Source organism: Paraburkholderia sp. HP33-1 (genome assembly GCF_021390595.1).
Lineage (GTDB): Bacteria > Pseudomonadota > Gammaproteobacteria > Burkholderiales > Burkholderiaceae > Paraburkholderia.
In genome coordinates this window covers 2113838-2344523 of record NZ_JAJEJR010000001.1, presented here as the reverse complement: position 1 = coordinate 2344523, position 230686 = coordinate 2113838, and the positions used below count along the sequence as shown (strand labels likewise).

General features: G+C 64.5%; 201 protein-coding genes, 4 tRNA genes, 2 pseudogenes and 1 riboswitch (2 of these 208 cut by a window edge). Of the genes and pseudogenes, 132 read left to right on the top strand and 75 right to left on the bottom strand.

Features of this window, described 5'->3' with window-relative positions; all coding sequences use genetic code 11:
• From iolE to L0U81_RS10585, 6 genes are all read right to left on the bottom strand, one after another.
• On the bottom strand, nucleotides 1–732 hold the 5' portion of the coding sequence (iolE, locus tag L0U81_RS10610; RefSeq protein ID WP_233802411.1) for a myo-inosose-2 dehydratase. The gene continues 177 nt to the left of window position 1, outside the view; the window shows 732 of its 909 coding nt (coding positions 1–732); it begins with the start codon at nucleotides 730–732; its stop codon lies off the left edge, out of view.
• A gap of 10 nt (nucleotides 733–742) precedes the next feature.
• Complete coding sequence (gene iolD / locus L0U81_RS10605) at nucleotides 743–2740, bottom strand: 3D-(3,5/4)-trihydroxycyclohexane-1,2-dione acylhydrolase (decyclizing) (protein ID WP_233802410.1); 1998 nt, start codon at nucleotides 2738–2740, stop codon at nucleotides 743–745.
• Entirely contained in the window at nucleotides 2737–4758 is a 2022-nt protein-coding gene (locus tag L0U81_RS10600) for a bifunctional 5-dehydro-2-deoxygluconokinase/5-dehydro-2-deoxyphosphogluconate aldolase (RefSeq protein ID WP_233802408.1), read from the bottom strand. The genes iolD and L0U81_RS10600 overlap by 4 nt, the downstream gene beginning before the upstream one ends.
• A 75-nt stretch (nucleotides 4759–4833) precedes the next feature.
• On the bottom strand, nucleotides 4834–5640 hold the full coding sequence (locus tag L0U81_RS10595) for an ATP-binding cassette domain-containing protein (RefSeq protein ID WP_233802406.1): 807 nt from the start codon (nucleotides 5638–5640) through the stop codon (nucleotides 4834–4836).
• A 13-nt stretch (nucleotides 5641–5653) separates the two neighbouring features.
• Complete coding sequence (locus L0U81_RS10590; protein WP_233802404.1) at nucleotides 5654–6844, bottom strand: ABC transporter permease; 1191 nt, start codon at nucleotides 6842–6844, stop codon at nucleotides 5654–5656.
• 92 nt (nucleotides 6845–6936) lie between these two features.
• Nucleotides 6937–7983 carry a sugar ABC transporter substrate-binding protein gene (locus L0U81_RS10585; protein WP_233802401.1) on the bottom strand — a complete coding sequence of 349 codons (1047 nt, stop codon included), beginning with the start codon at nucleotides 7981–7983 and terminating at the stop codon, nucleotides 6937–6939.
• A gap of 279 nt (nucleotides 7984–8262) precedes the next feature.
• On the opposite strand from L0U81_RS10585, the gene L0U81_RS10580 reads away from it, so the two are divergent.
• The 4 genes from L0U81_RS10580 to L0U81_RS10565 all read left to right on the top strand — a co-directional run bounded on the left by L0U81_RS10580 (nucleotide 8263) and on the right by L0U81_RS10565 (nucleotide 11530).
• On the top strand, nucleotides 8263–9147 hold the full coding sequence (locus tag L0U81_RS10580; protein WP_233802399.1) for a MurR/RpiR family transcriptional regulator: 885 nt from the start codon (nucleotides 8263–8265) through the stop codon (nucleotides 9145–9147).
• Nucleotides 9140–10156 (top strand): inositol 2-dehydrogenase, encoded by a 1017-nt coding sequence (iolG, locus tag L0U81_RS10575; RefSeq protein ID WP_233802397.1) that lies wholly within the window; start codon nucleotides 9140–9142, stop codon nucleotides 10154–10156. The genes L0U81_RS10580 and iolG overlap by 8 nt, the downstream gene beginning before the upstream one ends.
• Entirely contained in the window at nucleotides 10156–11202 is a 1047-nt protein-coding gene (locus L0U81_RS10570) for a Gfo/Idh/MocA family oxidoreductase (RefSeq protein ID WP_233802395.1), read from the top strand. The genes iolG and L0U81_RS10570 overlap by 1 nt, the downstream gene beginning before the upstream one ends.
• 100 nt (nucleotides 11203–11302) lie before the next feature.
• Nucleotides 11303–11530 (top strand): sulfurtransferase TusA family protein, encoded by a 228-nt coding sequence (locus tag L0U81_RS10565; protein WP_233804291.1) that lies wholly within the window; start codon nucleotides 11303–11305, stop codon nucleotides 11528–11530.
• Nucleotides 11531–11629: 99 nt separating this feature from the next.
• Here L0U81_RS10565 and galU read toward each other — a convergent pair whose 3' ends face one another.
• Both galU and L0U81_RS10555 read right to left on the bottom strand, forming a co-directional pair.
• The gene (galU, locus tag L0U81_RS10560; RefSeq protein ID WP_008921346.1) at nucleotides 11630–12511 is read right to left on the bottom strand and encodes a UTP--glucose-1-phosphate uridylyltransferase GalU; all 882 of its coding nucleotides are present in this window, start codon (nucleotides 12509–12511) and stop codon (nucleotides 11630–11632) included.
• Nucleotides 12512–12585: 74 nt separating this feature from the next.
• Nucleotides 12586–15465, bottom strand: a complete 2880-nt coding sequence (locus L0U81_RS10555) for a valine--tRNA ligase (RefSeq protein ID WP_233802394.1) — start codon at nucleotides 15463–15465, stop codon at nucleotides 12586–12588.
• A gap of 692 nt (nucleotides 15466–16157) precedes the next feature.
• Here L0U81_RS10555 and L0U81_RS10550 point away from each other — a divergent pair.
• Nucleotides 16158–18521 (top strand): UvrD-helicase domain-containing protein, encoded by a 2364-nt coding sequence (locus tag L0U81_RS10550; RefSeq protein WP_233802392.1) that lies wholly within the window; start codon nucleotides 16158–16160, stop codon nucleotides 18519–18521.
• Nucleotides 18518–19312, top strand: a complete 795-nt coding sequence (locus tag L0U81_RS10545) for a 5'-methylthioadenosine/adenosylhomocysteine nucleosidase (protein ID WP_233802391.1) — start codon at nucleotides 18518–18520, stop codon at nucleotides 19310–19312. Before L0U81_RS10550 ends, L0U81_RS10545 begins: the two co-directional genes overlap by 4 nt.
• A gap of 20 nt (nucleotides 19313–19332) precedes the next feature.
• Here L0U81_RS10545 and L0U81_RS10540 read toward each other — a convergent pair whose 3' ends face one another.
• Nucleotides 19333–21243: a propionate--CoA ligase gene (locus tag L0U81_RS10540; protein WP_233802389.1), complete on the bottom strand. Its 1911-nt coding sequence runs from the start codon at nucleotides 21241–21243 to the stop codon at nucleotides 19333–19335.
• 415 nt (nucleotides 21244–21658) lie between these two features.
• On the opposite strand from L0U81_RS10540, the gene L0U81_RS10535 reads away from it, so the two are divergent.
• Complete coding sequence (locus tag L0U81_RS10535) at nucleotides 21659–21865, top strand: hypothetical protein (protein WP_233802387.1); 207 nt, start codon at nucleotides 21659–21661, stop codon at nucleotides 21863–21865.
• Nucleotides 21866–22007: 142 nt separating this feature from the next.
• Here the strand turns inward: L0U81_RS10535 and L0U81_RS10530 are convergent, their stop codons facing one another.
• A complete protein-coding gene (locus L0U81_RS10530) occupies nucleotides 22008–23273 on the bottom strand; it encodes an MFS transporter (RefSeq protein WP_233802385.1) in 1266 nt (421 codons plus the stop codon).
• Between the two features lie 477 nt (nucleotides 23274–23750).
• On the opposite strand from L0U81_RS10530, the gene L0U81_RS10525 reads away from it, so the two are divergent.
• Nucleotides 23751–25352, top strand: coding sequence for a methyl-accepting chemotaxis protein (locus L0U81_RS10525; protein WP_233804289.1), 1602 nt, complete (start codon nucleotides 23751–23753; stop codon nucleotides 25350–25352).
• A 40-nt stretch (nucleotides 25353–25392) separates the two neighbouring features.
• Here L0U81_RS10525 and L0U81_RS10520 read toward each other — a convergent pair.
• A pseudogene (locus L0U81_RS10520) lies at nucleotides 25393–25518 on the bottom strand (efflux transporter periplasmic adaptor subunit); the annotation flags it as partial.
• A gap of 115 nt (nucleotides 25519–25633) precedes the next feature.
• Between L0U81_RS10520 and L0U81_RS10515 the strand changes: the two are divergent.
• Both L0U81_RS10515 and L0U81_RS10510 read left to right on the top strand, forming a co-directional pair.
• Complete coding sequence (locus tag L0U81_RS10515) at nucleotides 25634–26914, top strand: hypothetical protein (protein WP_233802383.1); 1281 nt, start codon at nucleotides 25634–25636, stop codon at nucleotides 26912–26914.
• A 14-nt stretch (nucleotides 26915–26928) separates the two neighbouring features.
• Nucleotides 26929–27744, top strand: a complete 816-nt coding sequence (locus L0U81_RS10510; protein WP_233802381.1) for an ankyrin repeat domain-containing protein — start codon at nucleotides 26929–26931, stop codon at nucleotides 27742–27744.
• Between the two features lie 265 nt (nucleotides 27745–28009).
• On the opposite strand, the gene L0U81_RS10505 is transcribed toward L0U81_RS10510, so the two are convergent.
• Genes L0U81_RS10505 through L0U81_RS10490 form a run of 4 tightly spaced genes read right to left on the bottom strand, consistent with a single transcriptional unit; the run spans nucleotide 28010 to nucleotide 32933 of the window.
• Complete coding sequence (locus L0U81_RS10505) at nucleotides 28010–28915, bottom strand: efflux RND transporter periplasmic adaptor subunit (protein ID WP_233802379.1); 906 nt, start codon at nucleotides 28913–28915, stop codon at nucleotides 28010–28012.
• A gap of 13 nt (nucleotides 28916–28928) precedes the next feature.
• On the bottom strand, nucleotides 28929–29129 hold the full coding sequence (locus tag L0U81_RS10500; RefSeq protein ID WP_230563957.1) for a DUF1656 domain-containing protein: 201 nt from the start codon (nucleotides 29127–29129) through the stop codon (nucleotides 28929–28931).
• A complete protein-coding gene (locus L0U81_RS10495) occupies nucleotides 29119–31341 on the bottom strand; it encodes an FUSC family protein (protein ID WP_233802377.1) in 2223 nt (740 codons plus the stop codon). The genes L0U81_RS10500 and L0U81_RS10495 overlap by 11 nt, the downstream gene beginning before the upstream one ends.
• 8 nt (nucleotides 31342–31349) lie before the next feature.
• On the bottom strand, nucleotides 31350–32933 hold the full coding sequence (locus L0U81_RS10490) for an efflux transporter outer membrane subunit (protein ID WP_233802375.1): 1584 nt from the start codon (nucleotides 32931–32933) through the stop codon (nucleotides 31350–31352).
• Nucleotides 32934–33088: 155 nt separating this feature from the next.
• Here L0U81_RS10490 and L0U81_RS10485 point away from each other — a divergent pair, with 155 nt between their 5' ends.
• Complete coding sequence (locus L0U81_RS10485; RefSeq protein WP_233802373.1) at nucleotides 33089–34027, top strand: LysR family transcriptional regulator; 939 nt, start codon at nucleotides 33089–33091, stop codon at nucleotides 34025–34027.
• A 197-nt stretch (nucleotides 34028–34224) separates the two neighbouring features.
• Nucleotides 34225–34377 carry a hypothetical protein gene (locus tag L0U81_RS10480; RefSeq protein WP_233802371.1) on the top strand — a complete coding sequence of 51 codons (153 nt, stop codon included), beginning with the start codon at nucleotides 34225–34227 and terminating at the stop codon, nucleotides 34375–34377.
• A 36-nt stretch (nucleotides 34378–34413) separates the two neighbouring features.
• On the opposite strand, the gene L0U81_RS10475 is transcribed toward L0U81_RS10480, so the two are convergent.
• The 4 genes from L0U81_RS10475 to wrbA are packed head-to-tail and all read right to left on the bottom strand — an operon-like array spanning nucleotide 34414 to nucleotide 37849.
• Complete coding sequence (locus L0U81_RS10475) at nucleotides 34414–35220, bottom strand: metallophosphoesterase (protein ID WP_233802369.1); 807 nt, start codon at nucleotides 35218–35220, stop codon at nucleotides 34414–34416.
• A 52-nt stretch (nucleotides 35221–35272) separates the two neighbouring features.
• Nucleotides 35273–36691: an FAD-binding oxidoreductase gene (locus L0U81_RS10470; RefSeq protein ID WP_233802367.1), complete on the bottom strand. Its 1419-nt coding sequence runs from the start codon at nucleotides 36689–36691 to the stop codon at nucleotides 35273–35275.
• Nucleotides 36692–36741: 50 nt separating this feature from the next.
• Nucleotides 36742–37236: a DUF2069 domain-containing protein gene (locus L0U81_RS10465; RefSeq protein ID WP_233802365.1), complete on the bottom strand. Its 495-nt coding sequence runs from the start codon at nucleotides 37234–37236 to the stop codon at nucleotides 36742–36744.
• Between the two features lie 10 nt (nucleotides 37237–37246).
• Complete coding sequence (wrbA, locus tag L0U81_RS10460; protein ID WP_233802363.1) at nucleotides 37247–37849, bottom strand: NAD(P)H:quinone oxidoreductase; 603 nt, start codon at nucleotides 37847–37849, stop codon at nucleotides 37247–37249.
• Between the two features lie 142 nt (nucleotides 37850–37991).
• Between wrbA and L0U81_RS10455 the strand changes: the two genes are divergently transcribed.
• Nucleotides 37992–39305 (top strand): YihY family inner membrane protein, encoded by a 1314-nt coding sequence (locus tag L0U81_RS10455; protein WP_233802361.1) that lies wholly within the window; start codon nucleotides 37992–37994, stop codon nucleotides 39303–39305.
• Nucleotides 39306–39338: 33 nt separating this feature from the next.
• Here L0U81_RS10455 and L0U81_RS10450 read toward each other — a convergent pair whose 3' ends face one another.
• From L0U81_RS10450 to L0U81_RS10440, 3 genes are all read right to left on the bottom strand, one after another.
• Nucleotides 39339–39659, bottom strand: coding sequence for a DUF962 domain-containing protein (locus L0U81_RS10450; protein ID WP_233802359.1), 321 nt, complete (start codon nucleotides 39657–39659; stop codon nucleotides 39339–39341).
• Between the two features lie 73 nt (nucleotides 39660–39732).
• Nucleotides 39733–40566 (bottom strand): alpha/beta fold hydrolase, encoded by an 834-nt coding sequence (locus L0U81_RS10445; RefSeq protein ID WP_233802357.1) that lies wholly within the window; start codon nucleotides 40564–40566, stop codon nucleotides 39733–39735.
• Nucleotides 40563–41900: an O-acetylhomoserine aminocarboxypropyltransferase gene (locus L0U81_RS10440; RefSeq protein WP_233802355.1), complete on the bottom strand. Its 1338-nt coding sequence runs from the start codon at nucleotides 41898–41900 to the stop codon at nucleotides 40563–40565. The genes L0U81_RS10445 and L0U81_RS10440 overlap by 4 nt, the downstream gene beginning before the upstream one ends.
• Before the next feature lie 285 nt (nucleotides 41901–42185).
• On the opposite strand from L0U81_RS10440, the gene L0U81_RS10435 reads away from it, so the two are divergent.
• The 3 genes from L0U81_RS10435 to aroC all read left to right on the top strand — a co-directional run bounded on the left by L0U81_RS10435 (nucleotide 42186) and on the right by aroC (nucleotide 45957).
• Nucleotides 42186–42653 (top strand): CBS domain-containing protein, encoded by a 468-nt coding sequence (locus L0U81_RS10435; protein ID WP_233802353.1) that lies wholly within the window; start codon nucleotides 42186–42188, stop codon nucleotides 42651–42653.
• A gap of 181 nt (nucleotides 42654–42834) precedes the next feature.
• Entirely contained in the window at nucleotides 42835–44772 is a 1938-nt protein-coding gene (locus L0U81_RS10430) for an MFS transporter (RefSeq protein WP_233802351.1), read from the top strand.
• An 84-nt stretch (nucleotides 44773–44856) separates the two neighbouring features.
• Nucleotides 44857–45957: a chorismate synthase gene (gene aroC / locus L0U81_RS10425; protein WP_233802349.1), complete on the top strand. Its 1101-nt coding sequence runs from the start codon at nucleotides 44857–44859 to the stop codon at nucleotides 45955–45957.
• Nucleotides 45958–46027: 70 nt separating this feature from the next.
• Here aroC and L0U81_RS10420 read toward each other — a convergent pair whose 3' ends face one another.
• Nucleotides 46028–47701 carry an electron transfer flavoprotein-ubiquinone oxidoreductase gene (locus L0U81_RS10420; RefSeq protein WP_233802347.1) on the bottom strand — a complete coding sequence of 558 codons (1674 nt, stop codon included), beginning with the start codon at nucleotides 47699–47701 and terminating at the stop codon, nucleotides 46028–46030.
• A 188-nt stretch (nucleotides 47702–47889) separates the two neighbouring features.
• Between L0U81_RS10420 and L0U81_RS10415 the strand changes: the two genes are divergently transcribed.
• Entirely contained in the window at nucleotides 47890–48666 is a 777-nt protein-coding gene (locus L0U81_RS10415) for an SDR family oxidoreductase (protein WP_233802345.1), read from the top strand.
• 56 nt (nucleotides 48667–48722) lie between these two features.
• Complete coding sequence (locus tag L0U81_RS10410; protein ID WP_233802343.1) at nucleotides 48723–49154, top strand: acyl-CoA thioesterase; 432 nt, start codon at nucleotides 48723–48725, stop codon at nucleotides 49152–49154.
• 31 nt (nucleotides 49155–49185) lie between these two features.
• On the opposite strand, the gene L0U81_RS10405 is transcribed toward L0U81_RS10410, so the two are convergent.
• Complete coding sequence (locus L0U81_RS10405; protein ID WP_233802341.1) at nucleotides 49186–49731, bottom strand: LuxR C-terminal-related transcriptional regulator; 546 nt, start codon at nucleotides 49729–49731, stop codon at nucleotides 49186–49188.
• A gap of 219 nt (nucleotides 49732–49950) precedes the next feature.
• Here L0U81_RS10405 and L0U81_RS10400 point away from each other — a divergent pair, with 219 nt between their 5' ends.
• The 15 genes from L0U81_RS10400 to L0U81_RS10330 all read left to right on the top strand — a co-directional run bounded on the left by L0U81_RS10400 (nucleotide 49951) and on the right by L0U81_RS10330 (nucleotide 63806).
• Nucleotides 49951–50655 carry a CoA transferase subunit A gene (locus L0U81_RS10400; RefSeq protein WP_233802339.1) on the top strand — a complete coding sequence of 235 codons (705 nt, stop codon included), beginning with the start codon at nucleotides 49951–49953 and terminating at the stop codon, nucleotides 50653–50655.
• Nucleotides 50656–50657: 2 nt separating this feature from the next.
• Nucleotides 50658–51299 (top strand): CoA transferase subunit B, encoded by a 642-nt coding sequence (locus L0U81_RS10395; protein WP_233802337.1) that lies wholly within the window; start codon nucleotides 50658–50660, stop codon nucleotides 51297–51299.
• 222 nt (nucleotides 51300–51521) lie between these two features.
• Nucleotides 51522–52436, top strand: coding sequence for an alpha/beta fold hydrolase (locus L0U81_RS10390; RefSeq protein WP_233802335.1), 915 nt, complete (start codon nucleotides 51522–51524; stop codon nucleotides 52434–52436).
• A 79-nt stretch (nucleotides 52437–52515) separates the two neighbouring features.
• A complete protein-coding gene (locus L0U81_RS10385; protein WP_233802333.1) occupies nucleotides 52516–52869 on the top strand; it encodes a RidA family protein in 354 nt (117 codons plus the stop codon).
• Nucleotides 52870–52938: 69 nt separating this feature from the next.
• Nucleotides 52939–55182 (top strand): RelA/SpoT family protein, encoded by a 2244-nt coding sequence (locus L0U81_RS10380; protein ID WP_233802331.1) that lies wholly within the window; start codon nucleotides 52939–52941, stop codon nucleotides 55180–55182.
• Nucleotides 55183–55290: 108 nt separating this feature from the next.
• A tRNA-Val gene (locus L0U81_RS10375) sits at nucleotides 55291–55367 on the top strand.
• 254 nt (nucleotides 55368–55621) lie between these two features.
• Entirely contained in the window at nucleotides 55622–57529 is a 1908-nt protein-coding gene (thrS, locus tag L0U81_RS10370) for a threonine--tRNA ligase (RefSeq protein WP_233802329.1), read from the top strand.
• Nucleotides 57530–57579: 50 nt separating this feature from the next.
• Nucleotides 57580–58104, top strand: a complete 525-nt coding sequence (infC, locus tag L0U81_RS10365) for a translation initiation factor IF-3 (RefSeq protein ID WP_075643713.1) — start codon at nucleotides 57580–57582, stop codon at nucleotides 58102–58104.
• 254 nt (nucleotides 58105–58358) lie between these two features.
• Nucleotides 58359–58556, top strand: coding sequence for a 50S ribosomal protein L35 (rpmI, locus tag L0U81_RS10360; RefSeq protein ID WP_027198217.1), 198 nt, complete (start codon nucleotides 58359–58361; stop codon nucleotides 58554–58556).
• Between the two features lie 29 nt (nucleotides 58557–58585).
• Entirely contained in the window at nucleotides 58586–58945 is a 360-nt protein-coding gene (rplT, locus tag L0U81_RS10355) for a 50S ribosomal protein L20 (protein WP_006052502.1), read from the top strand.
• A gap of 158 nt (nucleotides 58946–59103) precedes the next feature.
• Nucleotides 59104–60117, top strand: coding sequence for a phenylalanine--tRNA ligase subunit alpha (gene pheS / locus L0U81_RS10350; protein ID WP_233802327.1), 1014 nt, complete (start codon nucleotides 59104–59106; stop codon nucleotides 60115–60117).
• 160 nt (nucleotides 60118–60277) lie between these two features.
• On the top strand, nucleotides 60278–62713 hold the full coding sequence (gene pheT / locus L0U81_RS10345) for a phenylalanine--tRNA ligase subunit beta (protein ID WP_233802325.1): 2436 nt from the start codon (nucleotides 60278–60280) through the stop codon (nucleotides 62711–62713).
• A gap of 69 nt (nucleotides 62714–62782) precedes the next feature.
• Nucleotides 62783–63193: an integration host factor subunit alpha gene (locus L0U81_RS10340; protein WP_008918798.1), complete on the top strand. Its 411-nt coding sequence runs from the start codon at nucleotides 62783–62785 to the stop codon at nucleotides 63191–63193.
• A 43-nt stretch (nucleotides 63194–63236) separates the two neighbouring features.
• On the top strand, nucleotides 63237–63653 hold the full coding sequence (locus L0U81_RS10335) for a MerR family transcriptional regulator (RefSeq protein ID WP_233802323.1): 417 nt from the start codon (nucleotides 63237–63239) through the stop codon (nucleotides 63651–63653).
• A gap of 76 nt (nucleotides 63654–63729) precedes the next feature.
• Nucleotides 63730–63806, top strand: a tRNA-Pro gene (locus tag L0U81_RS10330).
• 94 nt (nucleotides 63807–63900) lie between these two features.
• Here L0U81_RS10330 and L0U81_RS10325 read toward each other — a convergent pair.
• The 5 genes from L0U81_RS10325 to L0U81_RS10305 form a co-directional block, all read right to left on the bottom strand.
• Nucleotides 63901–64317, bottom strand: coding sequence for a lysozyme inhibitor LprI family protein (locus L0U81_RS10325; protein WP_233802321.1), 417 nt, complete (start codon nucleotides 64315–64317; stop codon nucleotides 63901–63903).
• On the bottom strand, nucleotides 64314–64811 hold the full coding sequence (locus L0U81_RS10320) for a lysozyme (protein ID WP_233802319.1): 498 nt from the start codon (nucleotides 64809–64811) through the stop codon (nucleotides 64314–64316). The genes L0U81_RS10325 and L0U81_RS10320 overlap by 4 nt, the downstream gene beginning before the upstream one ends.
• 208 nt (nucleotides 64812–65019) lie before the next feature.
• A complete protein-coding gene (locus L0U81_RS10315; protein WP_233802317.1) occupies nucleotides 65020–66165 on the bottom strand; it encodes an acyl-CoA dehydrogenase family protein in 1146 nt (381 codons plus the stop codon).
• A gap of 12 nt (nucleotides 66166–66177) precedes the next feature.
• Nucleotides 66178–67386, bottom strand: coding sequence for an acyl-CoA dehydrogenase family protein (locus L0U81_RS10310; protein WP_233802315.1), 1209 nt, complete (start codon nucleotides 67384–67386; stop codon nucleotides 66178–66180).
• Between the two features lie 30 nt (nucleotides 67387–67416).
• Nucleotides 67417–69537 (bottom strand): 3-hydroxyacyl-CoA dehydrogenase NAD-binding domain-containing protein, encoded by a 2121-nt coding sequence (locus L0U81_RS10305; protein WP_233802313.1) that lies wholly within the window; start codon nucleotides 69535–69537, stop codon nucleotides 67417–67419.
• 141 nt (nucleotides 69538–69678) lie between these two features.
• On the opposite strand from L0U81_RS10305, the gene L0U81_RS10300 reads away from it, so the two are divergent.
• Nucleotides 69679–70587, top strand: coding sequence for a LysR family transcriptional regulator (locus L0U81_RS10300; RefSeq protein WP_233802311.1), 909 nt, complete (start codon nucleotides 69679–69681; stop codon nucleotides 70585–70587).
• Nucleotides 70588–70597: 10 nt separating this feature from the next.
• On the opposite strand, the gene L0U81_RS10295 is transcribed toward L0U81_RS10300, so the two are convergent.
• Complete coding sequence (locus L0U81_RS10295) at nucleotides 70598–71464, bottom strand: hypothetical protein (RefSeq protein WP_233802309.1); 867 nt, start codon at nucleotides 71462–71464, stop codon at nucleotides 70598–70600.
• Nucleotides 71465–71785: 321 nt separating this feature from the next.
• Here L0U81_RS10295 and L0U81_RS10290 point away from each other — a divergent pair, with 321 nt between their 5' ends.
• Together L0U81_RS10290 and L0U81_RS10285 are read left to right on the top strand one after the other, a co-directional pair.
• On the top strand, nucleotides 71786–73450 hold the full coding sequence (locus L0U81_RS10290) for an acyl-CoA synthetase (protein WP_233802307.1): 1665 nt from the start codon (nucleotides 71786–71788) through the stop codon (nucleotides 73448–73450).
• Nucleotides 73451–73499: 49 nt separating this feature from the next.
• Entirely contained in the window at nucleotides 73500–73880 is a 381-nt protein-coding gene (locus tag L0U81_RS10285) for a DUF5594 family protein (RefSeq protein ID WP_233802305.1), read from the top strand.
• 106 nt (nucleotides 73881–73986) lie between these two features.
• On the opposite strand, the gene L0U81_RS10280 is transcribed toward L0U81_RS10285, so the two are convergent.
• Entirely contained in the window at nucleotides 73987–76104 is a 2118-nt protein-coding gene (locus tag L0U81_RS10280; protein WP_233802303.1) for a phosphocholine-specific phospholipase C, read from the bottom strand.
• Between the two features lie 20 nt (nucleotides 76105–76124).
• Here L0U81_RS10280 and L0U81_RS10275 point away from each other — a divergent pair, with 20 nt between their 5' ends.
• Nucleotides 76125–76604 carry a hypothetical protein gene (locus L0U81_RS10275; RefSeq protein WP_233802301.1) on the top strand — a complete coding sequence of 160 codons (480 nt, stop codon included), beginning with the start codon at nucleotides 76125–76127 and terminating at the stop codon, nucleotides 76602–76604.
• A 51-nt stretch (nucleotides 76605–76655) separates the two neighbouring features.
• Here the strand turns inward: L0U81_RS10275 and L0U81_RS10270 are convergent, their stop codons facing one another.
• Together L0U81_RS10270 and L0U81_RS10265 are read right to left on the bottom strand one after the other, a co-directional pair.
• Nucleotides 76656–77516 carry an alpha/beta fold hydrolase gene (locus L0U81_RS10270; RefSeq protein WP_233802299.1) on the bottom strand — a complete coding sequence of 287 codons (861 nt, stop codon included), beginning with the start codon at nucleotides 77514–77516 and terminating at the stop codon, nucleotides 76656–76658.
• An 11-nt stretch (nucleotides 77517–77527) separates the two neighbouring features.
• The gene (locus L0U81_RS10265; RefSeq protein ID WP_233802297.1) at nucleotides 77528–79117 is read right to left on the bottom strand and encodes a benzoate-CoA ligase family protein; all 1590 of its coding nucleotides are present in this window, start codon (nucleotides 79115–79117) and stop codon (nucleotides 77528–77530) included.
• Nucleotides 79118–79403: 286 nt separating this feature from the next.
• Here L0U81_RS10265 and L0U81_RS10260 point away from each other — a divergent pair, with 286 nt between their 5' ends.
• From L0U81_RS10260 to L0U81_RS10240, 5 genes are all read left to right on the top strand, one after another.
• A complete protein-coding gene (locus tag L0U81_RS10260) occupies nucleotides 79404–80369 on the top strand; it encodes a helix-turn-helix transcriptional regulator (RefSeq protein WP_233802295.1) in 966 nt (321 codons plus the stop codon).
• A 113-nt stretch (nucleotides 80370–80482) separates the two neighbouring features.
• Entirely contained in the window at nucleotides 80483–82162 is a 1680-nt protein-coding gene (gene boxC, locus L0U81_RS10255) for a 2,3-epoxybenzoyl-CoA dihydrolase (protein ID WP_233802293.1), read from the top strand.
• A gap of 12 nt (nucleotides 82163–82174) precedes the next feature.
• Entirely contained in the window at nucleotides 82175–83602 is a 1428-nt protein-coding gene (gene boxB / locus L0U81_RS10250) for a benzoyl-CoA 2,3-epoxidase subunit BoxB (protein ID WP_233802291.1), read from the top strand.
• Nucleotides 83603–83645: 43 nt separating this feature from the next.
• A complete protein-coding gene (gene boxA / locus L0U81_RS10245) occupies nucleotides 83646–84884 on the top strand; it encodes a benzoyl-CoA 2,3-epoxidase subunit BoxA (RefSeq protein ID WP_233802289.1) in 1239 nt (412 codons plus the stop codon).
• 149 nt (nucleotides 84885–85033) lie between these two features.
• Nucleotides 85034–85813: an amino acid ABC transporter substrate-binding protein gene (locus tag L0U81_RS10240; protein WP_233802287.1), complete on the top strand. Its 780-nt coding sequence runs from the start codon at nucleotides 85034–85036 to the stop codon at nucleotides 85811–85813.
• A 128-nt stretch (nucleotides 85814–85941) separates the two neighbouring features.
• Here L0U81_RS10240 and leuA read toward each other — a convergent pair whose 3' ends face one another.
• Nucleotides 85942–87648 (bottom strand): 2-isopropylmalate synthase, encoded by a 1707-nt coding sequence (leuA, locus tag L0U81_RS10235; protein WP_233802285.1) that lies wholly within the window; start codon nucleotides 87646–87648, stop codon nucleotides 85942–85944.
• A gap of 298 nt (nucleotides 87649–87946) precedes the next feature.
• Here leuA and L0U81_RS10230 point away from each other — a divergent pair, with 298 nt between their 5' ends.
• Nucleotides 87947–88279 carry a hypothetical protein gene (locus L0U81_RS10230; RefSeq protein WP_233802283.1) on the top strand — a complete coding sequence of 111 codons (333 nt, stop codon included), beginning with the start codon at nucleotides 87947–87949 and terminating at the stop codon, nucleotides 88277–88279.
• A gap of 30 nt (nucleotides 88280–88309) precedes the next feature.
• On the opposite strand, the gene L0U81_RS10225 is transcribed toward L0U81_RS10230, so the two are convergent.
• Nucleotides 88310–88927: a cadmium resistance transporter gene (locus L0U81_RS10225; RefSeq protein ID WP_233802281.1), complete on the bottom strand. Its 618-nt coding sequence runs from the start codon at nucleotides 88925–88927 to the stop codon at nucleotides 88310–88312.
• A 206-nt stretch (nucleotides 88928–89133) separates the two neighbouring features.
• On the opposite strand from L0U81_RS10225, the gene L0U81_RS10220 reads away from it, so the two are divergent.
• Nucleotides 89134–89514, top strand: coding sequence for a hypothetical protein (locus tag L0U81_RS10220; RefSeq protein WP_233802279.1), 381 nt, complete (start codon nucleotides 89134–89136; stop codon nucleotides 89512–89514).
• Between the two features lie 399 nt (nucleotides 89515–89913).
• Nucleotides 89914–91146: an outer membrane protein assembly factor BamC gene (gene bamC, locus L0U81_RS10215; RefSeq protein ID WP_233802277.1), complete on the top strand. Its 1233-nt coding sequence runs from the start codon at nucleotides 89914–89916 to the stop codon at nucleotides 91144–91146.
• A gap of 130 nt (nucleotides 91147–91276) precedes the next feature.
• Here the strand turns inward: bamC (L0U81_RS10215) and L0U81_RS10210 are convergent, their stop codons facing one another.
• The 4 genes from L0U81_RS10210 to thiC form a co-directional block, all read right to left on the bottom strand.
• Entirely contained in the window at nucleotides 91277–92203 is a 927-nt protein-coding gene (locus L0U81_RS10210) for a DMT family transporter (protein WP_233802275.1), read from the bottom strand.
• A gap of 291 nt (nucleotides 92204–92494) precedes the next feature.
• Nucleotides 92495–94093 carry an L-lactate permease gene (locus L0U81_RS10205; protein ID WP_233802273.1) on the bottom strand — a complete coding sequence of 533 codons (1599 nt, stop codon included), beginning with the start codon at nucleotides 94091–94093 and terminating at the stop codon, nucleotides 92495–92497.
• A gap of 247 nt (nucleotides 94094–94340) precedes the next feature.
• Nucleotides 94341–94832 carry a hypothetical protein gene (locus L0U81_RS10200; protein ID WP_233802271.1) on the bottom strand — a complete coding sequence of 164 codons (492 nt, stop codon included), beginning with the start codon at nucleotides 94830–94832 and terminating at the stop codon, nucleotides 94341–94343.
• A 202-nt stretch (nucleotides 94833–95034) separates the two neighbouring features.
• Nucleotides 95035–96966, bottom strand: a complete 1932-nt coding sequence (thiC, locus tag L0U81_RS10195) for a phosphomethylpyrimidine synthase ThiC (RefSeq protein ID WP_233802269.1) — start codon at nucleotides 96964–96966, stop codon at nucleotides 95035–95037.
• Between the two features lie 89 nt (nucleotides 96967–97055).
• Nucleotides 97056–97173: riboswitch (TPP riboswitch) on the bottom strand.
• 478 nt (nucleotides 97174–97651) lie between these two features.
• Here thiC and L0U81_RS10190 point away from each other — a divergent pair.
• The 6 genes from L0U81_RS10190 (at nucleotide 97652) to L0U81_RS10165 (ending at nucleotide 102282) form a co-directional block, all read left to right on the top strand.
• Nucleotides 97652–98110 carry a hypothetical protein gene (locus tag L0U81_RS10190; RefSeq protein WP_233802267.1) on the top strand — a complete coding sequence of 153 codons (459 nt, stop codon included), beginning with the start codon at nucleotides 97652–97654 and terminating at the stop codon, nucleotides 98108–98110.
• Between the two features lie 111 nt (nucleotides 98111–98221).
• Nucleotides 98222–99088: a DUF1223 domain-containing protein gene (locus L0U81_RS10185; protein WP_233802265.1), complete on the top strand. Its 867-nt coding sequence runs from the start codon at nucleotides 98222–98224 to the stop codon at nucleotides 99086–99088.
• 20 nt (nucleotides 99089–99108) lie between these two features.
• Nucleotides 99109–99753 (top strand): cytochrome b/b6 domain-containing protein, encoded by a 645-nt coding sequence (locus tag L0U81_RS10180; RefSeq protein ID WP_233802263.1) that lies wholly within the window; start codon nucleotides 99109–99111, stop codon nucleotides 99751–99753.
• Between the two features lie 57 nt (nucleotides 99754–99810).
• The gene (locus tag L0U81_RS10175) at nucleotides 99811–100614 is read left to right on the top strand and encodes a molybdopterin-dependent oxidoreductase (protein WP_233802261.1); all 804 of its coding nucleotides are present in this window, start codon (nucleotides 99811–99813) and stop codon (nucleotides 100612–100614) included.
• 93 nt (nucleotides 100615–100707) lie between these two features.
• A complete protein-coding gene (locus tag L0U81_RS10170; protein ID WP_233802259.1) occupies nucleotides 100708–100941 on the top strand; it encodes a pentapeptide MXKDX repeat protein in 234 nt (77 codons plus the stop codon).
• A 411-nt stretch (nucleotides 100942–101352) separates the two neighbouring features.
• Entirely contained in the window at nucleotides 101353–102282 is a 930-nt protein-coding gene (locus L0U81_RS10165) for an EamA family transporter (RefSeq protein ID WP_233802257.1), read from the top strand.
• 36 nt (nucleotides 102283–102318) lie between these two features.
• Here L0U81_RS10165 and L0U81_RS10160 read toward each other — a convergent pair whose 3' ends face one another.
• Both L0U81_RS10160 and L0U81_RS10155 read right to left on the bottom strand, forming a co-directional pair.
• Entirely contained in the window at nucleotides 102319–104361 is a 2043-nt protein-coding gene (locus L0U81_RS10160) for an NADPH-dependent 2,4-dienoyl-CoA reductase (protein ID WP_233802255.1), read from the bottom strand.
• A gap of 154 nt (nucleotides 104362–104515) precedes the next feature.
• Nucleotides 104516–104653 (bottom strand): entericidin A/B family lipoprotein, encoded by a 138-nt coding sequence (locus L0U81_RS10155; RefSeq protein ID WP_230564137.1) that lies wholly within the window; start codon nucleotides 104651–104653, stop codon nucleotides 104516–104518.
• A 249-nt stretch (nucleotides 104654–104902) separates the two neighbouring features.
• Between L0U81_RS10155 and L0U81_RS10150 the strand changes: the two genes are divergently transcribed.
• Together L0U81_RS10150 and L0U81_RS10145 are read left to right on the top strand one after the other, a co-directional pair.
• Nucleotides 104903–105079 carry a DUF1328 family protein gene (locus L0U81_RS10150; RefSeq protein WP_233802253.1) on the top strand — a complete coding sequence of 59 codons (177 nt, stop codon included), beginning with the start codon at nucleotides 104903–104905 and terminating at the stop codon, nucleotides 105077–105079.
• Nucleotides 105080–105172: 93 nt separating this feature from the next.
• Nucleotides 105173–105334, top strand: coding sequence for a DUF1328 domain-containing protein (locus L0U81_RS10145; protein ID WP_233802251.1), 162 nt, complete (start codon nucleotides 105173–105175; stop codon nucleotides 105332–105334).
• 30 nt (nucleotides 105335–105364) lie between these two features.
• On the opposite strand, the gene L0U81_RS10140 is transcribed toward L0U81_RS10145, so the two are convergent.
• The 7 genes from L0U81_RS10140 to L0U81_RS10110 form a co-directional block, all read right to left on the bottom strand.
• Nucleotides 105365–106570: an MFS transporter gene (locus L0U81_RS10140; RefSeq protein WP_233802249.1), complete on the bottom strand. Its 1206-nt coding sequence runs from the start codon at nucleotides 106568–106570 to the stop codon at nucleotides 105365–105367.
• 193 nt (nucleotides 106571–106763) lie between these two features.
• A complete protein-coding gene (locus L0U81_RS10135; protein WP_233802248.1) occupies nucleotides 106764–107588 on the bottom strand; it encodes a phosphodiesterase in 825 nt (274 codons plus the stop codon).
• A 57-nt stretch (nucleotides 107589–107645) separates the two neighbouring features.
• Nucleotides 107646–108692, bottom strand: a complete 1047-nt coding sequence (locus L0U81_RS10130) for an ABC transporter ATP-binding protein (protein WP_233802247.1) — start codon at nucleotides 108690–108692, stop codon at nucleotides 107646–107648.
• Nucleotides 108689–109603 (bottom strand): ABC transporter permease, encoded by a 915-nt coding sequence (locus tag L0U81_RS10125; RefSeq protein WP_233802246.1) that lies wholly within the window; start codon nucleotides 109601–109603, stop codon nucleotides 108689–108691. The genes L0U81_RS10130 and L0U81_RS10125 overlap by 4 nt, the downstream gene beginning before the upstream one ends.
• Nucleotides 109604–109653: 50 nt before the next feature.
• Nucleotides 109654–110478 (bottom strand): ABC transporter permease, encoded by an 825-nt coding sequence (locus L0U81_RS10120; protein ID WP_233802244.1) that lies wholly within the window; start codon nucleotides 110476–110478, stop codon nucleotides 109654–109656.
• Nucleotides 110475–111557 carry an ABC transporter substrate-binding protein gene (locus L0U81_RS10115; protein ID WP_233802242.1) on the bottom strand — a complete coding sequence of 361 codons (1083 nt, stop codon included), beginning with the start codon at nucleotides 111555–111557 and terminating at the stop codon, nucleotides 110475–110477. Before L0U81_RS10115 ends, L0U81_RS10120 begins: the two co-directional genes overlap by 4 nt.
• A gap of 135 nt (nucleotides 111558–111692) precedes the next feature.
• On the bottom strand, nucleotides 111693–112787 hold the full coding sequence (locus tag L0U81_RS10110) for a LacI family DNA-binding transcriptional regulator (protein WP_233802240.1): 1095 nt from the start codon (nucleotides 112785–112787) through the stop codon (nucleotides 111693–111695).
• Nucleotides 112788–112996: 209 nt separating this feature from the next.
• Here L0U81_RS10110 and L0U81_RS10105 point away from each other — a divergent pair.
• Nucleotides 112997–113081 (top strand) — tRNA-Leu (locus tag L0U81_RS10105).
• Between the two features lie 166 nt (nucleotides 113082–113247).
• On the opposite strand, the pseudogene L0U81_RS33690 reads toward L0U81_RS10105, so the two are convergent.
• Nucleotides 113248–113538 (bottom strand): annotated as a pseudogene (locus tag L0U81_RS33690) (tyrosine-type recombinase/integrase); the annotation flags it as partial.
• A 597-nt stretch (nucleotides 113539–114135) separates the two neighbouring features.
• On the opposite strand from L0U81_RS33690, the gene L0U81_RS10095 reads away from it, so the two are divergent.
• A complete protein-coding gene (locus L0U81_RS10095) occupies nucleotides 114136–114414 on the top strand; it encodes a DUF4148 domain-containing protein (RefSeq protein ID WP_233802238.1) in 279 nt (92 codons plus the stop codon).
• Nucleotides 114415–114703: 289 nt separating this feature from the next.
• Here the strand turns inward: L0U81_RS10095 and L0U81_RS10090 are convergent, their stop codons facing one another.
• Nucleotides 114704–114940 carry a hypothetical protein gene (locus L0U81_RS10090; protein ID WP_233802236.1) on the bottom strand — a complete coding sequence of 79 codons (237 nt, stop codon included), beginning with the start codon at nucleotides 114938–114940 and terminating at the stop codon, nucleotides 114704–114706.
• Nucleotides 114941–115538: 598 nt separating this feature from the next.
• On the opposite strand from L0U81_RS10090, the gene napE reads away from it, so the two are divergent.
• The 15 genes from napE (at nucleotide 115539) to L0U81_RS10015 (ending at nucleotide 126880) form a co-directional block, all read left to right on the top strand.
• Nucleotides 115539–115694 (top strand): periplasmic nitrate reductase, NapE protein, encoded by a 156-nt coding sequence (napE, locus tag L0U81_RS10085; protein WP_233802234.1) that lies wholly within the window; start codon nucleotides 115539–115541, stop codon nucleotides 115692–115694.
• A 37-nt stretch (nucleotides 115695–115731) separates the two neighbouring features.
• Nucleotides 115732–116067, top strand: a complete 336-nt coding sequence (locus L0U81_RS10080) for a chaperone NapD (protein WP_233802232.1) — start codon at nucleotides 115732–115734, stop codon at nucleotides 116065–116067.
• Nucleotides 116039–118522: a periplasmic nitrate reductase subunit alpha gene (napA, locus tag L0U81_RS10075; RefSeq protein WP_233802230.1), complete on the top strand. Its 2484-nt coding sequence runs from the start codon at nucleotides 116039–116041 to the stop codon at nucleotides 118520–118522. The genes L0U81_RS10080 and napA overlap by 29 nt, the downstream gene beginning before the upstream one ends.
• A 12-nt stretch (nucleotides 118523–118534) precedes the next feature.
• Entirely contained in the window at nucleotides 118535–119014 is a 480-nt protein-coding gene (locus L0U81_RS10070) for a nitrate reductase cytochrome c-type subunit (RefSeq protein ID WP_233802229.1), read from the top strand.
• Nucleotides 119015–119023: 9 nt separating this feature from the next.
• Nucleotides 119024–119638 carry a NapC/NirT family cytochrome c gene (locus L0U81_RS10065; protein WP_233802227.1) on the top strand — a complete coding sequence of 205 codons (615 nt, stop codon included), beginning with the start codon at nucleotides 119024–119026 and terminating at the stop codon, nucleotides 119636–119638.
• A gap of 43 nt (nucleotides 119639–119681) precedes the next feature.
• A complete protein-coding gene (gene ccmA, locus L0U81_RS10060) occupies nucleotides 119682–120329 on the top strand; it encodes a cytochrome c biogenesis heme-transporting ATPase CcmA (protein WP_233802225.1) in 648 nt (215 codons plus the stop codon).
• The gene (ccmB, locus tag L0U81_RS10055) at nucleotides 120326–120994 is read left to right on the top strand and encodes a heme exporter protein CcmB (protein ID WP_233802223.1); all 669 of its coding nucleotides are present in this window, start codon (nucleotides 120326–120328) and stop codon (nucleotides 120992–120994) included. Before ccmA ends, ccmB begins: the two co-directional genes overlap by 4 nt.
• 5 nt (nucleotides 120995–120999) lie before the next feature.
• Nucleotides 121000–121743, top strand: coding sequence for a heme ABC transporter permease CcmC (gene ccmC / locus L0U81_RS10050; protein ID WP_233802221.1), 744 nt, complete (start codon nucleotides 121000–121002; stop codon nucleotides 121741–121743).
• Complete coding sequence (locus tag L0U81_RS10045) at nucleotides 121740–121889, top strand: hypothetical protein (protein WP_233802219.1); 150 nt, start codon at nucleotides 121740–121742, stop codon at nucleotides 121887–121889. The genes ccmC and L0U81_RS10045 overlap by 4 nt, the downstream gene beginning before the upstream one ends.
• Complete coding sequence (ccmE, locus tag L0U81_RS10040) at nucleotides 121889–122374, top strand: cytochrome c maturation protein CcmE (protein WP_233802217.1); 486 nt, start codon at nucleotides 121889–121891, stop codon at nucleotides 122372–122374. The genes L0U81_RS10045 and ccmE overlap by 1 nt, the downstream gene beginning before the upstream one ends.
• The gene (locus L0U81_RS10035) at nucleotides 122371–124425 is read left to right on the top strand and encodes a heme lyase CcmF/NrfE family subunit (RefSeq protein ID WP_233802214.1); all 2055 of its coding nucleotides are present in this window, start codon (nucleotides 122371–122373) and stop codon (nucleotides 124423–124425) included. The genes ccmE and L0U81_RS10035 overlap by 4 nt, the downstream gene beginning before the upstream one ends.
• Nucleotides 124422–124958 carry a DsbE family thiol:disulfide interchange protein gene (locus tag L0U81_RS10030; RefSeq protein WP_233802213.1) on the top strand — a complete coding sequence of 179 codons (537 nt, stop codon included), beginning with the start codon at nucleotides 124422–124424 and terminating at the stop codon, nucleotides 124956–124958. Before L0U81_RS10035 ends, L0U81_RS10030 begins: the two co-directional genes overlap by 4 nt.
• Nucleotides 124955–125428 carry a cytochrome c-type biogenesis protein gene (locus tag L0U81_RS10025; protein WP_233802211.1) on the top strand — a complete coding sequence of 158 codons (474 nt, stop codon included), beginning with the start codon at nucleotides 124955–124957 and terminating at the stop codon, nucleotides 125426–125428. Before L0U81_RS10030 ends, L0U81_RS10025 begins: the two co-directional genes overlap by 4 nt.
• On the top strand, nucleotides 125425–126294 hold the full coding sequence (gene ccmI / locus L0U81_RS10020) for a c-type cytochrome biogenesis protein CcmI (RefSeq protein ID WP_233802209.1): 870 nt from the start codon (nucleotides 125425–125427) through the stop codon (nucleotides 126292–126294). The genes L0U81_RS10025 and ccmI overlap by 4 nt, the downstream gene beginning before the upstream one ends.
• 85 nt (nucleotides 126295–126379) lie before the next feature.
• A complete protein-coding gene (locus L0U81_RS10015) occupies nucleotides 126380–126880 on the top strand; it encodes a M48 metallopeptidase family protein (protein ID WP_233802207.1) in 501 nt (166 codons plus the stop codon).
• Nucleotides 126881–126882: 2 nt separating this feature from the next.
• Here the strand turns inward: L0U81_RS10015 and L0U81_RS10010 are convergent, their stop codons facing one another.
• Nucleotides 126883–129192, bottom strand: coding sequence for an FdhF/YdeP family oxidoreductase (locus L0U81_RS10010; RefSeq protein WP_233802205.1), 2310 nt, complete (start codon nucleotides 129190–129192; stop codon nucleotides 126883–126885).
• A gap of 141 nt (nucleotides 129193–129333) precedes the next feature.
• On the opposite strand from L0U81_RS10010, the gene L0U81_RS10005 reads away from it, so the two are divergent.
• Both L0U81_RS10005 and L0U81_RS10000 read left to right on the top strand, forming a co-directional pair.
• Nucleotides 129334–130770, top strand: a complete 1437-nt coding sequence (locus L0U81_RS10005) for an aminotransferase-like domain-containing protein (RefSeq protein WP_233802203.1) — start codon at nucleotides 129334–129336, stop codon at nucleotides 130768–130770.
• 46 nt (nucleotides 130771–130816) lie between these two features.
• Nucleotides 130817–131104, top strand: coding sequence for an ArsR family transcriptional regulator (locus tag L0U81_RS10000; RefSeq protein ID WP_233802201.1), 288 nt, complete (start codon nucleotides 130817–130819; stop codon nucleotides 131102–131104).
• 79 nt (nucleotides 131105–131183) lie between these two features.
• Here L0U81_RS10000 and L0U81_RS09995 read toward each other — a convergent pair whose 3' ends face one another.
• The gene (locus tag L0U81_RS09995; RefSeq protein WP_233804287.1) at nucleotides 131184–131765 is read right to left on the bottom strand and encodes a lysozyme inhibitor LprI family protein; all 582 of its coding nucleotides are present in this window, start codon (nucleotides 131763–131765) and stop codon (nucleotides 131184–131186) included.
• Nucleotides 131766–132030: 265 nt separating this feature from the next.
• Between L0U81_RS09995 and L0U81_RS09990 the strand changes: the two genes are divergently transcribed.
• The 8 genes from L0U81_RS09990 (at nucleotide 132031) to L0U81_RS09955 (ending at nucleotide 139639) form a co-directional block, all read left to right on the top strand.
• Nucleotides 132031–132840, top strand: coding sequence for an SH3 domain-containing protein (locus L0U81_RS09990; protein WP_233802199.1), 810 nt, complete (start codon nucleotides 132031–132033; stop codon nucleotides 132838–132840).
• 191 nt (nucleotides 132841–133031) lie between these two features.
• Nucleotides 133032–135344 carry a putative bifunctional diguanylate cyclase/phosphodiesterase gene (locus L0U81_RS09985; RefSeq protein ID WP_233802197.1) on the top strand — a complete coding sequence of 771 codons (2313 nt, stop codon included), beginning with the start codon at nucleotides 133032–133034 and terminating at the stop codon, nucleotides 135342–135344.
• 136 nt (nucleotides 135345–135480) lie between these two features.
• The gene (locus tag L0U81_RS09980) at nucleotides 135481–135669 is read left to right on the top strand and encodes a hypothetical protein (protein ID WP_008922008.1); all 189 of its coding nucleotides are present in this window, start codon (nucleotides 135481–135483) and stop codon (nucleotides 135667–135669) included.
• Nucleotides 135670–135833: 164 nt separating this feature from the next.
• Entirely contained in the window at nucleotides 135834–137231 is a 1398-nt protein-coding gene (locus L0U81_RS09975; protein WP_233802195.1) for an FAD-containing oxidoreductase, read from the top strand.
• Nucleotides 137232–137259: 28 nt separating this feature from the next.
• Nucleotides 137260–137613 carry a cupin domain-containing protein gene (locus L0U81_RS09970; RefSeq protein WP_233802193.1) on the top strand — a complete coding sequence of 118 codons (354 nt, stop codon included), beginning with the start codon at nucleotides 137260–137262 and terminating at the stop codon, nucleotides 137611–137613.
• A gap of 144 nt (nucleotides 137614–137757) precedes the next feature.
• Nucleotides 137758–138333 (top strand): TMEM175 family protein, encoded by a 576-nt coding sequence (locus tag L0U81_RS09965; protein ID WP_233802191.1) that lies wholly within the window; start codon nucleotides 137758–137760, stop codon nucleotides 138331–138333.
• Between the two features lie 2 nt (nucleotides 138334–138335).
• Complete coding sequence (locus L0U81_RS09960) at nucleotides 138336–139142, top strand: hypothetical protein (RefSeq protein WP_233802189.1); 807 nt, start codon at nucleotides 138336–138338, stop codon at nucleotides 139140–139142.
• Between the two features lie 8 nt (nucleotides 139143–139150).
• A complete protein-coding gene (locus L0U81_RS09955; protein ID WP_233802187.1) occupies nucleotides 139151–139639 on the top strand; it encodes a metallophosphoesterase family protein in 489 nt (162 codons plus the stop codon).
• Between the two features lie 66 nt (nucleotides 139640–139705).
• Here the strand turns inward: L0U81_RS09955 and proP are convergent, their stop codons facing one another.
• From proP to argA, 3 genes are all read right to left on the bottom strand, one after another.
• On the bottom strand, nucleotides 139706–141175 hold the full coding sequence (gene proP / locus L0U81_RS09950; protein WP_233802185.1) for a glycine betaine/L-proline transporter ProP: 1470 nt from the start codon (nucleotides 141173–141175) through the stop codon (nucleotides 139706–139708).
• 573 nt (nucleotides 141176–141748) lie between these two features.
• Nucleotides 141749–142021, bottom strand: coding sequence for an oxidative damage protection protein (locus L0U81_RS09945; RefSeq protein WP_026228676.1), 273 nt, complete (start codon nucleotides 142019–142021; stop codon nucleotides 141749–141751).
• A gap of 77 nt (nucleotides 142022–142098) precedes the next feature.
• Complete coding sequence (gene argA / locus L0U81_RS09940) at nucleotides 142099–143487, bottom strand: amino-acid N-acetyltransferase (protein ID WP_233802183.1); 1389 nt, start codon at nucleotides 143485–143487, stop codon at nucleotides 142099–142101.
• Between the two features lie 23 nt (nucleotides 143488–143510).
• Between argA and hrpA the strand changes: the two genes are divergently transcribed.
• On the top strand, nucleotides 143511–147611 hold the full coding sequence (gene hrpA, locus L0U81_RS09935) for an ATP-dependent RNA helicase HrpA (protein WP_233802181.1): 4101 nt from the start codon (nucleotides 143511–143513) through the stop codon (nucleotides 147609–147611).
• A gap of 49 nt (nucleotides 147612–147660) precedes the next feature.
• Here hrpA and L0U81_RS09930 read toward each other — a convergent pair whose 3' ends face one another.
• On the bottom strand, nucleotides 147661–149877 hold the full coding sequence (locus L0U81_RS09930; RefSeq protein WP_233802179.1) for a YadA family autotransporter adhesin: 2217 nt from the start codon (nucleotides 149875–149877) through the stop codon (nucleotides 147661–147663).
• A gap of 574 nt (nucleotides 149878–150451) precedes the next feature.
• On the opposite strand from L0U81_RS09930, the gene L0U81_RS09925 reads away from it, so the two are divergent.
• The 4 genes from L0U81_RS09925 to L0U81_RS09910 all read left to right on the top strand — a co-directional run bounded on the left by L0U81_RS09925 (nucleotide 150452) and on the right by L0U81_RS09910 (nucleotide 154393).
• Nucleotides 150452–151471 (top strand): YVTN family beta-propeller repeat protein, encoded by a 1020-nt coding sequence (locus L0U81_RS09925; protein WP_233802177.1) that lies wholly within the window; start codon nucleotides 150452–150454, stop codon nucleotides 151469–151471.
• Nucleotides 151472–151530: 59 nt separating this feature from the next.
• Entirely contained in the window at nucleotides 151531–152529 is a 999-nt protein-coding gene (locus L0U81_RS09920; RefSeq protein WP_233802175.1) for a sterol desaturase family protein, read from the top strand.
• A gap of 174 nt (nucleotides 152530–152703) precedes the next feature.
• Complete coding sequence (locus L0U81_RS09915; protein WP_233802173.1) at nucleotides 152704–153537, top strand: EI24 domain-containing protein; 834 nt, start codon at nucleotides 152704–152706, stop codon at nucleotides 153535–153537.
• Between the two features lie 19 nt (nucleotides 153538–153556).
• The gene (locus L0U81_RS09910; RefSeq protein WP_233802171.1) at nucleotides 153557–154393 is read left to right on the top strand and encodes a competence/damage-inducible protein A; all 837 of its coding nucleotides are present in this window, start codon (nucleotides 153557–153559) and stop codon (nucleotides 154391–154393) included.
• Between the two features lie 163 nt (nucleotides 154394–154556).
• Here L0U81_RS09910 and L0U81_RS09905 read toward each other — a convergent pair whose 3' ends face one another.
• Nucleotides 154557–155021, bottom strand: a complete 465-nt coding sequence (locus tag L0U81_RS09905) for a rhodanese-like domain-containing protein (protein WP_233802169.1) — start codon at nucleotides 155019–155021, stop codon at nucleotides 154557–154559.
• A gap of 457 nt (nucleotides 155022–155478) precedes the next feature.
• On the opposite strand from L0U81_RS09905, the gene glnA reads away from it, so the two are divergent.
• The 4 genes from glnA to L0U81_RS09885 all read left to right on the top strand — a co-directional run bounded on the left by glnA (nucleotide 155479) and on the right by L0U81_RS09885 (nucleotide 162066).
• Nucleotides 155479–156894 carry a type I glutamate--ammonia ligase gene (gene glnA, locus L0U81_RS09900; protein ID WP_233802167.1) on the top strand — a complete coding sequence of 472 codons (1416 nt, stop codon included), beginning with the start codon at nucleotides 155479–155481 and terminating at the stop codon, nucleotides 156892–156894.
• A gap of 198 nt (nucleotides 156895–157092) precedes the next feature.
• Nucleotides 157093–158235 (top strand): nitrogen regulation protein NR(II), encoded by a 1143-nt coding sequence (gene glnL / locus L0U81_RS09895; RefSeq protein ID WP_233802165.1) that lies wholly within the window; start codon nucleotides 157093–157095, stop codon nucleotides 158233–158235.
• Between the two features lie 36 nt (nucleotides 158236–158271).
• Entirely contained in the window at nucleotides 158272–159807 is a 1536-nt protein-coding gene (ntrC, locus tag L0U81_RS09890) for a nitrogen regulation protein NR(I) (RefSeq protein WP_233802163.1), read from the top strand.
• A 141-nt stretch (nucleotides 159808–159948) separates the two neighbouring features.
• Nucleotides 159949–162066, top strand: coding sequence for a prolyl oligopeptidase family serine peptidase (locus tag L0U81_RS09885; RefSeq protein ID WP_233802161.1), 2118 nt, complete (start codon nucleotides 159949–159951; stop codon nucleotides 162064–162066).
• 51 nt (nucleotides 162067–162117) lie between these two features.
• Here the strand turns inward: L0U81_RS09885 and xth are convergent, their stop codons facing one another.
• Nucleotides 162118–162894 (bottom strand): exodeoxyribonuclease III, encoded by a 777-nt coding sequence (xth, locus tag L0U81_RS09880; protein ID WP_233802159.1) that lies wholly within the window; start codon nucleotides 162892–162894, stop codon nucleotides 162118–162120.
• 126 nt (nucleotides 162895–163020) lie between these two features.
• Here xth and L0U81_RS09875 point away from each other — a divergent pair.
• A tRNA-Met gene (locus L0U81_RS09875) sits at nucleotides 163021–163097 on the top strand.
• Between the two features lie 50 nt (nucleotides 163098–163147).
• Here L0U81_RS09875 and L0U81_RS09870 read toward each other — a convergent pair.
• Nucleotides 163148–163849, bottom strand: a complete 702-nt coding sequence (locus tag L0U81_RS09870) for an aspartate/glutamate racemase family protein (RefSeq protein WP_233802157.1) — start codon at nucleotides 163847–163849, stop codon at nucleotides 163148–163150.
• Nucleotides 163850–164032: 183 nt separating this feature from the next.
• Between L0U81_RS09870 and L0U81_RS09865 the strand changes: the two genes are divergently transcribed.
• A complete protein-coding gene (locus L0U81_RS09865; RefSeq protein WP_233802156.1) occupies nucleotides 164033–165346 on the top strand; it encodes an amidohydrolase family protein in 1314 nt (437 codons plus the stop codon).
• A 73-nt stretch (nucleotides 165347–165419) separates the two neighbouring features.
• Here the strand turns inward: L0U81_RS09865 and L0U81_RS09860 are convergent, their stop codons facing one another.
• From L0U81_RS09860 to fixL, 4 genes are all read right to left on the bottom strand, one after another.
• Nucleotides 165420–167525 (bottom strand): M3 family metallopeptidase, encoded by a 2106-nt coding sequence (locus L0U81_RS09860; protein WP_233802154.1) that lies wholly within the window; start codon nucleotides 167523–167525, stop codon nucleotides 165420–165422.
• A 319-nt stretch (nucleotides 167526–167844) separates the two neighbouring features.
• Nucleotides 167845–168708, bottom strand: coding sequence for a bifunctional methylenetetrahydrofolate dehydrogenase/methenyltetrahydrofolate cyclohydrolase FolD (gene folD / locus L0U81_RS09855; RefSeq protein WP_233802152.1), 864 nt, complete (start codon nucleotides 168706–168708; stop codon nucleotides 167845–167847).
• A gap of 364 nt (nucleotides 168709–169072) precedes the next feature.
• Nucleotides 169073–169717, bottom strand: a complete 645-nt coding sequence (gene fixJ, locus L0U81_RS09850) for an oxygen response regulator transcription factor FixJ (RefSeq protein WP_230564197.1) — start codon at nucleotides 169715–169717, stop codon at nucleotides 169073–169075.
• On the bottom strand, nucleotides 169714–172230 hold the full coding sequence (gene fixL, locus L0U81_RS09845) for an oxygen sensor histidine kinase FixL (RefSeq protein WP_233804285.1): 2517 nt from the start codon (nucleotides 172228–172230) through the stop codon (nucleotides 169714–169716). The genes fixJ and fixL overlap by 4 nt, the downstream gene beginning before the upstream one ends.
• Nucleotides 172231–172505: 275 nt before the next feature.
• Here fixL and aceE point away from each other — a divergent pair, with 275 nt between their 5' ends.
• The 3 genes from aceE (at nucleotide 172506) to lpdA (ending at nucleotide 178807) form a co-directional block, all read left to right on the top strand.
• The gene (aceE, locus tag L0U81_RS09840) at nucleotides 172506–175202 is read left to right on the top strand and encodes a pyruvate dehydrogenase (acetyl-transferring), homodimeric type (protein ID WP_233802150.1); all 2697 of its coding nucleotides are present in this window, start codon (nucleotides 172506–172508) and stop codon (nucleotides 175200–175202) included.
• Between the two features lie 83 nt (nucleotides 175203–175285).
• On the top strand, nucleotides 175286–176896 hold the full coding sequence (gene aceF / locus L0U81_RS09835; RefSeq protein WP_233802148.1) for a dihydrolipoyllysine-residue acetyltransferase: 1611 nt from the start codon (nucleotides 175286–175288) through the stop codon (nucleotides 176894–176896).
• Between the two features lie 132 nt (nucleotides 176897–177028).
• Nucleotides 177029–178807 (top strand): dihydrolipoyl dehydrogenase, encoded by a 1779-nt coding sequence (gene lpdA / locus L0U81_RS09830; protein ID WP_233802146.1) that lies wholly within the window; start codon nucleotides 177029–177031, stop codon nucleotides 178805–178807.
• Between the two features lie 320 nt (nucleotides 178808–179127).
• On the opposite strand, the gene L0U81_RS09825 is transcribed toward lpdA, so the two are convergent.
• Entirely contained in the window at nucleotides 179128–179703 is a 576-nt protein-coding gene (locus L0U81_RS09825; RefSeq protein WP_230564201.1) for a phasin family protein, read from the bottom strand.
• Between the two features lie 782 nt (nucleotides 179704–180485).
• Here L0U81_RS09825 and pbpG point away from each other — a divergent pair.
• Nucleotides 180486–181676 (top strand): D-alanyl-D-alanine endopeptidase, encoded by a 1191-nt coding sequence (pbpG, locus tag L0U81_RS09820; RefSeq protein WP_233802144.1) that lies wholly within the window; start codon nucleotides 180486–180488, stop codon nucleotides 181674–181676.
• 144 nt (nucleotides 181677–181820) lie between these two features.
• Here the strand turns inward: pbpG and L0U81_RS09815 are convergent, their stop codons facing one another.
• Nucleotides 181821–182651 (bottom strand): IclR family transcriptional regulator, encoded by an 831-nt coding sequence (locus tag L0U81_RS09815; protein WP_233802142.1) that lies wholly within the window; start codon nucleotides 182649–182651, stop codon nucleotides 181821–181823.
• A 180-nt stretch (nucleotides 182652–182831) separates the two neighbouring features.
• On the opposite strand from L0U81_RS09815, the gene L0U81_RS09810 reads away from it, so the two are divergent.
• Nucleotides 182832–183554: a (Fe-S)-binding protein gene (locus tag L0U81_RS09810; RefSeq protein WP_233802140.1), complete on the top strand. Its 723-nt coding sequence runs from the start codon at nucleotides 182832–182834 to the stop codon at nucleotides 183552–183554.
• A 109-nt stretch (nucleotides 183555–183663) separates the two neighbouring features.
• The gene (locus tag L0U81_RS09805; protein ID WP_233802138.1) at nucleotides 183664–185079 is read left to right on the top strand and encodes a lactate utilization protein B; all 1416 of its coding nucleotides are present in this window, start codon (nucleotides 183664–183666) and stop codon (nucleotides 185077–185079) included.
• A gap of 95 nt (nucleotides 185080–185174) precedes the next feature.
• Here the strand turns inward: L0U81_RS09805 and L0U81_RS09800 are convergent, their stop codons facing one another.
• Nucleotides 185175–185669, bottom strand: coding sequence for a hypothetical protein (locus L0U81_RS09800; protein ID WP_233802136.1), 495 nt, complete (start codon nucleotides 185667–185669; stop codon nucleotides 185175–185177).
• A gap of 277 nt (nucleotides 185670–185946) precedes the next feature.
• Between L0U81_RS09800 and L0U81_RS09795 the strand changes: the two genes are divergently transcribed.
• From L0U81_RS09795 to iscX, 10 genes are all read left to right on the top strand, one after another.
• Nucleotides 185947–186186, top strand: a complete 240-nt coding sequence (locus tag L0U81_RS09795; protein ID WP_233802134.1) for a hypothetical protein — start codon at nucleotides 185947–185949, stop codon at nucleotides 186184–186186.
• Nucleotides 186187–186341: 155 nt separating this feature from the next.
• Nucleotides 186342–186839, top strand: a complete 498-nt coding sequence (locus tag L0U81_RS09790; protein ID WP_233802132.1) for a low molecular weight protein-tyrosine-phosphatase — start codon at nucleotides 186342–186344, stop codon at nucleotides 186837–186839.
• 188 nt (nucleotides 186840–187027) lie between these two features.
• On the top strand, nucleotides 187028–187558 hold the full coding sequence (gene iscR, locus L0U81_RS09785; RefSeq protein WP_008922038.1) for a Fe-S cluster assembly transcriptional regulator IscR: 531 nt from the start codon (nucleotides 187028–187030) through the stop codon (nucleotides 187556–187558).
• Nucleotides 187559–187640: 82 nt separating this feature from the next.
• Complete coding sequence (locus L0U81_RS09780; protein WP_233802130.1) at nucleotides 187641–188864, top strand: IscS subfamily cysteine desulfurase; 1224 nt, start codon at nucleotides 187641–187643, stop codon at nucleotides 188862–188864.
• Nucleotides 188865–188936: 72 nt separating this feature from the next.
• Nucleotides 188937–189350: a Fe-S cluster assembly scaffold IscU gene (iscU, locus tag L0U81_RS09775; RefSeq protein ID WP_233802128.1), complete on the top strand. Its 414-nt coding sequence runs from the start codon at nucleotides 188937–188939 to the stop codon at nucleotides 189348–189350.
• Nucleotides 189351–189426: 76 nt separating this feature from the next.
• On the top strand, nucleotides 189427–189750 hold the full coding sequence (gene iscA / locus L0U81_RS09770; RefSeq protein WP_230563619.1) for an iron-sulfur cluster assembly protein IscA: 324 nt from the start codon (nucleotides 189427–189429) through the stop codon (nucleotides 189748–189750).
• Nucleotides 189751–189910: 160 nt separating this feature from the next.
• Nucleotides 189911–190438, top strand: a complete 528-nt coding sequence (gene hscB / locus L0U81_RS09765; RefSeq protein ID WP_233802126.1) for a Fe-S protein assembly co-chaperone HscB — start codon at nucleotides 189911–189913, stop codon at nucleotides 190436–190438.
• A gap of 137 nt (nucleotides 190439–190575) precedes the next feature.
• On the top strand, nucleotides 190576–192444 hold the full coding sequence (gene hscA, locus L0U81_RS09760; protein WP_233802124.1) for a Fe-S protein assembly chaperone HscA: 1869 nt from the start codon (nucleotides 190576–190578) through the stop codon (nucleotides 192442–192444).
• A gap of 175 nt (nucleotides 192445–192619) precedes the next feature.
• Nucleotides 192620–192961, top strand: coding sequence for an ISC system 2Fe-2S type ferredoxin (gene fdx, locus L0U81_RS09755; RefSeq protein WP_090800789.1), 342 nt, complete (start codon nucleotides 192620–192622; stop codon nucleotides 192959–192961).
• Between the two features lie 15 nt (nucleotides 192962–192976).
• Entirely contained in the window at nucleotides 192977–193174 is a 198-nt protein-coding gene (gene iscX / locus L0U81_RS09750; RefSeq protein ID WP_013588918.1) for a Fe-S cluster assembly protein IscX, read from the top strand.
• Between the two features lie 105 nt (nucleotides 193175–193279).
• Here iscX and L0U81_RS09745 read toward each other — a convergent pair whose 3' ends face one another.
• From L0U81_RS09745 to L0U81_RS09725, 5 genes are all read right to left on the bottom strand, one after another.
• Entirely contained in the window at nucleotides 193280–193996 is a 717-nt protein-coding gene (locus L0U81_RS09745) for a glycine zipper 2TM domain-containing protein (RefSeq protein ID WP_233802122.1), read from the bottom strand.
• 346 nt (nucleotides 193997–194342) lie between these two features.
• Nucleotides 194343–195884, bottom strand: a complete 1542-nt coding sequence (gene lysS, locus L0U81_RS09740; protein WP_233802120.1) for a lysine--tRNA ligase — start codon at nucleotides 195882–195884, stop codon at nucleotides 194343–194345.
• Between the two features lie 78 nt (nucleotides 195885–195962).
• A protein-coding gene (prfB, locus tag L0U81_RS09735) for a peptide chain release factor 2 (protein ID WP_233802118.1) occupies nucleotides 195963–197067 on the bottom strand; the annotation gives its coding sequence in 2 pieces (ribosomal slippage) (nucleotides 195963–196985 and nucleotides 196987–197067; 1104 coding nt in all).
• Between the two features lie 110 nt (nucleotides 197068–197177).
• The gene (recJ, locus tag L0U81_RS09730) at nucleotides 197178–198884 is read right to left on the bottom strand and encodes a single-stranded-DNA-specific exonuclease RecJ (RefSeq protein ID WP_233802116.1); all 1707 of its coding nucleotides are present in this window, start codon (nucleotides 198882–198884) and stop codon (nucleotides 197178–197180) included.
• A 16-nt stretch (nucleotides 198885–198900) separates the two neighbouring features.
• The gene (locus L0U81_RS09725; RefSeq protein WP_233802114.1) at nucleotides 198901–200010 is read right to left on the bottom strand and encodes a regulator; all 1110 of its coding nucleotides are present in this window, start codon (nucleotides 200008–200010) and stop codon (nucleotides 198901–198903) included.
• A 263-nt stretch (nucleotides 200011–200273) separates the two neighbouring features.
• Between L0U81_RS09725 and L0U81_RS09720 the strand changes: the two genes are divergently transcribed.
• The 9 genes from L0U81_RS09720 (at nucleotide 200274) to ftsB (ending at nucleotide 211451) form a co-directional block, all read left to right on the top strand.
• On the top strand, nucleotides 200274–201527 hold the full coding sequence (locus L0U81_RS09720) for a lipoprotein-releasing ABC transporter permease subunit (protein WP_233802112.1): 1254 nt from the start codon (nucleotides 200274–200276) through the stop codon (nucleotides 201525–201527).
• Nucleotides 201528–201558: 31 nt separating this feature from the next.
• The gene (gene lolD / locus L0U81_RS09715) at nucleotides 201559–202275 is read left to right on the top strand and encodes a lipoprotein-releasing ABC transporter ATP-binding protein LolD (protein ID WP_442793400.1); all 717 of its coding nucleotides are present in this window, start codon (nucleotides 201559–201561) and stop codon (nucleotides 202273–202275) included.
• 101 nt (nucleotides 202276–202376) lie between these two features.
• Nucleotides 202377–203165 carry a TatD family hydrolase gene (locus L0U81_RS09710; protein WP_233802108.1) on the top strand — a complete coding sequence of 263 codons (789 nt, stop codon included), beginning with the start codon at nucleotides 202377–202379 and terminating at the stop codon, nucleotides 203163–203165.
• 113 nt (nucleotides 203166–203278) lie between these two features.
• Nucleotides 203279–205909: a DNA internalization-related competence protein ComEC/Rec2 gene (locus L0U81_RS09705; RefSeq protein ID WP_233802106.1), complete on the top strand. Its 2631-nt coding sequence runs from the start codon at nucleotides 203279–203281 to the stop codon at nucleotides 205907–205909.
• Nucleotides 205910–206027: 118 nt separating this feature from the next.
• On the top strand, nucleotides 206028–206831 hold the full coding sequence (locus L0U81_RS09700) for an alpha/beta fold hydrolase (RefSeq protein WP_233802105.1): 804 nt from the start codon (nucleotides 206028–206030) through the stop codon (nucleotides 206829–206831).
• A gap of 107 nt (nucleotides 206832–206938) precedes the next feature.
• A complete protein-coding gene (locus tag L0U81_RS09695; RefSeq protein WP_233802103.1) occupies nucleotides 206939–208600 on the top strand; it encodes a CTP synthase in 1662 nt (553 codons plus the stop codon).
• The gene (gene kdsA / locus L0U81_RS09690; protein ID WP_013089801.1) at nucleotides 208597–209451 is read left to right on the top strand and encodes a 3-deoxy-8-phosphooctulonate synthase; all 855 of its coding nucleotides are present in this window, start codon (nucleotides 208597–208599) and stop codon (nucleotides 209449–209451) included. Before L0U81_RS09695 ends, kdsA begins: the two co-directional genes overlap by 4 nt.
• 165 nt (nucleotides 209452–209616) lie before the next feature.
• A complete protein-coding gene (gene eno / locus L0U81_RS09685; protein WP_233802101.1) occupies nucleotides 209617–210900 on the top strand; it encodes a phosphopyruvate hydratase in 1284 nt (427 codons plus the stop codon).
• Between the two features lie 113 nt (nucleotides 210901–211013).
• Nucleotides 211014–211451, top strand: coding sequence for a cell division protein FtsB (ftsB, locus tag L0U81_RS09680; protein ID WP_233802098.1), 438 nt, complete (start codon nucleotides 211014–211016; stop codon nucleotides 211449–211451).
• A gap of 97 nt (nucleotides 211452–211548) precedes the next feature.
• Here the strand turns inward: ftsB and L0U81_RS09675 are convergent, their stop codons facing one another.
• The 3 genes from L0U81_RS09675 to L0U81_RS09665 form a co-directional block, all read right to left on the bottom strand.
• Nucleotides 211549–211914: a hypothetical protein gene (locus L0U81_RS09675; RefSeq protein WP_233802096.1), complete on the bottom strand. Its 366-nt coding sequence runs from the start codon at nucleotides 211912–211914 to the stop codon at nucleotides 211549–211551.
• 196 nt (nucleotides 211915–212110) lie between these two features.
• Nucleotides 212111–213061, bottom strand: coding sequence for an Hsp33 family molecular chaperone HslO (gene hslO, locus L0U81_RS09670; protein WP_233802094.1), 951 nt, complete (start codon nucleotides 213059–213061; stop codon nucleotides 212111–212113).
• Between the two features lie 65 nt (nucleotides 213062–213126).
• On the bottom strand, nucleotides 213127–213651 hold the full coding sequence (locus L0U81_RS09665) for a gamma carbonic anhydrase family protein (protein WP_233802092.1): 525 nt from the start codon (nucleotides 213649–213651) through the stop codon (nucleotides 213127–213129).
• A gap of 257 nt (nucleotides 213652–213908) precedes the next feature.
• Between L0U81_RS09665 and L0U81_RS09660 the strand changes: the two genes are divergently transcribed.
• The 10 genes from L0U81_RS09660 (at nucleotide 213909) to L0U81_RS09615 (ending at nucleotide 222988) form a co-directional block, all read left to right on the top strand.
• The gene (locus tag L0U81_RS09660) at nucleotides 213909–214805 is read left to right on the top strand and encodes a ferritin-like domain-containing protein (protein WP_233802090.1); all 897 of its coding nucleotides are present in this window, start codon (nucleotides 213909–213911) and stop codon (nucleotides 214803–214805) included.
• Between the two features lie 69 nt (nucleotides 214806–214874).
• Nucleotides 214875–215759: an alpha/beta fold hydrolase gene (locus tag L0U81_RS09655; protein WP_233802088.1), complete on the top strand. Its 885-nt coding sequence runs from the start codon at nucleotides 214875–214877 to the stop codon at nucleotides 215757–215759.
• Nucleotides 215760–215847: 88 nt separating this feature from the next.
• On the top strand, nucleotides 215848–216678 hold the full coding sequence (locus tag L0U81_RS09650) for a 3',5'-nucleoside bisphosphate phosphatase (RefSeq protein WP_233804283.1): 831 nt from the start codon (nucleotides 215848–215850) through the stop codon (nucleotides 216676–216678).
• A gap of 113 nt (nucleotides 216679–216791) precedes the next feature.
• On the top strand, nucleotides 216792–217427 hold the full coding sequence (locus tag L0U81_RS09645) for an L-threonylcarbamoyladenylate synthase (protein WP_233802086.1): 636 nt from the start codon (nucleotides 216792–216794) through the stop codon (nucleotides 217425–217427).
• A gap of 47 nt (nucleotides 217428–217474) precedes the next feature.
• Nucleotides 217475–218137, top strand: coding sequence for a site-2 protease family protein (locus tag L0U81_RS09640; protein ID WP_233802085.1), 663 nt, complete (start codon nucleotides 217475–217477; stop codon nucleotides 218135–218137).
• A 6-nt stretch (nucleotides 218138–218143) separates the two neighbouring features.
• On the top strand, nucleotides 218144–219346 hold the full coding sequence (locus tag L0U81_RS09635) for a tryptophan--tRNA ligase (protein WP_233802083.1): 1203 nt from the start codon (nucleotides 218144–218146) through the stop codon (nucleotides 219344–219346).
• Between the two features lie 34 nt (nucleotides 219347–219380).
• Entirely contained in the window at nucleotides 219381–219983 is a 603-nt protein-coding gene (locus L0U81_RS09630) for a class I SAM-dependent methyltransferase (protein WP_233802081.1), read from the top strand.
• Between the two features lie 43 nt (nucleotides 219984–220026).
• Nucleotides 220027–220944: a 4-hydroxy-tetrahydrodipicolinate synthase gene (dapA, locus tag L0U81_RS09625; RefSeq protein ID WP_233802079.1), complete on the top strand. Its 918-nt coding sequence runs from the start codon at nucleotides 220027–220029 to the stop codon at nucleotides 220942–220944.
• Between the two features lie 123 nt (nucleotides 220945–221067).
• The gene (bamC, locus tag L0U81_RS09620) at nucleotides 221068–222207 is read left to right on the top strand and encodes an outer membrane protein assembly factor BamC (RefSeq protein WP_233802077.1); all 1140 of its coding nucleotides are present in this window, start codon (nucleotides 221068–221070) and stop codon (nucleotides 222205–222207) included.
• Between the two features lie 7 nt (nucleotides 222208–222214).
• A complete protein-coding gene (locus L0U81_RS09615; protein ID WP_233802075.1) occupies nucleotides 222215–222988 on the top strand; it encodes an MBL fold metallo-hydrolase in 774 nt (257 codons plus the stop codon).
• 148 nt (nucleotides 222989–223136) lie between these two features.
• Here L0U81_RS09615 and L0U81_RS09610 read toward each other — a convergent pair whose 3' ends face one another.
• Nucleotides 223137–223835, bottom strand: coding sequence for a Bax inhibitor-1/YccA family protein (locus tag L0U81_RS09610; RefSeq protein WP_027198083.1), 699 nt, complete (start codon nucleotides 223833–223835; stop codon nucleotides 223137–223139).
• 269 nt (nucleotides 223836–224104) lie between these two features.
• Between L0U81_RS09610 and ndk the strand changes: the two genes are divergently transcribed.
• From ndk to L0U81_RS09580, 6 genes are all read left to right on the top strand, one after another.
• Nucleotides 224105–224530 carry a nucleoside-diphosphate kinase gene (gene ndk / locus L0U81_RS09605; RefSeq protein ID WP_233802073.1) on the top strand — a complete coding sequence of 142 codons (426 nt, stop codon included), beginning with the start codon at nucleotides 224105–224107 and terminating at the stop codon, nucleotides 224528–224530.
• A gap of 217 nt (nucleotides 224531–224747) precedes the next feature.
• A complete protein-coding gene (rlmN, locus tag L0U81_RS09600; protein WP_233802071.1) occupies nucleotides 224748–225899 on the top strand; it encodes a 23S rRNA (adenine(2503)-C(2))-methyltransferase RlmN in 1152 nt (383 codons plus the stop codon).
• A 213-nt stretch (nucleotides 225900–226112) separates the two neighbouring features.
• Nucleotides 226113–227246, top strand: coding sequence for a helix-turn-helix domain-containing protein (locus L0U81_RS09595; protein ID WP_233802069.1), 1134 nt, complete (start codon nucleotides 226113–226115; stop codon nucleotides 227244–227246).
• An 85-nt stretch (nucleotides 227247–227331) separates the two neighbouring features.
• Nucleotides 227332–228648 carry a flavodoxin-dependent (E)-4-hydroxy-3-methylbut-2-enyl-diphosphate synthase gene (ispG, locus tag L0U81_RS09590; RefSeq protein WP_233802067.1) on the top strand — a complete coding sequence of 439 codons (1317 nt, stop codon included), beginning with the start codon at nucleotides 227332–227334 and terminating at the stop codon, nucleotides 228646–228648.
• 21 nt (nucleotides 228649–228669) lie between these two features.
• On the top strand, nucleotides 228670–230010 hold the full coding sequence (gene hisS / locus L0U81_RS09585) for a histidine--tRNA ligase (RefSeq protein WP_233802065.1): 1341 nt from the start codon (nucleotides 228670–228672) through the stop codon (nucleotides 230008–230010).
• 66 nt (nucleotides 230011–230076) lie between these two features.
• Nucleotides 230077–230686, top strand: partial view of a YfgM family protein gene (locus L0U81_RS09580; RefSeq protein ID WP_233802064.1) — the 5' portion only. Its footprint extends 20 nt past the window's final position; 610 of the gene's 630 nt are visible here — the first part of the coding sequence; the start codon lies at nucleotides 230077–230079; its stop codon lies beyond the right edge, outside the window.

Genomic DNA, 230686 nt, shown 5'->3' with positions numbered 1-230686 from the left:
GTCACCGGGCACCGTGAATGCACCGGCGATCACCGCATCGAGAAAACTCCAGTTGCGATTGCGCGCGAGCTTCATCACGGCGGGGCGCACGTCCTTGCAATGCACGTGGCACACGCGCGCGATGTGTTTATCGAGCACTGCCACAGGATCGCCGCCCGCGAACGTGATATGCCCGGCATCGAACAGCAGGCCGACGGCGTCGCTGGTGCGCGCCATCAACTGATCGACGTCGGCCGGCGTTTCGACGTACGCGCCCATATGATGATGATAGGCGAGCCGAACGCCACGGGTGAGCGTATAGCGGGCAAATTCATCGACGCGTGCCGCGTACGCGTCCCATTGCGCGTCGCTGAAAAAACGCGGCCGTTGATACAACGGGCGCGGCGCGCCCTGGATCGAATCGGCGACTTCGCCATACACCATCACGGTCGCGCCGTTCTGCGCGAGCAGGTCCAGATGCGGGCCGACCGCGTCGATTTCCTCCGGCACGCTGCGTTTGGCCAGTTGTCCCGAGTACCAGCCGGACACGAGCGCGAGGTCGTATTGCGCGAGCAGCGTCTTCAACGCGTTCGGCTCGCGAGGAAACTTGTTGCCGAGTTCGAAGCCCTGATAGCCGATCTGACGACCTTCGGTCAGCGCGACTTCGAGCGGCGTCTCGCCACCGAGCGACGGAAGATCGTCGTTCATCCACGAGAGCGGGTTGATACCGATGCGTACGTCGAAAGCAGTCATGCTGGAGTCCTCATGGTTGCAACTCGTGATCGTTGCCCTGTGACGACACAGGCGCTGCCGGCGGCGCGGGCGGCGCCGCGCGCGCGGCGAGTTGCGCGTCGTACTCCGCACGGGCGTCGCGCACCTCGCGGCGCGCCGACACTTCGGGCACCGCGACTTCCCACCACCAGCCGCCGTCTTCGGTCGTGCGAGCCGGGTCGGTGTCGATGCTGATCACGTACGTGCCACTCGCCGCGCGTGCGCGTTGCAGTGCCGCTTCGAGCTCGGCGAGATTGCCCGCGTGCTCGGCTTGCGCGCCGAGCGCGCGGGCATGCGCGGCGAAATCGATGCGCGGCACGCCTTCTGGTGCGTGCACGCAATCGTCGAGCAGATTGTTGAACGGCGCGCCGCCGCATGCCTGTTGCAGTCGATTGATACAGCCGAAGCCGCGGTTGTCGAGCACGACGACGATCAGCTTCGCGCCGAGCATCACCGAGCTGGCGATCTCGCTGTTCAGCATCAGATAGCTGCCGTCACCGAGGATCACGATCACCTCGCGCTCGGGCCGCGCGAGCTTCACGCCGAGGCCGCCCGCGATCTCGTAGCCCATGCACGAGTAGCCGTATTCGACGTGATACGCGCCGGGCCGTCCCGCGCGCCACAGCTTGTGCAGGTCGGCGGGCAGCGTGCCGGCCGCGCAGACGACGATGTCGTCGCTCGGGGAGTGCGCGCTCGAACGCTGCACCGCGCCGATCACGTCGCCCTCGTAGGGCAGCACCGCGTCACGTTGCGGCGCATGCGTGAGCGCTTGCACGGTGTCGCGCCAACTGGCCGCGAGCTTGTGCGCGCGCGCGCTCCACGTGCGCTCCGCGTGCCAGCCTTGCAGCGGACCGGCAAGCGCGTCGAGCGCGAGCTTCACGTCCGCTTCGACGACGAAGCCGCGATGCTTGAGCGCGTCGAACCCATTCGCGTTGATCGCGATCACGTCGGCTTGCGTGAACAGCGTGTTCGAGCCGGTCGTAAAGTCCTGCAGGCGCGTGCCGAGCGCGAGCACGCAGTCGGCATCATGCGCGAGCGCATTGGCGGCCGGTGAGCCGGTCACGCCGAGCGCGCCCGCATTGAGCGGATCGTTCCACGCAAGCGAGCTTTTGCCGGCCTGCGTTTCCGCGACCGGCATGCCGTGCGCGCTCGCGAAGCGGTGCAGCGCATCGGCCGCGCGGCTGTACAGCACGCCCCCGCCCGCGACGATCAGCGGACGCTTCGCGTGCCGCAAGCGCGCGCACGCGGCGTCGATATCGTCGCTACGAGGTGCAGGCGCATGAGGGCGCACCACACGCGGTGCAAAAAAGTCTGCCGGAAAGTCCCACGCCTGCGCCTGCACGTCTTGCGGCAACGCCAGCGTGACGGGGCCGCACAACGCGGCATCGGTCAGCACGCGGATGGCGCGCGGCAACGCGCTCAGCAATTGCGCCGGATGCACGATGCGATCGAAGTAGCGCGACAGCGGCTTGAACGCGTCGTTCGCGGACACGCCGCCGTCGCTGAAATCCTCGAGCTGTTGCAATACCGGATCGGGTGCGCGCGACACGAAGATATCGCCGGGCAACAGCAGCACCGGCAGGCGGTTCACGTGAGCGAGCGCGGCCGCGGTCAGCAGATTCGTCGCGCCTGGGCCGATCGACGTCGTCACGGCCATCATGCGGCGCCGGAAGTGCGCCTTCGCGTAGGCGATCGCACTGTGCGCCATCGCCTGCTCGTTGTGCGCGCGCAGCGTCGGCAGTGCGTCGCGATGCTGATACAGCGCCTCGCCGATGCCCGCGACATTGCCGTGGCCAAAGATCGCGAACGCGCCGCCGAACAGGGGTTCGACGCCGTGGCCGTCTTCGCTGGCAACGCGTTGCGCGGCCAGGTAGCGCACGAGCGCCTGCGCCATCGTCAGGCGAATCGTGCCGCCGGCGTACACCGGCGCATGGGTTTGCGTCGCGCCGCTGGCGGATGGAATGTCGTCATGCATGATGCGCTCGGTCATGCGGCCTGCTCCTGATGAACGTGATGAGGCGTGCCGTGTGCCGCTGGTTCGCCGCGCGCGCTGCGCCACGCGGCGATCAACGTTTCGAACGTCCGGCGCACGCGCGCGATCAATTCGTCGTCGCCGATTTCACCGGCGAGCCACGCATGGCTCGGCTCGTGGAAGATCGTGCGGCCGACCGTGAAGCCGCGACAGGTCGCCGCTTGCGCGGCCGCGTGAAAGCCTTCGCTCAACTGCTCGACCGCCGCCGACAGGCCGAGCAGCACGACGCCGCGGCAATAGGGATCGCGCTCGGCGATCAGCGCGTCGATGGCCTGCCATTGCGCGGCGTCCATCGGTTCGAGCTTCCACCACTCGGGGTAGATGCCGAGGTTGTAGAGGCGCTTTAGCGCGCGATACACGATGTCCGGCCCCTGCGGCAGCGACGCCTGCTTCGGTGGAATCACTTCGAGCAGCAGTTCGTGGCCGCTGGCCTGGGTCGCGTCGTACAGCGCGCGCAGTTGCGCTTCCTGTTCGAGCCGCTGCTCGATCGGTTCGTCGGGATGAAACTGCACGAGGCATTTGACGACGTGTTCCTGCGGCCACGCCATCAGCGTGGTGCCGATCGAGCGGCCATGATCGAACACGAGCGGCACGGAGCCGGGCAGTTCGACCGGGCGGCCGATCCACCAGCCGCGGCCGGTCGCCGCGTTCAGCGCGTCCTGACCATAGCGGTCGTCGATCAGTACGCCGATGCGTCCATGCAGGTTCAACGCGCGTTCGGTCTGCGCGACGGCTTCGACGAACAGGTTCTTCAGACGCGCTATGCGAGCTTCGTCGGCACCGGTCTGCTGCGCGAGCTCGAAGAACGAGTTGCGATGATCGAACGCGAAGCCGAGCACTTCGTGCCACGCTTTGCGCGCCGGCGACACGCGATGCAGTCTGGCGAGCGTCGCGTCGCGATCCGGGCGGCGCATGCGCTGCGGATCGGCCTGCGCTTCGCGCAGGAAGTAGTCGAGTTCGGCCGGCGTCGGCATGGCCGGGGCGCAGCCGTGCCGCGACACGACCAGCGCGCCGCTCGCGTTCGCGGCGCGCGCGCAGGCGTCGAGCGGCTGATCGCGCAGCCAGCCGGACAGAAAGCCGGAAGCGAACGCATCGCCCGCGCCGAGTACGTTCAGCACCTCGACCTCGACGCCGCCATGAACCGGCGCAGCGTCGAGCGAGGCAGGCACCGCGCCGTCGATGATCTGACAGCCGAGCGGCCCGCGCTTGAGCACGAGCGTGGCCGGCGTCACGGCGCGCACCGCCGCGAGCGCGTCGACGAGGTCGGTCGCGCCGCCGGCAATGCGAAACTCCTCCTCGGTGCCGATCACGAGATCGAACAGCGGCAGAATCCGCTGCAAATGCGCGCTCACGCCCTCGCTCGCCACGAAACGCGTTTCGCCGTCGGCCTTGCCCGTGAGTCCCCACAGCACCGGCCGATAGTCGATGTCGAGCACGGTGCGCACGTCGTTGCGGCGCGCGTAATCGAGCGCGCGGCGGCTCGTGCGATTGACCTGCTCGGTCGAGAAATGCGTGCCGGTGATCAGCAGAGCTTTCGACGACGCGATGAACGCCTCGTCGAAATCGGCTTCGTCGACTGCCATGTCCGCGCAGTTCTCGCGGTAGAAGATCAGCGGGAACGTGTCGCGGTCCTTCAGGCCGAGCAGCACGAGCGCGGTCAGCCGTTCGTGATCGATCCGCACGTGGCTCACGTCGCAGCCTTCCTTCGCGAGCGTTTCGGTCAGAAAGCGCCCCATGTGATCGTTGCCGACGCGTGCGAGCATCGCCGCGTCGAGCCCGAGCCGCGCACAGCCGAACGCGATGTTCGCCGACGATCCGCCGAGATACTTCGCGAAGCTCGACACGTCCTCGAGTCGCGCGCCAACCTGCTGCGCGTACAGATCGACGGCCAGCCGGCCGAGGCACATGATGTCACGGCTGCGGCCCGGTGCGAACCGGCTGCGTGCGGATGCGCTGGAAGTGCTGGATTGATCCATGAATAGTCCTGAGTAACAGTGCGCGGCGGCCGGCCAGGCGAAACGCGTCGAAGCCGGACGTGCCGCGCGAATCGGTCAGATCGTCGCGCCTTCGAGTTCGCCGATCATCTTCTGCATCTCGGCGCCGCCGGCCATCATGTCGAGCACTTCGTCCTTGCTGATCGTCTGTTTCGTGAACGTGCCGAGCGAGCGGCCGCGATTGAGCAGCGTGAACGAATCGCCGATCGGATACGCGTGGTGCACGTTGTGCGTGATGAAGATCACCGAGATGCCCTTGGCGCGCGCTTTATGGATCAGCTTCAGCACGTTGAAGCTCTGCTTGACGCCGAGCGCGGCGGTCGGTTCGTCGAGAATCAGCACGCGCGCGCCGAAGTGGATCGCGCGCGCGATCGCCAGACATTGCCGTTCGCCGCCGGACATCGTGCCGATGGGTTGATGCGGATCGCGCACGTTGATACCCATTTCGGAGAGCTTGTCGCGTGCGGTGCTCGCGCAGGTTTCGAGGTCCATCACGTTCAGGAAGCCGAACAGTTTTTTCTGCGGTTCGCGACCCATGAAGAAATTGCGCGCGACGGACAGCAGCGGCACCAAGGCGAGATCCTGATAGACGGTCGCGATGCCGAGATCGAGCGCGTCTTTCGGCGACGTGAAGTGCACCGGCTTGCCGTCCACCCGGTAGGTGCCCTTGCTCGGCTGATACACGCCCGCCAGCGTCTTGATCAGCGTCGATTTGCCGGCGCCGTTGTCGCCGAGCAGGCAATGCACCTCGCCGCGCTTGAGCCGCAGCGTGATGTCGTTCAGCGCGATGATGTTGCCGAAATAACGGCTGACGCCTTCGAGCGACAGGATGGCGTCGTCCGCGTTCGGTTCGGGGGTGCTCATCGTGAACCTCCGTCTAGCGCGATGCCGCGACGCGGCCGCGCACATAGTGGTTGAACAGCACGGCGAACAGCAGCATCACGCCGAGGAACACGCGGAACCAGTCGGAATCGACGTTGGTGTACGTGATGCCGATCTGCACCACGCCGAAGATCAGGGCGCCGAAGCATGCGCCAATCACCGAGCCATAGCCGCCCGTGAGCAGCGTGCCGCCGATCACCGCGGCGATGATCGCCTCGAATTCCGCCTGCAAACCGCGGTCGGCCGCGGCCGAACCGATGTCGCACACCTGCAGCACCGCGTACAGGGCCGAGCAGAACGCGGTCAGCACGAACAGCGAGATCTTCACGCGGCGCACCGGCACGCCGACGTTCTTGGCCGCGTTGGCGTCGCCGCCGACCGCGAAAATCCAGTTGCCGAAGCGCGTTTTAGCGAGCGTGAACGCGCACACCACGGCCAGCACGAGCCACCACAGCAGCACCTTGGGAATGCCCGGCACGAGCGGCATGCCGTTGTCGAGCATCTTCACGAGGCCGAGGTGGCCGAGCCACACGAAGAAACCCTTGAACGCGACGCCCTGGAAGAACGTGTGGGCGAACCAGTCCTGACGCGCGACGTCGCCGACACCGGAGATGATCGTGCGATCGGCGAACATCACCGATAGCGCAAGCGTGAGGCCGCGCAGAATGAACAGGAACGCGAGCGTGACGATGAACGACGGCAGGCGCGTGCGCATCACCAGATAGCCGTTGAGCGCGCCGAGCAGCATCGAGCCGGCGAACGCGAACAGGATCGCGAGCCAGATCGGCCAGTGGAAGTACATGGTCGGCAGCGCGACCATCATGCCCGCAAAGCCGATCATCGAGCCGATCGACAGATCGAACTCGCCGGCGATCATCAGCAGGCACGCGCCGACCGAAATCAGGCCCAGATACGCGGCGACCTGCGACCAGTTCATCACGCCGTCGAGGTTGAACATCCCCGAGTTGCCGGCCGCCACGCCGAACACGATGAACACCATCACGGTACCGGCCAGCGCCGCGAATTCCGGACGGCCGAGCAGATGGCGGAACCAGGATTCCTGGCGCACGCGTTCGTCGGCGGCGGCGGCCCGCGAGACGGACGCCGAAGCCGGCTTCGCCGGATCCTGCGAATCGGGCGGCGGTTGCTTGCGGTGATGGGGATGAAAAAGGTCGGCGACACCCATTGAAACTCTCCTTGATACGCCCGCGACCGGCGGGCGACGCAGTGCCGCCGCCAGGCGCGGCAGCACTGCTCACGCGATGCGTTGTTGTGGGTTCAGCGGTATTGACCGGCGTACTTCAGCACCTTGTCGACATTGGCCTTCGTGATGAAGCCCGGGCCCGAGCCGATATTGCGCGGCCCATACGACGGCGCGAGCCCATAGGTCGCAAGACGTTCCTTGAACTTCGGATTCGCCTGCAGGATCTCGCGGATCTTCACGGGATCGGTGGTGTGGTTCTTCTTCACGATCGCGAGCACGGCGACCGGGATATAGCCCTGCAGATACGGTTGCTGATCGATCGCGAACTGGATCGTGCCGTCCTGGATGCCCTTGGCGATGTCGCTGTCGAAGTCGAACGTCGCGAACCAGATCTTGCCCGCGAGGCCCATCTGCTGCAGCGCCTTCAAGGTCGGATCGGCCGACAGCGGACCGAGCGTGAGCACCGCCTGGGTATCCGGATGATTGCGCAGGAACGCGCTGACCTTCGACTGCACGCCGGTCGGGTCCTGGCCCGCGTCGAGCGTCGAGGTCTTGAAGTCGACGCCGATCGCCTCGGCGAAACCGCGGCAACGTTCGAACGAAGCCGGGTTCGTCGCGTAGTGGTTCACGCACAGGAACGACTTGATGCCGGCAGCCTTCGCCTTTTCGCCCGCGGCTTTGCCGGCCGCGAATTCGGGCTGGCCGACGTGCATGATTGCGCCGAGCTTCGCGCTTTGCTCCTCGGTGCCCGAATTGATCGTGACGAGCGGAATGTGCTTCTCGGTGACCTTCCCGATCGAACTCTTCAGCACGTCGAAGTCGGCGATCGATACGATCACGCCGTCGTAGTTGCGCGCGGCTGCCTGCTCGACCAGACGCGCCATGTCGGCGATGTCGCCGTTCGGCGGATTGCGGTAGTCGGTCTGAACGTTGAAGTCTTCGTCGGCCTGCTTGATCGCGTTCTTGATCGTGTTCCACCACGAGTCCGAATCCGGCGCGTGGCTGATCAGCACGAAGTGAGCGTCCGCCGCGCGGGCGGCCGAGGCCGCGCCGAATCCTGCCGCCAACGTCAACGCCGCCACCAGAATCCTGAGCGTTGCCTTGCCTCTGCAAAGTCTCATTGTCTCCACCTTTCTCGGTCTGTCGTTCGTTGTTGAGGGAGCGCCTGGCGGGCGGCTTTCCATTCCGATGCTGACCGGTACAACGGGGCCGAAGCGCCATCGCTCACGACCAAGAGTAGGTCATCTTCAGCTGTCTTGCAAAGAAAATTTCATGACAAATAAAAATGGAAAATACATTCCATTTGGCACGGCGGCTGCCTATAATCCGCAACGTCGGATGCGTGATGCCGCGGGCCGCGGGCGCGTCTGCCGCATTGCAGGAACTCCTGAGAGGCAGTCATGGCGGAACAGATCACAGAAGAGGCGTTGCCGAGCGTCGACGAATTGATGCAGCGCATCGCGGCGACCTACGAGTCGCTGCCGCGTCAGTTGAAGAGCGTCGCGACGTATATCGAGCAGCATCGTTCGAGCGTGATGATGGATCGCACGAGCGATATCGCCGCGAGCTGCGGCGTGCATCCGTCGGCGGTCGTGCGCTTTGCGCAGCGCTTCGGCTTTTCCGGCTTCTCCGACCTGCAGGCGGTGTTTCGTCAGGCGTATACGGGGCAGGGCGTGTCCTCGCCGAGCTATCAGCAGCGCATTCGCAAGCTGATCGACGAGAAGCCCGGCACGTTGTCGGGCGGCGCGGTGGCGCGCGAATTCATCGCCGCGTCACGCGGCGGCCTCGAAGAGCTCGAAGCGGGCCTCGACGACAAGCAGTTCGACGCCGCCGTGAAGATGCTGCAGCAGGCCGACAACATCTACGTGATTGGCGTGCGGCGCTCGTTTCCGGTTGCGAGCTACATCGTCTATGCGTTGCAGCATACGCACAAGCGCGTGCACCTCGTGTCCGGTTTCGGCGGCATGTATCGCGAGCAGATCCGCAGCGTGCGGAAGGGCGACGTGGTGATCGCAATCAGCTTCGCGCCGTACGGCAAGGAGACGCAGTACTGTCTGCGCGTCGCGCATCATCTTCAGGCGAAGACGCTCGTTATTACGGATAGCCAACTATCGCCGCTCGCGCGCTACGCGAGCACGCAGCTTTACGTGAAAGAGGGCAGCGCGTTCGCGTTCCGCTCGCTGACCAGCACGATCTGCCTGTGCCAGGCGCTCTTCATCGCGCTCGCGTACAAGCTCGAACTGAACGTTGAAGAATCCAACAACACTGGAGGCTACGATGACTGACGCGGTAAGCACGATCGACGTTGCGCTATTCGGCGCGGGGCGCATCGGCAAGATCCATGCGGCGAATCTCGCGCGGCAACCGGGCGTACGGCTCAAATACGTGGTCGACGTGAATCGCGAGGCGGCGGCCGCGTTGGCCGCGCAGCACGGCGCACAGGTCGCCGATATCGACGGCGCGATCGGCGACGCGTCGATCGGCGCGACCGTGATCTGCTCCAGCACCGACACCCATGCGGACCTGATCGTCAAATCGGCCGCGCAGAACAAGCACGTGTTCTGCGAGAAGCCGGTCGATCTGACGCTCGAGCGCGCGCGGCTGTGCGCGCAGGCGGTGGAGCGCGCGGGCGTCGTGTGCATGATCGGTTTTCAGCGGCGTTTCGATCCGACGTTTTCCGCATTGAAAGCGCGTATCGACGCCGGCGAGATCGGCACGCCGGAAATGCTGGTCGTCACGAGCCGCGATCCGGGCGCGCCGCCGCTCGAGTACATCCGGCACTCGGGCGGCATCTTCAAGGACATGCTGATTCACGACTTCGACATCTTCCGCTGGATTCTCGACGACGAAGCCGACACGCTGCATGCCACCGGCAGTTGCCTCACCGACTCCGCGATCGCCGAAGCGGGTGATATCGATTCGACCGCGGTGACGATCCGCACGAAGCGTGGACGCCTGTGCCAGATCAACACCACGCGGCGCGCCGCGTACGGCTACGACCAGCGCTTCGAAGTGCTCGGCAGCACCGGCATGCTGCAGGCGGGCAACGTGCGGCCGACCGAAGTCACGGCGTACTCGAAGACGCAAGTGTCGACCGACGTGCCCGAGGCGTTCTTTCTCGAACGCTATCGCGCGGCGTACGCGCTCGAAATCGCGCACTTCTTCGACGCGCTCACGCACGGCAAGCCGGTGCGCACGACCGTCGCCGACGGCCTGAAAGCGCTCGAACTCGCGGAAGCCGCGACGCGGTCGTGGCGCGAGGGTCGAGCGATCAAACTCAGCGAGGCAGCGTGATGAAGCCCTCCACTCAGCGTTTGCGGCTCGGCGTGGTCGGTCTGGGACGGCTCGGCAAACGGCATGCGGAAAATCTCGCGTATCGCGTGCCGGGCGCGACACTTGCGGCCGCGTGCAGTCCGCTCGCAGACGAACTCGCATGGGCGCGTGATGCGCTGCCTGAGCCGCGTCTCTATGCCGATTACGCGGACCTGCTCGCCGATCCGCACGTCGACGCGGTGTGGCTCGTCACGCCGTCGTCGCTGCACGCGCAGCAGATCGTCGACGCGTTGCAAGCCGGCAAGCATGTGTTCTGCGAGAAGCCGCTGTCGCTCGATGTCGCCGAATGCGAGCGCGTGCTGGCCGTTGCGGCGCGCTTTCCGCATCTGCAGGCGACGATCGGCTTCATGCGCCGCTTCGATCCGAGCTATCGGGACGCGTTCGAGAAGATCAACGCGGGCCAGATCGGCCGGCCGTTCCTCGTGCGTTCGCAGACTAGCGATCAAAACGATAACAACGGCTTCTTCGTGCGCTTCGCGGCGACCTCGGGCGGCATCTTTCTCGACTGCACGGTGCACGACATCGATGTCGCCCGCTGGTTGCTCGGCAAGCCGCGCGCGACGCGCGTGTTCGCGGCGGGCACGGTCGCGCTGCACGAAGGCCTGCGCGAATTCGGCGATGTCGACAACGGCGTCGCGATCTGCGAGTTCGAGGGCGGCAAGCTCGCGATGTTCTACGCCTCGCGTACGCAGGCGCACGGCAACGATTCACATAGCGAAGTGATCGGCACGGCGGGCGGACTGACGATCGGGCGCAATCCGCGCGCGAATCGCGTCGAGATCTACGACGCGACCGGCATTCGCAACGAATGCACGCCGAACTTTTTCGACCGGTTCGAGGATGCATTTCTGCACGAAGCGCGCGCGTTCGTCGCGTCGGTGCAAAACGGGGCAGGAAAGGGCGACGCGACGCCAGGCGGCGCGACGCTGGCCGATGCGCTCGAAGCCACGCGGATCGGCGTCGCGCTGCGCGAGTCGCTGGAGAGCGGCCAGGCGGTGACGCTGTAGCACTGCGCTGCCCGGCGCGGTCGCTGCGCCTGCTGTAGAATTTGACGCTCTGTCCGGCGTCGTCAGCGACGCCTCGTCCCGAAGGTCATCGTCGATGCAAATTCAGATTCACAAGGAAGTCGATGCGCGCGGGCTCACGTGCCCGCTGCCCATCCTGCGCGCCAAAAAGGCGCTCGCCGACATGGAAAGCGGCCAGATTCTCAAGGTGCTCGCCACCGATCCCGGCTCGCAGCGCGATTTCGCCGCGTTCGCGAAGCAGACCGGCAACGAGATCATCGAAAGCTCGGCGCATGACAAGGTGTTCACGTTCCTGATGCGGCGCCGTTGAGCGGCATCCGGTAAAACTGTCCGTCCGATGTAAAAAAGAAGGCGCTGTCCCCTTTATTCGGGGTACAGCGCCTTCTTCGTTTCAGCCTGGCGGTTGGTGTCAGCCTTCGAGAACCGGCGAGCGCGTGCGCAGATATTCTTCGAAATCGGCGGCCACTTCCGGGTGACGCAGCGCGAACTCGACCGTCGCCTTCAGGTAGCCGAGCTTGCTGCCGCAGTCAAAACGCGTGCCGTGATATTTGTACGCGAGCACCTGTTCGTCGGCGAGCAGCGACTGGATTGCGTCCGTCAGCTGCAGTTCACCGCCCGCGCCCGGCTTGATGGAGCGCAGATGATCGAAGATGCGCGGCTTGAGCACATAACGGCCCACCACGCCGAGGTTCGACGGCGCCACGCTCGGCTCCGGCTTTTCGACGATGCCCGACATCTTGATGATCGAGTCTTCCCATTCCTTGCCATCGACGATGCCGTACGACTTCGTGTCCTGCGGCGGGATCTCTTCGACGCCGATCACCGAGCTGTGATAGTGATCGAACACCTCGATCATTTGCGTCATTACGGGCGGCGTGCCGTACAGCAGGTCGTCCGCGAGAATCACGGCGAACGGGTTGTCGCCGACCAGCTTCTCCGCGCACAGGACCGCGTGACCGAGGCCCAGCGCCTCGGCCTGGCGCACGTAGAAGCAGTCCACGTGGCTCGGCTTGATGCTGCGCACGAGTTCGAGCAGCTTGTCCTTGCCGCGCGCTTCGAGCTCGGCCTCGATCTCATAGGACTTGTCGAAATGGTCTTCGATCGCGCGCTTGCTGCGGCCCGTGACGAAGATCATTTCGGTGATGCCGGCCGCCATGGCCTCTTCGACCGCGTACTGAATCAGCGGCTTGTCGACGATCGGCAGCATCTCCTTCGGGCTAGCCTTCGTGGCGGGAAGGAAGCGGGTGCCAAGACCCGCTACCGGAAAAACCGCCTTCGTAACTTTTAGCATGTGAATACCCTGAGTCCTCTGGTTTAAGTCCTTGCCCGCCCGCTGCTGAGGTGAGCGGGCGAGGCGCGCGTCGATCAGGCCGGCAAGCGGGCCAGTTGGGCCTTCAGCTTGCCGACGGTGGCTTCGAAGTCAGCAAGCCGTTTCTGTTCCTGCTCCACGACCGCAGCCGGCGCCTTTGCAACGAACGCCTGATTCTGTAGCTTACCGTTGCATTTGACGATTTCAGCACTCAATCGAGCGATTTCTTTCGACAGGCGTTCGCGTTCGACCGCCACGTCGATTTCCACCTTCAACACAAGCTTGTCGGTTCCTACGATAGCAATCGGCGCGCCATCCGCCTGCGCGTCGAGCGCGGCCTCGTCGGCGATGATCTGCACTTCGGACAGCCGCGCCAGCGCCTGAGCGTAAGGCGCGAAAGTGCGAAGGCGCTCCGCGTTGCCGGTGGCGAGCAACGGCACCTTGACCGCCGGCGACAGGTTCATTTCGCCGCGCAGATTCCGGCACGCATCGATCACCGCCTTGAGGTCGGCCGCCCACTGCTCCGCGTCTTCGTCGAGTTTCGACGGCTCCGCGATGGGGTACGGCTGCACCATGATGGACGCTTCGCCCTCGGCCTTGCCTTCGGGGTAGCGTCCCGCGAGCGGCGCCACCTTCTGCCACAGCGCCTCGGTGATGTACGGGATCACCGGATGCGCGAGGCGCAACACCGTCTCGAGCACACGCAGCAGCGTGCGGCGGGTTGCGCGCTGCTGGTTCGGCTGACCCGTCTGGATCTGCACTTTGGCGAGTTCGAGGTACCAGTCACAATATTCGTCCCATACGAACTTGTATAGGGCGTTGGCCACATTGTCGAAACGATAGTCTGAAAAACCCTTGGCGACTTCCGCTTCCACGCGTTGCAGTTGCGACACGATCCAGTGGTCGGCCTGCGAGAAATGCAGATGGCCTTCTGGCCCGCATTCGCCACATTGCGCCGGTTGGCCGAAACCGCAGTCGTGGCCTTCGCAGTTCATCAGCACGAAACGCGTGGCGTTCCACAGCTTGTTGCAGAAGTTGCGATAGCCCTCGCAGCGCGCGAGGTCGAAGTTCACGTTGCGGCCGAGCGTGGCCATCGACGCCATCGTGAAGCGCAGCGCGTCGGTGCCGAACGCCGGAATGCCTTCCGGAAACTCCTTGCGGGTCTTCTTTTCGATCGACGCGGCCTGCTTCGGATTCATCAGGCCGGTGGTGCGCTTCGCGACGAGCGCGTCGAGGTCGATGCCATCGACGATATCGATCGGGTCGAGCGTATTGCCCTTGCTCTTCGACATCTTCTGGCCTTCGGCGTCGCGCACGAGACCGTGCACGTAGACCGTGTCGAACGGCACCTTGCCGGTGAAGTGCGTGGTCATCATGACCATGCGCGCGACCCAGAAGAAGATGATGTCGAAGCCGGTGACGAGCACCGACGACGGCATGAAGTGCTTGAGCTCTTCCGTTTCGTTGGGCCAACCGAGCGACGAGAACGGCACGAGCGCGGACGAGAACCACGTGTCGAGCACGTCTTCGTCACGCTTCAACGCACCCGTGTAGCCGGCCGCGACGGCCTTCGCGCGGGCTTCTTCCTCGGTCTTTGCGACGAACACTTCGCCGCTCTCGCCGTACCACGCCGGAATTTGATGACCCCACCACAGCTGACGCGAGATGCACCAGTCCTGGATGTTTTCGAGCCACTGGTAGTACGTGGTGGTCCAGTTCTCCGGCACGAATTTGATCTGGCCGTTGCGGACCACGTCCAGTGCGGTTTCGGCGATCGACTTGCCCGGATTGAACGTGCCTTCGGGTGCCGGCTTGCTCATCGCGACGAACCACTGGTCGGTCAGCATCGGCTCGATCACGACGCCGGTGCGGTCGCCGCGCGGCACCATCAGCTTGTGCGGCTTGACCGATTCGAGCGCGCCAAGCTCTTCGAGATCCTCGACCACCAGCTTGCGGGCTTCGAATCGGTCGAGACCGCGGTATCGTTCGGGCGCGTTGTCGTTGATCTTCGCGTCGAGCGTGAGGATTTCGATTTGCGGCAGCTTGTGACGCAGGCCGACCTGGTAGTCGTTGAAGTCGTGCGCTGGCGTGACCTTGACGACGCCGGTGCCGAACTCGCGGTCGACGTAATCATCCGCGATGATCGGCACTTCGCGGTTCGACAGCGGCAGCGTGACGGTCTTGCCGATCAGATGCGCGTAGCGCTCGTCTTCGGGGTGCACCATCACGGCGGTGTCGCCGAGCATGGTTTCCGGACGGGTGGTGGCGACGGTCAGATGGCCGGAGCCGTCGGTCAACGGATACTGGATGTGCCACAGGTGGCCGTTTTCTTCTTCGCTGACCACTTCGAGGTCGGATACGGCGGTGAGCAGCACCGGATCCCAGTTCACGAGGCGTTTGCCGCGATAGATCAGACCCTGTTCATACAGGCGCACGAACACGTCGCGCACGGCGGCCGACATCTTGTCGTCCATCGTGAAGTATTCGCGCGACCAGTCGATCGACGCGCCGAGACGGCGCACCTGATTCGTGATGGTCGAACCGGATTGCTGCTTCCACTCCCACACGCGTTCGACGAACTTCTCGCGGCCGAGGTCATGGCGCGACACGCCCTGCGCGTCGAGCTGCCGTTCGACGACGATCTGCGTGGCGATGCCCGCGTGGTCGGTACCCGGCACCCACAGCGTGTTCTCGCCGAGCATGCGGTGATAGCGGGTGAGGCCGTCCATGATGGTCTGGTTGAACGCGTGGCCCATGTGCAGGGTGCCCGTGACGTTCGGCGGCGGCAGCTGGATGGAGAAATCCTTGCGGTTCGCGTCGAAGGAGGGCGCGGCGTAGGCGCGCTTTTCCCATTCAGGGCCCCAGTGGGCTTCGATGGTCTGGGGTTCGAAGCTCTTTGCAAGCGTCGAGGTGGGGTCGCTCGGGGTGTCGCTCATGTTTCTGTTTTAAAGGCAGGCTTTGGGATGCGGGGAATTGTTGATTATAGCTGGATGAGGTTTTTTGCCGGCCGGCGGGTTGGTTTGTCGTTGTTCTGGCTTTGTTGGCCTTTCCTTGATTTCTTGTCGGTCTATTGGCGTAGCCCCTGTGCGGGGCGGCACCTACTTTCTTTGCTGCTGCAAAGAAAGTAGGCAAAGAAGACAGCTCAAACCGCAAGCTCATAAGCGGGCTCCTCGGTCTTCATGAGGTAGTGGTGCATCTGACATCCGTGCTCCCGCACATTCAGCGTTAGTGACAAAGCCGTCATACTTCCGGCGGCGCTGCGCGCGCCGAATCCCCGTTCCAAAACCATCGCCGTCGGTTCTCCTCGCAGACCTGTCCGCGACGCACGCAGTGCGGAGTGGGAGCGGATGATGGCTTTGTCACTAGCGTGGAATGTGCGGGGGCACAGATTCCAGATGCACCACTACCCCCTCCAAGCCAGGGGACCCACTTAAGAATTAGCGGTTTGAGCTGTCTTCTTTGCCTACTTTCTTTGCAGCAGCAAAGAAAGTAGGTGCCGCCCCGCACAGGGGCCACGCTAATAGACCGATAACAAATCAAGGAAAGGCCAACAAAACCAGAAAAACGAAAAAAAGCCCAGCCCCCGCCGGGGCATATAATGTCCCCCGAACTGCGCCTCCGCAAAAAAATGCCCGACCTCCTCTCCAATCTAAACCCCGAACAACACGCCGCCGTCACTCTTCCGAATGAGCCCGCGCTGATTCTGGCCGGCGCCGGCAGCGGCAAAACCCGCGTCCTGATCACCCGCATCGCGTGGCTGATCCAGCAAGGCCTCGCGTCCCCAGCGACCATCCTCGCCGTCACCTTCACGAACAAAGCCGCCCGCGAAATGATGGCGCGCCTCTCGGCGCTGTTGCCGATCGATACGCGCGGCATGTGGATCGGCACCTTCCACGGCCTGTGCAACCGTATGCTGCGCGCGCATCACCGCGACGCCGGGCTGCCCGCCACGTTCCAGATTCTCGACACCGCGGACCAGCTCTCGGCGATCAAGCGCCTGATGAAGGGCCTCAACATCGACGACGAGAAGTACCCCGCGAAAAATCTCCAGTACTTCATCAACAACGCGAAAGAGCAGGGCCTGCGCCCCAAAGACGTCGATGCCACCGACAACTTCAACCGCAAGTTCGTCGAACTCTACGAAGCCTACGACCAGCAATGCCAGCGCGAAGGCGTGGTCGACTTCCCCGAGCTGCTGCTGCGCTGCTACGAACTGCTCGCGCACAATCCGCCGCTGCGCGCGCATTATCAGGCGCGCTTCAGGCACATCCTCGTCGACGAGTTTCAGGACACCAACAAGCTGCAATACGCGTGGCTCAAGCTGCTCGCGGGCCAGCACAACGCGATCTTCGCGGTCGGCGACGACGACCAGTCGATCTACGCGTTCCGCGGCGCGAACGTCGGCAACATGCGCGACTTCGAGCACGAGTTCAAAGTGCGCAATCTGATCAAGCTCGAACAGAACTATCGCTCGCACGGCCATATTCTCGATGCCGCCAACCAGCTGATCGCGAACAATTCGCGGCGCCTCGGCAAGAATCTGCGCACTGACGCGGGCCACGGCGAACCGGTACGCGTCTACGAATCGGCGACCGATTCGCAGGAGGCCGGCTGGATCGTCGAAGAGATTCGCGCGCTAATCAACACCGGCCTGTCGCGCAGCGAGATCGCCGTGCTCTATCGCAGCAACGCGCAGTCGCGCACGATCGAGCACACGCTCGTCAACGCGGGTATAGCGTATCGCGTGTATGGCGGCCTGCGCTTTTTCGAGCGTCAGGAAGTCAAGCACGCGCTCGCGTATCTGCGCCTGATCGACAACCCGAACGACGACACCGCGTTCGCGCGCGTCGTCAATTTCCCGACCCGCGGCATCGGCGCGCGCTCGCTCGAACAGCTCGCCGACTCGGCGCGCCTGTACAACTGCTCGATGGCCGCGGCGATTCCGTATGTCGCGGGCAAGGCGGGCTCTAGCCTCGCCGCGTTCGCGAACCTGGTCGGCAAGATGCGCGCCGACACGCAGCAGATGAGCCTGCCCGAGACCGTCGAGTACGTGGTCCGCGCGAGCACTCTCGCCGAGTTCTATCAGAACGAGCGCGAGGGCCAGGAGCGGCTCGAAAACCTGCAGGAACTCGTCAACGCGGCCGCCGCGTTCGTCAGCGAGGAAGGCTACGGGCTCGATACCCCCGCACGCTCGATTCCGCTGCGCCCCGGCGCGAGCGCCGCGCCCGAGCTCGCGGTCGCCACCGACGATCCGAACACCGTGGTGCTCGACGCGCCGGACATCGCCGATCCGGCGCAGAACCCCGACACGATGACACCGCTCGCGGGCTTCCTGTCGCACGCATCGCTCGAAGCCGGTGACAACCAGGCGCAGGCCGGCCAGGATGCGGTGCAGCTGATGACCGTGCACGCGGCGAAGGGGCTCGAATTCACCGCGGTGTTCATCACCGGTCTCGAAGAAGGGCTGTTCCCGCACGAGAACAGCGCGATGGAGACGGACGGCCTCGAAGAAGAGCGGCGCCTGATGTACGTCGCGATCACCCGCGCGAAGGAACGGCTGTACCTGTCGTTCGCGCAGAGCCGGATGCTGCACGGCCAGACCCGCTACAACATCCGCTCCCGCTTTTTCGACGAATTGCCGCAGGAGACGCTGAAGTGGCTCACGCCGAAGGTCGAGGCGGGCTCGCGTTGGGGCGGCCGCTCGGACAACGCGGGCTATGGACGCGACTGGTTCGCGCGCCCGGGCTACGGCGGCGGTGCGGCGACGACGGCGTCGGTGGCCTCCGCGCCGGCGCCCGCTTTCGCGAACGAGCAGCGCGCGGCTGAAACGGGCTTTCGCGTCGGCCAGCAGGTGTTCCACACGAAGTTCGGTGAAGGCACGATCACCGCGCTCGAAGGCAACGGTACCGACGCGAAGGCGCAGGTGCGTTTCAAGCGGCACGGCGAGAAGTGGCTCGCGCTGGCGGTGGCCAAACTGCAGGCGGTCGAATGAACACACCCTTGAACATGAGCCACGGCGCGCAACGGCCGCTCGGCATTCTGGCCGCGTTGCCGCAGGAACTCGGCGACCTGATCGAAGCGATGCGCGCCGAGTCTGGCGTGCGCACGGTCACGCACGGCCAGCGTGAATATCACATCGGCACCGTGCACGGCACGCCGTGTGTCGTCACGCTCGCGCGGGTCGGCAAAGTCGCGGCGGCCGCGACGGCCAGCGCGCTGATCCACGAGTTCGATGTCGACGCTATCGTGTTCACCGGCGTCGCGGGTGGTGTAGGAGGCGACGTGCATGTCGGCGATATCGTCGTCGCGAGCACGCTGATGCAGCACGATATCGACGCGTCACCGCTGTTTCCGCGCTTCGAGGTGCCGTTGCTTGGCATCTCGCGCTTCGCCGTCGATGCCGTGCTCGCCGAGCGTCTCGCCGCCGCGTGCGAGCGTTTCGTCGCCGAGGAAGGCGCGGCCTGCGCGGCGCACTTCGGCACGCGCGAGCCGCGCGTGCATCGCGGCCTGATCGTCAGCGGCGATCAGTTCGTCGCGAGCGCGGCGGCCGTCGCGGCGCTGCGCGACGCGCTGCCCGATGCGCTCGCCGTCGAGATGGAAGGCGCGGCGATCGCACAGGTCTGCTACGAGTACGGCCTGCCGTGCGCGGTCGTGCGCACGATCTCCGATACCGCCGACGATCACGCGCCGGGATCGTTCATGTCGTTCCTCACCGACATCGCGGGCACCTACTCGAACGCGATCCTCGCGCGCTTTCTCGGCGCGCAGAACACCGCGGGCTGAGCGCCCGCGGGTTCGCCCGTTTATTTCTCCGCGCCGTCGCCGAGCGCGTCGCGTACCAGCTGCAACGCGGCCGGATCTTCGATCGTCGGCAGATCGCCCGGATCGCGCCCTTCGGCGAGCGCCGCGATCGCGCGGCGCAATAGCTTGCCGGAGCGCGTCTTCGGCAGCATCGAGACCATCACCACGCGCGCGGGCCGCGCAATCGAGCCGAAATTGCGGTCGACCGTCATCGCCAGTTCGGCCGCGAGCCGCGCGCGCTCGCTCGGGTCGCCTTCGCCTTCGCCTTGCGCGCCGCGCAGCACGACGAAGGCCATTGCCACCTGACCCTTGACCGGATCCGTCACGCCGACCACCGCGACTTCCGCGACGGCCGCGTGACTCGACAGCGCCTCCTCGATCTCACGGGTACCGAGGCGATGGCCCGCGACGTTGATCACGTCGTCGGTGCGGCCGAGGATCGTCACATAGCCGTCATCGTCCTGCACACCCCAATCGAACGTCGAATAGACCTGCTGGTTCGGCACGCTCTTCCAGTAGGTGTCGACAAAGCGCTTGTCGTCGCGCCACACCGTCGACATGCAGCCCGGCGGAAGCGGATAGTCGAGCGTCAGCACACCTTTTTCGCCGACCGCGCAGGGTTCGCCGGTCAGCTCATCGCGCACGGTCAGGCTATAGCCGACCGAGGGCACGCCCGGCGAGCCGAGCTTGGTCGGTAGTGCCTCGATGCCGCGCGGAATCGCGAGCATCGGCCAGCCGGTTTCGGTCTGCCAGTAGTTGTCGATCACCGGCTTGTTCAGCGCGCTCGTGATCCATGCAGCGGTCGGTTCGTCGAGTGGTTCGCCGGCGAGAAACAGCGTGCGCAGGCTCGAAAGATCGGCTGCCTTCATTAGCGCCGGATCCTGCTTCTTCAGCACGCGCAGCGCGGTCGGCGCGGTGAACATCAGGTTGATTTTGTGCTGCTCGACGAGCCGCCACCAGATGCCGCCGTCCGGACGAATCGGCGTGCCTTCGTACATCACGGTGGTCAGCCCCGCGATCAGCGGCGCGTACACGATGTAGCTGTGGCCGACCACCCAGCCGACGTCGGACGCGGTGAACATCGTGTCGCCGGCTTTGCCCTCGAAGATGTATTCCATCGATGCCGCGAGTGCGACCGCATAGCCGCCGACATCGCGCTGCACGCCTTTCGGCTTGCCGGTCGTGCCCGACGTGTACAGCACGTATGACGGCTCGTTCGATTCGAGCCATTCGCAAGGGACGTGAACGTTGAAGAACTGTTCGCGCAGCGGCTCGTAGGCGACGAGATAGGGCGCGTTCAGTCGCGCGGGCGCGAGCTGCCGGTCGATCAGCAGCACGTGCGGCGTCTTGTGCTTGGCGCGCGAGAGCGCTTCGTCGACGAGCGGGGTGTAGTCGACCACCTTGCCGCCACGCGCGCCGGCGTCGGCGGTCACGATCAGCACCGGCTTCGCGTCCTCGATCCGCGCGGCGAGGTTCGGCGCCGCGAAGCCGCCGAACACGACCGAGTGGATCGCGCCGAGTCGCGCGCACGCGAGCATCGCGAACAGTGCTTCGGGGATCATTGGCAGATAGATCAGCACGACGTCGCCGCGCTTCACGCCGAGCGAGCGCATCACCGCGGCCATGCGGTTGATTTCGCCGTACAGATCGGCGTACGTGTAGTGCCGCTCGATGCCGGTTTCGGTCGATACGTAGATGAGCGCGTTCTGCTGCGCGCGCTCGGCCAGATGCCGGTCGACCGCGTTATGACAGAGGTTCGTGCGACCGCCGACGAACCAGCGCGCGAACGGCGGCTTCGAGCGGTCGAGCACGGTGCCGAACGGCGTGTGCCAGTGAATGCGGCGGGCTTCTTCGCGCCAGAAGGCTTCGGGGTTGTCGATCGAGCGGCGGTGGAAATCGCGGTAGCGGGTCATCGGCGGCGATCCTCAGATTGGGCGCCTAGGGCGGCGCGGGTGTTCGCACTAGCATAGACACGCCTGTTGGCGTGGGCAATGTGGGATTTTGATTTTGATTGTGCGCTGGAAATTGCCCCCGGTGCGGGGCGGCGCTTCTTTGTCGTTGTTCTGGCTTTGTTGGCCTTTCCTTGCTTTGTTATTGGTCTATTAGCGTAGCCCCTGTGCGGGGCGGCACCTACTTTCTTTGCTGCTGCAAAGAAAGTAGGCAAAGAAGACAGCTCAAACCGCTAATTCTTAAGTGGGTCCCCTGGCTTGGAGGGGGTAGTGGTACATCTGGAATCTGTGTCTGCGCACATTCCACGCTGGTGACAAAGCCGTCATCCGCTCCCACTCCGCACTACGTGCGTCGCGGACGGGTCTGCCAGGAGAACCGATGGGTTTGCCCGCGCAGCGGGGCCGGCGGCTGCGCCTCGGCGATGCGCCGAAAAAATCGGTGGTTTGTGAACGGGGATTCGGCGCGCGCAGCGCCGCCGGAAGTATGACGGCCTTGTCACTGCCGCCGAATGTGCGGGAGCACGGATGTCAGATGCACCACTACCTCATGCAGACCGAGGTGCCCGCTTATGAGCTTGCGGTTTGAGCTGTCTTCTTTGCCTACTTTCTTTGCAGCAGCAAAGAAAGTAGGTGCCGCCCCGCACAGGGGCTACGCTAATAGACCGATAAGAAAGCAAGGAAAGGCCAACGCCTGACGAGCAAAGACACAGACCAACCCCCACGCCCACTCAAGCTTTAACCCGCTTCCCTTCAACATCGGGCAACAGCACAGTCAGCACCCCGATCAACGGCAGGAACGAGCAAACCTTATAAACAAACGCAATACTGGTAGCGTCAGCCAGCTGCCCAAGCACCGCGGCCCCCACCCCCCCAAGCCCAAAGGCAAACCCAAAGAACAACCCGGCAACCATGCCGACCTTCCCAGGAATCAACTCCTGCGCATAAACCAGAATCGCCGAGAACGCCGAGGCGAGCACCACCCCGATTACAACGGTCAGGACGCCAGTCCAGAAAAGATTCGCATACGGCAACAACAGCGTGAACGGCGCGACACCCAGAATCGACACCCAGATCACATACTTGCGCCCGATCCTGTCGCCGATCGGTCCACCGATCACCGTCCCCGCCGCAACCGCCGCGAGGAACACGAACAGATGGATCTGCGCGGCCTGCACCGACAGATGGAACCTGTCGATCAGATAGAACGTGAAGTAACTGTTGATGCTCGCGAGGTAGAAGTACTTGGAGAACACCAGCAGCACCAGCACGCTCATCGCCATGATGATCCTGTTACGCGGCAGCGTCGCATGCGCCACCTGGCCGCGCGCCTTCCTGACCGACGGATGACGCTTGTACCAGCGCCCGATCTGCGTGAGCACGACGATCGCAACGAGCGCCGCCGCCGAGAACCACGCGATGCTGCGCTGGCCATGCGGAATCACGATCAGCGCGGCGAGCAGCGGCCCCAGCGACGAACCCGCATTGCCGCCGACCTGGAACAGCGACTGCGCCAGACCATGACGTCCGCCCGACGCCATCCGCGCGACCCGCGACGACTCCGGATGGAACACCGACGATCCGCAACCCACCAGCGCCGCGGCGACCAGCAGCACCCCGAAGTTCGGTGCGACCGACATCAGCAGCAGGCCGGTGAGCGTGAAGCCCATGCCGACCGGCAGCGAGTACGGCTTCGGATGCTTGTCGGTATAGCTGCCGATGAGCGGCTGCAGCAGCGATGCGGTGATCTGGTAGGTCAGCGTGATCAGACCGATCTGCCCGAACGACAACGAGAAGTTCTCCTTGAACATCGGGTAGATAGCCAGGATCAACGACTGGATCATGTCGTTGAGCAGGTGCGAAAAACTGATCGCACCGAGCACGGAATACACCGTGCGCTGAACCGTAGCGGCCGCCGGTGCGGCGGCGGCCGGGGACGCGCTCGCCCCCGTGGCGGATGCGCCGGCGAGGGCGCTTTTATTGAGGCTCGTTTCCATACGCTAGAAGAAAAAGATCACGCAAACGGTGAGAGGAAAATTCGGCACTGAGCCAGTGCGGGCAGCGCGCTTCGTAGGGGCGTTTCGCGAAGCTCCGCGGCGTTTCGTCGCGACAACCGGCGTTTTGAACATTGAGCCGAAGTTTAATGTGGCCGGACTGAATTGTAAGGACAAGTTTTGTCGCGAATCGGACATGGGGACGGATGGCTTCGCTTTCGGCGATGAAAGGCGAATCGTCTGTTCCGACCTGTCGAGGCTTTTGGCGGTTTTTTGTCTTCGGTATAAAGCGTTCGCGATTGCGCGAGCTCAGGAAGCGGCGCGTCGAATATGGGACCGGGAACGGCAGGCGGCGCACGACCCGCCGCCGCCTGCTCTGGCGAGATTCAAGATCGCGGAGCGGGCTGCCGTAGACCCGGAAAGACAAGTGGTGTTGCCGGAACCGACCTTTCCGGCGCGTCGACACGTTTGGCGGGGATGATGAAAGCAGTGGCACACAGCACAGCGGCAACGAAACTCAACGGCCTGTCGGTCAAGGCAACACTGCGCATCGCCTTCGCGGTTCTGCTCGCCGGTACGCTGCTGATCGGCGTGTTTTCGCTGCTGCAGATCGGCCGCCTGAACGCGTCCGCGCAATCGATCTTCGACCAGGGCCACGTCGCAAGCCGCGCCGCCGAGGAGGCGCGCGGCCACATGCTGCGCGCGAGCCGCGCGCAAAAAATGCTGCTGACCGCGACCACCGCGAAGGAGCGCGACGAACTGGGCGCCGACATCGAGCGCGGCCTCGCCGGTCTTGACGAGCGACTGCGTACGCTGCAGCAGTACGTCGATACGTCGGACGCGAAGGCGGTCGGCGAGCAGAAGGCGTTCGCCGCGGCCGTGGCGACATGGAGCGCCCATTTGCGCGACTTCGTCACGCTCGTGAAGGCGCAGCCGCTCGATCTGTCGCAGATGAACTGGCAGGTCGGCACCCAGGACGTGTCGCTGTTCGTCGAAACCGGCAAGCTCGAAAAGCTCGTCGACCAACTCGTCGCGCAGCGCGGCACTGCCGCGAAGGCGACCATCGACGCGTCCGGCTTCATCTACCACTCGTCGTTCGTGATGATCGCGGTGATGACGCTCGCGCTGATCGCACTCGCGTTCGGCATCGCCGCGTGGGTCGTGCGGCGGCTCACCATGCAGCTCGGCGGCGAGCCCATGTACGCGAAGGAGATCGCGCGCCGCATCGCCGCGGGCGATCTGTCGAACCGCATCGCGCTCGGCGGCAAGGACCGTTCGAGCATGCTATTCGCGCTGTCCGACATGCAAAGCGGGCTCGCGACGACAGTTGCCGACATCGCGTCGAGCGCCGATGCGATCGCGACCGCGTCTGGGCAGATTTCGATGGGCAACCTGGACCTCTCGCAGCGCACCGAGCAACAGGCGCTCGCCCTCGAGCGCACCGCGAGCAGCATGGAGCAGCTGACCTCGACGGTGCGTCAGAACGCCGACAACGCGAAGCAGGCGAGCACGCTTGCCAACAACGCGTCGGAGATCGCCGAGCAGGGTGGCGCGGTCGTGAGTCGGGTGGTCGCGACGATGAATGACATCAACGACAGCGCGCGCAGCATCGGCGACATCATCGGTGTGATCGAGGGGATTGCGTTCCAGACCAACATCCTCGCGTTGAACGCGGCCGTCGAGGCGGCGCGCGCGGGCGAGGAGGGGCGCGGCTTTTCGGTGGTCGCGGCGGAAGTGCGCAATCTCGCGCAGCGCAGCGCGGCGGCCGCGAAGGAGATCAAGGGCTTGATCCAGACCTCGGTCGAGCGCGTGAGCAACGGCTCGACGCTCGCCGCGGATGCCGGTCAGACGATGGACGAAGTCGTGAAGGCCGTGAAGCGCGTGACCGACATCATGGGCGAGATTTCGGCGGCGTCGTCCGAGCAGAGCGCCGGTCTCGAGGCGATCAATCTCGCGGTCACGCAGATGGACGCGGGCACGCAGCAGAACGCCGCGCTGGTGGAGGAGGCCACCGCCGCGGCCCGCTCGCTCGACGATCAGGCGCGCGGGCTGAAGGCGATGGTGGGGCAGTTCAGGCTTTAGAACGCAGCGCGAGGCGAGCCTCGGCTAGCGTTGTTGTTCGACCCGGACGCCGGCACGGCCGCTTGGTTTCCTCGAAGCAGCCATATACCCAGAACGAGTGACTATCGACGATCGCGAGCTTCGCGGCGCCGGCGCTCGCATAGTCGCCGTGGCACATCGAGAGGTTCATCGAAAGCCGCGGAGATTTTGGGCCGTCGCCCATGTACGAATGTCTGTCGCACGGTAATCATCGGACTGCTGTCAACCCCGGCAGCGACTTCAGATAAACCGTCGACACGCCTATGTCCCTGTCTGTATTTGAGATGTTCTCGGCGGAGCTGTTCTGCCAGAGGCCACCGGGTGCCCGTTATGTCATCTGTAACGAATCGCACTACAAGGCGTGCCTCGGGAAGGCCGCAGACCTCGGGAAAGCCAGGGCAGAAACCCGCGAATTTCTCGGTATTGCCGACCTGAATCGCAGGCAATGGGAGAAGGACGGGAAACTGATCAGGAAGCTCATTGGCCAGAGCTGGTTGTTTTTTCACAACGTGCGAAACCGGAACCCTGACACCGATGGCTGGTGGGTCATCGTCGCGCTTCTCGAAGAGGTTCGCCGGGGCAAACTGCTCGTCATTAAAGGCCCGCGCGATAGCCTGTTTCCGTCACCCTACAGCAGTACGCCGTTGAGGAATCTCGCGAGGTCCGCCCAGTACGATCCGGCCACCTGGCAAGCCCAGTTAGCCGCTGCGCGCGCAGCGAGGGCGACACCGCCGAGCATCGAGATACCACAGGTGCTGACCAAGGCCCAGCGGTGGCAGACGCGCAAGGCGCTGATTGCGGCGGGCAATGCGACCATGTCAGGGCGCGTGCGGGCAGCGGCTGAACGGCTCGCACGCAACAATATCGCGGTGGAGAAGGCCAGACTCTCCGATCATGTCTACGAGCCGTCAAAGCCGGTGCCCGAAGGGTGGACGAACCGCAGCGGGAGTACGGAATTTTTGGATCTGTATGGCTTGAAGCGGAAAGACCTGAACATCAAGGATTCCAATTTTGGAGCGCAGGTATATGAACCGGATGCGGCGGTCTTCGGCAACGATATGAAGCCGACCCTTGCGTTCAAGGGAACCGAAATGACGAGTCTGGCCGACTGGTCGAATAATGTTAGGCAGAGCATGAATATCGAATCGGAATACTACAGACGAGCAGTACGGAGTGGCACTAAGCTACTTAAGATTACAGAACCTATCGAGATAACAGGTCACTCGCTAGGCGGCGGCCTGTGTGCGGCTGCATCCGTCGCCAGCGGCAAGGACTGCTGGAGCTTCAATGCTGCGGGTCTGCACCCGAGGACGGTCGTACACTACGGCGGCCAGGTCACGCCATCGAACATCAATGCGTACCATGTGAACGGCGACATTCTGACCGTGGCACAGACGTGGACGCCCCTGCCCGATGCAGCCGGTACTCCGTACGCCCTGCCCGGCAGTGGCTCGCCCGTGTCGCGGCACTCCATCAGGCAGGCAATAGACGGCATCGAGCAGCAGAAGGCGGAGGACATCTCCGTACTTGAAACACTGTCATAACGGGGCTGAAGGCGATGAAGACACTCAGCCGAATTCTTATCGTGCCGGTGCTGTTACTGGCGCTATCCCCTGTGGTTCATGCAATGAAAAAATTTCCCGCCACTGATTTCTTTAGCGGCCCGCAGCTCGAACTGGCGCAGGCCATCGCGCGAGGTGACATGGAGGAGGTCCGGCGACTGGCACCGAAGACGGACCTGAACACGCCCGGGCGCCAGAACATGACGATGCTGTTTTTTGCGTTTCAGGAGGCGTTGCAGCGCGACCCGCATCGGCTTGCGATTGCGTCGGAGGTGGTGAGGGCCGGGGCCGATCCCTTGCAGGAAGTGCCGAATTTTGGTGATCCGCTCGGGGTCGTGCTCAACAGTTCGCACCCGGAATTCCTGCGTGCGATGCTGGACGGAGGGGTTGATCCTAATTTGATTTCAGAAGATACCCCGATCATTTTTGATGTTGCAAGCGATCGTAAATTGGGCTCGCTCAGGCTGCTGGTGGAGCGTGGCGCGGATGTGAACCGGCGCGATTCATTGCGCAACACATCTCTCTACGAAGCGCTAACTGGCTATGACACCGGGGCAGTCAATTACCTCCTCGATCACGGAGCCAACCCCAACACTTACAACATCAATGGAATTTCATTCCCAAGTCAACTGGAATCGCAAATAGAACATGTAGGCTCTACCTCTGAATTAGGTGTCAAACTGGTCGAAATCCGGGATCGCATCATCAAGATGGGCGTGAAATGGCCTCCGGAGACTCCGGAACAGATAAAAGCACGTTGGGGAGCCAATCCTCCGCGACGGCTCGATGACAGCAAGCTTCCGCTGCGTTGACGCAGAGACCGAAAGGGCGACCTTCCACTGAACGTCCGCGATGAACCAGTTTGCCATCCTGTTTGGCGAGCGCTTCACGCTAGCGAGGAGTACGATTTTTTAAACCGCCCCGCACACGAAAAGGCGGCTCGGCTCCGGGCACGCAGCAGAACGCCGCGCTGGTGGAGGAGGCCACCGCCGCGGCCCGCTCGCTCGACGATCAGGCGCGCGGGCTGAAGGCGATGGTGGGGCAGTTCAGGCTATAGGACGCCGCGCGAGGCGAACGTCAGCTCGCCTTGTTCGACCCAGGCACCAACGCCGTCGCGGAACCTGACCCCGGCCGCACGACCACCGTGCAGGTCGTGCCCGCAGCCAGCATCACGTCGGCGGGCACCGAGTCGATCTTCACGCGCACCGGCACGCGCTGCGCGAGGCGCACCCAGTTGAAGGTCGGATTCACGTCCGCAAGCAGCTCGTGGCTTTGTGGATTGTCGCGGTCGTAGATGCCGCGCGAGATGCTCTCCACATGGCCCTGCAGCGTGCCGCCGCTCATCAGCCGCACTTCGGCCTGATCGCCGACGCGCACGTGCGGCAGCTTGGTTTCCTCGAAGTAGCCGTACACCCAGAACGAGTGGCTGTCGACGATCGCGAGCTTCGCGGCGCCGGCGGTCGCGTAGTCGCCGCTGAACACCGAGAGGTTCGTGACGTAGCCGTCGACCGGCGACACGACGCGCGTGCGCTCGAGATTCAGCTTCGCGGCGTCGAGCGCGGCGAGCGCCTGCTGATAGGCGGCATCGGCGGCGGACGCGGTATGCGTCGCGTTATCGCGGCTTTCCTTCGACACCACTTGCGAATCCATATCGGCACGCCGTTGCGCGTCGTCGCGCTTCATCTGCAATTCGGCCTTGCGCGCGGCAACCGCTGCCTGCGCCTGTTCGACCGCGATCTGGTAGTGCGACGGATCGATCTGCATCAGCAGGTCGCCCTTCTTCACGAACTGGTTGTCCTTGACCGGCAGATCGACGATCGCGCCCGACACGTCCGGCGCGACGTTGACGATCTCGGCGCGCACGCGGCCGTCGCGGGTCCACGGCTCGTCCATGTAATGGACCCACAGCACACGGCCAATCAGGATCGCGACGATGAAAATGACGGCTGTCGCGACGAAGCCCACAAGATTTCGGATGGTCATGTTTCGACTCTGATCAACGATAAACGGCGAGGCCGAGAAGGCCGCACACAGACACGAGCAAGCTGGCCCGGAACAGGGAGGGGTGCCACACCACGCGGTACAGGCCGGTATAGGCGATCACGCGATCGATGAGCCAGGTGAGCGCGGCGCCCGCGATGAACAGCAGCAGAATGGCCGGCACATAGGCATCGAGCACGGCGATATCACGCGGCATGAGGAACTCCTTCTTCTTCTTCTGACGCGCCCGCGCGTGCGCCGATCGCCGAGGCGAGCGGCGACTGCGGATCGAGCAGCGCGGTACGGATGAAATGCAGTTGACTGAGGATGCGCTGCAGCTGGTGGCGTTCTTCGCGCGCTGGCGTGAAGCCGGCCATCATCTGCTGCACTTCGGCGATCGCGTCGGCGGTCGCCGCGAGAGCGCGCGCGAAGTGCTGCTCCTGCGGCCGCTCGAACAGCGCCGCGAGTGCACCGAACAACGCGCGCAGCGCGACGCGCCACGCTGCCGTTTTCTGATAGCGCGGCGCGTCGGGCAGCGTCGCCACTTCGCGGCGCAGGTCGATCACCGCGTTGCCGACTTCGAGCACCGAAAAGAGCCAGCGCAGCGTGTCGCGCTTCGTTTCGGGTTCGTTCGGCGCCAGCGAATTGATCTGGAACATCAGGTCTCGTGCGCCGCTCTCGAAGCGCGAGCGCACGCGCGCCAGACCCGCGCGAGCGGCCAGCACCACCTGGCGGCGCAGATCGACGAGCAGGCGGTTACGCAGCCACGGCGTCGACGGCGGCAGCAGCACCGCGAACGCGATCGACGACACCAGCATCGACAGCACCAGTGCGAGCGCATCGTTCATGAACGCGCTCGGGTCGTAGTGCATCACGTTGTCGGGCCCGGCGAGAAAGCAGAAGAAGATGCAATAGCCGATCCCGTAGCCCGCCAGCTTCGGACGCGTGGTCATGAACACGCCGAGCAGCAGGAACGGCGTGAGCGCGACGCACAGCATCGCGAAGCCGTCGATGTGCGGATACACGCCGAACACCGCGATCAGGCCCATCAGTGTGGCGAGCAGCGTGCCGCCAGCCATCTGGAACGCGGTGCGCTTCGGATCGGGCGACGACGACGCGAGCGCGCACACGGCCGCCGCGTCCAGCGTCGCCGTCGCGCCGCTCGGCCAGGCGGTCGCGATCCAGAACGCGCCGAGCAGCATCATCACGATGGCCGCGCGCAGGCCCGCGACGCCGGCCGCGATCGCGTTGGTCTTCGGCTCGTAGCGCTCGATCGAGCGCTCGCGCGCGTGCGTGTCGACCGCGAGCGACGCGTAGGTCGCCGCATACGCGTGCAGGTCATCGATGAAGCGGTACAGGAGTTCCGCGGCCGTGTCGAAATCGAGCAGCGGCGCGTCGGGGTGCGTTTCGAGTTCGCCGCGCGTCGCGCGCACGCGCCTCGGCAACTCGGTCTTGTACGCGTCGAGCTGCGCGGCCGCGTGCGCGGCGTCGGCTGCGCTCAGCACCGGCTCGCCCGACTTCGCGAGCAGCGGCGCGATCTCCTTGAAGTACGGTTCGAGCGCGGCGATCGCAATCGCCGCGCCGTGCGTGCCGTTCTCGCGCAGACGGTTCATCAGCTGATGCAGTGCGTGAAAGCGCGTCGACGCGGTCATGAACTCGCTGTTCAGACGCGCGAGACGGCCGCCGCGCATTCGCGTATCGGGACCCTCGAACACGGCCACGCTGCGCGCGGCCTCGAAGCCGACGATGTCGGCGACGAAACGCGCATTGGTCGCCTCGATCTGCGCGCGATCGTTGCGTCCGGCAAGCGACGCCGACACGTACTCGACGAAGGCCGAGAAACGCGCGCGCACGGTGCTGCGCATCTGCAGGCCGGCGAATTGCGGAAACACGAGGCCGCTGACCGCGCCCGCGCAGATGATGCCGATCACGATTTCCGCGACCCGCGTGAGCGCGCTCAGGAACGCGCCGTCCGGATGCTGCGCCGCCGGGATGCCGATCAGCGCGGCCGTATAGCCGGCCAGCACGAAGCCGTACGAACGGAAATTTCGATTGCGCGCGGCGCCCGCGGTGCAGATGCCGACCCAGATCGCGGTCGAGATGATGAACAGCTCCGGCTGCTGCGCGAACAGGCCGATCAGCGCGAGCATCACGACGAGACCGACCAGCGTGCCGCAGATCCGGTAAAAGCTCTTCGCGAACACCGCACCGCTTTGCGGCTGCATCACGATGAACACGGTGGTCATCGCGGTGCGCGGCTGCGGCAGATCGAGCTTCATCGCGATGCCGAGCGAGAGGAAGCACGCGGCGAGCACCTTGAACAGATAGATCCACACGAGACCGTCGGTGCGCGCCCAGTGGGCGGCGGCTTCGTAGAGCGCGGCGATCGACGCGGGGCGCGCGGTGGACGGGGAGGACGAGGCGGACATGACGTTCCTCACTCGGCCTTGGGTGCGTTCGGACCGCGCGAGGCGGTGATCGCGGCGAGGGGGCTTGGGTTCGCGTTCGCCTCCGCTTTCGCCGCACCGTTCCTGCCCTTGCCATGCGCCGGCAACGTTTCGCTGTCTTGCGGACCGTTGGCCGGATCATCGAGGCCGCCGCCGAGCGCCGTCATCAGCGACGCATGCGCGCCGAGACGCTCCGCCTGCACCTTCGCGACGCCTTCCTGCGCGCGCAGCAGCTGGTTTTGCGCGACCAGCACGTTCAGATAGTCGGTCAAACCGCGCCGGTAGCCTTCGCGCGACAGCTCGAAGTTCTTGCGCGCGGCGGCGACCGAGCGGTCGGCGTCGTCGGCCTGGGTGGTCAGTGAACGGATGCGGATCACCTGGTCGGAGATGTCCTTCAGCGCACCCACGATCGACTGGTTGTAGCGCTCGACCGCTTCGTCGTAGCCCGCCGACGCCGCCCCGAGTTGCGAGCGCAGCCGGCCGCCGTCGAAGATCGGCAGCGTCAGGGCCGGACCCACGCTCCAGCTATGCGACTCGCTCTTCAGGAACTGGAACAGCGGCCCCATCGCCGCATAGCCGCCGATCGAGGCGAGCAGGTTGATGTCCGGATAGAACCCGGCCTTCGCCACGTCGATGCCGCGCGCCTGCGCGGCGACCGTCCAGCGTGCCGCGACCACGTCCGGGCGGTGGCCGATCAGATCGGCGGGCAGCGCGGCCGGCAGACCGGCGGGCGCGGCGAGCGACAGCGCCGGGCGCCGGATCGCGTCGCCGGCGCCCGGACCCTTGCCCGCGAGCGCGGCCAACTGGTTGCGGCCGAGCGCGATCTTCTCCTCGATTGCGTCGATCTGGCGCTCGTACTCGGGCAGCGGCGTTTCGGCCTGGCTCACTTCGAGCTGCGTGCCGATGCCGCCCTTCAGGCGCCTGTTCGCGAGGTCGACGATCTGCTGCTGTTGCTGCAGCGTGGCCTTCGCGATGTCGAGCAACGCGTAGTTCAGCGACATCTCGATATAGGTGCGTACGACGTTCGCCTGCAGTTCGAGCTGCGCGGCGCGCGCGTCGGCGGCGCTCGCGTGCGCGAGGTCGAGCGCGCGCTCGGCGGCGTTCTTGTCCTTGCCCCAGAAGTCGAGGTGATAGGCGAGGGCGAGCGTGCCGGTGTTGTTCCACGACTGCTCGCCCGCGAGCGGCCCCGGACCGTAGTACAGGTTGTCGGCCCACTGCTGGCGCTGGATCGACAGGCTGCCGTTGACTTGCGGCGCGAGCGCCGCGCGCGCGACGCCGGCCATCGACGCCGCCTCGCGCACGCGCGCCTGCGCAACAGCGAGACTCGGGTTGTTGGCCTGGGCGTCCGCGATCCACTGGTTCAGCTGCGGATCGTCATAGGCGCGCCACCAGTCGGCGACGGGCCACTGGGCATCGGCGTTGGCGGCGCGGATCGCGTTGCCCGCGTCGAGCGACGAAGGATTGATCGTCCGCGTTTGCGGTGCGACGCCTCCGGTACTTGCGCATCCGGCGATTGTTAATAGGATCGTAAGAACCGCGGCTGCGGCGATCCCTTTGGGTACCGGAGACTGCACGATTTCCTCCAAATTTGACTATAGAAGCTTGTGCGCAATTATATTTTTCGATCGATTGGGGAATAACTGGTAAAGATGTAAGGCATTTTTGCGATACATGAGATAATTGCCATTGCTGATCATGTAACAATCGCTGCCGATTTCTAGGGATAGGTATGGACACGCTTCAAAACATGCGCGTTTTCGTCCGCGTCGTCGAAGCAGGCAGCTTCACGGGCGCCGCGCAGCATCTGAATACGACGACGGCCTACGCGTCGCGCGCGGTTTCCGATCTGGAAGCGCATCTGCGCACCCGGCTCCTGAACCGGACCACACGCCGCATCGCGTTGACCGAGGCGGGCGAGCGCTATCTGCAGCGCTGCGAGCAGATACTCGCGTACGTGGATCAGGCGGAGGCCGAGGCGAGCGACGCGCACGCGCGTCCGTCCGGCAAGCTCAAGGTCCACGCGATGACGAGCTTCGGCCAGCACTATGTGGTGCCGGCCGTGGGCCGATATCAGGAGCGCTACCCGGACGTACAGATCGAACTGACGCTCGCGCAGCGCATGCCCGATCTGCTCGACGAAGGCTTCGACGTGTCGCTGACGCTTGCGACCGGCCTGTCGGATTCGGGGCTCGTGTCGCAGCGCATCGGCAGCGCGTTCAGCATTGCGTGCGCGTCGCCGGCATACCTGGAGCGGCACGGCGTGCCGCAAACGCCCGCGGACCTCGCGCAGCACACCTGCCTGCAGATGGTCACGCCGGTGTATCCGCCGGATAAATGGACTTTCGAAGGCCCGCGCGGCGAGGAAACCGTCCCGCTCGGCCCGGCGACCTTCAAGGTGAACGTCGCCGAGGCGATGGCCGTGGCCGTCTCCCAGGGTATGGGCGTGGCGCTGATTCCGATTTATTCGGCGATCAGCGGTTTGCGTAGCGGCGAACTGGTGTGGCTGCTGCCCGAGTACACGTCGCAGCAGATGAATCTGTATGCGCTGTATCCGTCGCGGCAGTATCTGGATGCGAAGATCCGCACGTGGGTCGAATTCCTGCGCGACGAGTTGCCGTCCACGCTGGCGGCGGATCAGGAGGAGTTGCGGCAGTTCGCGCGGACGTGAGCGCGTGCTTGCCATGCGTTGACGTTCGGTCGGCGCGTGGCGTGACAGCCTGTTACACACGCGCCGCGTCGCAACATTTCTTTACTTCTCGCGCGCAGTCGATTTGCTAACGTGTCGTTCATGCGCCGCCGCTCTGGCCGGGCGCGCTGGATTCGCCGCCGTTCGGCACATCGCAACCCCTGAAGGACGACACATCCATGGATACGCACCTGATGATCGGCATGGCCGTCATGTTTGGACTGATCGGGCTCGCCGCGTCGCGCGACCTGCTGCGCCGCTTGCGCGAACAGCAGCCGCAACTCGTGCCGGTCAAGGTCGAGTCAAAGGATTCGGCGCGGCGCGAGCGCTGAGCAGCGGCAGCGGGTTGATCTGAAGCAGCCGGCCCGCTAGATCTCGACAACCTTATCCCACGCAAACAGCGGATTTTCCCACCGGCCCGTGCGCCGGTCGAAATAGCCGCGCGGATTGCATACGACGCGCGTGCCGTTCACCACATAGTCGAACGAAGTATGCGTGTGGCCATGAATCCACAACGCGACAGGCGCGCGCACGAGTTCCGGCAGATGGCTGACGAAGCCCGCCGACACGCGGTCCTCGGCAAAGCGCCCGGCCAGACTCAGCCGATGCGGCGCGTGATGGGTGACAACGATCGTGTGGCCGTCGAACGGCCTGGCAAGCTCACTTTCGAGCCACGCGCGCGCATGCCGGTGCAGCGCGAGCGAATCGGCGGGCGTGAAGTCGCGCGCGGCGTCGTGCGGGTCGTGCGGCCAGGTCATCTGGATCAGCCCGCGGTAATCGAGCATGACCCGGCGCGCGGCGTCGATCGATGCCTCGATTGCTTCGGGCGTCGCGCCGTACAGCGCGAAATCGGTCCACAACGTCGTGCCGAGCACGCGCCAGCGGCCTTGGGGATCGACGAGCGTGGCGTTGTTCAGCACGTGCACGTTGTCGACCTGCGCGGCCGCGTCCAGCATCGCGCTCTCCAGCGCGCCGAACTCTCCGTCGTAGTACTCGTGATTGCCCGGCACGTAGACGACCGGCACCGTGTCGTCGAACGCCTGCGCGGCCCAGCGCGGGCCGGCCGCATGATTGTGGATGTCGCCGGCCAGCACGACCAGATCCGCCTGCGCGTGCGGGATCAGCTCAGGCTCATCGTTTTCCAGATGCAGATCGGACAGCACGCGAATCTTCACGGACGCAACTCCTGAGAAACGCCTTCGCGGCAGGCCGCGCAGGCTTCATACCTTAGCGTAGCACCTTGCCCGGATTCATCAGGTTCAGCGGATCGAGCGCCTGCTTGATCGCGCGCATCATCCGCAGTTCGACGTCCTGCTTGTAGTGCGCGGCTTCGTCGATCTTCAGCTGGCCGAGCCCGTGTTCCGCGCTGATGCTGCCGCGATGCGCGTCCACGCTGTCGTAGACGATCCGGTTGATCGGGCTCTGGTACTCCCGCAGAAACGCCTTCGCATCGACGCCCTCGGGCGCCTGCACGTTGTAGTGCAGATTGCCGTCGCCGAGATGCCCGAACGTGACCATGCGCGCGCCCGGCGCGGCTTGCGCGATCGCGGCGTCGGTCGTCTCGATGAAGTGGCCGATGCGTGAGATCGGTACCGCGACGTCGTGCTTGATGTTCAGCCCTTCCTCGGCCTGCGCGAGCGGAATGTGCTCGCGCAGATTCCAGAACGCGCGCGACTGCGCGAGGTTTTCCGCGACCACGGCGTCTTCCACGAGACCCTGTTCGAGCGCGGTTTCCATCAGCCCCTCGAACAGCGTGCGCGCGTGCTGTTCGTTTTCGCTGTCCGACAGTTCGAGCAGCACGATCTGCGCATGCGGCTCGGCGAACGGGTAGCGCATCTGCTCGAAATGCCGGCCGACGAGGCGCAGGCAAAAATCCGACATCAGTTCGAAGCCGGTCAGCAGCGGCCCGGCGACGCGTTGCGTGAGCGCCAGAAAATCGAGCGCCGCATGCGGCGACGCGAGCGCGGCGAGCGCGGTGACGCGCGCGGCCGGCTGCGGATGCAGCTTCAGCACCGCCGCGGTGATCAGGCCGAGCGTGCCTTCCGCGCCGATGAACAGGTCGCGCAGATCGTAGCCGGTGTTGTCCTTGCGCAGCCCGCGCAGGCCGTCCCACAGTTCGCCTTGCGGCGTCACCACTTCGAGGCCTAGGCATAGCTCGCGCGTATTGCCGTAGCGCAAGACGCCGGTGCCGCCTGCGTTGGTCGACAGATTGCCGCCGATCGTGCAGCTGCCTTCGGCGGCGAGGCTCAACGGAAACAGGCGGCCGGCCGCTTCGGCGTGCTTCTGCACGTCGGCGAGGATCACGCCGGCTTCGACGGTGATCGTGTTGTTGTGCGGATCGATGTCGCGTACGCGATTCAGGCGGCGCAGGCTGATGACCGCCTGCGTGCCGCTCGCGTCGGGCGTCGCGCCGCCCGCGAGACCGGTGTTGCCGCCCTGGGGCACCAGCGCGACGCAGTGCTCGACCGCGAGCTTGACGAGCGCGGCGGCTTCGGCGGACGTGGCTGGGCACAGCACCGCGCAGGCAGCGCCGGTGTAGCGGCGGCGCCAGTCGGTCAGATAAGGCGCGGTGTCGTGCGGATCGGTCAGTACGTGGGCCGCGCCGATAGCGTCACGGCAGGCGGCGAGGAAAGCGGAGTGGGTCATGACGGGTAGTTGACGGTGTTAAGAGCGGGCAGCGTGTTCAGGCGTGGGCGTCAGGCGGGCGGAGGTAGTTCGCTGGAGGTCTGTTTTGCGGCCTGCTTTGCGGCCAGTCTGGCCGCGCGCTTGAACGGGCCGACATACGCGAGCGTACAGGCAAAGAAGATCACGGCAAGCGCCGCCTGCAACCAGCCGAGCCGCGCGCTCAAACCATGATCGCTCCAGCCGCGTACGACGCCTTCGGCAAAATACAGCAGGATCAGCATCGACGCCCATTGCATCGTATAAAGCCGGCGTCGCCAGACGCCCGGCAACGCGGAGAGCAGCGGCAAGGCCTTCAGCACGAGCAGCGAGCCGCCGGGCCGCAACGGCGCGAGCCACCATTCCCATGCGACGGCAAGCACGATCATTGCGACCAGCGTGAAAGCGGCGACGAGCGCGGCGGTGGTTTTGGGGTGCACGGGCGCGACGGTGGCGAAGGCTGATGCGCTCGCGTGCTTCGCCAGGCTTGCGGCGTCGCGTTCGGTCGGTGGCCGATCCGGTTCGTTCACGGCTTTGCGCTCACGGCCTTTCGGACATCGACGCCGCCGTGCGTGCGACGCGTGCACCCAGCGCAATCGCAAGCGTCCGCTCTTCGGCGGAGATGCCGTGGCCGGCCGTGCCCGCGCGCGCGAAATGCGACGCGCCGTATGGCGTGCCGCCGGTTTGCGTGGTGGACAGCGTGCTCTCGGTGTACGGAATGCCGACGATCAGCATGCCGTGATGGAGCAGCGGCAGCATCATCGACAGCAGCGTGGATTCCTGGCCGCCGTGCAGGCTGCCGGTCGAGGTGAACACGCACGCCGGCTTGCCCGACAAGGCGCCGGACAGCCACTGCGGCGTGGTGCCGTCGAGAAAGTATTTGAGCGCGGCCGCCATGTTGCCGAAGCGGGTGGGTGAGCCGAGCGCGAGGCCCGCGCATTCTTCGAGGTCGCGCAGTTCGACGTACGGCGGTCCTCCGGCGGGGATGTCCGGTTCGCTCGCCTCGCAGACCGTGGAAACCGCCGGCACGGTGCGCACGCGCGCCTGCATGCCGGGGACGCTGTCGACGCCGTGCGCGATCGCCAGCGCGAGCTCGCGCGTGGCGCCGTGACGGCTGTAATAAAGCACGAGAATGTCTTTCATAGGCCTCATCAGTGAACGGGTATTATAGGGGTTCGGTCCGTTGCACAGGCCACTCATGGCCGTTCGGCCAGGTGGTTCGGCCACATGTTGCGCGGGGTTTCCGCGGTCCCGGTCTGGTGATTCAGCAAGCAAGGAGGCAGGTTTGTTGGTTAGGGTGCGTTTCGATCTCGACACGCTCAAACGGCTCGCGCAATTCGCCGCGCAACGCATCGGTGAGGACAGGATTCCGCAGGTCGCGGGCAGCTTGACGTTTACGGCAATGCTCGCGCTCGTGCCGCTCGCCACGGTCGCATTTGCGCTGTTCACCGCGTTTCCGATCTTCAGTTCGTTCCAGGCGTCGCTGCAGTTTTTTCTCGCCGAGCACCTGATGCCCGCGCAGCTGAACGATCAGATCTTCAGGTATCTGAACCAGTTCGCGTCGAAGGCCAAGGGGCTGACCACGATCGGCATGATCGTGCTGTTCGTCACCGCGGTGATGACGATGATGACCGTCGAGTCCGCGTTCAACGTGATCTGGCGCGTGCGCAAGGCGCGGCCCGTCGCGCAGCGCATCCTCGTCTACTGGGCCATCATCACGCTCGGTCCGATCCTGATCGGCGTGAGCCTGTCGATCTCGTCGTATCTGTTCACGCAATCGATGTCGTTTAGCGCCGCGCAGCGCATCACGCCGCTGATCGAATGGGCGCTCGCCAGCGCCACGCTGCCGTTTACCGTGCTCGCGTTCACGATTCTTTACGTTTATCTGCCGAACTGCCGTGTCGCATGGCGCGACGCGGTGGTCGGCGGCGTGATCGCCGCAGTCGCGTTCGAGCTCGCCAAGCGCGGCTTCGGCTACTACGTGCGCCGGATTCCGACATATACGGCGGTGTACGGCGCGTTTGCCGCCGTGCCGCTGTTCCTGCTGTGGATGTACCTGTGCTGGTTCATTACGTTGACCGGCGCGATGATCGCGTCGGCGTTGCCGGCGATTCGCATCGGCCAGTTCCATCGCCCGGTGTTCTATGGCAGCAATCTGTTCGATTCGCTCGAACTGCTCGCGCGGCTGTGCGAAGCGCGCGAGGCCGGCAGGCGCGGCTACACGATGCCCGAGCTCGCGCGCCTGCTTCGTCGCGACATGGATACGACGCAGATGCTGCTGCAGCGGCTCGAAGAGATCGAGTGGATCGCGCGGCTGGAGGAGAACCAGGCCGGCCCGCACTTCGTGCTGCTCGCGAACCCGGCGCAGGTGAGCGTGCAGCGGCTGTACGACCTGTTCGTGATCGATCGCGCGGAGCTCACGTATCAGCTCGAACTCGACTCCACGCGCGTGGACGGCGGCATGCTGCTCGCCGCTCTCGACAACGACAAGCTGAAGGTGACGCTCGCCGCGTTGCTCGCGTCGCGCGCGGCGGCAAGGGCGGCGCGACCCGCAGACGGCGAGCCCGCGGCGGCTTCGATGCCGCACCAGGCGGCATGATGAGGCGGCTCGGCTTCGAGCCGCCCGGCAAAACTACAACGAAATCTTCCCCACGCAGATGTCCTTGAACATCACCCAGTCGCCCATCAGGCTGTAAAGCGGATGACGGAAGGTGGCCGGCTTGTTCTTTTCGAAGAAGAAATGGCCGACCCACGCGAAGCCGTAGCCGCAGATCACGGCTGCCGGCAACCACAGCCAGTCGCCGGTGGCGAGCGCCATCGCGAGGCAGCCGATCACGCCGAGCGAGCCGATGAAATGCAGCCGCCGCGACGCGATGTTGCGATGCTCACTCAGATAGTACGGATAAAACTCCGCGAAATTCGCGAAGTGATCGGTGTGTGCTGTATGAGCCATGACGGCCTCCGGAGGCTGAAAAACAGGCTTCATTCATTGTCCGGCGATCCCCAGCCCGACGCAACCTGGCCATTCAGCGCGCTTCACGCGGCGCCTGCGATGCGAAGCTGAACAGCGCATCGAGTGTCGCGTCGGGTTGCTCGGTCATCAGCGCGTGGCCCGCCTCGAGTGTGACCGTGTCGACCGGAACGCCCGCCTGCGCGAGCGCATCGGCCAGCGCTTTAGCCGCACGGGGCGGCGTCATCGCATCGCGCCGGCCGACGATCAGGCGCGTCGCGCAGCACACCTGGGCCGCGCGCGCGAGGCCGTCCGCATAGGTGTTGCAGGCGGTGAAGTCGGTGTGGAACAGATGCGGTTCGCCGCTGGCGGATACATGTTCCATCAGGCGCTGGTTCATGCCGTGCAGCCAGAAGCCGGGGCCGGGGCACGAAGGCTTCGCGGCAAGCGTCGAATGCGACCACTGGTTGACCATGTCGATCGCTTCGGGCTCGCGATTGAGCGCGGCGTCCAGCAAGGCGTCGGAGACGGTCATCGGCAGCGCGGTCGCGAGCAGTGCCAGGTGCGTCGCGCGCTGTGGATAGCGGCCGGCGAAGTCGAGCGCGATCAGCGAGCCCATGCTGTGACCGGCGACGAACGTGCGCGCGACGCCCACGGCGTCGAGCAGCGCGGCGAGCCAGTCGGCCATCGCGGCGATGCTGGCGAGCGCGGGGCCGGCGCTGCGGCGGTGGCCCGGCAGATCGACCGCCAGCACGCCGAAGCCGTGATGCGCGAAGTAGCGGCTTTGCAGCGCCCACACGCTGTGATCGTGCTCGGCGCCGTGGATGAATACGGCGGTCGGCAGACGCGCGTCGAAGGGTTTGCCGCCGGTGTAGGCGTAGGCCGGCTTGCCTTGAACGGTGACGATCATGCGGACTCCGGGCGGGCGGGGGCGTTCGTGGCGGCGGGGGCGGTAGACACGGCTTTTTGCGCGACCTTCAGCGCGCGCTTGAGATCGTCGATGAGGTCGTCCGGATCTTCGAGACCAATCGACAGACGGATCGTGCCTTCCGTGATACCGGCCGCGGCGAGCGCGGCGGCGTCCATGCGAAAGTGCGTCGTCGACGCCGGGTGGATCACCAGTGAGCGCGCGTCGCCGACGTTCGCGAGGTGCGAGAAGAGCGTCAGCGTTTCGATGAAGGCACGCCCGGCCGCGCGGTCGCCGCGCAGGTTGAAGCTGAACACCGCGCCGGCGCCGCGCGGCAGCAGCCGCCTCGCGAGCGCGTGGTCCGGATGGGTCGGCAACTCGGGGTAGGCGACGGACTCGACCGCCGCATGACCGGCGAGAAACTCGACTACGCGTCTCGTATTGGCGACGTGTCGCTCCATGCGCAGCGGCAGCGTCTCGATACCTTGCAGCAGCTGCCACGCGGCCTGCGGATGCAGGCACGCGCCGAAGTCGCGCAAGCCTTCGCGGCGCGCGCGCAGCAGGAACGGCGCGACCGTGCTTTCCTCGGCGAACACCATGCCGTGAAAGCCCTCGTACGGCTCGGTGAATTCGGGAAAGCGGCCGGAAGCCTCGAAGTCGAACGTGCCGCCGTCGACCAGCACGCCGCCGATCGTCGTGCCGTGGCCGCCGAGAAACTTGGTCGCCGAGTGGTAGACGAAGTCGGCGCCGTGCTCGAAGGGGTGCAGCAGGTAGGGCGTCGTGAAGGTCGAGTCGACCAGCAACGGCACGCGGTGCGCATGCGCGATCTGGGCAAGCGCGGCGATGTCGAGCACGTCGAGGCCCGGATTGCCGAGCGTTTCGCCGAAGAGCAGGCGCGTGTTGGGGCGCAGCGCGGCCCGCCACGCGTCGAGGTCGCCGGGCTTCACGAAGGTCGTCTCGATGCCGAAGCGGCGCAGCGTGTAATGCAGCAGATTGTGCGATCCGCCGTACAGCGCGCTCGACGCGACGATGTGCGAGCCCGCGCCCATCAGCGTCGCGATCGCCAGATGCAGTGCGGCCTGGCCGCTCGCCGTGCCGATCGCGCCGGCGCCGTTTTCGAGCGCGGCGACGCGCTCCTCGAACACGGCGACGGTCGGATTCGAGATGCGCGAGTAGACGTGGCCGGCGCGCTCCATGTTGAACAGCGCGGCGGCGTGATCCGAGTCGCGGAACGAGAACGACGTGGTCTGGTAGATCGGCGTCGCGCGCGCGCCGGTGGCGGGGTCGGGGGCAGCGCCGGCGTGCAGCGCAAGCGTATCGAAACGGTTGGCGGACATCGTGAGCGGCGGGCCGCGAGCGGCCTCGCGAAAGATCAGGGTGGGCGGCCATCCTATCATTGGCGCGCGCCGCTTCAAGCGCGGTTTTCCCGCGGGTTGAACCGCGGGTTTGTCCGGCGTGAGCCGTGAGCGGGGCGTGCTAGAAATGCCGAAGTCAGACGAATTCGAGATCGCGAAAGGCCGCTGGGCCTTGGCCGGCGGCCCGCTTTCCTTTTATGGGCCTTTCCGCTAGGATCGGTAAAACACTTAATGCATTGCAAGATTGGCGGTATCAGGAGATAGATCATGCGCGTCAGCGACATTCTTAAAGTCAAGGGCAACACCCTTTTTACGGTCACGCCGGATACCACGCTGCATGACGCCGTCAATACGATGGCCGAGCACGACATCGGTTCGCTGGTCGTGATGGAATACGGCGACCTCGTCGGCATGCTGACGTTTCGCGAAATTATTCTGACGTTGAAGGAGAACGGCGGCAGCGTCGGCACCTCGACGATCCGCAAGGTGATGGACGACCATCCGCTCACCTGCACGCCCGAGACCGACGTCAACGAAGTGCGCCGCATGATGCTCGAGCATCACGTGCGCTATCTGCCCGTCATGGAAAGCCGTACGCTGATGGGCGTCATCTCGTTTTACGACGTCGCGAAGGCGGTGGTCGAGGAGCAGAGCTTCGAGAACCGCATGCTGAAAGCCTATATCCGCGACTGGCCGGAAGAGCAGGAAGGACAGGGCCAGCAGCCGGCGCATTGATGCGCGTGGCTCGAACGTCGCGCTCCGGCCGTTGCTGCGAGCGTGAATCCGCCGACAGGGCGCGCGCGCAAGCGGGCGCCTTTTTTGTGTCCGGCCCGGTGTCTGGACTTGGCGCACCGGTCCGCGTGCCCGCCACCCCGGCGGCTTCGTTGTCGTTTTTCCGCGCCGTTCTCCCGACTTCATGAACGATCGTCCGTTGCCTCGCGCCCGCCGCGCCGCTCGCGCGCATGAAGCGCATGAATCCCAGTTCAGCCTGCTCGGCCAGCGCCGTTTCGCGCCGTTCTTCTGGACGCAGTTTCTCGGCGCGATGAACGACAACGTGTTCAAGATCGGCTTCACGTCGCTCGTCACGTATCAGGCGGCGCGCTTTTCAGGCGTCGATCCGAAAACCGCGGCGTTCCTGATCTCCGCGATTTTCATTCTGCCGTTCGTGCTGTTTTCGGCCACTTCCGGCCAGATCGCCGACAAGTACGACAAGGCGTTGCTCACGCGTCTCGTCAAGACTTTCGAGATTGCGGTGATGCTGGTCGGCGGCGCCGGGTTCTGGCTGCATAGCGCGCCATTGCTGTATCTGTGCACGTTCCTGATGGGCGTGCATTCGACCGTGTTCGGGCCGGTCAAGTACTCGTATCTGCCGCAGCATCTGTCGAAGGCGGAGCTGGTCGGCGGTAACGGCATGGTCGAGATGGGCACCTTCGTCGCGATCCTGGTCGGCACGATCGTCGGCGGCGCGGGCGCGGGGTTCGCCGAGCATGGGGCGGTGGTGCTGGCTTGCGCGTGTATATCGTTCGCGCTGATAGGGCGCGCGGTGTCGGGCTTCGTGCCGGCTACGCCCGCGCCCCAGCCGGAGTTGCGCATCAACTGGAATCCAGTAAGCGAAACGTGGCGCAATCTCAAGCTCGCGCACGAAAACCGCACGGTGTTTCTGAGCCTGCTCGGCATTTCGTGGCTGTGGTTCGTCGGCGCGACCTTCCTTGCATCGTTCTTCAATTTCGCCAAGGACGTGCTGTCCGGCGATCCCGACGTCGTGACCGTGCTGCTCGCCACGTTTTCGATCGGCATCGGCATCGGCTCGCTGCTGTGCGAACGGCTCTCGAAGCGGCGCATCGAAGTCGGCCTCGTGCCGCTTGGATCGATCGGTATGAGCGTGTTCGCGATCGATCTTTTTTTCGCGAGCCACGCGCTGCCGCCGGCGGGGCACCTGCTCAGTGTCGGCGAGTTTCTCGCGCGGCTCGCGCATTGGCGCGTGCTCGCCGATCTGTTCCTGCTCGCGATGTTCGGCGGCTTCTACAGCGTGCCGCTTTATGCGCTGATCCAGAGCCGGAGTCAGCCGAGTCATCGCGCGCGCATCATCGCCGCGAACAATATCCTCAATTCGCTGTTCATGATCGTGTCGGCGCTGATGGCGATGGGCATGACCGCCGCGGGCTTCGGCATTCCGGCGATCTTCCTCGTCACCGCTTTGCTGAACGTGGTCGTTGCGGGCTACATCTATTCACTGGTGCCTGAGTTCCTGCTGCGCTTCATCGCGTGGCTGCTCGTGCACACGTTCTACCGGATCAGGCTCGTGCATGCGGAGCGGATTCCGGAGGAGGGCGCGGCGGTGCTCGTGTGCAACCACGTCAGTTTCGTCGATGCGATCGTCATCATGGCCGAAAGCCCGCGGCCGATCCGCTTCGTAATGGACCATCAGATTTTCCGCTCGCCGTTCGTCGGTTGGCTGTTCCGGCATGCGAAGGCGATTCCGATCTCGCCCTCGCATGAGGATCCGGCGCTGCTCACGCGCGCGTACGATCTGTGCGCGCAGGCGCTCGCCGACGGCGAACTCGTCTGCATCTTTCCCGAAGGCAAGCTGACGCGCACCGGCGAGCTGAATCCATTTCGCCACGGTGTGAGCGAGATCGTCAAGCGCACGCCTGCGCCGGTCATTCCGATGGCGCTGCGTGGTCTGTGGGGCAGCGTGTTCTCGCGCTCGCTCGATGCGCACTGGCCGCGGCCGATCAGCAAAGGCGTGATGAGCCGGCTGAGCCTCGCGGTCGGCGAGCCGATCGACCCGGCGCTGGCCACGCCGGAGAAGCTACAGCAGCTCGTGACCGAGCTGCGCGGTGCGCGGAAATAGCGGCCACCGCCGTCGCCGGGCCCCGCTTCGACGCGAGCGGGCTGGCATAATAGCGTTCTCCCCGCATTTCTTTGGACGACGCTCATGTCCGGCAACACGCTCGGTACGCTTTTCACTGTCACGACCTTCGGCGAATCGCACGGCCCCGCTATCGGCTGCGTGATCGACGGCTGCCCGCCGGGCCTGGCGCTCAACGAAGCCGACATCCAGTTCGAACTCGATCGCCGCAAGCCGGGCACGTCGCGCCACGTGACGCAGCGCCAGGAAGAGGACAAGGTCGAGATCCTGTCGGGCGTGTTCGAAGGTCAAACCACCGGCGCACCGATCGCGCTGCTGATCCGCAACACCGATCAGCGCAGCAAGGACTACGGCAACATTGCCGAGACGTTCCGCCCCGGCCACGCCGACTACACCTACTGGCAGAAGTACGGCATTCGCGATTACCGTGGCGGCGGCCGGTCGTCGGCGCGGCTGACGGCGCCGACGGTCGCGGCGGGGGCGGTCGCGAAGAAGTGGCTGCGCGAGAAGTTCGGCACTGAGATTCGCGGCTATATGGCCGCGCTCGGCGAGATCGACGTGCCGTTCGTCGACTGGGCGCAGGTGCGCGAAAACCCGTTCTTCGTGCCGAACGCGCAGATCGTGCCGCAACTCGAGGCGTATATGGACGCGCTGCGCAAGGACGGCGATTCGATCGGCGCGCGCATCAACGTGGTCGCATCCGGTGTGCCGGTCGGCCTCGGCGAGCCGCTGTTCGATCGCCTCGACGCCGACATCGCGCACGCGATGATGGGCATCAACGCGGTGAAGGGTGTGGAGATCGGCGCGGGCTTCGCGAGCGTCGCGCAACGCGGCTCAGTCCATGGCGACGAGCTGACGCCGGAGGGTTTTGTCGGCAATCACGCGGGCGGCGTGCTCGGTGGTATTTCGACGGGGCAGGACATCACGGTGTCGATCGCGATCAAGCCGACGTCGAGCATTCGCACGCCGCGCCGTTCGATCGACAAGGCGGGGCAGCCGGCGGTCGTCGAAACCTTCGGGCGGCACGACCCGTGCGTCGGTATTCGCGCGACGCCGATCGCCGAGTCGATGCTCGCGCTAGTGCTGATTGATCACGCGCTGCGCCATCGCGCGCAATGCGGAGACGTGGCCGTGAGCACGCCAAAGATCGCGGCGAGCGCGCCGTAACACGTCATCTCAAGTCGCGAATCTCGTGTGGCATCGCGTGCGCAATCGCGCACGCGACCTTCATGGCCAATCACATATTCGGATAGTTCGGACCGCCACCGCCTTCCGGCGTGACCCACACGATATTCTGCGTCGGGTCCTTGATGTCGCAGGTCTTGCAGTGCACGCAGTTCTGCGCATTGATCACGAGCCGCTCGTTACCTTCGTCGTTCTTCACGAACTCGTACACGCCAGCCGGGCAATAACGTGACTCCGGTCCCGCATAGGTCTGCCAGTTCACGTTGACCGGCACGGTCGGATCTTTCAACGTCAGGTGCGCCGGCTGATTTTCCTCGTGATTCGTGTTCGAGATGAACACCGAGGACAGCCGATCGAACGTCAGCTTGCCGTCCGGCTTCGGATACGTGATCGGCTTGCACTGCGAAGCCGGCTTCAGCATCTCATGATCGGAGTGCTGATGATGCAGCGTCCAAGGCACGTTGCCGCCGAGCAGCTTCTGCTCGATACCGACCATCAGCGTGCCGAGGTAAAGCCCCTTGCTCATCCACTGCTTGAAGTTACGCGCGCGATACAGTTCGGTGTACAGCCACGACGTCTTGAAGGTTTCCGGGTAAGCGCTCAGCTCGTCTGCCTGACGACCGGCCTGCACGGCGTCGAACGCGGCGTCGGCCGCGAGCATGCCGGTCTTGATCGCGGCGTGCGAACCTTTGATGCGCGATGCGTTCAGGAAGCCCGCGTCGTCGCCGACCAGCGCGCCGCCCGGGAACACCAGCTTCGGCAGCGACATCAGGCCGCCCGCGGTGATCGCGCGCGCGCCGTACGACACGCGCTTGCCTCCTTCGAGAATCGCTCGGATCGCCGGATGCGTCTTGTAGCGCTGGAATTCCTCGAACGGCGACAGATACGGATTCGAATAGCCGAGGCCGACCACGAAGCCCACCACGACCTGGTTGTTGTCCATGTGGTAGAGGAACGAGCCGCCGTAGGTGTCGTTTTCGAGCGGCCAGCCGGCCGTGTGCATCACCAGCCCCGGCTTGTGCCTGGCGGGATCGATCTCCCACAGCTCCTTGATACCGATGCCGTACACCTGCGGATCGACGCCGTCGCGCAGCTTGAACCGGTCGTTCAGCTGACGGCCGAGGTGACCGCGCGCACCTTCGCAGAACAGCGTGTACTTCGCGTGAAGTTCCATGCCGAGCTGGAAGTTCTCGGTCGGTTCGCCGTCCTTGCCGATGCCGAGGTTGCCGGTCGCGACGCCCTTGACCGAGCCGTCGTCGTTGTACAGCACCTCGGCCGCCGGAAAGCCCGGGAAAATCTCGACGCCGAGCGCCTCGGCCTGCTGGCCCAGCCAGCGCGTCACGTTCGCGAGGCTGATCACATAGTTGCCGTGGTTCTTGAAATTGTCCGGCAGCGCCCAGTTCGGCACGCTCTTCGCGCCCGTTTCCGACAGGAACAGGAAGCGGTCTTCGGTCACGTCGACCGTCAGCGGCGCGCCTTTTTCCTTCCAGTCCGGGATCAGTTCGGTCAGTGCGCGCGGATCCATCACCGCGCCCGACAGAATATGCGCCCCAATCTCAGAGCCTTTTTCGAGTACGCACACGCCAAGCTCGACGCCTTGTTCGGCAGCGCGCTGCTTCAGGCGAATCGCCGCCGACAGGCCAGCCGGGCCGCCGCCGACGATTACGACGTCGTACTCCATCGACTCGCGTGGGCCGTACTGCTCAATGAGACTTGCGGGGGTCATCGATGCTCCTCTTACCGTTAGAATACTTTTTTCGGGTTCGTATTGTGGGCGATCGATTCTTGCACCGCAACCCAAAACCCGCAGATTAGCACGATCGTACTATTTCGTGATACGGTATCGACCCTGAGTGACGGTCCTACCGAACCCCGTCAACCGCAGTTGTCATTACAACCGAACAAGGAAAGACAATGGGCCGTTCGATCAATCTGGAAGGCAAGGTCGCGCTGATTACGGGCGCCTCGAGCGGGTTGGGCAAGCGCTTCGCGCAGGTGCTGTCGCAGGCCGGCGCGAAGGTCGTGCTGGCGAGCCGACGAACCGAACGGCTCAAGGAACTGCGCGCGGAAATCGAGGCGTCCGGCGGCGCCGCGCACGTCGTGTCGCTCGACGTGACCGACTACCAGAGCATCAAGTCGGCGGTCGCGCACGCGGAGACTGAGGCTGGCACGATCGATATCCTCGTCAATAACTCGGGTGTGTCGACCACGCAGAAGCTGTCCGACGTCACGCCCGCGGACTTCGAATACGTGTTCGACACAAACACGCGCGGCGCGTTTTTCGTCGCGCAGGAAGTCGCCAAGCGCATGATCATGCGCGGCAACAACGCGCAGAAGCCGTCGTACCGGATCATCAATATCGCGTCGATGGCGGGCTTGCGCGTGTTGCCGCAAATCGGCCTGTATTCGATGAGCAAGGCCGCGGTCGTGCATATGACGAAGGCGATGGCGCTCGAGTGGGGCAAGCACGGCATCAACGTGAACGCGATCTGCCCGGGGTATATCGACACCGAAATCAACCATCACCACTGGTCGACCGATCAGGGGCAGAAACTCATTGCGATGCTGCCGCGTCATCGCGTCGGCAAGCCGGAGGATCTCGATGGGCTCCTGCTGCTGCTCGCGGCGGACGAATCGCAGTTCATCAACGGCTCGGTGATCGCCGCGGACGACGGCTTCGGGCTCGCGTGAGCGGGCCGTCCAGGGCTTCAAGAATCCAGCCGGCAAAGGAATAACGAAAGTACAGAATGGGCGATTTTCACGCAGTTTTCGAAATGACGATGCCGATCCGTTGGGGCGACATGGACGCGTTCGGTCATGTGAACAACACGGTTTATTTCCGCTACATGGAGCAGGTGCGGATTTCGTGGTTCGAGCACATCGACTTTCCCGGTCATCGCGTGGACGGGCAGGGGCCGGTGATCGTCAATGCGTCGATGGAGTTCCTGAAGCAGCTCCACTATCCGGGCGACGTGATCGGCCGGATGTCGGTGGCGACGCCGGGGCGCAGCAGCTTCGATACGGCTTTCGAGCTTCTGCGTGCGGATGAGCCGGATACGCTCTATGCGCGAGGGGCAGCGCGCTGCGTGTGGATCGACTACGCGGCGGGCAAGTCGGTGCCGGTGCCCGATGTGCTGCGTGCAACCATCGAGCGGGCGCCGCTCATCAAGGCGGCCTGAGCGCGCCGCCGCCCCCTTCAAACCCCCTCTCTCAATCCCCGAGCAGCCGCTGCAACAACTCGGTGGCATTGCCCGTATCGTATTTGCGCATGAGCCGCGCGCGGTACACGTCGACCGTGCGTGGGCTGATATCGAGCACGCGGCCGATCTGCTTGCTGGTCTTGCCGGTCACCAGTTGCGCGGCGATTTCGCGCTCGCGCGGCGTGAGCTCCACCGCGACGCGCCGCGTCGCGCTCAGATCCTCGAAGGTCCAGACACCCGCCGCGTGCGGGTCGGTGCGCTGCTGCGCGCGGCCCGTCACATGACACCAGAACAGTTCGCCGTTCGCGCGCTTCATGATGCGGTCGTCCGCGTAGCTGCCTTGCGCGGTCATGATCGGCGGAATGCGCGCGCCGATCCGCTCGAACTCATCGGCCGATGGATACAGCACCTGGAACGACTGGCCAATCAGCGCCTCGCGCGCGTAGCCGAAGATCGACGCGAGCTGGTCGTTGCAGTCTTCGATGATCCGTTCGCGCGACAGCACGAGTCCGATCGGCGCGAGGTGAAACGCGGTGCGGTAATCCAGGGCGGGCATGGGCGGGCGGCAAGTACTTATGTATTTTTGCGTATTGTGCCGTATGGCGGGCCCAGCGTACTCTTTCGGGCAGATGACAACGCGGCGCATGCCGCGGATGACTAGAATGACGCAGCGGTATCGCGAGGCGACGGCAAGTTCGCCAGATGCGATATCAGCCGCAATGATCCGGCGGCCTGCGTACAGGTTTCGGGTTTCCATAGAGGAAGGGACATACTGATGAACAAGGTCTATCCAGGCGCCGCCGAGGCGCTGAAGGACATCGTCAAGGACGGCCAGACGTTCGCCGTCGGCGGCTTCGGGCTGTGCGGCATTCCCGAGGCGCTGATCGCGGCGCTGCGCGATTCGAAGGTGCAGGGCATCACCTGCATCAGCAACAATGCGGGCGTCGACGGTTTCGGCCTTGGCCTGCTGCTCGAGACGCGCCAGATCAGGAAGATGATCTCGTCGTACGTCGGTGAGAACAAGGAGTTCGAGCGCCAGTACCTGGCCGGCGAACTCGAGCTCGAATTCACGCCGCAAGGCACGCTCGCCGAGAAGCTGCGCGCGGGTGGCTCGGGCATCCCCGCGTTTTTCACGAACACCGGCTACGGCACGCAGATCGCCGAGGGCAAGGAAACTCGCCAGTTCGGCGACCGCCACTACGTGCTCGAACATTCGCTGACCGCCGACGTCGCGCTCGTCAAGGCCTGGAAGGCTGACAAGTCAGGCAACCTGATCTATCGCCGCACCGCGCGCAACTTCAATCCGATGTGCGCGATGGCGGGCCGCGTCACCGTCGCGGAAGTCGAAGAGATCGTCGAAGTGGGCGAGCTCGATCCGGACGCGATCCACACGCCTGGCATCTTCGTGCAGCGCATCGTGCTGAATGCGCATCCGGAAAAACGCATCGAACAACGCATCATCCGCGCGAAAGGAGACTGATCATGGCATGGACTCGTGACGAAATGGCCGCGCGCGCGGCGAAGGAACTGCAGGACGGCTTCTACGTGAACCTCGGCATCGGACTGCCGACGCTGGTCGCCAACCACGTACCGGCGGGCGTCGAAGTGTGGCTGCAGTCGGAGAACGGCCTGCTCGGCATCGGCCCGTCGCCGACCGAAGACGAAGTCGACGCCGACCTGATCAACGCCGGCAAGCAGACGGTGACGACGCTGCCGGGTTCGTCGATTTTCTCGTCGGCGGATTCGTTCGCCATGATTCGCGGCGGCCACATCAATCTCGCGATTCTCGGCGCGATGCAGATCAGCAAGAACGGCGACCTCGCGAACTGGATGATCCCGGGCAAGATGATCAAGGGCATGGGCGGCGCGATGGACCTCGTCGCGGGCGTCAAGCGCGTGGTCGTGCTGATGGAGCACGTGGCGAAGGGCGACCAGCACAAGATCCTTGAAGAATGCACGCTGCCGCTGACGGGCGTGGGTGTGGTCGACGAGATCATCACCGATCTCGGCGTGATCGAGGTGACCCAGAACGGCCTGAAGGTAACTGAGCTCGCGCCGGGCGTGAGCGTCGACGAAATCAAGGCGAAAACCGGCGCGCCGCTCGATGTGAGCGCGGTGAGCTGACGCGGGTTGCCACGAGGCTGCGCCGGTCGATGCGACGGCGCGGCAACGGTGTTTTTCGGACGGGCGAGGCGTGAGTCTCGCCCGTTCTGTTTGTGCGCGCGGCGCTGCTTGCGCACGCCGGCTGGATCGACCTTCCTAAGCCTTCTGGCCGATGCTTGCCGCGCGACGAAGCGGTTTACAATCGTCCGAGCCCCATCCGCAGCGCTTTCGCGAGGACCTCAGATGACCGCAACGACTTCCGCTTCCACCGCCGGGCGGCCCGAGCCGCGTCAACGTTACGTGCAGTGCGCGAGCGCGGCTGGCTTGCATCGCGTCGCCTATACCGAATGGGGCGACCCGGACAATCCGCACGTGTTGCTGTGCGTGCATGGGCTCACGCGATCGGGGCGCGATTTCGACCGCCTTGCCGCCGACTTCGCCGATACCTATCGCGTGGTCTGTCCGGACGTGGTCGGCCGGGGCTTGTCGTCGTGGCTCGCGAACCCCAACTTATACGCGGTGCCGCAGTACGTCGCCGACATGGTCACGCTGATCGCGCGGCTCGACGTGGACACCGTCGACTGGTTCGGCACCTCGATGGGCGGGCTGATCGGCATGGGACTCGCCGGTCTGCCTGACACGCCGATCCGCAAGCTGCTGCTGAACGACGTCGGGCCGCATCTGGAACCGGTCGCGGTCGAGCGCATCGGCGATTACCTCGGCAAGCCCGCGCGCTTCGATACGCTGCAGGAAGGTGTCGACTACGCCGCGCAGCTCGCGCAGAGCTTCGGCCCGCTGACACCGGACGAATGGCGCGATATCAATACGCCGTTGCTGCGCGAAGAGGGCGGCGCTTGGGTGCTGCGCTACGACCCGCGCATTGCGCAGCCGTTCGCCGCGGTCACCGAGGAAGCGGCGAAGCTCGGCGAGGCGGCGCTGTGGCATTCGCTGGCGTCGTTCAAGGGGCCGGTGCTCGTGGTGCGCGGCGAGCAGTCGGATTTGCTGTCGCGTGAAACGGTCGCGAAGATGGTGGCGATCGGAAGCGCGGTATCGAGCGTGGAAATCGCGGGCGTCGGGCATGCGCCGGCGTTTCTGGCGGCGGACCAGATCGCACTCGCGAGGGCGTTCTTCATCGGGCCCGGCGCGAACGCGTCATAATGTTGAGTTCCGCATGACATTTTCAGCGGTAGTGTCATGCGGGATGTAATTGAATCAACCCAACAGCTCAGGATTTTTCATGGCAGTCATTCGTTACCACGTCGGCAAGCGTCTCTCGGAAATGGCCGTGCACAACGGCACCGTGTACCTCGCAGGCCAGATCGCCGAAGACGACGATCAGGACATCACCGGCCAGACGCGTGAAGTGCTCGGCCACATCGACCGTCTGCTGGCTGAAGCGAACAGCGACAAGTCACTGCTGTTGACGGTGCAGATCTACATCTCGGACATGGCGCATTTCGCGGGCATGAACGCGGTGTGGGACGAGTGGGTCGCGCAGGGCAACACGCCGCCGCGGGCGACCGTCGAAGCCAGGCTCGCAAACCCGAAGTGCCTCGTCGAAATCGTCGTGATCGCGGCGCAGCGGAGCTAAGTCGAGGTCGTTACGCAGCACCGTTGTTGAAATTCCGTTGAATCGTCTGGCCCGGCGGGCCGTCGCACCATGAACACCGAAACCGTTACGAACGCGCCTCATCCCCATCCTTCCTTCGACGAAGCGATGGCGTTCGTGCGCGAGCATGCGGGCGAGGTGCGGCTGTCGTCGGGAGAACTGCTCGCGGATCATGCGGCGGGCACCGCGTCTATCATGCGCACGCTGAACGTCGATCCGCCGGCGGTCCTGGCCGCGGCGCTGTTTGCGCTGACGCCGCATCTGAGTGATCCGGAGCGCGTGATCGCCGAGAACTTCGGCGAAGAAGTCGCGCAACTGGTCTGTGACGTGCGTAAGCTGCTGCGCCTCGGCACGGTCAGTCTGCGCGCGGCGCAAAACGCGATCCCCGAAGCCGGGCGCGATGCGCAGGCCGCGCGCCGCGCGCAGGTCGAGGCGCTGCGCAAGATGCTGCTCGCGTTCGCGCAGGACATTCGCGTCGTGCTGATCCGGCTCGCGTCGCGGCTGCAGACACTGCGCTATTACGCGGCGGCGAAGATTACGCCGTCGCCCGATGTCGCGCGCGAAACGCTCGATATCTACGCGCCGCTCGCGAACCGCCTCGGCATCTGGCAACTGAAGTGGGAGCTCGAGGACCTCGCGTTCCGCTTCGAGGAGCCGGACACCTACAAGCGCATCGCGAAGCTGCTCGACGAGAAGCGCGTCGAACGCGAGAGCTATGTCGCGCAGGCGATCGAGCGTCTGCAACAGGAGCTCGCCGCCGCGCATATCCGCGCGGAAGTGAGTGGTCGGCCGAAGCATATCTACAGCATCTGGCGCAAGATGCGTGGCAAGGAGCTCGACTTCGCCGAGCTGTACGACGTGCGCGCGTTTCGCGTGATCGTGCCGGACATCAAGGACTGCTACACCGTGCTCGGCATCGTGCACAACCTGTGGCAACCGGTGCCGAAGGAATTCGACGACTACATCTCACGGCCGAAGCCGAACGGCTACAAGTCGCTTCACACGGTCGTGATCGGCGATGACGGCCGCGCGTTCGAAGTGCAGATCCGCACGCAGGAAATGCATCGCTTCGCCGAATACGGCGTGGCCGCGCACTGGCGCTACAAGGAAGCGGGCGCGCGCGGCTACGGCGGTACGTTCAGCGCGAACGAGAAATATGACGAGAAGATTGCGTGGCTGCGGCAGTTGCTAGCGTGGAAGGACGAGGTGTCCGAGGGCGAGCATGGCGAAGCGCGCGCGACGCAGCCGTGGGAGCAGTTGCGCCAGGCCACGCTCGACGACGATCACATCTACGTGCTGACGCCGCAGGCGCGCGTGATTCCGTTGCCGCACGGCGCGACGCCGATCGACTTCGCGTATCACCTGCACAGCGAGCTTGGGCATCGCTGCCGCGGCGCGCGCGTCGACGGCGCGATGGTGCCGCTGAACACGCCATTGCAGAACGGCCAGACGGTCGAGATCGTGGCGGTGAAGGAGGGCGGTCCGTCGCGCGACTGGCTCAATCCGCAACTGGGCTATCTGCAAAGCGCGCGCGCGCGGCAGAAGGTGCGCGCGTGGTTCAACGCGGTCGAGTCGCAGGAGCACATCGCGAACGGTCGCGCGATGGTCGAAAAAACCCTGCAGCGCGAGGGTAAGACCTCGGTCAATCTCGATCAGCTGGCCACGCGGCTCGGCTTCAAGACGACCGACGACCTGTTCAACGTCGTCGGCAAGGAAGAGTTCAGTCTGAGGCTCGTGGAGCAGGCGCTGCAAGATGCGCCGCCGCCCGAGCCCGTGGTCGATGCGCCGGAGAAATTCGAGAAGCGCAGCAGCGGCGCGAGCGTCGCGCGCGGTGCATCCACTGGCGTGCTGGTGGTCGGCGTCGATGCGTTGCTTACGCAGCTCGCGCGCTGCTGCCGGCCCGCACCGCCCGACGATATCTGCGGCTTCGTTACGCGCGGCAAGGGCATGTCGGTGCACCGCAGCGACTGCGCGACGTTCCGCCGCATGGCCGAGCGGGCGCCGGAGCGGGTGCTGCAGACCGCGTGGTCGGCGGACGTGATGAGTGGCCGCGGCCACTCAGTCTACCCGGTCGACCTCAGCATCGAGGCGACGGACCGGCAGGGTCTACTGCGCGACATCTCCGAAGTGTTCGCGCGGGAAAAGATGAACGTGATCGGCGTGAAGACGCAATCGCGCCGTAATGCCGCGTTCATGCAATTTACCGTCGAGGTGTCGAGTTCCGCGCAGATTCAACGCGCGTGCACGGTGCTGGGCGAGATCACGGGTGTGGTGCGGGCGACGCGCAAGAATTGAGGTGCGGGCGGTTGGGAAAAAGCCCGACAGCGGTGCGACGGAAAATTAAAGCCTTCGCATAAAAGTGCTTGCCAAGTCGCGCCATACCCCATATACTCTCCTTTTTTCAGGCTCGTAGCTCAGCTGGTTAGAGCACCACCTTGACATGGTGGGGGTCGTTGGTTCGAGTCCAATCGAGCCTACCAACGAAAATGAAATTCTGGCTTCGCCGGAATTTCGCAAACTGCAGTAAGCGCTTTGAGCGCAAAAAAGGCGAATACGGTTATGACACCGCGAACGTTGACCGGAAGCAATTCGGAACGACGCTAGTCGAGGACCAATTTCGCCGGTGAAGTTTGCATAAAATGTGAATGCGGCCCCTCGAAAGCGGGGCCGCATTTTTTTGTCTTTTTGACCCTGGTTGTATGTGCCGCCGCCGGTCGGCATCACGGAGAACGCAATGGTTTCGATACGTTTGCCTGACGGTTCTGTTCGACAGTACGAGCATCCGGTGACCGTCGCCGAAGTGGCCGCCTCGATCGGCCCCGGCCTCGCGAAAGCCGCGCTCGGCGGCAAGATCGACGGTGAACTGGTCGATACGTCCGCGCTGATCGATCGCGACGTGGCGCTCGCCATCGTCACGGACAAGGACGCAGACGGTCTCGATATCATTCGCCACTCGACGGCGCACCTGCTCGCGTATGCGGTGAAGGATCTGTACCCGGAAGCGCAGGTCACGATCGGCCCGGTCATCGACAACGGCTTCTATTACGACTTCTCGTACAACCGTCCTTTCACGCCGGAAGATCTGGAAACGATCGAAAAGCGCATGCAGGAGCTCGCGAAGAGGGACGAGCCGGTGTCGCGCCGCGTGGTGTCACGCGACGAAGCGGTCGACTATTTCAAGAGCATCGGCGAGAAGTACAAGGCCGAGATCATCGAATCGATCCCCGCAAGCGACGACATCAAGCTGTACTCGCACGGCGGCTTCACGGACCTGTGCCGCGGCCCGCATGTGCCGTCCACCGGCAAGCTGAAGGTCTTCAAGCTGATGAAAGTCGCGGGCGCATACTGGCGCGGCGACTCGAAGAACGAGCAGCTGCAGCGCATTTACGGAACGGCCTGGACGAAGAAGGAGGACCAGGAAGCGTATCTGCACATGCTCGAAGAAGCCGAGAAGCGCGACCATCGCAAGCTCGGTAAACAGCTCGACCTGTTTCATATGCAAGACGAGTCGCCGGGCATGGTGTTTTGGCATCCGCGCGGCTGGACGCTGTGGCAGCAGGTCGAGCAGTACATGCGCCGTCGCGTGAACGACGCCGGCTACCTTGAAATCAAGACGCCGATGATCATGGACCGTTCGCTGTGGGAAGCGTCGGGCCACTGGCAGAACTATCGTGAAAACATGTTCACGACGGAATCGGAAAAGCGCGACTACGCGATCAAGCCGATGAACTGCCCCGGTCACGTGCAGGTGTTCAACCACGGTCTGCGCTCGTATCGCGATCTGCCGCTGCGTTACGCGGAGTTCGGTTCGTGCCATCGAAACGAATCGTCGGGAGCGCTGCACGGACTGATGCGCGTGCGTGGCTTCGTGCAGGACGACGCGCATATTTTCTGTACTGAAGAGCAGTTCATCAGCGAATCGATCGCCTTCAACACGCTCGCGATGAGTGTCTACCGCGACTTCGGCTTCGACAATGTCGAGATCAAGCTGTCGCTGCGCCCGGATGCGCGCGCCGGCACCGACGAAACGTGGGATCGCGCGGAGCAGGGGTTGCGCGAGGCGCTGACGGCCTGCGGCGTCACGTGGGAAGAGCTGCCCGGCGAGGGCGCGTTCTACGGCCCGAAGGTCGAGTATCACATCAAGGACGCGCTTGGCCGCTCGTGGCAGTGCGGTACGCTGCAGCTCGACATGGTCCTGCCGGAGCGTCTGGGTGCCGAATACGTCGCTGAAGACAACAGCCGCCGCCGCCCGATCATGCTGCACCGGGCGATCGTCGGATCGATGGAGCGTTTCCTCGGGATTCTCATCGAGCACCATGCTGGTGCAATGCCGGCGTGGCTCGCGCCGATGCAGGTCGTCGTGATGAATATTGCGGAAAGCCAGGCCGAATATGCGCAGTCGGTAGCTCAATCGTTGCAAAAACAAGGGGTTAGAGTCGAGGCTGATTTGCGCAACGAGAAGATTAGCTATAAAATACGCGAGCACACGCTGGAAAAGGTGCCGTACCTACTGGTGGTCGGCGACAAGGAGCGTGAAGCGCAAACGGTAGCCGTGCGTGCCCGTGGTGGTGTCGATCTGGGTGTAATGCCTGTTGACGCCTTCATTGAGCGTCTGCGCCAGGACGTGCAGTCGTTCAACTAAACCACCTGGTACCCCGGCTCGTTTTTTTTAATTTTTAGAGGAAACGTAACATCGCTACTGATAAGTCTGCGCACCGCATCAACGGTGAAATTACAGCACCCGAGGTGCGACTGGTCGGCGTCGAGAACGAACCGCTCGGCATCGTGAAACTCGCTGATGCGTTCCGAATGTCGGAACAGCAGGACGTGGATCTGGTCGAAATCGCTCCGCAAGCGGTTCCGCCGGTTTGCCGCTTGATGGATTACGGCAAGTTCAAGTACCAGGAAGCGAAGAAGCAACACGAGGCCAAGCTCAAGCAGAAGGTCATCCAGGTCAAGGAAGTCAAATTCCGCCCGGGTACCGACGACGGTGATTACAACGTCAAGCTGCGCAACCTCGTCCGCTTCCTCGAAGACGGCGACAAGACGAAAATCACGTTGCGTTTCCGTGGCCGCGAAATGGCTCACCAGGAAATTGGCATGCGCATGCTCGAACGCCTGCGCACCGACCTCGACGAAGTTGGTCAGGTCGAGCAGATGCCGAAAATGGAAGGGCGCCAGATGATCATGGTGCTCGCTCCGAAGAAAAAGAAGTAAGCGCGAAGCAATTGGCTGGAGCGGCGCGCCATGTGGAGCGTGCTCCGGTGGCGCAGATTTGTTTGATGCTGTGCCGGGTATCCGGCGTGGTATTGGAAGATTTCGGAACGGCGTGCATGCAAGTGCGCGGTGGTTCCCGAAAAGCGGCCGCAGGCAGTATGGCGGTCTGCATACCAAGTGGAATGGGTTTCGAAGGGCGGGAAATGGCCATCTGGCCGACCGCACACCCATGTCCATCTAATAATGGAGTTGTCATGCCGAAGATGAAGACCAAGAAGAGCGCTGCAAAGCGCTTCGTGGTGCGTCCGGGCGGTACCGTCAAGCGCGGTCAGGCCTTCAAGCGTCACATTCTTACCAAGAAGTCCACCAAGAACAAACGCCATCTGCGCGGCTCCACGGCAGTTCATGATTCCGATCTGAACTCCGTTCGCGCAATGCTGCCGTTCGCTTAACCCTTAACTGACACTCATAGGAGCGAAACATGCCTCGAGTAAAACGTGGGGTTACCGCACGGGCCCGTCACAAGAAGATCATCAAGCTGGCCAAGGGTTACCGCGGCCGTCGCAATAACGTCTATCGCATCGCCAAGCAGGCGGTCATGCGCGCAGGCCAGTACGCCTACCGCGATCGCCGCAACAAGAAGCGTGTGTTCCGCGCACTGTGGATCACGCGTATCAACGCGGCGGTGCGTCAGCACGACATGACGTACAGCGTGTTCATCAACGGCCTGAAAAAGGCGTCGATCGAACTGGACCGCAAGGTGCTGGCCGACATGGCTGTGTTCGACAAGGCTGCTTTTGCTGCGATCGTTCAGCAGGTGAAAGCCGCCGTTGCAGCCTGATTGCGCTTCTGGCAATTAAAACTGCGTGGTTCGTTGCAGCGAACATCCGGTAGTCTCGGTGACGCTGCAACAAAAACGGGGCTCCTCACCGAGCCCCGTTTTTGTTGGTAGAACCAGTTTTGTTTCGATAGAACACTGACGTTGAAATGATGGGATCAATGGATCTGGACCAGATTGTCGCCGACGCGCAAAAAGCCTTCGCAGAAGCCCCCGACGTCACCACCCTGGAGAACGAGAAAGCCCGCTTTCTCGGTAAAGCGGGTGCGCTGACCGAGCTGTTGAAGGGCCTTGGCAAACTCGATCCCGAAACGCGCAAGACCGAAGGCGCACGGATCAACCTCGTCAAGCAACAGGTCGAAGCCGCGCTGACGGCGCGTCGTCAGGCGCTTGCCGACGCGCTCCTGAACCAGCGCCTCGCCGCTGAAGCGATCGACGTCACGCTGCCCGGCCGCGGCACCAGCGCAGGTAGTCTGCACCCTGTGATGCGCACCTGGGAGCGCGTCGAACAGATATTCCGTACGATCGGATTCGACGTGGCCGACGGCCCCGAGATCGAAACCGACTGGTACAACTTCACCTCGCTGAACAGCCCGGAAAACCATCCGGCGCGTTCCATGCAGGACACCTTTTATGTCGACGGCAAGGATGCAGACGGCCGCCCGCTTCTGCTGCGCACGCATACGAGCCCGATGCAGGTGCGCTACGCGCGCACCAACACGCCGCCGATCAAGGTGATCGTGCCGGGCCGCACGTATCGCGTCGATAGCGACGCGACGCATTCGCCGATGTTCAACCAGGTCGAAGGCCTGTGGATCGACGAAAATATCAGCTTCGCGGACCTGAAGGGCGTCTATACCGACTTCCTGAAGAAATTCTTCGAGCGCGACGACATTCTCGTGCGCTTCCGTCCGTCGTATTTCCCGTTCACCGAACCGTCGGCCGAAATCGACATGCAGTTCGAAACGGGCAAGAACGCGGGCAAGTGGCTCGAAATTTCGGGCTCCGGCCAGGTCCACCCCACCGTGATCCGCAACATGGGTCTCGACCCGGAGCGCTACATCGGCTTCGCTTTCGGCAGCGGCCTCGAGCGTCTCACGATGCTGCGCTACGGTGTGCAGGATTTGCGCCTGTTCTTCGAAAACGACCTGCGGTTCCTGCGTCAATTCGCCTGAACCGGCGCGCGCGAGCGCGACAAAGCTTAGAACGCGGTAGCGCACCCGGTGCGTGCCGCGAGCGTCCCCGGCAGAGCCCGCTGAACCGTCGCAAGACCACCGGGCTTTACGAAGCATCTGCCGGACGTGGACCCAACCTGATCAGAACGTACACAGAACCATGCAATTTCCGGAATCCTGGCTCAGAACTTTTGTCGACCCGCAACTGACCACCGACGAGCTGTCGCACGCGTTGACGATGGCGGGTCTCGAAGTCGAAGACCTGCGGCCGGCCGCGCCGCCGACCTCGAAGATCGTCGTCGGCCAGGTGCTGGAAGTCGTCAAGCACCCGGATGCGGACAAGCTCAACGTGTGTCAGGTCAACGCCGGTACCGGCGCGACGCTGAACATAGTGTGCGGCGCGCCGAATGTTGCGCCCGGCATCAAGGTGCCGGTCGCGCTGGTGGGCGCGCAACTGCCGCCGGCCGAAGAGGGTGCGGCGCCGTTCGCGATCAAGCTGTCAAAGCTACGCGGTGTGGAAAGCCAGGGCATGCTGTGCTCGGCGCGCGAGCTGAAGCTCTCCGAAGACCACAGCGGTCTGATGATCCTGCCGGAAGATACGCCCATCGGCCAGGACATCCGCGAGACGCTCAACCTCGACGATACCGTTTTTGAAATCAAGCTCACGCCGAACAAGGCGGACTGTCTGTCGGTGTTCGGTGTCGCGCGCGAAACGTCGGCGATTACGGGCGCACTGCTGCGCCCGCTCGAAATCAAGCCGGCTCCGGTCAAGCTGAATGAAACGCTGCCCGTGAAGATCTCGGCGCCCGACCTGTGCGGCCGTTTCTCGGGCCGCGTGATCCGCGGCGTCAATGCACGCGCGAAGTCGCCGCAATGGATGGTCGAGCGTCTCGAGCGCTCGGGCCAGCGCAGCATCTCAGCGCTCGTCGACATCTCGAACTACGTGATGCTCGAGCTGGGACGCCCGTCTCACGTGTTCGATCTCGACAAGATCCATGGCGGCATGGACGTACGCTGGGGCCGCAAGGGCGAAACGCTGAAGCTGCTGAACGGCAACACGGTCGAGCTCGACGAAACGGTCGGCGTGATCGCGGACGAACAGCACATCGAAAGCCTCGCAGGCATCATGGGCGGTGACAGCACCGCGGTCACGCTTGACACCACCAACATCTACCTCGAAGCCGCGTTCTGGTGGCCCGATAGCATTCGTGGCCGCTCGCGCAAGTACAACTTCTCGACCGATGCAGGCCATCGCTTCGAGCGCGGCGTCGACTACGCGACGACCGTCGATCATATCGAGCGCATCACGCAGTTGATCCTCGACATTTGCGGCGGTGAAGCGGGTCCGGTCGACGATCAGATCGTCAACGTGCCGAAGCGCGCATCCGTGAAGATGCGCGTCTCGCGTGCGAACCGCATCATCGGCGTTGCGATCGGCGCCGATGAAATCGCGCAGATTTTCACGCGCCTTGGTCTGTCGTTCGAGCGCGACGGCGATACGTTCTCGGTGATGCCGCCGTCGTACCGCTTCGATATCGAGATCGAAGAGGACCTGATCGAAGAAGTCGCGCGTATCTACGGCTTCGAAAAGATTCCGGCCCGCCCGCCGGTCGCGACCAGCGAAATGCGCGCGACCAACGAGACGCAACGCTCGATCCACGCGATCCGTCACGCGCTCGCTGCGCGGGACTACGCGGAAACGGTGAACTTCAGCTTCGTCGACGCCGAGTGGGAGCAGGACTTCGCGGGCAACAGCGACCCCGTGCGTCTGATCAATCCGATCGCGAGCCAGCTGTCGATGATGCGTACGACACTGTTCGGCAGCCTGATTAATGTGCTGCGCACGAACCTGAACCGTCGTGCAGCGGATCGTGTGCGCGTGTTCGAAGCGGGCCGCGTGTTCCTGCACGATCCGTCGATCAAGGCCGGCGAGTTGACCGTCGAAGGCTTTGCGCAGCCGAAGATGATCGGCGCGCTTGCCTATGGTCCCGCGCTCGAGGAGCAGTGGGGCGCGCCGGCGCGCGCGGTCGACTTCTTCGACGTGAAGGGCGACCTCGAAGCACTGGTCTCCCCGGCAGTCGCGCAATTCGTGAAGGCCGAGCATCCGGCGCTGCATCCCGGGCGTAGCGCGCGGATCGAATTGAATGGTCGCGCAGTGGGTTGGATTGGCGAATTGCATCCGCGCTGGATGCAAAAATATGATTTGCCGCATGCGCCGATTCTGTTTGAAATCGAAGCGGAAGCATTAATGCAACGCGTATTGCCGATTCCATCGGAAGTTTCAAAATTCCCGCCGGTACGACGTGATATTGCGGTGGTCGTCGATCAGAAAATCGAGGTCCAGGCGCTGCTCGACGAGCTTCAGAAGGCGCAGTCCGAGCCGGCTTGCAAGGCTGTCCAGAAGGTTGCACTTTTCGACGAATTTCGTCCAAAATCAAACACTTCCGGTGGTCTGGCCGCGCACGAGAAAAGCCTTGCGTTCCGGGTGACCTTGCAAGATACTGGCGGAACCCTTCAGGATGAAACGGTCGATCTGGCTATTCAAACTCTGGTGGAACGTCTGGCTCGAGTATATGGCGCACGGTTGCGCGGATAACCCGCATTTAACAATTGCACGGCTGTTTCCGCATCCATTGTTTTACGCTTGGCGCGCCATTTGATAGATATGAATGAAATGAACTCGAGTGATTTCGAAGCCCTTCTTACGGCGCAACGCAGCGCCATGATTCGAGATATTCCGACATCACCCGCCGTCGTTTCCAATGAAACGCCGACGCTCACCAAGGCGGAACTTGCCGAGTTGCTGTTCGACAATGTCGGGCTCAACAAGCGGGAAGCGAAGGACATGGTCGAGGCGTTCTTCGAGGTGATCCGCGATGCGCTGGAGAGCGGCGATAGCGTGAAGCTGTCGGGCTTCGGTAACTTCCAGTTGCGCGACAAGCCGCAGCGTCCGGGCAGAAATCCGAAGACTGGCGAGGCGATTCCGATCGCCGCGCGCCGCGTGGTGACGTTTCATGCAAGTCAAAAGTTGAAGGCGCTCGTCGAGAACGGCGCCGAAGCGAGCTTCGCGCGCTGATTGACTGGCGCGCTTTAGCGCAACCCATCACGGCTAACTGACGATGACAGCGACGATCGAAAAAGTCGTCTTGCCCCCGATACCGGCGAAGCGCTACTTCACGATCGGTGAGGTCAGCGAACTATGCGGCGTGAAGCCTCATGTGCTGCGTTATTGGGAGCAGGAGTTCACCCAGTTGAGGCCGGTCAAGCGACGCGGCAATCGTCGGTATTATCAGCATCACGAGGTGCTGTTGATCCGGCGGATTCGAGAGTTGCTGTACGAGCAGGGTTTTACGATCAACGGGGCACGCAACCGGCTCGATTCGCATGGCGGGGGTGGGCCGGATGCGCAGATCGAGGAAGGCGAGGGTGCTGGGGGACCTGCGGGGCAGGTCGAGGTGTCGGCGGCTACTGTTGCCGTCGACGTCGAGAAGCTGCGCAAGGAACTGCAGAACGTGATCGATTTGCTGGGCCACTAGTTCATGAGCCTGTTCACTTTGTTCGTGCGGGGCAGTTCTAATCGAATGAAGTGTCTGTTATAATTTTTTTTCTGTTCGGGGCGTAGCGCAGCCTGGTAGCGTACCTGCATGGGGTGCAGGTGGTCGGAGGTTCAAATCCTCTCGCCCCGACCAAAGATCAAAAAGGACTTACGGTGCAAACCGTAGGTCCTTTTTTCTTGTCCGTCGCGGATGACTACGTTCCCCGCTGCCAAAGCTTCGCTCGCGCTCATCTGCATCCCGAGGCTTGGATCGCTTTGCTCATGCGCTCGGTCTCGGCTGTTTTACACATCGCGACTGCCGTGGGTAGCATCGACCCGCCGCCCCATTGTTGCGAGGCCGATTTTTCGCAGTTGGCGTCACGGCGTTTTTTCCACTCGGTGAGCCTTTTCTCGAGCGCGGCTTTGCAGGTCTCCGATGAGACGATCTTGCCCTCGACGACCCGTTCCAGTCGCTGTTCCGCGACGATCTGATCGCGCCATGCACAGAGATTCATGCTGGTTTGATTGGCTTCGCAATTCGATAGGGCTGCGGCGACCTCGCTTGCGGGCAGTCCACTCCGATTCGCGATTTCGTCGACCGGAGCGGCTGGGGTAGCCAGCACAGAAGTGCCGACAAGCGCTAGCGCCGCGACAAAATATTTCATCGCTGTCCCCGCATGAGGAACGGCGCAGCTTCTTCGCGGCGGCGACTTATCAGGCCGGGTACCCGTACCGCGGGCAGGCGTCTGCCATGGGCGTCGCGCGGATGGACATAAACGTTCTGCCCCATGTGGCTTGCAACTTCGTTGAGCTGGCCGCGATTGGCAGCTTCCAGGGCCTGTCGTGCGCCGGTTGCTCCCGTGTTATAGGTAAAGCTCACAAGGGAGTCGAATTGCTCCTGAGTCAGTTCGTGGTCCGTGACCCGGTTCCTGACCGCGCTTTCGGCGGCTTGGACCCCTGCCGCTAGCTGGATATCCACGTCCGCGGGTGTCACCGGGCGCCGGAGTTCAGCTGCTGTGCACGGCCCAGTGTGCACAAGAGTGCCTAAACCGTAGGTGCAATTGTTTGCGATGTCGTTGTAGTAGCGTAAGACAACTCCCTCGCGCAGCCGCAAAGCAGTCCGTCCTGTACTGCTCAATTTCTTTGATTCGTTTGCCATGCTCAGCTCTCCGAAGTTATGCGAGAGCAATCTACCAACAATTTCAAACGAATCGGCATTTCGCAAGCAATTTTGGGCATTCGCCCATATGGCGGCATTTGCTTCCCTCCAGATTGAAACGAAGAGGGTTACAAGTTTTCGTTCGTCTCTCCCAAGTCTAAAGTTGTCCGCGCAGCCCACCCACGGCCCCACACCATCCGCACAACTATCAAGCAGCCCCCAACGCCAAAAACCGCTCCAGATGATGATCCTCATCCCCAAGCTGATGATCGATCATCACCAACCGCTTCGCGTAGTGCGCGAGCGGCAACTCCCACGTCATGCCGATCCCGCCGTGCAACTGGATGCATTCCTCCGCAACCCGTGAGCCGATCCGGCCGATACTGTACTTCGCCGCCGACACCGCCCGCTCGCGCGCGGTGCGTTCGCCGTCGAGCGCCGCAGCAGCATTGATCACCGCCGAGCGTGCCTGCTCGATTTCGAGCAGCAAATCGGCCATGCGATGCTGCAACGCCTGGAAGCTGCCGATCGGCACGCCGAACTGCTTGCGCGTGCGCAGATAGTCGAGCGTGTAGTCTTTCGCGACGTCCATTGCGCCGACCGCTTCCGCGCACAACGCGAGCACGCCGCAACTCACCGCGTATTCGAGCGTCGCAAAGCCTTGGTCCACTGAGCCGAGCACGCTGTCGTCGCCGAGCGTGACATTGTCGAACGTCACTTCGGCCGCGCGTCCTCCTTCGATCTTGCGATAGCCGTGCACGCTCACACCCATCGCGTCGCGCGGAACAAGAAAAAGCGTGACGCCGTCTTCGGCATCGTCAGCGCCGCTCGTGCGCGCCGAGACGAGGAACACGCAAGCCTGCTCGCCAAGCTGAACGACCGCCTTCGCGCCGTTCAACTTCCACGTGCCGCTGTTGCCAATTTCGCTGCGCTGCGCGCGCGTCATTGCGACCCGTGCAAGCTCGTAATGACTGTCCGGTTCACCATGCGCAAGCGCAACGATCTGCGAGCCGTCGATCAACGAACCCAGCGCCGCTTTCTGCGCGTCGCTGCCGCTGCGAGCCATCGCCCGGCCGACGATCAGCGTATCGAGAAACGGTTCGACCACGAGTCCACGCCCGATACACTCGAACACGACGGAAATATCGAAACCGCCGCCGCCAAAACCGCCGCTCGCTTCATCGAACAATGCGCCGATCACGCCAAGCTCCGCAAAGCGCGCCCACAACTCAGTGCTGAAGCCTTGCATCGAGCGCGCGATCCTGTCGCGTGTCGCGAAGCCGTATTGGTCGCTGATAAAACGATTCAGCGTATCCGCCAGCATGCGGCGGTCTTCGGTGTGCTGGAAATTCATGACGCGCGCCTCTTACAGTCCGAGGATCATTTTGGAAATGATGTTCTTCTGGATTTCGTTCGAGCCGCCGAAGATCGACAGCTTGCGATTATTGAAGTACTGCGACGCGGCGCTCGCGGCTTCGTCGGGGCCGACCGGCGCGCCGTCGAAACCTTCGTGCAGCGCTTCCTCAACGAATGGCTGCGCATAAGCGCCCATCGCGCGCCGCGTCAGTGACGAGATTTCCTGACGAATCTCAGTGCCGCGAATCTTCAGCATCGAACTCTCGGCACCGGGCACGCCGCCGCCCGCCACCGCCGCGATCACGCGCAGATTGGTCGTCTTCATGTTCTCGAGATCGATCTCGACGCGCGCCATGCGTGTCGCGAACGCGGGATCCTCGGCAAGCGGCCGGCCATTGCGTAGCTGCTTCGCGGCGATCTTGCGCAGCCGGTTGAACGCGGCGACCGAAAAGCCGACGCCCGCGATATTCGTGCGCTCATACGTGAGCAGATATTTCGCGTAGGTCCAGCCCTTGTTCTCTTCGCCGACGAGATTCCCGGCGGGCACGCGCACGTCGGTGAAGAACACTTCGTTGACTTCGTGCTCGCCGTCGAGCGTGATGATCGGCCGCACTTCGATGCCCGGCGTGTTCATGTCGATCAGCAGGAAGCTGATGCCTTCCTGTTTGCGCACGTCGGTCGCGGTGCGCACGAGGCAGAAGATCATGTTGGCGTAATGAGCGAGTGTGGTCCACGTCTTCTGGCCATTGACGATGTAATGCTCGCCCTGGGCGTCCGTGCCACGCACCGCTGTCGTCTTGACCGACGCGAGATCGGAGCCCGCGCCCGGCTCCGAATAGCCCTGGCACCACCAGTCGGAACCATCGAGAATGCGCGGCAGCCAGTGGCGTTTCTGCGCCTCGCTGCCGTACCTGATCAGCACCGGCCCCAGCATGTTGACGCCGAACGGCACGATACGCGGCGCGCCGGCGAGTGCGCATTCGTTTTCGAAGATGAACTTCTGCACTGCGTTCCAGCCCGTGCCGCCGTATTCCTTCGGCCAGTGATTCGCGAGCCAGCCTTGTGCGTTCAGAATCGCGTGCCACTCGGCCATGTCGTCGCGCGTCAGACGCCGGCCGCCGTGCACCTTGTCGGCCAGACGTTGCGGAAGCCTGTCGCGCAGAAAGGCCCGCACGCTGACGCGAAACGCTTCTTCTTCAGGCGTGAAGTTCAGATCCATCGCTTTGCTCCGTCAGGGTTCGGTGGGGGCTCAGGCCGTCGTGTTCAGGCTCGCGAAATCAGCGCCTCGTTCGACCAGATCGATGATGAGCGGTGACGGTCGCCAGAACAGCGGGTCTTCCTTCGCGAATTCGCGGATGTCGGCGAGAATCGTCGGCAGGCCGACACTGTCCGCGTATTTCATCGGCCCGCCGCGGTAACGCGGAAAGCCATAGCCGTACAGCAAGGTCACGTCTACGTCGAGCGGGCGCAGCGCGATGCCTTCGTGCACGACGTTCGCGCCTTCGTTGATCAGCGCGGCCATGTAGCGGCGCATGATCTCCTCGTCGCTGAAGCTGCGCGGCGTGATGCCCGCGCGCTTGCGCTCGGCATCGATGATCGCCTCGACTTCGGGATCGGGCGTGCCGCCGCGCGTTCCTTCGGGGTACAGATAAAATCCGCGGCCGGTCTTCTGGCCGAACCAGCCACGCTCGCACAGGCGATCGGCGATCTGCACGTAGCGTGCGTTCGGGTTGCGCGTAGCCGCGCGGCGTTTGCGCGCCGCCCAGCCGATGTCGCCGCCCGCGAGGTCGATCACCTGGAACGGTCCCATCGGAAAGCCGAACGTGCGCACCGCTGCGTCGATCTGGTACGGAGAGGCGCCGTCTTCCATCAGCGCGTCCGCGGCGGCGCGATACACTGCGAGCAGGCGATTGCCGATGAAGCCGTCGCACACGCCCGCGCGCACCGGCGTCTTGCGCAGCTTCTTCGCGAGCTCGAACGCGGTCGCGACGACGTCGGCGCTGACCTGCTTCGGCACCACGACTTCGAGCAGCTTCATGATGTTGGCGGGCGAGAAAAAGTGCAGGCCGACCACGTCGGCGGGACGCGAGACGCTGGCCGCGATCGCGTCGATGTCCAGATACGAGGTGTTGGTCGCGAGCACCGCGCCGGGCTTGCAGACGCGATCGAGTTCGGCGAACACTGCCTTTTTGACGTCGAGGTCTTCGAACACGGCTTCGATCACGACGTCGACGTGCGCGAGCGCATCGTAGGAGGTGCTGCCGCTCCAGCGCGCCATGATCGCGGCCTTCCTCTCCGCGGTAAGCCGGCCCTTGGCGATCAGCCCGTCGTAGACCTTGTCGATGTGCGCGCGGCCTCGCGCGAGCGACGCCTCGTCGCGTTCGATCATCGTGACGGGCAGTCCCGCATCGAGCACCGCGACCGCAATGCCCGCGCCCATCGTGCCACCGCCGATCACGCCGATCGCGTCGAGCGCGCGCGGTTTCGCGTCGCGCGTTTCGGGCGCTTTCAGCACTTCGCGCTCGGCAAAGAACGCGTGAATCAGGCCGGCGCGCTGCGGGCTGTCGAGGCATTGCAGGAACAGCTGGCGTTCGAGTTTCAGGCCCTCGTCGAAGGGCTGTTCGATCGCAGCCTCGACCGCGTCGACGATTTTCAGCGGAGAGAACAGGCCACGCGCTTTCTTCGCCGTTTCCTCGCGCGCTTTTGCGAGCGCCGCGAGGCTCGCGGCGCGATCGGTCAATGCAGTAGCCTCGCGCGTGCGGCGCACCGGGGCATGGGCGGCAAGCAGTTCGTGCACGTAGGCGAGCCCTTCGGCGAGGATATCGCCGCTGTCGCCGAGACGGTCGATCAGGCCGAACGCGAGCGCTTCCTTCGCGCTCGCATGGCGGCCGCTCAGCATCAGATCGAGCGCGGCCTGCGCGCCGATCAGGCGCGGCGTGCGCTGCGTGCCGCCCGCGCCCGGCAGCAGACCTAACTGCACTTCAGGCAGGCCGAGCTTCGCGCCGTCGACGGCAATCCGGTAATGCGCTGCCAGCGCCACTTCGAGGCCGCCGCCGAGCGCGGCGCCGTGGATCGCCGCGACAACGGGTTTCGCGCACGCCTCGATGCGGTTGCACACGTCCGGCAGCGACGGTGGCACCGGCGGCTTGCCGAACTCGCGAATATCGGCACCGGCGATGAAGTTGCGCCCCGCGCCGACGATCAGCACGGCTTGCACGGCCTGATCGGCGTCGGCGGCTTCGATCGCGGCGAGCAGACCGCGCCGCACGTCGGCGGATAGCGCGTTGACCGGCGCATGGTCGATCGTGACGAGCAGCACTTTGCCGCGCAATTCGCGCGTGACGACGTCGGTTGAGGCGGGAAGGGTCATCGGGGGTGTCTCCGTTTGATTGTGGCGAGGCGCGCGCGATCTTCGTGCGCCGGATCGCCCCATTCTGGAGTGGTCAACGTTCATTGACAATGACATGTCTGATTGACAGACTGTCAAAGTTATTTTGACAAAGGCGCTTCGATGGACGTCAACTCCCTGACCTTGCTCGTCGACATCCTCGACGCCGGCAATCTGAGCGAAGCGGCGCGCAGGCTCAAGATGAGCCGCGCGAACGTCAGCTATCACCTGAACCAGCTCGAGCGCTCGGTCGGGCTGCAATTGGTGCGTCGCACCACGCGTCGCGTCGAGCCGACCGAGATCGGTCTGCGGCTCTACGAGCACGGCCGCACGATTCGCAACGCGCTGCTTGCCGCGCGCGAGTCGGTGACGACGCTCGGCCAGAGCCTGCAGGGGTGCGTGCGGCTGAGCGTGCCGAGCGGTTACGGCCAGATCGTGATGTCCGATTGGCTGATCGCGTTCAAGCGGCTGTATCCGGGCATCGTGCTCGACGTGATGTTCGAGAACCGCGTCGAGGATCTGATGCGCGACGAGATCGACATCGCGGTGCGCGTGATGTCGGAGCCGCCGCAAAACCTCGTCGCGCGGGACATGGGGCCGGTCAGGTACGTAGCGTGCGCGTCGCCCGAATTCGCGCGGACGCACGGCATGCCCGTGACGCTCGACGACCTGCGCGCGGCGCCCCTGATTACCGCCACCGTGATAGGCAAGCAGCTACGGCTCGCCGCGTATCTACGCGACGAGCGTCACGAAGTACTGCTCGAACCGACGATCATCTCGGAGAACTTTCTATTTTTGCGCCAGGCAGTGCTGGCTGGTCTCGGCGTCGGACTCGTGCCCGACTACGTGGTGCAGGACGATCTGAAGCGCGGCGCCTTGCTGAGCGCGCTCGATGCGTGGCGGCTCAGCATCTTCGGCACGCACATGTACATGCTATATATGCCGAACCGGCATCAGACGCGCGCGGCGGCGACGTTCATCGACTTCGTGCTGGAGCAGGTGCGGAACGCGGGCAGCGGCGGCGTGAGCTGACGCTGCGAACTCAGACGCCGAGCTTGCGCACGATGGCCGTCGTGACCATCGGCACGCCGACGCGCAGCAGCTTGCGCACGCCTTCGTCGCTGCCGACTTTTTGCACCACGTTGTCGATCATCGTCTGCATCACGCTCGCCGGGTAAAACTCGCGAAACATCCCGTTCGCGCCGGTTTGCTCGAACACGTAATGCAGGAACGAGCCATCCGGTGGCCCGATGCGCTTGAAGAGTCCCATCTTGACGACGCGGTTGTTCCACAGATGCAGCGTGTACGCATCGGAACAGAGCGCATCGCATTCGTCGAAATAGCGCGGCAGGAACACCTTGTAGTAATCGTCGAAATGCACCGGATAAAACAGGCTTTCGGGAAGACCGGCCTTCACGCCGTAGACGGCGGTCAACAGACGCGGGCCCGTGTCGCCCCACTTCAGCGCCGTACCTTTCATCGCTTCGACCCGTTCGATCAACTGGTGCAGGCGCGGCTGATCCGGATCGAGCCGCAGCATCGCATTGCAGATGCTCGACGACGTCTGCCGGCCGATCAGGTCGCCCTTGGCGTTGAGATCGAAATCGCGTAGCAGCAGCAGGTCGGTATCGACCCAGATCTCATCGGTCTTCGTGAACATCACCAGGCGGAAATAGTCGGTGAAATGCTGCATCGACGGTGCCCCGTGGATCGGGAAGTCGTTCAGCGAATCGCGTGGCAGTATCGTGCTCGCGTCCTTCGCGATCATGCGGGGCGGCAGATTGGCGATCGGCTCGTAGCTATAAAGCGAGACCTCGCTGCCGTACAGCGTGAACGAATTCAGACACGCAATTTCATAGGGAGAAAGTTCTGGACCGTGCCAGAACGATGCGAATCTTGCCTTGCGCATAGGTCATCCAGGGAAACGATCATGCGGCGCAACATGCGCGCCGCACCTTTACCGATGCTAGACGCGCACGGCAACGGTCAGACGTAAAGGGCTCGAATCGCACAGGAGTTGTCGCGAATCGTTGAGGCCTTCGCACCGCGTCGGCGATTATGGGCGGGTGTATGTCGTATGCGGTGAATCCGGCAGCGCCTGGTGATGCGCCAACGAAACGGCGCAGGGACGTGGGCTAAACTGAAGAGCACCGGGCTTGCGTGCAAGTGCAGCAAGCATTGGGCCATGCACCGCGCCATGCAACGATAAAGACGATATCCAGGAGAGACGATGAACCTCGACGGCGAGACTTATGATTCGCTCACGGCCAATTTCACGTGGCGTATTCCGCCGCGCTACAACATCGGCGTCGACACGTGCGACAAATGGGCCGATGGATCGGGGCGTCTCGCGCTTATCTACGAAGACGCCGACGGCCGCGCGACCCGCTTTACGTTCGACGAACTCAAAGCGCTGTCCGACCGCTTCGCCAATGCGCTGCTTGCGGCGGGCGCGCGGCGCGGCGACCGCATCGGCATCTTCCTGTCGCAATCGATCGAAACGGCCATCGCGCATCTCGCCGCGTACAAGGCCGGCATGGTCGCGGTGCCGCTGTTCGCACTGTTCGGCGTCGACGCGATCGAGCATCGGCTCGGCGACAGCGGCGCGGTCGCGCTGATCACCGATCAGGCCGGTGTGCACAAGATCGGTGAAATTCGCGGTGCGCTGCCCGAATTGCGGCAGGTGTTCAGTGTCGATATCGAGCAGGATACCGAAGCATCGCAACAGTCGGTGCGCTCGTTCTGGCAGGCATTGCATGGCAGCGCCGCCGATTTCACGCCGGTCGATAGCGCCGCGGACGATCCCGCGATCATCATCTACACGTCGGGCACGACCGGCAAACCGAAGGGCGCGTTGCACGGGCATCGCGTATTGCTCGGGCATCTGCCCGGCGTGGAAATGTCGCAGCAGGGCTTTCCCGCGCACTCGACGCTGATGTGGACGCCCGCGGACTGGGCGTGGATCGGCGGTCTGTTCGACGTGCTGCTGCCGTCGTGGCATCACGGCGTTGCGGTGCTCGCACGCCGTTTTGCGAAATTCGACGGCCACGCCGCGTTCGATCTGCTCGTGCGTCACGCGGTCTCCCATGCGTTTCTGCCGCCGACCGCGCTGAAGATGATGCGTGGCGTCGAGCGGCCTGCACATCTGCGTCTCGCGTTGCAATCGGTCGCGAGCGGCGGCGAATCGCTCGGCGAGGAACTGATCGGCTGGGGGCGCGAGGCGCTTGGCGTGACGATCAACGAGTTCTATGGGCAGACCGAGTGCAACGTCGTCGTGTCGTCGTGCGCGGCGCTGTTCGAGCCGTGTTTCGGTGCGATCGGGCGCGCGGTGCCGGGGCATCATGTCGCGATCGTCGATGCCGACGGCAACGAGCTGCCGCCCGGTGCGATCGGCGATATCGCGGTGGCCGCGCCCGATCCGGTGATGTTTCTCGGCTACTGGCACAACGATGCGGCGACGGGCGACAAATTCCGCGGCAAGTTTCTGCTGACCGGCGATCTCGGCACGCGCGACGCGGACGGTTTCATTCGCTTCGTCGGCCGCGGTGACGACGTCATCACGAGCGCCGGCTACCGGATCGGCCCGGCGTCGATCGAGGATTCGCTGCTGCGTCATCCGGCGGTCTCGATGGCGGCCGTGGTCGGCGTGCCCGATCGCGAGCGCACCGAAATCGTGATGGCGTTCGTCGTATTGAAAGCCGGTTTCGTCGGCGACGATGCGCTCGTGCGCGAGATTCAGCAGCACGTGAAGACGCGTCTGGCCGCGCACGAATATCCGCGCGAGATTCGCTTCGTCGAAAGCCTGCCGATGACGGCGACCGGCAAGGTGATCCGCAAGGCGTTGCGCGAGGCGGTGACGCATGGTGCGCACGCGCTCCCGCCGGCAAAAAACTGAGTCTGCTACGATGACCGAACCACGTTGCGAGTGACAGCGGAGATACTCGATGCGTCCGGAGACGGCAATTCGTTTCGAGCAGGAGTTCGCGCCGCGCATCGCCGAGGCGATCGCCGCGTGCTTCGCGAAGACCGTGCACACCGAGGTGTTGCCACGCGGCGCGCAGGGACAGCCCACCCGCGTGCGGATTCATGCGGCGCCGCTCGAAGAACTCGGCCATTACCCGCATCCGTTGAATCTGTATCTGACCTGGGACAGCGATGAAATAGAAAGGCTGATGGGCGAGCAGGGCGCGGCGCGTTTCGCCAGATATCTCGCCGCGCTGCCTCGCAAGCTCAATGCCTGGACCCAGGCGCGCGAACTCGATTTCCTTACGCATACGCAGGGCCAGCCAGTCGCGTTGATCGGCGGGCTCGATTTCGAGTCGTAGGTGCGCGCGTTCATCCGCGTTCGCATCTGACAGCTGGATAAAAAACGGCCGCTGCGCTCGAAGAGCCAGCGGCCGTTGCTTTTACAGAGTAGGGCAAGCGCGACGCTTAGCCACCCAACGCCGGATCGCTCATGCTGCTATGGCCCGTCTCCACGTGACCGGCGAAGCGGCGCGCGAACGTCGGGTCCGTATCGACTGTGATCGCGAGATCGTACCAGCCATACGCGTTGCGCAGATCGAGGTACAGGTTGTCAGTGTCGCCACCGCGCACCGCGTGCCTGATCACATTGTTCGCGTCGTACGCATTGACGATCGTGAACTGGCAACGCGCACGGCCAACGTTCTCGAGTCGAAGTTGCAGATTGCCGTTCGCGACATCGTAGCCTTCGGCAACGGCCGGTCGCGCCGTGTCCGGACCACTCCACCCGCTTCGCGCGACCACCTTGCCCGCGAAGCGGCGCAGGAAACCATTCGGGCCGTGCACGCTGAAGTCGTAGCTGCCATCGGCGTTGAGCGCCAGCGTGTCCTGTAGATGCTTGCCCGCTTCGACGGTATAGCTGCGCGGCGCGTCGGCGCTATTCGCCGCGTACACGAGGAACACCGCGCCCGCGCGACCCGTGTTGACGAAGCGCATCGTCAGCTTGCCGTGCGAGCCTTCGTCGACGCGCACGAACAGTTCGTACGGCAACCCGCGTGCCGGGCGCACGCCGGGTTCCTGCTGCGGCAGCGTCTGCAGCGCCGGCGGCTGCGGCACGTAATCCTGATGACGGTTCTGGTCGGGCGGCACATAGCCGCTCGTGCTGGGCAGCGACGGCACCGACGCGTTCGGATTGGCGAAGTTGAACGCCGAGGTCAGATCGCCGCACACCGCTCGACGCCACGGCGTGATGTTCGATTCGCCGAGATCGTGCTGCCCGCCGAAGCGCTTTTCGATGAAGCGGATCACTGACGTATGGTCGAACACCTGCGAGCACACGTAGCCGCCTTTGGACCACGGCGAGACCACCAGCATCGGCACGCGCGGTCCGAGCCCGTACGGCGCGGCGGCGTTCTTCGGATCGCCCGGATAGATTTCGTGCGTGATGTCGACGGTCGACAGACCATTCGCGCTCGACGCGGCCGCGAACGGCGCCGCGATGTGATCGAAGAAGCCGTCGTTTTCGTCGTAGTTGATCAAGAGCACGGTCTTGCTCCACACGTCCGGGTTCGACGTGAGGATCTGCAACACCTGATCGATGTACCACGCGCCGTAGTTGGCCGGCCAGTTCGGATGCTCGCAGTAGGCTTCGGGGGCGACGATCCACGACACCTGCGGCAGCGTGCCGTTCTGCACGTCGCGCTTCAGGATGTCGAAGTAGCCGTCGCCGTTCGCGGCGTTGGTGCCCGTGCGCGCGTTGTCGTAGAGCGGGTTGCCAGGCTGCGCGATGCGGTACTGGTTGAAATAGAGCAGCGAGTTGTCGCCGTAGTTGCCGATATACGCGTTCTGCGTCCAGCCCCATGAACCGTTCGCGTCGAGCCCGGTGCCGATGTCCTGATAGATCTTCCACGAGATGCCCGCATTCTGCAGCACTTCCGGGTAGGTCGACCAGCCGTAGCCGAGCTCCGAGTTGTCGATCACCGGACCACCGCCGCTACCGTCATTGCCGACCCAGCCGCTCCACATGTAGTAGCGGTTCGGATCGGTCGGGCCCATCAGCGAGCAGTGGTACGCGTCGCAGATCGTGAATGCGTCGGCGAGCTGGTAGTGGAACGGGATGTCGTCGCGCGTCAGATAGGCCATCGTGGTCGCGCCTTTCGACGGAACCCACTGATCGTTGCGCCCGCCGTTCCACGCCGCATGCGTGCTGCCCCAGTCGTGCGCGAGATCCTGCAGGAATTGCAGGCCGAGGTTCGGCGCGGTGGGATGGAACGGCAGCACGTACCCGGCACCGGCGGTGTCGGTGGTGAGCGGCTGATACCACACCGGCTGGCCGTTCGCGAGATTGATCGCGCGCGTGTCGCCGAAGCCGCGCACACCCTTGAGCGTGCCGAAGTAGTGGTCGAACGAGCGGTTCTCCTGCATCAGCACGACGATGTGCTCGACGTCGCGGATCGTACCGGTGCGATTGTTGGCCGGAATCGCGAGCGCATTGCGGATGCCTGGCGGCAGCATGCTCAGCGCGGTGAAGGAACCGGCAGCTTGCGCAGCCGAGCGGAGAAAATCACGGCGATTTTTTAAGGTCATGGTTGTGGCTTTGATCTTCGGTGGAGGAAAAAGGCACGGGACAACGGATTGCGGTGCTGCAACGGCGCTGCTGCGTCGGACGCGCGAAGGCAGGTTGCCGCCGCGCGCGGCGCGATTCTCAATCGACGGTATGGATGACGGGGCTCGCGAGCGGTGGCGAGGTGACGGACAGCGCCGTGCCGGCTTCGGATGCGGGTGTCGCGGGTGTCTGGACCGTCAGCGTCGGCGGCGCGGAGTCGGCCGGCGGGGTGGCGATAGATGGGTCGCCGGGGCTAGCGGCGGAATGCTCGGTAGAACTGATCGTATTTGTGCTGGCGGGCGGGTCGTCGTTGCTGCATGCGCCCGTTAGCGCGCATAGCGCGATGACCGCCACGACGCCAGTCAATCGTTTGCGCCGCGGCGCATGGATTGGGCTCGACACGAAAGGCATGGCACTGTCTCCGGGCGGGGAAGGGATGCCTCGCCATCGATGTGCCGAGGTCAGCGATGCAGCAGCATAATCGCCGAACCGTGTAATTTTTATGAAGTATCCGTAAGCGGTGAAGCGCCGTTTATTGCTGTGCGCGGACGAACGCCGCGATGGCGTCATTCAGCTCGGCGGGCGCGTCGCGATGCGGCGAGTGTCCGCAGGCGTCGAGCTTCACGAGTTGCGCGTGCGGCACGCGCGCGGCGATCGTGTCGATCTGCGCCATCGTGCCGTAGTTGTCGTCGTGACCCTGGATCGCGAGCAGCGGGCGACGGATCGGCGCGAGCGCGTCGACGATCGACCATTGCCTGAACGCCGGATCGAGCCAGATATCGTTCCAGCCGTAGAACGCGGAATCGACGTCCGCGTGATAGCGGGCGAGCTTCGCGCGCAGATCGGTGGTTTCGTAAAGCGCTTTGGTCTGCGCGATGCTGTGCACCGAGATGTCTTCGACGAACACATGCGGTGCGATCACGACTGCGCCCGCGAGCGCATCGGGATACAGCGCCGCGTAGAGCAGCGCGATCGAGCCGCCGTCGCTATGGCCGATCACCCACATGCGCTGGCGTTGCCGCGGGTCGATATCGAGCGCGTCGAGCAGAGCGGGGAGGATCTCGCGCGCCTGCGCGGTCATGAAGTCGACCGGCCATTTTTCGTGTGCGGCGCGCGGTGTCGAGAGTCCGTAGCCAGGCCGCGAATAGACGAGTCCGCGCATGCCGAGCCTCTCGCACACCGTCTGCGGCCAGTCGCGCCACATCGCGATCGAGCCGAGACCTTCGTGCAGGAAGACCGCGATCGGCGCATCGTCTTCCGGGGCGTCCGGCTGTTCGTTGACCCAGCGGTACTCGATGCGCAGCGGCCCATGCGACGCGGTTGCCGGCAGTTCGGCGAAGCGGCTGGCGCCGCTCGCGGCGGAAGCGGCAGGGGCGGTAGCACGGTTCTGCATCAATCGATCACCTATGAAATTTCGCGCAGCTTGAAGCGTTGAATCTTACCAGTGGCGGTCTTCGGCAGATCGTCGGTAAACACGATATCGCGCGGGTACTTGTGCGGCGCGAGCCGTTCCTTGACGAAGGCCTTCAGTTCGTTCGCGAGCAGCTCGGACGGCATGAAGTCGGTCTTGAGCACGACGAACGCGCGCGTTTTCACGAGCCCGCCATGATCGACGCCGACGACCGCCGCTTCGAGCACCGCGGGATGCGCGACGAGCACCATCTCGACCTCGACCGGCGACACGTACTGGCCGCTCACTTTCAGCATGTCGTCGCTGCGGCCCGCGTAAACATAGGAGCCGTTCGCGAGACGCCGATACTTGTCGCCGCTTCTGATCCATTCGCCGAGAAACGTCGCGCGCGTTTTCTCGCGATTGCTCCAGTACATCAGCGCCGCGCTCGGCCCCTTGATGAACAGATCGCCGACTTCGCCATCGGGCACCGGCCGCCCGGCTTCGTCGCGCAACTCGACTTCGTAGCCCGGCACGGGACGCCCGGTCGTGCCGTATTCGACTTCGCCAGGGCGATTCGACAGGAAGATGTGCAGCATTTCCGTCGAGCCGATCCCGTCGAGAATCTCGGCGCCGAAGTGCGCGGTGAAGCGTTCGCCGACGTCGCGCGGCAACGCCTCGCCCGCCGAGGCGCACACGCGGATCGCGACGTCGGCGCGCGCGGGCAGATTCGGCGACACCAGCATGTTCGCGTACAAGGTCGGCACGCCGTAGAACACCGTCGGACGATACTGGACGAGCCGCGCGAAAATCGCGTCGGCGGTCGGGCGCTCGGCCATCAGGATCGCGGTCGCGCCGACCGACAGTGGAAAGGTCAGCGCGTTGCCGAGCCCATAGGCAAAGAACAGCTTCGCCGCCGAAAACACCACGTCGCTTTCGACGATGCCCAGCACCGGCTTCGCATACAGCTCGGCGGTCCAGTACAGATTTGCGTGCGTGTGGACGGTGCCTTTAGGCTTGCCGGTCGAGCCCGACGAATAGAGCCAGAACGCGATGTCGTCCGCGTTGCTCGTGCAGCCTTTGAGCGCGGGTGTTGCCGCGTCGAGCAACGTTTCGAAGCGGGGCGTGGCAGGCGGCGCGTCGGTGGCGGCGTGAGGCTGCGAGACGATCAACTGGCAGCCGTCGTCGTCGATGCTGCCGAGCGCCTCCATCACGTTAGGCAGTAAAGGTTCCGAAGCGATGACCGCTCGCGCGTGGCTGTGCGTCAGCATGTAGGTATAGTCGGCGGCGCTCAGCAAGGTGTTCGCGACGACCGGCACGATGCCCGCGTACAGCGCGCCGAGAAACGCGACCGGCAGCGACACGGTGTCGAGCATCACGAGCAGCACGCGCTCTTCGGGATGCACGCCGAGCGTGCGCAGCGCGCTGGCGCAGCGCCGTGCGCGCTCTTCGAGCTCGCCGTAAGTCATCGCGCCGTGGTCGTCGAGATAGGCGACCTTGCTCGCGCGCGCTTCGTTCAACCGGAACAGATGCGTCGCGAAGTTGAACAGCGGGGGCGGCGGCGCGACGGGCTGAGGCATGCTCGTTTCCGGCAGGGCTTCCATATGTCTCCTCCATCCGTGGGCGCGGTGCGGCTGTTGTGTGCTTGTGATCCGCTCGATGCTTACTGCTCGGCGCTTAGGCGCACGTGAATTCGATTGCGCCTTGCGGCAGCAGATACAGCATCAGCGCCTCACCGTTCGCGCCCGCCGCCGGATCGCCGGCGCAGGACCATGACGGCAGAGGATGACTGTGTTTGTGATTGGATCAACTTTTGGCGAAAATTAAACCGTTCATCTTGTGCGTGTCAAGCACTATAGTACATGTATCGAAGTCACGAGGTCGCAGAACATGAATCAAAAGTACCCTCCCGCGCCGTTGGACGAAGCCGAAGCCGACACGGCCCGCGCCGAACGCGGCGAACGCGAAGAACGCGACCCGTTTCTCACCGCGATGGGCGAGCGCGTGCGTCTGCTGCGCGCGCGCCGCGGCATGACACGCAAGACGCTGGCGGCCGAAACCGGTCTGTCGGAGCGGCATCTGGCGAACCTGGAATCGGGCGTCGGCAACGCGTCGGTGCTGGTGCTGCGCCAGCTCGCGGCCACGCTGAACTGCCCGCTCGCCGAGGTGATCGGCGACGAAACCACTGCATCGGCCGAATGGCTGCTGATCCGCGAGCTGCTGCAAGGGCGCGACCAGGCGGCGCTGCAGCGCGCGCGGATCGCGCTCGCGGAGATGTTCGCGCAGGCGCCGCGCGACCCGCACCGCAAGGACCGCATTGCGCTGATCGGCCTGCGCGGCGCGGGCAAGTCGACGCTCGGGCGCATGCTCGCGCAGGAGCGCAAGGTGCCGTTCGTCGAGCTTACGCGCGTGATCGAACAGCTCGCGGGCTGTCCGCCGTCGGAGATCCATTCGCTGTACGGTGCGAGCGCGTATCGCCGCTATGAGCACCGCGCGCTGGAGGCGGTGATCCACGAGCATCCGCGCGCGGTGATCGCGTCGCCGGGCGGGCTCGTGTCGGAGTCGGGCACGTTCAACGCGCTGTTGTCCCACTGCTTCACTGTCTGGCTGCAGGCGACGCCCGAGGAGCATATGCGCCGCGTCGTCGCGCAAGGCGATCTGCGCCCGATGTCCGGCAACCGCGAGGCGATGGACGACCTGAAGCGCATCCTCGCGGGGCGCGCCGAGCTGTACGGGCGCGCGGACATGGCGTTCGACACTAGCGAGAAGACGCTCGCCGATGCCTACCTGCAGCTGCGCGACCGTCTCGCCGCGCGCCTCGCGGCGGAAGCGCCCGACGAAGCGCGCATGAACTGACCTGGCGTGGGCGCCAGGGTTTCTCTGTAAAAATGCACTAAAGTGCTTTACGTGGATGTGTTGATGCACTATTGTTCAAAAACAGATTGCATCGTCCAGTCAGGAGACGCTCCATGTCCACAGCACCCACCGCCGTTGCTCAGGCCGCGCCGGTCGACTACCGCACCGATCCGTCGCAGTACAAGCACTGGAAGCTGAGCTTCAACGGTCCGGTCGCGACGCTCGGCATCGACATCGCCGAAGACGGCGGCATCCGCGATGGCTACAAGCTGAAGCTCAATTCGTATGACCTCGGCGTCGACATCGAACTGCACGACGCGATCCAGCGCATTCGGTTCGAGCATCCGGAAGTCCGTACGGTGGTGGTGACGAGCCTGAAGGACCGGGTGTTCTGCTCGGGCGCGAATATTTTCATGCTGGGGCTGTCGTCGCATGCGTGGAAGGTGAACTTCTGCAAGTTCACGAACGAAACCCGCAACGGGCTCGAAGATTCGTCGCGCCATTCGGGCCTGAAATTCCTCGCGGCGGTGAACGGCGCATGCGCGGGCGGCGGCTATGAACTCGCGCTCGCCTGCGACGAAATCTATCTGATCGACGATCGTTCCTCCTCGGTGTCGCTGCCGGAAGTGCCGCTGCTCGGCGTACTGCCGGGCACGGGCGGTCTGACTCGCGTGACCGATAAACGCAAGGTGCGCCACGACCGTGCGGATATTTTCTGCACGGTGGTCGAGGGCGTGCGCGGTGAACGCGCTAAGGCCTGGCGTCTCGTCGACGAAGTCGTGAAGCCAAACCAGTTCGACCAGGCGATTCAGGCGCGCGCGCTCGAACTCGGCGCGCACAGCGATCGTCCGGCCGATGCGCAGGGCGTCGCGCTCACGCGCGTCGAACGCGCGGATCGCGACGATGGCATCAGCTATCAAACGGTCGATGTCACGATCGATCGCGCGAAACGCGTCGCGACCTTCACCGCGCGCGCGCCGCAGAGCGCGCAACCCACCGACCTCGACGCGATCGTGAGCGCCGGCGTGCACTGGTGGCCGCTGCGATTTGCGCGCGAACTCGACGACGCGATCCTGTCAATGCGCACCAATGAGCTCGACATCGGCACATGGGTGTTCAAGACCGAAGGCGACGCGCGCCACCTGCTCGCCGCCGACGCGACGCTGCTGCAGTTCAAGGATCACTGGTTCGTGCGCGAAACGATCGGCATGCTGCGCCGCACGCTCGCGCGCATCGACGTGTCGTCGCGCTCTATCTTTACGCTGATCGAGCCGGGCTCGTGCTTCGCCGGCACGTTCGCCGAACTCGCGTTCGCTGCCGATCGCACCTATATGGCCGCGCTGCCCGAGAACGAGGAAGAGGAGCCGGCGATCACGCTGTCGGAAGTCAACTTCGGCCTGTATCCGATGGTGACGCATCAATCGCGGCTTGCCCGGCGTTTCTACGAGGAAGCCGAGCCGCTTGATGCTGTGCGCGCGCTGATCGGTCAACCGGTCAAGGCGCTCGACGCCGAGCGCCTTGGTCTCGTGACCGCGTCGCCGGACGATATCGATTGGGCCGACGAAATCCGCATCGCGCTCGAGGAGCGCGCGGCAATGTCGCCCGATGCATTGACCGGCCTCGAAGCGAATCTGCGTTTCAACGGGCCGGAAACGATGGAGACGCGCATCTTCGGCCGTCTCACCGCCTGGCAGAACTGGATCTTCAACCGGCCGAACGCAGTGGGCGAGAAGGGCGCGCTCAAGGTGTACGGCAAGGGCAGCAAGGCGCAATTCGATGTGTCGCGCGTTTAACAGGAACCGACCATGTCCTCGATCAACTACAGCGAAAAGATTCCGAACAACGTCAACCTCGCCGACGACCGCGCGCTGCAGCGCGCGCTCGAGCAATGGCAGCCGAACTTTCTGTCGTGGTGGGGCGAGATGGGCCCGGAAGGCTCGCACGGCTACGACGTGTATCTGCGCACCGCGGTCAGCGTCGACGCGGGCGGCTGGGCGCACTTCGATTACGTGAAGATGCCGGAGTACCGCTGGGGCATTTTCCTCACGCCGGGCGAGCAGGATCGCAAGATCCACTTCGGCGAGCACAAGGGCGAAGCCGCGTGGCAGGACGTGCCCGGCGAGCACCGCGCGAACCTGCGCCGCATCATCGTCACGCAGGGCGATACGGAGCCGGCTTCGGTCGAGCAGCAGCGTCACCTTGGTTTGACCGCGCCGTCGCTCTACGATCTGCGCAACCTGTTCCAGGTCAATGTCGAGGAAGGCCGTCATCTGTGGGCGATGGTGTATCTGCTGCATCGCTACTTCGGCCGCGACGGTCGTGAGGAAGCCGAAGCATTGCTCGGCCGCCGCTCGGGCGACGACGACAATCCCCGCATTCTCGGCGCGTTCAACGAGAAAACGCCGGACTGGCTCGCGTTCTACATGTTCACGTACTTCACCGACCGTGACGGCAAGTTCCAGTTGTCGGCGCTCGCCGAGTCGGGTTTCGATCCGCTCGCGCGCTCGACGAAGTTCATGCTGACCGAGGAAGCGCATCATATGTTCGTCGGCGAGTCGGGCGTGTCGCGCGTGATCCAGCGCACCGCGCAGGTGATGAACGAGCTCGGCACCGACGACGTCGCGAAGATCCGCGCGGCCGGCGTGATCGATCTGCCGACCATCCAGCGCTATCTGAACTTCCATTACTCGGTCACGATCGACCTGTTCGGCGCCGATCATTCGTCGAACGCGGCGACGTTCTATAGCTCGGGCCTGAAGGGCCGCTACGAGGAAGGCAAGCGCGACGACGATCATCGCCTGAACGACCATAGCTACAAGCTGCTCGACGTGCAGGACGGCAAGCTCGTCGAGCGCGAGGTGCCGATGCTCAACGCGATGAACGAAGTACTGCGCGACGATTACATCAAGGACTCGGTCGCGGGAGTCGGGCGCTGGAACAAGGTGCTCGAGAAGGCCGGTATCGACTTTCGCATGACGGTGCCGCACAAGGCGTTCAACCGGCAGATCGGCACCTTCGCGGGCACGCGTGTGTCTCCCGATGGCCGGGTCGTCAGCGAAGCCGAATGGGCCGCGAACGAGGCGAAGTGGCTCGCCACGCCGGAAGACCGCGCGTTCGTCGCGTCGCTGATGGGGCGCGTCGCCGAACCGGGCAAGTTCGCGAACTGGATCGCGGCGCCCGCGATGGGTGTGAATCGTCAGCCGGTCGATTTCGAATACGTGCGCTTCAACTGAAGCAGCCGAAGCACGAAAGGCGCGCTACCTGGTGGAGGAAGTCATGAACGGCCCAGTATCGGTCGAAGTTCTGCGGCAGCATCTGATCGATCCGGAGATCTGCATTCGCTGCAATACCTGCGAAGAGACTTGCCCAATCGATGCGATCACGCACGACGACAACAACTACGTCGTGAAGGCCGAGGTCTGCAACGGCTGCATGGCCTGCGTGCCGCCGTGCCCGACCGGCGCTATCGACAACTGGCGCACGGTGCTGAAGGCCGATGCGTATTCGATCGACGAGCAGTTCACGTGGGACGTGCTGCCCGAACAGAACACGATGGCGGTGCCGGCTGACGAAGCCGCGAGCGCTTGCGCTGCGGGCGACGGTACCGCCGAAGCGGACGGCGTCGAAGTCGATACCGTGCGCGGCGCGGTCGTGCCGCCGTGGTCGGCCGCGAAGCCGTACGTGAATCTCTACACCCACAAGGCGCCGACCACCGCGACCGTGGTGGGCAACTACCGGCTCACCGACAGCGCGACATCGAGCGACGTTCATCACATCGTGCTCGATTTCGGCTCGATGCCGTTGCCCGTGCTCGAAGGCCAGTCGATCGGCATTCTGCCGCCCGGCGCGAGCGCCGACGGCCGCGTGCATCACGCGCGCCAGTACTCGGTTGCCAGTCCACGCGACGGCGAGCGGCCCGGCTATAACAACGTGTCGCTGACGGTCAAGCGGGTGTCGCAGCAGCATGGCGACGCGATCGACGGCGTCTGCTCGAACTATCTGTGCGATCTGAAGAAGGGCGACGTGGTCAACGTGATCGGCCCGTTCGGCAGCACGTTCCTGATGCCCAATCATCCGAACTCACATCTGCTGATGATCTGCACGGGCACCGGTTCGGCGCCGATGCGCGCGATGACCGAGTACCGCCGGCGCAAGCGTCTGAAAGGCGCAACCGGCAAGCTGATGCTGTTCTTCGGTGCGCGCACCAAGGAGGAGTTGCCGTATTTCGGTCCACTGACGAACTTACCGAAGGATTTCATCGACACGACGCTCGCGTTTTCGCGCACGCCGGGACAGGCGAAGCGCTACGTGCAGGACGCGATGCGCGAACGCGCAGCCGACGTCGCGAATCTGCTGAAGGACGACAACACTTATATCTACGTGTGCGGCCTCAAAGGCATGGAGGACGGCGTGCTGCAGGCGCTCAAGGACATCGTCGAGCAGCACCAGCTCGATTGGGAAGTCCTGTGGGCGAAACTCAGGCGCGAAGGGCGGCTGCATCTGGAGACGTACTGAGCGGCGCGCGCCGGCACGCCCGCGCGCACGGCGCTTTGAAAATCGCGGTCGATTTGCTACAGTCGGCCCACGCCGCCGGCCGCGCGCCGGCACTGTCCGCCGCACGCGGCAGTCTGCCACCGACGCAGCCACTCAGCCGGAGCCGTCCGATGAAGCCGATTCGTTCACTTGCGCTGATCGCGCTGTTGTACGCCGCGCTGGCGCATCCGGCGAGCGCCGACGATCTCGCGCGAATCAAGGCGGCGGGCGTGTTCCGGATTGGCACCGAAGGCACTTACGCACCGTTTACCTACCACGACGACGCGGGCAAGCTGACTGGCTTCGACGTCGAACTCGCGAGTTCGATCGCAGAGCGTCTCGGCGTCAAGGCGCAATTCATCGAAGGCAGATGGGAAGGGCTGATCGGCGGTCTCGACGTCAATCTCTACGACGCGGTGGTCAACGAGGTCGCCGTTACCGACGAGCGCAAGCTCAAATACGATTACTCGGACCCGTACATCACGTCGCACGCGGTGCTGATCGTCGCGTCGGACAACACCACGATCCAGTCTTTCAATGATCTGAAGGGACGCAAGTCCGCCAATACGCCGACCAGCAATGTCGGCAGGATCGCGGCTGCGCACGGCGCGCAGGTGATTCCGGCGCGGGGCTTCGACGAGTCGATCGATATGCTCGTCGCGGGCCGCGTCGACGCGACCGTCAACGATTCGCTGTCGTTTCTCGACTACAAGAAGCGCGTGCCTGACGCGAGAATCAAGGTCGTCGCGGTCGATACGTCGCCCGATAGCAGCGACAAGTCCGCCGTGCTGATCCGCAAGGGCAATCCGAAGCTGCGGGTGGCGATCAACGGCGCGCTCGCCGGTATGAGAAAAGACGGTACGTATCAGCGGATTTCGCTGAAGTACTTCGGCAGGGACGTGTTTCAGTGAACGTCGGCCGACGCTGACGCGGATAAATCGGCATTAAAAAAGAAGGGGCGTCGAAACGCCCCTTCCTTGTTGCTGTCAGCGTTGCGAACATGCGGCGCGCCGCTTGTTCAACGCAGCAGACCCAGGTCTCACACCGTCGCGTCGCTGAGCGCGGCGTCGAAGAAACGCGCCTGCGCGTCCGCGTTCACGCGTGCATACGATCGGTTGACGCCGCTGATCACGGCGCGGATCGACGCGGTGATCAGGTTCGCATCGACGCCGACGCCGAATGCGCTGCCGGCCACATCGGCGCCGGCCATTTCGGCGATCGCGATCGCGCGCGCATCGGCGCCTTGCGTCAGCGCGCGTTCCTCGTAGTGCTGGATGCGTACGGGCACGTCGAAGGCGTGCATCAGCGCGTCGAGCGGGCCGTTGCCGGCGCCGGTCAGCACGCGCGGAGTGCCGTTGATTTCGACGTTGAGCTTGATGTGCTCGCGGCCGTCATGCTCGGACAGGCTGTGGCTGATATAGCGTACCGGCTCGGCCGTGCGCACGTATTCCTGCTGGAACAGTTCCCAGATCTGCGCGGGCGTGACTTCCTGGCCGCTGTCGTCGGTGTAGCGCTGCACAGCCGAGCTGAAGTCGACCTGCAAGCGGCGCGGCAACACGACGCCGTAGCTCTGCTCGAGCAGATACGCGATGCCGCCCTTGCCTGACTGGCTGTTCACGCGAATCACGGAGTCGTAGGTGCGGCCGAGGTCGCTCGGATCGATCGGCATGTACGGCACTTCCCAGATCGCGTCCGGCTTCTGCGCGGCAAAGCCCTTCTTGATCGCGTCCTGATGCGAGCCCGAGAACGCGGTGAAGACGAGATCGCCGACATACGGATGACGCGGATGCACCGGCAACTGCGTGCATTCCTCGGCCGTGCGCGCGACTTCGTTGATGTTCGAGAAATCGAGCTCGGGGTCGACGCCCTGGGTGTACAGGTTCAACGCGAGCGTGACGAGGTCGACGTTGCCGGTGCGCTCGCCGTTGCCGAACAGACAACCTTCGACGCGATCGGCGCCCGCCATCACCGCGAGTTCCGCGGCCGCGACGGCCGTGCCGCGGTCGTTATGCGGGTGGACGGAGACGATCAGCGAGTCGCGGCGCGCGAGATTGCGGTGCATCCATTCGATCTGGTCCGCGTAGACGTTCGGCGTCGCCATTTCGACGGTGGCTGGCAGATTGACGATCGCCTTGTGCTCGGGCGTCGGTTGCCAGATGTCGAACACCGCGTCGCAGACTTCCTTGGCGAATTCGAGTTCGGTGCCGCTGAACACTTCCGGGCTGTATTGCAGCGTGAAGTGCGTTTCCGGCTGCGCGTCGGCGAGGCGCTTCATCGTGCGCGCGGCCTTCTGCGCGAGTTCGATCACGCCGCTCTTCTCGAGGCCGAACACGATCTTGCGGAATTCCGGCGCGGTTGCGTTGTACAGGTGGACGATCGCGCGCGGGGCGCCGCGCAGGGATTCGAAAGTACGCTCGATGAGATCGTCGCGTGCTTGCGTGAGCACTTCGATCGTCACGTCGTCGGGAATATGGCCACCCTCGATCAGCTCGCGCACGAAGTTGAAATCGGTCTGCGACGCCGACGGAAACGCGACTTCGATTTCCTTGAAACCGATCTGCACCAGCGTCTTGAACATGCGCATCTTGCGCTCGGCGTTCATCGGCTCGAACAGCGCCTGGTTGCCGTCGCGCAGGTCGGTGCTCATCCAGATCGGCGCGCGCGTGATGGTGCGTGACGGCCACTGGCGATCCGTCAAATTGATCGGCTTGAACGAGCGGTACTTGGTAGCAGGGTTTTTCAACATTTTCATCATCCGAGGGAGAGACCGTGGAACGGGTGTCGACCGGACGACGAAAACGCGATACTGGGCCGCCGGTCGGAAACCGGGGCTGGGTCAGTTACTGGGGATTCAAGCGATGCTTCGGTGGATCAGAGAGAAGCGGACGCGCGCAGCAGACCTAGCCCGGTAGAGCGGGCTAGTAGTAGCGATAGGGTGGTCTGGGCGCAGTACATAGGGCGCAATGGGAACATATTATTGAGATTGCGTCAAGGGCTGCGGCGGGATGAGCCGTGGTGTTCGGATCACTGGGCAGGAGGCGGAGATGAAAAGGGTAGCGAAGATATCGGGCGTCGTGTGGCTCTGCGCGGGCGCGGCGTTGGCATGTGGGTTCGCTGGGCAGGCGGGCGCGCAGGGGCTCAGCGCGCAGAACGACATGAACGCGCCGCAGAACAGCACGCGTCTGATGCCGCAGGCGGCGTGCGGCAGCGAGTATCCGACGCATGGCAACCAGCAGGCGGGCGAACTGAATCTGAATCCGACCGACCCGCGCGCGCAACTGGTCAACTGCTTGCCGAACAACGCGAACGCGGGCGGCTACGGCGCACCGCTGGCGGGCGTGCGTACTTATGTGCAGCCACAGCGGCCGGCGAATTGAGATTGGCGAACTGACGCCGCTGCGCGCCGCTCACCTGCCGGACAAGACCTGCAGCGTATCGTTGCTGACGATCACCGACACGCCGATCCCGACCAGGATCAGCGGCAGCACCGCTGAGCCGTACCGCCGGATCGGCGCGCCGAGCAGTGGATGCTCGACGAGCCACGTCGCACCCGCGCACCACAGCCCGATCATCAGGATGAACACGAGCGAAACGAGCGCGTTCTGGGCGGGCGTATGGCTCGCGTACAGCGGCACGTAGACGGCGATGTTGTCCGAGCCGTTGGCGATCGCGACGCTCGCCACCGTCCAGCTCGATGAGCCGCCAGCGGATGGCGGCGCGGATGCATGGATCTCCTCGCTATCGTTGCGCTGCGCGTGGCGGGGATCGAAGCGCTGCCATGCCTTGTGCAGGCCGACTGCGATCGGCAGAAAGCCGAGCAAGCCCACATAGCCGGCCGGCAGGCGCGCGAGCAAGGCCGCGAGTACGAGCGCCGCGGCGACGAGAATCAATGATCCCGCGTACTGTCCCGCGATGACGCGGCGGCGCTGCGCGCCCGTTTCGCTCAGAAACCCGAGCAGCACGAACAGGTTGTCGATATTGGTCGCGGCGTACGCGGCGATCGCGAGCAGGACTAGGCTGAGCATGAAGAAGCCGGGGTCGTTACAGGAGGGAAAGGGGCCTCGAAATCGCCGCCCAATGCGGCCGACTTCACGGCCGACTCCGCCCCCAGCGGCGCGGCCGGTCAACACGATGCCGATGTGCCGCGCCTAGGTCAAGCGGCAGGCCGCTGCGGCGCGGGGCGACGGGACCGTAAGCTACAATGACCGACGCCTGGAACAACGGAACATCGATGAAGATGCGGATTCTCTCTTTCGCCTGTGTCGCGAGCGCCGCTGCGCTGCTGGCGGCCTGCACCACCGTCACTCGCAACTCTGGCGCGTGCGAGCAGCTGATGCGTAGCAAGCTGGCAGAGACGTCATCGGGGATGTCGTCGGACACGCTGCGGGTCACGCATCGCGCGGCTGCGATTCGCGGCTCGCGGGTCGTGGTGGAGGGGATGATCGCGCATGTGGTGAGCGCGTCCGGGACGGCGGCATCCGCGCCGAAGAAGGTCAACACGCCGGCCGCCGCCGAGTGCACGTTCCACGGCGAACAGCTCGACGTGTTCCGCTGGCTCGCGCCGGCGCAGCTGGCCACGCCGGTCGCGCAACCGGCTGGCGCGGCGGGCTGAGTTCGCGCTCGCGCACCCGCTGCGCGTAGTCTCAAAATCAATCCACATGCAGGCCGGAAACCCTTATTCGACAAGGCTCCGGTGACCACATGGGAATACCCCTAATGTCAACCCGAAATGGTTGTTGAGTGTTAAATTGACCTCATAAGAAGGTAAGCGGGATGACGGTCGAGGGGGCTTTTCCTCGTTGTCGCTGCGTCGATACGACATGCGATTCACCGCCTCGGCCACACTCCGCGCCGAAGGGCATTTCAGCCGCGCCAAGGGCGCTGGCGCGGCACCCTCCACTGAGCGATTCGCGGGCAAACCCCAGTTTTTGCACACACATCGCCGGGACCGGTAAAATGTTGGGTTGATCCACGGAAACTTGCCGTGGCGTAGCGGAAGGATTCCCCGAACATGACTGATCTTCGTCTTACCAAGCGGTTTGCAGTAATGCTCGTGGCAGGCGGTCTGGTCGCCGGCTGCGGCACCTCGTCGCCGACCAAACTCGACTACCGGAGCGACTCCCGTTCGAAGCAGGTATCGCTTGCCGTACCGCCGAACATGATCGACGAGACGGCCGATCAGCGTTCGCTGCCGCCGCAGGGCGGCGAAACCTCGCTGTCCACGCTGAAACAGGTGCAGGCGCAGGCGCCGGCCGGAGACGCGTTCACGGTCGTGCCGCCCGTCCAGGGCATCCACATCCAGCGCGACGGCACCGAAAGCTGGCTCGTGCTGGACAACAAGACGCCCAATCAGGCCTGGCCGCAGATTCGCCGTTTCTGGCAGGAGCAGGGCTTCCTGCTCGTCGTCGACCAGCGCGACAGGGGCGTGATGGAAACCGACTGGAACGAAACGCACGCGCAGATCAACGACGGCTTTATCCGCAACACGCTGTCGAAGGCGATGGGCAACAGCTACGTGAGCTCGGAGCGCAACAAGTTCCGCACCCGTCTCGAAGCGGCGCCGAACGGCGGCACCTATGTGTTCGTCAGCCAGAAAGGCATGCGCGAGGCGATTACCGGCACGAACAACGAGTCGACCCAGTGGCAACCCAAGCCGAACGACCCGGCGCTCGAGCAGGAATATCTGAAGCGTCTGATGGCCTCGCTCGCGCGGGCCGATTCGGGTACCAACGCGGGCGGCACGCAGAACGCCGAGCTGTCGCCGGCTGGTGCGCAGATCGCGCCGAATGCGGCGACGGCAGGCGCGAAGTCGGCGTCGGCGGCAGTCGCGGCGCAGAACGTCGCGCTCTCGGCCCAGCAGCCGATGCCTGACGCGGATTCGGCGAACACGTCGGCGCAGGTCTCGTCGACCGAGCTCACGCTCGGCGAGCCGTATGACCGCGCGTGGCTGCGCGTCGGCCTCGCGCTCGATCGCAGCAACTTCACCGTCGACGACCGCGACGCGAGCCGTGGCCTGTACTTCGTGCGCTACGTCGATCCGAAGGATATGTCGTCGGCCGAGCAGGGCTTCTGGAGCCAGGTCTTCCACGGCAAGAAGGAGAAGGTCGCGAAGGAGTATCGCGTGAACGTGCGCGCGGTGACGCCGGACCAGACTCGCGTGGCCGTGGTCGACGACAAGGGGCAGATCGACGAAAGCTCGCAGGCCAAGCAGATCATGAGCTTGATGGCCTATCAGCTGCACTGACACGAGAGCCTCGCGGCCTACGCCGCTGGTTCGACAAAACCGCCCGGAGAAATCCGGGCGGTTTTTTTTCATGCCTGCGGTTTGCCTTGGACGCTACCAATCGGCGCGGCCGCGAACCGTCCCCGTGCGCTCAGGTGTCCGCGCGCCGCGTGCCCACCCACGGCAAGCGCTTGATCACGCCGGTCGCCAACGCGGTGCCGACCAGAATCACCGCGCACCCTTCAAGCATGCCGGGCGACACCGTCTCGCCGAGAAAGAGCGCGCCCCACAGAATGCCGAAGATCGGAATCACGAAGGTCACGGTGATCGCGCGCGTCGGCCCGGCGACCGCAATCAGGTGGAAGAACAGCATGTAGGCGACGCCGGTACAGGCAACGCCTAGCGCGATCACCGCACCCCAGGCGCGCAGCGAGATCGGCGCGGCGGGCCAGTAAATGACCGCGAGCGGCAGCAGCACGATCGTCGCGCCGATCATCGTGCCGGTGGCGACGGTCAGTGCGTCGAGGCCGGTCAGGTGGCGCTTCGTGTAGTTGGCGGCGATGCCGTAGAGCAGCGTCGCGCCGAGCGCGGCGCCCGCCGCGAGCGCGACGCTCAGCGGCGAGGCGGACGAGCCAGCCGGCGCCGCAATCTGATCCCATACGAGCATCAGCACACCGAGAAAGCCAATCAGCAGACCGAGCGTGCGCAGCGCGCTCAGCCGGTCGCGCAGCCACAGGAAGCCGACCAGCGCACCCCACAGCGGCGCGCATGCATTGATCACCGACGTGACGCCCGCCGACAGCGTCAACTCGGCATACGCGAACAGGCAGAACGGCGCCGCCGAATTGAGGATCCCGACCACGAAGAGCGGTAGCGCGCGCGTGCGCAATACCGTGGCGGACTGTTGTAGCGGCCGTCGCGCGATCAGCACGATCGCGAGAAAGAGCGCGCCGATGCCGACGCGCACCGCCATCAGCGGTGCGACGCCGAAGTCGGTCACACCGACGCGGATGAACAGGAATGACGCGCCCCACAGGGCGGCAAGAATCAGCAGTTGCAGGAGGTTTCTGGTTTTCATTGGAATGGCGCCGCGCGCAGTTGAGTCGGGACGACAGCTCATCGTAACAGCGCGATCGCGCGAAACGTTTCAGTGTGGGATGAAACAGCAAGATCCGGGAGACGGCCGCGTCCGCTGATCCCGATCGTAAGCGCTGAGAGGGGATGCGCCAAGCGAGCAATTCTCACCGATATGTGAGAAAAATTGCGATCCGGCGAAACGGCGGTGGGGACGGGATTTCAAACGGCGCCCGCGAGGCGCGGGCGCCGTGCCAAACAATGTGAATTGCATTGCGCCGTGAGTGGCGCAACCTCAATGCGGAATCATCCACTGCAGGAAGTTCTGCTGCGCCCAGACGAGCACGCCGAGCAACACCGTCAGCAGAATCGAGTGCTTGAAGGTCCTCGCGAACACGACGCCTTCCTTGCCCTTCAGTTCGGTGGTCGCGACGCCGGTCGAAATGTTCTGCGGCGAGATCATCTTGCCCATCACCCCGCCCGACGAGTTGGTCGCCGCCATCAGCACCGGACTCAGATTGAGCTGTTTGGCTGCGACCACCTGCAGATTGCCGAACAGCGCATTGCCCGACGTATCGCTTCCCGACAGGAACACCGCGACCCAGCCGAGGAACGCCGACACGAGTGGAAAAAACGGCCCGACCGACGCGACGCCGAGACCGAGCGTGTAGTTGAGTCCCGAGTAGTTCATCAGATACGCGAGGCCCACGATCGTCGCCACGGTCAGGATCGCGATGCGTGTCTGCACCCACGTATCGGAGATCGCCTTGCCGAACTCACCCGGGGAGAGCCGCACGACGAATGCGGTGATGAGTGACGCGACGAGGATCGCGGTGCCAGTCGCGAGCGGCTGGAAGTCCCAGATCGCGCTGTACGGCGTGTTGTACAGCGTGATGAACACGGCCTTGTCGAGACCCGGCCACGGCACCTTGATGTCGCCGATCGTGAAGATCCTTGCGATCGTCCAGACGATCACGACGACCGACACGATGATCCACGGATACCAGCCTTGCGCGCCCCCGATCGTGCCGCGCACCTCGTTGATGCGGTCGACGTTGATCGCGAATTTCGGATCGACGGCGGGCTTCCAGACGCGCAGGAAGGCGACGGTAAGAATCAGCGAAACGAGCGAAGACAACACGTCGGTCAGGCTGTAGTTGACGAAGTTCGAGACGACGAACTGCGTCAGCGCGAAGCTCAGGCCCGACACCACCAGCACCGGCCAGATCCGCAGCATATTGCGAAAGCCTGCGTACACGCCGATCACATAAAAGGGCAGCAGAACCGCAAAGAAAGGCAATTGCCGCCCGACCATTTTCGCGAGCAGGTCGGACGGCAGATGCGTGACCGCGCCGAGCACTGTGATCGGCACGCCGAGCGCGCCGAACGCGACCGGCGCGGTGTTGAAGATCAGCGTGAAGGTCAGCGCTTCGAGCGCCGGAAAGCCGAGCATGATCAGCAGCGAACTCGTGATCGCGACTGGCGTGCCGAAGCCCGAAATGCCCTCGAGCAGCGCGCCGAACGAAAAGCCGACCACGACGAGCACGATGCGCCGGTCGTTCGGCAGGTTGTCGATCATCCACAGGCGAAAGGCCGCGAAGCGGCCTGAGCGTTGCGCGATGTTGTACAGCAGGATCGCGGTGAAGACGATCCACATCACCGGCCAGCACGCGAACACCACGCCAGCCGCGACCGAGTTGAACGCGAGCCCGACCGGAAACTGCCAGACGAAGATTGCCACGATCAGACCGATGATCAGTCCCGCAAGCGACGCCTGCCACGCAGGCCTGCGCGCCCAGCCGAGCAGCGCAAGCACGGCGATGATCGGCAGCGCGGCTACGATAAACGACGGCAAAAGGGAATTACCGACCGGAGTGAGTAGTTGATGGAACATCACGTCTCCTTCGTTGTTGTGTTATTCGACGCGGGGGACTGCGCATGACGGCGCGTCGCTGTAGCACGGCGGACGCGCGCGAGTGGTCTCGACAAAGCGGCGTCGCCTGAGTTAAGCGGGTGCTGCATGAAGCTTTCCAAGGATAGAGCGCCATATTGACGCGTCAAGCCGGGAAAGTACGGGCGGGGTAGGCGCGCCGGCAGCTTAGGTGCCGGCGGGCGCATGCTTCATGACGGGAGAGGCCGCGTCAATGCCAGTGGCCACCCCAGTGGCCACCCCAATGGCCACCCCAATGGCCACCCCAATATCCGCCGATGCCGATCGCGATCGACGGTCCGTAATAGGCGGGATAGCCGTAATAGGCAGGATAAGGATAAACAGGCGGCGGATAGTAGGCGGGATAGACCGGCGGCGCCGCATACACGGGCGCGGGGGCTGCATAACCGGGCGGCAGATCCTGCGGCGCCACCTGCATTTGCGCCTGTGCTTGAGGCGGCTGCTGCGCATTGGCCACGGGTGCGTTCGGGTCGGCTGTAGTCGCGGGCGCGGTCGAATAGTACGGCGTGTAATAGCCGGCGGGATAGTAGCCGGCGGGGTAATAACAGCCTGCCAGCAAGAGGCTCGAGGCGAGTGTGGAAATCTCGGCGGCGGGTCGTGCGAACCTCGCGGAAAACCGGGACGAATCGCGTGGCGTCGAGAGGCGCACCGCGCAAAGATGGGTGACGACGCGGGACTTCATGACGCGCTCCTCGATGAACCGATGCCGCTTCGCACGACATCGTTATCAGGAGCTTACGCTCTTGCCGCGGCGACGCTGTGGCAACACCGCAACCGCGCATTTCAGTCCGTTTCAACGCGGCGGAATAAAAAAGCCCGCCATGCCGGCGGGCTCGATACGGCTGTGCTGGCTCGCGCGAATCACGCAAGCCGCCTATTGCCGCTTATTGGCGCTGATAAATCTCCGCGCCCTGCTTCATGAACTCGATCGACTTCACTTCCATGCCTTTCTTCAGCGCTTCGTCGTCGGTCACGCCCTGTTGCGCGGCGAACTCGCGCACGTCCTGGGTGATCTTCATCGAGCAGAAGTGCGGGCCGCACATCGAGCAGAAGTGCGCGACCTTGGCCGAATCCTTCGGCAGCGTTTCGTCGTGGAATTCGCGCGCCTTGTCCGGGTCGAGACCGAGGTTGAACTGGTCTTCCCAACGGAATTCGAAGCGCGCCTTCGACAGTGCGTTGTCGCGAACCTGCGCGCCCGGATGGCCCTTCGCGAGGTCCGCGGCATGCGCGGCGAGCTTGTACGTGATGATGCCGGTCTTCACGTCGTCCTTGTTCGGCAGGCCGAGGTGTTCCTTCGGCGTCACGTAGCACAGCATCGCGGTGCCGAACCAGCCGATCATCGCAGCGCCAATGCCCGAGGTGATGTGGTCGTAGCCTGGTGCGATGTCGGTAGTGAGCGGCCCGAGCGTGTAGAACGGCGCTTCGTCGCACCAGTCGAGCTGCAGGTCCATGTTCTCCTTGATCAGCTGCATCGGCACATGGCCCGGGCCTTCGATCATGACCTGCACGTCATGCTTCCACGCGATCTGCGTCAGCTCGCCGAGCGTCTTCAGCTCGCCCAGTTGCGCTTCGTCGTTGGCGTCGTAAATCGAGCCGGGACGCAGACCGTCGCCGAGCGAGAAGGCCACGTCGTACGCCTTCATGATTTCGCAGATCTCTTCGAAATGCTCGTACAGGAAGCTTTCCTTGTGATGCGCGAGACACCACTTGGCCATGATCGAACCGCCGCGCGACACGATGCCGGTCATCCGGTTCGCCGTCAGCGGCACGTATTGCAGACGCACGCCCGCGTGGATCGTGAAGTAGTCGACGCCCTGCTCAGCCTGTTCAATGAGCGTGTCGCGGAAGATTTCCCACGTCAGATCTTCGGCCTTGCCGTTGACCTTTTCGAGCGCCTGATAGATCGGCACCGTGCCGATCGGCACCGGGCTGTTGCGAATGATCCATTCGCGCGTTTCATGAATATGCTTGCCGGTCGACAGATCCATCACCGTGTCGCCGCCCCAGCGGATCGCCCACGTCATCTTGTCGACTTCCTCGCCGATCGACGACGTCACCGCCGAATTGCCGATGTTCGCATTGACCTTCACGAGGAAGTTGCGGCCGATGATCATCGGCTCGCTTTCCGGGTGATTGATGTTGTTCGGGATGATCGCGCGGCCGCGTGCGATTTCCTCGCGCACGAACTCCGCCGTGATTTCGGTCAGTCCGTTCGGACCGAAGGCGCTCGCGCCGAACGCCTGCCCCGGGTGCTGACGGCCCATCATCGCGGCGAGCTTCGCGCCGTTCGGGCCGCTCGTCTTCAGGGTCTCCAGATACTCGGCGCGACGCTGGTTCTCGCGAATCGCGATGTATTCCATTTCTGGCGTGATGATGCCTTGCTTCGCGTAGTGCATCTGCGTCACGTTTTTGCCGGCGATCGCACGGCGCGGCGTGCGATGCAGGCCCGGAAAGCGCAGCTGCGCGGTGGCCGGATCGGCGGCGCGCTCGCGGCTGAAGCTGCTCGACAGACCGGTCAACGGCTCGGTGTCGCCGCGCTCCTCGATCCACGCCTGGCGCAGCGCGGGCAGACCCGCGCGGATGTCGATCTTCGCGTCCGGGTCGGAATAGGGGCCTGACGTGTCGTACACGTAGATCGGTGGATTCTTTTCGCCGCCGAAGCTGTCGGGCGTGTCGGCCTGCGAGATTTCGCGCATCGGCACACGGATATCGGGGCGCGAGCCCGTCACGTAGACCTTACGCGAATTCGGCAACGGTGCGACGGCCGCCTCGTCCACGTGGGCTTCGGCGGAAATAAACTTCGGATTGGCGTTCATGCAAGTCTCCGTACAAAGTGGGGCGGCTAAGCAGGAGACTGAGATGGAAGTGGTCGGAAATCGCGCAGAGGTGAGGCTGTAGAGGCTGGGGGCGAAATCCGTACGCTTCCCTGCGCTGGCATTATCCAGATCAGGTTCAAAGGGTATTTCTCACCCACGCAACACGGACCTCCAGCTCCGCGCTACGCAGGACCCCCGCGTTAGCAGCGCACACGATACACTGCCGGCCCGCTGTTTGGCAACCTGTCTACAGGGTTCAAAAGATCATTCGGTTGCAATCAGATACGTCCTATTCTTATTTTGAGATTGCGTCGAGCAGAACAACTTACAGCGAAGGAACAAGCGGCTTACAGGGAAAAATTGTCGGCGGCTTCGGACTGAGACAGGATTTTGTCGCGCTTGGGCACATTCTGGTCGCCGCTGGTCGGCAGGAAACCGGATGGCCTCGCCGCGGCGCGCGCGGGGCAGCAAGGCCGGCCCGCGAGACTTCTTCATGATCAGCACTCCGGATCGATCGATAAAGCAAATCCGCGTGCAACGACCTATGCGGGGTCGAAGCGTTCAAGCCAGTCAGAAGATTGCCGTTACAGCATGTGCAGTGAAGGCCGCCCTCCAGCGAAGCGATTCGCTGGAGGGTGCGTGAATGGCGCGAGGCGACTCGAGCCGATCGACAGGAGGGGGGCGCATGAGAGCGGAAAGAAGACGGTGGCAAACGTTCGGTCGCACAGTTGCGGTGGCGGCATGGCTCGCCACACCGCTGGCGGTGTCGGCGGCGTCGACGGCGACGGGTGGGGTGATCCGGTTCGTGGGGATGGTCGTCGCACCGCCGATGCAGATCAACGTGGAAACGGCGCCCGCTGGCGTCGCTGTCGATAGCGCGAGCGTGGCGGGTCAGCGCTTCTCGCGCACGGTGACGTTCAGCGCGTCGCCGGGCGTCGTCGGCGGGGCGGATGTCGCGCTGGAAGTGAACGGCAACACGCCGTCGCGCGATCTGGTGGCGGCGCGTTTCGTCGACGGCGCCGGGCGCGTCCAGTCGGCCCGCGACGGCCACTATGCGGTCGATCGCGCCGGCGGTATGCTGTCGCTGAACGCGAAACGCACCGATATCGACACGCGCGTGACGGTGGTGGTCAGTTACAACTGAGTCGAGGGCGAGCTTTTTGCAGGCTCACCCTACGCCGGAAAAAAATTAAAAAAGCTTGTCATAACCAGCCGCGCGGTTCGACAAACGTGCAGATCACGATCGGAGCACGTTATGTCGGCCGCGCACAATCGCTCGAACCATCAACGCTTCAGGACTTTTTTTGCCCCCGCTGTCGCGCTGGCGCTTCTTCTGCTGAACGGTTTTGGCATCAGTGCGGCCTCGGCGGCCGATCCCGTCTGCGCCGCGCGCAGTCCCGCGCATCGGGTGGCGCTCGTCGAGCTGTACAGCAGCGAGGGTTGTGATAGCTGCCCGCCCGCCGACCGCTGGCTCGGTCAATTGAAAACCGATGGCGCCGCGCACGGCATCGTGCCGCTCGCACTGCACGTCGACTACTGGAACAGCCTGGGCTGGACCGACCGCTTTTCACAGCATCGCTTCACCGAACGTCAGCAGACGCTGACCCGGCTCGCGGGCGCGAATACGATCTACACGCCGGAAGTGTTCGTCGCGGGCCGCGAGCTGCGCGACTGGTCGCAACGCGACAGCTTCGAGCGCCGCATCGACGAAGTCGTCGCCGAACCCGCGCAGGCGAGCGTCGCGCTCGCGTTGAGCCCGCATGCGCCCGGCGCGTTCGATGTCGACGCGCAGTTCACGAGTACGGCCGCCTCCACCGCGGGCTCGCTGAGCGCCTATCTCGCCGTCTATGAGAACGCGCTGACCTCGCAGGTCGGCGCGGGAGAAAACCGCGGTGCGACGTTGCATCACGAACGCGTCGTACGCGCATGGTTCGGTCCGGTGCCTCTCGTCGAGGGGCATGCGCGGATTCATCAGGACCTCGACGTACACGATGCGACCGGCGACGCGAAGCCCGCCGCGCTTGCCAACGCCGCCGCCGACCGCTTTGGCGTGGTCGCGTTCGTCGAAAGCGACGCGAGCGGCGAAGTGCTGCAAGCGGCCGACCTTCCCGCGTGCCGTTGATCGAGATCGAGGAGAACCCCATGGCCACGTCCCACACCTTGCGCCCCGGTGCACCCGCCGCGCCCGCCGTACCGAAGCGCGGCGTCATTCACCCGCTGTGGCTGCGCATCACGCATTGGCTCAATGCGCTCGCGGCGATCGTGATGATGCTGTCGGGCTGGCGCATCTACGACGCCTCGCCGATTTTCCCGGCGTTCAGTTTTCCGACCGCGATCACGCTCGGCGGCTGGCTCGGCGGCGCGCTGCAATGGCACTTCGCGGCGATGTGGCTGCTGGTGTTCAACGGCCTCGTGTATCTCTCGCTGAATTTCGCGAGCGGACGCTTCGTGCGCAAGTTCCTGCCGCTGACACCGCGCGCGGTGCTGCGCGATTTCGTCGCCGCCTTGCGCGGCAAGCTGGCTCACGACGATCTGCGCGTCTACAACGCGGTGCAGAAGTTTGCCTATCTGTTCGTGATCGTCGATCTGATCGTGCTCGTGCTGTCGGGGCTCGCGATCTGGAAGTCGGTGCAGTTTCCGCTGCTGCGCGAACTGATGGGCGGCTACGACAACGCGCGCGTCGTGCACTTCAGCGCGATGTCGCTACTGGCTGCGTTTCTTGCCGTGCATCTGGCGATGGTCGCGCTCGTGCCGCGCTCGCTGCTGGCGATGCTGCGTGGACGCTGAGGCGCTTGCGACGATGCTGATGAAAGTGAAGCGCGAATTTATTATGGATGACGAATCATGAACAAGCCCATTGAAAAAGCAGCGGACGATTCCACGCGGCGGGGCAGCCAAACGCTGGACCGCGCGTCGATCCTGATCGATGCGAAGCGCGAACTCACGATGCCGTCGCGGCGCCTGTTCGGCAAGCAGCTATTGACGCTCGGTGGCCTGTCGATGCTGACCGGTTGCTCGCTGACCGACGACGCCTCCGTCAACCACTTCCTCACCGCGGTGTCGCGGCTGAACGATCTCGCGCAGGCCGCGCTGTTCGATCCGAAGCTGCTCGCACCGACCTACACCGAAGCGCAGATCACGCGGCCGTTTCCGTTCAACGCGTACTACAGCGTCGATGAGGTGCCGCACGTCGACGGCTCCGACTACCGGCTGAAGCTGAGCGGCCTCGTGACCGGCCAGCGCGTGTGGACGCTGCCCGAGCTGTACGCGCTGCCGCACGCCGAGCAGATCACGAGGCATATCTGCGTCGAAGGCTGGAGCGCGATCGGCCGCTGGGGCGGCACGCCGTTCGCCGAGTTTTTGCGGCGTGTCGGCGCGGATACGACGGCGAAGTACGTCGGCTTCAAATGCGCGGACGACTACTACGAAAGCATCGACATGCCGACCGCTTTGCATCCCCAGACGCTGCTGACGTTTTCCTACGACGGCGAGCGGCTGCCCGAGAAATACGGCTATCCGATGAAGCTGCGGATGCCGACCAAGCTCGGCTACAAGAATCCGAAGCACATCGTTGAAATATTTGTCACCAACACGTTTCCCGGCGGCTATTGGGTCGACCAGGGCTACAACTGGTTCGGAGGCTCCTGACGCATGCGGGCGCACGCTCGCTTACGGCAGCGGCTTCGGAAGCACGCCGGCTCACGCCGGTTTTGATTCATTCACCATTAACGGAGTCATCTCATGAAGAAAATTGCAATCACCACGATCGCGTTGCTGATGCTGGCAGGCAGCGGCACGGCCTTCGCGCAGGCGAGCGGCGCGATGTCCAACGATGCGATGTCGAAAGACGCGATGTCCAAAGACAGCATGTCGAAGGACAGCATGAAAAAGGACACGATGAAACACGATAAGATGAAAAAGGGCGACGACGCGACGGGCATGAAACACGAGGCGTCGGGCACGATGGGCAACTGAGTCGCGAGCCTGTTTAGCGATCCTGCCGATGCGCGGCCGCGCATCGAAGGGAGTCCAAACTGAATGCAAGCCGGGGACGCGTCCCCGGCTTTTCTTTTGCAGGAACACCAAAAAATTACGATTCTGTCGCGCGACGCACCCGGCGCTTACTGCATAATGCGGTGCGCGCCGCGCATTGCGGCCAGGTTGCGTCGTGTCATTTTGACCGACGCTGCCGCGTCAGCCGCTTTTGGCGCTTCCAGCGCCGCCCATCGTCTTACCGTTCCACCGACATGTCCGCCAGCCTCGCCCGTCAGTGCGCATCGCCGATGCGCTGCCCGCCATCCCGCCCGAGAGGCATCGACGCAGGCGCGGCGCCTCGCGGGCATCGAGCGCGTCGCGAGGGTCGAGTGGCGACGGCGGGCTGAACGCATGTCGCTGCAACGTTCCGGTTTATCTCCGCGTGGCTGGCCGCTGCGTCTGCCGCAGTCGTACAACGGCCAGATCGCGCTCGCGCTTGCCGTCGTTTATCTTGTGTGGGGCTCGACGTATCTCGGGGTGCACGTCGCGCTCGGCTCGTTTCCGCCGCTCATGCTGTCGGGCTTGCGCAACCTGTTCGCCGGCATGGGTCTGTTCGTGTTTGCCGCGCGTCGCAAGCCGATCTGGCCGAGCCTCCCCGAAATCCGCAACGCGGCCCTCGTCGGCACGATGCTGGTGGGCCTGTCGAGCGGCATGCTCGCCTACGGCATGCGCACGGTCGGCACCGGCACCGCGGCCGTGATGGTCGCGACCGTGCCGCTGTTCGCGGCCGTGATCGCCGCCGTCGCCGGACGCAAGATCGGCGGGGGCGAATGGTTCGCGGTCGGGCTCGGGCTAGTCGGCATCGTGATTCTGAGTCACGGCGACCGGACGCCGGGCTCGGGCGCCGGCACGCTCGCGATTCTGTGCGGCGCGCTGTTCTGGGCCGGTGGCGCGCATCTGGCCGGGCAGCTGAAGCTGCCGTCGGACCTGTTTGTGTCGACCGCGCTGCAGATCGGCCTCGGCGGCGCGATCTCGACGCTGGTCGCGTTGGCGGCGGGCGAGCGGATGCTCGAGCTGCATTTCCTGCCGCTCGTCGCGTTTCTCTATCTGATGCTGATCGGCACGATGGCCGCGTGGGTCGCGTACGGTTTTCTGATTCGCCACACGAGCCCGATTATTGCGAGCAGCTGCATGTACGTGAATCCGGTCGTCGCGGTCGCGTTGGGGGCGCTAGTGCTCGGGGAGCCGATCACGCGCTCGATGGTGATCGCGACGATCGTGATTCTGATCAGCGTCGGTTTGTCGTTCTGGTTCGATTACCAGAATAAGGACACGGTGTAGGGCCGGCGCGGTTCCCGTCGAACCGCGCGCCCACTCTCACAGTCCCGCCGCCAGCTCCGCGCCCTCGCGGATCGCGCGCTTCGCATCGAGCTCGGTCGCGAGCTTCGCACCGCCGATCACATGAAAACGCGGAGCGCCGCTGCTGGGGTTGCCGTCGAGCGTCGACGGCAACAGCTCGCGCAACGACTCCTGCCCCGCGCACACGACGATCGTATCGACGTCGAGCCATTCGTCGACTCCATCGCGCGCGATTCTCAGACCGCGCGCGCTGATCTCCTGATACTCGACGCCGCCGAGCATCTGCACGCCATTCCTCGCAAGCGTCGCGCGATGCACCCAGCCCGACGTCTTGCCGAGCCCCGCGCCGAGCTTGCCGGCCTTGCGCTGCAAGAGCCAGATCTGCCGCACCGGTTGCGCGGGGGCAGGCGGCTTGAGGCCGCCACGTTCGCGCACCGCGAGGTCGATGCCCCATTCATCGAGCCATGTGTCGCGCGGCACCGGCAGCGGCTCGCCCGCGCGATGCAACAAAAATTCGCAGACGTCGAAGCCGATCCCGCCCGCGCCGATCACCGCGACACGAGCGCCGACCGCCGCGCCGCGCAGCACCTCGACATACGACAGCACGTTGGGCCCGTCGATGCCCGCAATCGCCGGCCGCCGCGGCACGATGCCGGTCGCGACGATGACGTCGTCGTAGGCGCCCGCGGCAAGCAGCGCGGCATCGACGCGCGTGCCGAGCCGCACGTCGACGCGATGGCGCTGCAACTGGCTGTGGAAATAGCGGATCGTCTCGCTGAACTCTTCCTTGCCCGGCACCCGCATCGCGAGATTGAACTGGCCGCCGAGCGTATCGCTCGCCTCGAACAGCGTCACGCGATGCCCGCGCGAGGCCGCCACCGTCGCGGCCGATAGCCCCGCCGGCCCCGCGCCGACCACCGCGATCGAGCGCGCGGCTTGCGGGCCCGCGAGCGGCCGGTAGACGAGCTCGGTTTCGCGTCCCGCGCGCGGATTGACGAGACAGCTTGCGCGCTGATTCCTGAACGTGTGATCGAGGCAGGCCTGATTGCAGGCGATGCAGGTGTTGATTTCGTGCGCGCGGTCCTCGGCGGTCTTTAGCACGAACTCGGGATCGGCGAGCAGCGGCCGCGCCATCGACACCAGATCGGCCGAGCCGCCGGCGATCAGCGCTTCGGCCATCTCGGGCGTGTTGATGCGATTCGACGCGATCACGGGTACGGTGACCGCGGCCTTCAGGCGCGCGCTCAGCGAAGCGAACGCCGCGCGCGGCACCGAGGTCACGATGGTCGGCACGCGGGCCTCGTGCCAGCCGATGCCGGTATTGAAGATCGTCACGCCGGCCGCTTCGAGCGCCTGGGCGACCTGCACGGTTTCCTCCCACGTATTGCCGCCTTCAACCAGATCGATCAGCGACAGCCGGTACACGACGATGAAGCGCTCGCCACATTCGGCACGCACGCGCTCGACGATCTCGCGCGCGAGTCGCATGCGATTTTCGATGCTGCCGCCGTATCGATCGGTGCGACGGTTCGTGCGCGGGCACAGGAACTGGTTCAGCAGATAGCCTTCGCTGCCCATGATCTCGACGCCGTCGTAGCCCGCGCGTTGCGCGAGCCGTGCACAGCGCGCGTAGTCGCGCACGGTTCTGTCGATGCCGGCGAGCGTCAGCGCGCGCGGCTTGAATCTGGAAATGGGCGACTTCAATGCGGACGCGGACACGACGAAGGGCTGATAGCCATAACGGCCCGCGTGCAGGATCTGCAGCGCGATCTTGCCGCCTTCCGCATGCACGGCTTCGGTCACGAGCCGGTGATTGCGCAGATCGAACACCGAGTTCAGCGTGCCGCCGAACGGCAGCAGCCAGCCCTGACGGTTCGGCGAAATGCCGCCGGTGATGATCAGGCCGACGCCGCCTTTCGCGCGCTCGCGAAAATACGCGGCCAGTTGCGGGTAATGCCAGAAGCGGTCTTCCATGCCCGTGTGCATCGAACCCATCACGACGCGATTGCGCAGACGTGTGAATCCCAGGTCGAGCTCGGCGAGTAAGTGTTGGTAGGGCATGCAGGGGCCTGTGTAGGTGTGGAGCCGCACGAACGATACACCGCGCGGCGGGCCCGAGCGCCGAGGAAAAATTCTAAAGCGCCGCAATCCGTTCAGGAAAACCCGCCGCGGCATCCCGCGACGGGTTCTCCAGACGCTGCTGGCGGATGCCGGCTTATTTCGCCTTTTCCGCCTCGTTCGTCAGGGCATGGCCGCCCTTCGAAATATCTTCGCCGGCCCCCGCCATCGTATTGCACCCGGTGACAAGCATCGCGGTTCCCGCGAGCACAAGCAAAGCGATCAGTCGCGTCATGAAAGTTCTCCTTGTCGAGAATGCATCGGTTGAGGTGGTCCGACCGGGGCGCCAGTCGATCAGGTGTCGATCCGGTATCGAGCCCGCCTGATTGCATGGTAAAAAAGGCGGGAGCGGCGCGCGTAACCTCGTTGTAACAAAATGTGAGCGGATTCTTACGTGAGAAACGGCGAGTGTCGGAATGCGCGCGGCGCGGCGTAGCGATAGCATGGACCCGATGTTCATCCAACGTTTCGGGAGGAAGCCATCATGTTGAAGTGGGCACTGTTCTTCGCGATCATCGCGGTGATCGCGGGTCTTCTCGGCTTTACCGGCATTGCGGCCGGCGCGGCGGCGATCGCGAAGTTCCTGTTCTTCGCTTTCCTCGTACTGTGCGTGGTGTTCCTTGTGCTGGGCTTCGTGGTGACGAAGAAAATGATCGATTAGCACGGCCCATCGCAGTGGCGGCAAACCGCGGATTCATAGCAGGCGAGCGGTTTGCTCGTAGCCGATTCCAGGTCAACAAACGGGAGAAGCGCGATGCTTCACTATGCCGTCGTCTTCTTCGTGATTGCGATCATCGCAGCCGTGTTCGGTTTTACCGGCATCGCGTCCGGCGCGGCCGACATCGCGAAGATCCTGTTCTACATCTTCATCGTCGTGTTCGTGGTCACGTTGCTGCTCGGCTTGTTCCGGGCGTAGCTGCCCTCGTCGCGACTGGTGATCCTGCGCTTAATTCCCCGCCCGGGCCGGCAACCGCAAATGATTCCACGCACCGAGCGCGGCAAACCCGACGCCCGCGATACTGACGCCGATCCACCCGAACACCGGCCACACGATCGCGCCGACACCCGAACCCAGCGCCCCGCCGATGAAATACGCGACCATGTACACGGTATTCACGCGGCTGCGCGCATCGGGCTTCAACGCATAGATGCGCGACTGATTCGAAATCTGCGCGGCCTGCACCCCGATGTCGAGGATGATCACACCGACCACGAGCCCCGCAATGCTCTTCGCCGACGCGCCAAAAATCACGAACGCGATGACGACCAGGACCAGCGACACGGTGATGATCGCGCGCGGTCCACGCCGGTCTGCGAACTTGCCGGCGAGCGGCGCGGCCATCGCGCCCGCCGCGCCGACGATGCCGAACAGCCCCGCCGCCTGCGGCCCGAGATGAAACGGCGCACCCGCGAGCAGCAACGCGAGCACCGACCAGAAAATGCTGAACGCCGCGAACAACGCCGCACCGGTTAGCGACGCCTCACGCAGCGCGCGGTGCTCGGTCACGAGATGCCACATCGACACGAGCAGCTTGCCGTACCGCAGCGTGGAGGTCGGCTGGCTCTTCGGCAAACGCAGAATGATGACGACCGCGAGCGCGAGCAGCGCGACGACCGATGCGCCGAATACCGAGCGCCAGCCGAAGTATTCGGCGACGATGCCAGCCGCGGTCCGCGCGAGCAGGATGCCGAGCAGCAGGCCGCTCATCACGGTGCCGACCGCATGGCCGCGCTCGGACGGCGGCGCGAGTTCGGCCGCGAACGGCACGGCCTGTTGCGCGATCGTCGCGAGCACGCCGATCGCGAGACTTGCGACGATCAGCACCGCGAGCGTCGGCGCCGACGCCGCGATGACGAGCGCGACGCACATCGCGGCGATCTGCAGCAGGATCAACAGACGCCGGTCGAAGCGATCGCCGAGCGGCGCGAGCAGCAGCATGCCGGCCGCGTAGCCGAGCTGCGTGACGGCCGGCACCGCGCCGACCCATGACGCGCTGCCCGGAAACGACTGCCGGAAGTTGTCGAGTAACGGCTGGTTGTAATAGATGTTCGCAACCGAGATACCGGCGATCGTCGCGAGCAGCAGCAACAGGCCGCGCAGTGATCGGGTGGAGGAAGCGGACGGGGAAGTGGAGGCGTCGGAACTGGACATGACAGAGGCGGATCGACGGACCGGCCCATGCACGATCCTCAAGCGTGCCGATCATACCGGAGCTACGGGGTTCGTGCTGACGGCCGGCGGCCGACGACGCTCGCCGGCAATCCGGAACGCCGGACGGCGACGCTGGCCCGCGCGTCAGGTCTCAGACTGTTGCGAAGCGTGTCGCGCGGTTCAGTCGATCGATTCAGTCGTTCAACTCACCATCGTCGTCGAACGGATACGGGCCCTCGGCCGCATCGACATACGCATGATGCGTGACGATGCCCGTTGCCGGATCGTAGCGGTGCAGCGCATATCCGGGCGGCTCCATCACGAACACCGACGGTCCGCCCTCGCTCAGATCGAGCGCGACCTGGTGCGCGGGCGCCGGAATCGCGCTCGCGATCGTACCGCCGAAGCGCACGAACATCGACCGATGCACGTGCCCGCAGAGCACGCGCTCGACGTTCGGGTGCTGGGCGATCAGTGCTGCGAGCTTGTCCGATGCGGCCTGGTCGAGCCGGATTTCATCCATATGGCCGATGCCGCACACGAACGGCGGGTGATGCACCGCGACCACCACCGGCTTGCCGCGCGCCGCATCGAGCTGCTGCGCGAGCCACGCGAGCCGCGTGTCGCACAGCATGCCGCCGCTCTCGCCGGGCACCAGCGAATCGAGCGCGATGACGCGCAGCGGGCCGACGTCGAACGCGTACTGCACGAACTCGCCACCGCTCTTCAGTTCCTCGCGCTCGGGAAACGCCGCGCGCAACGCCTTGCGTTCGTCGTGATTGCCGACCATCAGGAAATAGGGGATGGCGAGCGGCGCGAGCAGTGTCTTCAGGTGGGCGTACTGTTGCGGGTCGCCCTCATCGACGAGGTCGCCGGTGATCAACACCGCGTCGGGGCGCGGCGCGAGCGCGTTGAGCGCATTGACACAGCGCGTGAGATAGGCGGCGGTATCGACGACGCGATACGCGAGCACGCCGGGTTGCTTGATATGCAGGTCGCTAATTTGAGCCAGCAGCATGACAGAGGTCCTTCGGGTTCCTTCGTGTTGAGCGCCAGGATGCGGCGCCGCCTGTTCCTAAGATAGTGCAATGAGCGCGTCCTGCTCGATCGAAATGCCGACCGGCGTGCCGCGCGCAAGCTCGATACGACCCGCGACATCGACAAGGAGCGGCTCGGGCGCGGCGCCGCCAATCGTCAGACGGGTGCGTTCGCCGAGAAACGCCGTGCTTTCGATCTGGCCGCGCAACTGCGCGAGCGCGGGGTCGGTGAGCCGCGCGTCCTCGGGGCGAAAGAAAATTTCGTGCGCACCGTTCGCATTCGACGCATGCGCGGGCAACGGCACGGCGCCGCCGGTCGTCGCCAGCATGCCGCCGCGCGGCTCGCCCGTGACACGGTTGATCGTGCCGACGAACTGCGCGACCGTGCGATTGGCCGGGCGATAGTAGATGTCGCGCGGCGAACCGATCTGCTCGATGCGCCCCGCGCTCATCACGACGATGCGATCGCCGAGTTCCATCGCTTCGGCCTGATCGTGCGTCACGTAGACGGTCGTGATGCCGAGTTCGCGCAACAGCGCATTCATCTCGCTGCGCAACGTATCGCGCAGACGCGCGTCGAGCGCGGTCAGCGGTTCGTCGAGCAGCAGCACGCGCGGCTGCACCGCGAGTGCGCGCGCGAGTGCCACTCGCTGACGCTGTCCGCCGGACAGTTGATCGATCGGTTTGTCGGCATGCGCAGAGAGCCGCATCATCTCGAGCAGTTCGTCGACGCGTTGCCGTGCGAGCGCGGCCGGCACGCGTTTGATTTTCAGGCCGTAGCCGATGTTGCCGCGCACCGTCAGGTTCGGAAACAGCGCGTAGCTTTGAAACACCATGCCGACCGCGCGTTTTTCGATCGGCAGCGCGGTGACGTCGTCGTCGCCGAATGCGATGCGCCCGCCCGCGTCGGGCGTTTCGAGGCCCGCGATCAGGCGCAGCGTCGTCGTCTTGCCGCAGCCCGACGGTCCGAGCAGCACGAGGGTTTCGCCCGCACCGATCGACAGGTCGAGCGGCTCGAGCACGCGCGTGCCGCGAAACGTTTTGGCGCACTGCGTAAGCGTGATGGGAACCGAGGTCAGTTTCATGGCGTGTCGATGGGCTTGGCGGGAGAAACGGCGCCGCGCTTTTTCGACGCGCTGCGCTGGCCGGTCGCGTCGACGCCGAGCCATTGCATCGCGACGAGCAGCGGCATCGTCATGATGAAGAACAGGATCGTGTACGCGCTGCCGATCTCGATGCGCATCGACGCGTAGGTGTCGGCGAGGCCGACCGGCAGCGTCTTCGTGTCGGGCGTGTGCAGCATCCACGTCAGGTTGAATTCGCCGATCGACAGCGTGAGCACCGCGAGCGCGCCGGCCACGATGCCGGGTCGCGCGTTCGGCAGCACGATCGTCACGAAGCGCGTGACGAAGCCTGCGCCGAGGCTCGCCGCGCCTTCTTCGAGCGTGCGCAGATCGCTGCCCGCGCAGACCGCGGCGACCGCGCGCACCATGAACGGCAGCGTGAACACCACATGCCCGACGACGATGAACGCCGCGCTCATGCGAAACGCCGTGAAGCCGCCGTAGATCACGAGCAGCGCGAGCGCCGAGGCGAGGCCGGGCAGCGCGATCGGCAGCACCAGAAACTCTTCGACGATGCGTGCGAAGCGCGTCTTGCTGCGCGCGAGCACATAGCCCGCGGGCACGCCGGTCAGCAGCGTGACGACGAGCGTCGCGGCGGCCACTTCGAGCGACAGCCACACCGAGTCGTGATACTGGGTCCACACTTCGACGAGCCAGCGCAGCGTGAGTCCGCTTGACACGCCCTTGAAGTAGTTGACCGTCAGCCCCGCGACGATCGACATGACGACCGGCACGATCAGGAACGCGCACAACAGCAGTGTGACGAACCATTGACCGGCGGCGAGCCATGTTCGCGAGGAAGGCCATGCGCGTCGCGCGCGTGGTCCCGCTGCCGGCTGCGAAGACGGCGAAGGGACGGTGATCGAGTTCATAGATAGGAGGTCGTTCCGTTCACGAACGCGGGGTTCAGGCGCCGTGCCGCTCATGCGCTCGCCGCCACGCCCGAACCGCTCGCGCTACGCGCGATCGCCAGCACCGCCCAGGTGACGATGCCCAGAACGATCGACAGGCCCGCGGCCGTCACCATGTTCGCGTTCAGCGTGAACTCGGTATAGATGGTCATCGGCAGTACGTCGATGTCGGTGGCGAGTGTGAACGCCGTGCCGAATGCGCCCATCGCGGTTGCGAAGCATACGGCGCCGGCCGCGATCAGCCCGGGCGACAGCGCCGGCAGCACGATGTCGCGCATGATGCGCCACGGCGACGCGCCGAGCGAGCGCGCGGCCTCTTCGAGCGATGCGTCGAGCTTGCTCGCGGACGCCATCACGGTGACGATCACACGCGGAATCGAGAAGTACAGATAGCCGAGAAAGAGCCCGCTCATCGAATACGCAAACACCCAGCGATCGCCGGCGAGTTTCAGCGACAGCGCGCCGATCAGCCCCTGGCGTCCCGCGAGCATGATGACCATGAAGCCGACCACGACCCCCGGAAATGCGAGCGGAAACGTCAGCAGCGCGAGCAGCGTGCGCTTGCCCGCGAACTCGCGGCGCGCAAGCAGCAGCCCCGCAATCACCGACAGTACCAGCGTGGCCGCTGTGACCGCCGCCGACAGCAGGACGGTCGCCGCGAGGCTCGACATATAGCGCGGATTCGTCAGCATCGCGCGATAGGTCGCGATCGCGTGGCCGCCGCCGGAGAGCTGCGCGAGCGCGCCCATCGGCAGCAGCCAGAACGCGATGAACACCGCGAGCGCGGGCGCGAGCAACGCGATGCGCCAGCGCAGCGGGAACGTGACGTCGTTCAATGCATCACCTGCAGATAGCGCTCGCCGAAGCTCGATTGCTTGTCGGCCATCTTCCCGAAGTCGACCGGCTTCGCACGCGCGTATTCGCTCGCGGGCAGGAACTGCGCGGCGGTTTCGGCGCTCATCGCGCTCGCGCGCACCGGCCGCAGATACGCCTGCGCCCACAGCTTCTGGCCTTCGTCGGACAACACGAAATCGAGCACCTTCTTGCCGTTCGCTTCGTGCGGCGCGCCCTTCACGAGGCTCATCACGTACGGCACCGAAATCGTGCCTTCCTGCGGAATCACGAACTCGACGTTCGCGTGATCCTTGTACTTCGCGCGATACGCGTCGAAGTCGTAGTCGAGCAGGATCGGAATTTCACCGGACAGCACGCGCGCGTAAGCGGTCTGCTTCGGCACGATCGGCGCGTTCGCCTTGAGCTTCCTGAACCAGTCGAGGCCCGGCTCGAAGTTCTCGAGCGTACCGCCGAGCGCCTGGTTGACCGCGACCGCGCCCGCATAGCCGACGAACGCGCTCGACGGATCGAGGTAGCCGATCATCCCTTTGTATTCCGGCTTCAGCAGATCGGCCCACGAGCGCGGCACCGGCTTGCCTTCGAGCGCGTCCTTGTTGACGAAGAAGCCGAGCGTGCCGGAGTGGATCGTGAACCAGTAGCCTTGCGGATCTTTCAGGCCGGCGGGAATGTCGTCCCAGTGGGCGGGCCTGTACGGCTGGATCACGCCCTTGTCCTTTGCCTGGAAGGCCGAGGACACGCCGAGATACACGACGTCGGCGACCGGGCTTTTCTGCTCGGCCATCAGTTGTGCGATCGATTGCCCCGAGTTCTTGTTATCGAACGGAACGCGAATGCCGGTTTTCTGCTGGATCGCCCTGATCTGGCTCGCCCAGTCGGCCCATTCGGGCGGGCAGTTGTAGCAGATCGCGGTTTCGTCGGCGCGCGCGGCTTGCGGCGCGAGCGTGACGAGCGCCGCGCCTGCGACGATCAGGCTCGCCGGCAGCGCGGCCGCGGCGGCGCGTGCGAGTTTTTGCCGGAGCGGTTTGAGGGAGGACGCGAAGCGTGAGGTCGAGCGGGTCACTGCAGGTCTCCTGTGTCGATCGGAGCGAGCGCTTCAGCGCTCACTCCAGGCCCGTAATAGGTGGTTGCTGGTGGTGTGTTGCGTGAGTTTGTGATGACGCTTGTGTTGCGGGTGCGTATGCCTTCATGCGGCTCTTTATGCGCACGGATTTTCCGTGGCTGCCGAGGCGGCCAGCCCATCCGTCGGCGACGTTGCATCGAGATCCACCTGCGACGCGAGGGCCGCGATCGTCGCGCCTTCGCGCACGCTGTGCGGCAAGCTCAGCGCAAGCGAGGCCGCGGCGAGTGCGCGGTCCTCGCGTGCGCCGCCGATGCGCGCGAACAGACGCTGCCACGCCGTGCGGCCGATCTCGCGATTCGGCGCGCAGATGCTGGCGAGCGGCGGCGACAGCAGCTCGCCCATCGCGAGACCGTCGAAGCCGAGAATCGACATGTCCTGAGGAATCTTCAGATGCGCGCGACGCAGCCCGCGCATCACGACCATTGCGAGCAGATCGTTGCTGCAGAAGAGGGCGGTCGGACGGTTCGCGCCGTGCGTCAGATGCGCGAGCACGGACGGCGCGAGCTCTTCGGCGTTGAAATCGACTTCGAGCGCGGGCGCGGGCGTGAGGCCGGCCTCCTGCATTGCCTCGGTGTAGCCGAGATGTCGCTGACGCGCGCGGTCCGAAGCCGCGAACGAGCCGGCCAGCATCAGGATGCGGCGATGGCCGTGGGCGATCAGGCGGCGCACGCCGTCGTAGGCGGCGAGGCGATTGTCGACCGACACCGACGGACGCCGCACTGTGTCGTTGTGCATCAGCACGTACAGCAGGCCGGCGCGGTCGAGCTCGTCGAGTAGCGGATGCGTGTCGGCATCGGCGACGGTCAGGATCAGCCCTTCGACGCGATGCTCGCGCAGCGTTTCGATCGCGTGACGTTCACGGTCCACGTCGTATTGCGTGGTCATCAGCATCAGCCGATAGCCTTGCGCGGACGCGAGATCGTCGATGCCTTGCAGGCATTCGGCGAACACCGGGTTCGCTAGAGTCGGCAGAATCACGCCGATCAGCCGCGTGTGCTCGCCGCGCAATTGCCGGCCGAGCGGGCTCGGACGGAAGTTCAGCGCGTCGATCGACTGGCGTATCTTGTCGAGCGTATTGGGGTTCACGGTATGCGGCGCGTTGATCGCGCGCGATACCGTGGCGATGGAAAAGCCCGCGTGGGCGGCGACATCCTTGATGGTCGGCGTCATCGGTTTGCGGTCCGCTGTAAACGTTTTCGTGAGCGGATTATCGGCAACCTTTGTGACCTGGGGATGAATGCGGGGTGTCGGGGCGGTAGGGCTGGTGCAGGCGGCTCGATCGGTACCCGTCCAGCCTGACCAGGCGAGGAGTGCGCGCGTTGTTGGGGCGCCCCGCCAGGCAATGATAGAATTCGCGACCACGCGCGATTGCGACCCCTGCCGGGGTGATGAAATTGGTAAACATAGCGGACTTAAAATCCGCCGCTTCACAGCTTGCCGGTTCGAGTCCGGTCCCCGGCACCATCACAGCAGCTGCACACCCCCTCCGAAAGTCAAGAAATACTGTACTTTCCGGCTCCAAGCCTTATCCAGCAAGCCTCTCAGCAACAAGAAACTGTGCATGAAAGTGCATCGAGTTTCGGTACGTGCATTGGCGATTGCACACACTCTGCACACGGCACTGCACACGCTATAGACGCGCGGCGATCTGCTCGGCCGATTCGCGGTAGCACGTGTGTTGAAGGATGGACAAATCCTTGTGCCCGCTTATCTTGGCAAGCGTCATATCGTCGACCTTCCGCGACAGTCGGGTGAGCGCTTCCGCCCGTGAATCATGGAAGTGCAAGCCATCAATTAGGAGTTGGTCGCGGACCTTCCGAAACAGCGCATCGAGAGACGCAGACGACACCGTAAAGCACTGCGCTCGATGAGCGACTGGCCGCAGCAGGCGCGCGGCTTTCCCCGTCAACGGAACAACACGAGGCCGCCTTGTCCTGCTTGCCGTTTAACGGAGGAAAAACACAATGCTGGAGGAATTTCTGAACCTGTTCTCGCAGTCATCGTGCAAATCAGCTGCGAGAGCTACCGGCTCAAGGACACGCGAAAGGCAGGACAAACAGGAGCGCGGGCAGGCGTGACAACAGCCGCGTGACACAGGACCCAGGTGGGTCAGATTTCAGTCGGCGTTGACAATAAACCAAGGTGCCAGAATGAAACCTATACTCAAATCGGCAAGTGCGGTCTGCCGGTAGGCCTCGTCCGGAGTCGCGCATTTGCAGGATGCGCGGCGCGCTCCATCTGCCCAGGCAAAGCCATCATCTGCACAGCCGGATGCTGCATCGACGGCGGCACAAATGGGAGACACCTCATTAGGAAGCGTGCCGATGACGGGAACGCAAACGGGTACGCGCAGCCGGTACGGGACCCCGTGTACGGTTGGGCTGTCCTGCGATATCTACCGGGGTAACTGATTGGCCCCGTACGTACGGGGTGTCGCCGAGGTCGGGTCGGGATTATCTGGAACGGCCCCTCCAGTCTGGTTCGAGCGACCGAACCACATTACATGGAGTACATGGATATGAAACTGCTCAAACTTGCGGCATTTTGTGTCGCCGCTCTCGCTTTCGGGTACGTTCAGGCCCAGTCGATGCCGCCTGCAACCCAGACGACGTCGCCTGCAACCCAGGCCACCACTCCCGCCCCGTCTTCGACAGACTCTGTTGGCGGTGTCCCTGCCACGACCAGCGAGTCAGGCATGTCAATGGGCAAAACGCGGGCCCAGGTCTATCAGGAATATGTGCGTGCGCGCCAATCGGGTGAACTCGACCGAATAAACAGGGAGTATGGCGGGCAATAAAAACAGGGGTTCGATTCCGGGGCAGCGGCCAGCCGCTGCTTCGTCACCGCCGACAAGCCTTGTAATCAGCCCTTGCGGGATTGCCTCTGCATTGTCCGGTAGCGTTTCGCATCGCCCCGCAGTAACGCTCAACGCGACGGTGCGCTTCGCGCATCACTTCGGAAGTGAGGCTCTACAGCTGCACACCGGCCCGCGTACCAGTTTGAATCACGAGTACCACGATTAGCGGCTGCAAACTTGCGACCGTCGTCAAAACGTGGGTGGCGATGGTCGCCTGAACGAGAGGATGCTATGCAGCCAGCTTCCGGCTTTTGGCAGTCTGCGGGAATACGCACCAACTGCCGTCATCGTGCCTGAAGAAGAACAATGCGCGGGTTCCGGCTGGTGACGACGTCTCGACGCACACGTAGCGTTGCCCATGCCATCCGGTGCGACCGAATCGGGTTATACGAAGGGGTGTCGCGGAAGCCGGTGCGAGCCATTTTTCGACCTGCCAACGCAGGGACTGCTCGTTGGTGTTTTTCATGTTCCGCTCCAGCAAGTTTCCCGTTCAGGTGACGGGACGGTTTCTCACCGTTCAACTTCTTAACGCTGCAGACGTCCACAGTGTTGACGACGGGCTTGTGAGTTCTGAAACTGGATATTTCCATGTGAGCGGACGTCAAAAATTGCCCAGAGGTGGCCGGTCGAAAACGCAGTCCCCCCACCACCACGTGCACTATGGACGGATCGTTCGGAATGCGTCGTTTCGCAACGAAAACAATGATTTAAGGCGAATTCGATACTTCCAGTCTTGATTGTTTCGGGCAGTTCTTTACCGGCTTTTTTATGCCGCTCGCCACCAAACCGCCACCGGGTCGGCCGCGGCCGCTTTCCTGGCAGCGCCAGCCGCTACCTCTACGCCGGGGCGGACGGTATCGGACCAAAGTCCGATACCGCCGACAAGGCCGTACGTCTAATCTATTAGCCGAACCGCTCGCCTGATCTCGCGATGGCGGATGACGCTCGCCTGTTCCGCACCGCCTACCGGTTACGCGAAAGAGGGCCGGACGACGACGCGAATGACAGAGGCATTCATGCCCATCATTTGTGCAGCTTGAGCGTGACCAAACGAGGCTCGTCTGATGAGCGATATTGACCCGGTGCGAAAGTCAGAGGAGCTGCGCAGCTTCCTGTTCCTGACCGTTGTCATGGTTCCCGTGCTGACGGTGGCGCTGATCGCGGCATATGGGTTCGCGGTGTGGTTTTATCAGATGCTGATCGGCGGGCCGCCGCGCTGATCGGTAGCGGCTCAGTGACGGCGACGTGGAGGTCAGCATGAGGGTCGATGTGCCAGGCACAGTAGGCGACGCGGCCGCGCCCCGCGAGCTTCATGTCGCCGGGATCGTCGTATACGCGCACAGCGATCGGTGCGACAGCATCATCCGCACCATCGGCATGCTCCCCGGCGCACACATTCATGCGGTGACCGCTGACGGCCGGATGGTCGTCACGCTGGAAGGTATGCGCTCCTCGTCAATCGAAGAGCAGCTCAGCGCGATCAGTGCGTTGCCAGGCATCCTTTCCTTCGCCCTCGTCTATCAGCATCACGAGGACATCGAATCGATGCACGAGGAGTTTGTCGATGAAGCTGACCCGTCGCGAATTCATTAAGCAGACCGCAGCATCGGCGGCGGCAGCCGCCGCCGGTATCACGCTGCCGGGTGGCGAGGTTCTTGCCGCGGACGATGACCTCAAATGGTCCAAGGCGCCGTGCCGGTTTTGCGGAACCGGCTGCGGTGTGCTGGTTGGCGTAAAGAGCGGGCAGGTGGTGGCAACGCTCGCGGATCCCCAATCGGAAGTCAATCGCGGGCTGAACTGCGTGAAGGGTTATTTCCTCTCGAAGATCATGTACGGCCAGGATCGGCTGACAACGCCGCTCTTGCGCATGAAGGACGGCAAGTACGACAAGAATGGCGAATTCGCGCCGGTTTCCTGGGATCAGGCCTTCGACGTGATGGCTGAGCAGTGGAAGCGGGTGCTCAAGGACAACGGGCCGACAGCAGTCGGCATGTTCGGCTCCGGTCAGTGGACGATCTGGGAAGGTTACGCGGCCGTCAAGCTGATGAAGGCAGGCTTTCGCACCAACAACCTCGACCCGAATGCGCGTCATTGCATGGCCTCCGCGGTGGTGGGGTTCATGCGGACGTTCGGCATGGATGAGCCGATGGGCTGCTACGACGATATCGAACAGACCGATGCGTTCGTGCTGTGGGGATCGAACATGGCCGAGATGCACCCGGTGCTATGGACCCGGGTGACGGCGCGCCGGCTCAGTGCGCCGAAGACCAAAGTCGTGGTGCTCTCGACGTTCGAGCACCGCTCCTGCGAACTTGCCGACGAGACGATCATCTTCACGCCGCAGGGCGACCTCGCGGTGCTCAACTACATTGCGAACTACATCATCAAAAACGGCAAGGTCAATCGTGACTTCGTCGACAAGCACACGGTGTTCAGGCAAGGCAACACTGACATCGGCTACGGATTGCGCCCTGACCATCCACTCGAGAAAGCGGCTAAGAACGCCAAGGACGCCGGCGGCTCGAAGCTCATTACCTATGACGAGTTTGCCAAGTTCGTCTCGAAGTACGACGCCGCTTATGTGACGAAAGTCTCGGGCGTGCCGAAAGCGAAACTCGACCGGCTCGCCCAGTTGTATGCCGATCCCAACATCAAGGTCGTGTCGTTCTGGACCATGGGCTTCAACCAGCATACGCGAGGCGTGTGGGCCAACAACATGGTCTACAACCTGCACCTGCTCACCGGCAAGATCTCGACGCCCGGCAACAGTCCGTTTTCACTGACCGGTCAGCCGTCGGCGTGCGGCACCGCGCGCGAAGTGGGAACGTTCTCGCATCGTCTGCCTGCCGACCTGGTGGTGACCAACCCGAAGCATCGCGAGGAGGCGGAACACATCTGGCTGCTGCCCCCCGGCACGATTCCGGAAAAGCCCGGGTTTCACGCGGTGCTGCAGAACCGGATGCTGCGCGACGGCAAGCTCAATGCCTACTGGGTGCAGGTCAACAACAACATGCAGGCCGCGGCGAATATGAACGAGGAGGGCTTGCCGGGGTATCGCAATCCCGCCAACTTCGTGGTGGTCTCGGAGGTATATCCCACCGTGACGGCTGTCGCGGCGGACCTGATCCTGCCTACTTCGATGTGGGTGGAGAAGGAGGGCGCATACGGCAACGCGGAGCGGCGCACGCAGTTCTGGCATCAGATGGTGTCGGGACCCGGCGACGCGCGCTCGGACCTCTGGCAACTCGTGGAGTTTTCGAAGCGCTTCAAGGTCGAGGAGGTGTGGCCCGAGGACCTGCTGGCGAAGAAGCCGGAATACAAAGGCAAGACGCTCTACGACATTCTGTATCGCAACGGACAGGTGGACAAGTTTACGCTCAAGGAGGTCGACAGCAGCTTTCCCAATGACGAGGCGAAGGCGTTCGGCTTCTACATCCAGAAGGGATTGTTCGAGGAATATGCGCAGTTCGGCCGCGGTCACGGCCACGATCTTGCGCCATTCGACGACTACCACAAGGCGCGCGGCTTGCGCTGGCCGGTGGTGGATGGCAAGGAAACGCTGTGGCGCTACAGGGAAGGCACGGATCCCTACGTGAAGGCGGGCACCGGCTGGCAGTTCTATGGCAATCCGGACGGCCGCGCCGTCATTTTCGCGCTGCCTTTCGAACCGGCCGCCGAGGCGCCCGACAAGGAATATCCGTTCTGGCTCGTGACGGGCCGCGTGCTCGAGCATTGGCATTCGGGCTCGATGACGCGTCGGGTGCCCGAGCTATTCCGCGCGTTTCCCAATGCGGTGTGCTTCATGCATCCCGACGACGCGAAAGCGCTCGGCGTGCGCCGCGGCGTCGAGGTCAAGGTGATGTCGAGAAGGGGCTATATTCGCACGCGCGTCGAGACACGCGGGCGCGACAGGCCACCGCGCGGGCTGGTCTTCGTGCCGTGGTTCGATTCGAGCCAGTTGATCAACAAGGTCACCCTCGACGCCACCGATCCGATTTCCCTGCAGACCGACTTCAAGAAGTGCGCGGTCCGGATCGTCAGGGCCTAAGCGGAGCACGCCATGAGAACCTGGATTGCGCTCGTGATCGCCTCGGTCCTGGCATTGGCGGCCGGGGCGCAACCCACGGTCCCCAGCAAGCCCTTTTATGACCCGCTGCGAGGCACGACGCCGCTAAACGAGGAACCCAGTCCGCCCCTGATGCGGCCGACGGAAAACAGCGATGTGATTCGCGGGCGGGCCTACGCGCAGCAGCCGCCGACGATTCCGCACAAGATCGATGGCTACCAGCTCGACAGGAATGCGAACAAATGTCTGGACTGTCACGCCGGCAGCCGCGCGGCGCAGAGCGGAGCCGTGCCGATCGGCATCTCGCACTATACGAACCGTGCCGGCGAGACGCTCGGGCATCTCGCTCCGCGCCGCTATTTCTGCACGCAATGCCACGTCCCGCAGGCTGACGCGAAGCCGCTGGTCGCCAATACCTTTACAGGCATCGAGGACATCAGGACGCAGGCTGCACCGCAGGCGCGGAAGAAATAGGGGAGTCACATGCGCGACTTGATCCGACGCTACTGGAGGACGATCACGCGGCCGAGCGTGTATTTCAGCCTTGGCTTTCTGACGCTGGGCGGCTTCGTTGCGGGCGTGGTCTTCTGGGGCGCCTTCAACACGGCGATGGAATGGACCAATACCGAGGCGTTTTGCATTGGCTGCCACGAGATGCGCGACAACACCTACGCCGAGCTGAAAACGACGATTCACTTCAGTAACCGCACGGGTGTGCATGCGAAGTGCTCGGACTGCCATGTGCCGCACGACTGGACCAACAAGATCGCGCGCAAGATGCAGGCGTCGAAGGAAGTGTGGGCCAAGGTGTTCGGCACGGTAAGCACCCGCGAGAAGTTCGAGGCGAGGCGCCTCGACCTCGCTGAAAACGAATGGGCCCGCTTCAGGGCGAACGATTCGCTGGAGTGTCGAAACTGCCACTCGTTCGAGCACATGGATCTCACGCGGCAGAGTCCGCGCGCGCAGGAAGCGCACACGCGCTATCTGGAGACGGGTCAGAAAACCTGTATCGACTGTCACAAGGGCATCGCGCACCGCTTGCCGAACATGGCGGCAGCGCAGGAAGGCGCTCAGGAGGGTAATGGGCAGAAGCAGTGAGCAACACGGACATCACGCTGGGCTTATCCGAACGGTTTCGTGCATGTATTCCATAGAGCAGCTTGCCGTTGAGCGCGGCGGCCGGACGATCGTGAGCGGCATCGACCTCAGCATCGAGGCCGGATGGGCGCTGCAGATACACGGCGCGAACGGCAGCGGAAAAACGACGCTGCTCGGTGCGTTCGCGGGTCTTCTGCCGCTCACCCGCGGCAGGGTCTGCTGGCGCGGCGAGGATGTGCGTAGCGTGCCCCGGCAATTCCGTCGCGCGCTCGCTTTTGTCGGGCATTCGAACGGTGTCAGCGACGACCTGACCGTGCAGGAGAACCTGCGGTTCTCCGCGTTGCTTGGCGAAGCCGGCGGGCATTCAGGCCGCGATCGCGCAGCCGATGCGCGCGAGGAGGAAGTGCTCGGGCAAGCGGGACTGCTTCCGCTGCGGCACACGCGCCTCAATCAACTCTCTCAGGGCCAGCGGCGCCGGGTCGCGCTGGCGCGCCTGATGCTCGAGCGCAAGCCATTGTGGTTGCTCGACGAGCCGACCGACATGCTCGACGCGGACGCGACCCGCTGGCTCACCGAATGCCTCGACGCGCATCTGCGCGAGGGAGGTATCGTCGCGCTCACGACACACCGACCGCTCGACAGCGGCTTTCACCGCACGCGCCACCTCTATCTTGGGGGGAACGGGCGATGATCGACGTGATTGGCGGCATCATCCGCCGCGAACTGATGTTGAGCTGGCGCAGACGCAGTGTGACGCTCGGCGCACTGATGTTTTTTGTTGTCGCCGCGAGCCTCTTTCCGCTTGCCATCGGTACCGACGCCGGAACGCTGCAGATGATCGCTCCGGGCGTGCTGTGGGTGACGGCGCTGTTCGCCGCGCTGTTGTCGGCGGGGCAACTGTTCGGCAATGACTACGCGAGCGGCGCGCTCGAGCAGATGCTGCTTTCGCCGCTGCCGTTGCCGGCCATCGTGTTCGGCAAGATCGTCGCACACTGGCTGACGAGCGGGCTCGCGCTCGCGCTTCTGGCTCCCGTGGTCGCGCTTCAGTACGCGCTGGGCGGGCGCGAGACGCTCTATCTGATGACCACCTTGCTCGTCGGCACGCCGTTGCTGAGCCTGATCGGCGCGATGGGTGCCGCGCTCACGCTCGGCGTGCGCGGTGGCGGTGTCGTGCTGGCCCTGCTGGTGTTGCCGCTCTACGTTCCCGTGCTGATCTTCGGGGTTGGCGCGGCGGATCCGACGGGGGTGCCGGGACGCATGCAGGCGAGCTTCTCGCTGCTCGGCGCAGCGTTGTGCGTAGGCGCCTGGGCTTGCCCTTGTGCGAGCGCGGCGGCGTTGCGCATTGTCATGGAGTGACGCACATGAAGCGCGTGAACTGGTTCCGCTATGCGTCGCCAGGCACATTCGACCGTGTCGCGAAGCGGTTCGCGCCGGGGTTTGGCGCGCTCGCTGTACTGCTGGTGTGCGCCGGGCTCGTTATCGGACTCGCAATCGCCCCTGCGGACGCGCGCCAGGGTGATGTCTACCGCATCATGTTCGTGCATGTTCCCGCGGCCTGGATGTCGATGTTCATCTATGTCGTGATGGCCGGATACTGCGCGCTCGATCTCGTGCTGAACGCGCGGCTCCCGGCCATGATGGCACAGGCGCTTGCGCCTACCGGTGCGCTTTTCACGTTCCTCGCGCTCGTGTCAGGCGCGCTGTGGGGCAAGCCCACGTGGGGCGCGTGGTGGGTCTGGGATGCACGGCTCACCTCGGAGCTGATCCTGCTGTTCCTCTATGCGGGTTTCATGACGCTGCACGCGGCCATCGATGGCACGCGGCGCGCCGACCGTGCGTGCGCCGTGCTCGCGCTGATCGGCGTGGTCAATATTCCGGTGATCTTCTTTTCGGTGCAATGGTGGTACACGTTGCATCAAGGGCCGTCACTCGGCTTCGGCAGTGGCGTGGCGATGAGCGCGTCGATGGCGTTGGGCCTGCTCGTCATGACCGCGGGATTCTGGTGCTACACGATCGCGATCGTGCTCGTGCGGGTGCGCGTCATCATGCGCGAGCGCGAGAGCGTGTCATCCTGGCAGGTCCATGTCGAGGAGCGTCCAGCATGAACACCCTGACCGGCGTGATGACGATGCTTGGGGCTACGCCCTATCTCACGGCAGCGCTCGTCGTGACATTCGGCCTGCTCGGGCTCGAGGCGTGGATCGTGCGCGGCCAGTCGCGCTCGCGTGCCGGTCGCGGCGCGGAGCAATAGTGAAAGCGCGCCACCGCCGCCTGGCATGGCTCGCCGCCGGTGTCGGCAGTGCCGGACTGGCGTGCGCGCTCGTGTTGAACGCGCTGCGCGCCAACATGATGTTCTTCGTGACGCCGAGCCAGGTTGCCTCGCACGAGGCGCCTATTGCGCGCCGGTTCAGGCTCGGCGGGCTCGTCGAGCGCCATACGCTCAGGCGCGATGCCGATGGGCTGACGGTGCACTTCGTCGTGATGGATACGGCGTCGGCCGTTGCGGTGGTGTACCGCGGCACCTTGCCGGACCTCTTTCGCGAGGGCAGCGGCGTCGTCGCACAGGGCATACTCGGCGCCGATGGCCAGTTCCACGCAGACGAAGTCCTCGCGAAGCACGACGAAAAATACACGCCGCCCGAGCTGGGCCGCGCGCTGCGCGACACGACGGATGCGCCGGCTCCCGCCGCCGTGCGCGTTGCCACGAGCCTCACGAGCGCGGGAGCGCAGCGATGATTCCCGAGATCGGCCATTTCGCGCTGATCCTCGCCTTGCTGCTCGCGTTGACGACTGGCGTGCTGCCGCTTCTCGGCGCGCAACTCGGCATTGCGGGCTGGATGCGCGTCGCGTGGCCCGCCGCGCGCGCGCAGTTCGCTTTCGTCGCGCTCGCCTTCGGCGCGCTCGCGTGGTCGTTCTGGCGCAACGATTTTTCCGTCGTCTACGTGGCGGAGAACTCGAATTCGGCGCTGCCTGACGTCTATCGCCTCGCGGCCGTCTGGGGCGGACACGAGGGCTCGCTGCTGCTCTGGGTCCTGTTGCTGACGCTGTGGATGGTCGCCGTGACCTGTTTCAGCCGGCAGTTGCCAATGGAACTGGTGGCCCGCGTGCTGGGTGTGATGAGCTGGATTGCCGTGGGCTTTCTGTCGTTCATGTTGTTCACGTCGAATCCGTTTGCGCGCCTGCTGCCGCCGGCCATCGACGGCCGCGATCTCAACGCGCTGCTGCAAGACCCCGGCATGGTGATGCATCCGCCCATTCTTTACATGGGCTATGTCGGCTTTTCGGTCGCCTTCGCGTTCGCGATTGCAGCGTTGCTGGCCGGGCGGCTCGATGCGGCCTGGGCACGCTGGTCGAGGCCGTGGACCACGGCGGCATGGATGTTCCTCACGCTCGGCATCGCGCTGGGCAGCGGCTGGTCCTACTACGTGCTCGGCTGGGGCGGATGGTGGGCGTGGGACCCGGTGGAAAACGCGTCGTTCATGCCGTGGCTCGCGGGCACGGCGCTGATTCACTCGCTGGTCGTCACCGAAAAGCGCGGCAGCTTTCGCAGCTGGACCGCGCTGCTGGCGATTTGCGCCTTTTCGCTGAGCCTGCTCGGCACCTTTCTTGTGCGCTCGGGCGTGGTCACCTCCGTGCATGCGTTTGCCTCGGACCCCGCGCGCGGCATCTTCGTTCTCGCGTTTCTTGCCTTGATCACGGGCGGCGCGCTCCTGCTGTTCGCATGGCGCGCACCGCAAATCGGCCTTGGTGCGGGCTTCGAGCCGGTATCGCGCGAGGCGTTGCTGCTCTCGAATAACCTGCTGCTGATGGTCGCGGCGGGATCGGTGCTGCTCGGCACGCTCTATCCGATGATCCTCGACGCGCTCGGCGCCGACAAGATATCCGTCGGCGCGCCATATTTCGACAGCGTGTTCGTGCCGCTGATGACGCCGGCCATTTTCCTCATGGGTGTCGGGCCGCTCGCGCGCTGGAGGTCGGCGCGCGTTCCCGATCTCGCCGTGCGGCTGCGTTGGGCAGCGCTCGTGAGCGTGCTCACAGCGCTCGTGCTGCCGTGGCTGCTGGGAAGCTGGCGCCCGCTCGTGAGTCTTGGGGTGCTGCTCGCCGCCTGGACGCTCACGAGCGTTGCCGTGAGCGTTCGCGAGCGCCTGCGCGCCTTGCGCGGATCGATCTTCGTGCGCCTCGCCAGCGTGCCGCGCGCGACGTACGGCATGTGGATCGCGCATGCTGGCGTCGGTGTTTTCATTGTCGGCGTTACGCTCGTGAAGGGTTACGAAACCGAGCGCGACGTGGTGGTGCGGCCAGGCGAGAGCGTCACGGTCGATGCCTACGTGTTTCGCTTCGAGGGCGTCAGCAGCGTTGCGGGGCCGAACTATCAGGCCACGCGTGCGACGCTCGTGGCGAGCCGCGGCGGCGAACCCGTTGCGACGCTGTTTCCCGAGAAGCGCGTGTTTGCAGTCCAGAACACGCCGATCACGCAGGCGGCCATCGACCGCGGGGTGCTGCGCGATCTCTACGTCGCGCTCGATCAGCCGGTCGGGGCGAACGCCTGGTCGATTCGCATCCAGATCAAACCCTTCGTGCGCTGGATCTGGGGCGGCTGTCTGCTGATGGCGCTAGGCGGATTGCTTGCCGCGACCGACCGCCGCTACCGTCTGGTTCCCCGGCATCGTACGCAAGAGACATCCGCCGTGACCGACAGCGCAAAGCTGCCCGAGGTGATGGCAGCTGCGCGGGATGTGCCGGTTGCCGCGAAACGCGCGGCACCGGCAGGAGAGGCGGGCAGATGAAGCGCTTTCTGATTCCGCTCGCGATGTTCGCAGCGCTTGTGGCCTTGCTGCTGGTCGGGCTGCGGCACGATCCGCGCCGGCTGCCCTCGGCATTGATCGGCAAGCCGGCGCCGGAATTCGATCTGCCGAAACTGAACGAGCCGCAACAGCGCCTGTCCACGCGAGCCCTGCGCGGCGAGGTATGGATCCTGAACGTGTGGGCGTCGTGGTGCGAGTCGTGCCGCGACGAGCAGGCGCCGCTCGTCGAGCTGTCGCGCCGGCACGTCGCGCCCGTGTTCGGGCTGAACTACAAGGACGACCGGGCGAGCGCGCTGCAATGGCTCGCGCAGGCGGGTGATCCTTATACATCGTCGATCGTCGACCGCACGGGACAAACCGCGATCGACTACGGGGTGTACGGGGTCCCGGAGACGTTCGTGGTCGACCGCGCGGGCATCGTGCGCTACCGCGAGGCTGGCCCCCTCACGCGCGCGAGCATCGACAGCGTGATTCTGCCGCTCGTGCGCAAGCTGCAAAGCGAGGGCGGGTCATGAGGCGCCGCGCACGCTTGCCGGCCGCCTGTCTCGTGGTCGCGATGACACTGGCACCCGTGTGCGTCATGGCGACATCGGGCGAATCAGGCGTCGACGCGCGCTTGCGGCAACTGGATGAGAGCTTTCGCTGCGTCGTGTGCCAGAACCAGAGCCTCGCGGACTCGAATGCCGAACTCGCCGCCGACCTGCGCGCACAGATTCGGGACCAGGTTCGAGGAGGTGCAACCGACGAGCAGATCAGGGCCTACATGGTGCATCGTTATGGAGACTTCGTGCTGTACCAGCCGCCAATGAAGCCCGCGACCTGGGCGCTTTGGCTTGGTCCGCTCATGGTGCTCGTGGCAGGGGCGTTCGCGATGTGGCGCAGCATCGCTGTTCGGCGCGACCTGACTATTCCCGCGCTCGACGCTGACGAGCGCGCGAGTGCCGGGGCCCTACGCGGCGATGAGGAGGAGGGCCCAGTACGATGACGACCTTCTGGCTGATCCTTGCCGTGATGATGGTGATCGCACTCGCGTGCGTGATCGCTCCGCTCTGGCACGGGCCGGATTCACGCGCGAACCCGCGGACGATGGCCGTCGCCATCTATCGCTCGGGGATGGCCGAACTCGAACAGGAATGCTCGAGCGGCCTCATGCCTGCGGAGCATCGGGCTCGGACACAGCGTGAGCTCGAGCGACGGCTCGTTGATGAAGCCCGTGACCCCAGTTCACCAACCGCTTCCCGGTGGGCTGGCAACGTGATGCGCCCTGTTGTTGCGGCGCTGCTGGTGGCACTGCTGCCAGCGGGGGCTCTGGTTCTGTACATGCGGATCGGCGATCCGGTCGCCGTCGCGATCGAAAGCATGGACGGCGCGCAGAACGTTCAGCATATGGACTCGCAAGGCTCGCTCGAATATGTCGTGAGCCGGCTCGCCATGCGTTTGCGCGAACAACCCAACGACGCCGCCGCGTGGGCGATGCTGGCGCGTTCTTATGTCGTGCTGGAGCGTGTGGAGGATGCCGTGGCGGCATATCGTCGCGCCCTCGCTCTGACGCACGCGGACCCGGAGCTTCTCGCGGACTATGCAGACGCGCTGGCGACGCTGCGTGGCGGGGACCTGAACGGGGAGGCGCTGCAAAGCATTCAGGCGGCGCTCGCGCTCGATCCGGTCAATGTGAAGGCGCTTGCGCTCGCCGGGTCCGCAGCGCTTGACCGGCGTGATTACCGGCAGGCCATGCAGTATTGGGAGCAGCTGAAGGCCGCAGGAGATCCGGAGATCGCGGCACAGGCACAGCGCAACATCGAGACGGCCGGTGCGCTCATGGCGACGGCGCGTGATGGTCAGGCTCGCTAGGATGCGAAACGGCTGGAAAATGCCCAACCTTGTCGATGAGCGCGACTATGCGTAATATCGGTCCCGCAAAACTCAGTTCGCCTACATGTCCCCCCTCAAATACCTCGCCGGCTACCCCGCACCGCTGCTAGACAAGGTGAGAACGCTGATCGCCGCCGATCAGCTCGGCTCCTATCTCGCGCAGAAGTACCCGAACACACACGACGTGCAGACCGACCGTGCGCTCTACGAGTACTGCGCGGATCTCAAACGCGAACACCTGCGCAACGCCGAGCAGATCGACAAGGTCACCTACGACAGCAAGCTCGACGTGATGCGTCACGCGCTCGGCCTGCACACGAGCATTTCGCGCGTGCAGGGCAGCAAGCTGAAGGCGAAGAAGGAAATCCGCATCGCGTCGCTATTCAAGTCGGCGGCGCCGGAGTTTCTGAAGATGATCGTCGTGCACGAACTCGCTCATCTGAAGGAGAGCGATCACAACAAGGCGTTTTATCGTCTGTGCGAATTCATGCAGCCGGGCTACCACCAGATCGAATTCGATCTGCGTCTGTATCTGACGCATCGCGATCTGGCGAAGCAGGCCTGACTTCAAGCCGACGCCGTCAACAACACCGGAATCGACTTCGACGTCGGCGTACCCGCACCATCCGCGACCGAGGAGAGCGGCACCAGCGGATTCGTCTCCGGGTAATAGGCGCCGAGGCAGCCGCGCGGAATGTCGTACTCGACCAGCAGAAAGCCGTCCACGCGACGCTCGATGCCATCGGCCCACACGCTCGTGATATCCACACGCTGACCGGCGGCGAATCCGAGCATCGCAAGGTCATCCTTGTTGGCGAACAGCACGCGCCGCTGGCCGTACACGCCACGATAGCGATCGTCGAGACCGTAAATCGTCGTGTTGTACTGATCATGTGAACGTGTGGTCATCAGCGTCATCAGGCGCTCGCCGTGTTGCTTGCGTGCCTGATGAATCGGCGTGTCGAGCGCGATCGCGTGCGCGATGAACTGCGCCTTGCCGCTCGGCGTTTTCCAGATGCGATCGCGCGACGCGACGCCGAGATGGAACCCGCCCGGTTGCTTGAGGCGCTCGTTGTAATCGCCGAAGCCATCGATCACCTTGGCGATGCCGTCGCGAATCAGCGCGTAGTCGGCCACCTGCGCGAGCCAATCCACCTTGGCGCTGCCGAGCGTCGCGTGCGCCATGCGCGCGACGATCGCCACTTCGGAGAGCAGATTATCCGAGGCCGGCTTGTTCATCCCGTACGAGATGTGCACCATGCTCATCGAATCCTCGACGCTGACGCCTTGCGCTACGCCGTTCTGCAGATCGATCTCGGTGCGCCCGAGGGTCGGCAGGATCAGTGCGTCGCGGCCATGCACGAGGTGGCTGCGATTGAGCTTCGTCGTCACGTGCACGGTCAGATCGCACGCGCGCATCGCATCCCACGTGCGCGGCGTGTCCGGCGTCGCGATCGAGAAATTGCCGCCCAGGCCGATGAACACTTTCACCTTGCCATCGAGCATCGCCTGAATCGTGTTGACGACGTCGAGTCCGTGCTCGCGCGGCGGCGCGAAATCGTAGGCCGCGCCGAGGCGGTCGAGAAACGCTGCGGTCGGTTTCTCCTCGATGCCGACCGTGCGGTCGCCCTGCACGTTCGAGTGGCCGCGTACCGGGCACAACCCCGCGCCACGCCGGCCGATATTGCCGCGCATCATCATCAGGTTCGACAGCAGTTGCACCGTCGCGACCGAGTTCTTGTGCTGCGTGAGACCCATGCCCCACGTCGAGATCACCGCGCGCCCCTTCGCGTAGATGTCGGCGAGCTTCAGCACCTCGTCGAGCGGCACGCCCGCTTCGGCGACGATCGTGTCCCAGCGCTCGGCGCGCAGATCGTCGGCGAACGCAGCGAAGCCGACCGTGTGTTCGGCGATGAAGCCGACGTCGAGCACGCGACCCTGGCCCGACGCGAGCGCTTCGTCGTCGAGTTCGAGCACGCGCTTGGCGACGCCCTTGATCAGCGCGAAATCGCCGCCGACCTTCGGGCGGATGAACGCCGAGCTGATCTTCGTGCTGCCCATCGTCAGCATTTCGACCGGATGCTGCGGGCTCGCGAAGCGTTCGAGGCCGCGCTCCTTCAGCGGATTGATCGACACGATCGTCGCGCCGCGCTTCGCGCATTCGCGCAGCTCGCCGAGCATGCGCGGATGGTTGGTGGCCGGGTTCTGGCCGAAGATCAGGAGCGTGTCCGCGTGTTCGAAATCATCGAGCGTGACCGTGCCCTTGCCGATGCCGACCGTGTGCGGCAGGCCACGGCTCGTCGCTTCGTGGCACATGTTCGAGCAGTCGGGGAAATTGTTGGTGCCGTACATGCGCACGAACAGCTGGTACAGGAACGCGGCTTCGTTGCTCGCGCGGCCCGACGTATAGAACGCGGCGCGGTTCGGATCATCGAGACGCTTCAGATGACGCGCGATCAGCTCGAACGCCTCGTCCCAGCCGATCGGCACATAGCGATCGCGCGCGGCCTCGTAGACGAGTGGATCGGTCAGGCGGCCGTGCTGTTCGAGCTCGAAGTCCGATTGCGTCATCAGCTCGGCGACGCTGTGCCGCTCGAAGAACGCGGGCGTCACGCGCTTGCTGGTCGCCTCGGCGGCGACCGCCTTCACGCCGTTTTCGCAGAACTCGAAGGTCGACGCGTGCTCGCGATCCGGCCACGCACAGCCGGGGCAGTCGAAGCCGTCGGGCTGGTTCTGCTTGAGCAGGGTGCGGTAGTTGCCGCCCGCGACCTTTTCCTTGATCAGGTTGATCGCGACATACTTCAGCGCGCCCCAACCGGCGGCCGGGTGCGTGTACGGTTCGATACGGGCTTCGGCGCGGGCTTCGTTCTTCTTCATGACGTGGCAGTGGACAGATTCGACGGGCTTTGCAGACCAATTCCGCGAAGCCTACTGTGTTCCACAAACGACGTCGGATACAGAAAATCGGAAAGAATAGGAGTACAGTTGCGCGACGCTGCCTGACACCGTCCGAATCGCATGAAGCTCTACGAAAAACTCGCCGACGAAATCACCGAAGCCGTGCGCCGCGGCGTGTTCGCGGCCGGCGAGCGGATTGCGTCGGTGCGTCAGGCGAGCCAGCAGCACGGCGTCAGCATCAAGACGGTGCTGCACGCGTATGCGTTGCTGGAGAGCCGCGGCATCGTCGAAACACGCCCGCAGTCCGGCTATTTCGTGCGCGACGCCGCGGCGCGCGCGCTCGCGCCGCCGCCCGCCGAGGCAGGCGCGGGCCGCGAATCAGCGGCACCGCCGCCGGTGCCCGCGACGGTCGACGTCAGCCGGCTCGTGCTGTCGACGCTGCGCAGCATCCGCGCGCACGACGCCGTGCCGTTCGGCTCACCGTATCCCGATCCGTCGCTGTTCCCGTGGCGGCGCATCAACCAGTACGCGAACGCGATTGCTCGCCGGCACGCCAGCTGGAACCTGATCGACGATCTGCCGCCGGGCAATCCAGAACTGATCCGGCAGATCGCGCGGCGCTACGCGGAAAACGGTCTGCCGGTCGATCCGGGCGAGATCGTCATCACGCTCGGCGCGACCGAGGCGATCAACCTGAGCCTGCAGGCGGTAGCGAAGCCGGGCGACACCGTCGCGGTCGAATCGCCGACCTACTACGCGATGCTGCACGCGATCGAGCGCCTCGGCATGCGCGCGATCGAGGTGGCGACGCACCCGGTCGACGGCATCGACATCGACGCGCTCGCGAAAGTGATCGCGCGACAGAAGATCGCCGCGTGCATGGTGATGCCGAATTTCCAGAATCCGCTCGGTTTTTGCATGTCCGACGAGCGCAAGCGGCAACTGGTCGAGCTGCTGGCCGCGCACGAGATTCCGGCGATCGAGAACGATGTCTACCAGGAGCTGTATTTCGGCGACACGCGGCCGTCGACGCTGAAGACCTTCGACACCCAGGGGCTCGTGCTGCACTGTGCGTCGTTTTCGAAAAGCCTGACGGCGTCATACCGGATCGGCTGGGCGCTGCCGGGGCGCTATCGCGCGCAGGTCGAGAAGCTCAAGTTCCTGAATACGCTGACGACGCCGTCGGTGCCGCAGGTCGCGCTCGCCGATTATCTGCGTCTGGATGGCTACGACAGGCATCTGCGGCATTTGCGCCGCGTCTATCGGCAGCAGGCGAGCATCATGAGCGCGCTGGTGCTGCGCTTCTTCCCGGTCGGCACGCGGGTGTCGAGCCCGCGGGGCGGCTACGTGCTGTGGGTCGAGCTGCCCGCCGCGATCGATTCGATGCGGCTCTATCAGGCGGCGCTCGAACGCGGGATCACGGTCGGGCCGGGCATGATGTTTTCGACGCGCAACGATTTTCGGCACTTCATCCGGCTCAACTACAGCTATCCGTGGACCGCGCAGGCCGAAGCGGCGTTGAAGACGCTCGGTGAGCTGGCTGCCGGGATGACGTAAGCGGCACCACGGGAGCGTCAATGACACATCACAACGAGGAGACCGCATGAACGACGACATCGACCCGCAACTCGCCGCGATACTCGCGCAGCTATGGCGCGCGCATCGCGAGACGCCGTGGCGCGCGTGGTCGCTCGCGAAGCTGTCGAAGCAGGCCGGTGTGCCGATGAGCAGCTTGCGGCGGCAGTTGACGTTGCTCTCGGGCGGCGGTTTCGTCGACACGATGTTCCGCGACGACGGCACCGGAGCCGCGTCGTTGAGCGAACTCGGCGCGCAGCTTTGCGCGGGACTGTTCGGCACCGGCGAGCGCGACGAGCCTTCCGCCGCCGGCTGAGCCTGCCGGCGCAACGGCTTCCGACACGCGAGTCACCGGCGCGCGATTACAGCCGCCGGTGCCAGTGTTTCCGGCCGGTTCATTGCCCGGTGCTCGCTTGCACCTGTGGCTGCATCGGCGCTTGCGATGGGGATGGCGCCACGTCCGCTGCAGCGAGCGAGGCTACGCCGCAGAACCATTCGGCATCACTCGGCTGATACTTCCACTGCTTGCCGGACTGCCCGATCACGCTCGCACATTGTTCGTTGATGATGAGGCCAGGCTTCGCGGCCGTGCATTGCAGCGACGAAGGGTCCACTTCCGGATCCGCTGCCGGCGATGCCGAGTGCCGCGCGCCGCCCGGCAAGCTGGCCAGCAGCCGCTGCAATTCGTCGATACGCGTCTCGTACCACGTCCGCAAACAGGTCGCGTCGCGGCAGTTCGCTTCGCGCCAGGCCCACTTGCTGTCGCTGTCGTCGATGAACGCGCGGCGCTGGGCGACTCGCCGGCGGGCTTTCCAGTAGAGCTGGCCCAAGGTGTCGTCGAGCGTCGATAGCGCGGAGTCGCCGCAGATCATGCGCTCAGTCGGCGAGCGGCCGCGCTGGCAGTCGAAGCTCGTGGCGTTGGCGTACGGATGCGCGAGCAGTAGTCCGGCGATCAGAAGTGGGCGGAAGAGGTTCATCGGGGTCCCGGTGGTGCATCGATTGATCATGCTGCCGATGATCGGCCGGCCACGCGCCTCGCGGATGTCCGAACAACGCGGGAGTTCGGGCAGGTTGTTACCAGATCTTGCCGCGCGGTGCGGCGACGTTGCAAAGCGGCCTCGATCGGCGCTCATGGACGTTCGCGTGTCATGAAGCGGGTGCAACGTCTATATATAAGAAGATAGGACGTGGACGCACTTTGGCCGGCCTGGTCAAAACGCAGCCGTCGAAAAAGGAGGAAGAATGAAACGACAACTTGTCGTCGGCGCTTACGTGGCAGCGGGCCTGGTAGCGCTGCCCGGCGTGGCCAGCGCGCAGTCGCAGGCCTATACGACCAGCCAGACCAACGTGCACGCGGGCCCGGCGTCCGACTACCCGATCGTCACGCAGTTGCCGGGCGGCGCTGCGGTGACGGTGATGGGGTGCCTGAGCAACTACCAGTGGTGTGACGTCGCGGCGCCGAATCTGCGCGGCTGGGTGTATGCGGCGCGGCTCAGTTCGGCATACCAGGGCGGCTACATGCCGCTGAACTACGGCGCCGCGCTCGGCCTGCCGATCCTCGCGTTCTCGATCGGCGATTACTGGGGCAACCACTATCGCGGGCGATCGTGGTACGGCCAGCAATCACGCTGGGTAAATCATGCACCGCCTCCGCCGCCGCGGGCAGGCGCAGGGCACCCGCCGGCGAACTACAGGCCGCCGCAAACGCGCCCGGGCGGATCGCCCTCAGGACATGCAGGAAGTCGGCCGCCGGGCAACGCGGGTGGCCCGCCGTCTGGCGGCTCGCCTGCGGGCAACGCGGGTGGACGCCCGCCGGGTGGTTCGCCCCCGGGCAACGTGGGCGGAAGGCCACAGGGTGGTCCGCCACCGGGCAACGCAGGCGGCCGTCCTTCCGGCGGACCGCAAGGTGGCGGAGGCGGTCGTCCGCCCGGCGGCGGGCCGCAGGGCGGCAGCAATCGTTTCCCAGGTGGGCCCCAAAGCGGTCCCCCAAGCGGTGGTGGCGGTGGCGGCGGCGGGGGTCCACGGCCTCCCGGAGGCGGCGGCAACAATTGAGGCATTGACGCGGCCGCAGCATTGACGACGATGAAGCCGCCGTCAGCCGAGGTACCCGCGTCATCCGATGCTTGCACGCCACACCCGCGACCGTCCGCACGTGATGAATTGCAGATTTTCACGCCGGCCTAGGGTAAACCCGGATGTGCCGCGAACGCTAACTTGCCGATGTCGGGTTGGGGGGCGCAACAATGAATTGCGATGCGACATCACGTGGCTCGACTGCCACGCCAGAGGGCGCCCGTTACGGGCCGCAGCGGGCCGAGGAAGTACTCGCGTCCGAGCGCAGCGTATTGCGGCTGATCACCCGCAACACACCGCTGCCCGAGCTGCTCGACGAAGTCTGCCGTCGCGCCGAGGTGCTGCTCGGCGACGGCGCGTGCTGCTCGATTCTGCTGCTCGACCCGGACGGCGTGCACGTGCGGGTCGGCGGCGCACCGTCGCTGCCGCCCGCCTTCAGCGCCGCGGTCGAGGGCGCGGCGATCGGTCCGCGCGCCGGCTCATGCGGCACCGCGATGTTCGAGCGGCGTCTGGTGATCGTCGACGACATCGAAACCGATCCGCTGTGGGAAAACTTCCGCAATATCGCGCTGCCGCACGGCCTGCGCGCGTGCTGGTCCGTGCCGTTCGAAAACGACGCGGGCATCGTCCTCGGCGCATTCGCCGTCTACTACCGCGCCACCCGCCGTCCGACCCCCGAGGCAGAAGCGATGCTGCGCGATATCGGCAACAGCGTCGGCCTCGCGGTTCATCAGGACACGATGGCGCAGCGCCTCGCGCATAGCGAGGAGCGTCACCGGCTCGTCGTCGATCATCTGAGCGAGGGCATCGTCGTGCAGTCGCGCACCGGCGTGGTGCTCGCCTGCAATCCCAGTGCGCAGCGCATGCTCCGCGTGACATCGCAGATCGTGGGCCGCAGCATGCAGACCGTGATGACGCGTGCGTTCGGCGAGGACGGCACGGTCATCGGCGACACCAACCTTCCGGTCGCGCAGGTCTTCGCGACCGGCAAGCCGATGCTCGGCGTGACGATCGGCCTCGAGCTGACGAGCGGCGAAGTCGTGTGGATCACGGAGAACGTCGTACCGATCCTGCGGCCCGGCGACAGCGAGCCGGACTCGGTACTGATTTCGTTCACCGACATCGGACCGGTGCGCGAGGCGCAGCGTCAGCTGAAGTTCCTCGCCACGCGCGATTCGCTGACGGGCCTCTACAACCGCGCCTATCTGATCGAGCGGATGCGCGACCTGTTCGCGCCGCGTGCCGCCGACGACCATGGCGCCGAGCTCGCCGCCGTCGCCGTGCTGTTCGTCGATCTCGACGGCTTCAAGAAGGTCAACGACACCGCCGGTCACGAAGCCGGCGATGCGTTGCTGTGCAGCGTCGCCGAGCGGCTGTCGGCCTGCGTCGGACGTGCCGACACGCTCGCGCGCGTCGGTGGCGACGAGTTTGTGATCGTAGCCAGCGCGTACGGCGAGACGGATGAGCTGATCGGCCTGGCCCATCGCGTTCTCGAGATGATCGCGGTGCCGTTCGCGGTGGCGGGCAACGAGTACTACCTCGGCGCGTCGATCGGCATCAGCCTCTTTCCCGAGGACGGTCAGGACGTCGCGACGCTGATGCGCAACGCCGACTCGGCGATGTATCACGCGAAGCAGCGCGGCCGCAACAACTTCCAGTTCTTCACCGCCGAGCTGAACCAGCATCTGCAGCGGCGTTTCACGATCGAGCAGTCGCTGCGGCGCGCGCTCGCCGGCAACGAGCTGAGCCTCGTGTACCAGCCGATCGTCGATAGCCAGAGCGGCCGCACGATCGGCGCGGAAGCGCTGCTGCGCTGGTACAACAGCGAGCTGGGCAACGTGTCGCCGGGCGAATTCATTCCGGTCGCCGAGGACGCCGGGCTGATCGTCGAGATCGGCGACTGGGTGCTCGAGCACGCCTGCGAGCAGGTCGCCCAGTGGCGGCGCACGCTCGCGCCGCATCTGATCGTCGCGGTGAACCTGTCGCCGCGGCAGTTCAACGACGGGTTGCTCGAGCGCATCGAACGCTGTCTCGCGCAGTCCGGGCTCGAACCGGCTGCGCTCGAACTCGAGATCACCGAGCGGCTGCTGATGAGCGACAGCGACACCGTGCTGCCGATGCTGAGCGCGCTGAACGCGATGGGCGTGCGCGTGTCGGTCGATGACTTCGGTACGGGTTACTCCTCGCTGTCGTATCTGAAGCGCTTTCCGCTGCACAACCTGAAAATCGACCGTTCGTTCGTCGCGGGACTTCCCGATCACCGCGATTCGGTCGCAATCACGCAGGCGGTCGTCGCGATGGCGCACTCGCTCGGCATGAACGTGACGGCCGAGGGCGTCGAGACCGCCGAGCAGGCGGCGTTTCTGCGTACGATCGATTGCGACAAGCAGCAGGGCTATCTGTACAGCCGGCCGGTCGGCGCGAGCGCGTATGCGCGCACGCTGTACGACGCGCAGATGATCGGCACGGCCAACGCGTCCTGACGCGATTGTTCAGATTGCCGAACAAGTGACTTCGCGTTGCCGCTATTTATCGGCGGTGACGCACTCCCTAAAATTCCCCCATCGAAACGTTATTGGTGCGTGGTGCCGAAGCGGCGTCACGCGTTTGGGGGTCGTGATGTCAGAGTTGATCAGGAACCAGCTTTACCGGCCGTCGGTCGTGCTGCCGATGGTCGCGCTCATGCAGGTGATGGTGTCGCAGGACTTCAATCTCGGCCAGGTCGGCTGGGTGTTCGCGGCGCGCGGCGCGCAGGCCGCATTGCAACGTTCGCGCGAGTTGATTTGCGCGGTTCATTGTCACGCTTGAGAAGTTCGGGGCGGCAAACACAGTAACCCGAACTGAATTGCGCCGCCTCGCGCGCGGCGCGTGGCAAGCCGGGCCATCAGCACAGCGCCCGCCCAATCCGGCATGGCACCCCGTGGGACTAAGCGTAAGATGCTACGAACTGCACCCAGCCCCGGAGAGTTGCCATGCCACAGCACTTCGACGCAGTCGTGATCGGTACGGGACAAGGCGGTGCGCCGCTCGCCGTGCGCCTCGCTCAAAGCGGCCGTCGAACCGCGGTGATCGAACGCGCGGAGTTCGGCGGCACCTGCGTGAACGTTGGCTGCACGCCGACCAAATCCTATGTGGCGAGCGCTCGCGCGGCGCATGTGGCACGCCATGCGGCGGAGCTCGGCGTGCAGGTGGGGCCGGTCAGCGTCGATCTCGCGGCCGTGAAGGCGCGCAAGGACCGGATCATCGGAGAGTCGCGCAGCGGCGTCGAGAAGTGGCTGCGCGGCACGAAAAACATCACGGTGTTCAACGGCCACGCGCGTTTCACCGGCGCGCGTACGCTCGCGATCAGCGGGCGCGACGGCCAACTGCTGGACGACCTCAGCGCCTACGAAATCTTCATCAACACGGGCACACGCGCCGTCGTGCCGCCGCTCGAAGGGATCCAGCGGATTCCGTACTACACGAACTCGACGCTGCTCGAACTGACCACGTTACCGAATCATCTGGTGATCGTCGGCGGCAGCTATATCGCGCTCGAATTCGCGCAGGTGTTTCGCCGCTTCGGCAGCCGCGTCAGCGTGCTCGTGCGCGGCGAGCGCGTGCTCAACCGCGAGGATGCCGATTTCGCGGAGTCGGTGCAGAAGGTGCTCGCTCGCGATGGCGTCGAGTTTCATTTCGGCGTGCAGCCGACGCGCGTCGAGCCGCATCCGCATCACGCGAACGAGATGTGCATCGGCTTCGAGCAGAACATTCCGGCCATGGAGGCGTCGCATCTGCTGTTGGCGACCGGCCGCACGCCGAATACCGACGACCTCGGTCTCGACGTCGCCGGCATAGAGATCGACCGGCACGGCACGATCATCGTCGACGGCCAGTTGCGCACCAGCGTGCCGGGTGTGTGGGCGATCGGCGACGTGAACGGCCGCGGCGCGTTCACGCACACGTCCTACGACGACTACCAGATCGTCGCGGCGAACCTGCTCGACGGCGGCGCGCGCAGCGTCGACACGCGGATCATGACGTATGCGGTGTTCGTCGATCCGCCGCTCGCGCGCGTCGGCATGTCGGAGGAGGAGGTGCGCAAGAGTGGCCGCGAAGCGCTGATTGCGACGATGCCGATGTCGCGCGTGGGCCGGGCGCGCGAGCGCGGCGAAACCGACGGCTTCATGAAGGCGCTCGTGGATGCCGGCAGCAAGCAGATACTCGGCGCGGCGATTCACGGCATCGAGGGCGACGAGGCTATCCATACGTTCGTCGACATCATGACCGCGGGCGCGCCGTATCCGACCTTGCAATACGCGATGCACGTGCATCCGACGATCTGCGAGCTGGTGCCGACGCTGCTCGATGGGCTCAAACCCATGCAATGAGCGGCATTGACGCTGGCACGACAGGCCCATGACAAGCTCGCTCAAACCGGCACGTAGCAGCGGCAATCTGTTCGGCGCCGTCGCGCAGTTGGCGGCGACGCCCGATGAGCATGTCGACGCGCTCGTCGAGCAGGGCGGCGTGACCATCGAGCGGATCGTTTCGAACGGGCAGGCGAGTCCGCCCGGCTTCTGGTACGACAGTCCGCGCGCCGAATGGGTCGTGCTGCTCGCCGGCGCGGCGGTGCTCGAATTCGACGGCGAGCCCGAACCGCATCCGATGAAGCCCGGCGATCACGTGCTGATCGACGCGCATTGCCGGCACCGCGTCGCGTGGACGAGCGACACCGAGCCAAGCGTATGGCTCGCCGTGTATTACCCGTGAGCCGCGGCGGATAGCGTCATCCGCGCGGCCGGCTCCCGCGCATCGACAAAGCCTCGCGCCATCGCTGATAATCGGCAGCGGCGCGGCTCCCCTGCAAGGCGCGGGCGGGCTGTGCGCCGAACCGCATGGATCTCCGGGACTCGCATGGGCAAGGGACGCACCGAAGCCTTCAGCGATGGCGTCATCGCCATCATCATTACGATCATGGTGCTCGAACTGAAGGTGCCCGGGGGCCACGATCTCGCGGCGCTGCGCCCGGTCGTGCCGGTGTTCTGCGCGTACGTGCTGAGCTTCGTCTATGTCGGCATCTACTGGAACAATCACCATCACATGTTCCATGCGGTGCAGAAGGTCAACGGCAAGGTGCTGTGGGCGAACCTGCATCTGCTGTTCTGGCTGTCGCTGCTGCCGGTCGTCACGCACTGGGTCGGCGCGAATCATCTGGCCGCCTGGCCGACCGCGATGTACGGGGTCGTGCTGTTCATGTCGGCGATCGCGTATTTCATCCTGACCCGCGCGCTGATCGATCAGCACGGCCGCGAATCGACGCTGGCCAAAGCGCTCGGCAACGACTTCAAGGGCAAGGTCTCCGTCGTCATCTATCTGATCGGTATCGGACTCGCGTTCGTCTTGCCGTGGGCGTCGGCCGTGCTTTACTCGCTCGCCGCCGCGTGGTGGTTCGTGCCGGACCGGCGCATCGAACACGTGCTGGAGGCCTGAGCATGTTGCTCGCACTGAAGCTCGTGCTGGTGCCGGCCTTTCTTGCCGCGCTGACGGCGGCCGCGCGCGTTTGGGGACCGTCGGTCGCGGGATGGCTCGCGGGGCTGCCGGTCGTCGCCGGACCGATCGTGCTGCTGCTCGCGCTCGAGCACGGGCCGGCGTTCGCGGCGCAGGCATCGGCGGCGTCGGTGGCGGCGATCGCCGCGTCCGAGGCATTCAATCTTGCTTATGGGTGGACCTGCCGGCGCTTCGACTGGCCGCTGGCACTGGTCGCGGGCATGGCCGGCTGGCTCGGCGCGGCTTTGCTGCTCGTGCGGCTGCCCGGCTCGATCGGCTGGGCGATGGCGGCGGCGTGTGCCGCCGTTGGGGTATCGCAGAGCTGCTTGCCGCGTGTGACGGGCCATGTGCCGGCGGCGCGTGTCGGGCTCGCGGATCTGGCCGTGCGGATGCTCGCGGGCGCGCTGCTGACGCTCGCGGTGACGACGGCCTCGGTATCGATGGGTGCGGCGTGGAGTGGCGTGCTGTCGGTGTTTCCGCTGCTCGGCATCGTGCTCGCGGTGTCGGCGCAGCGCTCGCATGGCGCGGACTTCGTCGCGCTGCTGATGCGCGGCATGGTGGTCGGGCGCGGCTCGTTCGCGGCGTTCTTCGCGGTGACGGCAGCGCTGCTGCCGCAGTACGGCGTGGCGACGGGGTTTGCGTGCGCGGCGGTGGTCTCGGTCGTCGTGCAGGGTTTGACCCGGCGCTTGCTGGCTGGGCAGCGGCGCGCTGACGCGGCGCCGCGAGAGCTGGCCGGGCCGCAGGCGGAGTGAGGCTGAGCATGACTGCACGCCGGGCTCGTTCGACCGCTACCCGTATCGGGCTCATCTCCGATACGCACAACCTCGTGCGTCCCGAAGCGCTGCGCTATCTCGACGGCTGCGACGCGATCATCCACGCGGGCGATATCTGCAACCCGGACGTGCTCGACGCGCTCGCGCGGATCGCACCGCTCACCGCGGTGCGCGGCAACAACGATACCGGCGACTGGGCGGCGTCGCTGCCCACACATGCGAGGCTGACCGTGCAGCAGGTGACGATTCTCGTCGTGCACGATATCGCCGATCTCGACTGCGCACCGGGCGAGGAGGGCATTCGCGTCGTGGTGAGCGGCCATTCGCACAAGCCGTCGATCGCCGAGCGCGACGGCGTGCTGTACGTCAACCCGGGCAGCGCGGGGCCACGGCGCTTCAAGTTGCCGGTGTGCGCGGGCAGGCTGATGGTGGACGGCGGGCAGATCAGCGCGACATTCGATTCGCTGCTGACATAAAAAAGCGGGCCGGCGAAATTCGCCGGCCCGCTTTCGCAACTACGCCTGCGGGGAAAACCGCGCCGATCAGGCGCGCGCGGTCGCAGCCTCCGCGAAGCGTTCATCCATCTCCTCGGCCTCGCGCTCGCCGCGCAGCACCGCGTGCGCTTCGGCGCGCGTCGCGACGCACGGACCCGAGCCGAGCAGCGGTTTGCGGGCGGTTTCGCGCAACGCGAGCACCGATACGATGCCGATCAGCGATGCACCCATCAGATAGTACGCGGGCATCATCAGATTGCCGGTCCGCTCGACGAGCCATGCGGTCACGAGCGGCGTCGTACCGCCGAACAGCGACACCGAGATGTTGAAGCCGATCGCGAGCGCGCCGTAGCGGATCTTCGTCGGGAACAGCGCCGGCAGCGCCGACGGCATTACGCCTGTGAAGCACGACAGCAGCACGCCGAGGATCATCAGCCCGCCGAACACCGGCAGCACCGTACCCATGCGAATCAGCAGCAGCGCGGGAATCGACAGCGCGAAGAGACCGACGCAACCGAGCAGCATCACCGGCTTGCGGCCGATCTTGTCGGACAGACGGCCGGCGGCCAGCGTCATCGGCATCATCAGGATCATCACGAGCAGCACGAGGAACAGGCCGTGCGTTTCGTTGAAGTGCAGCGTCGCCGACAGATAGCTCGGCAGATACGACAGCGCCATGTAGTCGGTCACGTTGAAGATCAGCACGAGGCCGACGCACAGCAGCAGCGGCTTCCATTGCTGCACGAGCAGTTGACGAAACGATTGCTTGGGCAGCGCGCGGTCCTCGGCTTCCCGCTCTTCGGCCTGCTTCCTGAACGCGGGCGTTTCCTCGAGCTTCATGCGGATGTAGAGACCCATCAGACCGAGCGGACCGGCGATCAGGAACGGGACGCGCCAGCCCCAGGACAGCAACGCGTCGGTCGACAGTGTCGCCGTCAGCAGCGCGACCGTGCCCGCGCCGAGCACGTAGCCGATCAGCGTACCGAACTCGAGGAAGCTGCCCATGAAGCCGCGGCGCTTGTCGGTCGAGAATTCGGCGATGAAGGTCGCGGCGCCGCCATACTCGCCGCCGGTCGAAAATCCCTGCACGAGGCGCGCAAGCAGCAACAGCGCCGGCGCGAGAATGCCGATCGTCGCGTAGTTGGGAATCAGGCCGATCGCGAAGGTGCCCGCGGCCATCATGATCATCGTCATCGCCAGCACGCGCTGACGGCCGATGCGGTCGCCGAGCGGCCCGAACACCATGCCGCCGATCGGCCGCACGAGAAACGCCGCGGCAAACGTGCCGAAAGTCGCGATGAGCTGCGCCGACGGGCTCGACGATGGGAAGAACACTTTGCCGAGCGTGACCGCGATATAGCTGTACACGCCGAAGTCGAACCATTCCATCGCGTTGCCGAGCGCCATGGCGCCGACCGCCCGTTTCAGGAGGGAGTGATCGACGACGGTGATGTCGTCGAGGGAAAGGCGTTGTTCCTGTTTGTGATGTCGCCAGAAGCCGTTGCTGGAAGCGGTCAAGGTTAAAACTCCAATGACTGCGACGAAACTCGTGATGCGTTCCGCCTCGGTTGCTGGAAGTGCAATTTCGCGAACAAAGCGAGGGCATCCGCGGCACCGGTTCGCCGGCGGCGCAACAGAGGGCGAAAAAAGCAAACGCCCGTGCCTCGCGACCAGGTCGCGAAAAAACACTCATCTAGGTTGTGCTGACTGTTGCACCTGCGTGGCCGTGGAAGGGGGGCAGATGCACGAAGGACGCAGGGTTGCCGGGAAGCTTGCCCATACGCCACTGAAGGCTTGAAACGAAAAAGGCCGATCTTGAATTTTCCGCTGAGGCGGGGAAACGACCGACGAGCCTTCTTGTTTAAAAACAGCTCGATTCAGGATGGCGCCCGCGCGCAACATGCACGGCGAGCCAGCTTGAAACGAACGCGAATGAAGGTGAGATGATGTTGAAAGGACGCACATGTTAGCACGATGACGGAGGATCGTGCTACCCGGCATTGGGGCGAAAAAAAATCCGCGCTCGCGGCGCGGATTTTTGGCGGGCGGTCGGTCCGGACGACGGCTGGTGTCGTCCCGGACGAGGCAGGCTCAGGCCGACGGCGGCACGTAGCCCGATGCGGTGTCCGCGCCTTCGCCGAAGAAGAACTTTTCGGTCTGCTTCATCAGATATTGACGCGCGCGCGGATCGGCCATGTTCAGGCGGTTTTCGTTGATCAGCATGGTCTGCTGCTTCAGCCAGGCCTGCCAGGCTTCCTTCGAGATACTTTCGTAGATCCGCTTGCCGAGTTCGCCCGGCAGCGGCGGGAAATCGAGGCCTTCGGCTTCCTTGCCGAGCTTCGCGCATTGAACCATACGAGTCATGCTGTGCTTCTCCTGTAATCGTGTTGGGGCGGGCAGACGATGCCTGTTCGGATCAGATGGGGGCGATCATCGGCCACTCAAAGCTGTTTCATCAGCACGAGTGACTTGCGCTGCCAGTTGTAGAGTCGGCGGCGGTCTTCAGGCAGGTCGTCGACCGTGACTTTGACGAAGCCGCGCTTGAGAAACCAGTGTTCGGTACGTGTGGTGAGCACGAAAATGCGCGTAAGGCCGCGCGCCCGCGCGCGCTGCTCGATGCGCTTGAGCAGGCGCTCGCCGTCGCCGGTGCCTTGCGCTTCGGGCGCGACCGTCAGGCAGGCCATTTCGCCGATGCGCTCCTGCGGATACGGATACAGCGCCGCGCAGCCGAACAGCACGCCATCGTGCTCGATCACCGAGAAATGGTCGATGTCGCGCTCGATCTGGTGACGGCCTCGCCGCACCAGCGTGCCGTCCGATTCGAGCGGCTCGATCAGCGCGAGAATGCCGCCGACGTCGTCCGGCGTGGCTTCGCGCAGGCTTTCGAGGTTCTCGTACGAGATCATCGTGCCGACGCCGTCGTGCAGGAACAGTTCGAGCAGCAGGCTGCCGTCGAGCGCGTACGGGATGATGTGCGCGCGCGGCACGCCGCCGCGACAGGCGCGGATCGAATGCTTGAGGTAGAACCCGGCGTCGCCGGTGACTTCGCCGCTTTCGTGCAGCTTGTACGCGTCGTCGAGCGACAGTTCGCGGATCAGCTCGGTGCCGCTTTCGCCGGTTTCCATCAGGCCCGGCGTTTCGGTCAGGAACACGATCTTGTCGGCGCGCAGCGCGATTGCCGCGGCCGAGGCCACGTCTTCCATCGACAGATTGAATGCCTCGCCGGTTGGCGAGAAGCCAAGCGGCGACAGCAGCACGAGCTTGCGGCTCGCGAGCGAGTGGCGGATCGAATCCGCGTCGATCTTGCGCACGAGGCCCGTGTGCTGGAAGTCGACGCCGTCCAGAATGCCGACCGGGCGCGCCGTGACGAAGTTGCCCGACACGACGCTGATGTGCGCGTGCGCCATGGGCGTATTCGGCAAACCCTGGCTGATCGCGGCCTCGATGTCGAGACGCACTTCGCCGGCCGCTTCCTTCGCGGACTCGAGCGCTCGCGCGTCGGTGATGCGCATGCCGTGCGAAAACTCTGATTCGACGCCGTGCAGGCTCATCTGCTCCTCGACCTGCGGGCGCGAGCCGTGCACGAGCACGATCTGGATGCCCATTGCCTGCAGCAGCGCGATGTCCGACACGAGCGCGTTCAGCAACCCCTGATGCACCACTTCGCCGCCGAAACCGACGACGAACGTCTTGTTTCGGAACGCGTGGATATACGGGGCGACTGAACGCATCCAGTCGACGAATTGCGCGTGCTGGGCGAGGGTCTCCGGCGACTCGGCGGGGGCCGGAACGCTCGCGGGCGCGGGGGCGAGGTCGGTTTGGGAATTCATGCCGGGGATTATAATGCGCCCCCATGTCGAATGTACCCAAAAGTCCCGCTGGGGCGAACGAGAAACCGGCGCCGGCCGGCGAGCAACGTCACACTTCGCGCGACACGCAACCCGGCGCGGCGCGCAAGGAACCTCGCGCGCCGCGCGAACCGCGAGCGCCGCGAGTCGTCGAGCCCAATCCGATTCCACCGATCACGTTCCCCGAAGCGCTTCCGGTCTCTGGCCGCCGCGACGAGATCGCGCGGGCGATAGCGAAGAATCAGGTAGTGATCGTGTCGGGTGAAACCGGCTCGGGCAAGACCACGCAGCTGCCAAAAATCTGCCTCACGCTCGGCCGTGGTCCCGGTGCCGGTGGCAATGGTCTGATCGGCCATACGCAGCCACGCCGGATCGCCGCGTCGGCGACCGGACGCCGTATCGCCGAGGAACTCGGCACGCCCTTCGGCGAAGTGGTCGGCTACAAGGTGCGCTTCAACGACAACCTCGCGCCGGGCGCATCGGTCAAGCTGATGACCGATGGCATTCTGCTTGCAGAAACGCAGACCGATCCGCTGCTGAAGGCGTACGACACGCTGATCATCGACGAAGCGCACGAGCGCAGCCTGAACATCGATTTTCTGCTCGGGTACCTGAAGGAGATTCTTCCGAAGCGTCCCGATCTGAAGCTGATCGTGACCTCGGCGACGATCGACGCCGACCGTTTTGCGCGTCATTTCGGCAGCGACGACAAGCCCGCCCCGGTGATCGAAGTGAGCGGGCGGCTGTATCCGGTCGAGGTGCGTTACCGTCCGGTCGTCGAGGACAGCCCGGCGATCAAGGCGGCGCAAGGAAGCTCGGGTGCCGCGTCGTCGTCTGGCCGCGAGCGCCCGAAGACGCAGCGCGAGACTGATCGCGATCTGATGGAAGCGATCGTCGACGCCGTCGACGAACTGTGCCGCGAAGGCCCCGGCGACGTACTGGTGTTCCTGCCCGGCGAGCGCGAGATTCGCGACGCCGCCGAGGCGCTGCGCAAGCATCACCCGCCGCATACGGAAATTCTGCCGCTGTTCGCGCGGCTCTCGGCCGCCGAGCAGGAGCGCGTGTTCCGCACCTCGAACGCGCGGCGCATCGTGCTCGCGACCAACGTCGCCGAAACTTCGCTGACGGTACCCGGCATCCGCTATGTGGTCGACACCGGCCTCGCGCGGGTGAAGCGTTACTCGTATCGCAACAAGGTCGAGCAACTGCAAGTCGAGTCGATTTCGCAGGCCGCCGCGAACCAGCGCGCCGGACGTTGCGGCCGGGTGGCCGATGGCATCTGCATTCGCCTGTACGAGGAAAACGACTTCCAGGGGCGCACGCGCTTCACCGATCCGGAAATCCTGCGCTCGTCGCTCGCGTCGGTGATTCTGCGCATGAAGTCGCTGCATCTGACGGCGATCGAAACGTTCCCGTTTATCGAGCCGCCACCGGGCCGCGCGATTTCCGACGGCTACCAGTTGCTCAACGAACTCGGCGCGGTCGACGACGACAACCGTCTGACGCCGCTCGGCCGCGAACTCGCGCGCCTGCCGCTCGATCCGCGAGTCGGCCGCATGATTCTCGCCGCACGCGACCAGCAGGCGCTGAAGGAAGTGCTGATCATCGCGAGCGCGCTGTCCGTGCAGGACCCCCGCGATCGCCCGATCGAAGCGCAGGAGCAGGCCGACCAGGCGCACCGCCGGTTCGCCGACGAGCGCTCCGAATTCCTGCAGTGGCTGAAGATCTGGAACTGGTTCGACGAAGCGATTGCGCACAAGAAATCGAACCGGCAGCTGCAGGACGAGTGCCGCAAGAACTTCCTGTCGCAGCTGCGGCTGCGTGAATGGCGCGACGTCCACTCGCAACTGCTGACCGTGGTGCGCGAGCACGGCTGGCGGCTCAACGATGCGGAGGCGACGTTCGAGCAGATCCATCTTGCGCTGCTGACCGGTCTGCTCGGCAACATCGGCCTGAAAGCCGACGATGAGCCGTACTATCTCGGCGCGCGTGGCATCAAGTTCTATTTGTGGCCGGGTTCGGCGCTCGTGAAAAAGGCCGGCAAGTGGGTGATGGCCGCCGAGCTCGTCGAAACGAGCCGGCTTTACGCACGCTGTATCGCGAAAATCGAGCCCGAGTGGGTCGAGAAGGTCGGCGCGCATCTGCTGAAGAAATCGCTGTCCGAGCCCCATTGGGAAAAGCGCGCGGCGCAGGTGTCCGCGTTCGAACGGGCGATGCTGTACGGCCTGCCGATCTATCACCGGCGGCGTGTCGCGTTCGGCAAGCAGGACCCGGCGCGCGCGCGCGAGTTGTTTATTCGCGGGGCGCTCGTTGAAGGCGAGTTCGACACGAAGCTCGCGTTTTTCGCGCACAACCGCAAGCTGCTTGCCGACATCGAGCAGCTCGAGCACAAGTCGCGCCGGCAGGACGTGCTGGTCGATGACGAATTGATCTTTGCGTTCTACGATCAGGCGCTGCCCGACGGCATCTATACAGGCGCGTCGTTCGAGCGGTGGTATCGCGACGAGGTCAAAAAGAGCGGCCAGCCGGAGGACAAGCTGCGGCTCCTGTATCTGTCGCGCGACGATCTGATGCGGCACGAGGCAGCGGGTGTCACGACCGATCTGTTCCCGAAGCGGCTGACGATGTCCGGCATCGAGATGACGCTGACCTATCACTTCGAGCCGGGCACGCCGCGCGACGGCGTGACGCTCGCGGTGCCGCTGTACGCGCTGAACCAGGTCGATGCGCGCCGTTGCGAGTGGCTCGTGCCCGGCATGCTGAAGGAGAAGGCGCAACTGTTGCTGAAGTCGCTGCCGCAGAAGCTGCGTCGCCATTGCGTGCCGCTGCCCGAATATGCGGCGGGCTTTGCCGAGCGGCACAGCGCCCAGCGTTTCGGAGCGGGCGGCCTGCTGGAGGCGCTGATCGCCGATGTGCGCGAGCAGACGCAGGTCGCGATGAAGCAGTCCGACTTCAAGCTCGAGACGCTGCCCGCGCATCTGTTCATGAACTTCAAGGTCATCGACGAACATGGCCGGCAGCTCGCGATGGGGCGCAATCTGTCGCAACTGCGCTCCGAACTTGGCGGTCAGGCGCAGCAGCATTTCCAGAAGCTCGTCTCGGGCGCGGCCGGCGCCGCCTTGGCCGATGCGGGCGGCGGTGGTGTCGCGTCGCCTGCGCAGTCTTCGGGTTCGGCCGCGAGCGGGGCGTCGCGCGGCAAGGGCGCGGCCGCTGCTCCACAGCCTGCGACGCCGGATGGCGCGCCGGGCACCGCACTGTATGAAAACCTGAGCACATGGAATTTCGGCAAGCTGCCCGAACTGCTCGAAATTCGCCGCGGCGGTCAGACGCTGTTCGGCTATCCAGCGCTGGTGGATCGCGGCACGCATTGTGACGTCGAGGTGTTCGATTCGCCGGAAGAAGCCGCGCGGATTCATCGCGCGGGCTTGCGCCGACTTTTCGCGCTGCAGTTGAAGGAGCCGATCAAGTATCTGGAGAAGAATCTGCCGGGTCTGCGCGAAATGGCCATGCAGTTTATGCCGCGCGGCACGCAGGAAGAACTGCGCGATCAACTGATCGACACCGCACTCGACCGCGCGTGTCTGCAGGATCCGCTGCCTGACGACGATGCGAGCTTTCACACCCGACGCGACGAAGGGCGCAGCCGCCTTACGCTGCTCGCACAGGAAATCTCGCGGCTGGTCGGACAGATTCTCGGCGAGTATGCGAGCCTGACGAAGAAGCTCCTGCAGGCAAAGCCGTTCGCGGCCGCATACGCCGATCTGCAAAATCAGCTTGATGCGTTGATCGGAAAGCGGTTTGTCGTCGATACGCCGTATGTGCAACTCGCGCATTTCCCGCGTTATCTGAAGGGGATGGCGCTGCGCATCGACAAGCTGCGCGCGGACCCCGCACGCGACGCGCGGCAGGCCGCGGAACTCCAGCCGCTGCAGCAGCACTATCAGCGCGCGGTGTCCCAGCGCGGTGGCGTAGTCGATCCGCGGCTTGCGGAATTCCGCTGGCTGCTCGAGGAGTTGCGCATCTCGCTGTTCGCGCAGGAGTTGCGCACGCCGATGCCGGTTTCTGTGAAGCGTCTGCACAAGGTGTGGGAGTCGATGCAGCGCTAAAGCCAGGGCGCTCGCTCGCGGACGCCGGACACGATGGCTCGAACCGATTTCACCAATGCATCCCCGCTCCGATCGAGGCGCCGAACTGCCCGCGCGAGTCTGTGCTGCCCTGGACCTTGTAGATCCACTTGCCGGTGTCCGATAACTGCGACACGCTGATCGCGAGTGCCGATTGACCGCCGTACGTGCCGCCTGCCATGGCGACCATGCCGTGTCCCGGCAGGACTGCTTGCGGCAAGCCGGCCATCGCGAGCGCCGATGCCGTGCCGCCATAGCTATCCCGGCGGGCCGAGCGGATCTGGTCGTCGGTATAACGATTCGCCTCGCTGATCGCGCCACTCATGCCTTGCTGCAACTGATTGACGTTGACCGCGTCGGTGGCTCGCACGCCGGCCGCGACGTTGGTGATCTGGCGCTCCTGGCCTGCTGTGCCGACCGACACGGTGTTCGCGCGGTCCGCGATCGAGCCTTGGCCTAACGCTACTGAGTTGTCGGCGCTCGCGTTGGCTGCGGAGCCAAGCGCCGTGGCGTTGTTGCCGCTGGCAACGGCATTCGCTCCGGTGGCAACGGCGTTTGCGCCGCTCGCCTGCGCGTTCGCTCCGGCCGCAATCGCGTGCGAGCCCGACGCCTGCGCGCTTTCAGTCGCGTTATCGCCAGCCGCAGTGAACAACGCGCTAGCCGAGCCGATCGCCGCGTTATTGATTGCACCCTCGAGCGCCGCGTTCAACTGGGCGAGATTGACCGCGTCGGACGCCAGCACACCGTTCGCGACGTTATGGATGACGGTGCCCTCAGTTGAATCGCCACCGAGCGTCACGCTGTTCCGGTTGATGCTGCCGTCCGCGTTCGTGTCGTACATGAGCGCGCCGTCGAGCTTCGCTGCGGTCGCGCTGCTCTGGTCGCTCAAGGCTTTCAGCTGGGCGACGTTGACGGCGTCGGTGTCGGCAGTGCCGGCCGCTACGTTGGTAATCTGGCGCGCGTTGCCTGCTGAACCGACCGACACGGTGCCCGCGCGATCGGCGATCGAGCCTTGGCCAAGCGCGACGGAATTTGCAGCTAGCGCGCTCGCGTTGTAACCGATCGACAGTGCGCTATCGGCGGCCGCGACGGCACCCGCGCCAATCGCGGTCGAGCCCGTTGCGTTCGCGCTGGCGCTCGTGCCGAACGCAGTTGCGTCAGTGCCCGTCGCGCTGGCATTGCTGCCCGCGGCGAGCGCATGTGTGCCATCAGCGAGCGCGTCGTTGGAGCCGTCGAACGCGTCGTAGGCGCTGAAGTAATGCAGCGCGCCGCTTTGAGCAAGTGCATCGACCTTTCCGTCGACTGCGCTCAACTGGCTCACGTTGACCGCGTCGGTGGGCGCCGCGCCCGCGGCGACGTTCGTCAAGCGACGCTCGTTATTCGCCGAGCCGAGCGAGACTTCGCCTGTCGGGCTGGCGGCCGCAATCGGCGTGACACCCGTTCCCGCGGGCGCAAACGCGCTTTGCGAGAGGTCGGCCGTGGTGCTGGAATGGGCGCCCAACGCGACGCTATTGTCGGCGCTCGCGTTCGCGTTGTTGCCGAGTGCGATCGCCCCGGCGCCCGCGGCCGTTGCGCCAAAACCGATTGCGCTTGCGTAGGCGCCGCTCGCCTGTGCGGCTGCGCCGAGCGCGATGGCGCCGAGGCCGCTGACGAGGGCATTGCTGCCAAGCGCGACGCCCGAGTCCGCCAGCGCCGAGGCCCATGCTCCGGCGGCGAGGGCGTTGGTGGCGCCGGCTTGCGCGACATACCCGAGCGCGGTCGATCCGACGCTGGTTGCCGTGGACAGAGCGCCGAACGCGGATGCGGCCGAGTTCGCCGCGATTGAACCAGAGCCTGTTGCGACGGAGTCGACGCCGAGCGCCGATGCGTTCAGGCCGATTGCGGTCGCGCGTTGCGCTTGCGCACTCGCAAAGAACCCGAAGGCGCTCGCGCCTTCGCCTTGCGCGGAAGAGGAGGGTCCTATGGTGACGGCGCCATCGCCTTGTGCCGCGGCGTTCGCGCCCACCGCGATCGCGCCGTCGTTTTGTGCGTTCGCCTGCCAGCCGACCGCCAGCGATGAGTCACCGCTTGCTGCGGCCTCTGCACCTATCGCGACCGCGACGTCGCCGGGCGCGCTGGCCGTGCCTACCTCAATGGAATCGAACCCAGCGCCGCTCGCTTGCGTGACGTAAAGCGCCGCCGCCGCTATAGAAACGCCGGCGGTGCTTCGGACCGCACGGGAAATTATAGAAATATTCTTGTTCGTCAATTAAAAGGCCTCCGCATTATTTTAGTGGCACGCAGCGCGTAATCCGACATTAACGAGATGTTATTGTCTGGATGGGTTTGAGGTTTGGAAAACACAAAAACGCCAGTCGTTATTGATGCTTGCGTTATTGAGTCGAACACGCAGCGGCCTCAGCGCTATACGGCCGAATTTCGTGGAGCCTGCACTGTTGGGGCGGCGCGTAAGGTGAATTCTCCGATCTCGACGCGCAATTCAGATATCAGAGAACTCCGAAATTCAAACGGGCTAAAAAATATATTAATACGGGAGGATTTTTATTGATAATGAAAAAGGAATATTCCTATTGTTTCAGATGGCGATCTGCGCGATTTTAACGGGTGACCGGTGCCTGATTGATGCTGACACGGAGAGCACATTGATTCCTCATTCGAAAACGTGCGGCACGAACATGAACGGGGCGCGGCAGACGAACAATCCCCCGCGCCGCAATGCTTCATCGCGCCCCCCATTTTCCGGTCGTCGCAAAGTGACTTGCGTCAACCGCCCGGACCGGCAAACGTTCTACAATCACGGCTATTCTCCGAAGCGAGCTTCCATGCGTAAATTTATTCTTCCCGGCTTGACTGCCACGTTCGCCGCGACCGCGGCGCTGGTTGCCGCCGCAGGCTTTTTTTCTCCGGCCGCGCACGCCGATAACGTGATCGTGCTCAATTCCGCCGAAGCCACGCTGAGCCTGATCGACGAGAATAGCCGCCAGGTCGTCGGTACCGTGCCCACGGGCAAGGAGCCGCATCACCTGATGGCCACGCCGGACAATTCTTCGCTGATCGTCGCCAATTCGGTGTCGAACAGCCTGATGTTCGTCGATCCGAAAACGGGTCACGTGCAGCACTGGGTCGAGAACATCGAAGATCCCTATCAGATCGGTTTTTCGCCGGATCGCAAGTGGCTCGTCACGACGGGTCTGCGGCTCGATCGCCTCGACATCTATCACTACGACGGCCAGAGAAACCAGATGACGCTGGCCGCGCGGCTGCCGCTCGCTGTGATGCCGAGCCACATGGCGTTCTCGAACGACAGCAGGACCGTGTTCGTCACGCTGCAGGTCTCGGGTGAGCTCGCCGCGATCGACCTGCCCACGCAAACCGTCAAATGGAAGATGAAGGTCGGCAAGGTGCCCGCGGGTTTGTGGATGACGCCGGGCGAAAAGTACCTGCTCGTCGGCATGACCGGTGAGGACTACGTCGCCGTCGTCGACTGGCGCAACCAGAAGGTCGTCAAGACGATTCACACGGGCAAGGGCGCACACAACTTCCGCTCGCTCGCCGACGGCAAGCATGTCGCGGTGTCGAACCGGGTGGCCAGCACGATCAGCATCATCGACGAAGACGCGCTCACCAACGTCGGCGACATCACCGGTCTGATGCCGGGACCGGATGACATGGAACTCTCCGCCGACAAACGCTATCTGTGGGTGACCTTCCGCTTTGCGAAGCATATCGGCGTCATCGACCTCAATACGCACAAGCTGATCCAGACGATTGCGGTGGGCCGCTCGCCGCACGGCATCTATTTCTTCGATCGCGCGCCGGTCACGGCGCCGAACGGTGCCTGAGAGCGACAGGGCAGGGTGCCCGAGTGAGCCATCAAGGATGAAGTAACCAGGCCAGCATCATGTTCCATGTGATTTTCTCGTCACTCGACAGCTTCGTTTCAGCCGTGCAGACCTGGCTGTACGTCGACGTGGTGCAGCCGCTGCTGTTCCATCTCAACCTGATGGACTACGACGAGGACACCTACGACAGCCTGTACTGGGTCATCGTCGGTGTGCTCGAGGTGCTCGCCATGTACGCGATCCTGCGACCGCTCGAGGCGCTGCGCCCGGTCGAGCAATGGGAGAACCGCAAGGCGGTGCGCGTCGACGTGCTGTACACGTGGATCGCCAAGCTCGGCATTCTGAATCTGTTTTTCTTCTTCGCGCTCCAGCCGTTCTTCGACAACGTGCAAGGCTGGTTGCGGCTGCACGGCATCGCGAACCTGAACTTCGACAACCTGTGGCCCGGCGTGACCACGCGGCCGCTCGTCACGTTCGTCATGTATCTGCTCGTGCTCGATTTCGCCGCCTACTGGTATCACCGCTGGCAGCACCGTATCGGCGTGTGGTGGGAGTTGCATGCGGTACACCATAGTCAGCAGCAGATGTCGTTGTGGTCCGACGATCGTAACCATCTGCTCGACGATCTGCTGCAGGCGTCGTTTTTCGCGGTGATCGCGCTCGTGATCGGTGTGCAGCCGTCGCAGTTCGTCGTGCTCGTTGCGATCACGAACCTCGCGCAAAGTGTGCAGCACGCGAACATCCGCCTGTACTACGGTTGGCTCGGCGAGCGCTTGCTCGTCAGCCCGACCTTCCACCGCCGTCACCACGCGATCGGCTATGGGCATGAAGGGCTCAAATACGGCTGCAATTTCGGCGTGCTGTTCCCGTGGTGGGACATGATGTTCCGCAGCGTGTCGTGGAACCGCGACCTGGAGCCGACCGGTATCAGCGATCAGCTCGCAGGCCGTCGCTATGGCGAGGGTTTCTGGGCGCAGCACTGGTTCGCGTTCGTCCGGATCGCGCAGCGCCTCGTGCCGAAGCGCCCCGCACCCGGCAACGACACTGCCGCCGTTTGAGTCCATTCCGAGTCCATTCGAGCACGCACTCTGCCGCGCCGCCCACTTCTGCGGGCGGCGCGTCCCCTGGTTTATGCTGTGCACGTTCGTGCGCACGCCCCAGTGCCCCAGCATGCCTGGCCGGCGCGCGGCGCGATTTCCCTTCCATCGTTTCGTTCGCAGGCACTGGCTCGCATGAATGATCTGTTGCGCTCGTTCGGGCGCGCGCTCGCAAGCGCGTTGCATCCGCGCATGCTCTGGCTCACCTTCAAACCTTTTATCGTCGCGACCGTCGGTTGGGGCGTGCTCCTGTGGTTCTTCTGGCAGACACTGACCGGCACGACCCGCATGTGGCTCGACGACTGGTCTTTCACCGCCACGCTTTACCATCTGTTCGACCGGCTCGGTTTTTCGGCGCTGCATGCAGTCATCGCGCCGTTCATCGTGATCGCGGTGGCGATTCCGCTGATCGTCGTCACGGTGCTGCTGCTGATCGCCATGCTGTCGATGCCGGCCGTGATCCGCTTTCTCGCGGCGCGCCAGTTCGCCGAGCTCGAGATGCGGCGCGGCGGAACGTGGTACGGTAGCCTCGGTCAGGCGCTATGGGCCACGCTGCTGTGTCTCGTGATGCTGATCGTCACATTGCCGCTGTGGCTCGTGCCGCCGTTCTTCGCGCTGATTCCGCCGCTGCTGTGGGGCTGGCTCACGTATCGCCTGATGACCTACGACGCGCTCGCGTTGCATGCGACGCGTGACGAACGGCGCGAACTCGTGCGGCGCCATCGGCTGCCGCTGCTGATGATCGGCATCGTGAGCGGCCTGCTGGGTTCGGTGCCGACGCTGCTGTGGGCGTCGTCGGTATGGCTGATTGTGCTGTTCCCGGTGATCACGACCGTGACGATCTGGATTTACGCGTTCATTCTCGTGTTCTCGGCGCTATGGTTCGGCTACTACTGCCTGCGCGCGTTACAGCGTATGCGGGCGGAAGCGCCTGGCGGCGCGCGCGAGGTCGCGCCGGTTCCCTACTGATCAAACGAAAGAGGCGGCAATGGCATTTGGCGTCATCATCATCGGCGATGAAATCCTGTCGGGCAGACGCGTCGACAAGCATCTGCCGAAGGTCATCGAGTTGCTCGGCGCGCGCGGGCTGTCGCTCGGCTGGGCGGAGTATATCGGCGACGATCCTGAGCGCATCACGGCGACGCTGCGGCGCACGTTCGCGTCGGGCGACATCGTCTTTTCGACGGGCGGCATCGGCGCGACGCCGGATGACCACACGCGCCAGTGCGCGGCGGCCGCGCTCGGCGTGCCGCTCGGACTGCATCCGCAGGCCGCGAAGTTGATCCAGGAGCGCATCCGCGACATGTATCCGGCGAACGCACCCGCGCCGCTCGATCTGAACTCGCCCGAAAACCGGCATCGCCTGAATATGGGCACGTACCCGCAGGGCGCCGAGATCATTCCGAACGGCTACAACAAGATTCCGGGCTTTTCGATCCGCCAGCACCATTTCGTGCCGGGTTTCCCGGTGATGGCCTGGCCGATGATCGAGTGGGTGCTCGATACGCAGTACGCGCATCTGCATCACTCGACGCCGCACGCAGAAAAGTCACTGCTGGTGTTCGAGTTGCCGGAGTCGCGTGTGACGCCGCTGATGGAGAAAATCGAGCGCGATTTTCCGGGCGTGCGGGTCTTCAGTCTGCCGAGTGTCGGCGATGCGGAGCGCGGCGGCGTGTATGCGCGGCATCACATCGATCTCGGCGTGAAGGGTGAGCCGGAAGCCGTCGCCGCCGCGTTCGTGAAGCTGCGCGAGGGAGTGCATCTGCTCGGCGGCGATATCGTCGAGCCTGAAGCAGCGGCGGCCACGGGTAAGCCGCGAAGCTGAGTGCTCAATGATGGGGCCCGCCTGCCGCGAGCCGCGACATCGCTGTGTCACACCCCGCGCCGACGATGCAATCAATGTGTGGTCGGCGCGTCCCGTTCTGGTTAGCTTGCTTCAGCCACGCTCCACGGGCTTGCGCACGTGGAGGCAGTGCGCCCACCCTCCATCAGGCGCCGATCCACGGCAAGCCGCGAAAACACCATCCCGACACCGTCTTCCGATGCCCCTGGCCGTCCTTGTCGCCTTCGAAGCCTTCCAGCAGGTCATACGCCTTCGTGAAGCCGGCCTGGGTCGCGGCGATCGCGGCGAGCTTCGAGCGCGCGGCGCTGCGGCACAGGAACAGCACCGGCGTGTCGGGCGTCGCCACCTGCGCGAGTTGCTGCATGAACTCCTGATTGGGCACCGCGCCCGGATAGCGCGTCCATTCGACGTGTGCATATTGTCCATCACCGACCGCCGGCCGGCCGACCCAGTCGAGCTCGGCGCGGGTACGCACGTCGACGAGACGCGTGCGCGCATCGAGTTCCAGCAGTTCGAACGCCTCGGCCGGCGATACCGCGCCCGCGTAGGGCAACTGGTTCTCGGTGCGGCGGGCGTCCGCCTGCGCGTAAAGCTGTTCGAGCGTGCTCATGAGCGTCAATCTCCTTCGGACCAAATGATTATTTTAGCGCGCGGCAGGCGCCGAGCAGATGTGTGTAGACTGGACGACGCCGGCTAGTCGCCGGACGCGGCGCAGACCTTTACGCGCAATTTTGGTGCATTTTGTTCGAGATGCACCAAAATGAAAAGTATGGTGATTTCCAAAGCGGTGAATGCACGAAACTGGTGCGTTACGATGCCCGCACGTTTGTTCGCAAATTCGCCCGCGTTGTGCGCGCGGCCCGCAAACGTAAGCGCAGTAACGGTGTGCGCGTGATTGGCGTATCCGGGCCCTAGAGGTGGCACACTATATGCTTTATTGGTGCCGATCGATTTGCCCCGGCAGAATTTTTCTCTCTGCGACGCCGTATTGGTGGACGCGCCGGGACGGGTCAGCTAGATTGGGCGGCGGCTGAAATCCGCCGAATTTATTAATCAGGAGATAGGTTATGAGTAAATCCGTGGCCGACGTCGTTCAACTCGTCAAGGACGAAGACGTCAAGTTTGTCGACTTCCGTTTCACCGATACGCGCGGCAAGGAACAACACGTTTCGGTGCCGGTGTCGGCATTCGATGAAGACAAGTTCGAAAGCGGCCATGCGTTTGACGGTTCGTCGATTGCCGGCTGGAAGGGCATCGAAGCATCGGATATGTTGCTGGTCCCGGACGCGAACACGGCCTTCATCGACCCGTTCTACGAAGAGTCGACCCTCGTGCTGACCTGCGACGTCGTCGAACCGGCTGACGGCAAGGGCTACGAGCGCGATCCGCGCTCGCTCGCGAAGCGCGCCGAAGCGTACCTGAAGAGCTCGGGTCTCGGCGACACCGCTTACTTTGGTCCGGAACCGGAATTCTTCATTTTCGACTCGGTCCAGTGGAACACGGATCAGTCGGGCTGCTTCATCAAGATCGGTTCGGAAGAAGCACCGTGGTCGTCGGCGAAGGAATTCGAAGGCGGCAACACCGGCCACCGTCCGGGCACCAAGGGCGGCTACTTCCCGGTCGCGCCGGTCGACACGTTCCAGGACATCCGCTCGGAAATGTGTCTGCTGCTCGAACAGATCGGCATTCCGGTCGAAGTGCACCACCACGAAGTGGCGGGTCAGGGCCAGAACGAAATCGGCACCAAGTTCTCGACGCTCGTGCAGCGTGCTGACTGGCTGCAGCAGATGAAGTACGTCATCCACAACGTCGCGCATACGTATGGCAAGACGGCGACGTTCATGCCGAAGCCGGTCGTTGGCGATAACGGTTCGGGCATGCACGTTCACCAGTCGATCTGGAAGGACGGCCAGAACCTGTTCGCGGGCAACGGCTATGCAGGTCTGTCGGAATTCGCGCTGTTCTACATCGGCGGCATCATCAAGCACGCTCGCGCGCTGAACGCGATCACGAACCCGGGTACGAACTCGTACAAGCGTCTCGTGCCGCACTTCGAAGCACCGGTCAAGCTGGCTTACTCGGCTCGCAACCGTTCGGCATCGATCCGTATTCCGCACGTGTCGAACCCGAAGGGCCGCCGTATCGAAACGCGCTTCCCGGATCCGCTGGCGAATCCGTACCTGTGCTTCTCCGCGCTGATGATGGCGGGTCTGGACGGCGTGCAGAACAAGATTCATCCGGGCGAAGCCGCCGACAAGAACCTGTACGACCTGCCGCCGGAAGAGGATGCAAAGATCCCGACCGTGTGCGCGGGCCTCGACCAGGCTCTCGACGCGCTCGACGCGGACCGCGAGTTCCTGACGCGCGGTGGCGTGTTCACGGATTCGATGCTCGACGCGTACATCGAACTGAAGACGACGGAATTGCAGCGTTATCGTCAGTCGGTGCACCCGATCGAATTCGAAATGTACTACTCGCTGTAAGCGGCCATGGCGCTTCGCCCTTTACCCGGCGAAGCGCTTTGCCCGACGCTCGCGATCGGTCACGAAGGGACGGCGGCGCCGTCCCTTTTTCGTTAGGCCGTACGCACGGCCGGCCGCGCGCGGGCAATCTGCAATTCGAAGAAGCATAAAAAGCAGCACTCCTGATTTATCACCATCTCCTACCGGCCAGACTGCAAGATGGTTCTGAAAAATCTGATCAAGGCAAGGAAGGGACACGAACAGACGCTGTCGGACGACGTGCAGCTCGTGAGTTCCGGGTTGCTGCCGGGCTTCGAGGCGCTGCCGACCGTCGTGCTGGTGCTCGAAAAGCGCACGCTGCGCGTCGCGTTCGCGAATCCGTCGGCGGAGTCGATGCTCGAGATGTCGCGCCGTCAATTGACGCAGATGGCGTGGCCGGACATCTTCTCGAACGCGGACGAACTGGTCGCGACGATCACCGCGATCGCCGCGCACCGTTTTCACGCGACGCATCTGGACGCCGTGCTGGAGCGTCCTGGCCACGAGCCGCTGCACGTGCATGCGATCGTCGGCTTTATGGAAAGCGCGCAGGACTACGTGCTGCTCGAACTGTTCGAGAACGAACGGCACCTGCGCACCGACCGCGAGGAGCGCATCAACGACCTGACGGCGGTCAACAAGCATCTGATCCGCAATCTCGCGCACGAGATCAAGAATCCGCTCGGCGGCATTCGCGGTGCCGCGCAGCTGCTGGAGTTCGAACTCGGCGAGCGTCAGCGCGACGAGTTGCGCGAGTACACCCAGGTCATCATCAAGGAATCGGACCGGCTACAGACGCTGGTCGACCGTTTGCTCGAACCGCACCGGCATCCGCATATCGTCGGCGACGTGAATATTCACGAGGTGTGCGAGCGCGTGCGTCAGGTGATTCTCGCGGAGTTTCCGCGCGGCCTGACGATCGAGCGCGACTACGACGTCAGCGTGCCGGATCTGCGCGGCGACAAGGAACAACTGATCCAGGCGCTGCTGAACATCGTGCGCAATGCGGCCGAGGCATTGCGCGAGCGGATCTCGCAGGGCGATGCACGCATCGAGTTGCGTACGCGCGTCGCGCGCAAGGTCACGATTTCAAAACGCCTGTGCAAGCTGGCACTGGACTTGCATATCATCGACAACGGCCCAGGCATTCCCGAAGAGATTCGTGACCGCATTTTCTATCCGCTCGTGTCGGGGCGCGAGGACGGCAGCGGTCTCGGTCTCACGCTCGCGCAGACCTTCGTGCAGCAGCACGATGGCCTGATCGAGGTGGACAGCCGGCCGGGCCATACCGAGTTTCAGATTCTGCTACCGCTCGACAGCTAGATACCACACGCATTTCAAGACTTCTGACCGACCTATATGAAGCCGATCTGGATAGTAGACGACGATCAATCGATTCGCTGGGTGCTCGAGAAAGCGCTGGCGCGCGAGAACTTCGCGACGCGCAGCTTCGCGAACGTGCGCGAAGCGTCGGCCGCGCTCGATCACGACAGCCCGCAGGTGCTGGTCTCCGATATCCGCATGCCCGGCGGTTCCGGGCTCGAACTGCTGCAGACGGTCCACGACAAGCTGCCGGGGCTGCCGGTCATCATCATGACCGCGTTTTCGGATCTCGATAGCGCGGTCGCCGCATTCCAGGGCGGCGCGTTCGAGTATCTGGCGAAGCCGTTCGATGTCGACAAGGCGGTCGAGCTGATCCGCCGCGCGGTCGACGAAAGTATGCGCGGTGAGCAGACGTGGGACGATCGTGTCGCCGAAGCGCCCGAGATGCTCGGCCAGGCGCCGGCGATGCAGGACATGTTTCGCGCGATCGGCCGCCTGTCGCATTCGGCGGCGACTGTGCTCATTACCGGCGAATCAGGCACCGGGAAGGAACTGGTCGCGCGTGCGTTGCACCGACATAGCCCACGCGCGAACGGTCCCTTCATCGCTTTGAACACGGCCGCGATTCCGAAAGATCTGCTGGAGTCCGAGCTGTTCGGTCATGAGCGCGGCGCGTTTACCGGCGCGCAGGCGATGCGCCAGGGCCGCTTCGAGCAGGCCGAAAACGGCACGCTCTTTCTCGATGAAATCGGCGACATGCCGTTCGATCTGCAGACGCGTCTGTTGCGCGTGCTGTCGGACGGGCAGTTCTATCGTGTGGGCGGCCACAATCCGTTGCGCGCGAACGTGCGCGTGATCGCGGCGACGCACCAGAATCTCGAATCGCGCGTGCGCCAGGGGCTGTTTCGGGAGGACCTGTATCACCGTCTCAACGTGATCCGTCTGCGCTTGCCCGCGTTGCGCGAGCGCAGCGAGGATATCCCGCTGCTCACGCGTCATTTCCTGCAGAAGAGTGCGCGCGATCTCGGCGTCGAACCGAAGCGCGTGTCCGAACAGGCGCTCGCGTATCTCGCGTCGCTGGCGTTTCCGGGCAACGTGCGGCAACTGGAAAATCTCGCGAACTGGCTCACGGTGATGGCACCTGCGCAGACGATCGAGATCAAGGATCTGCCGCCCGATCTCAGTCCCGCGCAGGTCGGCTCAGGCGATGCCGCGGGTGCCGCTGCCGGCGCGACGGCGGATGGCACCGCGCCGGCCAATGCGGGATTTGTGGGCAACGCGCCGCTCGCCGGCGCGGGGGGCGGCACGTTGGTGCATCCGTCTGGTGCGGCCGGTGTGACGGTTGCGAGCGCACTGAGTGCATGGGAAGGTGGCTTGCGCACCGAAGTCGCGCGCATGCTGCGCGAGAACGCGGCCGACGTGATGGACGAACTCGCGCGTCGTTTCGAGGCGGCCGTGATCCGCGAGGCGCTCGACTTCACGCGCGGCCGCAAGGTCGAGGCAGCGGAGCGGCTCGGCATCGGCCGCAATACGATCACGCGCAAGATTCAGGAGCTCAATCTGGAGCCTTGACGCGCTTGCGTCGAGCGATCCGCGCAGCGCAGGCGAGGGCGGCTCAGGCCGCCTTCGTCGTTTCTGGATCGAGCCTCGCACCAAACCGGCGAACGCCGCGCACAAGGCATAATCAACGCTGTTCCGATCCGACAGCCGACGATGCCCGCTTCTTCCGCTTCTCCCACTCCGTTCGAGTGGCCGCTTTCCCCCGATCCCTTCCTGTCGCTCGAAGCGCTCGACGACGCTGACGCGCTCGCGTGGGTCGCCGCGCAGAATGCGCGCACGCACGCCGCGTGGTGCAGCGGCGAGTCGTTCGACACGCTCAGGCGACGGCTCGCCGATGCCTATCTGCCGCGCGAGCGTCCGGTGATTCCGGATCGCTGGAAGGAGTGGGCCTACGATCTGTGGCAGGACGAGCGCAATCCGCGCGGCATCTGGCGACGCACTTTGTGGGCCTCATGGCGCAGTGGCGCGCCGGTGTGGCAGAACCTGCTCGACTTCGACGCACTCGGCGCGGCCGAAGGCACGCCGTGGGTGTGCGTCGATCTCGACATTCTTTATCCGGACGGTGATCGCGCGCTGATCACGATGTCGCCGGGCGGCTCGGACGCGCTCGTCGTGCGCGAGTTCGATCTCGACGCGCAGCGTTTCGTCGACGACGGCTTCGCGATCGCGAAGGCGGGCAAGCACACGGTATCGTGGATCGATCGCGAGACGCTGTACGTGGGCTGGGACAATGGCCGCAAAACGCTGACGCGCTCCGGCTATCCGCGCGACGTGCGGCGCTGGACGCGCGGCACCGCGCTCGCCGATGCGCCCGTCGTGTTTCGCGGCGAGTTCGACGATATCGGCGTGGAGGCGCATTACGATCCGCTCGATCGCCGGCATACGGTGACGAGCAGCGTCGACTTTTTCGATTCGCACACGTATTACCTCGACGGCAGCAGCGATGCGTGGCATCGCTACGACGTGCCCTCGCACGTCGCGGTAGGTGCGTGGCAGGGCTGGCTGCTGCTCGAGCCGCGGCTCGACTGGGAATGTGAATGGGACGGCAAGCAGGCGCACTATCCGGGCGGCGCGCTGCTCGCGATTCGCGAGGACGCGTTCGTGCGTGGCGAGCGCGACGTGACGCCGCTCTTTACGCCGATGCCGCTCACTTCGGCCTGCGAGTGGTCGCATACGCGCCATCATCTGATCGTGTCGTATCTCGACGACGTGCGCAGCAAGACGCTGATCTGGACGCCGTCGCAGCACGAGGACGGCACGTGGCAGTGGCGCGAGCGCATGTTCGCGTCGCGGGGTGATGCGCAGGTCGACGTGTCGCCGGTCGAGTCGACGTTGAACGACGAAGTGTTCGTCGATACCGACGACTATCTGCAACCGCCCGCCTACTGGCTCTCCGATCTCGCGCGCGACGAGCCCGGCCAATGGGAGTTGCTCGACCGTTGGCCGGCGCAGTTCGACTCGGCGCGTTTTGCCGTGACACGCGGGCATGCGGTATCGGCCGACGGCACGCGCGTGCCGTACACGGTGATAGGACCGAAGGAAGTGGCGTCATCGTCGGCCGATGCAAGGCCGACGCTTCCGTGTCTGCTGAGCGGCTACGGTGGCTTCGCGATTCCGCTGCTGCCGAGCTATCTGACGGGGCAGGGCATCGGCTGGCTCGAACGCGGCGGCGTGTACGTGGTCGCGCATATCCGCGGCGGCGGCGAGTTCGGCACGCGCTGGCACACGGCGGCGCAGGGCGAGCATCGCCAGCGCGCGTTCGATGATTTCATCGCGGTCGCCGAAGCGCTGATCGCGACCGGCGTGACGAGCGCCGCGCAACTCGGCATTCAGGGCGGCAGCAACGGCGGGCTGCTGGTCGCAGCCTGCATGGTGCAGCGGCCGGAACTGTTCGGCGCGGTCGTGTGCGAGGTGCCGTTGCTCGATATGAGCCGCTATCACCTGCTGCATGCGGGCGCATCGTGGATCGACGAGTACGGCGATCCCGACGAGCCCGACGAAGCGCACGCGCTCGCCGCGTATTCGCCGTATCACAACCTTGCGGCGGGCGTCGCGTATCCGCCGGTGCTGTTCATGACGTCGACTGCCGACGATCGCGTGCATCCCGGCCACGCGCGCAAGATGGCCGCGCGCATGCAGGCGCTGGGCGCGCAACTCGTGTGGTATCGGGAGAATACGGAAGGCGGGCACGGCGGCTCGGATGAGCTGGAGCAGGCCGAGCATGATGCGATGGTGTTCGGGTTCTTGTGGGGCGTACTGGGCGGCGTATAAAGCAATACGCAAGCGAGGCATTGCTGCCTCGCCTCGTCGTTGCGCGCCGGATCAACCCAGTTGCGCGAACACCGGCGCGTGATCCGACGGCTGGTCCCATTTGCGCGGCACCTTGTCGATGTCGCAGGCGGTGCAAATGTCGGAGAGCGCTTTCGACAGCAGGATGTGATCGATGCGCAGCCCCGCGTTGCGACGGAACGCCATCATCCGGTAATCCCACCACGAATAGACTTTTTCCTGCTGCTCGAACTGGCGAAACGCGTCGAGCAGGCCGAGGCCGATCAGCCGCACGAACGCCGCGCGTTCCTCGGGCGACACGAGATTCTGACCTTCCCACGCTTTCGGATCGTGCACGTCGCGATCCTCGGGCGCGATGTTGTAGTCGCCGAGCAATGCGAGCTTCGAATGCAGCGTGATCTCCGTGGCGAGCCAGTCGTGCAGCGCGTCGAGCCAGCGCAGCTTGTACGCGAACTTGTCGGTGCCGGGCGCCTGGCCGTTCGGGAAATACGCGGAAATGATGCGCACGCCGTCGACGGTCGCCGCAATCACGCGCTGCTGCGGATCCTCGAAACCGGGGATGTTGCGCACGATGCTGCTTTCGTCGACATTCAAACCCTCGCGCACCAGAATGCCGACACCGTTATAGGTTTTCTGACCCGCGTACCAGCTGCGATAGCCGACCGCCTCGAGTTCCGCGCGCGGGAATTTTTCGTCGGGTAGCTTGAGTTCCTGCAGGCACAGCACGTCGGTGCCGCTGCTGGCGAGCCAGTCGATCACGTGTTGCTGGCGGACTTTGAGGGAGTTGACGTTCCAGGTGGCGATTTTCACGAAAATATCCGATGCGTGCGTGATGGGGGCAAGGGCGATTATAGCGAGGGCCACGCCGGGCCAAGCCGGTGTCCGCTTTTTGGTTTGACGTTTCTCCGCAGAGCTTATATAATCTCTTTTCTCTGACGCGGGGTGGAGCAGTCTGGCAGCTCGTCGGGCTCATAACCCGAAGGTCGTAGGTTCAAATCCTACCCCCGCAACCAAAGCATTGTTGAAAGCCCGCAACGCGCAAGCCTTGCGGGCTTTTTGACTTTCAGCGCTTTTCCCCAATCGCCCACTCCACCGCCGCCTGCGCATGCAACGCAGTGGTATCGAACACAGGCAGCACCGAATCTTCCGGCTTGATCAGCAGCGTGATTTCCGTGCAACCGAGTATCACAGCCTGCGCGCCACGCGCGGCCAGATGCTCGATCACGCGTTGATAGACCTTGCGCGACGTATCGTCCACGTTACCGTGGCAAAGCTCGTCGTAAATGATGCGGTGCACGTCCGCGCGCTCGCTGTCATCGGGCACGAGCGTCTCGAGCCCATAGCGCTCGCGTAGCCGGCCTGCATAGAACGTCTGCTCCATCGTATAGCGGGTGCCGAGCAGGCCCACCCGTTCGACGCCGGCCGCGCGCAGCGCCGCGCCGGTCGGATCGGCGATGTGCAGGAACGGCACCGTGATCGCCCGCTCGATCGAATCGCACACGCGATGCATCGTGTTTGTCGCGAGAATCACGAGATCGGCTCCACCGCGTTCGAGCTGGCGCGCGGCGTCGGCCATCTGTTCGCCGAGCGCGTGCCAGTCGCCGGCGCGCTGGTTCGCCTCGATCGACGCGAAATCGACGGTCAGCAGCAGGCTGCGCGCGTTGTGATGGCCACCGAGCCGCGCCTTCGCGTGGCGGTTCAGCAGCCGGTAATACTCGGTGGACGACTCCCAGCTCATTCCGCCGATCACGCCGATCGTTTTCATCTGACCGCTCCGTCAATGCATGGCCGAAACGGCGAGTATAGGCGCGTCGCATCGCTAGCCGCCGGTACGGATTGCTGCGCGCTCGCCGGTACGCATAGGCAACGCTCTTCGCAACAAGCGCCCGCATTTTTCTGGCGCCGATAGAATCGTGGCGAGTCCGCACGCGATCAAGAGGAGCGATACATGGATCTGATCATCCGCCGCGCGACGCTGCCGCGCAGCGCTACCCGGCTGACCTCGCAGCCGTCCCCGCTTCACCGCCAACCGGTCGATATCGGCATCGACGCGGGCCGCATCGTCGCCGTCGAGCCGAACCTGGCCGCGAGCGCGCGCGACGAAATCGACGCGGCCGGCTCGCTCGTCTCGCCACCGTTCGTCGATCCGCATTTCCATATGGACGCGACGCTGTCGTACGGTTTGCCGCGCGTGAACGCGTCGGGCACGCTGCTCGAAGGCATCGCGTTATGGGGTGAACTGAAGCCCGAGCTCACCCAGGAAGCGTTGATCGAGCGCGCGATGCAGTACTGCGACTGGGCCGTCGCGCGCGGCCTGCTCGCGATTCGCAGCCACGTCGACGTGTGCGATCCGCGTCTGCTCGCGGTCGAGGCACTGCTCGAAGTGAAGCGCCGCGTCGCGCCCTATCTCGATCTGCAACTGGTCGCTTTTCCGCAGGACGGTCTGCTGCGCAGCGCCGGTGCGTTCGACAATCTGAAGCGCGCGATCGGCATGGGCGTCGACGTGGTCGGCGGCATTCCGCATTTCGAGCGCACGATGGCCGACGGCGCGCAGTCGGTGCGCATGCTGTGCGAGTACGCGGCCGGGCAGGGCCTGCGCGTCGACATGCATTGCGACGAATCGGACGATCCGCTGTCGCGCCACATCGAAACGCTCGCGGCCGAAACGCACCGGCTCGGCTTGCACGGACGCGTCACTGGTTCGCATCTCACGTCGATGCATTCGATGGACAACTACTACGTGAGCAAGCTGCTGCCGCTGATGCGCGAGTCGGGCGTCGCGGCAATCGCGAATCCGCTGATCAACATCACGCTGCAAGGCCGCAGCGACACGTACCCGAAACGGCGCGGCATGACGCGCGTGCCGGAGATGCTGGCCGCGGGCATCACGGTCGCATTCGGCCACGACTGCGTGATGGACCCGTGGTACAGCCTTGGTTCGGCCGACATGCTCGAAGTCGCGCAGATGGGCCTGCACGTGGCACAGATGACCAGCGTCGACGGCATGCACGCCTGTTTCGATGCGGTGACGGTGAACGCGGCGCGCATTCTCGGTCTGGAAGGCTATGGCATCGCGCCCGGATGCGCGGCCAATCTCGTCGTGCTCGATGCGCGCGACGAAGTCGAGGCAATCCGTCTGCGCGCCGCGCGGCTCGCGGTCGTGAGCCGGGGCAGGGTGGTGAGTCGCGCGCCGGCCGCGCGAGCGTCGTTATCGCTCGAAGGGCGGCCCGGGCAGATCGATTTCAAGCTGAATCGCGCGTAGCGAGGTATCTCGCGCATGAATGAAAAACCGGCGATCTGCTCGCGCAGACCGCCGGTTTTTTTATCGGCATCGCTCAGTGTGCGGCCCCCGGCGCCATGCCGTTGTGCCGCAGCAGCGCATCGATATTCGGCTCGCGGCCACGGAACGCCTTGAACGATTCCATTGCCGGACGGCTGCCGCCCACTTCGAGGATCTCGCGACGATAACGCATGCCGGTCGTCTGATCGAGCACGCTGCCCTCGGCTTGCGCGGCTTCCTCGAACGCCGCATACGCGTCGGCAGACAGTACTTCCGCCCACTTGTAGCTGTAGTAGCCGGCCGCGTAACCGCCCGCGAAAATATGGCTGAACGTGTTCGGCCAACGCGAGAACGGCGCCTGCGGCACGACGTGGAAGCGCTCGTTGATTTCGCGCGCGAGTTCGTTGGCGCTCTTCGCGCCGTTCGCGTCGAAGCCGGTGTGCAGTTGCATGTCGAACATCGAGAACACGATCTGCCGCAGCGTGCCTATGCCGCTCTGGAAGTTCTTGGCGGCGAGCATCTTGTCGAACAGCTCGCGCGGCAGCGGCTTCGCGGTATCGACGTGCGAGGTCATGTCGGACAGCACGTCCCACTCCCAGCAGAAGTTCTCCATGAACTGCGACGGCAATTCGACCGCATCCCATTCGACGCCGTTGATGCCCGACACGCCGAGTTCATCGACGCGCGTGAGCATGTGATGCAAACCGTGGCCGAACTCGTGGAACAGCGTGATCACTTCGTCGTGCGTGAAGCAGGCGGGCTTGCCGCCGACCGGGGCCGAGAAGTTGCACGTCAGATAGGCGACCGGTGTTTGCACGGCGCCATGCGCGAGCCTGTGACGGCCGCGCGCGTCGTCCATCCAGGCGCCGCCGCGCTTGCCTTCGCGCGCATACAGGTCGAGATAGAACTGCGCGACGAGGCCGCCGTCCTGATTCTCGACCCGGAAAAAGCGCACGTCCGGATGCCAGACGGCCGCTTCATCGCGGCGGATGCGCACGCCGAACAGCGTCTCGGTGACCTTGAACAGACCCTTGAATACCGTGTCTTCGGGGAAGTACTGCTTCACTTCGTTTTCCGAGAACGAATAGCGCTTCTGACGCAGACGCTCGGAGGCAAATGTCATGTCCCACTGCTGCATATCGGTCATGCCGAGTTCGCTCGCGGCGAATTCGCGCAGCTCTTTCCAGTCCTGTTCCGCGTGCGGACGCGCACGCGTCGCGAGGTCTTCGAGGAAGGCCATCACCTGCGCCGGCGACTCGGCCATTTTCGGCGCGAGCGACACTTCGGCGAAGTTGCCGTAGCCGAGCATCTGCGCTTCTTCGGCGCGCAGCTTCAGTTCGTCGGCGAGCACCTGCGTGTTGTCCCACTCGGGCTTGCCATTGCCGTATTGCGCACCGAGCTCGGACGCGCGCGTCACGTACGCGCGATACATCGCTTCGCGCATCGGACGGTTTTCCGAGTACTGCATCACGGGGAAATACGAGGGGAAGTGCAGCGTGAACCTGTAGCCGGTCTTGCCGTCGCGCTCGGCGGCTTCCTTCGCGGCCGCGATCACGTCTTCGGGCAGACCCGCCAGCTGCGCTTCGTTGCCCGCGTCGACGACGTACGCATACGCGTTGGTCGCATCGAGCACGTGATCCGAAAACCCTTTCGACAAGTTCGCCTGGCGCTCCTGCAATTCGGCGAAATGCGGCTTCTGGTCTTCCGGCAATTCGGCGCCGGACAGGCGGAAGTCGCGTAGCGCATTGCTGAGGATCTTCTTGCGCTCGCCGTTCAGCGATGCAAATTCGTCGCTCGCATTCAGTGCCTTGTACTTCTCGTAGAGCGCGAGATTCTGGCCGACGCTCGACCAGAACTCGGTCACGCGCGGCAGGTTTTCGCCGTAGACGGCGCGCAGCTCAGGCGTATCGGCGACGGCGTTCAGATGGCCGACCACGCTCCACGCGCGTGACAGCGGCTCGGTAGCGCGCTCGACCGGTTCGACGACGTCGGCCCACGACGCAGGCGTGACCGGCAGCGCGGCGCGCTCGACGGCGGCCGCGGCATCGGCGAGCAGCACGTCGAGGGCGGGCGTCACGTGTTCGGGGCGGATGTCGCCAAAGCGCGGCAGATCGGAAAAATCGAGGAGCGGGTTGTCTTGAGGCGTGGCGGTAGTGGACATAAGGCTTCCTGTCTGACGCGGGTGAAGGGGGCGGTGCGGCGGCGTGCGCGTATCGTCTTGCGGTGTGTTGCGCGACGCTCGGCGCGTGGCGGCACCGGGTACGGACATTATTGGGGCGGGGCGCGCCGATTCCAATCCATCGGCTGACAAATTAACAGATGTTGCGGTGCGCTGGGCGCGTTGGGGCGGGGCGTGAGCCGCGAATTCCGGCGGCGCGGTAATGAGGGGATGGTGCAGCGAGAGAGAGGCGAGCGGGCGACGACATGACGGACGAGACGGACGAGTTGCCTCAATCCGCCTCGCACTCACCGCCCGGCGATTACGCCTTCGCCGCATCCGCCTCGCGTTCGGCCGCCTCGATCGTGTTGACGAGCAGCATCGTGATCGTCATCGGGCCGACGCCGCCCGGCACCGGCGTGATATGGCCGGCCACTTCCTTGACGCCCGCGAAGTCGACGTCGCCGCACAGCTTGCCGGCGTCGTCGCGATTCATGCCGACGTCGATCACGGTCGCACCCGGTTTCACCATCTCCGCGGTCAGGATGTTGCGCAGGCCGGTCGCGGCGACCACGACGTCGGCGTTGCGCGTGTGCGCGGCCAGATCGCGCGTCTTGCTGTGGCAGATCGTAACGGTCGCGCCCGCTTCGAGCAGCAGCAGCGCCATCGGCTTGCCGACGATGTTCGAGCGGCCGATCACCACCGCGTTTGCGCCCTTCAGATCGATGCCGTAGGCCTCGAACATTTTCATCACGCCGTACGGCGTGCACGGACGGAACAGCGGCTGGCCGGTCATCAGCGCGCCCGCATTGGCAACGTGAAAGCCGTCGACGTCCTTCTCGGGTGCGATCGCCTCGATCACCTTGTGGCTGTCGATGTGCTTCGGCAGCGGCAGTTGCACGAGAATGCCGTGGATAGCCGGATCGCGGTTCAGCTCGTCGATGCGCGCGAGCAGGTCGGCTTCGGGCAGGTCGGCCGGATAGCGGTCGAACGACGAGCCGAGGCCGTTGTCGTTGCAGGCCTTCACCTTATTGCGCACATACACTTCGCTGGCCGGATTGTCGCCGACCAGAATCACGGCGAGGCCCGGCTGATGGCCGCGGGCGGTCAGGGCGGCGGCGCGCGCGGCGACGTCGGCGCGCAGAGTCTTGGAAAGGGCGAGGCCGTCGATCAGTTTGGCAGTCATGGTCGGTCGAACGTTGGGTCGAGGTTGGGATCGTGGGGATCTGGTCGGGACGGGCGGTTTGGCCGGCGGGGCGAAGCGCTCGCGCGGGCGGCGCGCGCGACGGCGTGCTTCGGCTTGTCGACGCAGCCCGGTCGCTCTGCGACAAGCGCGCTGCCGGGTCGGGCAAGGCGCCGCTGCAAAGTCCAACATTATACCGGCGCGGGGGCAGGCGTTCGCAGTGGCTTCGGGGCGCTCGCCGGGCGCGTGCAAGCGTACGGGATGCGAGGCGTGGGGGCGCGTGTCGGCGAGGTTACGCACGCGGCCGGTGAGACCGGCCGCGTAACGACGTAACGGCCCATCAAACGATGGGCCGCGAGCGCAGCTGTTACTGCGTCGTTTGCGGCTTGTTCGACAGCGCGAGTCGCAGCAGATCGGCGACCGTGTTGACGTTCAGCTTTTCCATGATGTTCGCGCGATGCGCTTCGACCGTCTTGATGCTGATACCGAGGTCGTCGGCGATCTGCTTGTTCAGGCGGCCGGCGATGATCCGCTCGAGCACCTGATGCTCGCGCGCGGTCAGCTTGCCGAGGCGCTCGGCCGCGGCGCGCTGCTGCTGCACGCTGGTGCTTTCGCTGCGCGCCTTGTCGAGCATGCGCTCGACGAGCTTGCGCAGTTCGGCTTCGTCGAACGGCTTCTCGATGAAGTCCATTGCACCTTTCTTCATCGTCGACACCGCCATCGGAACGTCGCCGTGGCCCGTCACGAAGATGATCGGCAGCGACGCGTTGTCGGCGATCAGGCGTTCCTGCAACTCGAGCCCGCTCATGCCGGACATCCGCACGTCGAGGATCAGGCACGCGATCTGGCCCGGATGCTGATGCGGCTGCCATGCGTCGATGAACTGCTCGGCGCTCGAGAAGCATTGGACGCGATAGCCGTTCGCCTCCAGCAGCCAGCGCAGCGAATCTCGCACGGCCTCGTCGTCGTCAACGACAAAGACGGTTTCCTGAGTGGTGACTGGGCTGTTCATAGCTCTCCCGTAACGGTTTGTGGTGTCGGCGCCTCGGACCCGCTGTTGCTCGGGCCGTCAGGCTCCCCAATAGGCAGACTGCAATGGAACGTGGCGCCGGTGATGTGGCCATCGGATTCGACGTTGTTGACCACCCACAGACGGCCGCGGTGCGATTCGATAATCGAACGGCAAATGTTCAGCCCCATGCCCATGCCATCGGACTTGGTGCTGTAAAACGGTTCAAACAGACGCTCGGCGGTTGCTTCGTCGACGCCCGGCCCCTGGTCGACGACGCTGATGCAGACGAAGCCGCTCTCCAGTCGCACGACCACCCGGATCACCGGATCGACCGCGTTCGGGCGCGCTTCGGCCATCGCCTCGACGCCGTTCTTCAGCAGGTTCACGAGCACCTGCTCGATCAGCACCGGGTCGACGTAGATTACCGGCAGCCGCGAGCGCAAGTCGGTGACGATGCGAATCCGGCGCTTCCTTGCCTCGATTTCGGCGAGGCCCACCGCGTCCGCGACGATATCCGCGACGCGCGTGGCCTGACGCTTCGGCTCGCTGCGCTTCACGAACTCGCGGATGCGCTTGATGATCATGCCAGCGCGCACCGCCTGTTGCGCGGTTTTTTCGAGCACCGGCAGCAGATTGTCAGGCGTCGTTCGACCGGATTTAACCAGTGCGACGGTTCCGGAGCAATAGTTATTGATGGCGGCGAGCGGCTGATTCAGTTCGTGCGCGAGCGACGAGGCCATTTCGCCCATCGTCATCAGGCGGCTCGTGAATTGCAGCTTCTCGTCCTGCTGGCGCGCCAGTTCCTGCGCGCGCTTGCGGGTCGTGATGTCGGTCGCGATCTGCATCTGCGCGAGATGGCCGTCGACCCACTGGATGTACTGGCGCCGGACCTCGAACCACTTCTGGATGCCGGCAATGTAGATTTCCTGGGCGTCGGCGGTGCTTTCGGTCAGCGCGGCGGCGGGCAGGCCGACGAAGGCGTCGACCATGTCGATCGAATCGGACGACGCCTGCGAGGCGTCGAAGCCGCCGCCCGCGAGTTCCAGATGACCATCCGGGCGGATGCCGAACAGGTGCCGGTAGTAGCGGTTCGCGAACAACAGCTCGGCTTCGTCGGCGGCTAGCACGGACACGGCGGCATCGAGGCTTTCGAGCACTGTCGTGAAGCGTTCGTGGGCGGCGGCGAGTTCTTCGCGCGCGCGCTTCGGCTCGGTGATGTCGGTCATCGACGACATCCAGCCGGTCTGGCGGCCCGAGCTGTCGATCAGCGGCGACACGTAGAGCCGGGCGTGGAACGTGGAGCCGTCCTTGCGCCGCACGCGCAACTCGAAACCGGACGAAGGCGCTTTGCCGCGCAGCGTCATGTCGAGCTGGCGCTGCATTTCGGGGTACGCGTCGCGCGGCCAGTAAGCGAACGGCGCGCTCTTGCCGACGAGGTCGCTTTCGTCCCAGCCGGTCATCCGGCAAAACGCCGGGTTCACGTGCGTGATGCGGCCGTGCATGTCGAGCACGCGCATGCCGATCAGCACCGAGTTTTCCATTGCGCGGCGGAAGAACGCTTCCGCGTACAGCGCCTGCTGCGCCTCGAAGCGTTGGCGTGTGTGCTTCCACAAACTCCACAGACTCCACAGCACGAAGCAGGAGAGGCCAGCCACCAGCCACACCAGCGTGTTGTTCGTGAAGTTGGTGATTTGCGGGAACGCGTACACGCGCACCGAGATGCCCTGGCCCGGCGGGTCGAGCGGCAGGTCGTAGAACATGTCGCGCGGCAGGCGCGGGCGAGTCGACGTGGTGGTCAACTCGCGGTTGTTGACGTCGATGATCGAGATCTTGTACTTCGCCGACAGCTCCGGCGGGATGTCGCGCTTCAGAATCCCTTCCACCGAGAACACCGCGGCGATCGTGCCGAGGAAATCGCGGTCGCGGAAGATCGGCGTCTGCAGCGTGATGAAGCCGTTGCCGAGGTCGTCGTAGATGAGCGGCGAGTACACCTGGCGGCGTGTATTGCGCGCCTCGGCGAAACCGGCTTTGACCGCTTCGTCCATTTGCGCGTCGTTGGGACGCGCGAGCCGCTGGCCGAGCACCGGCGGCGCGGCGTTGGGCCAGCGAGGCTGCTGCTGCCCCGTGTACCAGTTCATGTAGAGGATCTCGGGATGCCCCTGCATGATGTCCGTGGTGCTCACCTGGAACGAATGCTCGTCGGCATGGCCGGCGGCGAGGTCGCGCGCGAGCGCCTGGATCTGCTCCTGCGCGCCTGTCATTGACAGGCGGATCTGTTGCTGCGCCCACGCGACGTTGCGGTACAGCGTGTCTTCCTGCTGCTGCTGCTCGCGTCGGTTCAGACTCCACAGAATCAGGCTCATGACGACCAGGAATACCAGGATCGACAGGAGCGGCGTCAGCAAATAGGAATTGGACCACCAGGGCCCGTGGTGCCAGCGCGTGGACGGCGACGAATCCGCCGGCGAACCAGCGGTGCGCGCCGAGCGAGAGAAAAGCCGTTCGGTCAACATGCGTGGCATTGTAGCTCAGCACGTCCTCGACAAATGACGCAAAAAAGCACGGAAAGTGCAGTTAATCGGCGCAAACTAGCCGACGGATCAGTCGATCGGCAGTCAAACCAGGTTGCGTTGCAGCAATTTTCCGCATTATGAGAATTGATCTCGTAATTTGAAAATTTGATTGCGCTGACGTCGCGAGCCTTATTACAATCGGCCCGTGCTACCGCGGCCGTCCCTGCGTCCGCGTTGTCTGTTCAAAATGCGTTCCCCATACCCAGGAGACGAGCATGTCCGCTGTACCCGACGAAGTCATGAAATATGTCGCCGCCGATAAAGACGACGATCCCCAGGAAACCGGCGAATGGCTGGAAGCGCTGGATGGCGTGATTTCTGCTGTAGGCCCTGACCGTGCCCACTACCTGATCGAAAAGCAGATCGAGTTCGCACGCGTGCACGGCGAACATCTGCCGTTCTCGGCCAACACCCCGTACATCAACACGATTCCGGTCGCGCGCCAGGCCAAGAACCCCGGCGACCAGGATCTCGAACACCGCATCCGCTCGTACACCCGCTGGAACGCCATGGCGATGGTGCTGCGCGCCGGCAAGGAAACCAACGTCGGCGGCCACATCGCGTCGTTCGCATCGGCCGCCACGCTGTACGACGTCGGCTACAACCATTTCTGGCACGCGCCGTCGGCTGAGCACGGCGGTGACCTCGTGTTCGTGCAGGGCCACTCGTCGCCGGGCGTCTACTCGCGCGCGTTCCTGCTCGGCCGCCTGACCGACAAGCAGCTCGACAACTTCCGCCAGGAAGTCGGCGGCGAGGGCATCTCGTCGTATCCGCACCCGTGGCTGATGCCTGACTTCTGGCAGTTCCCGACCGTCTCGATGGGCCTCGGCCCGATCATGGCGATCTACCAGGCACGCTTCATGAAGTACCTGCAGGCGCGCGGTGTCGCGAAGACCGACGGCCGCAAGGTCTGGGCCTTCCTCGGCGACGGCGAGACCGACGAGCCGGAATCGCTCGGCGCGATCGGCATGGCCGGCCGCGAGCGTCTGGACAACCTCGTGTTCGTGATCAACTGCAATCTGCAGCGTCTCGACGGTCCGGTGCGCGGCAACGGCAAGATCATCCAGGAACTCGAAAGCGAATTCCGCGGCGCGGGCTGGAACGTCATCAAGGTCATCTGGGGCAGCCGCTGGGATGCGCTGTTCGCGCGCGACAAGACGGGCGTGCTGATGCGTCGCATGATGGAAGTGGTCGACGGCGAGTACCAGACGTACAAGTCGGAGTCGGGCGCCTTCGTGCGCGAGCACTTCTTCAACACGCCGGAGCTGAAGGCGCTGGTCGCCGACTGGTCCGACGACGACATCTGGAATCTGAACCGCGGCGGCCATGATCCGCACAAGATCTACGCGGCGTTCACGGAAGCGTCGAATTCAAAGGGCCAGCCGACCGTCATCCTCGCGAAGACGATCAAGGGCTACGGCATGGGCGAAGCCGGCCAGGCGATGAACATCACCCACCAGCAGAAGAAGATGCAGGTGGAGCAGCTGAAGAAATTCCGCGACCAGTTCCGTCTGCCGATCACGGACGAGCAGATCGTCGACGTGCCGTACCTGACGTTCGAGGAAGGCTCGAAGGAACTCGAATACATGCGCCAGCGTCGCATGGACCTCGGCGGCTATCTGCCGGCGCGTCGTCAGAAGGCCGAGTCGCTGCCGGTGCCGGAACTGTCGGCATTCGAGCCGCTGTTGAAGGGCACGGGCGAAGGCCGCGAGATTTCCACGACGATGGCGTTCGTGCGGATCCTGAACATCCTGCTGAAGGACAAGGCGCTCGGCAAGCGCGTCGTGCCGATCGTGCCGGACGAGTCGCGTACGTTCGGTATGGAGGGTCTGTTCCGTCAGATCGGTATCTGGAATCAGGAAGGCCAGAAGTACGTGCCGGAAGATTCCGACCAGCTGATGTTCTACCGTGAGTCGGAGACCGGTCAGATCCTGCAGGAAGGCATCAACGAAGCCGGCGGCATGGCCGACTGGATCGCAGCCGCGACGTCGTACTCGACGCACGGCGAGATCATGATCCCGTTCTACATCTTCTACTCGATGTTCGGCTTCCAGCGCATCGGTGACCTCGCATGGGCGGCGGGCGACATGCGCTCGCGCGGCTTCCTGCTGGGCGGCACCGCGGGCCGTACGACGCTGAACGGCGAAGGTCTGCAACACGAAGATGGCCATTCGCTGCTGTGGGCCGCATCGGTGCCGAACTGCATCAGCTACGACCCGACGTTCGGCTTCGAACTCGCGGTCATCATGCAGGACGGTCTGCGCCGCATGGTCGCCGAGCAGGAAGATGTGTATTACTACATCACGGTGATGAACGAGAACTACGAGCACCCGGCGATCCCGCAGGGCGAGACCGTGGCGGCCGACATCATCAAGGGCATGTACTCGTTCCGCAAGGCCGAGGCCAGCACGAAGGCACCGCACGTGCAGCTGATGGGTGCGGGCACGATCTTCAACGAAGTGATCGCCGCAGCCGATCTGCTGAAGAACGACTGGGGCGTCAATGCCGATCTGTGGAGCGTACCGAGCTTCACCGAGCTCGCACGTGAAGGCCACGAAGTGCAGCGTTGGAACCTGCTGCATCCGAGCGAAGAGAAGAAGCTGTCGCACGTCGAGAAGCTCCTCAAGGATGCGCGGGGTCCGGTCATCGCGTCGACCGACTACGTGCGCGCGCTGACCGAGCAGATCCGCGCGTTCGTGCCGCAGAAGTTCGTCGTGCTGGGCACCGACGGCTACGGCCGTTCGGACACGCGCGAGAAGCTGCGTCACTTCTTCGAAGTCGATCGCTACTGGGTCACGGTCGCCGCGCTCAACGCGCTGGCGGACGAAGGCACGATCGAACGCAAGGTGGTCGCCGAGGCGCTCAAGAAGTACAACCTTGATCCCGCCAAACCCAACCCGATGACCGTCTAAGGCATCACCCGTGTGCCATGGCGCACGTGTCTGCCCCTCGTCGTGAGGGGCAGGCGGCGTGCGTGGCCCAGGAGACACTAACAATGAGTCAAGCGATCGAAGTCAAGGTGCCGGACATCGGCGATTACAAGGACGTCCCTGTGATCGAGGTGCTGGTTAAGGCGGGTGACACCGTCGAGAAAGAGCAATCGCTCGTGACGCTGGAATCCGACAAGGCAACGATGGACGTGCCGAGCTCGGTGGCCGGCGTCGTCAAGGAAGTGAAGGTCAAGGTCGGCGATGCGGTGTCCGAAGGCACGCTGATCATCCTGCTGGAAAGCGCCGAAGGCGCTGCTGCGGCTCCCGCGGCGGCTCCGGCTCCCGCACCCGTGGCGGCAGGCGGCGGCGTGCAGGAAATCAAGGTGCCGGATATCGGCGACTACAAAGACGTTCCCGTGATCGAGATCGCGGTGAAGGTCGGCGATCGCGTCGAGAAGGAACAGTCGCTCGTCACGCTGGAATCCGACAAGGCGACGATGGATGTGCCGAGTTCGGCTGCCGGCGTCGTCAAGGAAGTGAAGGTCAAGGTTGGCGATACCGTGTCGGAAGGCGCGGTCATCGTCGTGCTGGAAGCGGATGGCGGCGCCGCCGCGACGCCCGCGCCGGCACCGGCCGCCAAGGCACCGGTCGAGCAACCGTCCGACGCGCCCATCGCGCCGGCTCCGGCACCGACTGCGCCGTCCGCGCTCGCGCAGGCGCCGCTGATTCCGGCGGGTGAAGGCGGCTCGCGTCATCCGAGCCATGCGTCGCCGTCGGTGCGCAAGTTCGCGCGCGAACTCGGCGTCGACGTCGGGCAGGTGCGCGGCACGGGTCCGAAGGGCCGCATTACGCAGGCCGACGTGACCGCGTTCGTGAAGGGCGTGATGACGGGCCAGCGCGCGGCGCCGTCTGGTGCAGCCGCGCCGGCCGCGGGCGGTGGCGAGCTGAATCTGCTGCCGTGGCCGAAGATCGACTTCACGAAGTTCGGTCCGATCGATCCGAAACCGCTGTCGCGCATCAAGAAAATCTCCGGCGCGAACCTGCATCGCAACTGGGTCATGATCCCGCACGTCACGAACAACGACGAAGCGGACATCACCGAACTCGAAGCGCTGCGCGTGAAGCTGAACAAGGAACACGAAAAGGCGGGCGTCAAGTTCACGATGCTTGCGTTCGTGATCAAGGCTTGCGTGGCGGCCCTGAAGAAGTTCCCGACGTTCAACGCGAGCCTCGACGGCGACAACCTGGTGTTCAAGCAGTACTACCACATCGGTTTTGCCGCGGACACGCCGAACGGCCTCGTCGTTCCGGTGATTCGCGACGCGGACAAGAAGGGCCTCGTCGACATCGCAAAGGAAATGGCCGATCTGTCGAAGGCTGCGCGCGAAGGCAAGCTGAAGCCGGACCAGATGCAGGGCGGCTGCTTCTCGATCTCGTCGCTGGGCGGTATCGGCGGCACGCATTTCACGCCGATCATCAATGCGCCTGAAGTCGCGATTCTCGGCCTGTCGCGCAGCGCGATGAAGCCGGTGTGGGACGGCAAGCAGTTCGAGCCGCGTCTGACCATGCCGCTGTCGCTGTCGTATGACCATCGCGTGATCGACGGAGCGGAAGCCGCGCGCTTCAACGCATACCTCGGTTCGATTCTTGCCGATTTCCGGCGTGTGATTCTTTGACCGGCTGGTGAGGCCCGCCGGCGCAGGCGCGGATAGTTTCGACTGGTCCGCGTCGCGCCGTCCGCGCGTTTGTCGTGCGCTGTGCACGTCGAACGCGCCGCTCATCACCGCTCAACAGGAGAAGGGGACACTATGAGTCTCGTCGAAGTAAAAGTGCCGGACATCGGTGACTTCAAGGACGTCGACGTCATCGAAGTCAACATCAAGCCGGGTGACGTCATCGAGCAGGAGCAGTCGCTGCTGACGCTCGAATCCGACAAGGCATCGATGGAAGTGCCGAGCGATACCGCCGGCATCGTCAAGGAAGTGCGCATCAAGCCGGGCGACAAGGTCTCGCAGGGCACGGTGATCGCGCTCGTCGAGGCAGCGGCGGGCGGCGCGGCCGCAGCCGCCCCGGCGGCGAAGGAGGCCGAGAAGGCAGCTCCCGCGCCGGCGCCTGCGGCTGCCGCACCGAAGGCCGCGGCACCGGCTCCGCAGGCCGGCAGCTATGCGGGCAGCGCGGACATCGAGTGCGACATGCTCGTGCTCGGTTCGGGCCCCGGCGGCTACTCGGCCGCTTTCCGGTCCGCGGACATCGGCATGAAGACCGTGCTGGTCGAGCGTTATCCGACGCTCGGCGGCGTGTGTCTGAACGTCGGCTGTATCCCGTCGAAGGCGCTGTTGCACACCGCGCTCGTCATCGACGAAGCGGCTGATCTTGCCGCGCACGGCATCACGTTCGGCAAGCCGCAGATCGATCTCGACAAGCTGCGCGATTTCAAGTCCGGCGTGGTGAAGAAGCTGACCAGCGGTCTCGCCGGCATGGCGAAGGCGCGCAAGGTCGAAGTGGTGGTCGGTACCGGCGCGTTCGTCGATCCGAACCACATGGAAGTGCAGACCGAAGGCGGCAAGAAGGTCGTCAGGTTCAAGCAGGCGATCATCGCCGCGGGCTCGGAATCGGTGAAGCTGCCGTTCATTCCGGAAGATCCGCGTGTCGTCGATTCGACCGGTGCGCTCGAACTGCGCCAGATTCCGCAGCGCATGCTCGTGATCGGCGGCGGCATCATCGGTCTCGAAATGGCGACGGTGTACTCGACCCTCGGCGCGCAGATCGACGTCGTCGAAATGCTCGAAGGCCTGATGACGGGCGCGGACCGCGATCTGGTCAAGGTCTGGGAGAAGTACAACAGCAATCGTTTCGCGAACGTGATGCTGAAGACCAAAACCACCGCGGCCGAAGCGAAGGCCGACGGCATCTACGTGTCGTTCGAAGGCGAGAAGGCGCCGGCCCAGCCGCAACGCTACGACCTCGTGCTGGTGGCCGTGGGCCGCTCGCCGAACGGCAAGCGGATCGGCGCGGAGAAGGCAGGGGTCGCGGTGACCGATCGTGGCTTCATCGATGTCGACAAGCAGCAGCGCACGAATGTGCCGCACATCTTCGCGATCGGCGATATCGTCGGTCAGCCGATGCTCGCGCATAAGGCCGTGCACGAAGGCCACGTGGCGGCGGAAGCCGCGCATGGCGAGAAGGCGTACTTCGACGCGATGCAGATTCCGTCGGTGGCTTACACCGATCCGGAAGTGGCGTGGGCCGGCAAGACGGAAGACCAGTTAAAGGCCGAAGGTATCAAGTTCGGCAAGGCGGTGTTCCCGTGGGCCGCGTCGGGTCGCGCGATCGCCAACGGCCGCGACGAGGGCTTCACGAAGCTGCTGTTCGATGAAGAGACCCATCGCGTGATCGGCGGCGGTATCGTCGGTCTGAATGCGGGTGACCTGATCAGCGAAGTCTGTCTCGCCATCGAGATGGGCGCGGACGCAACGGATATCGGCAAGACGATCCATCCGCATCCGACGCTCGGCGAATCGATCGGCATGGCGGCCGAGCTGTACGAAGGCGTCTGTACCGATCTGCCGCCGGTGAAGAAGAAGTAAGGCTACTTACTGCGCCTGCATGGTGACATGCGGGGGCAGCGAAGTGCATAAGCCGCACGGCCAACAAAAACGGCGCGCTCCTCTTTCGGAGCGCGCCGTTTCTCTTTGTGCGGCGGGCCAGCATGCAGGCAAAAAAATCCCGGCGTGGTGACCGGGCAAACGATACGCCATAGCAACGTATCGGAGCGTCCGGCCATTCAAACCGTATATGCCGCAACGGCACGACGCTGTTGCTTGCGATACTGCCAGCGCAGCGCGCCGGCTGGGCTGGCGTAAAAGACGACGCCAGTCACAAAGCCTGGCGTGTTGAGGCGTAAAGCTTAGACTGCCTTCTTGGCGGCAGCGCGCGATGCTTGAGCAGCGGCTTGCGAAGCTGCCTTCGATGCGGCCGTTGCAGCTGCATTGAAGTTGCTTTCAGCGATTTCAACGGCCTGGCGGGTCGCCTTGTGGACCGTTTCGTACGTGGTGTTGGCGGCGGTGATAGCCGACTTCATCACGGCGACAGCAGTTTCCGAACCAGCCGGCGCGTTCTTCGCGACGTTTTCCACGAGCGCCTGAACCTTGCGGTTTTGCTCTTCGAATTGCGCTTCCGCGACGCGGGTGAATTCTCCCTGCGTTGCCGAAACGATTTCGTACACGTGGCGGCCATACGACAGCGCCTTTTCAGCCACCGGCTGTGCGAGGCTCGCTTGCAGTGCCAGCAGTTCTTGCGCGTCCTTCACCGACAGCGCGCGTTGGGTGTTTTCCTGGCTTTCGGCGAGCGTCGACTTCACGACTTGCAGGTTCAGCTCAACCAGCTTTTCGACGCCTTCAAATGCTTTGGTCGTCAGGCCGAACAGGGTCTCGAAGTTGGCTTTCTGGGCTGCGGCGAATTGCTCAGGGGTCAGCAGAGTCATGGTTTACGCTCCTGGATCGCGGTCGGTCTGTGCGGACCGCATTGGGTGGGTGGCGAGACGCAGGTGGATCGTCTGCCAGGACTGCGATGTATTGTGCATCGCAGCAATGGTTTCCATTTTAGGATGGTCGCAAAGAATGTCAAGCATTTTTTGTGCGACGCACAATGTGGGGAAAATGTCGTTAAAACAATAGGTTATGCAGTAGGCATGTCATTAATATGACGCGGAACAATTGGGTCGTTGCACCTTGGTGGTGCGAGATAAAGCACCATGCGCTGCTCTTTCCGGAAACTATTTTTCCCCGCGAAAGCCTCGATGCGGCACGGAGACAGGCTGCCTCGCAGCGATCCGCCCCCCTGAAAACCCGATCCTGGTGAATTCGATGTAAACCACAAAGTCACCCGGAACGTTAAAGAGCGATGGCAGTCGAACGCGCGTTGGCGACATTCGTCAGACGCTTAATAATCTGTCGTTCGCTCGCAACGCCTTCATGGCGCGGCGCAGTAATTGCCGCCGTTGCCCTGACCGTATTTCCCCGAATCAAGGTTGTCTCAAAACTGCCGTTATGCTGAAAGGACGCACTCGCTTGAGCCGGGCGGCGGCAATGGCGAGGCAAGCTGGCGACGATCGTTTTTTTCGATCGATGCGCAGCACTTAGTCGTGTTTTTGCGATCGGAGCTAACAAGCCGGTTGAAGGAGCGCGTATAAGTGCTTCAAATTGCTAATTTTTCGTTGCTTTACTACACTTGCGGAAACCTCTCGCCGCTCCCTATCGAACACCCATGAAAACCGACATGTTTTCGTCGCTAAAAGTGCTCCACGGCGCGGCGCGCAGCACCGCTTTATCGGTGGCCGTCTCGCTGGCCGTCGCAGCGGCGTTTGCCACGCCTGTCAGCACTTTTGCAGCTACACCTGCTGCAACCACAAAAACTTCCAAACACGCCAAAGCCGCCAAAAAGCCGGCGCAGGCGGCGGCCACCGAAAAGGTGTCGAACCATGCGGCAAAAGCCGGCAAGGGCGAGGCCGTGAAAACGGCCGCCGCGGATGAAGACGCGCCGCATGCCAGTGTCAAACGCAAGCGCGTGACGTTTACGGCGAACGGCCGGCATCGTTCGGTCATGCGTCGCGTCGCGTACGAGCCGCGCCAGCCGACCGTCGGTCAGGCTTTCGGTCTGCACGATACGCCCGACGCGCTGATGCTGCGCTCGAGCGTCGCGTATGTGATCGATCAGAACAGCGGTGAGTCGCTATTCGACAAGAACTCGCGCGCGGTCGTGCCGATCGCGTCGATCACGAAGCTGATGACCGCGATGGTCGTGCTCGATTCGAAAGAGGCGATGACCGACCAGATCGAAGTCACCGACGAAGACCGCGACTATGAGAAGAACACCGGCTCGCGCCTGTCGGTGGGCTCGGTGCTGTCGCGCGAGGACATGCTGCACATCGCGCTGATGGCCTCGGAAAACCGCGCGGCGGCGGCGCTGTCGCGTTACTACCCGGGCGGGCGTCCGGCGTTCCTCGCGGCGATGAACGCGAAGGCGAAGCAACTTGGCATGAACGACACGCACTTCGAGAACCCGACCGGTTTGACGAGCATGAACGTGTCGAGCGCGCGCGATCTCGTGAAGATGGTCAACGCGGCGTATCAGTATCCGCTGATCCGCAAGTTCTCCACCGATCACAGCTACGAGGTGTACACCGGAAAGCGCACGCTCGCGTACAACAGCACGAACGCGCTGGTGCGCAACCCGACATGGGACATCGGTCTGCAGAAGACTGGTTTCATCAACGAAGCGGGTGAGTGTCTCGTGATGCAGGCGACGATCGACGGCCGGCCGATGGTCATGGTCCTGCTCGATTCGTCGGGCAAGTACTCGCGTTTCGCGGACGCGACGCGTCTGCGAACGTGGCTCGATAACGGCGGCGGCCAGCCGCGTATCACGAGCGCCGATGCCGGCGGTCCGGGTACCTGAAGCCTGAACGGTTGCAGCCGGTCGTGTTCAGACCGGCTGCGGTCATCATGCAAAGAAAAAGCCTCGCGGATGCGAGGCTTTTTTCATGGCGCCGGCGACGCCGCGAACGACGCAATGGCGGCCACGCGGCCGCTGTGCCGCCTGTTAATGCTGGCCGTGCGAACTGTGCGAGCCGTGTGATCCGTGCGAATGATCCTGCTGCGTTTGCGGCCGGTAGCCGAGCGACTCAGAAATCATCAATGCGGTCTGGCTCAACTGTCCAAGCCACGAATCCTGCAAACGATCGGCCGGCGCCGACAGCGACAGGCCCGCGACCAGCTTGCCAGTATCGTCGTAGATGCCGGCGGCGATGCAGCGCACGCCCAACTCCAGTTCCTCGTTGTCACGCGCGCACGCTTGCTGGCGCACATGTGACAACTCGCGCTCGAGTTTCGCGAGATCCGTGATGCTGTTCTGTGTGTGGCCCGACAGACCGGTGCGCGTCGCGTAGGCCCGCACGCGGGTGGCTTCGTCGGCGGCGAGAAACAGCTTGCCGACCGAGGTGAGATGCAGCGGCGCGCGGCCGCCGATCGCCCGCACTACCTGCATGCCCGAGCGCTCCGAATACGCGCGTTCGATATAGACGATTTCATCGCCCTGACGCACCGACAGGTTCACGGTCTGCCCGGTCTGACGATGCAACTCGCGCATCGGCGTGAGCGCTGCGTCGCGCACCGACAGGCGCGCTTTCACGAGATTGCCGAGTTCGAGCAGGCGCATGCCGAGACGGTAGGTGCCGGGATCCGAACGATCGACCAGCCGACACATCACCATGTCGTTCAGGATGCGGTGCGCGGTGGACGGGTGCAGTTCCGTGCGCAGGGCCAGTTCTTTCAGGCTGACCGGGTCGCTATGCGCCGCCAGTGCGTCGAGCAGGCGCATCATGCGCTCGATCACCTGGATCGAAGTTTTGGGATCCGGGTTCGTATCGCTCATATGAGAATCGGTAGATGCGTCAAACAGCGAAGACTGATTGTATCTCGTATGGTGAAAAAAGCGAACGCGCTTCGAAGGGCGCCTCCAATCCGCTCCGGCGTGCGTCCTATGCCTTCCGGCCGTTGGTATTGCACTGGCAAACAGCGGATAATCAGGGACGTTTCCCCGAAAGGAGGGCTCATGCGAGTCGGATTGTTCGTCACGTGCCTGATCGACCTGATGCGTCCCGAGATCGGTTTTTCGGTCATCAAGCTGATCGAGGGCGCCGGATTCGAGGTCGTGGTGCCGCCCGCGCAGACCTGTTGCGGTCAACCCGCGTATAACTCCGGAGACCGCCGCCTCGCGCGCGACCTCGCCGAGAAAACGCTGCGTGAGTTCGAACAGTTCGACTATGTGGTGGTGCCGTCGGGCTCGTGCGGCGGCATGATCCGCGCGCACTACGGCGATCTGTTCGGCGACGATCCCGAACTCATGAACCGCTTCGGCCGCCTGCGCGCCAAGGTATTCGAGCTGACCGATTTCCTCGTCAATGTCGCGAAGGTGCACTTGCAGCCGGGCGAGTTCGCTGGACAGGTGACCTATCACGACTCGTGCTCGGGGCTGCGCGAGCTGGGCGTCAAGGCGCAGCCGCGCGAGCTGCTTGCGCAGGTCGGGGTCGCGGTGACCGAGATGAAGGGCTGCGAGCATTGCTGCGGCTTCGGCGGCACGTTCGCGGTCAAATACGGCGATATCTCGACCGCCATCGTCGACGAAAAGTGCGCGAACATCGCCGCGAGCGGCGCCGGCACGGTGGTGCTCGGCGACCTCGGCTGCATGTTGAATATCGAAGGGCGGCTGCGCCGCAAAGGCGACTCGACGACGCGCGTGCTGCATATCGCGCAGGTGCTGGCCGGCGACGTGTAATCCCGCGTAGGGCACACGAGGCGCGGTTCGCGTCGCGTTCCTTTTGTCACTCATGCATTGCGTCGCGCGCTAATGTGCCGCGTGTCAATCCGATCTCACCAGGGCCGCCATGCAAGTTCAATCGATGCAGTTCAAGGCTCGCGCCGGTCAGAAACTCGCCGACCAGCGCCTGCAGCAGAACCTGACCAAGCTGTCCACGAAGTTCGTGTCGGCGCGCGCGAGCGCGATGACCGCGATCGACTTCCCCGCGACGCGCGCGGCGCTCAAGGAGCGCCGTAATCGCGCGCTCGAGAATCTCGACGTGTGGCTCGACATCTTCGAGCGTGAGGCGACCCGGCGCGGCGTGACGGTGCTGTACGCCGAGACCACCCAGGAGGCTGCGCGGCTCGTCGGTGATATCGCGCGCCGGCACGACGTGAAGAAGGTGATCAAGACCAAGTCGATGGTCACCGAGGAAATGCGCTTGAACGAAGTACTCGGGCAGATGGGTGTGCAGTCGATCGAAACCGATCTCGGCGAATACATCCTGCAGATCAATGACAACGAGCCGCCCAGTCACATCATCGCGCCGGTCGTTCACAAGGATAAGGACGAGATCGCTGATCTGTTCGCGAAGACGCACGGCCGACCGAGGCTCACCGAGATTCCCGACATGACGCGCGAGGCGCGCGAGATGTTGCGGCCGCATTTTCTGAGCGCGGACATGGGCGTGACGGGCGGCAATTTCATCGTCGCGGAAACGGGCTCGGTCGCGCTCGTGACCAACGAGGGCAACGAAGGCATGTGTACGGTGATGCCGCGTGTGCATGTCGCTGTCACCGGCCTCGAAAAGGTGCTGCCGACGCTCGAGGATCTCGCGACCGCGATGCGTTTGCTGCCGCGCTCGGCGACCGGGCAGGCAACCTCGAACTATTTTTCGATGCTGACAGGGCCGCGCGGCGCGGGCGATCAGGATGGGCCCAAGCATATGTACGTTGTGCTCGTCGATGGTGGGCGCACGGGGCTGATCGGCGGCGACTTTCAGGAGATGCTTCGCTGCATCCGCTGCGGCGCGTGCATGAACCACTGCCCGGTGTATCAGAAGGTCGGCGGGCACGCGTATGGTTGGGTCTATCCGGGGCCGATGGGGTCGGTGCTGACGCCTAGCTATGTCGGTATCGACAAGGCGCTCGATCTGCCGCAAGCCGCGACGCTGTGCGGTGAATGCAATAGCGTGTGTCCGGTCGGCATTCCGCTGTCCGATCTGTTACGCAAGCTGCGTGAAAAGCAGACGGAACGGCATCTGCGGCCGTGGAAAGAGCGCGCCGGGTTGACGCTGTGGGGGTGGCTCGCACTGCATCCCGATGCGTATGCGCTCGTGACCAGGCTCGCGGTGCGGGTACTGGAGCGCATGGGCGGGCGCAATCGCTCGATTGCCAAACTGCCGCTCGGCGGCGCGGGCTGGACCGATACGCGCGACATGCCGGCGCCGGTGGGGCGTACGTTCCGGGAGTTGTATGCCGCGCAGCGCAGCCATATTGGCTGAGCGGGTGGCGTCTGGTGGGGTTTGACGGCTGCGCGCTCGCGCAGCCTTCGAGGCTGGCAGTGTAGCGGGCGTGATAGTTCACCGCCGCTCAGTCCTTAATGCTCGGTCGGCTGTCCCGGCTGACGTGCGGGCGCATTTCTCACCCACGCATTATTGCCTCGTCCTCCGCTGTTGCCTGCTTGCGGCTGCGCTGGCGGCGGGCCGCCATTGACTCCGCCAGGTCCGTGCGGACCACCCGCTGCGCCCTGCGGCGGCGGGCCGCCGCGCGGTTGCCCAGCGGCGCCGCCAGTGTTGCCATGATCGTTGCCGTGATCGCCGTGATCGCCGTGATCGCCGCGATGCCCGTCGTTGTCGCCCGGGTGCCCGCGATCCGGATAGCCGCGATAACCTGGCCCCGGGCCGTAGTAGCGTCCCGGCCCGTAATCGCCGTAGCCGAGGTACACGTTGGTTTGCGGCACAACCGCGGCGCCCGACGCGTACGCGTAACCGCTGTAGGCATTGCCGTACATCGGCGTGCCGTCCGGGTAGACCGCGCAGCCACCGAGCAGGGCGGCGACCACAAGGCCAGCGAGAGGTGCAATGCTTTTCATTTTATGAGGCCTGTTGCAAGTGCAAGGAAACATGGGTGTAAGAATAAGACCATCATTATTGCCGTCCGTCGCGGCAGCATTGTATGTGTTTGTAAGGTTTTCTTTTTTGTGCCAGCACTGGGTCAATCGTTCCGCGAAAGACCTGTCAATTGACTGTTCCATTTGAAGCAACGAACTATCTCGCCAGACTGGGTTTTTCCCGATTGTGAATTCCTATAGCATTTCGACTGGGCATAGTGGGTCACAAACTCACGCGTCCTCAATTGGAAAACACATCATGAAAAAGACAATATCGGTGTACTGGCCTCTGGCCATCGTTGTGCCGCTCGCGGCGCTCGCCTATCTGCACATCAACGGGCAAACGGCGTCGCGCGCCTCACAGATGCCGCTCGACGCGAACCATCTGACTGCCGAACTCGCGCGCGCGGTGTCGTACGGGATGATCGACGCCGCGTCGGCATCGCCGGCCAAACCAATGCGCGCCGCCACGGCAACGCCGCTTGCCGAGGCATCGTAAGCAGGAGCGGCTTGGGCGGGCGGTCCGAGGCCGACGGCTCTTGCGCGGCTGTGCCACGCCCGGCGCGAATCCGTCGAGGTTTGTATAATCGCGGCGCAGTCCGCTGACTGTTTGCCGACCCCATGCGCGGCGCCTGGAGCGTCGAAGAATCCCTGATGAAAACTGTGTCCGTCTGTTTTGTTTGCCTCGGGAATATCTGCCGTTCACCGACGGCCGAGGGCGTGATGCGTCATCTGGTCGACGAGGCGAAACTTGCAGACCGCATCCTGATCGATTCGGCCGGCACCGGCGATTGGCACATCGGCGCGGCGCCCGACGAACGCGCACAGCACGCGGCACGCCAGCGCGGCTATGCGCTCGACGCGCTGCGCGGCCGCCAGATCACGGTCGCGGACTTCGAGCGCTTCGATCTGCTGATCGCGATGGACGACCGCAACGTCGCCGCGCTGCATCAACTGTGCCCGCCCGCGCAGCGCGACAAGATCCGTCTGCTGATGGAATTCGTGCCCGACGCGGATGACCGCTGGAGCGGCACGCGGGAGGTGGCCGATCCGTATTTCGGCGGCGCGGATGGCTTCGAGTTGGTGCTTGATCAGTGCGAAGCAGCCTGCCGCGGACTGATCGCCGCGCTGCGTCCGCAGTTGCTCAAGTAGGTATTCGGGCGAAGAACGCGGGCAGCAAACGCGGCTCAATCCCGCCTGCGCCGTGCACGCTGGCGTACCGCCCAGAGGTATGGCGCTCAATTAAGCGGATGACACAAATTTCGCCGTGCATACTTGACTAAATCGCTCATGTATTTATACTTGACAAAACTTGTCGAGAATTGCGGTTCCCACATCATATGAGACTCACCACGAAAGGCCGTTTCGCCGTCACGGCGATGATCGACCTGGCGCTGCGCCAGGAGCAGGGCCCGGTGACGCTTGCGGGTATCAGCCAGCGCCAACACATCTCCCTGTCTTACCTCGAGCAGCTGTTCGGCAAGCTGCGCCGTCATGAAATCGTCGAGTCCGTGCGCGGACCGGGCGGCGGCTACAATCTCGCGCGCCGCGCTGAAGACGTGACGGTGGCCGACATCATCATCGCGGTCGACGAACCGCTCGACGCCACCCAGTGCGGCGGCAAGGGCACGTGCGAAGGCACCAAGCAGCACGACGGCCACTGCATGACGCACGAACTGTGGTCGACGCTGAACCAGAAAATGGTCGAGTACCTCGATTCGGTTTCGCTCAAGGATCTGGTCGACCAGCAGCGCTCGCGCGAAGGCGCGCCAGCGGTTCTGCGCGACAGGCGCAACGATGCGCCGGCGGTCGAACCCGTCCGCGTGGCGCCGAAAGGTCCCAATTCAGTATTCAACATGGCCGGTTCGTAAAGCGCGGCACGAAATAGAACACCCCGCCGCAGCCCCAATTCGAAGCCAGAAGCCAGAGCACATGACGTCCCCGGAGCAATTGATGAACAACGACTCTCTCCATCTGCCCATCTACATGGACTACAGCGCCACGACGCCGATCGATCCGCGTGTGGTGGACAAGATGATCCCGTATCTGCGCGAGCAGTTCGGCAACCCCGCGTCGCGTAGCCACGCTTATGGCTGGAGCGCCGAGCGCGCGGTCGAAGAAGCGCGCGAGCAGGTCGCCGCGCTCGTGAACGCCGATCCGCGCGAAATCATCTGGACCTCGGGTGCGACGGAGTCGGACAACCTCGCTCTGAAGGGGGCGGCGCACTTCTACAAGAGCAAGGGCAAGCACATCATCACGGTGAAGACCGAGCACAAGGCGGTGCTCGACACCTGCCGCGAGCTCGAGCGCGAAGGCTTCGAAGTCACCTATCTGGATGTCAGGGACGACGGTCTGATCGACATCGACGAGTTCAAGGCCGCGCTGCGTCCTGACACGATTCTGGTGTCGGTGATGTCGGTCAACAACGAGATCGGCGTGATCCAGGACATCGAGGCGATCGGCGAGATCACGCGTGAGAAGGGCATCATCTTCCACGTCGATGCGGCGCAGGCCACCGGCAAGATCACGATCGACCTGCAGAAGCTGAAGGTCGACCTGATGTCGTTCTCGGCGCACAAGACGTATGGCCCGAAGGGCATCGGCGCGCTGTACGTGCGCCGCAAGCCGCGTATCCGTATCGAAGCGCAGATGCACGGCGGTGGTCACGAGCGCGGCATGCGTTCGGGCACGCTGGCCACGCACCAGATTGTCGGCATGGGCGAAGCGTTCCGTATCGCGCGCGAAGAGATGGCGACGGAAAACGAGCGCATCCGCATGCTGCGCGACCGGCTGCTGAAGGGCCTGTCGGATATCGAAGAAGTGTATGTGAACGGCGACATGGAAAAGCGTGTGCCGCACAACCTGAACATCAGCTTCAATTTCGTGGAAGGCGAATCGCTGATCATGGCGGTCAAGGACGTGGCGGTGTCGTCGGGCTCGGCGTGCACGTCGGCGTCGCTGGAACCGTCGTATGTGTTGCGCGCGCTTGGCCGCAACGACGAACTCGCGCACAGCTCGATCCGCTTCACGGTGGGCCGCTTTACGACGGAGCAGGAAGTCGATTACGTGATCAACCTGCTGAAGACGAAGATTTCCAAGCTGCGCGATCTGTCGCCGCTGTGGGAAATGCACAAGGACGGGATCGATCTGTCGACGATCCAGTGGGCCGCGCACTAACGCGCCGGCTGGACGAATCGGACATCGAACGTTCATCGGATTGCAGGTTGAAACGAATCAAGGAGTGTAATCATGGCTTATAGCGACAAGGTCCTCGACCACTACGAAAACCCGCGCAACGTCGGTTCCTTCGCGAAGGACGACGACGCGGTCGGCACCGGCATGGTCGGTGCGCCGGCTTGCGGCGACGTGATGAAGCTGCAGATCCGCGTCGGCGCGGACGGCATCATCGAAGACGCGAAGTTCAAGACGTACGGCTGCGGCTCGGCCATTGCATCGAGCTCGCTCGTCACGGAATGGGTGAAGGGCAAGACGCTCGACCAGGCGATGTCGATCAAGAACACGCAGATCGCCGAAGAACTGGCACTGCCGCCGGTGAAGATCCACTGCTCGATCCTCGCGGAAGACGCGATCAAGGCAGCGGTCGCCGACTACAAGCAGCGCCACGGCGAAGCAGCGGTTGCCGAAGAAGGCAAGGCCGCCTGAGCAACCGGGTAAGAACGGAGTAACCGGTGCGCGGCGCGAACACGCGTGCCGCGCACTCCGGCAACTGAGAAACGTTATGGCAATTACGTTGACCGAAAAGGCAGCACAGCACGTCCAGAAGTATCTGACCCGCCGCGGTAAAGGCATCGGGTTGCGCGTCGGCGTGCGCACCACCGGTTGCTCGGGCCTCGCCTACAAGCTCGAGTACGTGGACGAACTCGCGCCTGAAGATCAGGTGTTCGAGACGAGCGGCGTGAAGGTCGTCGTCGACCCGAAGAGCCTCGCGTATATCGACGGCACGGAGCTCGACTTCGCGCGCGAAGGGCTGAACGAAGGCTTCAAGTTCAACAACCCGAACGTGAAAGACGAATGCGGGTGCGGCGAGTCGTTCCGCGTCTAGGTTCGGTACTTTCCGCGTGCGGCGGATCAAAGGCGGCGCGGGCCGCCTTTTTAGTTTGATCCGCGGTTGACTGAAGCGCTCGCGCCTGAAAGCCCAACGTTTCCACACCACATTTTTTGACTGCACCACCGGTGCGCTTTCATCAACGGACCCTAATCCGATGGCCTCGCTGAACGACAGCCACTTCGACCTGTTTGGTCTGCCGGCGCAATTCGCGCTCGACGCGGGCACGCTCGATCACGCGTACCGCACCGTGCAGGCGCAGGTGCATCCGGATCGCTTCGCGGCGGCCGGCGACGCGCAAAAGCGCATCGCGATGCAATGGGCGACGCGCGCGAACGAGGCCTATCAGACGCTGCGCGATCCGCTCAAGCGCGCGACCTATCTCCTGTCGTTGCGCGGCATCAATGTCGGCGCGGAAAACAACACGGCGATGGAGCCCGCATTCCTGATGCAGCAGATGGAATGGCGCGAGAACATCGAGGACGCGGCCGCGGCGAAGAACGTCGACGCGCTCGACGCGCTGCTCGTCGAGTTGCGCGACGAAGAGCGTCAGCGCTTCGGCAAGCTCGGTGCATCGCTCGATAGCGGCGCGAATCAGGCGGCGGGCGAGGCGGTGCGGCAGCTGATGTTCATCGAGCGCGTCGCCTCGGAAATCGACGCGCAGATCGAGCGGCTCGAAGGCTAGCGCGGCGCCGGCGAGCAGCAACAGCAGGCAGCGACGTAACAGGCGACAAACAAAAACCAGAGCGGCCGCGGGCCGCGGCATCACCCCCAGCAACGCGAATATTCAGGACGGGGCACCACGTCCCCGAGAAGATCCAGATGGCCTTACTGCAAATCTCCGAACCCGGCATGGCGCCGGCGCCTCACCAGCGGCGTCTGGCGGTCGGTATCGATCTCGGCACCACCAACTCCCTCGTCGCCGCCGTGCGCAGCGGCTTGCCCGACGTGCTGCCCGACGAAGACGGGCACGCGCTGCTGCCGTCGGTGGTGCGCTACCTGGAACAGGGCGGCCGTCGCATCGGCCGGCGGGCCAAGGCCGAGGCCGCGAGCGATCCGCGCAACACGATCGTGTCGGTCAAGCGCTTCATGGGCCGCGGCAAGGCCGAGGTGGAGGGCGCCGAAAACGCCCCCTACGATTTCGTCGACGCGCCTGGGATGGTGCAGATCCGCACCGTCGACGGCGTGAAGAGCCCGGTCGAAGTGTCGGCTGAAATTCTCGCGACGCTGCGTCAGCGCGCCGAAGACACGCTGGGCGACGAACTGGTCGGCGCGGTGATCACGGTGCCCGCTTACTTCGACGAAGCGCAGCGCCAGGCGACCAAGGACGCCGCACGCCTCGCGGGCCTGAACGTGCTGCGTCTGCTCAACGAGCCGACCGCGGCTGCCATCGCCTACGGTCTCGACAACGGCGCCGAAGGTCTGTACGCGGTCTACGACCTCGGTGGCGGTACGTTCGACCTGTCGATCCTGAAGCTCACGAAGGGCGTGTTCGAAGTGCTCGCGGCGGGCGGCGATTCCGCGCTCGGCGGCGACGACTTCGACCATGCGCTGTACCGCCATGTGCTCGAACAGGCCGGCATCGTACAGACGCTCGCGCCGCAGGACGTGCGTCTGCTGCTCGATAGCGTGCGCGAGGCCAAGGAGGCGTTGTCGAGCGCGCCGCAGGCGAGCCTCAAGCTCACGCTTTCCAACGGCACAGCGCTCGATCTGACGATCGACGAAGCCACTTTCGAAACCATCACGGCAGCGCTGGTGCAACGCACGTTGGGCCCGACGAAAAAAGCGCTGCGCGACGCGAAGGTCACGACGAAAGAGATCAAGGGCGTGGTTCTGGTCGGCGGCGCGACGCGCATGCCGGTGATCCGCCGCGCGGTCGAGGCGTTCTTCGGCCAGCCGCCGCTCGTCAATCTCGATCCGGATCAGGTCGTCGCGCTCGGCGCGGCGATCCAGGCCGATCTGCTCGCCGGCAACCGCGGCGCCGAAGGCGACGACTGGCTGCTGCTCGACGTCATTCCGCTGTCGCTCGGCGTCGAGACGATGGGTGGCCTCACCGAGAAGATCATTCCGCGCAACTCGACGATTCCGGTCGCGCGCGCGCAGGATTTCACGACCTTCAAGGACGGCCAGACCGCGATGGCGATTCACGTCGTGCAAGGCGAGCGCGAGCTGGTCAGCGACTGCCGCTCGCTCGCGCGCTTCGAGCTGCGCGGCATTCCGCCGATGGCCGCGGGCGCCGCGCGCATTCGCGTGACCTATCAGGTCGACGCCGACGGCCTGCTGTCCGTGTTTGCGCGCGAGCTCGCGTCGGGCGTGGAGGCGTCGGTTGTCGTTAAGCCGTCGTATGGCCTCGCCGACGACGACATCGCGCGCATGCTCGAGGACAGCTTTTCGACTGCCGAAATCGACATGCGTGCGCGTGCATTGCGCGAGGCGCAGGTCGAAGCGCAGCGTCTCCTCGAAGCGACCGACGCGGCGCTCGACGCCGACGCCGATCTTCTCGACGACAGCGAACGCGCTGAGCTCGACTCGCTGCTCGCCGCGCTGCGCAATGTCGCGCAAAGCGACGACGTCGGCGCAATCGAAGCCGCGACGAAGACGCTCGCCGAAGGCACCGACGAATTCGCCGCGCGCCGCATGAACAAGGGAATTCGCCGCGCACTGTCGGGCCGCAAGCTCGACGAGATCTGAACGGGCGAACGCTGCGCAAGCCCCGCGAGTCCGCGGGCGCAACTGCGATAACCCCACGAACAACAGGAGTGCGCCGGTCGGACTTAAAAACTCCGCACGGCGCCAGTAAAATGGAACGGAGCCTGCACGCGGCATTGCTGGCAGCCGCCGTGCCTCAGACCCAAACGGAAACTGTATGCCTCAAATCGTTGTGCTGCCTCACGTCGAACTGTGTCCGGAAGGCGCGGTGATCGACGCTGTCCCCGGCAAGAGTATCTGCGACAACCTGCTCGATAACGGCATCGAAATCGAGCATGCGTGCGAGAAGTCGTGCGCGTGCACGACCTGTCACGTGATCGTGCGTGAGGGTTTCGCCGCCTTGACGCCGTCGGAGGAAGACGAGGACGATCTGCTGGACAAGGCGTGGGGGCTCGAACCGGCTTCGCGCCTGTCGTGTCAGGCCGTCATGCCGGACGAACAGGATCTGGTCGTTGAAATTCCGCGTTACTCGATCAATCACGCGAAGGAAAACCACTAACAGGAGGGCGCCGCCATGAAGTGGACCGATACGCAAGACATCGCCATGGCTCTGACGGACAAGCATCAGGACGTCGATCCGCAGCAGGTGCGTTTCACCGACCTGCATCGCTGGGTGACCGAGCTCGAAGGCTTCGACGACGATCCGAACCGTTCGAACGAAAAGATTCTCGAAGCGATTCAGGCGGCGTGGATCGAAGACGCGGATTATTGAGTGTCTGTCAGCGCTTGCGCGCTGGACTCAAAAGAAAGGGCGATTCCATTGGAATCGCCCTTTCTCATTGCCGCGGCGGAAAACACTGAGCGTCGAGCGCTGAGCCTAGTCGGCGACGAGGCTACCGTTCTGGACCCGCACGCGCTCGCCGTCGTGGAACGGCGGCGCTTCGTGATAGGTGAAGTAGCGCGTCTTGCCGTCTTCCATACGCACGCGCACCGAATACGACGTCGTGGTGCGCAGATGTTTTTCGACCGAGTTGCCGGCGAACCCGCCGCCCAGCGCACCGAGCAGCGTCATCGCGGTACGGCCGCTGCCGGCGCCGAACTGGTTACCGACGACCCCACCGGCAACCGCACCGCCTACGGCGCCAATGCCCGTGCCATGTCCTTCATGCTGAACCGCCGAAATCGCGACAACGGTGCCGCACGTCGAGCAATAAGCGGCTTGCGGTGCCGGCTGCTGCGCGTACTGCGGAGGTGCCTGCGGCTCGGGTTGCTGCGCGTAGCGTGGCGCGGCTTGCGCCTGCTGTTGCTGCACCGGAAGAGGGGCAGGTGCGGGCGGCGCCGCTTGCTGGGCTTGGGCTTGCTGCTGTTGCGCGGACGGATTGACCGGCGCTGCCGAATCGACGACGCCCGGCTGTTGCGCGCTGACTTGCGCGGCTTGCGTCTGATCGTTCTGCGTGCCGTTGCTCGACGCCTTCGGGAACAGGCCGGTGATCGCCGCCGTAGCGACGAGGCTCGCGACGAGCACCGCGCCGGCGGCGACCGCGATCAACGGATGAAGACGACGTGGTGTGGATTGATGAGTAGGGTTGTCCATGTAGGGCCTCCGCTTCTGACAGAGCCGACTTCCTGTGAGACCGAGTGTCGGGCAATTCGATCCGGGCAGCGTTTCAATTTGTAACCGGTGCGGTGGCGGAACTGCGCCTGCGTCGGTTACCCGGACGCAGCGCGCCTTGGTGTTCGCAAGCTTTTAAAACCATGGCGACCGCGGCGACGAGCGCGCGATCGAGCAGCTTTTACCGCTGGTTACAAACGATCAGTAGCAGAAAACGGTCCTGCAAAGCAAACCGGCTCGCTATAAAAAACGCCCGGCACAAGCCGGGCGTTCTTCACAACCATGTCGTCGCACGCGAAGCGCAACGATCGCTAGCGCTCAGCGCCGCTCAATCTTCGCGACGCAGATGCGGGAACAGAATCACGTCGCGGATGCTCGGGCTATCGGTCAGCATCATGACCAGACGGTCGATGCCGATACCGCAGCCACCCGCCGGCGGCATGCCATATTCGAGCGCGCGGATATAGTCCGCGTCGTAGAACATCGCTTCTTCGTCGCCGGCGTCTTTCTGGTCGACCTGCTTCTTGAAGCGCGCGGCCTGATCTTCCGGATCGTTCAGCTCCGAGAAGCCGTTGGCGATTTCGCGGCCGGTGATGAACAGCTCGAAACGCTCCGTGATGCCATCCACCTTGTCCGACGCACGCGCGAGCGGCGACACCTCGATCGGGTAGTCGATGATGTAGGTCGGCTCCCACAGTTGCGACTCTGCTGTCTCTTCGAACAGTGCCAGTTGCAGCGAGCCGATGCCCGCGTTCAGGAACTGCGGCTGCGATGCATCGACGCCGAATTTCTTCAGCTCGGCGCGCAGGAACGTGCCGTCGGCGAGTTGCTCGGTGGTGTATTGCGGCGCGTACTTCTGGATCGCCTGCGTGATCGTAAGCCGGTGGAACGGCTTCGACAGATCGAGTTCGCGGCCCTGATACGTGATGGTGGCCGTGCCGAGCGCATCGATCGCGGCCTGGCGGATCAGTTGCTCGGTGAAGTCCATCAGCCACTTGTAGTCGGTGTAGGCCGCGTAGAACTCGATCATCGTGAATTCCGGATTGTGGCGCACGGACACGCCCTCGTTACGGAAGTTACGGTTGATCTCGAACACGCGCTCGAAGCCGCCGACCACCAGACGCTTCAGATACAGCTCCGGCGCGATGCGCAGGAACATCTGCATGTCGAGCGCGTTGTGGTGCGTCGAGAACGGCTTGGCCGCCGCGCCACCCGGAATCGGATGGAGCATCGGCGTTTCGACTTCCATGAAGTTCGCGTCGGCCATGTACTTGCGGATCGACGAAATCGCCTTCGTGCGCGCGACGAACGTGCGGCGCGTTTCCGGCGTGACGATCAGATCGACATAGCGCTGACGGTACTTCATTTCCTGGTCGGCGAGACCGTGGAACTTGTCCGGCAACGGACGCAGCGACTTCGACAACAGACGCAGCTCCGTACAGCGCACGGACAGCTCGCCCTTGTTGGTGCGGAACAGCACGCCACGCGCGGCGACGATGTCGCCCATGTCCCACTTCTTGAACGCGTCGTACGTTTCCTGACCGACGTCGGCCGGCGTAATGAAGAACTGGATCTGACCCGAGCCGTCGCGCACGGTCGCGAAGCTCGCCTTGCCCATCACGCGTTTCAACATCATGCGCCCGGCGATCGCGACTTCGAGCGGATTCGCTTCGAGCGCTTCCTTGTCGGCGTTCTCGTACTGCTCCTGCAGATCTTCGGCGTGGTGCGTAGGGCGGAAATCGTTCGGATAGGCGACGCCTTGTTCACGCAACTCACGCAGCTTTTCGCGGCGCTCGGCGATGATCTTGTTGTCGTCCACTTCGGGCACGACAGTCGGCTGGGCCGCATTCGGCTGGGTCGGTTCAGTCATGATGATTTGGTATTCGGTGGCCCGCAGCGGTGTGCGCCGCGTGCGGGAAATCGGTGAAGGCGGCCGCGCCGTGCGCGCTTAGACGCCCTGTTTCAGGCTCGCGCTGATGAACGGATCGAGGTCGCCGTCGAGCACGCTCTTCGTGTTGCTGATTTCGACGTTGGTGCGCAAATCCTTGATGCGGCTGTTGTCGAGCACGTACGAACGGATCTGATGACCCCAACCCACATCGGTCTTGCCGGCTTCGAGCTTGTCCTGCTCGGCCTGCCGCTTGCGGATTTCCGCTTCGTACAGGCGCGATTTCAGCATGGCCATTGCTTCGGCGCGGTTGCGGTGCTGCGAGCGGTCGTTCTGGCATTGCACGACGATGCCCGACGGCATGTGCGTGATCCGCACCGCGGAGTCGGTCTTGTTGATGTGCTGACCGCCCGCACCCGAAGCACGGTACGTGTCGATGCGCAGATCGGCCGGGTTGATGTCGACTTCGATCGAGTCGTCGATTTCCGGGTACACGAACACCGACGAGAACGACGTATGCCGGCCGCCCGACGAATCGAACGGCGACTTGCGCACGAGACGGTGCACACCGGTTTCGGTGCGCAGGAAGCCGTACGCGTATTCGCCTTCGATCTTGATCGTCGCGTTCTTGATGCCGGCGACGTCGCCGTCGGTCTGCTCGAGCACTTCGGTCTTGAAGCCCTTGCGCTCGCAGTACCGCAGATACTGACGCAGCAGCATCGACGCCCAGTCGCACGCCTCGGTGCCGCCGGCACCGGCCTGGATGTCGAGAAACGCGTTGTTGGGGTCGGCCGGGTTCGCGAACATCCGGCGGAATTCCATGTCGGCGACGCGCGCTTCGATGGCCTGGGCGTCGCCCTCGCAGGCGAGCAGCGTGTCGTCGTCGGCTTCTTCGCGCGCCATGTCGAACAGGTCCTGCGCGTCGCGCACGTCGTTGGTGATCGACGTGAGCTTGCCGACCGTGTCGTCGAGCAGCTTCTTTTCCTTACCGAGTGCCTGGGCGTGCTTCGCATCGTTCCAGACGTCCGGGTCTTCGAGTTCGCGGTTGACTTCGATTAGACGCAGTGCTTTGTCGTCGTAGTCAAAGATACCCCCGTAGGTCGTCCGCGCGCTTGCGCAGGTCGGCCAGAGACGCTTCGATCGCGTTGAGACGTTCCGCTTCCATGTCGATCTTGTATAGCTTCGTAAAAAGGAGAAATTATAGCCGATCGGCATGCCACGCCGGAGGCCCGCGGGCGATCCGGCGCGTGTTCGCGGTTGATTTTGCGGCAGATTTCAGCTCACCGCGTGCTCGACGATCAGCTGCACGCGCGACACGCCGTTCCACGTATCGCTCGCGAGCCGGTAGGCGACGGTCGTGCGCGCGGGCAGGGTATCGGTGTGGTTGAACCAGATCGCGTTGAAGCGCTGGCGCCCGCGCAGCAGTTGCAGCTTCAGGTGCTTGTCCTTCACGAGCGCCTGCGAGGCGACCTCGAATTCACCCGAAAACACCGGCGCCGGAAAGCCCTGGCCCCACACGGCCGCGTCGAGCATCTCGACGAATTGCGGCGTGAAGTACGCGTCTTCGAGCTCGCCGTCGGTTTCGACCGTGCGCGCGAGCGCCTCTTCGGACAGCCATTCGCGGCCGACCGCCTCGAACGCGGCCGTGAAGCGCGGCACGTCGGCGGCGGCGATCGTCAGGCCCGCGGCCATCGCGTGGCCGCCGAATTTGATGATCAGGTCCGGTTCGCGCTTCGAGATCAGATCGAGCGCGTCGCGCAGATGGAAGCCCGCGATCGACCGGCCCGAGCCCTTGACGAGCACGCCGGTCTCGTCAGCCGGCGCGAACGTGAACGACGGACGGTGGAACTTCTCCTTCAGGCGCCCCGCGACGATGCCGATCACGCCCTGATGCCAGCCCGGATTGAACAGCGTGATCGTGGTCGCGCCGTCGGGGTCGACCGTCGACAGGTCATCTAGTGCCTGCTGCTGCATGCCGGCCTCGATTTCACGGCGCTCGCGGTTCATCGCGTCGAGCTGCTGCGCGAGCTCCCATGCGCGGCCGACATCGTCGGTGGTCAGGCATTCGATGCCGAGCGACATGTCCGACAGCCGTCCCGCCGCGTTCAGGCGGGGCCCGAGCGCGAAGCCGAGGTCGAAACCGGACGCGTTGCGCGCATCGCGCGCGGCGGCGCGAAACAGCGCGGCGATACCTGGCTGCATGCGGCCGCGGCGGATGCGCTGCAGTCCTTGCGCGACCAGCACGCGGTTATTCCCGTCGAGTTTGACGACGTCTGCGACGGTGCCGAGCGCGACCAGATCGAGCAGGCCGTCGAGGCGCGGCTCCGGCAGCGCATCGCCGAACGCGCCACGGCGGCGCAGTTCCGCGCGCAGCGCGAGCAGCACGTAAAACATCACGCCGACGCCGGCGAGGCACTTGCTCGGGAACGTACAGCCCGGCTGGTTCGGATTGACGATCGCGCGCGCTGCGGGCAGCGCGTCGCCGGGGAGGTGGTGGTCGGTGACGAGCACGTCGATGCCGAGCGCGTTGGCCGCCGCGACGCCGTCGACGCTCGCGATGCCGTTGTCGACGGTGATCAGCAGATCGGGCTTGCCGGCCGCGCTACGCGCCGCCAGATCGACGATGTCGGGCGTGAGCCCGTAGCCGTGCTCCATGCGATTCGGCACCAGATAATCGATGCGCCCGCCGAACATGCGCAGCCCGCGCACCGCGACCGCGCAGGCGGTCGCGCCGTCGCAGTCGTAGTCGGCGACGACGAGCATGCGGCGTTGCTGCTGGATCGCGTCGGCGAGCAGCGCGGCGGCCGCGTCGCAGTCCTTCAGTTCGGCGGGCGGCACGAGCCGCGCGAGGCCGGTTTCGACGTCTTCGGGCAGGCACACGCCGCGCGCTGCGTACAGGCGTGCGAGCACCGGATGCAGGCCGCAGCGGGTCAGCACTTCGGCGTCGACGGGGGAGCAGGGGCGCGTAACGATTCGAGTCATGCGGAAGGGCCGTGGATCATTCGATGAAAAGCGAGGCCAGCACGCGCCGCCGCCAGAATTTACGCAGATCGCCGCGCGTGACCGTCAGCGTCACCGAGCCGGTGTCGCCGCACAGCGTGAGGCCGAGCTCGGCGAGTTCGCCCGAGAGCAGCGCCGCGAGCGCGGGCTCGAACCAGTCGGTCTGCAGCGCGGCGAATGCCTGGTTCCAGCGTGCCCAGTCCTGTTCGACGTAGGGCACCGAGAACGGATCGAGTTCGACGAGCGTTGCGCCGCGACCGTTGGACGCGCCGCGCAGCAACGTTGCCAGTTCGCCGTACGACGCCGGCGGCGCGGCCGTCGCGACACCCGCGCTGAGCGCGAGACCGCGCGTCGCGGCGGCATCGGAGAGCACCTGCGCGAACGGACTGCGGACCGGCTGCGCGGCGCCCTGCGCGTGAAACCAGATCGAGTTGACGGCCGGCAGACCGCGCGCCTCGCGCGCTTCGTTGACCGGATGCTCGAACCACGCCATCTGCACTTCGTTCTGCAGCTTCATCCATGCGCGCGAGCGTTCGCCGGAATGGGCTTCGTGCGGCAGCCAGATCTCGATGTTGCGGCCGCTCGCGCGCAACGGCGATGCGCCCGCGAGCGTGCCGAAGGCGTCGCTCGACAGATACCAGCGCAGCGGATTCGGCGCCTCGATGCGCACGCCGAGTTCCTCGATCAGCGGACGCGCGACCGCGAGCAGCGTGCCCGCTTCGTCGTTCGACAAATCGAGCGACGCGGGGTCGATCAGCACCAGGTGGTCGTGCGCGACGTGCACGTGCACCGGCTGCACGCAGGCCCACGTCGCACTGCCGGGCTCGCCGCCGTCGGCGCGCAGCATGTAGGGCGCGAGCGGAGCTTCGTCGGCGGCGGACGATGCGCCGTCGGGCAGCGCGCCGAATTGCCGCGCGACCCAGCGCTCGTGCGGCAGCGTGCGCTGAAAATCCTCGCCGATCACGCGTTCGACTAGCGTCGCGCGCGCGATCAGCCTGTCGAGGGCGGGGCAGTGGATGTCGTGAAGCGCGGTGGAGGCGTCGGCCGCGGCGGGCAGCGCAAACGGCAGCAGAAGATGGAGGCGGTCGGCAGGCATGATGCTGCGCATTGTAGGGCAAACGATACGAGTATTTCGATGCAGGGCGGCCGGTTTGCCGATGGCGGGTCCTTTGCGCGAGCCGGCGGCAGGTGTGGCAAACTTCGCGCTTGATCGCTGGACACGGCGCACCGGCAGAGCCGCACGGCGGCCAGGCGAGCGAGGAACGATCCGCGCCGCCGCGAGCCCAACGATCACGACGCTCGGTCCGCACGGCAGGCGCTTGATGTCCGCCGCACCCGGCACACAGTCGAAGAACGCACAAAAGGATTCGCTTGAAATTTCCCTACGAATGGCAGATTGGCTGGCGCTACACGCGCGCCGGCAAGCGCACGACCGGTAACGGCTTCATTTCGTTCATCGCGCTGGTGTCGATGTCCGGCATCGCGCTTGGCGTCGCGGCGTTGATCGTCGTGCTGTCGGTGATGAACGGCTTTCAGAAAGAGGTGCGCGACCGCATGTTGTCGGTGCTCGCGCACGTCGAGATCTTTTCGCCGACCGGTTCGATGCCCGACTGGCAGCTGACCGCCAAGGAAGCGCGCCAGAACAGGCAGGTGATCGGCGCGGCTCCCTATGTCGAGGCGCAGGCGCTGCTCACGCGCCAGGACGCGGTGAGCGGCGTCGCGTTGCGCGGCGTCGAGCCGACGCTCGAGCCTGAAGTGTCCGACATCGGCAAGGAAATGAAGGGCGGCAAGCTGACCGATCTCGTGCAGGGCGACTTCGGCATCGTGCTCGGCGCGGACCTCGCCGCCAGTCTCGGCGTGCAGTTGAACGACAAGATCACGCTCGTCGCGCCCGAAGGCACGATCACGCCGGCCGGCATGCTGCCGCGCCTGAAGCAGTTCACGGTGGTCGGCATCTTCGAGTCGGGCCATTACGAATATGACAGCACGCTCGCGCTGATCAACATCAAGGATGCGCAGGCGCTGTTCCGGCTGCCCGCGCCGACCGGCGTGCGGCTGCGCCTGACCGACATGCAGCGCGCACCGGAAGTCGCGCATCAGCTCGCGCGCACGCTGTCAGGCGATCTGTACATTCGCGACTGGACCCAGCAGAACAAGACCTGGTTCTCGGCGGTGCAGATCGAAAAGCGCATGATGTTCATCATCCTGACGCTGATCATTGCCGTGGCCGCGTTCAACCTGGTGTCGTCGCTGGTGATGACGGTGACCAACAAGCAGGCCGATATCGCGATCCTGCGCACGCTCGGCGCGCAGCCCGGCTCGATCATGAAGATCTTCGTCGTGCAGGGCGTGACGATCGGCTTCATCGGCACGGCGACCGGCGTCGTGCTCGGCTGTCTGATCGCGTGGAGCATTCCGTGGCTCGTGCCGATGATCGAGCATCTGCTCGGCGTGCAGTTCCTGCCGCCGTCGGTGTACTTCATCAGCGAGCTGCCGTCCGAGCTGGTTCCGGCCGACGTCGCGCGCATCGGCATCATCGCATTCGTGCTGTCCGCGCTCGCGACGCTCTATCCGAGCTGGCGCGGCGCGAAGGTCCGTCCGGCGGAGGCGCTGCGCTATGAATGACCGCCTCGTCCATCCTTCCATCGATTCATCCATGACCGCTCAGGATCCCGCGTCATATCCGTACGTGCTCGAAGCCACCGGCATTTCCAAATCATTCGTGCAGGGCGGCCTGAACGTGCAGGTGCTCAACAACGCGCAACTCGCCGTGCGCCGCGGCGAGAAGCTCGCGATCGTCGGCGCGTCGGGCTCCGGCAAGAGCACGCTGCTGCACGTGCTCGGCGGTCTCGACGATCCGAGCGCGGGCCAGGTCTCGGTGCTTGGCAAGCCGTTCACGAAGCTCTCCGAACGCGAGCGCAACGACCTGCGCAATCGGGCGCTCGGTTTCGTGTATCAGTTTCACCATTTGCTGCCGGAGTTTTCCGCGCTCGATAACGTCGCGATGCCGCTGCGGATTCGTCGCGAGACGACCGAAGTCGCGCGCCGCGAGGCAATGGCGGTGCTGGAGCGTGTCGGCATGGGGCATCGCGCGAAGCATCGGCCGGGCGAGCTATCGGGCGGCGAGCGCCAGCGTGTTGCGATCGCGCGCGCGCTCGTGACGAAGCCGGCCTGCGTGCTCGCCGACGAGCCGACCGGCAACCTCGACGGCGGCACCGCCGACACGGTGTTCAACCTGATGCTCGAACTGTCGCGCACGCTTGAAACGAGCTTCGTGATCGTCACGCACGACCCGGAGCTGGCCGGCCGCTGCGACCGCATCATGCGGTTGCGCGACGGCGTGCTGCACGAAGAGCCGCCGGTACCGGTCTGAATGCGGTCCGGCACGGTCGTTGCGAGTTGCCGCGATGCCTGACGGCCACCGCGGACCGCCAGGCCGCCTCCGGTCCGGTCCTACTGCCAGCGAGACAGCCCATGTGGATCGACACGCACTGCCATCTCGACGCTTCGGAGTTCGACGCCGACCGTGACGCGGTCGCGGCGTCCGCGCGCCATGCGGGCGTGTCGCGCATCGTGATTCCGGCGATCGGGCGACAGAACTTCGCGGCGGTGCGCGAACTCGCGCATCGCGTCGACGGCGGCGCGTACGCGCTCGGCATTCATCCGATGTACACGCCAGGCGCCGTCGACGTTGACCTCGACCTGCTGCGCATGGAGATCGAGGCGAGTCTCGACGATCCACGCTTCGTTGGCATCGGCGAGATCGGGCTCGACTATTTCGTCGCCGGTCTCGACGATGAGCGTCAGCAGTTTTTCTACAACAGCCAGTTGCAACTCGCGCGCGAATTCGATTTGCCGGTGATCTGCCATGTGCGCAAATCGCAGGATCAGGTGATCAAGGGGTTGCGCCGGCATCAGATCCACCGCGGCATCGCGCACGCGTTCAATGGCAGTTTCCAGCAGGCTCAGGCTTATATCGATCAGGGCATGCATCTCGGCTTCGGCGGCAACCTGACGTTCGAGCGTGCGATGCAGATCCGGCGACTCGCCGCGCAACTGCCGTTCGACGCGCTCGTCGTCGAGACTGACGCGCCCGATATCCCGCCGTCGTGGATGTACAAGCAGCGCAATTCGCCCGAACAGATTCCGGCGATCGGCGCGAGCCTCGCGCAACTGCGCGGTGTCTCATCCGACGCAGCCGCCCTTGGCACAACGGCTAACGCGCTCGCCGCGCTGCCGCGACTCGCACTTTCCTCTGCATAATCAATTCCGTTGGTTGAAGGGATTCGCGCCGGGCGATGCCCACGCCCGGCGGGCTCGCTGCTGCCCGTTCGCCGGCGCGTGACGACGCCCGGCGCCAGCGGCGAGGAGGGCGAATGCGGGCGATCTGGTGCGGGTTTGCGTTGGGGGTGATCTGGCTGCAGCGGCAGGCGGAATTGCCGGGTACGGGCGGATGGTGGGCGTTGATACTGGCTGGCTGTGCGGCGATGGGCGTTGCGGTGTGGGGCTTGCGCGGCGATGGGGCGGGCGCTGCGGGTGCGGAGCAGGAAGATGGGTCCTGGCACCAGCCCGCTCACCGGGTATGGCGCGGGGTCCGCGTGCGGCGCATGGTCGGTTGGGGCGCCGTGTGGTGCGCGGCGATCAGCGTCGGCTTCGGCTATGCGGCCGGGCGCGCGCAAACGCGACTCGCCGTGAGCTTGCCGCACGCTTGGGAAGGACGCGATATCGAGGTCACCGGCAGTATCAAGGGGTTGCCGACGCGCGACGGCAAAGGCGCACGCTTCCTGTTCAACGTCGACACCAACGATGCGCGGCTCGCCGCTTTCCCCCGCGTAATCCAACTGACGTGGATCGCGCGCGGCGCCCCGGCGCCGCGGCTCGAACCGGGCGAGCGCTGGCGTCTGACCGTGCGCTTGAAGCGTCCGCACGGCAACGCGAATTTCGGCGTGCGCGATACCGAGGCGAACCTGCTCGCGCGCAACGTCCGCGCGACCGGCTACGTGAGCGCGCCGGGTCAAGCGCGGCGCCTTCCCGGTCACGCGCGCGGACTCGCCGTGCTGGTCGACCGCTGGCGCGCCGCGTTGCGTGCGCGTATCGACACGGTGCTCGCCGATGCGCCGCATCGCGGCATTGTCGTTGCGCTCGCGATCGGCGCGCAGGACGAAATGAGCGCCGCCGACTGGCTATGGATGCGTGGCACCGGCACGAGTCATCTGGTGGCGATTTCCGGGTTGCACATCGGCCTCGCCGCGGCTCTGGCCGGCTGGCTCGTGGCCGCGGTGTGGCGCCGCTCGGGGTGGGTCGGCCGCAACTGGCCGCTGCGCTTGCCCGCGCAGCTCGTCGGCGTGACGGCCGGTGCGATGTTCGCGGCGCTGTTTGCGGTGCTCGCCGGCTTCAACCTGCCGGCGCAACGCGCACTGTGGATGGCGGCGCTCGTCGCGCTGGCGTTCGTCAGCGGCCGTCAGCTCGGGCGCTCCACGGTGCTCGCGTGGGCGCTCGGGCTGGTGCTGCTGATCGATCCGTGGGCGGTCGTGTCGGCCGGATTCTGGCTGTCGTTCTGCGCGGTCGGCGCGATCCTGTTCGCGATGTCCGCACGGCTGCGTGGGCGGGGTATTCAGGCGTCTCGCCATGCTCAGGACGAGGGTGGCAGCGGTGCGCGGGCCTGGTGGCAGGCGTTGCGTCCGACGTTGCAGCGACGTCTGCGCGCGCTCGTCGAACGGCTGCGCAGCGCCGCGCACGTACAGTTCGCGGTGACGGTCGCGCTCGCGCCCCTGACCGTGTACTGGTTCGCGCAGATTCCGCTCGCCGGTCCGCTCGCGAACGCGTTTGCGATTCCGTGGGTGAGCCTGCTGGTTACGCCGACGGTGCTCGCGGGCGTCGCGTTGCCTGTGCCGCTCGATGCGTTCGCGTGGCGCACCGCGCACACGCTGCTCGATGGTCTCGTGGCCGGCTTGCAGCTGTTGTCGGGACCGCGCTGGCCGCTCTGGTGGTTGCCGCAGCCGCACGCGTGGGCGCTCGCCGCGGCGGCGCTCGGTGTGCTGTGGTGTCTCGCGCCGCGCGGCTGGCCGTTGCGCTGGGCCGCGCCGCTGACGTGGCTGCCGCTTCTGCTGCCGAGCGCAGACGGCGCGCTCGCCGAGCCATCGGGGGCGTTCCGTCTGACTGCGCTCGACGTCGGGCAGGGCGCGTCGGTGCTCGTACAGACCGCGCATCATGCGTTGCTGTTCGATACTGGGCCCGGTCCGGAATCGACGCACGCGGGCGAGCGGGTGGTGGTGCCGTTCCTGCAGGCGCAAGGCGTGACGACGCTCGATACGCTGATGGTCAGTCACGCTGATTCGGATCACGCGGGCGGCGCGCAGGCTGTGCTCGATGCGATCGAGGTGCGTCAGTTGGTGGCCGGACTGGAGCCGGACCATGCGTTGTGGCCGAAGGCGAAGCAGCACGGCGCGCAGACGCTGCCGTGCGTGGCGGGGCAGCGCTGGCAATGGGACGGTGTCGAGTTCAACGTGCTGTGGCCGGACGCTGGGGCGTTCACGGCGAGGTCGAACGATCATTGCTGTGTGCTCAGGGTCAGCCCCTTGCCGGCCATTACCGCAGACCAGGCGTTGACGCGCGCCGGCGCGGACGCGCCGGGTTTTGCGGCCCTGCTGACCGCCGACATCGAAGCGCCAACCGAACGCGTGCTGCTCGCGCGCGATCGCAGCATGCTGAGATCGCAAGTGTTGATGGTGCCGCATCATGGCAGCAGGACGTCGTCGACTGAGCCGTTCCTCGACTCTGTCGATCCGTCCATCGCGTTATTTCAGGTAGGCTACGAGAATCGCTTCCATCATCCGAATGACGGCGTGTTCGCGCGCTACGTGGCGCGTCATATCGAACTCGGGCGCAGCGATCGCGACGGCGCGGTGCGGGTCGACGTCGATCCGGGCGCACAGGGTGAGGGGGGCGCCGCACTTACGCTCGAGCGCTATCGCGATACGCAGCGCCGCTACTGGATGGAGCGCTGAGTGCGTGGCGGCTCGATGGGTGCCACAGCGCGAACGACAGGCACCAGCAGCGGTATAAGCAGCGGCAAAGGCAAAGCACCCGCCGACGCTCAAAAAAACACAACGGAGATAGCCGCAGTTGAAAAACATCATTCATTTCTCGCACGCGAACGGCTTTCCGGCTTCGACTTACCGGACGATTTTCGCCGAACTCTCCGACGACTATGACGTGCGCTTCATCGAGCGGATCGGCCATGATTCGCGATTTCCGGTCACGCGGGACTGGCCGCATCTGGTCGAGCAACTGCTCGACGACATCGCCCGCAAGTACGAGAAGCCGGTGTGGCTCGTCGGGCATTCGCTCGGCGGTTATCTGTCGCTGATGGCGGCGCTGAAAAAGCCGCAGTGGGTGAGGGGCGTCGTGATGCTCGACTCGCCGGTGATCGCCGGCTGGCGCAGCAGCATGCTGCGCGTCTCGCAATGGACCGGGCTCGACGAGCGGTTGTCGCCAGCCGCCGCGACGCGCACGCGGCGCACGCAGTGGGCGAGCCGCGACGAAGCATGGCGACACTTCCATTCGAAGCCCGCGTTCGCGCGCTGGGACGAGCGCATGCTGTCCGACTACATCGACTTCGGTATTCCGCAGAACTCGCCCGACGGCGCTCGCGCGCTTGCGTTCGATCGCCGCACCGAATACCTGATCTACCGGACGCTGCCGCATACGCTCGGCGCGCGGCTCGCGCACGGCGCGCCGGTGCCGGTCGGTTTCATCGCCGGTACCCGCTCGAAGGAAATCCGCCAGGTCGGTCTCGACGCGACGCGGCGCGCGACCGGCGGGCACGTCGAGTGGATCGAGGGCAGCCATCTGTATCCGATGGAAAAGCCGATCGAAACCGCGCGCGCGGTGCAGCGCATGCTGCGCGAACTGGAGCGAACCGCCTGACGCCGAGCGCGTGCGAGGCGGCATCGGCGCGCGGCGGGCCGGTCGCTTTTTGCTGGGTCGGGGCCATCCTTTACGGTATAATCCGTTTTTCCCGCGAGCATCCAGCGATGACCAAATATGTTTTCGTCACCGGCGGCGTAGTATCTTCCCTCGGCAAGGGTATTGCCGCCGCTTCCCTCGCCGCGATCCTCGAATCGCGCGGTCTTAAAGTCACCCTCCTCAAACTCGATCCGTACATCAACGTCGACCCCGGCACGATGAGCCCGTTTCAACACGGCGAAGTGTTCGTGACGGAAGACGGAGCGGAAACCGACCTCGACCTCGGCCACTACGAGCGCTTCATCAGCACGAAGATGCGCAAGGCCAACAACTTCACCACGGGCCAGATTTACGAGTCGGTGATCCGCAAGGAACGCCGCGGCGATTATCTCGGCAAGACCGTGCAGGTCATCCCGCACATCACGAACGAAATCCAGGCATTCGTCGAGCGCGGCGCAGCGTCTGCGACGTGCGGCGAGCCGGATGTCGCGATCGTCGAAGTGGGCGGCACGGTGGGTGACATCGAGTCGCTGCCGTTCCTCGAAGCCGCGCGTCAGATGAGCCTGCGCCTCGGCCGCAACAGCGCGTGCTTCGTGCACCTGACGCTGGTGCCCTGGGTTGCCACGGCTGGCGAACTCAAAACCAAACCCACCCAGCACAGCGTGCAGAAGCTGCGCGAAATCGGTATCTCGCCGCACGTGCTGCTGTGCCGTGCCGACCGCCGCATTCCGGACGACGAGCGCGCGAAGATCTCGCTGTTCTCGAACGTGCCGGAAGACGCGGTGATTTCCGTGTGGGACGCGGACAGCATCTACAAGATTCCGCAGATGCTGCACGACCAGGGTCTCGACGCGATCATCTGCGAAGAGTTGAAGCTCACGCCGAAGGCGGCGGACCTCTCGATGTGGTCCGACCTCGTCGAAAAGCTGCAGAACCCGAAGCACGAAGTGACGATCGGCATGGTCGGCAAGTACGTCGATCTGACCGAGTCGTACAAGTCGCTGATCGAAGCGCTGCGCCACGCGTCGATGCATACGTCGACGCGCGTGAACATCGAGTACATCGACTCCGAAGAGATCGAAACGCAGGGCGTCGAGAGCCTCAAGCATCTCGACGCGGTGCTCGTGCCGGGCGGCTTCGGCCGTCGCGGTACCGAAGGCAAGATCGCCGCGATCCGCTATGCGCGCGAAGCGAAGGTGCCGTATCTCGGCATCTGCCTGGGCATGCAGCTCGCCGTTATCGAATTCGCGCGCGACGTCGTCGGTCTGAAGGACGCGAACAGCACCGAGTTCGATCAGGAAACGAAGAACCGCGTCGTCGCGCTGATCACCGAGTGGTACGACCGCGAAGGCCGCGTCGAGAAGCGCACCGAAGAGTCGGATCTAGGCGGTACGATGCGCCTCGGTTCGCAGCGCTGCCCGATCAAGCCCGGCACGCTCGCCGAAGAGATCTACGGCACGGATGTGAACGAGCGTCATCGTCACCGTTATGAGGTGAATAACCGTTTCGTGCCCCAGCTCGAAAACGGCGGCCTCATCATCAGCGCGCGTACCCCGAGCGAGGATCTGCCGGAAATGATGGAACTGCCGCGCAGCATGCACCCGTGGTTCGTCGGCGTGCAGTTCCACCCGGAATTCACGTCCACGCCGCGTGACGGTCATCCGCTATTCAAGTCGTTCGTCGAAGCGGCGCTCGCGCATCAGCAGTCGAGGGTCGAGGAGAAAGCATGAAACTGGGCGATTTCGAAATCGGGCTCGACAAGCCGTTTTTCCTGATCGCCGGTACCTGTGTCGTCGAATCCGAACAGATGACGATCGACACGGCCGGCCGCCTGAAGGAAATCTGCGCAAAGCTGAACATTCCGTTCATCTACAAATCGTCGTATGACAAGGCCAACCGCAGCAGCGGCAAGTCGTTCCGCGGTCTGGGCATGGACGAAGGTCTGCGCATCCTGTCGGAAGTGAAGCGCCAGCTCGGTCTGCCGGTGCTGACCGACGTGCACGCGGAGCACGAGATCGAGCAGGTCGCGTCGGTCGTCGACGTGCTGCAAACGCCCGCGTTCCTGTGCCGTCAGACCGACTTCATCCACGCGTGCGCGCGCTCGGGCAAGCCGGTCAACATCAAGAAGGGCCAGTTTCTCGCGCCGCACGACATGAAAAACGTGATCGACAAGGCGCGCGACGCCGCGCGTGAAGCGGGTCTGTCCGAAGACCGCTTCATGGCGTGCGAGCGCGGCGTGTCGTTCGGCTATAACAACCTCGTGTCGGACATGCGTTCGCTCGCGATCATGCGCGAGACCAACGCGCCGGTCGTGTTCGACGCAACGCATTCGGTGCAGTTGCCGGGCGGCCAGGGCACGAGTTCGGGCGGGCAGCGCGAATTCGTGCCGGTGCTCGCGCGCGCCGCGGTCGCGGTCGGCGTCGCCGGCCTCTTCATGGAAACGCACCCGAATCCGGCGCAGGCGAAGTCGGACGGGCCGAACGCGGTGCCGCTCAATCGCATGGCCGATCTGCTCGAGACGCTCGTGACGCTCGACCAGGCCGTCAAGCGCGGGCCGTTCCTCGAAAGCGATTTCAACTGATAGAGGCGTGCGCCGCGTGTCACGATTGCCCTCGATAATCGGCACGCGGCGCTTTCGCACAATGGTCGTCGAACGTATTGGCGCGCGAGTTGTCTGTCGGGGAGACCGGCAGGTGCGCAATACAGTGTCACAGTAAAGAATTCAACGTCATCCTTTGAGGAAACCATGAGTGCTATCGTAGACATCATCGGTCGAGAGATTCTCGATTCGCGAGGCAACCCCACCGTCGAATGCGACGTGCTGCTCGAGTCGGGCACGATGGGCCGCGCAGCGGTGCCGTCGGGCGCGTCGACCGGCTCGCGCGAAGCGATCGAACTGCGCGACGGCGAAGCCGGCCGTTACGGCGGCAAGGGCGTGCTGAAGGCCGTCGAGCACATCAACACTGAAATCTCCGAAGCGATCATGGGTCTCGACGCTTCCGAGCAGGCTTTCCTCGACAAGACGCTGCTCGAGCTCGACGGCACCGACAACAAGTCACGCCTCGGCGCGAACGCGATGCTGGCCGTGTCGATGGCCGTCGCGAAGGCCGCCGCTGAAGAAGCCGGTCTGCCGCTGTACCGCTATTTCGGCGGTTCGGGCGCGATGCAACTGCCGGTGCCGATGATGAACATCGTCAACGGCGGCGCGCACGCGAACAACAGCCTGGACATCCAGGAATTCATGATCGTGCCGGTCAGCCAGCCGACCTTCCGCGAAGCACTGCGTTGCGGCGCCGAAGTGTTCCACGCGCTGAAGAAGATCCTGTCGGATCGCGGCATGAGCACGGCAGTCGGCGACGAAGGCGGCTTCGCGCCGAATTTCGGCAGCAACGACGAATGTCTGTCGACCATCCTGCAAGCCATCGAGAAGGCGGGCTACCGCGCCGGTGAAGACGTGCTGCTCGCGCTCGACTGCGCGGCCAGCGAGTTCTACCACGACGGCAAGTACCAGCTGGCGGGCGAAGGCCTGCAGCTGTCGTCGACGGAATTCGCGGACTATCTGGCGAATCTCGCCGACAAGTTCCCGATCGTGTCGATCGAAGACGGCATGCACGAAAGCGACTGGGAAGGCTGGAAGGTCCTGACCGACAAGCTCGGCAAGAAGGTGCAGCTGGTCGGCGACGACCTGTTCGTGACGAACACGCGCATCCTGAAGGAAGGCATCGAGAAGGGCATCGCAAACTCGATCCTGATCAAGATCAACCAGATCGGCACGCTGACGGAAACCTTCGCGGCGATCGAGATGGCCAAGCGCGCCGGCTACACGGCCGTGATTTCGCACCGCTCGGGCGAAACCGAAGACTCGACGATCGCGGACATCGCCGTCGGTCTGAACGCCGGCCAGATCAAGACCGGCTCGCTGTCGCGTTCCGACCGCATCTCGAAGTACAACCAGCTGCTGCGTATCGAGGAAGATCTCGGCGATATCGCCAGCTACCCGGGCAAGTCGGCGTTCTACAATCTGCGCTAAGCGTTTTCGCCGGATTGTTCGCGCCGATCGATGAGCCGGTTATCCTTCGTCTCTGATTGACCTCGCCGCCCTGCGTATAGCGCAGGGCGGCGCGTATTTACTGTGCTTACTTCATGCGGCTTGTCACTGCTGTCCTGATCGTTCTGCTGGCGTTGATCCAGTACCCGCTCTGGTGGGGGCACGGCGGCTGGCTGCGCGTGCATGAGTTGCAGGGTCAACTCGCGCAGCAACTGCAGAAGAATGCCGACGCGAAGCTGCGCAACGAGCGCATTCAGGGGGAAGTGCAGGACCTTCAGAATGGCACGGCTGCGGTCGAAGAGCGGGCGCGCTACGAAATGGGCATGGTCAAGGACGGCGAAGTGTTCGTGCAGTTCGTGTCGCCGAACCAGCCGTTGCCGACGCCGAACGCGCCGTCGACGGATACTTCGACCCGCGGTGAGGTGTCGGCCGCGCCGCTGCACGTGGTGCCGAATCCGGAGTCGCGCGCGAAGCCGGAGCGCAAGCGTGGCGGGAAGGCGGCGGCTGCGAAGGAGAAGAAGCCGGCGCACTGAGCTCGGATAGCTCGGATCGGCTCTGCAGGAAGGGCGCAAAAAAAGCGCGGTTCAAAGTGAACCGCGCTTTTTTTGTCTGGTGCTGTCGTATTCGCTGCTACCAGCCCCAATACGGCCCGAAACCGACGCCAATCCCGGTTCCCCAGCCACCGCGTCCCCAGCCGCCGGTTCCGAAGCCTGCAGAAAACCTCACGGGCGGCGAGCGCGAGTAATAGCGTTGCCAGGCTTGCGCGGCGGCGTCCGCGGCCATCGTCTGATCCTGTTCGAACATGACCTGTTGCTCGATCGCGTCATAGCGCGCGCGTTCTTCTGGCGTCAGCGTCTGCGCATGGCTGACGGCCTCAGCCTGATCGGGCGGCAGACGGCTCAGAATCGGCGCTGGACCGGGTGGATCGATCGAGCAGCCGGCTAGCGCCGCGCTGCCCGCGGCGACGGCTAGTACCAACGAAAGCTTGTGTTTCATGGTCGAATCTCCATCGGACCGAGGCTTGACCAGGTTCTCCCGACGCGCGGCGCCGCATCCCTTCAATGTATCAACGCCGCGATTAAAAGCAACGCGCCGCCCGAGCCGTGACGAGGCATGGGGCGGCGCGTTGGGGACTCCACCGTACAGTACGATCAGTTCGCCGGTACGTAGTCCGCTTCAGTGAAAACGCGGTTTAGTGCCGCTGCTCGGCTGCCGGCGTCACACCTTGTGAGAGTCCTCCGACCACGAAAAGTTGCGCGACATCGACCGGGTCGAACTCGTAGCGTTGATTGCAGAACTCGCAGTGAATTTCGACGTGGCCGCGTTCCTCGATCACGCTGTCGACTTCATCGCGGCCGAGCATCTTCAGCATCGCGCCGACTTTCTCGCGCGAACACGTGCATTCGAAGCGCGCGGTAACCGGTTCGAAATGCTGGACGTTTTCCTGCCAGAAGAGGCGCCGGAACACCGTCTCCGGTTCCTCCTTCAGCAGCTCGTCCTGCGATAGCGTGCGGCCGAGCGTGCAGACGCGCTCCCAGGTATCCGCGTCGAGCTCGCCCGGATGCGGGACGATGCCGCCGTCGCCGGGCAGCTTCTGCAGCAGCATGCCAACCGCGCGCTCGGTGTTCGCCGCGAGCCACATGCGCGTGTCGAGCTGCTCGGAGTGATGCATGTAGTGCTCGAGCACTTCGGAGATCGAATTCAGCGGTCCGTTCACGCCCGAGAGCGGCACGATACTCTGGTACGGCTGCTGGCCGGGCTGCTTTTCGGTCGGATCAAGCGTGATCACGCAGCGGCCGTGGCCGCTCGCGTTCAGCAGATCGACGAGCGAGGTCGTGTCGTCGATCGTATGGGCGGCTTCGCCGGAAAGCTTCGCGGTGGCGCGCATCGTCAGGTTCGAGCTGCACTGCACGACCAGCATCTTGACCGGGCCATCGCCGAAAATCTGCATGACTAGCGTGCCGTCGAACTTCAGGTTCGCCGACAGCAGCGCGCAGGCAGCCATCATTTCGCCCAGAATCGTTCGCACGGGCGCCGGATAATCGCGGCGCGTCAGCACGTCCTGCCAGGTATTGCGCAGGGAAACGATCTCGCCGCGCACCGGCGCCGCGCTGAACATGAATTTTTGCAACTGGTCGCTCACAACTTTTCCTCGCTGGAATGGCGCGGCGTGATGCCGCGCCTTTGCGCGCCGCGCGCGCCGGCCTTCTAGCCGATGCGTACGAGCTGCGCCTTGAAATAATCGCGGCGCCCGGCATAGCTTGCCGTGCCGCGCTGCATGTTGGCGATATCCGCTTCCGTCAGTTCGCGTACCGCCTTCGCGGGCGCGCCGAGGATCAGCGTATTGTCGGGAAACACCTTGCCCTCGGTGACGATGGCCCCCGCTCCGACCAGACAGTTGCGGCCGATCACCGCGCCATTCAAGACCACCGCCTGAATTCCGATCAACGCGCCTTCCTTGATCGTGCAGCCGTGCAGCATCGCCTGATGGCCGATCGTCACGTTCGGCTCGACCGTCAGCGGATAGCCGGGGTCGGTGTGCAGCACCGCGTTTTCCTGCACGTTGCTGCCGGCACCGATCGTAATCGGCTCGTTGTCGCCGCGCAGCGTCGCGCCGAACCACACGCTCGCGTTCTCCTCGAGCGTCACGTTGCCGATGATGTTCGCTGAATCGGCGACAAACACGCTTTCATGAATGATCGGGGCGGCTTCGCCCAGCTTGTAAATCGTCACAATGTCTCCTCGTCGGTCGGAGCCCGGTATTGGGTGACTCCGATCGCTTGCACGATGGTTGCCTGATCGGTTGCCGCACACCGGCAGGACGGTGTACGCCCGGCGCGGTGCGAAATTGGAAGTCCTGCGTCGCCAACTGACGGGCGTGCCCGAAAGCGCGCCGAATGGTCGAATCGGGTATTGTAAACGGTTGTGTGCTTGGGCCGCCTGGCCGACGGTCCTTCGCCTTTAACGCTTCCATCGCCGATCTGTTCGTCATGACGTCCGCTGCTTCCCTCGCTTCTCCCGCATCGAATCCTCGCGACGAGCCGTCGTGCGCGCGCAACGCCGCGCTCGCCGCGTTGCGAGAGCGGGATCCGGCCGCGAAGGCCGCGGCGGTCCGCGAACTGTACGCGGCGGTACTCGACGGCCGGGCGCTCTGGAATGCCAGCCTCAACCTTGCCGAGCCCGCCGACCTGCCGGGCCGCCCCGAGCGGCCCGAACTGGTCGAACCGCGCCAGCTCGGCCGACGCAGCATGCAGTCGCCGCAGGGTCGCGCAGTGCTCCTCCATGCGCTCGCGCATATCGAGTTCAACGCGATCAATCTGGCGCTCGACGCTGTCTGGCGCTTCGCTCAAATGCCCGCCGCGTTCTATACCGACTGGCTCAAGGTCGCCGCCGAAGAGGCGTATCACTATTCGCTGCTCGCCGCGCGTCTCGCCGAATACGGTCACGCGTACGGCGATTTCCCGGCGCACGGCGGCCTGTGGGACATGTGCGAGCGCACCCGTGGCGACGTGCTTGCGCGCATGGCGCTCGTGCCGCGCACGCTCGAAGCGCGCGGCCTCGACGCGTCGCCGCCGATTCGCGCGCGTTTGCAGCAGGCCGGCGATGTCGCGTCGGCGGCGATTCTCGACGTGATCCTGCGCGATGAAATCGGCCACGTGCTGATCGGCAACCTCTGGTTTCGCCACCTGTGCGACGCGGACGGCCTCGATCCGCACGACACCTATATGCGCCTCGCCGACCAGTACCACGCGCCGAAACTGCGCGGCCCGTTCAATTTCGAAGCGCGCCGCGACGCCGGCTTCGACGACGCCGAACTCGCCGCGCTCGCGCGCCAGGATGCGCAGCAAGCCGCGCGGGCAACGGACGACCGAGCGTCGCCTCAATAATGCGTTACCACTTCTTGCGCTGCTGTCCCTATAATCGAACGACCATTCTTTTTTGTGGGTGTGCCGTTCATGAATACTTCCCGCTCTGAGTTCGTTGCCGTGCGCGGCGTCCGGCTGCACGTGCGGCGCTGGGGGCATCCCGAGGCGCCGACGCTGTTCATGCTGCACGGCTGGATGGACGTCGGCGCGTCGTTCCAGTTCGTCGTCGATGCGCTCGGCGGCGACTGGCAGGTGATCGCGCCCGATCTGCGCGGCTTTGGCCTGTCCGACTGGCCGGTCGCCGAGCGCGGCGGCGGCAGCTACTGGGTGCAGGACTATCTCGGTGATCTCGACGCGCTGATCGACCACTACGCTCCGAACGGCGAGGTGAACCTCGTCGGTCACAGCCTGGGTGCGAACGTCGTGTGCCTGTACGCGGGCGTGCGGCCGCAGCGGGTGCGGCGGGTGGTCGATCTGGAGGGCTTCGGGCTCGCGCCATCGCATCCGGCGCAGGCGCCGAAGCGTCTCGTTAACTGGCTCGACGAATTGCGCGATCCGCCGCAGCTGAAGCGCTATGCGTCGCTCGACGACGTCGCCGCGCGCCTGATCAAAACCAATCCGCGTCTCGAGCCGCGGCGCGCGCAGTTTCTCGCGCAACACTGGTCGAAGCCGGACGGCGAAGGGCGCTTCATGCTGCTCGCCGATCCGGCGCATAAGGTCCGCGGCCCGACGCTGTATCGCCTCGACGAGGTGATGGCGGTGTGGCGCAAGGTCAGCGCGAAGGTGCTGCATGTCGAGGCCGCCGGCTCGCCGACGCTCACACAGATCGCCGGTGACATCCCCCTCGACGAATTCAAGGCGCGTTTTCAGGCGTTTCCGGACTGGCGCGAGAAGATCATCGACGGCGCGGGCCACATGGTGCATCACGACCAGCCGGAGCAGATCGCCGCGTTGATCGAGGGATTCTGCGCCTGACGTCGTGCCCGAAACGGCGCCGCGAGATACCTCTGCGGACCCTTACTGCATTGCAGTAAAATGACTGCAGACCCTCTCCATGACCACGATGAACGCCGATCTTCACTGCCACTCCACGGTTTCCGACGGCCTGTTCGCGCCGGTCGACGTCGCGCGCCGCGCGCATGCGAACGGCGTGACGCTGTGGGCCCTCACCGATCACGACGAAGTGGGTGGCCAGCACGAGGCGCGCGCCACGGCCGAGGCGCTCGGCATGGACTACCTGAGCGGCGTCGAGATTTCGGTCACGTGGGCGGGGCGCACCGTGCACATCGTCGGACTCGGCATCGATCCAACCAGCCAGATCCTGATCGACGGTCTCGCCCGTACTCGCGACGGCCGCGCCGCGCGCGCCGAAGCGATCGGCGAACAACTGGGCACGCTCGGCATTCAAGGCGCGTACGAGGGCGCGCTGCACTACGTGTCGAATCCCGACATGATGTCGCGCACGCATTTCGCGCGCTTCCTGGTCGAGCACGGCCACTGCGCGAATACGCAGGAAGTGTTCGACCGCTATCTCGGCGACGGCAAGCCGGCTTACATCGCACACCGCTGGGCCAAACTCGCCGACGCCGTCGGCTGGATCCAGGCCGCGGGCGGCGTAGCGATCGTCGCGCATCCGGGCCGCTACGCCTATTCGCCGCTCGAATTCGATGCGTTCTTCGGCGAATTCATCGACCTCGGCGGCAAGGCGATCGAGGTCGTGACCGGCAGCCATACGCCCGACCAGTACCGCGAATACGCGGACGTCGCGCGTCGTTTCGGCTTCGAGGCCTCGCGTGGCTCCGACTTCCACGCGCCCGGCGAAGGCCGCATCGAACTCGGCGCGCTGCCGCAGCTACCCGCCGATCTGAAGCCCGTCTGGGAACGCTGGCTGTGACCGCGCGCCGTGCCGGTACGGCACGTCTCGCGCGCGGGCCTGCTGGATGCGGCACGCGCTCTGTTCGCCGTAGCCCATCCGCCGCAGTTCGTCTGCCGCCACCGTGAGTCTCCATGTCCCAATACTTTCGGCTTCATCCCGACAATCCGCAGCCGCGCCTCGTCAAGCAGGCCGTCCAGATCATCAACGACGGCGGCGTGGTCGCGTTGCCGACCGATTCGACCTACGCGCTTGCCTGCCGTCTGGACGACAAGGACGCGGTCGAGGGTCTGCGGCGCATTCGCGGGCTGGACGAAAAGCAGTTGCTGTCGCTGCTCGTGCGCGATCTGTCGGAGCTCGCCAACTTCGCGATGGTGGACAACTGGCAATATCGGCTGCTTAAATCGGTGACCCCGGGCCCGTACGTATTCGTGCTGCAGGCCACCAAGGAAGTGCCGCGGCGCGTGTCACATCCGTCGCGCAAGACGATCGGCCTGCGCGTGCCGGATCACGCGATCACGCTCGCGATTCTCGAGGAACTCGGCCAGCCGTTGCTCAGCACGACGCTGATCATGCCCGGCGAAACCGAGCCGCTGAACGACCCTGAGGAAATCCGCGCGCGGCTCGAAAAGCAGCTCGATCTGGTGATCGACGGGGGCGCGTGCGTGTGCGAGCCGTCGACCGTGATCGATCTGACCGGCTCGGAGCCAGCGCTGGTGCGGGCAGGGCGCGGCCCGCTCGCGCCGTTCGGCCTCACGGAAGCGGCGTGAGCGAAAGCGGACAGACGCGCGCGAGCGCATTGTTACAATAGCGAGTTATGGATTCTTCCCTCATACAGACCATTGCGGTGTACGCGCTTCCGGTGATCTTCGCGATCACGCTGCACGAGGCCGCGCACGGTTACGTCGCGCGCTGGCTCGGCGACAACACCGCCTACGTGCTCGGCCGCGTGTCGTTGAACCCGATGCGGCACATCGATCCGCTCGGCACGATCGCGATTCCGCTGCTGCTGTACTTCGCGACGAGCGGCGCGTTCATGTTCGGCTATGCGAAGCCGGTGCCGGTCGCATTCGGCAACCTGCGCAATCCGCGCTGGGGGAGCCTGTGGGTCGCGGCGGCAGGACCCGTGTGCAATTTCGTCCAAGCGCTGATCTGGGGCGTCTTCGGCGTCGCACTTGCAGTGCTCAATATCAATGAACCGTTTTTCACGCGCATGGCCGGTGCGGGCGTCGGCGTGAACCTCGTGCTCGGTGTGCTGAATCTCTTTCCGCTGCCGCCGCTCGACGGCGGCCGCGTGCTGGCGGCGCTATTGCCGCCCAAGCAATCGATCGCGTTGTCGCGGCTTGAGCCGTACGGCTTTTTCATCGTGATGGCGCTCGTGATGACGGGTACGCTCACGCGGTTCTGGTTGAGGCCGCTCGTTACGCTCGGCTATAGCGCGATCACCGCAATTCTGACTCCACTTGTTTCGCTTTTCTAAATAACCATGTTCCCAGACCGTATCTTCTCCGGCATGCGGCCCACCGGGTCGCTGCACCTCGGCCACTATCACGGCGTGCTGAAAAACTGGGTGCGGCTGCAGTCCGAGTACCCGTGCTTTTTCTGCGTGGTGGACTGGCACGCGCTGACGACGCACTACGAAACGCCCGAAGTGATCGAAAAGAACGTGTGGGACGTGCTGATCGACTGGCTCGCTTCCGGCATCGATCCGGCGCAGGCGACGCTGTTCATCCAGAGCAAGGTGCCCGAGCATGCCGAGCTCGCGTTGCTGCTCGGCATGAGCACGCCGCTCGGCTGGCTCGAACGTGTGCCGACTTACAAGGAGCAGATGGAAAAGCTGAAGGACAAGGATCTGTCCACCTACGGCTTCCTCGGCTATCCGGTGCTGATGGCGGCGGACATTCTGCTGTATCGCGGCTCGCTCGTGCCGGTCGGTGAAGACCAGGTGCCGCACGTCGAAATGACGCGCGAAATCGCGCGCCGCTTCAACTACCTGTACGGTCGCGAGCCGGGCTTCGAAGAGAAGGCGAACGAGGCAGCGAAGAAGCTCGGCGGCAAGCGCTCGAAGCTTTATCACGAGCTGCGCAACGCGTACCAGCAGGAAGGCGATGACGAGGCGCTCGAACGCGCGCGGGCGCTGCTGCAGGAATCGCAGAGCCTGTCGATGAGCGATCGCGAGCGCCTGTTCGGCTATCTCGAAGGCTCGCGCAAGATCATCCTCGTCGAGCCGCAGGCGATGCTGACCGAGGCCTCGCGCATGCCGGGTCTCGACGGCCAGAAAATGTCGAAGTCGTACGGCAACACGATCGGCCTGCGCGAAGACGCGGAGACGATCACGAAAAAAGTCCGCACGATGCCGACCGATCCCGCGCGCGTGCGCCGCACCGATCCGGGTGATCCGGACAAGTGCCCGGTGTGGCAGCTGCACCAGGTCTATACCGATGAAGCGACCCACGAGTGGGTGCAGAAGGGCTGCCGCTCGGCGGGCATTGGTTGTCTCGATTGCAAGCAGCCGGTCATCGAAGGGATTCTGCGCGAGCAGCAGCCGATGCTCGAGCGCGCGCAGAAGTACATGGACGACCCGTCGCTGTTGCGCGCGATCGTCGCCGATGGCTGCGACAAGGCGCGTCGCTTCGCGACCGAAACGATGCGCGACGTCCGCGAGGCGATGGGGCTGTCGTACAGCTGATGCGCACTAACCGCGACTGCGCCAAGCCGCAGCGATGAGCACGCCGGTTACGAGTGGCTTGCATGGCCTCGGCGAACCGTCGCGCTGGGTGCGTCACTGGGCGCACCTGGTCGCGGCGGGCGGCGTGGTGCTCGATGTTGCGTCGGGCGCCGGGCGGCACGCGCGCTTTTTTGCGTCGCTCGGTCATCCGGTCACCGCGATCGATCGCGACGCGACCGCTCTCGACCTGCTGAGTGACGTGCCGCTCGTCACGCCGCTCGTGGCCGACCTCGAAGGCGCGCCGTGGCCGTTACCCGATGATGCGGCGTTCGCTGCCGTCATCGTGACCAACTACCTGCACAGGCCGCTTTTTCCGCAGTTGCTGCGCGCGCTCGCGCCCGGTGGCGTACTGGTTTACGAGACCTTCGCGCAAGGAAACGAAAGCGTCGGCAAACCCTCCAATCCGGCGTTTCTGCTGGCGCCTGGCGAGCTGCTCGACACGGTGCATGGCCAGCTGCGGGTGGTCGCATTTCAGGACCGATTTCTCGCCAGGCCGCGTCCGGCATACGTTCAGCGCATCTGCGCGGTTCGGGAAGCAGTGCGCGCGGATGATCCCATGCGGGCAACAGCTCCGCCTTGTTACGAGTTGGCTGGCTAATCCGCTACAATCGCGGTTTACCTGATCAAATCCATGGCTTTTCATGACTAACGGCAACCACAGCGGTCATCAGGACGGCGTTCGGATCCGCGGCAGCATTCCTGCCATCATCACCCCGATGCTCGAAGACGGCAGCCTCGATCTGCCAGCGTTTCGCAAGCTGATCGACTGGCACATCGAGGAAGGCACGGACGCACTCGTCGTGGTCGGCACGAGCGGCGAGTCGGCCACGCTATCGGTCGAAGAACACGTGCTGATGGTCAAGACCGCGGTCGAGCACACCGCGGGCCGGATTCCGGTCATCGCGGGCGCGGGCGCCAACTCCACCGCTGAGGCGATCGAACTGACGCGGCACGCGAAGGACGTCGGCGCGGATGCCACGCTGCAGGTCGTGCCGTACTACAACAAGCCGACCCAGGAAGGCATCTATCGCCATTTCGCGAAGATCGCCGAAACCGTCGATCTGCCTGTGATCCTGTACAACGTGCCGGGCCGCACCGTCGCCGACATGAGCAACGAGACCATCCTGCGCTGCGCGCAGGTGCCGGGCATCGTGGGCGTGAAGGAAGCCACTGGCAACATCGACCGCGCCGCGCATCTGATCAAGTCGGCACCGGCGCACTTCGCCATCTATAGCGGCGACGATCCCACCGCGATTGCGCTGATGCTGCTCGGCGGCCATGGCAATATTTCGGTCACCGCGAACGTCGCGCCGCGCGCAATGAGTGAGCTGTGCAAGGCCGCGCTCGCCGCGGACGTGAAGACCGCGCGTAACATTCATCTAAAACTCCTGTCGCTGCACAAGTACCTGTTTGCCGAGGCGAATCCGATTCCGGCGAAATGGGCGCTGCAGCAACTGGGGCGTGTGCAGGGTGGCATCCGCCTGCCGCTCACGCCGCTCGACGCGCAGTACCACGAAGTCGTGCGCGGCGCACTGCGCGAAGCGGGCCTGCTCGGCTGAACGGCCCGATCGTCCAGCCGTCCACGCAAGACCGCCACCGGCATTTCATTAACCGACGTCGCTTCAGCCCACGTTCCCGGCAGATCGAACGAGGCATCGCGTTCCAGCATCACGAAGGACCTCATGAAACGTTCCGCACTTTCCCTCCACGCAACCCGCATGGCGGCGCTGGCGCTTGCCCTGTCGACGCTCGCCGGCTGTGACACGCTGAACGACTGGTTTGCTTCCGACCGCGTCAACTACAAGGCCACCTCGAGTGCGCCGCCGCTCGCCGTGCCGAGCGATCTGAGCACGTCGCCGAACGACCAGCGTTATGTGGCACCGCCCGCCAATCTGGCGCTCGGCGGCACACCGACGCGCGCCGTCACTGCGGCCGGCAACGCGACCGAAGGCCAGCCGACCGCGCAGGATCCGCTTGGCATGCATATCGAGCGCGACGGCGACCGTCGCTGGCTCGTGGTAGACGGCCGCTTGCCGGAACAGCTGTGGCCGCAGCTGCAGGAGTTCTGGCAGGAGAACGGCTTCGTGTTGAAGACTGACGCGCCGGCCACCGGCATCATGACGACCGACTGGGCGGAAAATCGCGCGAACATTCCGGACGACTGGTTCCGCCGCACGGTCGGCAAGGTTATCGACTTCGCGTATTCGTCGGGCACCCGTGATAGTTTCCGCACGCTGGTGTCGCGCGGTGGGGACAGTGCGACCGATATCTCGATCACGCATAGCGCGATGGAAGAAGTGATGACTGGTCAGGACAAGACGTCGTCGCGCTGGGAAGAGCGTCCGCGCGATCCGGCGCTCGAGGCGGAGTTCCTCGCCAAGCTGATGCAGAAGTTCGGGCTGACCGAAGCGCAGTCGAAGCAACTGCTGACCGACGCGCGTCCGGCGGCCGCGCCGACCACGATCGAGCAGAACGCAGGCGCGTCGACGCTCGATCTTCAGGAGTCGTTCGACCGCGCCTGGCTGCGCGTGGGCCTCGCGCTGGATCGCACCAACTTCACGGTCGACAACCGCGATCGCGAGAAGGGCATCTACTACGTGCGCTATGCGGATTCGATGCAGGAGCTCAAGAAGGAAGGCCTGCTCGGCAAGCTGTTCTACAGCGGTAATTCGACGCGCAAGCCGGGCCAGGAATTCCTCGTCAACGTGCGCGCGAAGGGCGACGCCGTGACGCAGGTAGCGGTAGTCGACGCGAACGGGCAGATCGACACGTCGTCGGACGCGCAGCGCATCGTGTCGCTGCTGCACGCGCAACTGAACTAGGTGGGTCGTGCGCTTCGCAAGCCTCGGCAGCGGCAGTGAAGGCAACGCGCTGCTGGTGGAAGCGCACAGCGGCGCGAGCACCACGCGCGTGCTGCTCGATTGCGGTTTTTCCGCGCGCGAAGTCGAGCGGCGTCTGGCGCGGCTCGGCGCGAGCGCCGAGCACCTCGACGCGATTCTGATCACGCATGAGCATAGCGATCACATCGGCAGCGCATTGACGCTGGCGCGCAAGTGGTCGATTCCGCTGTACATGAGTTGGGGCACCGCACGCGCGGTGGGCGCCGGCGAAGCCGGCGTCGACCTGCAGGTGCTATGGGGCGACGAGTCGGTGGCGATCGGCGAGCTCAGCGTCCTCCCTTATACCGTTCCGCACGACGCCCGCGAACCGCTGCAATACGTGTTCTCGAACGGCGCGAGCCGACTGGGCGTGCTGACCGACGTCGGAACGTCCACACCGCATATCAGCGCGGTGCTCAGTGGCTGCGACGGGCTCGTGCTCGAATGCAATCACGACGTGCAGATGCTCGCGGGCAGTCGTTATCCGCCGTCGCTGAAAGCGCGTATCGGCGGCGATCATGGGCATCTGAACAATGATGCGGCGGCTGAAATCCTGGCGTCGCTCGACCGCTCACGTCTACGGCATCTGGTCGCCGCGCATCTGAGTCAGCAGAACAATTTGCCGGAACTCGCGCAGGCGGCGCTGGCGGGCGTGCTTGGCGCGGCGCCCACGGAGGTGGTGGTGGCGTCCCAGAGCGAAGGTTTCGCGTGGTTGACGCTGTGACTCAGACGCAGGGTTGACGTCCGGTCGCGCCGCACGGCGCGCATCAGGTTGCGACGCAATGAGAAAAGCCCATAACGATTACTCGCTATGGGCTTTTACTTTTCGCGTCGAGCGTGGCGTGGGGGGCACGCCGCGCGACCGCTCAGAGTTAATTGCGGTTGCCGCCGAAAATGCCGAGTAGCGCGAGCAGATTGACGAACACGTTATACAGATCCAGGTAGATCGCGAGCGTCGCGGTGATGTAGTTCGTCTCGCCGCCGTTCACGACACGCTGCACGTCGAACATGATGTAGGCGGAAAAGATCACGATTGCCATGACCGAAACCGTCAGCATCAGTGCCGGCAGTTGCAGGAACACGTTCGCGACCGAAGCGAGCAGGATCACGATTACGCCCATGAAGAGCCACTTGCCGAGGCCCGAGAAGTCGCGCTTGCTGACGGTGGCGATGGTCGCCATGGCCGCGAAGATCACACCAGTGCCACCAAACGCGAGCATGATCAGCGACGGGCCGTTCGAGAAGCCGAGCACGAACGCAAGGATGCGCGACAGCATCAGCCCCATGAAGAACGTGAAGCCGAGCAGTACGAAGACGCCGACGGCGCTGTCTTTGGTGCGCTGGATCGCAAACATGAAGCCGAAGGCGATCGCGAAGAACGCCAGCATGCTCATGGCAGGGCTGGTGGCCGCGAACAGCGAGAAGCCGGTGGCAAGACCAACCCACGCGCCGAGCACGGTTGGAATCATGGACAGCGCTAGCAGCCAGTAGGTGTTCCGTAGCACGCGGTTGCGTGTTTCGGCGGTGCTAACCGCGCCATTGCGGCCAAACATATACGGATGTTCGTTCATGGTCTCTCCTTACCTCGGAAGCGTGTTTCGTGAGGGTGATACGGCAATTTGCGAAGCGCCGACGGGCGCAGCGTGCATCCGTAAGATTAGCGCGGCGGCATGGAGTTTCAATACCCTCCAGTCGCCCACATGGCCTACGCTACCAGTATTTTGCGCCCTTTGCTTCGATTCTTTCGGTATTGTAAGGGATCAATCGCAATGATATACGGGAATATGCTACAATTGCGGATTCATTTGAATCTGTAACCTCTTAATTTTTTGGAGTTTTTATGGCGATCGAACGCACCCTGTCGATTATCAAGCCGGACGCAGTGGCCAAGAACGTGATCGGCCAGATCTACACCCGTTTTGAAAACGCTGGTCTGAAGATCGTGGCATCGCGCATGGTTCAGCTGTCGCGCGCTGACGCCGAGAAGTTCTACGCTGTGCACGCGGCACGTCCGTTCTTCAAGGACCTCGTCGACTTCATGATTTCGGGCCCGGTGGTCGTGCAAGCGCTGGAAGGCGAAAACGCGATCCTGAAGCATCGTGACCTGATGGGTGCGACGGACCCGAAGAAGGCAGAGAAGGGCACGATCCGCGCCGACTTTGCCGACAGCATCGACGCCAACGCAGTGCACGGCTCGGACGCAGCGGAAACGGCAGCTGTTGAAATCGCGTTCTTCTTCCCCGAAGTCAACGTCTACTCGCGCTAAGCGCCTTGCACTGAGGTCAGGCGCTGACCTCGGTCGCGCATCGTAAGCCGTCTTTCGCGTGGTGTATTTTGTGCGGCCGAATTGTTTTATCGCATGAATCGCGCGCGGGTCGCGGCAAAGTAGTAAGGTAAAAGCAGCAGGAATGGGCGCGAACGGCATGGCGTTCATGCAGCTTGTTGCATGAACGTAGTCTCGCACTGAAATGGCAGGATTCGATATGACGAGCAGTCCCTCCGTCAACCTTCTCGACCTCGACGCCCAAGGGCTCGTCGCCTACTGCGACAGCCTGGGCGAGAAACCGTTTCGCGCCAAGCAATTGCAGCGCTGGATCCACCAATACAACGCTGCCGACTTCGACGGCATGACCGATCTCGCGAAGTCCTTGCGCGAAAAGCTCAAGGGACGCGCCGCGATCACGATGCCGGGCGTCGTCAGCGACCATATTTCGTCGGACGGCACGCGCAAGTGGCTGATCGACGTCGGCAACGGCAACGCCGTTGAAACCGTGTACATTCCCGAAGAAACGCGCGGTACGCTTTGCGTGTCGTCGCAGGCCGGGTGCGCGGTCAACTGCCGGTTCTGTTCGACCGGCAAGCAGGGGTTCTCCCGCAATCTCACCACCGGCGAAATCATCGGCCAGTTGCGCATGGCCGAGTTTGCGCTGCGCGCGTCGCGCGGCGATGCAGGCGGCCGCGCCATGGGCGGCGACGGCAAGGGTGAGCGCGTCGTCACGAACGTCGTGATGATGGGCATGGGCGAGCCGCTGCTCAATTACGACGCGGTTGTGCCGGCCATGCGTCTGATGCTCGACGACAACGCGTACGGCCTTTCGCGCCGGCGTGTCACGCTGTCCACCTCGGGTGTCGTGCCGATGATGGACCGGCTCGGCGCCGATCTGCCGGTCGCGCTCGCGGTGTCGCTGCACGCGCCGAACGACGCGTTGCGCGACGAGTTGGTGCCGCTGAATAAGAAGTATCCGCTGCGCGAGCTGATGGCGGCCTGCGAGCGCTATCTGAAAGTAGCGCCGCGCGATTTCATTACGTTCGAATACTGCATGCTCGATGGCGTGAACGACAGCGAGGCGCACGCGCGTGAGCTGCTGGCCGTCACGCGCGACGTGCCGTGCAAATTTAATCTGATTCCGTTCAATCCGTTCCCCGAATCGGGCCTCATCCGCTCGAAGCAGGAACAGATCAAGCGGTTTGCGCAGGTGTTGATGGACGCGGGCGTCGTCACCACCGTGCGCAAGACCCGCGGCGACGATATCGATGCTGCCTGCGGTCAGCTGGCCGGCGCGGTGAAAGACCGCACGCGTCTCGCTGAGCGCACCGGGAAGGCGGCCAAGGTGATCGAGGTTCGCGCCGTGTAATTGCGCAGGACAGCAGGGCGTCGGCTTTCGGCGAAAAGCGCCGCGAGCGCAAAAATGCCCCCATGGCACCGCCGGTTGAAAAGAAAGTTTGCAGAATCGATCGGGAGCGGCACACAAAGCCGCACATTTTGTTATAAACGGTCTGCGATTCGGACGTGAGGCTCGAGCCCGTCCGGTCGCACGATTAAAAGAATCGACGGGAAAGGATTTGGGATGAGTGAGCCGCAGCACCCGCAGCCGCATCAGACAGACAGGAACGACGGCCATCCGGCACCCGTAGCTCGGGCGGTGGTCCAGCCTGTCGTGCAGCCGGCCCTCGATTCGTTGGCGGCGGTTGGTGCGCGTTTGACCCAGTTGCGCGAGTCGAAGGGCTGGACGATCGAAGACGTGTCGGCGCGGCTGAAAGTGTCGGTCGTCAAGCTGAGAGCGCTCGAGGCGGGCGACATCAGCCATCTGCCGGACACGACGTTCGCACTCGGTGTCGTGCGCAGCTACGCGAAAATGCTTGGTGCCGATCCGGCGCCTTTTACGGCGGCGCTGCGTCGCGAGAAGGGGGTGCCGGCACCGAATCTGTCGATGCCGGCGTCATCCGGCAAGGATCTGCCGCGCGGCAAGGTTTCGCTGTCGCTCGGCGACAGCGGGCACAAGAGCCGTTCGTGGCTGTGGGGCATTGCTGCGATCATCGTTGCGGTCATTGCGCTGAGCATGTGGCGCACCAACGGCGGCGATTCGTCAGCATGGCTCGCGCGCCTGAAGGCAAGCGCGAATAGCTCGACAAGCAGCGACACGGCGGCATCGGGCGCGGTCGCGCAAGGTCCGACGACACCGGCGCCAGACGGCGCATCGGCGCCGGAGGCCGCAGCCACGGCGGACAATGCGGCGAGCGCGGACAATGCGGCTTCTGCGACGGTAACGCCGATGCCCGCACCGCTTGCCGCAGGCACCGCACCAGGCTCGGCGCCGGCGGCGAATACGGCAGCAACGCCGGCAGCGGCGCCGAAGGCCGGCTCGCAAGCTCGGGCTCAGGCAGCTACGGCAAGCGCAAGCGCACCGGAGGTCGTGACGAACGCCTCGGAACCGCCGGGCACGTCAGCGCCCGGCGAGGCGGTCCTTGCGCTGCGCGTGACGCAGGACAGCTGGTTCAGCGTGCGTGACAAGGACGGCAAGGAGCTGTTCTCCGGCCTCGTGCATGCGGGCGACGCGAAGGAAGTGACAGGCGCTGCGCCGTTTAAGGTCACCGTCGGCAACAAGGCCGGTCTCGAGTCGGTGACGCTCGACGGCCAGCCGGTCGATCCGTCGAAATATTCGGTAGTCAAGGGCAACGTGGCGCGCTTTGCGCTGCCTTGACAGATACGGTACGCGCCGCGGCCAACCGGTCCGCGGCGCTTTTTCAATTGAGGCGCTGCGTTTTTGCATAGCGCGTGCGGCGTAAATGGGTTTTTCGATGCAAACCGAAGCTCAATCCCAATCCTGTAGCAAGATCGTTTCAGACGAGCCGGTGTTCGGCGGCCCCGCGATGCGGCGCAAGTCGCACGCGGTCAACGTCCGCTGGGGCGGCCAGCTTGTGACCATCGGCGGCGATGCGCCGGTGCGCGTGCAGTCGATGACCAACACCGACACCGCCGACGCGATCGGCACCGCGATCCAGATCAAGGAGCTCGCGCAAGCCGGTTCCGAACTGGTGCGTATCACAGTGAATACGCCGGAAGCGGCGGCTGCCGTGCCGGCGGTCCGCGAGCAGCTCGACCGCATGGGCGTGATGGTGCCGCTCGTCGGCGATTTCCATTACAACGGCCACCTGCTGCTGCGCGACTATCCGGGCTGCGCTGAATCGCTGTCGAAGTACCGGATCAATCCGGGCAATGTCGGGCACGGCGCGAAGCGCGACACGCAGTTCGCGCAGATGATCGAGACGGCGGTCAAATACAGCAAGCCGGTGCGCATCGGCGTGAACTGGGGCAGCCTCGACCAGGACCTGCTCGCGAAGATGATGGACGAAAACGCGTCGCGCGCTGCACCGTGGGAAGCGCAAAGCGTGATGTACGAAGCGCTGATCCAGTCGGCGATCGGCTCGGCGGAACGCGCGGTCGAACTGGGCCTCGGGCGCGACCAGATCATTCTGTCGTGCAAGGTCAGCGGCGTGCAGGATCTGATCGCCGTGTACCGCGAACTCGCGCGCCGTTGCGATTTCGCGCTGCATCTTGGCCTCACCGAGGCCGGCATGGGCTCGAAGGGCATCGTCGCGTCGACCGCAGCGCTGTCGGTTCTGCTGCAACAGGGTATCGGCGACACGATCCGTATTTCGCTGACGCCGGAACCGGGCGCATCGCGAACCGGCGAAGTGATCGTCGGCCAGGAAATCCTGCAGACGATGGGCCTGCGCTCGTTCACGCCGATGGTGATCGCGTGCCCCGGCTGTGGCCGCACCACGAGCACGCTGTTCCAGGAACTCGCGTCGCAGATCCAGACCTATCTGCGTCAGCAGATGCCGGTGTGGCGCGACCAGTATCCCGGCGTCGAGAAGATGCACGTCGCGGTGATGGGCTGCATCGTCAATGGCCCAGGCGAGTCGAAGCAGGCGAATATCGGTATCAGCCTGCCGGGCTCGGGCGAGAACCCGGCCGCGCCGGTGTTCATCGACGGCGAGAAGGTAAAGACGCTGCGCGGCGAGAACATCGCGCAAGAATTCCAGCAGATCGTGAGCGACTATGTCGAGCGCCGCTACGGCCGCGCCGACGCGCTCAACTAAATACCGGCTATCGAAACACAGATGACTGAACAGAAGAAAAAGCTCGAGAAGCTGTCCGGCGTGAAGGGCATGAACGACATCCTTCCGCAGGAAGCCGGGCTCTGGGAATTTTTCGAAACTACCGTCAAGTCGATGTTGCGTTCGTACGGGTACCAGAATATCCGTACGCCGATCGTCGAGCATACGCAGCTGTTCACGCGCGGTATTGGCGAAGTGACCGACATCGTCGAAAAAGAAATGTACAGCTTCACCGACGCATTGAATGGTGAAAATCTGACGATGCGCCCGGAAAACACGGCGGCGGTGGTGCGCGCGTCGATCGAGCACAACATGCTGTACGACGGGCCAAAGCGCCTGTGGTACATCGGTCCGATGTTCCGCCACGAGCGTCCGCAGCGCGGCCGTTATCGCCAGTTCCATCAGGTCGGCGTCGAGGCGCTCGGTTTCGCGGGTCCGGATGCGGACGCTGAAATCATCATGATGTGCCAGCGCCTGTGGGACGACCTCGGCCTGACCGGCATCAAGCTCGAAATCAATTCGCTGGGCCTCGCTGAGGAGCGCGCCGCGCATCGCGTAGAACTGATCGCGTACCTCGAAAAGCACATGGACGTGCTCGACGAAGACGCGAAGCGTCGTCTGTACACCAACCCGCTGCGCGTGCTCGATACTAAGAACCCCGCGTTGCAGGAAGTCGCGCAGAACGCGCCGAAGCTGATCGATTTTCTCGGCGAAGAGTCGCGCGCGCACTTCGAAGGCCTGCAGCGTCTGCTGAAGGCGAACAACCTGCCGTTCACGATCAACCCGCGTCTCGTGCGCGGTCTCGATTATTACAATCTGACCGTGTTCGAGTGGGTGACCGACAAGCTCGGCGCCCAGGGCACCGTCGCGGCGGGCGGCCGCTACGATCCGCTGATCGAGCAGCTTGGCGGCAAGCCGACGGCCGCGTGCGGCTGGGCGATGGGTGTCGAGCGGATTCTCGAACTACTGAAGGAAGAACAGCTCGTGCCTGAAGACGAAGGCTGCGACGTGTACGTCGTCCATCAGGGCGACGCCGCGCGCGAGCAGGCGTTCATCATCGCCGAGCGTCTGCGGGATACGGGCCTCGACGTGATCCTGCACTGCAGCGCGGACGGTCAGTCGGCGAGCTTCAAGTCGCAGATGAAGCGCGCCGACGGCAGCGGCGCCGCGTTTGCGGTCGTGCTCGGCGAAGACGAGATCGCCAACGGCACGGTCGGCGTGAAACCGCTGCGCGATACGCAAGCCAACGGCGGTAAGAACGAGCAACAGAACGTGCCCGCCGAAGACTTGACCGAATTTCTAATCAATGCGATGGTTGCATCCGCCGAAGACGGCGACGACTGATCGCGATGTCGTCGGGCCGGCTGGCTCGACACATACACGTAGCAAGAAAGAGGAAATCGCCGGGCAATGAGTTACCACGACGAACAAGAATCGATTGAAAGTCTGAAGGCATGGTGGAAGCAGTGGGGCAATGCGACCACGTGGATCGTGCTGGTGGTGTTGTTGGCAGGCGCGAGCTGGAATGGCTGGAATTTCTGGCAGCGTCGTCAGGCCGCGCAAGCCGCGGTGCTGTATGACCAGGTTCAGCAGGCTGCGGCCGCGGGTGACAAGGCGCAGATCGCGCGAGTCGCCGCCGACATGGAAGACAAGTTCGGCCGCACCGCCTACGCGCAGATGACCGCGCTCGGCGCCGCCAAGGCGCTCTACGCCGCCGGCGACGAAGCCGGCGCGAAAGCGCAACTGCAGTGGACGATCGATCACGCAAAGGACGACGAGTTCAAGCAGATCGCGAAGCTGCGCATGGCGTCGCTGCTGCTCGACGACAAGGCTTACGACCAGGGCCTCGCGCTGCTGGCCGAGCCGCAATCCGATGCTTTCAAGGGCGTCGTGGCAGACCGCCGCGGCGACCTGCTCGCCGCCCAGGGCAAGCGCGACGACGCGCGCGCGGCCTACAAGCTCGCGCTCGACTCGCTGCCGAAGAGCGACACCTCGGCGCGCCAGTTGATCCAGTTCAAGC

Coding starts and splice junctions, on each gene's coding strand:
- L0U81_RS10505 (WP_233802379.1), bottom strand. CDS start 28,915: ATGACCATCCGAAATCTTGTGGGCTTCGTCGCGACAGCCGTCATTTTC.
- L0U81_RS09675 (WP_233802096.1), bottom strand. CDS start 211,914: ATGAAACACAAGCTTTCGTTGGTACTAGCCGTCGCCGCGGGCAGCGCG.
- ntrC (WP_233802163.1), top strand. CDS start 158,272: ATGAAGCCGATCTGGATAGTAGACGACGATCAATCGATTCGCTGGGTG.
- L0U81_RS10435 (WP_233802353.1), top strand. CDS start 42,186: ATGCGCGTCAGCGACATTCTTAAAGTCAAGGGCAACACCCTTTTTACG.
- L0U81_RS09920 (WP_233802175.1), top strand. CDS start 151,531: ATGTTCCATGTGATTTTCTCGTCACTCGACAGCTTCGTTTCAGCCGTG.
- L0U81_RS10600 (WP_233802408.1), bottom strand. CDS start 4,758: ATGGATCAATCCAGCACTTCCAGCGCATCCGCACGCAGCCGGTTCGCA.
- L0U81_RS10405 (WP_233802341.1), bottom strand. CDS start 49,731: ATGCCCGCCCTGGATTACCGCACCGCGTTTCACCTCGCGCCGATCGGA.
- iscX (WP_013588918.1), top strand. CDS start 192,977: ATGAAGTGGACCGATACGCAAGACATCGCCATGGCTCTGACGGACAAG.
- leuA (WP_233802285.1), bottom strand. CDS start 87,648: ATGTTGAAAAACCCTGCTACCAAGTACCGCTCGTTCAAGCCGATCAAT.
- hisS (WP_233802065.1), top strand. CDS start 228,670: ATGACTGAACAGAAGAAAAAGCTCGAGAAGCTGTCCGGCGTGAAGGGC.
- L0U81_RS10445 (WP_233802357.1), bottom strand. CDS start 40,566: ATGATCGTCACCGTTCAAGGCAAGCCGGCCTACGCCTACACCGGCGGC.
- iolG (WP_233802397.1), top strand. CDS start 9,140: ATGACTGACGCGGTAAGCACGATCGACGTTGCGCTATTCGGCGCGGGG.
- L0U81_RS09660 (WP_233802090.1), top strand. CDS start 213,909: ATGACGTCCGCTGCTTCCCTCGCTTCTCCCGCATCGAATCCTCGCGAC.
- L0U81_RS10130 (WP_233802247.1), bottom strand. CDS start 108,692: ATGAAACTGACCTCGGTTCCCATCACGCTTACGCAGTGCGCCAAAACG.
- L0U81_RS10070 (WP_233802229.1), top strand. CDS start 118,535: ATGAGAACCTGGATTGCGCTCGTGATCGCCTCGGTCCTGGCATTGGCG.
- bamC (WP_233802277.1), top strand. CDS start 89,914: ATGACTGATCTTCGTCTTACCAAGCGGTTTGCAGTAATGCTCGTGGCA.
- rpmI (WP_027198217.1), top strand. CDS start 58,359: ATGCCGAAGATGAAGACCAAGAAGAGCGCTGCAAAGCGCTTCGTGGTG.
- L0U81_RS10265 (WP_233802297.1), bottom strand. CDS start 79,117: ATGGAAGCCCTGCCGGAAACGAGCATGCCTCAGCCCGTCGCGCCGCCG.
- L0U81_RS10470 (WP_233802367.1), bottom strand. CDS start 36,691: ATGACCCACTCCGCTTTCCTCGCCGCCTGCCGTGACGCTATCGGCGCG.
- L0U81_RS10160 (WP_233802255.1), bottom strand. CDS start 104,361: ATGCCCTACCAACACTTACTCGCCGAGCTCGACCTGGGATTCACACGT.
- L0U81_RS10165 (WP_233802257.1), top strand. CDS start 101,353: ATGTCGCTGCAACGTTCCGGTTTATCTCCGCGTGGCTGGCCGCTGCGT.
- L0U81_RS09915 (WP_233802173.1), top strand. CDS start 152,704: ATGAATGATCTGTTGCGCTCGTTCGGGCGCGCGCTCGCAAGCGCGTTG.
- aceF (WP_233802148.1), top strand. CDS start 175,286: ATGAGTCAAGCGATCGAAGTCAAGGTGCCGGACATCGGCGATTACAAG.
- L0U81_RS10015 (WP_233802207.1), top strand. CDS start 126,380: ATGTCCCCCCTCAAATACCTCGCCGGCTACCCCGCACCGCTGCTAGAC.
- iscU (WP_233802128.1), top strand. CDS start 188,937: ATGGCTTATAGCGACAAGGTCCTCGACCACTACGAAAACCCGCGCAAC.
- L0U81_RS10170 (WP_233802259.1), top strand. CDS start 100,708: ATGAAGAAAATTGCAATCACCACGATCGCGTTGCTGATGCTGGCAGGC.
- L0U81_RS10090 (WP_233802236.1), bottom strand. CDS start 114,940: ATGAAAAACACCAACGAGCAGTCCCTGCGTTGGCAGGTCGAAAAATGG.
- L0U81_RS10225 (WP_233802281.1), bottom strand. CDS start 88,927: ATGCTCAGCCTAGTCCTGCTCGCGATCGCCGCGTACGCCGCGACCAAT.
- L0U81_RS10200 (WP_233802271.1), bottom strand. CDS start 94,832: ATGAAGTCCCGCGTCGTCACCCATCTTTGCGCGGTGCGCCTCTCGACG.
- L0U81_RS09825 (WP_230564201.1), bottom strand. CDS start 179,703: ATGACTCTGCTGACCCCTGAGCAATTCGCCGCAGCCCAGAAAGCCAAC.
- L0U81_RS10390 (WP_233802335.1), top strand. CDS start 51,522: ATGACCGCAACGACTTCCGCTTCCACCGCCGGGCGGCCCGAGCCGCGT.
- L0U81_RS10190 (WP_233802267.1), top strand. CDS start 97,652: ATGAGAGCGGAAAGAAGACGGTGGCAAACGTTCGGTCGCACAGTTGCG.
- bamC (WP_233802077.1), top strand. CDS start 221,068: ATGAAACGTTCCGCACTTTCCCTCCACGCAACCCGCATGGCGGCGCTG.
- L0U81_RS09705 (WP_233802106.1), top strand. CDS start 203,279: ATGCGGGCGATCTGGTGCGGGTTTGCGTTGGGGGTGATCTGGCTGCAG.
- wrbA (WP_233802363.1), bottom strand. CDS start 37,849: ATGAAAGACATTCTCGTGCTTTATTACAGCCGTCACGGCGCCACGCGC.
- L0U81_RS09965 (WP_233802191.1), top strand. CDS start 137,758: ATGGGCAAGGGACGCACCGAAGCCTTCAGCGATGGCGTCATCGCCATC.
- L0U81_RS10570 (WP_233802395.1), top strand. CDS start 10,156: ATGAAGCCCTCCACTCAGCGTTTGCGGCTCGGCGTGGTCGGTCTGGGA.
- L0U81_RS09640 (WP_233802085.1), top strand. CDS start 217,475: ATGGATTCTTCCCTCATACAGACCATTGCGGTGTACGCGCTTCCGGTG.
- L0U81_RS10450 (WP_233802359.1), bottom strand. CDS start 39,659: ATGGCTCATACAGCACACACCGATCACTTCGCGAATTTCGCGGAGTTT.
- hrpA (WP_233802181.1), top strand. CDS start 143,511: ATGTCGAATGTACCCAAAAGTCCCGCTGGGGCGAACGAGAAACCGGCG.
- ftsB (WP_233802098.1), top strand. CDS start 211,014: ATGCGGCTTGTCACTGCTGTCCTGATCGTTCTGCTGGCGTTGATCCAG.
- L0U81_RS10305 (WP_233802313.1), bottom strand. CDS start 69,537: ATGACCCTTCCCGCCTCAACCGACGTCGTCACGCGCGAATTGCGCGGC.
- L0U81_RS10025 (WP_233802211.1), top strand. CDS start 124,955: ATGAGGCGCCGCGCACGCTTGCCGGCCGCCTGTCTCGTGGTCGCGATG.
- L0U81_RS10440 (WP_233802355.1), bottom strand. CDS start 41,900: ATGTCCGCCAACCGTTTCGATACGCTTGCGCTGCACGCCGGCGCTGCC.
- L0U81_RS10480 (WP_233802371.1), top strand. CDS start 34,225: ATGGATACGCACCTGATGATCGGCATGGCCGTCATGTTTGGACTGATC.
- L0U81_RS09945 (WP_026228676.1), bottom strand. CDS start 142,021: ATGACTCGTATGGTTCAATGCGCGAAGCTCGGCAAGGAAGCCGAAGGC.
- L0U81_RS09970 (WP_233802193.1), top strand. CDS start 137,260: ATGACAAGCTCGCTCAAACCGGCACGTAGCAGCGGCAATCTGTTCGGC.
- folD (WP_233802152.1), bottom strand. CDS start 168,708: ATGACTGCCAAACTGATCGACGGCCTCGCCCTTTCCAAGACTCTGCGC.
- L0U81_RS09860 (WP_233802154.1), bottom strand. CDS start 167,525: ATGTCCACTACCGCCACGCCTCAAGACAACCCGCTCCTCGATTTTTCC.
- galU (WP_008921346.1), bottom strand. CDS start 12,511: ATGCTAAAAGTTACGAAGGCGGTTTTTCCGGTAGCGGGTCTTGGCACC.
- dapA (WP_233802079.1), top strand. CDS start 220,027: ATGACTAACGGCAACCACAGCGGTCATCAGGACGGCGTTCGGATCCGC.
- L0U81_RS09630 (WP_233802081.1), top strand. CDS start 219,381: ATGAGCACGCCGGTTACGAGTGGCTTGCATGGCCTCGGCGAACCGTCG.
- L0U81_RS09810 (WP_233802140.1), top strand. CDS start 182,832: ATGCGAGTCGGATTGTTCGTCACGTGCCTGATCGACCTGATGCGTCCC.
- L0U81_RS09650 (WP_233804283.1), top strand. CDS start 215,848: ATGAACGCCGATCTTCACTGCCACTCCACGGTTTCCGACGGCCTGTTC.
- L0U81_RS10530 (WP_233802385.1), bottom strand. CDS start 23,273: ATGGAAACGAGCCTCAATAAAAGCGCCCTCGCCGGCGCATCCGCCACG.
- L0U81_RS09655 (WP_233802088.1), top strand. CDS start 214,875: ATGAATACTTCCCGCTCTGAGTTCGTTGCCGTGCGCGGCGTCCGGCTG.
- L0U81_RS10320 (WP_233802319.1), bottom strand. CDS start 64,811: ATGGCAAACGAATCAAAGAAATTGAGCAGTACAGGACGGACTGCTTTG.
- ccmI (WP_233802209.1), top strand. CDS start 125,425: ATGACGACCTTCTGGCTGATCCTTGCCGTGATGATGGTGATCGCACTC.
- L0U81_RS09780 (WP_233802130.1), top strand. CDS start 187,641: ATGAACAACGACTCTCTCCATCTGCCCATCTACATGGACTACAGCGCC.
- L0U81_RS09610 (WP_027198083.1), bottom strand. CDS start 223,835: ATGAACGAACATCCGTATATGTTTGGCCGCAATGGCGCGGTTAGCACC.
- L0U81_RS09725 (WP_233802114.1), bottom strand. CDS start 200,010: ATGCGCAGCATCATGCCTGCCGACCGCCTCCATCTTCTGCTGCCGTTT.
- L0U81_RS09800 (WP_233802136.1), bottom strand. CDS start 185,669: ATGAAAAGCATTGCACCTCTCGCTGGCCTTGTGGTCGCCGCCCTGCTC.
- iscA (WP_230563619.1), top strand. CDS start 189,427: ATGGCAATTACGTTGACCGAAAAGGCAGCACAGCACGTCCAGAAGTAT.
- boxA (WP_233802289.1), top strand. CDS start 83,646: ATGAACGGCCCAGTATCGGTCGAAGTTCTGCGGCAGCATCTGATCGAT.
- L0U81_RS10035 (WP_233802214.1), top strand. CDS start 122,371: ATGATTCCCGAGATCGGCCATTTCGCGCTGATCCTCGCCTTGCTGCTC.
- L0U81_RS10395 (WP_233802337.1), top strand. CDS start 50,658: ATGGCATGGACTCGTGACGAAATGGCCGCGCGCGCGGCGAAGGAACTG.
- hscA (WP_233802124.1), top strand. CDS start 190,576: ATGGCCTTACTGCAAATCTCCGAACCCGGCATGGCGCCGGCGCCTCAC.
- L0U81_RS10000 (WP_233802201.1), top strand. CDS start 130,817: ATGAACGACGACATCGACCCGCAACTCGCCGCGATACTCGCGCAGCTA.
- L0U81_RS09985 (WP_233802197.1), top strand. CDS start 133,032: ATGAATTGCGATGCGACATCACGTGGCTCGACTGCCACGCCAGAGGGC.
- L0U81_RS10550 (WP_233802392.1), top strand. CDS start 16,158: ATGCCCGACCTCCTCTCCAATCTAAACCCCGAACAACACGCCGCCGTC.
- rlmN (WP_233802071.1), top strand. CDS start 224,748: ATGACGAGCAGTCCCTCCGTCAACCTTCTCGACCTCGACGCCCAAGGG.
- argA (WP_233802183.1), bottom strand. CDS start 143,487: ATGAATTCCCAAACCGACCTCGCCCCCGCGCCCGCGAGCGTTCCGGCC.
- L0U81_RS09865 (WP_233802156.1), top strand. CDS start 164,033: ATGGATCTGATCATCCGCCGCGCGACGCTGCCGCGCAGCGCTACCCGG.
- kdsA (WP_013089801.1), top strand. CDS start 208,597: ATGAAACTGGGCGATTTCGAAATCGGGCTCGACAAGCCGTTTTTCCTG.
- pheS (WP_233802327.1), top strand. CDS start 59,104: ATGGATCTGGACCAGATTGTCGCCGACGCGCAAAAAGCCTTCGCAGAA.
- L0U81_RS10125 (WP_233802246.1), bottom strand. CDS start 109,603: ATGAACTCGATCACCGTCCCTTCGCCGTCTTCGCAGCCGGCAGCGGGA.
- iolD (WP_233802410.1), bottom strand. CDS start 2,740: ATGACCGAGCGCATCATGCATGACGACATTCCATCCGCCAGCGGCGCG.
- L0U81_RS10495 (WP_233802377.1), bottom strand. CDS start 31,341: ATGTCCGCCTCGTCCTCCCCGTCCACCGCGCGCCCCGCGTCGATCGCC.
- L0U81_RS10590 (WP_233802404.1), bottom strand. CDS start 6,844: ATGGGTGTCGCCGACCTTTTTCATCCCCATCACCGCAAGCAACCGCCG.
- napE (WP_233802234.1), top strand. CDS start 115,539: ATGAGCGATATTGACCCGGTGCGAAAGTCAGAGGAGCTGCGCAGCTTC.
- napA (WP_233802230.1), top strand. CDS start 116,039: ATGAAGCTGACCCGTCGCGAATTCATTAAGCAGACCGCAGCATCGGCG.
- L0U81_RS09975 (WP_233802195.1), top strand. CDS start 135,834: ATGCCACAGCACTTCGACGCAGTCGTGATCGGTACGGGACAAGGCGGT.
- L0U81_RS09885 (WP_233802161.1), top strand. CDS start 159,949: ATGCCCGCTTCTTCCGCTTCTCCCACTCCGTTCGAGTGGCCGCTTTCC.
- L0U81_RS10545 (WP_233802391.1), top strand. CDS start 18,518: ATGAACACACCCTTGAACATGAGCCACGGCGCGCAACGGCCGCTCGGC.
- thrS (WP_233802329.1), top strand. CDS start 55,622: ATGGTTTCGATACGTTTGCCTGACGGTTCTGTTCGACAGTACGAGCAT.
- iscR (WP_008922038.1), top strand. CDS start 187,028: ATGAGACTCACCACGAAAGGCCGTTTCGCCGTCACGGCGATGATCGAC.
- L0U81_RS09815 (WP_233802142.1), bottom strand. CDS start 182,651: ATGAGCGATACGAACCCGGATCCCAAAACTTCGATCCAGGTGATCGAG.
- L0U81_RS10185 (WP_233802265.1), top strand. CDS start 98,222: ATGTCGGCCGCGCACAATCGCTCGAACCATCAACGCTTCAGGACTTTT.
- L0U81_RS09980 (WP_008922008.1), top strand. CDS start 135,481: ATGTCAGAGTTGATCAGGAACCAGCTTTACCGGCCGTCGGTCGTGCTG.
- L0U81_RS10150 (WP_233802253.1), top strand. CDS start 104,903: ATGTTGAAGTGGGCACTGTTCTTCGCGATCATCGCGGTGATCGCGGGT.
- L0U81_RS09960 (WP_233802189.1), top strand. CDS start 138,336: ATGTTGCTCGCACTGAAGCTCGTGCTGGTGCCGGCCTTTCTTGCCGCG.
- L0U81_RS10080 (WP_233802232.1), top strand. CDS start 115,732: ATGAGGGTCGATGTGCCAGGCACAGTAGGCGACGCGGCCGCGCCCCGC.
- L0U81_RS10240 (WP_233802287.1), top strand. CDS start 85,034: ATGAAGCCGATTCGTTCACTTGCGCTGATCGCGCTGTTGTACGCCGCG.
- thiC (WP_233802269.1), bottom strand. CDS start 96,966: ATGAACGCCAATCCGAAGTTTATTTCCGCCGAAGCCCACGTGGACGAG.
- L0U81_RS10180 (WP_233802263.1), top strand. CDS start 99,109: ATGGCCACGTCCCACACCTTGCGCCCCGGTGCACCCGCCGCGCCCGCC.
- L0U81_RS10420 (WP_233802347.1), bottom strand. CDS start 47,701: ATGACCCCCGCAAGTCTCATTGAGCAGTACGGCCCACGCGAGTCGATG.
- boxC (WP_233802293.1), top strand. CDS start 80,483: ATGTCCACAGCACCCACCGCCGTTGCTCAGGCCGCGCCGGTCGACTAC.
- L0U81_RS09695 (WP_233802103.1), top strand. CDS start 206,939: ATGACCAAATATGTTTTCGTCACCGGCGGCGTAGTATCTTCCCTCGGC.
- L0U81_RS09870 (WP_233802157.1), bottom strand. CDS start 163,849: ATGAAAACGATCGGCGTGATCGGCGGAATGAGCTGGGAGTCGTCCACC.
- L0U81_RS10385 (WP_233802333.1), top strand. CDS start 52,516: ATGGCAGTCATTCGTTACCACGTCGGCAAGCGTCTCTCGGAAATGGCC.
- L0U81_RS10340 (WP_008918798.1), top strand. CDS start 62,783: ATGAATGAAATGAACTCGAGTGATTTCGAAGCCCTTCTTACGGCGCAA.
- L0U81_RS10145 (WP_233802251.1), top strand. CDS start 105,173: ATGCTTCACTATGCCGTCGTCTTCTTCGTGATTGCGATCATCGCAGCC.
- L0U81_RS10140 (WP_233802249.1), bottom strand. CDS start 106,570: ATGTCCAGTTCCGACGCCTCCACTTCCCCGTCCGCTTCCTCCACCCGA.
- L0U81_RS10580 (WP_233802399.1), top strand. CDS start 8,263: ATGGCGGAACAGATCACAGAAGAGGCGTTGCCGAGCGTCGACGAATTG.
- L0U81_RS10500 (WP_230563957.1), bottom strand. CDS start 29,129: ATGCCGCGTGATATCGCCGTGCTCGATGCCTATGTGCCGGCCATTCTG.
- lolD (WP_442793400.1), top strand. CDS start 201,559: ATGACCGCTCAGGATCCCGCGTCATATCCGTACGTGCTCGAAGCCACC.
- L0U81_RS10010 (WP_233802205.1), bottom strand. CDS start 129,192: ATGAAGAAGAACGAAGCCCGCGCCGAAGCCCGTATCGAACCGTACACG.
- glnA (WP_233802167.1), top strand. CDS start 155,479: ATGAGTAAATCCGTGGCCGACGTCGTTCAACTCGTCAAGGACGAAGAC.
- L0U81_RS10555 (WP_233802394.1), bottom strand. CDS start 15,465: ATGAGCGACACCCCGAGCGACCCCACCTCGACGCTTGCAAAGAGCTTC.
- lpdA (WP_233802146.1), top strand. CDS start 177,029: ATGAGTCTCGTCGAAGTAAAAGTGCCGGACATCGGTGACTTCAAGGAC.
- L0U81_RS09635 (WP_233802083.1), top strand. CDS start 218,144: ATGTTCCCAGACCGTATCTTCTCCGGCATGCGGCCCACCGGGTCGCTG.
- fixJ (WP_230564197.1), bottom strand. CDS start 169,717: ATGAACAGCCCAGTCACCACTCAGGAAACCGTCTTTGTCGTTGACGAC.
- hscB (WP_233802126.1), top strand. CDS start 189,911: ATGGCCTCGCTGAACGACAGCCACTTCGACCTGTTTGGTCTGCCGGCG.
- L0U81_RS10310 (WP_233802315.1), bottom strand. CDS start 67,386: ATGGATCTGAACTTCACGCCTGAAGAAGAAGCGTTTCGCGTCAGCGTG.
- L0U81_RS10205 (WP_233802273.1), bottom strand. CDS start 94,093: ATGTTCCATCAACTACTCACTCCGGTCGGTAATTCCCTTTTGCCGTCG.
- pbpG (WP_233802144.1), top strand. CDS start 180,486: ATGAAAACCGACATGTTTTCGTCGCTAAAAGTGCTCCACGGCGCGGCG.
- aceE (WP_233802150.1), top strand. CDS start 172,506: ATGTCCGCTGTACCCGACGAAGTCATGAAATATGTCGCCGCCGATAAA.
- L0U81_RS10285 (WP_233802305.1), top strand. CDS start 73,500: ATGCGTCCGGAGACGGCAATTCGTTTCGAGCAGGAGTTCGCGCCGCGC.
- L0U81_RS09905 (WP_233802169.1), bottom strand. CDS start 155,021: ATGAGCACGCTCGAACAGCTTTACGCGCAGGCGGACGCCCGCCGCACC.
- pheT (WP_233802325.1), top strand. CDS start 60,278: ATGCAATTTCCGGAATCCTGGCTCAGAACTTTTGTCGACCCGCAACTG.
- L0U81_RS10325 (WP_233802321.1), bottom strand. CDS start 64,317: ATGAAATATTTTGTCGCGGCGCTAGCGCTTGTCGGCACTTCTGTGCTG.
- L0U81_RS10230 (WP_233802283.1), top strand. CDS start 87,947: ATGAAAAGGGTAGCGAAGATATCGGGCGTCGTGTGGCTCTGCGCGGGC.
- L0U81_RS10380 (WP_233802331.1), top strand. CDS start 52,939: ATGAACACCGAAACCGTTACGAACGCGCCTCATCCCCATCCTTCCTTC.
- L0U81_RS10135 (WP_233802248.1), bottom strand. CDS start 107,588: ATGCTGCTGGCTCAAATTAGCGACCTGCATATCAAGCAACCCGGCGTG.
- L0U81_RS09710 (WP_233802108.1), top strand. CDS start 202,377: ATGTGGATCGACACGCACTGCCATCTCGACGCTTCGGAGTTCGACGCC.
- ccmC (WP_233802221.1), top strand. CDS start 121,000: ATGAAGCGCGTGAACTGGTTCCGCTATGCGTCGCCAGGCACATTCGAC.
- ispG (WP_233802067.1), top strand. CDS start 227,332: ATGGGTTTTTCGATGCAAACCGAAGCTCAATCCCAATCCTGTAGCAAG.
- L0U81_RS10315 (WP_233802317.1), bottom strand. CDS start 66,165: ATGAATTTCCAGCACACCGAAGACCGCCGCATGCTGGCGGATACGCTG.
- L0U81_RS10595 (WP_233802406.1), bottom strand. CDS start 5,640: ATGAGCACCCCCGAACCGAACGCGGACGACGCCATCCTGTCGCTCGAA.
- L0U81_RS10210 (WP_233802275.1), bottom strand. CDS start 92,203: ATGAAAACCAGAAACCTCCTGCAACTGCTGATTCTTGCCGCCCTGTGG.
- L0U81_RS10415 (WP_233802345.1), top strand. CDS start 47,890: ATGGGCCGTTCGATCAATCTGGAAGGCAAGGTCGCGCTGATTACGGGC.
- glnL (WP_233802165.1), top strand. CDS start 157,093: ATGGTTCTGAAAAATCTGATCAAGGCAAGGAAGGGACACGAACAGACG.
- L0U81_RS09990 (WP_233802199.1), top strand. CDS start 132,031: ATGAAACGACAACTTGTCGTCGGCGCTTACGTGGCAGCGGGCCTGGTA.
- L0U81_RS10335 (WP_233802323.1), top strand. CDS start 63,237: ATGACAGCGACGATCGAAAAAGTCGTCTTGCCCCCGATACCGGCGAAG.
- L0U81_RS09910 (WP_233802171.1), top strand. CDS start 153,557: ATGGCATTTGGCGTCATCATCATCGGCGATGAAATCCTGTCGGGCAGA.
- L0U81_RS10510 (WP_233802381.1), top strand. CDS start 26,929: ATGAAGACACTCAGCCGAATTCTTATCGTGCCGGTGCTGTTACTGGCG.
- L0U81_RS09955 (WP_233802187.1), top strand. CDS start 139,151: ATGACTGCACGCCGGGCTCGTTCGACCGCTACCCGTATCGGGCTCATC.
- lysS (WP_233802120.1), bottom strand. CDS start 195,884: ATGACTGAACCGACCCAGCCGAATGCGGCCCAGCCGACTGTCGTGCCC.
- fdx (WP_090800789.1), top strand. CDS start 192,620: ATGCCTCAAATCGTTGTGCTGCCTCACGTCGAACTGTGTCCGGAAGGC.
- L0U81_RS10260 (WP_233802295.1), top strand. CDS start 79,404: ATGAATCAAAAGTACCCTCCCGCGCCGTTGGACGAAGCCGAAGCCGAC.
- L0U81_RS10155 (WP_230564137.1), bottom strand. CDS start 104,653: ATGACGCGACTGATCGCTTTGCTTGTGCTCGCGGGAACCGCGATGCTT.
- recJ (WP_233802116.1), bottom strand. CDS start 198,884: ATGACTCGAATCGTTACGCGCCCCTGCTCCCCCGTCGACGCCGAAGTG.
- L0U81_RS10300 (WP_233802311.1), top strand. CDS start 69,679: ATGGACGTCAACTCCCTGACCTTGCTCGTCGACATCCTCGACGCCGGC.
- boxB (WP_233802291.1), top strand. CDS start 82,175: ATGTCCTCGATCAACTACAGCGAAAAGATTCCGAACAACGTCAACCTC.
- L0U81_RS10535 (WP_233802387.1), top strand. CDS start 21,659: ATGGGTTTGCCCGCGCAGCGGGGCCGGCGGCTGCGCCTCGGCGATGCG.
- L0U81_RS10290 (WP_233802307.1), top strand. CDS start 71,786: ATGAACCTCGACGGCGAGACTTATGATTCGCTCACGGCCAATTTCACG.
- L0U81_RS10585 (WP_233802401.1), bottom strand. CDS start 7,983: ATGAGACTTTGCAGAGGCAAGGCAACGCTCAGGATTCTGGTGGCGGCG.
- L0U81_RS10030 (WP_233802213.1), top strand. CDS start 124,422: ATGAAGCGCTTTCTGATTCCGCTCGCGATGTTCGCAGCGCTTGTGGCC.
- L0U81_RS10095 (WP_233802238.1), top strand. CDS start 114,136: ATGAAACTGCTCAAACTTGCGGCATTTTGTGTCGCCGCTCTCGCTTTC.
- L0U81_RS10045 (WP_233802219.1), top strand. CDS start 121,740: ATGAACACCCTGACCGGCGTGATGACGATGCTTGGGGCTACGCCCTAT.
- L0U81_RS09595 (WP_233802069.1), top strand. CDS start 226,113: ATGAGTGAGCCGCAGCACCCGCAGCCGCATCAGACAGACAGGAACGAC.
- L0U81_RS10065 (WP_233802227.1), top strand. CDS start 119,024: ATGCGCGACTTGATCCGACGCTACTGGAGGACGATCACGCGGCCGAGC.
- ndk (WP_233802073.1), top strand. CDS start 224,105: ATGGCGATCGAACGCACCCTGTCGATTATCAAGCCGGACGCAGTGGCC.
- L0U81_RS10280 (WP_233802303.1), bottom strand. CDS start 76,104: ATGACCTTAAAAAATCGCCGTGATTTTCTCCGCTCGGCTGCGCAAGCT.
- L0U81_RS09995 (WP_233804287.1), bottom strand. CDS start 131,765: ATGAACCTCTTCCGCCCACTTCTGATCGCCGGACTACTGCTCGCGCAT.
- L0U81_RS10400 (WP_233802339.1), top strand. CDS start 49,951: ATGAACAAGGTCTATCCAGGCGCCGCCGAGGCGCTGAAGGACATCGTC.
- L0U81_RS10175 (WP_233802261.1), top strand. CDS start 99,811: ATGAACAAGCCCATTGAAAAAGCAGCGGACGATTCCACGCGGCGGGGC.
- ccmB (WP_233802223.1), top strand. CDS start 120,326: ATGATCGACGTGATTGGCGGCATCATCCGCCGCGAACTGATGTTGAGC.
- L0U81_RS10515 (WP_233802383.1), top strand. CDS start 25,634: ATGTCCCTGTCTGTATTTGAGATGTTCTCGGCGGAGCTGTTCTGCCAG.
- L0U81_RS09645 (WP_233802086.1), top strand. CDS start 216,792: ATGTCCCAATACTTTCGGCTTCATCCCGACAATCCGCAGCCGCGCCTC.
- L0U81_RS09805 (WP_233802138.1), top strand. CDS start 183,664: ATGCAAGTTCAATCGATGCAGTTCAAGGCTCGCGCCGGTCAGAAACTC.
- L0U81_RS10540 (WP_233802389.1), bottom strand. CDS start 21,243: ATGACCCGCTACCGCGATTTCCACCGCCGCTCGATCGACAACCCCGAA.
- L0U81_RS10005 (WP_233802203.1), top strand. CDS start 129,334: ATGAAGCTCTACGAAAAACTCGCCGACGAAATCACCGAAGCCGTGCGC.
- L0U81_RS09925 (WP_233802177.1), top strand. CDS start 150,452: ATGCGTAAATTTATTCTTCCCGGCTTGACTGCCACGTTCGCCGCGACC.
- L0U81_RS10525 (WP_233804289.1), top strand. CDS start 23,751: ATGAAAGCAGTGGCACACAGCACAGCGGCAACGAAACTCAACGGCCTG.
- fixL (WP_233804285.1), bottom strand. CDS start 172,230: ATGTTGACCGAACGGCTTTTCTCTCGCTCGGCGCGCACCGCTGGTTCG.
- aroC (WP_233802349.1), top strand. CDS start 44,857: ATGTCCGGCAACACGCTCGGTACGCTTTTCACTGTCACGACCTTCGGC.
- L0U81_RS10270 (WP_233802299.1), bottom strand. CDS start 77,516: ATGCAGAACCGTGCTACCGCCCCTGCCGCTTCCGCCGCGAGCGGCGCC.
- rplT (WP_006052502.1), top strand. CDS start 58,586: ATGCCTCGAGTAAAACGTGGGGTTACCGCACGGGCCCGTCACAAGAAG.
- L0U81_RS10410 (WP_233802343.1), top strand. CDS start 48,723: ATGGGCGATTTTCACGCAGTTTTCGAAATGACGATGCCGATCCGTTGG.
- L0U81_RS10485 (WP_233802373.1), top strand. CDS start 33,089: ATGGACACGCTTCAAAACATGCGCGTTTTCGTCCGCGTCGTCGAAGCA.
- L0U81_RS09790 (WP_233802132.1), top strand. CDS start 186,342: ATGAAAACTGTGTCCGTCTGTTTTGTTTGCCTCGGGAATATCTGCCGT.
- L0U81_RS10110 (WP_233802240.1), bottom strand. CDS start 112,787: ATGACGCCGACCATCAAGGATGTCGCCGCCCACGCGGGCTTTTCCATC.
- eno (WP_233802101.1), top strand. CDS start 209,617: ATGAGTGCTATCGTAGACATCATCGGTCGAGAGATTCTCGATTCGCGA.
- L0U81_RS10295 (WP_233802309.1), bottom strand. CDS start 71,464: ATGCGCAAGGCAAGATTCGCATCGTTCTGGCACGGTCCAGAACTTTCT.
- L0U81_RS09795 (WP_233802134.1), top strand. CDS start 185,947: ATGAAAAAGACAATATCGGTGTACTGGCCTCTGGCCATCGTTGTGCCG.
- ccmA (WP_233802225.1), top strand. CDS start 119,682: ATGTATTCCATAGAGCAGCTTGCCGTTGAGCGCGGCGGCCGGACGATC.
- L0U81_RS09745 (WP_233802122.1), bottom strand. CDS start 193,996: ATGGACAACCCTACTCATCAATCCACACCACGTCGTCTTCATCCGTTG.
- L0U81_RS10220 (WP_233802279.1), top strand. CDS start 89,134: ATGAAGATGCGGATTCTCTCTTTCGCCTGTGTCGCGAGCGCCGCTGCG.
- L0U81_RS10430 (WP_233802351.1), top strand. CDS start 42,835: ATGAACGATCGTCCGTTGCCTCGCGCCCGCCGCGCCGCTCGCGCGCAT.